This window comes from Dyella sp. Tek66A03 (assembly GCF_052567735.1).
On the sequence record NZ_CP199584.1, the window covers coordinates 2745881 to 2976566 of the forward strand.

A 230686-nucleotide genomic window follows, 5' to 3' on the forward strand; every position below is an offset into this window, starting at 1 on the left:
TGGCCTGGGCAAGCCGCCCCGAAAAGCAGAACGCAGCAAGCTGATTGATGACGCGATCGACACCTTTCTTCATGGCCACGCAAGGTAGGTGGGTCACGTCGACCAGACATTCCAGTCAGCCCTAGGCGCGAGCAATGCCGGGAGGATCGATTCCGAACGCCCAGGCCAGCGCCAATTCCCTCTGTCCCCACCATTGAGTCTGCAGCCCATGAACTCGCATGTCGCATCGCGTCGCTCCATCGTCGCGAAGGCCATCTACGGCCTCCTCAACCCGATCCCGTTCGGTTTTTTTGTTGCCGCCTTGTTCTTCGACATCATCTATGCCTTGACGGCCGTGATCCTTTGGGACAGGGCTGCAGCGTGGCTCATCGCCATAGGCTTGGTGTTCGCGATCGTGCCGCGCCTGATCAATCTGACGCAGGTGTGGATCACCTCGCGGGCCATGACCACCAACGCCGAGCGGCTCGACTTCTGGCTCAACCTGGTGGCGGTCGTCGCGGCGATCTTCAACGCTTTTGTGCATAGCCGCGACGCGTACGCCGTGGTTCCCGCCGGTGTTTGGCTCTCCGCCTTGACGGTCCTTCTCCTGGCCATAGGCCACATCATCATTGCCGTGCAACACGCCGCTTTCGGAGATTTCATCCATGAGTAAGACCCTCCTCGGCAGTGCGTTGAGTCTGGCATGTGTAGCCGTCTTGGGCGCGTGCAGTGAAAAAGCAAAATTCGAACCCGTGCAGCAGTCGGGCGGCGACCCAACCCTGCCGAAGTCGCAGAATTTTCTGGTGCCCCCCATGCAGGTACCCGGCTGGGCTGGCTGGAAGGAAGGCCAGACCCCCAAGGTGGCCAAGGGCCTAAAGATCGAGAAGGTCGCCGGCGACCTGAAGCACCCGCGCCAGCTGTACGTGCTGCCCAATGATGACGTGCTGGTGGTGGAGTCCAATAGTCCCGGTACCGAACCGGTGACCACGCCCAAACAACTGATAGCTGGCAGGGTAAAGAATCTTTCTGGCAAGGGCGGCAAGGGCGGCAACCAGATCACCTTGCTGCGCAAGAACGGCACCACCGGCGAATGGGAAAAGCACGTCTTCATCGAGCACCTCAACTCTCCCTTTGGCGTGCAGTTGATCGGTGATTGGCTCTACGTCGCCAACACCGACGGCATCGTGAAGTTTCCCTACGTCACCGGTGAAACGCAGATCACCTCGCCCGGCGTGCCGTTCGCCGACCTGCCCGGCACCATCAACCATCACTGGACCAAGGCCCTGCTCGCCAGCCCGGACGGCAGCAAGCTGTACGTGGGTGTCGGCTCCAACAGCAACATCACCGAGAACGGGCTGGAGGTGGAGTACCGCCGCGCGGACATCCTGGAAGTCGAAGTGCCCTCCGGCGCCAGCCGCATCTACGCCTCGGGCATCCGCAACCCGACCGGCCTGCAATGGGAGCCAACCACGGGCAAGCTCTGGGCGATCGTCAACGAGCGCGACGAGATCGGTGCCGACCTGGTGCCGGACTACCTGACCTCCGTACAGGAAGGCGGGTTCTACGGCTGGCCATACAGTTACTTCGGACAGCACGTCGATACCCGCGCCATGCCGCAGCGGCCTGACTTGGTAAAGAAAGCGATCACGCCGGACTACGCCATCGGCTCGCACGTCGCTCCACTCGGACTGCTGTTCTCCACCAGTAACGCCCTGCCGAAGAGGTACTGGGGTGGCGCCTTCATCAGCGAACACGGCAGCTGGGACCGCTCGCCACTGAGTGGCTACGAGGTCGTCTTCGTCCCGTTCCAGCAGGGCAAGCCAGTCGGCAAGCCCGAAACCGTGGTTGCCGGCTTCTACACCAAGGACGAGTCCAAGCTCTACGGCGCGCCGGTGGGACTGGCAACCGATAAGGACGGTGCGCTGTTGATCGCGGATGACGTCGGCAACGTGGTCTGGCGTGTGACCAAGGGCTAATGCAAGGCGCTTTGGCCAGCCGTCGAACAGAACAGGTTGAGGCGCTTGTCCGGCTGGGAACACGGCCGAGACCCTACGATAGGAAACCAATGATCGTGACAGCGCGAGATCCGAATCATGCGGCATGGCGCCGCATGACTCGTGACAACCAGACCAACCTGAGCGTCCTAGTCAGGACGCCGCTGGCCGTTGCCGTCGCACTCTCGGCGGCCCTACCCTTGCACGCCCAGACCACCACCGCCGTGCAGACCACCCTGCCCGCGATCGAGGTCAACGCCAGTCGGCTCGACATTCCGCCATTCGATGTGCCAGCCGCGCTTAGCGTGGTGCAAGTGGATCCGGGATCCGCCGGCCAGCCTGGCGTGAACTTATCCGAGGTCTTGGTCGGCGTGCCGGGCATCCTTGCGCGTGACCGACAGAACTACGCGCAGGACGAGCAGATCTCGATCCGCGGTTTCGGCTCGCGTGCCACCTTCGGCGTGCGCAGCATCCGCGTCTACATGGACGGCATCCCGTCCACCCTGCCCGATGGCCAGGGCCAGGTGTCGCAGTTCAACCTTGACTCGGCCGACCGCGTGGAAGTGCTGCGCGGACCGTTCTCGGTCCTCTATGGCAATGCCGCCGGCGGCTTGGTGCAGTTGTACAGCGCCGACGGCACCGCCACGCCGCAGACCACACTGGGCATGTACGGCGGCAGCTACGACAGCTTCCGCTATTTCGCCAACACGCGCGGCATCGTGGGACCGGTCGACTACAACATCGCCGCCTCGGAATTCCTCTCCGGCGGCTACCGCGAGCACAGCCGGGTACGGCGCCAATCGGGCAACGCCAAGTTCGGCATCGATCTAGGCCAGCAGCGCAAGCTCACCGTGGTGCTCAACCGCTTCAATCAGCCCGACGCCCAGGACCCGCTGGGGCTGACCCGTGTCCAGCTCAATCAGGATCCGCGCCAGGCTACGGCGGTGGCGACGCAGTACAACACGCGCAAGACTGCCGAGCAGAACCAGATCGGCCTGATCTACGAGCAGGCGCTGAGTCAGGCCGACCAGCTGCGCGCGATGGCCTACTACGGCCACCGCAGCATTACCCAGTTCCTGTCGATTCCGCCTGGTACGCAGGCCAATCCGCTGCAGCCTGGCGGCGTGGTCGAGCCGGACACCAACTACGGCGGCGCCGACTTACGCTGGACCCATCGCGGCCAGCTTGGCGGCGGCGACTACGAAACAGTGCTGGGCGCCAGCGGCGACTACCAGATCCAGCACCGCAACGGCTACGAGAATTTCATCGGCAGCACGCTGGGGGTGCGGGGTGCGCTGCGTCGCGACGAGGACGACAACGTCAACAACGTGGCCGAGTACGCGCAGTTCTACTGGCACTTCGTTCCGCAGTGGTCGGTGCTGCTGGGCCTGCGCCACGACGAGGTGCGCTTCACCGAGCATGATTTCTACATCACCCCGAGCAACCCCGATGACAGCGGCCACGTGAGCTACAGCGCCACCACGCCGGTCATCGGGCTGCAGTACCGTCCTGCCGACGACCTTCGCCTGTACACCAGCTACGGCCGCGGCTTCGAGACGCCCAGCTACGACGAGCTCGGCTACCGCAGCGACGGCCAGCCCGGGCTCGCCTTCAATCTGAGGCCGTCGCGCAGCCGCAACTACGAAGCCGGCGTGAAATGGCAGGCCACCCACGGACTTGAACTCGATGCCGCGTTGTTCCGCGCCGACACCAGCGACGAACTGGCAGTGGCCACCAACGTCGACGGACGCTCGACCTACCGCAATCTCGGCGATAGCCGCCGCGAGGGTGTGGAGCTGTCCGCCACCGGCCAGCTCGCCGCGAACTGGAAGCTCAGTGCCGGCTATACGCATCTGCAGGCGCGCTTCCGCGACGCTTTCCTCGCCTGCACCGGCACGCCCTGCCCGGTGCCGACCACGCCGGTCGCCGCCGGCTCGCGTATTCCGGGCGTGCCGGAAAACTACGGCTCTCTGCGATTGGAGCACGGCGACGGCAGCGGCTGGCGCGAAGGCCTCACCATCACCAGTGTCGGCTCGGTCACCGTCAACGACATCGATACCCAGCGGGCCGCCGGCTATGGCCTGATCGACCTGGACGCGGGCTATATCTTCAACCTCACCGGCACCACCCAGCTCGACCTCAGCGCCCGGGTGAACAACCTCGCCAACCGCCGCTACATAGGCTCGGTCATCGTCAACGACGGTAACGGGCGCTATTTCGAGCCCGGCCCCGAACGCAGTTACATGCTGGGCGCGCGGCTTAGTTTTTGAAGCGTTCGCGTTGTCTACGACACCCGTGAAGTCATGCGCTGCGTTAACAACGAGAACGCGCCAAGCTCGCGTACGAAGCCCCATGTCGGCAGCTTCGCCGTGTCGGCCACCCCGGTCCCCCGGTATCAGCGTATTGGATCGCCAATATCCCCAGCTCACTCGAGCTTGTCGCCACCGAGCACGATGCGCACCGTGTGCAGCCGACCGTCATCTACGAGGGGAATGCGCTGGTCGTCCGAGGGCAAGATGGCACCGTCAAGGTCGGCCAGCGCGACGCCGCGACAAACTGCGTCGGGATTTTCCACCGTGATCTCATAACGGGTGATCCCCGAGGTGGGTCCGCGGTGCCGATAAGTCATGCTGAAGCCCGGCCAGGAGGCGGGTATGCACGGGTCCAGCAGCAAATAGCCTGCCTGTCGCCGGAAGCCAAGCATGCCATCCATCCCCGCGCGATATAGCCAACCCGCCGAACCCGTATACCAAGTCCAGCCCCCGCGTCCTATGTAGGGATCCACCGAATAGACGTCCGCGCAGGACACGTACGGTTCGACCTTGTAGCGATCGACGGCTTGCGCTGTATCGCTGTGGAGGATCGGGTTGAGCATGTCGAAGGTCGCCATGGCGCGCTCCCCTTGTCCCAGCTTTGCATAGGCGAATACCGACCAGGTGGCGCCATGGGTATATTGCCCACCGTTCTCGCGGATACCCAGTGGATAGCCCTTGATATAGCCCGGGTTTGCCTGTGTCCGATCGAACGGCGGTGCCAGCAGCAACGCGATTTTTTCCTTGTGCATCACCAGGTACCGATCGACTGAGGCCATCGCCTTGACGGCATGTTCAACATTGATCGGGCCGGCGATCACGCTCCATGACTGGGCGATCACGTCGATCTTGCATTCATCGCTTTCATGCGAGCCCAGGGGCAGTCCGCTGTCGTAGTAGGCGCGCCGATACCAGTCGCCGTCCCATGCAGCTTCGCTCTCGAGTACCTTGCGCAGGCCACCGGCGAAGTGCCGCCAGGTGTCGAGGCGATCCTCGTCGCCTTGCGCCAGCGCCCACGGTTCGAATGCCGCCATCGTGGCGAGCAGGAACCACGCCAGCCAGATGCTCTCGCCCCGCCCTTCGGCACCCACCAGGTTCATGCCGTCGTTCCAGTCGCCGGCACCCATCAGGGGCAGCCCATGGGCGCCTTGGGTCAGGCTGGTATCGATGGCGCGCGCCGCATGTTCGTACAGGCTGGCCTTTTCATTCGATATGCCGGGCTGAAAAAACGCATCGGCATCGCCCGGTTTGATCGGCGGGCCGTCCAGAAAAGGCAGCGCCTCTTCCAGCACGGCGGTATCGCCCGTGGTGGCGACATAGTGCGCGGCCACATAGGGAAGCCAGAGGCGGTCATCGCTTATGTGCGTACGGACACCCTGCCCGGCCGGCGGCAGCCACCAGTGCTGCACATCGCCCTGCGCGAACTGCCTGCCTGCGGCTCGAAGCAGGTGTTCGCGAGCGACTTGCGGGCAGGCGATGCACAAGGCCATCGCGTCCTGCAACTGGTCGCGAAAGCCGTAAGCGCCGCTGGATTGGTAGTAGGCCGTTCGCGCCCACATGCGGCAGGCGAGCGCCTGATACAAAAGCCAGTCATTGAGCAGTACATCCATGGCGCGGTTGGGTGTGCGCACCTGCACAGTGTCGAGCACCTCATTCCACTGGTTGCGCACCTCGCCCAGCAGGGCATCCAAATCCGCCTGGCGATATTTCTCGATCAGCGCCGACGCGGCATCGTCCGAGTTGGCCTCGCCAAGCATGGCCGTGACGCTGATGTCGTGGCCGGGTGGAATTTCTACGACCGTCTGCAGTGCGCCGCAGGGACAAAGTCCCGCGCCAGTTCGCTCTTCCAGTGGCGCGCCATCGGCAAGCGCGGCAGGACGGGCGACGGTTCCATAACGCCCAAGAAAAGCCAGGCGATCGCCGGTACCTGGGCAACGCTGGCCCGCAAGGTCGATGAAGGCCACCCTGTCGCCAAATGCCGCCCGCCAACGGTTGCGGGCCAGCAAGGCGCCCGTGGTCGGATCGCGCGAGGTCACCACGAAGGGCGCGGCCACCACGCCGTTGGCACCCAGCGCCCATTCGACATACAGGGTTACCGACAGGCGCCGAACCTGGGTCGAGCTGTTGCGCAGTCTTAGCTGGGACAGCTTGATCGCATCGCTTGGCGGGACGAACTGGGATAGCTCCACGCCGATGCCGTGCGCCTCATGACTGAAACGACTGAATCCTTTGCCGTGCTCGACGGCATAGCTTCGCCCCGGCACGCGAATCGGCAACGGCGTGGCGCTCCATAGCTCACCGCTGTCCTCATCGCGCAGATAGAGTATGTCGTGTGGCGAGTCGCTGACCGGGTCGTTGGGCCACGGGGTCAGTGTGTTCTGCTGGCTATTGCTCGACCAGCTGTAACCACCACCCTCGGCCGATACCAGAAAGCCAAAATCCGGGTTGGCGATAATGTTGATCCACGGCATCGGCGTACAACGATCGTCGTCGAGCGCGATGGCATAGCTGCGACCCGAGGCGATGAAGGCGCCGGTGCCATTGCCGAATTCCGAACCGTCAGCGGCGCTGGATGCGCGAGTGCCTCCTTTGCCCGCACGTGGACGTCCACGCTCACGGGGTCGGTAGCCGCTGGGCAAACATTCGATCACACTCGGCGCCGGTTCGGGTAGCCCCTGCGATGCGTCGAGCACCACGCGGGCCGCAGTCATGAGGCCGGTCCGCAGGGTTTCAGACAGGTCTTGCCCAGCCAACGCAAATGCCTGGGCCAGCGAGACGTCCGCCGTGCCGGAAAGCAGCGTGTTCTGCGCCTTCGCCTGCAGCTCAAGCTCGGCGAACCAGGCGTTTTGTTCGGCGTGACCTGCGTGGAGCAAGACGACATCCACACCCAAGCGCCGGGACTGCCAGTAACGCTGGGCCAACAGCACGTCGGTCACGCAGGGGCGCGCCGACTCGGCCCCGATGTGCAAGAGCACGATGGGCCGGTCGCCGGAGATACCGACGCTCCAAAGCACAGGCGCACCGCCCTGGGCGAGACCCAGCACACTGGACGGCGGCCTCCATGCGTTGCACGCATACAGGAGCGGGCCGACGAGGTTGTCATAGCGCTCTGCTCGCCCGGGATCGATGCCAAGATGACCAAGCCCGGCAAGACTGAATGCCTTGGCGCTGGCGAGGAGTTCGTCGCTTGATCGCTCCTTGTTCGCCGATGACAGCAGACCGAGCACGGCGCCGCGCGAATCGGCGACCGCAGTCATGAAGCTCACCGTCACCATGTCACCACAAGCCAGCCTCACCCGGCGACGCAAGCTAAAAATCGGGTCGAGCACGCAGCCATGGGTACCCGACAGCACCTGTCCGGGTTGCATGGCCAAGGCGTCACGCAGCGTGCGCCCGCGACCAAGAAAGCGCATGCGATCGGTCTCGTATTCACACGCCGAATCCGTCGTCGCGTCGACGCCTGCCATGTGTGCCGCCCAGACTTCCCGTTCGCCCGGGGAGCGTCGACGTCGGGTGGCAAGGAGCACTTGCTCCTGTGGCAGCCATTCAGTCTCGACGAACATCTTGGAAAAGGCCGGGTGGGCCGCGTCGGCTCCTGCCGGGCCCAGCACCAGTTCCATATAGGACGTGAGGCTGATCTCGCGAGGCCGATCACCTGTATTGGTCAGCGAGACGCGACGCCATTCGATATCCCCTTGCGGGTCGACGGCGATCTCGAGCGAACTGAGCAGCGCATCGTATCGGTGGGCAATGCGCGCATGACTACCGGAGAGTTCGGTCGTATACGGTTCGGGTCCAGCATCAAGTGGTTGAAGACTGACCGACCATACGTCGCCACTTTCCTCATCGCGCAGCAATACGTAGCTTCCCCATCCGTCGCCGACCGGGTCTTCGCGCCAGCGCGTCACCGCGACATCGCGCCATTGGCCAAAGCCCGAGCCGGCGGCGCTCAACGCCACGGTGAGGTTGCCGTTCGACAGCAGCTGAACCTGCAACGCGGTATCGAGACGTGATGGCGGATGGACTGACATGCCATGGCGGACGCTGGGGCGCGACCGATATCGACCAGTGGGTGGACTTGGTCCGCGAGCATACTGGCAACGCCGCGTAATGCTTCGTGAAATCGACGGGCATGGCTCGTGGTTTCGGCACCCACCAAGCGAACAAGCTTCCGTTACCTTTTTCTACACGCAACACATGCACCTCGTCGCGCCATTATCGAATTCGCCCGCCATGCCTATGGCACACGCGCTCCCCATGGAGGCGGTTGGAGCTCACCCGGGGGCCTAGCTTTTGCGCCCTTGACGCAAGAAATTCCGACTTGCCGCAGCCCGCGAAAAGCAGCCTCAGGCCAGCCGAACTCCATGCCAAAAATACTGCCGCTAAATCAACCTTCCGCACTGGTGGACGACGCATGGCTTGACCAGCTTCAGCGCGCCGCGTTCGAGTACTTCCCGAGCAATACGAACCCGTCCAACGGCCTGGTGGCCGATACGTCGCGCGACGGTTCTCCGGTCAGCATTGCGGTGGTGGGGCTAGCGCTGTCGTGTTACCCGGTGGCGGTCGAGCGGGGCTGGATAGGACGCGACGAAGCGGCGCGATACTGTCTCGCCGCGCTGCGTTTTTTTTCCGCCAGCGATCAGAGCGGCACGCCATCGGCGACCGGCTACCAAGGCTTCTATTTCCATTTTCTCGATATGCACACCGGCACGCGGGTATGGCAATCGGAACTTTCGATGATCGACACCGCGCTGCTGATCGCCGGCGTGCTCACAGCAGCACGGTACTTTTCCGCGGCAACCGCGCAAGAGACCGAGCTGCGCGAGCTCGCCGATGCTCTCTATTGTCGCATCGACTGGTCCTGGGCCCAGGATGGGGGCGCCACGATCCGGCAGGGATGGAAGCCCGAATGCGGTTTTTTGCATTACGGCTGGGAGGGGTATAGCGAGGCGATTGTGTTGTACGCGCTGGCCATGGGCTCGCCGACGCACCCAATCTCCGCGGAGTGCTACAAGGCATGGACGGCGACCTATCAGTGGGAAAATCTGTACGACTTCGATTTTCTCTACGCCGGCCCGCTGTTCGTGCATCACTACTCGCATGCATGGATCGACTTTCGCGGCATACGCGACAGCTTCATGCAGCAAAAACGCTCAGACTATTTTGAAAACACCCGACGCGCCACCTACATCCAGCGCGAATATGCGCAACGCAATCCGTACGAATTTGCCGGCTACGACGAAAACTGCTGGGGCCTGACCGCGTGCGACGGTCCCGTCGGCAACGTCCTTGGCGTATCAGGTGTCACGCACCGCCTGTTTGGCTACGCGGCGCGTGGCGTGCCCTTTGGGCCCGATGACGGCACCCTGTCCTGCCCGACCGTGGTCGCATCACTGCCGTTTGCGCCCGATATCGCGCTCGAGGCCATGCAATACATGCTGACGCGGTATCCGCAGATCATTACCGACGGACGCCTGGCAAGCAGTTTCAACCCGACGCTCGCCGACAGCGAGGGTTGTCCCTGGGTCTCTGCCGGGCATTACGGCCTCGATCAGGGCGTCATGATGATGATGATCGAGAACCACCGTAGCGGCTGGCTGTGGGCACTGATGCGCGAATGTCCCTATCTCATGAACGGCCTGCGCAAAGCGGGTTTTGCGGGAGGCTGGCTGGACCAGCTCGCCGCCGGCAACGCAGGGGTGAGCTGATGGCCAACTCATGGGACGCATCGGCAGCTCCGCCCGAGGATATCTACGAACGCGATCGCACCGCCAACGTGCATCCTCCGTCCTGGATCAATCCGCAGCCGGCCGCGCGCTATCAGCTGGCGGTGATCGGCGGCGGACCGGCCGGCCTGGTCGCTGCCAAGACCGCGGCGACCCTGGGTGCCAGGGTGGCCCTGATCGAGCGCGACCGAATCGGTGGTGCTTGTCTCAATACCGGCAGCGTGCCATCGAAAGCCATGATTCGTACCGCGCAGATCTATGCCGATATGCGTGATGCCAGGCGCTTTGGCGCGCAGGTTCCCACGGGTATCGAGTTCGACTTTGCCGCGGTGATGGACCGTGTGCGGCGCATTCGCTCGCATATGAGTGGCAACGAGTCCGCCCAGCAACTGGTCGATCAGGGCATTGATGTGTTCTTTGGCGAGGCCAGCTTTATCGCAGCGGACGCGATCAAGGTCGACGACCAGATCATTCGCTTCGGCAAGGCCATGATCGCCACCGGCGCACGCGTAGGCATTCCCGATATTCCAGGTCTTGCCGAAGCCAAGCCGCTGAACAGCAGGACGGTGTTCGACGTGACCGAGTTGCCGCGGCGCCTGCTGATCATCGGTGGTGGACCCGTGGGTTGCGAGATAGCGCAGGCGTTCTGCCGCCTGGGCTCGAAAACGACCATTGTGCAGGACATGCCGCTGTTCCTGGGCAATGAAGAGCGTGATGCGGCACAGATTCTGTCGGACGCGCTTGCGCGCGACGGGGTCGAAGTTCGGCTCAATACCAACGTCACCGCGGTACGCATCGAGGGCGGCGAGAAGCTGGTGGACCTGGTCAGCGACGACTACCTAAACACCATTACCGTGGATGTCATCGGCGCCGGCGTTGGCTACGCTCCCAATGTGCAGGGGCTGGGCCTGGAGGCGGCCGGTGTGGAGTACGACACCAAGAGCGGCATACGCGTGGACGACTTCATGTGTACCAGCCAGCCGAACATTTATGCCGCCGGGGACGTTTGCCTGGAGCACAGGTTTACCCATACGGCGGAGGCCTCGGCGCGCATCGTGGTGCAGAACGCGCTGTTTCGCGGGCATGAGCGCTTGAGCGCCCTGGTGCTGCCCTGGTGCACGTTCACCGACCCGGAAATTGCCCATGTCGGCCTGTATGTAAGAGAAGCCAATCGGCTTGGCATCCCGATCAAGACCTTCACCATACCCATGCATGAGGTCGATCGCGGGGTGACCGACAGCGAGCAGCGCGGCTTCGTGAAGATCCATGTCCTTGAGGGTACGGACAAGATTCTTGGCGCCACCATCGTCGCGCGCCATGCCGGCGACATGATCAACGAGATCACGCTGGCCATCATGGCGGGCATCCGACTGCGCATGCTGGCCAAGGTAATCCACGCCTATCCCACCCAAGCCGAGGCGATTCAAAAGGCCGCCGAGGCCTATTACCGGACACGCTTCACACCACGGATACAAGCCAGGTTCCGGGGTTCGCTGACGCGATGACAAAACGGCGCAGCACCCTTCCCCGGCCCATCACCAAGAAACACATCGAGATTTCAGTCGAGGACATCGTATGAACATTGGCATGATCGGCCTCGGGCGCATGGGCGCCAATATGGCCCAACGCTTGATGCAGGGCGGCCACCAGCTGGTGGGTTTCGATCTGAACGCGCAGGCGCGTAGCGAGCTGGAGAAAAAGGGTGCCCAGTCGCGCGAATCGCTGTCGGCCCTGGTGACGGCACTGAGCGCACCGCGCGTGCTGTGGCTGATGGTGCCCGCCGGCGAAATCACCGATAGCACCCTCAATGCCCTCATGCCCATGTTGCAAGCAGGCGACACCGTGATCGATGGCGGCAATTCCTACTACAAAGACACCTTGCGCCGCGCCCAGCAATTCGCCAGCAAGGACATTGCCTATGTCGATTGCGGCACCAGCGGCGGCGTGTGGGGCCTGGCCGAGGGCTATAGCATGATGATCGGCGGCGACGAAGCGGTCGTCGAACGCCTCAGGTCGATTTTCGAAACGCTGGCGCCGGGCAAGGACCAGGGCTGGAGTCGGGTCGGCCCAGTCGGCTCCGGGCACTTCGTGAAGATGGTCCACAACGGCATCGAGTACGGCATGATGCAGGCCTATGCGGAAGGCTTCGCGATACTCCAGCAAAAGCAGGCATTTGCCCTGGATCTGCACGCCATTGCCGAACTCTGGCGCTACGGCAGTGTGATTCGCTCGTGGCTACTGGACCTTACCGCCGATGCCTTGCAGAAGAATCCGCAAATGAGCGGCATTGCGCCCTACGTGGTCGACTCCGGCGAAGGTCGCTGGACGGTGGACGAGGCCATCGAGCTCAATGTGCCCGCTCCGGTGATCACCCAGTCGCTGATCGAGCGGTTGCGCTCGCGCGACAAGGATTCCTTCTCCGACAAGCTGCTGTCGGCCATGCGCAATGAATTCGGTGGCCATCCGATCAAGAAGGAATGAGCGCAGCGGTTACGGGCATCACTTGCCGAGCACGGCCTTCGCGCGCGCGTAAACGTTGTCCACGGTGAATCCGTATTTGGGCAACAGCACCTCGATAGGTGCGGAGGCGCCGAAGCGCTCAACGCCCAGCATGTCGCCGTGCGCACCGACATAGCGCTCCCAGCCTTGCGATACGCCCAGCTCGACCGCCAGTCGCGCTTTCACTGACGGCGGCAGCACTGCGTCGCGTTTGGCCTGCGGGAGTGCTTCGAACAGCTCCCAACTCGGCATGGAGACGCAGCGCACTGCGACGCCCTCCGCTTCCAGTCGCTCGGCCGCCTTGACGATAAGACTCACTTCCGAGCCCGTGGCGATAAGAATCAGTTCCGGCTTGCCGTCCTTCGCGTCGCCAAGCACGTAGGCGCCTTGCCGCAGCCCGTCTGCCGACGCGTAGCGACCGCGATCAAGCGTAGGCACTTCTTGCCGGGTGAGCGCCAGGGCCACCGGGCGGCTACGCGTTTCCACCGCCACCTGCCAGGCGACCGCCGCTTCGTTGGCGTCGGCGGGACGGATCAGCACCAGCCTAGGCATCGCCCGCAGGCTGGCCAGGTGCTCCACCGGCTGATGGGTGGGTCCGTCCTCGCCCAGGCCGATGCTGTCATGGGTGAATACGTGAATGACGTGCAGCCCCATCAGGGCCGCCAGGCGGATGGCGGGGCGCATATAGTCGGAGAAAATCAGGAACGTCGCACCGAACGGCAGCAAGCCCCCATGCGCGGCGATGCCATTGGCGATGGCGCCCATGGCATGTTCGCGCAAGCCAAAATGCAGGTTCCTGCCCTGCCGGCTCCAGCCCGCCGAGTCGGACCCCTGCAGGTCTTCACCCTTGGTAGCGTCTGGATTGAAATCGCCCAAGCCCTTCAGCGCGGTCTTGGTCGAGCTATCGAGATCGGCCGAGCCACCGGTGAGTGCGGGAAGCTTGGACGCGCTTGCGTTCATGCTCTTGCCGACGGCGTCGCGCGTGGCCATGCCTTTGGCATCCGCGGGAAAACTCGGGATATCGGCATTCCATCCGGACGGCAACTCTCCGCTCACGGATCCGATCAGCTCGGCATGCCGCTCGGGGAAGGCCTTGGCAAAAGCGCCCATCCGCACGTTCCAATCGGCCTGATCACGTTTCCCTTGATCTACCTTGGTGCGGAAGTTCTTAAGAACGTCGTCCGGCACCAGGAAATCGGGTTCGATAGGCCAACCGAGATTCTCCTTGGTCTTGCGCACATTGTCAGCGCCCAAGGGCGAACCATGCGCCTTGGTCGTGTCCTGCTCGGGCGAGCCATAGCCAAGATGCGTGCGCACGAGGATCAGCGTTGGCCGGCCTTTTTCGTTCCGGGCCGCGCGCAGCGCCTGGTCGATGGCGCCCAGGTCGTTGCCATCGGCCACCCTCAGGGTATGCCATCCATACGCCTCGAAGCGGGCGGCGCGATCCTCGGTAAAGGTCATGTCGGTGCCTGCCGCGAGCGTCACCCTGTTGTCGTCGTACAGGACGGTGAGCTTGCCGAGTTGAAGATGCCCGGCCATGGACGCGGCCTCTTGCGAGACACCTTCCATGATGTCGCCATCGCTGACGATCGCATAGGTGTAATGGTCGATCACCGTGTGCCCTGGCTGGTTGTAGCGGGCAGCCAGCTGAGCTTCCGCGATGGCCATGCCCACGGCGTTGGCAATGCCCTGCCCCAGCGGACCGGTGGTGGTTTCCACGCCCGGTGTTTCGCCGCGCTCCGGGTGCCCTGGTGTCTTGCTGCCCCACTGGCGAAATTGCTTGAGGTCGTCCATCGAGAGCGCGTAACCGGTCATATGCAACAGGCTATACAGCAGCGCGGAGCCATGGCCGGCCGACAGCACGAAACGGTCGCGATCAAACCAGTCCGGGTCTTGCGGGTTGAACCTGAGCCAGTGCATCCACAGCACGTAGGTCATGGGCGCGGCGTCAAGCGGCAGCCCGGGGTGGCCGCTATTGGCCTTTTGCACCATGTCGACGGAAAGAAAACGAAGCGTGTTGATGGATCGTTGGTCGAGATCGTTGGCCATGGGACACCTGTAGAGAGCACGCTGACACGATGCGAATGTGCGTGTGTTGCAACTTTCAGGAGTTCTTCAGTGCGGCATCCACAATCTGCTGCGCTTCCTGCAGGATGGATTTCAAATGGGCCTGATCCTTGAAGCTCTCTGCATAGATCTTGTAGATGTCTTCGGTTCCCGACGGACGCGCCGCGAACCAGCCACTCGCCGAAGTCACCTTGATGCCGCCGATCGACGCGTCGTTGCCTGGCGCGCGATCCAACACCTGCTCGATCGGCTCGCCCGCCAACTGCTTGCCCTGCACCTGCTTGGGCGAGAGCTTTGCCAGCGCGGCTTTCTGGGCCGGCGTGGCAGGTGCCTCCACCCGATCGGCACATGGTTCGCCCAGTTCGCCGACCAGATCGCGATATAGCTCGCCGGGATCGCGGCCGCGACGCGCGGTGATTTCAGCAGAGAGCAGCGCTGCAGTGATGCCGTCCTTGTCGGTGGTCCAAACGGAGCCGTCCCGACGAAGGAACGACGCGCCGGCGCTCTCTTCGCCCCCGAAACCGAGCGAGCCGCCAAACAGGCCGTCGACGAACCACTTGAAGCCCACCGGCACCTCGTAGAGCTTCCGCTGCAGGCGCTTGGCCACGCGATCGATCAGTCCGGTGCTCACCACCGTCTTGCCCACCGCAGCGCCACCACCCCATTTCGGGCGATGCTGGAAGAGGTAGTCGATCATGACGGCAAGATAGTGGTTAGCCACCAGCAGACCGCTGCTACGCGTCACGACGCCATGGCGGTCATGATCGGTATCGCAGGCGAAGGCGACGTCGTACTGACTCTTCAGTCCAATCAACCGCTGCATGGCGTAGGACGACGAAGGGTCCATGCGGATCCTGCCGTCCCAGTCGACCGTCATGAAGGCAAATTGCGGATCGACTTCTTCGCTGACTACGGTAAGGTCGATTTTGTAGCGCGCCGCGATCGGCTTCCAGTAGTGCACGCCGGCTCCGCCGAGCGGATCGACGCCCAGATGAATGCCGGCACTGCGGATCGTTTCGAAATCGATCACGCCGCCGAGATCGCCGACGTAGGCATCGAGAAAATCGTATTCATGGGTGGTGCCCGCATGGCGCGCACGACTAAGCGGCATGCGGCGGACCTCCTTGAGGCCGCCCTCGATCAGCGCATTGGCACGATCCTGGATCCAGCCGGTGATGTCGGTGTCGGCAGGGCCTCCGTTGGGCGGGTTGTATTTGAAGCCGCCGTTGTCGGGCGGATTGTGCGATGGCGTGATCACGATGCCGTCGGCCTGCCCTGCCGAACGTCCATGGTTGTAGCCGAGGATAGCGTGCGAGATCACCGGCGTCGGCGTGTACTCGCCACCCACGGCGAGCATGGTCTCCACGCCATTGGCGGCCAGCACCTCCAGCGCACTGTCCTGCGCCGGTTGCGACAGCGCGTGGGTGTCGATGCCCATGAAAAGCGGGCCATTGATACCTTTGCTCTTGCGGTACTCGCAGATCGCCTGACTGATGGAGAGCACGTGCCACTCATTGAAGCTACGCTCAAGCGAACTGCCGCGATGCCCGGATGTACCAAACTGCACGCGCTGAGCTGGCACGCCAGGATCGGGGCGCAGATCGGCATAGGCCGCGACCAGTTTCGCCACATCGAACAGTAAGGATGGCGGCGCAGGCTTGCCGGCCAGCGGGTTGATGGTGGTACTCACGAGCGCACATTCCGCCTTTGCCGGTATAGCCGGATCAAGGCGTTGCTGGAGCTGTCGTGATCGAGCTCGGGCTCGCCTGGATCGGCGATTTGCGCAGCGGTGCGCTTGGCCAGGGCCTTGCCCAGCTCCACGCCCCACTGATCGAACGAATCGATGCCCCAAATCACGCCTTGCACGAAGACGCTGTGCTCATAAAGAGCCACCAGGCTGCCGAGCGCGTAAGGGTCGAGCCGCTGCGCGAAGATGGTGGTGCTGGGCCGATTGCCCTCAAAGCGCCGTTGCGGAACCAAAGCAGGCGCGGTGCCTTCGGCTCTCACCTCAGCGGCAGTCTTGCCGAAGGCGAGCGCTTCGCCCTGCGCGATAAGGTTGGCGATCAGCAGGTCATGCTGGTCGTGGCCGTGTGTATCGATCAAGGGATTGAGCGGCTGGTAGAAACCAATGAAATCACATGGAATCAGCCGCGTACCTTGGTGAATCAGCTGGTAGAACGAATGCTGGCCGTTGGTGCCCGGCTCGCCCCAGTAGATCGGTCCGGTGTCGTAATCCACGCGCACGCCATCGAGCGTCACATGCTTGCCGTTGCTCTCCATGGTCAACTGCTGCAGATAGGCCGGAAAGCGTTTGAGGTACTGCTCGTAGGGCAGCACGGCCACGGTCGACGCGTCGAGGAAGTTGGTATTCCAGACTGCCAGCAGCCCCATGATCACCGGCAGGTTCTGCGCCATCGGCGCACTCAGGAAATGCTCGTCCATGGCGTGGAAGCCGGCCAGCATGGCGCGAAACTGATCGTCACCGATGGCCAGCATGGTGGAAAGGCCAATCGCCGAATCCATCGAGTAACGCCCGCCCACCCAGTCCCAGAAGCCATACATGTGCTCGGTATCGATGCCGAACTCAGCCACGCCCTTGGCGTTGGTCGAAACCGCTACAAAGTGCTTCGCGATAGCGCCGTCCTTTTCGGCGTCGGCACCGCCCAAGCCACGGAGACACCAGTCACGCGCCGCATGCGCATTGGTCAGCGTTTCCTGGGTGGTGAAGGTCTTGGAGCAGACGATGAAGAGCGTCTCGGCCGGATCGAGGTCACGCGTCGCCTCGACAAAGTCGGTGCCGTCGACATTCGATACAAAGCGAAACGTCATGTCGCGCTGGCTGTAGTGGCGCAGCGCCTCATAGGCCATCACCGGCCCGAGATCCGAGCCGCCAATACCAATGCTGATCACGTTGCGTATGCGCTTGCCGGTATGCCCTTTCCAGTGACCGCTGCGGACCGATTGAGTAAACGTGGCCATGCGGTCGAGCACCGCGTGCACCTTGGGAACGACGTTGCTACCGTCCACTTCGATGCTCGCATCGGCGGGCGCGCGTAAGGCGATATGCAGGACCGGGCGATTCTCGGTGGTGTTGATGCGATCACCCCTGAACATCGCGGCCCGCTGCTCCGCCAAGCCACACGCCTCGGCCAGATCACTCAGCAGTCGCAGCGTCTCATCGGTGACGCGCTGCTTGGAATAGTCGACGTACAGACCCACGGCCTCCGCGTGCATGCGTTCGCCGCGTGCTCCGTCAGCGGCGAACAGTTCGCGCAGGTGCGTCTTTCCCGCCTGCGCCACATGCTGCTCGAGCGCATGCCATGACGATAGCCGCGTAAGGTTGGGGAACGCGGGGCCACCGGCCTGGGCGTTCATGATGCCGCCCGCGCAAGTTCTTCGGTTTTGTCCGCAATACGCTGCAACAGCTGTTGCCAGGACGCGACGAACGACTTGGCACCATCCTTCTGCAGCTGGCTGGCCAGCGCATCCAGGTCGATGCCGGCCTTGGTAAATGCCGCGAGCACCTTGCTTGCATCGCCGCCGTCTTCGGCCATGACGCCTTTCAACGAACCATGCTGGCCGAACGCCAGCAGGGTCTTCTCCGGCATGGTGTCGACGGTGTCGGGTGCGGCAAGGGCTTCCACGTACAGCGTGTCCGATGCGGACGGATCCTTGGTGCCGGTGCTCGCCCACAAGAGGCGCTGCGCGCGGGCACCCGCATCGGCGAGTGCGCGCCAGCGCGGCGACGCCAGCATCGCGCGATAGGCCTTATACGTCTCCTGAGCCACCGCGATACCCAGCTTGTTGCGCAACTCGGCCGGTACTTTGTCCTTGATCGCCACATCCCAGCGGCTGACGAACACCGAAGCCACCGAGCCGACGCGTGGATCGAGCTTGGCCTGGACTCGCCGCTCGATGCCGCGCAGATAGGCTTCCGCGGCGGCCACGTATTGCTCAGACGAGAACAACAAGGTGACGTTGATCGGTATGCCGGTGAAGATCGCCTCTTCGATGGCAGGAATGCCTTCGGGGGTACCAGGAATCTTCACAAACAGATTCGCTCGCGCGGCTTGCCGATGGATGTCCTTGGCCGCCTGGATGCTCCCAGCCGAGTCGCTGGCCAGCAAGGGCGACACCTCCATCGAGACCCAGCCATCAAGCTGATTGCTGGCCTCAAACTCGGGCTGGAACAGGTCGGCGGCGCGACGCAGATCCTCCAGCGCCAGTTCCATGAAGAGCGCTTCACCCGACAGACCGGCCCTGGCCTTTTCATGGATACCCGTGTCGTAGGCATGACCGCCGCCGATGGCTCCATCGAAGATGGTCGGGTTCGAGGTGAGGCCGGTGACCGACAGCTCCTTGATGTAGCGGCGCAAGGTGCCGTCGTCGAGGATTTCCCGCGTGATGTTATCCAGCCACAGGCTTTGACCGAGTTGATGTAGTTGCTGGGTGGGTTTCATGGCTACTCCGGTAAAACAAAGGCAGGATCAGCACGAAAATCGGACAACGCGTAGCGGGCAAGCTCGCCAATATGAGCGACGGTCACGTCGGGCACGGGATCGAGCGTGGAGGACTCGGCCTGGGCCGCGTAGTGGCCTTGCTGCACGAAGACCGTGGTAAGACGCTCGCCGAGCAAGCGCTTCATGGCGGCCAGAAGCCGGGGCTTGTCGTCGACCATCACATAGTGGGAGGCGGGGAAACTCTGCTGCATGGGCTCGCTCATATGCTCCTTGTGCACATAGATGAGCACCCGGCCAGCGACCGCCTGCCACAGGCCCGATTGATGGATCTTGTGCGGCTGAAACACGATGTCGCCATCCGAAAGAATGACGGTGGTACCCAGCGTGCCAAGATGCCTGAGGGTTTCCAGCGCGCCGGGGTACAAGCCATCGGCAAACGGGTAGTCGAGCAGGTAAGAGGAAAGCCGCAACAGCGACGGGTTGGCCTCGCAGCCGAGTCGAAATTGCTGGAGCGCGCCAAGATAATCGGCGTAGCCAAGCCGGTCCCGCAGCGTTTCATAGATGGACCAGTAGCGCTTGCGCTCATCCTCGCCGAACTGCGCATCCAGCGTGGCCGTAATGTCGGAGGCGAAGCGATCGTTATCGAACAAGGTGTTGTCGACATCAAGAAGGAACACCACCGATCCTGTCTTCAGCACGGCTTGCTCTCCTCCGGCTGCGGGTTATGCCAGCCGCCCTTGATAATGCTGTCGGCGGCTGCCGGCCCCCAGCTGCCCGCGTCGTATTCGATCAAAGGCACCGTGTTGTTTAGTATCGGATCAACTACCGACCAGGCGGTCTCAACGGACTCATCGCTGGTGAACTGGGCGACGTCACCGTGGATCGCACCCCCTAGCAGGCGCTGGTAAGGCAGCTCATCGCGTTGTGTTTGATGCCGCGCCACCAGTTCCACTGACTCTCCACGCATCGCTTCGCCCGACTGCTTCACCTGGGCGCCGAGGGAAATGATGACTTCGGGGCTGACGCGGAATCGAAAATGATTGGCCTGCGTTGGCAGCACGTCGTCGAACACGGCCAAGGGCGGATGCTTGAGCGTCACGAATACCTCCGAGCAGGTGATGGGCAGGCACTTGCCCGTGCGTATATAAAAAGGCACACCAGCCCAGCGCCAGTTGTCGATATGCAGGCACAGCGCGGCGAAGGTTTCCACCTGGGAGTCCGCCGCCACACCCTTCTCGTCGCGGTAGCCGCGAAACTGGCCCCGCACGACGTCTTCAGGGCGCAATGGGCGCATCGCGCGAAACAGGCGCAATTTCTCGGCACTCATGGCCACGGCGTCTCGTCCGACCGGCGACTCCATCGCCAGCAAGGTGGACACCTGCAGCAAATGGTTTTGTACCACGTCGCGGATGGCGCCGGTTTCTTCGTAGAAGCCGCCACGCCCTTGCACACCGAAGTTCTCTGCCATGGTGATCTGCACGCTTTCGATATAGGTGCGATTCCAAACCGGCTCAAGAAAGGTGTTGGCAAAGCGGAAGTACAGCAGGTTCTGCACGGCCTCCTTGCCCAGATAGTGGTCGATACGAAAGATGTCAGACTCGGCAAAGACTTCGTGCAAGGTTTGATTCAGGGCCCTGGCGGATGCCAGGTCGTGCCCGAACGGTTTTTCGATGATGATGCGCGCGCCCTTGGCACAGCTGGATCTCGCCAGGCCATGGACGACCGTGCCGAACATGCTGGGCGGGATGGCCATGTAATGCAGAGGGTGACTGGCGCCGCCCAAGGCCTGCTTCAGACGGTCGTACGTTGCCGGGTCGTTATAGTCTCCATCGATGTATTGCAGTCGCGCGGAGAGCCGGCTGAAGGCCTCCTCGTCGATACCGCCGTGCACCTTGAGGCTGTCGCGCGCCCGCTCGCGCAGCTGCTCCGCTGTCCAGTTGGCATAAGCCACGCCAATGACCGGCATGTCGAGCTCACCGGCACGCGTAAGCGCCTGCAATGCGGGGTAGATCATCTTGTACGCCAGATCGCCCGTCGCACCAAAGAAGACGAAGGCGTCGGAACGAATGGCGCTCATGAAGTGAACCTATGTCGTTGCCACATACATCTGGTACGCGGGAAACACTGAGCTTGGCTGAGACCACGTTAAGAGCACGCAAGGACCACATGGCCAGGGCGTGACGTCCTCGTCGAATGGTTCAGAGCATCCCTAGCTGGCGCTCCGCAAGCGCACGTCCACGTAGTGATCCAGGCCATCATCGAACAGCAAAATGCATTGATCCGCCTGCGGCTTGCCATCCAGGCTCAGTTGGATGCCGTCGATGAGATCGTCGGTGCGAGTAACGGTAATGTGGTAGTCGGTCTCGTGGTGCCGGTAGTCCAGCTTGAACGAGGCCCAGTCCGGCGGCAGTACCGGCGTGATGCACAGGCGTTCGCCCTCCAGCTGAAGTCCCAGCAAGGATTCAATGATCAGGCGATACATCCACCCCGCCGAGCCGGTATACCAGCTCCACCCGCCCCGCCCCACGTGTGGGGCCACGGCGTAGACATCGGCCGAGACCACATAAGGTTCCACCTTGTAGGTGTCGATCGCCTCGTGGGTCAATCCATGGTTTACCGGATTGATCATCCGCAATAACTCCCACGCACGTGCACCGTCGCCAAGCTTGGCGAAGGCCATCGTCGCCCAGATCGCCGCATGGGTGTACTGGCCGCCGTTTTCGCGCACGCCAGGCACATAGCCCTTGATATAGCCTGGATCGAGTGCGGATCGATCGAACGGAGGATCGAGCAGCTGGATCAGCCCCACGTCACGACGCACCAGGTACTGATCCAGCGATTGCATGGCCTGCCGGGTGCGCTGCTCACTTGCCGCGCCCGAAAGCACCGACCAGCTCTGCGCGATCGAATCGATCCGGCATTCATCGTTGCTGGACGAGCCCAGCGGTGTGCCGTCGTCGAAGTAGGCACGGCGATACCATGCGCCATCCCACGCGTGCGCTTCGAGATTGACCTGGAGCTTGGCCGCTTCAGCCTCGCAATAGGTCGCGAACGGCACGTCGCCCCTGCCGCGCGCGATCGGTGCGAAGCGCAGCAGCACGTCGTAGAGGAAAAAGCCGAGCCAGACACTCTCGCCGCGGCCATGCTCGCCGACCTTGTTCATGCCGTCATTCCAGTCGCCGGCACCGATCAGCGGCAGTCCGTGGACGCCACGTGGCGAGGCGTGCCGAATGGCCCGCACGCAATGCCCGTACAAGCTCTCGTGCAATTCCGAGCGAGCCGGCAGGTCGTAATAGGACTCTTCATCCGGATTGACCAGCCGCCCTTCCAGGTAGCCGGCACTTTCATCGAGCACGCCATGGTCGCCCGTCGTAAGTACATAGCGGCTGGTTACCAGCGGCAGCCATAGATAATCGTCGGAACACTGCGTGCGCACACCCCGATCCAGCGGCGGGTGCCACCAATGCTGGACGTCTCCCTCGACAAACTGGTGGGCCGCACATAGCAACAGGTGCTGTCGTACACGATGTGGACTGGCGTAGATCATCGCCATCGAATCCTGCAACTGATCGCGGAAACCAAACGCGCCGCCGGACTGGTAGTAGCCACTGCGCGCGAAAAAGCGGCATGCCATGGTCTGGTACATCAGCCATCCGTTGGCGAGTACATTCACCGCCGGATCGGGCGTCTGCACCTGTACCTTGCCGAGCGTCCAGCGCCAATGCATGCGTACGGCGTCAAGCACCGAGGTCGCCGTGCCCTGCCCTCGCAGTCGCTGCACCATGTCGCTTGCTGCCTTCGCATCGCCGGCAACGCCCAATCGAAAAATAATCTCGTACTCATCGCCATCGTCCAGCTCGAAGGCCAACTGCAGGGCCGCGCACGGGTCCAGCCCCGCACCGACCTGGCCCGAGAGACGCGCATGCGCCATCGCCGCCGGCGCCTGGCGATTGCCGTTGCGGCCAAGAAATTCCGCGCGATCACCAGTGAGCGTTCGCGCATGATGGTGCAGGTCAAAGAATGCCACCCGACCCGGAAACTCCATGTTGTAGGCATTGCGGGCGAAGATGGCGCCGGTCACCGGATCCGTTTCGGTCACCACATGCATGGCCGTGCGCGAGCGCAGATCACCCAGCACCCATTCGACGTAGCCCGTGGCGGAAAGCCGCCGTACCCGGCCGGACGTGTTGCGTATCTTCAGCACGTTGAACTTGACCGGGGCTTCCAGATCGACATACGTCCACAGCTCGCTATGGATACCGCGCTCGTCATGCTCGAACACCGAATAGCCGAAACCGTGACGGGTCCGGTAAGGGCCGCTGCCACGTCGCGGCAAGGGCGTGGGCGACCAGTAGTGACCCGACTGTTCGTCGCGCAGGTAGATGGCCTCGCCGCTGGCGTCCGTGACGGGATCGTTCGCCCATGGGGTGAGACGGAATTCGTGCGCGTTCTCGGCCCAGGTATAGCTACCGCCGCTTTCGGATACCACGCAGCCGAACTGCGGGTTGGACAGCACATTGGACCACGGCGCGGGCGTTGGCTTGCCTTCTTCCAGGTCGATCACATACTCGCTGCCATCCGCACTGAAGCCGCCATAGGGATTGGTCAACGACAACCCTTCCCGCGTCGACGGAGGTGGCGCTTCAGGCTCTGGCGCGTCGCCATAGCTGGCCGTGATCCTCAGTGGCGCCGGCCGCGTGCGCAAGCGCCGACGCCCCACCTGCTCGGCCAGGCTGCCCGCATTGTCGAAAAGCACCAGGCGCGCTGCCGCCTGCACCAGGACGCGATCCTCATTGGATATCTGCTGGACCGAACGCACGAAGATGCCGCCTGGGCGATCGATCAGGCTCGCCTCCACGCCCGAGGCGATCAAGCCCATGATCATGTCCTGCAGTTGTTGACGGTAGCCGGCGTGATCCTCGTTCCAGACCACCAGATCCACCGTCAGCCCCTTGAGCCGCCAGTACGCATGCGCTTGCACCATCTGCCGTACCAGTTCGATATTGGACAGGTCGCCGATATGCACGAGTGCAATGGGCAGGTCACCCGAGATCGACTGTCCCCACAGGCCCGATTGGCCACGACGGTTGGCGCGCAGAATGCCCGTCTCGGCGCGCAATGCAGGGTTCGCGTAGATGATGGACGTGGCCATCTGTTCGTACAGCTGCGCATCGGCCAGACTCGCATTGAGTTGGCGCAGCAACACCTGGCTGTGGGTCCAGGCCAGGTCGAACACGCGGTCGGCCAGATGGCGATCGCGATACTTCGCGATCAGCCCCAGGCAGGCATCGCGCGATTGGCCGACGCCGGTTACCAAGTCCACCACGGCCGAACGCCCAGGTTCCAGCGAGATGCGGCAGCGGATGGCCACGATGGGGTCAAGGACCGAACCCTGACTGTTCGACAGGCGACGGTGGTTGTCGCCCTGGCCACTCATCACCTGGGGACGGGCCACGCTGCATCCGCGCCCGATGAAGCGGGCACGATCGGTCTCGTATGAGATTTCATCGACATCGGCGTCATGCACCGCCATCAGGTGGCACATCCACGGCACGGTTTCCTGGCTCGATCGCGGACGCCGGGTGCACATGATGGCCTGCAAGGCCGGCAACAGTTCCGTCTGCACAAACAGGTTGCTGAAGGCGGGGTGCATCGCATCGGCGATGGCCGGGGCGAGCACCACCTCGGCATAGCTGGTGACTTCGATAGTGCGCGATGTTCGGCCGCGATTGGTGATGCGGATGCGGCGAAGCTCGATGTCGTCCTCGGGCGACACCACGATCTCGGTATGCGCGTCGAAGTCCTGCTCGCGCACGCGAAATTCCGCGCGCGCATCGGAGAAGATCGCCTCGTAGTGCTCAACTTCCCTCAGCGCCGGCTGATGCGAGCTCGACCAGAACTCACCGCTGGCTACATCACGCAGATAGCAGAACATGCCCCAGTTGTCGCAGCTGATGTCTTCCTGCCAGCGAGTGACGGCCAGTTCGCGGCAGCGGCTGTAGCCGCCACCGGCACTGCTCACCATCACGTGATAGCGACCATTGGAAAGCAGCTGCACCGCCGGGCGCGCCCGGTCCGGATCGGTAAACACGCGCAAGGTCGGCTCGGGCGATGGCGCCATCGTGTCGAGCGAGGGGAATTCCGTCGCGTGCACAAACTCCACCGCCGCCCTCGGAACGCGTTCCTGCAACAGCAGCAGGGTTGCCTGCAGCGAGGGGTCGGACTCGAATCGCTTCTGCATCGGCCGCTGCTGCAGCAGGTAGTCCAGGGCCAGCAGACTCATGCCCTGGTGGTGTGCCATGAAGGAGCGGATGACTGCGGCCTCCTGCCCGCGCGGCAGGCGGGCGGGCGTGTAGTCAACCGCCTCGTAAAGACCAAAGCGCCCTTCCAGGCCATCACCTACGAGCCTGCGCAGGTTGGCGCTCGCCGCAGCCGGCGCCACCATCAAGGCCAGCACCGTGGCATAAGGCGCAACCACCATTTCTTCACCAAGGCCACGCTTGAGGCCAAGCCCCGGCACACCAAAGGCCCGGTACTGGTAATTGAACTGGGCGTCGAACGTGTTGTAACCCGATTCGGAAACGCCCCATGGCAGGCCCAGATGGTCACCGTATTCGATCTGCCTTGCGACGGCGGCCCGGCAAGTCTGGTCGAGCAAGGTGTCGCCGTAGCTGGGCATGACCAGCATCGGCATCAGGTATTCGAACATCGAGCCCGTCCAGGACAGCAGCACGGGCAGGCCCGCTGCCGTGGTCAAGAGCCTTCCCAGGGTGAACCAGCCTTCCTGGGGCAGTTGCTCTTGCGCGATCGCCACAAAGCTTGCCAGCCGCGCTTCCGACGCAAGCAGATCGTAGAAACTGGTATCCAGCCGGCGCTCATCCACGTTGTAGCCGATCGAGAGCAGATCGCGCTGACCGTCGTATAGAAAATCAAAGTCCATCACCGCCATCTCGCCGGCCTGTTTGGCAAGCCTGTCGATGGTGGCCAATAGCCTGGCCGCCTGCGCCTGCGCTTCGCTGTCGCTGTCCGGATCGATCTGTGTGGCCTGACGCAACGTCGGAAGATGGGCTTGCCCATCCACTGCCTCGATCGCCGGCAGGCGCGTCAGCTGGCGTGTATGGCCATGGATGTCGCGGCATTGCTCCAGCAAGGCTTGAATCCAGTATTGGACCTCGCCGCCATCCTGCGCGTGCAGAGACGCCGCCACGGCCTCACTCTCGGCCAGCAATTGCCCAGCAACCGCCTGGGCGTCGTCCATGCTCGTTGGCGAGGCTTCCATGGCTGCGCGCAAAGCGAGCCGCAAGCCATCCAGCGAGTCGGTGGGCCCGCTGGTGTCCAGCACCGCCTTGCGCAAGACGTCGAGCGTATCTTTCAAGCCTTCGAGCAGGCGTACATCGAACAGTGTGTTATCGGCCAGGGCCAGCAGGCCCGCACGCAGCGTAAGCAGGTGTCCCGCCAGATTTCCACTGTCCACCGAAGAGACGTAGCACGGCGGCAACGGCCTGAGCGTGAGCGTGTCGTACCAGTTGTAGAAGTGCCCTCGATAGCGCTCCATCGACTGCATGGTATGCAGTGCCTTCTCGGTGCGGTCGAGCAGACGCGTCATGGTGACATAGCCAAAATCGTAAGCCGCCAGATTCGCCAAGAGCGACAAGCCCATATTGGTGGGCGACGTGCGGTGCGCCACCACGACAGCCGGCTGCTCCTGCATGTTGTCCGGCGGAAGCCAATGGTCCTCGGGGCCGACATGCGTCTCGAAAAACGCCCAGGTCTTGCGTGACAGCATACGCAGGAATCGCAGCTCGCCAGCAGAGGGCGTATACGCTTCACGTCCGATGGGCCGGCTGATCCACCACGCGAGCATCGGCGAGACAAACCAAAGCAACAGGAAAAAGCCGGCCTCCGGACTCATCGCCGGCTGCCAGCGCAAAAGCCCCGCGGCCACGGCGATGGACAGTGCCGGCGAGACCCACATCAGGCGATAAAAGCCGGCCAGGCTCCCCGCACTGGATCGCTCGGTATCCCTGGAGACGCTCCACTGAAGCATGCGACGTCGGCTGAAGCACATGCGCCAGAGGGTGCGAAGAATGGCGTCGAGGCTGTATAGCGCCTCGTGTGGCAACCAGGCCAGCAATACCAGCGCATGCAGAAAGTGCTGCCCGCTGGACTGAAGCGCGACGCGGACATGCTGACCGAGCTTCATGTCGCGCGACTTCCTCAGCAGGTCGACCAGCGAGGCCAGCAGCGGCGGCACCAACACGACCGCGAGAATGGCGGCGGTCCACCATGGCCGCCGGGGCACGCAAAACCAACCGACCAGAAGCAAGGCCAGCAATGAAGCCGGCACCAGGCTGCGACGCAGGTTGTCAAGAATCTTCCAGCGGGAGAGTGTTGAGAGGGGATTCCATTCGCGCAGCCCCTCCTGGGTGGGCGTGCGCAGCATCAACCAGGGCAACAGTTGCCAGTCACCGCGAATCCAGCGATGACGACGACTCACGTCGGAGCTGTAGCGGGACGGATATTCCTCGTAGAGCTCCACGTCGCTGATCAAGCCCGAGCGCGCATAGCAGCCCTCCAGCAAATCGTGGCTGAGGATGCTGTTGTCGGGAAAGCGCCCGCCCATGGTGGCTTCAAACGCATCCACGTCATAGACGCCCTTGCCTATGAAGGATCCTTCATGGAAGAGATCCTGGTAGACATCGGAAACCGCCTGCGTATAGGGGTCGACGCCGGCGCCGCTGCTGAACAATCGCGTATAGGCGGACCGCGTTGCGCTGGCAAGACTCACACCGACCCGGGGCTGCAGAATACCGAAACCCGCGACGACACGTCGGCGGTCCGCATCAATCACCGGCCGGTTGAGGGGATGGTCCATGGCGCCGACGAACTGGTGCGCCGAATCGCGAGGCAGCTGCGTATCGGTATCCAGCGTGATGACGTACTTGATCTTGGCAAGCAAGTCGCGGCGACCGACGATCATCAGGAACCGTTCGCTGCTGCCTCCGCGCAAGAGTGCATTGAGTTCAGCGAGCTTTCCGCGCTTGCGTTCGTATCCCATCCACAGCTGGTCGGCCGGCTCCCAGCGGCGAGGCCGATGCAGCAGGAAGAATCGATCGCCTTCGGCTTCGGCATAGGTGGCATTAAGCGCCTCGATACGCTGCCGGGCCAAGGCCAGCAACGAGGCGTCTTGCTCCAATACCTCCTGCTGCGCATCGGCGAAGTCAGACAGCAGCGCGAAGTGGAGGAAGCTGTCGCGATTGGCCAGGAAACGCACTTCCAGTCCATCGATGAGATCAGCGACGTCCTGCGGGGTTGAAAACAACGACGGCACCACGACCAGCGTGCGCGCCTGCTCGGGCAGGCCGGAGGAATAGTCCATGCGCGGCAGCATTTGCGGCTTGACCGTGATGGTCGCCAGCCAGTTCACCAGGGCAATGGATAGCTGACTGGCGGCCAGCGCAAGAGGGACGGCCAGGATGGCGCACAACCAGGTGCGCAAGCCGCTGTGGTACAGCGCCGATACCAGCGGCCACACGAACAGCAGCGTCGCCAGCAGGATCAGTCCGAGATAGAGCTTGAGCGGCGGCCGCGAAAGAAAGCGCTGCCAGGTAACAGACAAGCTTCGACCCGAGCCGATCCGTCGCTGCAGGCTGGGGAGGCCCTTGTCGACGAGATACCAACCAAGATGCGTCTCGACGGAAGCCTGGCCGGACTGCGAAAAACTGTCTTGCGACAGATCCAGGGCGGCTCGCGCGACCTCGCCTTCCGCAAGCGCGCTCTGCCGGGCAAGCCGCTCCACCACGTGGCGGTAGTGATCTCGCGTGGCGAAATCCATCTTCGGATAAACCCCGGAGGGATCCAGGCGCAGCGTGTGCTCAACCACACTCGTGCTCTCCACGAATTCGCGCCAATCCATGGCCGACAGCATGCGCAGGCTGCCGATGCTGTTGCCAATGGAAACTTGGTCAGCCGCTTGCTGCTGAGTCTCCATTTGCACGAGATGTTCAATGCTCAGGCCCGACTCGGCGAGCCGTTGCTCAATCCAGTTCAGCGGCAGCGCCAACGCAGGCCCCTGCCCTTGCAGGCGCCGGGTCAGTTCAGCAACGAACGAACCGGACATCGATGGATCCGATCGCGCCATGTCGGCAACGGCGAGCACGACGCTCTTGGGATCGGTTTCGGTGATCTCCGTCATCCGGTCAGCCCACTGGGCCGCCAGGCCGCGGTCTTTCCATTCGACCAGGACGCGGGCGGCCACGCGGCGCAGGTTCTCTATCAGCGCCAGTCGAAGCATGATCGGGATCGCCCAAAGCTCACCCAGCGTCAAGGGCGACACGGTTTGATACGAGGCGATGAAGCGCGTGAGGCTCTCGCTGTCGACGCGGCCATCGCCGTGCGAAATCGTCTCCAACGCGATGTCGTAGACGCGCGGAAGTCCCGCCGACGCACCGCTCGCGAGGCTGGGGAGCTCGCGGCTATAGCTTCTTGGCAGATGCCTCTGTGCAATGCGGACTTGCTCTTCGACAAGATAGTAGTTGTCGAGCAGCCACTCGCCCGCTGGCGTGACGCGACGGCCAGCCCTGATGGCGTGCGTCAGCTTTTCGCAGGTGCGCGCCAATAGCAGCTTGTTGTCCGCGAGGCGTGCCAGCAGGGGGTTTGCCTTCGACTCGGCGATGGCTCGATGCCTGCCCGCCAGCACCGCGCCGTACAGATCCATTTGATCGGCACTGAAAAGCTCCGATCGAAGTGCCGGTTGCTGCTCGATGCTTTCGCGAGACGTGGACGGTCGACTTAGCGCGACCCAGGGTGAACGAATCTTCATGGAGGCGAACGGGTTGCCGATCTTCAAGGGTCGCTGTCCCTTCGACAGATCATTCGGCGCGGCAAGTAGCCGCAAGAAGATGTCGTTGCAGGCATGCGCCAGCCTGTCTCCGGGAACGGGAAGCTGTTGTAACCCAGGCTCGGGGACGGTCGCGTGAAAGCAGCCTTCGCGGCAACGCCGCCGGTACGCAGCAGGCGCGCACGCATCGACCACGGACAATGCTCGGAAGGCACCGACCTCAGGGCGCCCCTGAACAGTTCTGGCTGTTGGACGGCTGCCATCCTATGATCGGCGTGTCGCAGCTCGATGAGGAACCATCGACTCATGCCATCCGACACGCCGATTTCCCGCGCCGGGCGGGCTGTGGACGCGGCGCCAGGGTGGTGGCGCTGGCTGCCCGGCCTGGTGATGCTCAAAGAGTATCAGGCTGCCTGGCTGCCAAAGGACATCGCCGCCGGACTGGTCCTGACGACCATGCTGGTGCCCGTGGGCATTGCCTACGCCGAGGCCTCTGGCGTCCCTGGTGTCTACGGGCTCTACGCCACCATCATTCCATTGCTTGTATACGCCGTGTTTGGTCCCAGCCGAATCCTGGTGCTTGGCCCGGACTCCTCCCTCGCGGCGCCGATCCTTGCCATTGTCGCGCCCATCGCCGCCGGCGATCCATCGCGTGCCATCGCCGTCGCCAGCATGATGGCGGTCGTCTCCGGCCTGTTCTGCATCGTGCTGGGACTGCTGCGCCTGGGCTTCATTACCGAACTGCTGTCCAAGCCGATTCGCTACGGCTACATGAATGGCATCGCACTCACCGTTTTGATCAGCCAGTTGCCGAAGCTGTTCGGGGTGTCGATCGATAGTCAAGGACCGCTAAGGGATCTTTTGAATCTGGGGAAGGCAATCGCTGCGGGACAAACCAACTGGTATAGCTTTGCGGTGGGCGCGGTGAGTCTCCTGATTATTCTGTCCCTCAAGCGCTTCAAGGGACTGCCAAGCATCCTCATTGCCGTTGTCGTGGCGACCTTATGCGTCACGGTTTTCAACCTCGACCGGGTCGGCGTGAAAGTACTCGGCACGATTCCTCATGGCTTGCCGACGTTTGCGATCCCGTGGGCAAGTGGCGCCGATTTACTGCAGATCCTTATCGGCGGCTGTGCGGTCGCGCTGATTTCATTCGCGGATACCAGTGTGCTGTCGCGAACCTTTGCGGCGCGGTTCCATAGCCGCGTCGATCCTAACCAGGAGATGGTGGGCCTGGGGGCGACGAATCTCGTGGCGGGTTTCTTTCAGGGCTTTCCGATCAGCAGCAGTTCGTCGCGCACTCCGGTGGCCGAAGCGGCGGGGGCACGGACGCAGTTGACCGGCGTCGTCGGGGCGCTGGCCGTGGCCGTGCTGCTGTTGGCGGCACCGAATCTGATGCGCTACCTGCCCAACAGTGCGCTGGCAGCGGTGGTCATCGCGGCGGCGTTTGGATTGTTTGAATTTGCCGACCTCAAGCGTATCTACCGTATCCAGCAATGGGAGTTCTGGCTTTCACTGGCATGCTTTGCCGGCGTCGCGGTATTCGGCGCCATACCGGGTATCGGCCTGGCGGTGGTGATCGCGATCGTCGAATTCCTCTGGGATGGCTGGCGACCGCATTACGCCGTTCTGGGTCGTGTGGAAGGCCTGCGCGGATATCACGATATCAAGCGCTATCCGCACGCCGCGCAGATCCCGGGGCTGCTGCTCTTTCGCTGGGATGCCCCGCTGTTCTTTGCCAATGCCGAACTGTTCCAGGACCGTCTACTGGAAGCCGTCGAGCAATCGCCAACGCCCGTTACAAGGGTCGTCGTCGCGGCCGAACCCGTCACCAGCGTCGACGTCACCTCCGCTGACATGCTGCGGGATCTGAGCCGAATCCTGAGGGAGCGCGGAATCGCCCTGCATTTTGCCGAGATGAAGGATCCCGTTCGCGACAAACTCAAACGCTTCGAGTTGACGGATGTCATCGGAGATCAGAGCTTTCATCCTACGTTGGGCAGCGCGATCGATGACTATCTCAGGGAACCATGATGGTGTCGGGATCAGCTGGTGCCTGGACCAATGCAAACCCATACCCGCCCAGCGAGGACGATGGAATGACCTGCAGACGACGCGAGGTTCTTGGAGCGAACTTCGCAGATCGCCTACTATGGAAGCATGCTCGATCACGCTGACTTGCCCGTTTCGACGCTGCTGAATGCAGTGACACGCGATGGATTCGCTTTTGCCGCAGGCGACGGCATGCGTCCACTGCTGGAGTCGCTCGGGGATCTGTCTGATTGGGCCGCGTTCGCGGATAGCTGGAACAGCCTGGCGCCCGATCCGTATTTGGCGGCAAAGGGGCGCTTTCGGCGCAGGCGCCACGCGACGTTTTCCGCCGTGGCAAAGGGCCCCGTGGTGCTGGAACCTCACCAGGCGCACTTTCAGGCGCTGCAATACAACGCGCTGCAAGGCGATATCCAGCGATGGTTCGAGCCGATTTCCGCCGCCGTCGTGGCTAGCTCCACCTTGCGCACCATCCTCACCTTCTGCCACGCGTTGTTTGGGTCGCTGGCCTCTGCTACGCCTCGCTGGCATATCGAGGTCCATCAATTCCGCATCGAAGCCACCGCGGGCGCCGCTGGCGAGCCGACGCCGGAAGGCAGTCATCGTGACGGCGTTGACTACGTCCTGGTGCTATTGGTGAATCGCCACAACATCGCGAGCGGCACGACGACCATCCATGCGCCGGACGGGCGGCTGCTAGGGGAATTCACCCTTGCACATGCCTTGGATGCGGCGCTGATTCACGACCCCAGGGTCTTCCATGGGGTGACTCCGGTGACGCCGCTCGTCGCCGATGAACCTGCGTTTCGTGATGTGCTGGTGGTGACCTTCCGGGCATCACCGCCTGCTCAGCCGGCGAACTCCGCCTGATTGCCGCTGACCGCGTCGAGTCTTCGAGATCATGGTAGACGACGTGAAGACCGCGACGGGCGATGCGCCTGTTGGCATGGCCGATGGCCACCGGGCCAAGAACACGCAGGGGCGGTCCAATTCGCTATGCTGCGCGGAACGTGGACGTCGCGCTATCGGACCTTCCGAAGGATCCCCATGACCTCCGTTCGTTTGACCGACCTCGCTCATGGTGGTGGCTGTGGCTGCAAGCTTGCGCCGGCCGTGCTGCGGCAACTGCTCGCCAACAAGCCCGCAACGATGGCGTTTGCGCAACTCCTGGTGGGTACCGAGTCCAGCGACGATGCGGCGGTGTGGCAGGTTGATGAGCGCACTTGCGTCATCGCCACGACCGATTTCTTCATGCCGGTGGTCGACGATCCTTATGATTTCGGCTGCATCGCCGCGGCCAACGCGCTATCCGACGTGTACGCGATGGGCGGCAAACCGATCATGGCCCTGGCCATCCTGGGCATGCCGCTGAACAAGATCGACGTGGAGACAGTGCGTGCGATTCTCGCCGGCGGCGAAGCAATTTGCGCGCAGGCGGGAATTCCCATTGCCGGCGGCCACTCGATCGATTCGGCGGAGCCGATCTATGGCCTCGCCGTGATCGGGTTGTGTGCGCCCGCCAACGTGCGCCGCAACTCCACTGCACGATCGGGCGACGCGCTGATCGTGACCAAGGGCATCGGTGTCGGCATCTATTCGGCAGCATTCAAGAAGCAAGTCCTGGCGGCCCCTGCGTACGCGGAAATGCTTGCCTCGACCACCCTGCTCAACCGCATCGGCCACGAATTGGCCGAGGATGTGGACGTCCACGCGATCACCGACATCACCGGTTTCGGCTTGTTGGGGCACGGCCTGGAAATGGCTGTCGCCAGTGGCGTGCGACTCAGGATTGAACAGGCGCGCATTCCTTTTTTTGCCGAGGCTGAGGCTTTGGCCGAAGCTGGCTACGTGACGGGCGCCTCCGAGCGAAACTGGAACAGTTACGGCGAGCGCGTCACCCTGCCGCCGGACCTGCCGGCATGGCGTCGCGCCCTGTTGACCGATCCGCAAACCTCGGGCGGCCTGTTGGTGGCGTGCAAGGCCGAGCGAGCCGAAGCCATCCGGACCATGATCGAGGCCGCCGGCTATCCACGCGCAAGCATCATCGGAGTAGCGGCGGCGGGCACGCCGGGCATCGAGGTGGTGTGACCAAGCCGCCAGTAAAGTGGCGGAAGAGAGTGGGAGTCGAACCCACCCGAGACAGTCTGGCTGCCTCACCCGGATTTGAAGTCCGGACGTCCCACCGGAGACGATTCTCTTCCCTTAAGGCAACGACGGACCAGGCCCGAACAGGTCAAGATAGCGTGCCTGCATCCTGCGCAAGGTGCCGTGATTGAGCGTGACGCCTTGCCGATCGAAAAATTCTAGTATCTGGATCGCGACTTTTCGACCGCTTTCGATGCGGTCGCGGAATTGCGCGGCCGTGAAGCGGCCATCGGCCGCCTGTGCGGCGATGTCGGCGGCGATCAGCACCATCTCGTGCATGGTCGCACGCAGAAAGAAATGATCGTGCGCTACCTCATCGACCAGACCCAGTCGCGCCGCGAATTTCATCAACTGTCGAATGTCCTGCTCCGGACGCGCAAGCGTGCCGGCGATATCGCGCACACGCGGCGGGCGGAAGCGGAGATCGTCGCCAAGCAGCGGGGCGATCGCCCGCCATAACGCCTCGCGTTGCGGGCTCAACTGCAGGGAGTGGCTGGGCAAACGTACGAAGGCACCGTCGCGGACGACCCGGCCAGCAAGATCCGCATGTTGCAGGGCCAGCGCGAAAGCGGCTGCGGGCAGCCTGGGTTGCAAGGCGAGCCGCAGTTTCTCCCGACCCATGCCTTGCAAGTCTGGGTTAGCCGCATGAAAGGCCTGGAGGCGATCCGCCAGATCAGCGGCGAAGCGTTGCCAATGTGCCTGGCTGACCGCGATGCGTTCCTCGCCGATGGGGAAGACCACCGGGGAGAGAGCGGCAACGATGTCGTCAAGCTTGGCCGCGGACAGTGCGCGATCCCGCGCGAAGGCCGAAAGATCCCACGCGAACGGCGGCGCATCGAGCAAGGCGGCAAATGCTTTCAGTGGGTCGACGATGCTCAGCGCAACGCGCTGGGCCACCCGCTCGGCGGTACGGCGTTGGCGCGAAGGCGCGCGCAAGTCGAGCAACTGACCGCCGCCGATCGTGCGTTGGGCGGAGACATCGCGCAGCACGAAACGGTCAAGCGCCGACGCCGCGATCGGCCGACTGAGCACCAGTTGCACGTCAGCCGTTCGGCCAGGCAACAGTTGCTCGCCTTCGAGCAAGACGATGCGCGCGCCGACCTCGGCGGCAGCATGGTGCAGTCGCGCCGGAAACCATTGACCGATCGGCCTCGATTCGCCCGGCACGAGATGCAGGCGCGCGTCGATCCGGTCGGTTGGCGCGTGCAGGAAGGGATCGACGACCATGTCGCCGCGATGGATCGCATCCTTGGCCATGCCTTCGCCGGCAAGGTTCAACGCGCAACGGTCGCCTGCCCTGCCCTGTGTTACCTCACGGTTCTGTGCATGTAGCGAGCGCACGCGCGCACTCAGTCCCGAGGGGCTGAGCAGGACCTGATCCTTGACGCACACCGCACCGGACAACACGGTGCCGGTCACCACCACGCCGATCCCGGCCAGGATGAAGACGCGATCGACCGCAAGTCGGAAGCGACCGTCGTCGGCGCGCTCACCCAGCCTGCGCGCTTCGGCGGCGAGTCGTTCGCGCAGGGCCTCGATGCCCTGACCGGTGGCCGAGGAGACCGGCAGGATATCCACGCCCTCGAGCGTCGTGCCGGCGATCGCTTCGCGTATCTGCGCGCTCACGTCGAGCAGCCGTTCTGGCGTCGCCAGGTCGGCCTTGGTGAGTGCGATCAGGCCACGCCCGATCTGCAGCAGATCCAGGATCGCCAGGTGCTCCAGGGTCTGCGGCATCACCCCGTCGTCCGCCGCCACCACCAGCAGGGCGATGTCGATGCCGCTGGCGCCGGCGACCATGGTGTGCACAAAACGCTCATGACCGGGCACGTCGATGAAGCCGAGGATGAGGCCGTCTTGCAACGGCAAGTAGGCGAAGCCCAGATCGATGGTGATGCCGCGGGCTTTTTCCTCTTTCAACCGATCGCCGTCGACGCCGGTCAAGGCCCTGACCAGTGCCGTCTTGCCATGGTCGATATGGCCGGCGGTGCCGACGATCATGGTGCGTGCGCGGCCAGGTCGTTGGTGTCGAGCCCGGCCAGGGCCGCCAGAAACAGCGCTTCATCTGCCTCGGCCAAGCAACGCATATCCAGGTACAGGGCGCCATCGGCAACCCGGCCGATGATCGGACGCGGCAATCTGCGCAGCGCCGCGGCCAGCCGCTCCAGCCCGCTCTGGCTACCGCGCGCGCGGATCAGCAGCGCGGCGCTGACGAGGGTATCCAGTGGCAACGCGCCGGAGCCGACCTGGCTGAGGCACTCACCGACTTCAACCGCAAAGGATGCGCCGAGCCGCCCGGCCACGGTCGGCTGCAGGCGCTGCGCCTGAGCTTCGATCTCAGCCCTGCCCCGGACCAGGAAGCGCAAGGTGGGCAACCTTTCGGCAAGACGATCAGGATCACGGTACAGCTTTAACGTGGCCTCGATCGCCGCCAGGCGAAGCTTGTCCACGCGCAGCGCGCGCTTCAGTGGATTGCGATTGATCTGCTGGATCAGCGCGCGGTCCCCGACGACGAAGCCGGCCTGCGGGCCGCCCAGCAGCTTGTCGCCCGAAAACGTGACCAGCCGTGCGCCCTCGGCCACGGCTTCACGCACGGTGGGTTCCCTGGCGAGCCCGTAGCGGGACAGATCGACGAGGCTGCCTGAGCCCAGATCGTTCAATAGCGGCACGCCGGCGGCATCGGCGATCGCGGCCAGCTCACGCGCGCCGACGTCCGCGGTGAAACCCTGGATACGGTAGTTCGAGGTATGCACCTTGAGCACGAGACCGGTGCTTTGATTGAGCGCATCCCGGTAATCGGTGGCATGGGTTCGGTTGGTGGTGCCTACTTCGACCATGCGTACCCCGGCCCGCGCCATGATGTCGGGCATGCGGAAGGCGCCGCCGATCTCGATCAGCTCGCCGCGCGACACCACCGCCTCGCGCCCGAGCGCGAACGTATTGAGGCAAAGCAACACGGCTGCGGCGTTGTTGTTCACCACGGTGGCGTCTTCCGCACCGCTCAATTCGCAAAGCAGAGAGCGCAGGTGATCGTCGCGTTCTCCGCGCGCGCCGCCGTCCAGATCGTATTCAAGAGCCACCGCGTGGCGCATCGCTGCCACGGCCGCATCGACCGCCGCTTCGGCCAGCACCGCGCGACCGAGATTGGTGTGCAGCACGACGCCGGTGAGATTGAACAGCGGGCGCAGACCCGGTGGGTGTGCTTCCAGCAGACTCTGCGCTCGCAGCGCCAGTTCGATGGCGCTGGGCGCCGCGGCGGGGGCAGCGCGCAAGGCCTCGCGCGCTTCGTCGAGGGCCTGGCGAATCGCCTCGGTGGTGGGGACACGCCCGTGGCGTTCCTGCAGCCATGCCGCTTCGGCCGTCGCCAACACGGTGGCAACCGCAGGAAGGCGGCGCAGGGAGGTGACCTCGGGCTTGGTCATGGCTCATCCAGTGACATCGCCGACACCCAAGTGCGGATGCGAGCGCGCGGCGACGAAGACTCGGTAGCCCCTATGCTGGGGTGCGGACTGATGCCGGGTCAAGGCGAACGGGCGTACCGAATGCCGACTTGCCATGGGTTTTCGCGTGCACATCAGCATCACACGGCCTTGGCATAGCATGCTCGGCGCTGCGCCCGCACTCGCACCGCTCGAAAGTTTTGCCCCTCCGCAGCGCAACTGGCCTGCGGCATACGGTCGGCAATGTCGTGCCCTGTAGGGCCGTGATGTCCCATACCGTTCAAGGGGAGATCGATGGCCGTCGCCCTACAAAGAGCACGCACGGTGCGCTTGTCAGTATTCCTTCTGCTGGCGGTCGCCGGCTTGTTCTATGTGAAGTGGTATCCGTATTACGGACGCGCCTTCGTCGCCGCGGCCAACCACTCCATCGGTCATTCGATCTTGATGGGTGACGCGGCGGCTGCGCCGGCGCCGTCCTGGAGTGCGGCACTCGGCTATGCGCTGGCCTACGGCAAGGCGATCTGGCAGGCGATGCTGCTGGGGTTATTGCTGGGGTCGGGCATCCAGGCCTTGCTGCCGGTGAACTGGGTGCAACGGGTGCTGGGCAGTCGCGGTTTCGGTGGCGTACTGGCCGGCGGCCTGCTGGCGGTGCCGGGCATGATGTGTACGTGCTGCGCGGCGCCGGTGGTGGTGGGCTTGCGCAAACACCAGGCGGCGCCCGGAGCGGCGATGGCGTTCTGGCTTGGCAACACCGTGCTCAATCCGGCCACCCTGGTCTTTACCGGCTTCGTGCTCGGTTGGCACTGGACCGTGCTGCGCATGCTGCTGGGAGTGCCGATGGTGTTCGGCTTGGGCTACCTGGCCAACCGGATGGCAGAACCAGGCCCGACGGTGGCGACCGAGTCGCCGCCGATGGAGCCCGAGCCGCGCTCAGCGGCCGAGGTAGGCAAGCGCTGGGCGCGGATCTTCGCGCGCATGTCGATACGGCTGATTCCCGAATACGTGGTGATCGTGCTGCTGCTGGGGGCGATACGCGCCTGGATGTTTCCGCATATCGGACCGGCGATCGGCAATGAATGGTTCTGGATCGCAGGCTTTGCGTTGGCCGGGATGCTGTTCGTGATACCGACGGCTGGCGAGGTGCCGATCGTGCAGGCGATGCTGGCCCTGGGCATGGGCGGCGGCCCTGCCGCCGCCTTGCTGATGACCCTGCCCCCGGTCAGCCTGCCGTCACTGGCGATGCTTGGGCGCTCGTTTCCCGTGCGGACGCTGGTGGTGATGGCCACGGCGGTCTTCGGCTGCGGACTCCTTGGCGGAGCGCTGGCGACGCTGTTGGGAATGCGCTGAAGGCACCATCGCTCGAGCGTGACCCGCTGCGCTATCCGATCAGCAGTAGCGGGTTGGGTGCGTGCCGGGCGAAGCCCTCCTCGGCAACCATGATGTCCAGGCCCAGCGTAGCAAGATCGTCCGCGTACGGATCGGTCTGCATATCCTGCTGCTGGTAGAGCAGTTTGAGGTAAGTGTGGCAGTCGCCGCAGGTCTCAGCCTTGACCACGCCAGGGTCGCCCTCGATGCCCTGCAGCAAGAGATGACGGGTACCGCCGCAGGTGATGCACACGGCGCGCACGTGGTTCCACGCGGTAGAGCACAGCGAGCAATACAGGTAGCGCGTGCCGGGTATCACACCGGTGGCCGTGATCAGGCTGGATACGGAAGGCGAGCCGCAGCAGGGACACAGTGAGCGCTCTTCGAGCAGGCGTAAGTCCCCGGCCTTGAGGCGCGCCGCTGAGCAGGTGAAATAGACCTGCAGCGCCGCGGCGACATAGACGGCGACACCCGCATCCGTGGCGATCAACTCGCCTCGGAGGAAATCGTCAGCGAGTTCCTCCAACGTTGCAGCGTCGCTGCGCCGCAGTTGATCCATGGCCTCCAGCGCGGCGGCCGGCAACCCGCCGCTGTCGATGCGCTCGAGCAGCATGGCCAGTCCGTCGCGCCAGATCGCTTCGCGACGATGACCATCCGCTGCCAGCGGCGGCAGCCGCGCCTCAACGGCCTGGGCCACCACAGTCGGGTTGAGTCCCACAGCGGGAGCAAGCGTCGTTGCCACGACATGCTGAGCCTGGGCCAGTCGGGCCATGAAGCGCAGCCAGGCATCCATCGGATGCCCGGCGGCGAGTTGTTCCAATCGTTGCGCGGTAGCGGCGAAGCGTTTGGCCGGATCGGCGATCAGGATCGGATCGGGGGATTTGACGCCGGGGTTGGCCGGTCCGCTCCACTTGGCGTCGGGTGGTGCTTCGGCTTGCTTCACGGACGCTTCCTTTCGGTCGACTTGCCATGCTGGCCGGACGCCAGCTCCCACAGCCATTTGCGGTGATGGCGCCAGGCCCATCCCGGCGTCACGTAGCCCTGGGTCATGGCGCGCACTGAGTCGCGCACCCAGATCGCCGCGTAGACATGGGCGATCCACACAAGAATCGCCGCGATCGCCGCCAGGCTATGGATCAGCACCGCCGCGCGCTGCACCGGGATGGACGTGGCCTCGCCGAAATACACTTCCCAGATCAGCATGCCGGTAAAGAACAGCACGGGAATCAACAGCGTCATCGACCAGAACACCAGCTTTTGGCCAGCGTTGTTGCGACCGGCCGGCGGTGCGTGCTCCTCGTCGTTAGCCAAGACAAATCGACCCGCTTTCAGCCACTCGATGTCGTTCTTGTGCACCAGGTTTTCGCGCCAGAACTGCACGATCATGGCGAGGTAACTGATCAGCAGCACGCAGCCGATCCATGGGTGTGCCGCGCGCATCCATTGCCCGCCACCGAACAGGCCGGACAGGAAGAACAGCATCGGGTGAAACATCGCCAGACCAGACAGTGTAAGCAGCACAAAGCAGATGGCGGTAATCCAGTGGTTGACCCGGTTCACCCTGGAATAACGGACGATGACGACCTTCGGCCGACTCATGGCGTCTCCTCCGTTTCCGTTTCCGATTCGCGCAGGACGCGCTCGCCTTCGGCCTCGTCTTCGTCGGTGACTTCGTTCGGGCCTTGGATGATCGAGTGGAAGAAGCCGGTGGCAGCCGCGAGCACGATGCCGATCAGGGCCAGCGGCTTGAGGATGCCCTTCCACGCTTCGACCACCGGGCTGATCCGCGGATGATCAGGTAGCCCCGAGTACAACGAGGGTCGGTCTGCGTGATGCAACACATACATCACATGGGTGCCGCCGATTTCCTGCGGATCGTACAGGCCGGCTTGTTCGAAGCCGCGGGACTTCAGATCAACGATGCGCTCCTGCGCCCAGTCCGTCATGTCCGTCTTGGAGCCGAACATGATCGCGCCGGTGGGACATGCCTTGACGCAGGCCGGCTCCTGCCCGACTGCGACGCGGTCGGAACATAACGTGCATTTGTACGCCTTATGATCCTTCTTGCTGATCCTTGGGATATCGAACGGGCAGCCCTTGACGCAATAGCCGCAACCGATGCACTTGTCGCTGATGAAATCGACGATGCCGTTGGCGTACTGCACGATCGCGCCCGGCGCCGGACAGGCCTTCAGGCAACCCGGATCCTCGCAGTGCATGCAGCCGTCCTTGCGGATCAGCCACTCGAGGTTGCCCTGCTCGTTCTCGTACTCGGCGAATTTCATCAGGGTCCATACGCTTGGATCCAGGTCCTTCGGATTCTCGTATGACCCTTCAAAGTGGCCGATTTCCGGTCGCAGGTCGTTCCACTCCATGCACGCCGCCTGGCAGGCCTTACAGCCAATGCAGCGGCTCACGTCGATCAGCTTGGCGACCTGCTCCACGTGGCTGCGCGCCGAGGGCGGCGTCATGGTCGATGCGGAACGCCGGACCAAGTCTTGCGATTGCAGATCTGACATGACGATGGCCTCAGGTAGCCGGTGCGCTGGTCTTTTCTACGTTGACGAGGAACGCCTTGAACTCGGGTGTCTGGGTGTTGGCATCGCCCACCGACGGCGTCAGCGTGTTGGCGCCGTAGCCCTTCCTGGCCTGGCCGGTGAAGCCCCAATGGATAGGCACGCCGATCACGTGGGTCGGCTTGCCATCGACCGTGAGCGGCTTGATGCGCTTGGTCACATAGGCCTTGCACACCACGTGGCCGCGGTTGGACGACACCTTCACCCAGCCGCCCTGCTGGATACCTTTTTCCTTGGCCAGCACCTCGCCGATTTCGACGAACTCCTCCGGCTGGAGGATGGCGTTGATCAGCGCATGCTTGGTCCAGAAGTGGAAGTGCTCGGTAAGGCGATACGTGGTTGCCACATACGGGAAGTTCTTCGGACTGCCGAAGGCGGCGCGGTCGTTGGCAAACACGCGAGCCACCGGATTGTTCTGCACCTTCGGATGTAGCGGATTTTCCACCGGCGATTCCAACGGCTCGTAGTGCTCCGGGAACGGCCCTTCCGCCATCAGCTTGCGGGCGAACAATCGACCCAGACCTTCGTCGTTCATGATGAACGGACTGACGCCCGCCGACGGGCTCAACGTAGGCGTGTAGTCGGGCACATCGATGCCCACCCAACGCGTGCCATTCCACGAAATGACCGGCTTGGCCGGGTTCCACGGCTTGCCTTCCGGATCGGCGCTGGCGCGGTTGTACAAGATGCGCCGGTTGGCCGGCCAGGCCCACGCCCAGTTCGGGGCGATACCCTGCTCGCGTGGGTCGGTGGCATCGCGGCGAGCCATCTGGTTGCCCTTCTCGGTGAACGAGCCCGAGAAAATCCAGCAGCCGGATGAGGTGGTGCCGTCGTCGCGCAATTGCGCAAAGCCATCCAGCAAGGTGCCGGCCTTGGTCACGGCGCCGGTGGCTGGATCGGTGAGATCGGCGAGCGCGCGGCCATTCATTTCCTTGGCCAGATCCTCCGGATCCGGGCTGATCGGGTCGATGTACTTCCAGGTCAGGTTGAGGATCGGATCGGGGAAGGCGCCGCCTTCCTTGCGATACAGCTCGCGCATGCGATGGAAGATGCCGCTCATGATCCAGATGTCGGACATGGCGATGCCAGGTCCGTCCGCGGCCTTCCAGTGCCATTGCAGCCAGCGCGCCGAATTCACCAGCGAGCCGTTCTCTTCGGCGAAACAGGTGGTGGGCAACTGGAATACTTCGGTCTGGATTTCCGCGGAGTTGGCCGGATTCTGCGGACCGAAGTCCTGCCAGAAACGCGAGGTCTCGGTATCCAGCGGATCCATGGTGACCAGGAATTTCAGCTTGCTGAGGCCGCGGCGGATCTTGCCGCGATCCGGGAACGCCTGCAGCGGGTTGAAGCCCTGGCAGATGTAGCCCGTTATCTGGTCGTTGTTCATCATCTCGAAGGCCTTGATGATGTCGTACATCGGTATGTCGAGCTTGGGCAGCCAGTCGTAGGCCCAGTTGTTCTCCTGCGTAGCGGCATCGCCATACAGCGCCTTCATCAGGCTCACGAAGAGCTTGCGGGTGTTCTGGTAGTAGCTGATCTGGCCAGGACGCAACGGCTTGAACTGCCGAGTCGACATGTAAATGTCGAAGTCGGTTTCCTTCTCGGTCGGCAGATTCATGTAGCCCGGCATCTGGTTGGAAAGCAGGCCGACGTCGGTCAATCCCTGGATGTTGGAGTGCCCGCGCAAGGCATTCATGCCGCCACCGGCCACGCCGATGTTGCCCAACAGCAGCTGGATCATCGCCATGTTGCGGATGTTCTGCGCGCCCACCGAATGCTGCGTCCAACCCAGCGCGAACAGGCTGGTCATGGCCTTGTCCGGTGCGGCGGTGCTGGCGATCAGCTCGCACACATGCAGGAACTTGTCCTGCGGCGTACCGGTAATGCGCGACACCATCTCCGGCGTGTAGCGGGAGACATGCTGCTTGAGCAGGTTCATGACGCAACGCGGGTCCTGCCAGGTGTCGTCGGACTGTGCAAAGCCGTCCTTGTCCAGTTCATAGTCCCAAGTCGACTTGTCGTAGCTGTGGGTTTCCTCGTTGTAGCCGCTGAACAGGCCATCCTGGAACGTGAAGCCGTCCTTCACGATCAGGCTGGCGTTGGTGTACGCACGTACGTACTCATGCTGGATGGCATCCTTCTCCAGCAGGTAATGGATCACGCCGTTGAGAAACGCAATGTCGGTGCCCGGGCGAATCGGCGCGTAGTAGTCGGCTACCGAAGCCGTGCGCGTAAAGCGCGGATCGACCACCACGAGCTTGGCCCCGTTCTCGATCTTCGCCTCGATCACCCATTTGAAACCGCAGGGATGCGCTTCGGCGGCATTGCCTCCCATCACGATGACGACATTGGCGTTCCTGATGTCCTGCCAGGTGTTGGTCATTGCACCGCGACCGAATGATGGGGCCAGACTGGCCACCGTCGGTCCGTGTCAGACACGCGCCTGGTTGTCGAACACCACCATGCCCATCGAGCGAACCGCCTTCCAGGTGAGGTACGAGGTTTCACTGGAAGACGCCGAGGCTGCCAGCATGCCGACGCTGGTCCAGCGGTTGACGGTGGTGCCGGCCGCGTTCTTGGCGATGAAGTTCTTGTCGCGATCGTCCTTCATCAGCCTGGCGATCCGATCCAGCGCATAGTCCCAGGAGACTTCCTTGAACTCGGTGCCACCGGGCGGACGATAGCGCGGCGTCCTCAGGCGGGTGGGCGCGTGCACAATGTCGAGCAGGGCCGAGCCCTTCGGGCACAGGGTGCCGCGGTTCACCGGATGATCCGGATCACCTTCGATGTGGATGATGTTTGAGCGCGCATTCTTGGCACGGTCGCCCATGCTGTAGATCAGAATGCCGCAGGCGACCGAGCAATACGTGCAGGTGTTGCGGGTTTCGGTCGCGCGGGTGAGCTTGAAGGGTCGCACGGCGGCGGCTTGGGCCTCCCCCAACTCCCCGAAGCCGAGCATGCCGAGGCTTGAGGCTGCCAGGGCCAGGCCTGTGAACTTGATGAACTCGCGGCGAGTAAGTGGCATCGCTTGCGCTCCCGGGATTTTGGCTGGACATACCGCCCGATGGAGGGGCGTGGACGTGGCTCGAAAATCTCCTTGAAAGCGACGGGAGTGAACCCGTTGCCTGCGCAAAAATGTAGCATAGATTGGTGCTTGGGTCAGGCACGCTTTATGCTTTTCAGGCCAACACGTCCTCGACTCGGCGCAGTCTATCGGCGGTGCCGCGACGGCGTTGTCCGCTCTTCATTGCGTCACTCTTAGCTCACGGCTCCGAGCGTATTGTCCGGGGGCGCCGGGAAAGTGAAGTCTCCTCCCAGGCAGGCGTCTCGGCGACCCTGCTCTCCCCCGTGACGCGATCTGAGTTCGTCTTCGATCAGCTATGGAGTTGCGGTTCCGTCCGTAAATTTCTGCTATGCGGATCATTCGGTCACGATCTTGCGGCGAGGCCTCGTTACCACAGCATCGCGATCTAAATATCGCGATCCTTACCGCCACAGTCGCTCATGTCAGGGAGTGGCCCCGGAGGCTCGCTACGACGCAGTCACTTTTTGTCATTGGTGCCAAGCGCTCACCACCGCGTTTCGATGCACGTGGCTACCGGCGTCGGTTGGCCGCGCCTAGTCTCCGCTTCGTAGACGGATCCTGCTCGCACCAGCTTCGCGGCACGGACGCCAACGGCTGAGGCCGGGCGACCACTTCGGGTTGCCTGGATTTCCACACCACAGTAGCAACAAAGGATACTTATGCGCCTCTCAATCATTGCCACGGCGTGTCTGCTCGGTCTTTCCGCCAACGCGTTCGCGGCGGACGTCAAGTCGATCTCACGCCTCGCCGCTGGACCCGACAACATCCTTTTCGTCGCCGACTGGAAAGCCGCAGAGGTTCACGCGATCGAGCTTCCGCCTGCGCAGCACCAACCCACCGGCACGACGTTCAACGTGCTCGACCTGGAAACGTTGCTCTCGCAGCAGGTCGGCGGCACCAAGGTCACCGTCGAGGACATGGTGGTTCGTCCCGGCACGGCACAGGTCTATGTCGCGGTCAGCTACGGCCCGGAGAAAACGCCGGCGCTGTTCCTCGTGACCAGCGACAAGAAGGCGCACAGGGTCGATCTGAAGGCCGCGCACTCGACCTCGGTGGTGCTACGCGACGCTCCCACGTCGAACGAGAAATTCTGGAAGCACACCGCCGAGCGCAGTTTCACGGTCACCGACATGAAGTGGCGCGACGGGGAGCTCTTCGTTGCCGGACTGTCGAACCAGGACTTCGCCTCGACCCTGCGTCGGGTCCGCTACCCCTTCGACGCCAAGCAGTCGGTCACCTCCGTGGAGATCTTCCATGGCGGGCATAACCAGTTCGAGACGCGCGCCCCAATCCGAGCGATGAGCTTCGCGGACCTTGGCGGCAAGCCCTATCTCGTCGCCGCCTACACCTGTACACCGCTGGTAATCATTCCGCTTGATGAACTGAAGGATGGCGCTCACGTGCGCGGCAAGACTGTCGCCGAACTCGGCTACGGCAATACGCCTGCGGACATGGTCTCTTTCACCAGGACCGAGCAGGGCAAGACCAAGGACTTCCTCATGCTGGTGAACTACAACCGCGTGGCGGACGTCATCCCTGTCGCTGAACTGGAAGCGGCACGTGTCCGCCCCGGCATCGAAAAGCAGGTTCCGTACGGGCAGATCACCGGGCTCGAACTGGGGGAGGCCCCTCTTGCCGGTGTGATGCGCCTGGACAACCTCGACGACAAGTCGTTCGTTGTCGTTCGCCGCGACCTTCAGCAGGACGAGCTTCAGTTGGTCTCCATGGGCAAAAACCTGAGCTTCCGGTTGACGGATCACGTCTCGGAGTACTCGTTTCCCGATTTCAGCTACAAGGGCAAAGGACCCGCGCAGCAATACATCAACATGCTGTTGAAGGATGAAGATCTACCCGAGTTCATCAAGGCGTCGGAATAAGTCATGCAGCTGCGTCGAATCCTTGGCGGCGCAGCCCTTGCGGCCTTGCTGCAGGTTGCTCAGGCCGGGCAACCGGACCCACAAGTCGTCCTCGTCCAGCCGTCTGCCGCCACGGTTCCCGCCAATCTTCTGCGTTTGTCCATCGTGTTCGCGGCGCCGATCGAGGGACCTGTATTGCCGAGGATCGCGCTTGCGCGCGCCGACGGAGGATCCCTGCAGGAGCCGTTTCTGCAGCAGGAGCTATGGTCGCCCGACGGCAGGATTCTGACGCTCCTGTTGAATCCAGGACGCGTCAAGACTGGCCTGATCGCGCGGGAACAGCTGGGCCCGATCATGCGCCAGGGGAATGATGTGATGCTCATGCTCGATGGGCACCCCATCAAGCGATGGCACGTCGATGCCGAGGACGCGAACGGCCCGGTCGCTTCGGCATGGAAGCTGGCGCCCGTGCGTCCCGCGTCGCGACAGCCCCTTGTGGTCACCCTTGATGGGCCGATCGACGGCCGGGACGTTGACTATCTGGCAGTCGTGAATGCCGATGATCACCTCGTGGATGGGCACGCGACGCTGCGGGATGGCGAAACGACATGGACATTCACCCCGGACGGGGCATGGGAACCGGGCAAGTATCGGATTGTCGTCCGCGGCACGCTGGAAGATCCCGCCGGCAATCGTCTGGGCGGCCATTTCGAAACGCCGATGAGTTCGCCGCCGCGGCCTGCGGCCGACGCCATGATCGTCTTCAACGTTGGCTCGGCAGAGCCTTTAGGGACTAATCCTCTGCAACAAGTGGCACGATGACCCGACGTTTGCGCGCCGCCGTGCCCTGCATCTCCCTGCCCCGCCATCCACTACTAGCCTGCTGCCGACGCGGACGACACGCGATGGGATGGCTGCGCTGGATCGGTTGACCGCCCCAAACTGAGGGATGACTCCCTTTACTGCCACGCAAAACCTGGTGACGCAAACATCTGCACACGCTCGGATCACGGGTCGAGTAAAGCCACACTGTCGATGCCTAGTCGCCGTGTAAAGCGGAAGAGGTTCGGTTCACTGATGCTTGTCGAGCAGTGAGATGGGTGGTGGCAGAAGGTGAGTCATGGTGGAGCTCGGAGTATTTGGGGAAATGGATGCATGGAAGTGCCTCAGGCAAGAATGCCCTCTTCGACCAAGAGCGCAGCCCGCACGCCCGGATCGGCCTCCATGCGACGAGCGAAACGCCGCAGGTGATCCAGGCCACACAGGCCGATGTCTGTACCGACTGTCCAGCGCAAGATCACAAACAGGTATGGGTCGGCCACCGAGCGCGTTCCGGTCAGCCAGTCACGGCCGTCGAGCTGTGCGTCCAGTCGTTCCAGGTACATGCGTACGTGCTGGCGAGCGTTTTCGGCCAGCATGCCGGCCAGACTTTCCTCCTTGAGAAAAAGCGATGCCTTGAAGATGGGCAGGAACGCCTTATGCACATCGGAGTTGAGGAATCCCAGCCAACGCATGACCTCGGCGCGTCCGCGCGGCGTACCGTCGCCCAACAGCCCCGCTTCTGGATGGAGGTCGGCGAGGTAACCGAGCATCGCGACGTTCTCAGAGAGCGAGAAGTCCCCATGTTCCAGCATCGGCACCGCTCCGCCGGCATGGCGCGCCAGGTACGCCGGCGATCTGATGATGTCGTGAGTCATCCTGACCGCTTCGTATGGCGCGCCGCTCCATTCGAGCACGATGTGCCCAGCCAGTGAACTAGCACCTGGCAGGTAGTAGAGCTTCACTTCGCTGTCCCTTTACGGGCAAACTCCGTGCGGTCGAACCAGGCCTGGAAGTCCAGCGCACCCAATCGCGCGCCGTCGGCCGGCAGCAGAGAGTCCCGCTCCAGCTCGGCTCCGAAGTACAGCGCCTTTGGATCCGCGACGACCTTGCGCGGGTCGCCGATGGCCTTGAGGAAACGCTGGACCAGATCCGCCAGCGGCGCCTTGTCGGGGCCGGCGATCTCCACCGTCCCGTTCACGGGTGCAGCGAGGGCATAGTCGGTAACCGCATCCGCGACGTCATCGGAGGCGATGGGCTGCATCAGTCCGGTCGAAAGGTGGATCTCCTGCTCGTTGCCGCCTGCACCGGCGATGCCGCCGAGGAATTCGAAGAACTGGGTGGAACGGACGATGGTGTAGGGGATGCCGGCGGCACTTATCAACTTTTCCTGGACCCATTTGGCGCGCATGTAGCCGCTCGTCGCCAGCGCAGGACGATCGGTACCCACCACCGACAAGGCCACATGGTGTTTCACGCCAGCTTTTTTCTCCGCGGCGAAAAGATTGCGGCCTGACGTCTCGAAGAAGTCCAGCACGTCCTGATCCGCGAACGAGGGCGAGTTGGCCAGGTCGACCACAAGGTCGGCTCCCGCCATGGCCTTGTCCAGACCTTCCCCGGTGAGCGCATTGACGCCCGAGGACGGCGAGGCGGCGAGCACCTCGTGGCCGTGCTTGCGCAGCCGGTCGACGACCTTGCTGCCGATCAGGCCGGTACCGCCGATGATCACGATTTTCATGAGAGACCTCCGCTTTGCATTAGGGCCAATGGTGCGCCGTGCGTTCATGCTAGGAGTGGCCATCGGCGGCCGGTAGGACTGCCGATGGGCTCGCGGTGTTGCCTGTGACGCACCAATCGATGCCGCCACCTTAGCCGCAGCGGCATCAGGCGGCGTCCGCCGCGAGTGCCTCCGTCGCGTCGCAGGGAGGCGCGACCGAGGTTGGAGTCAGGCCGGTCGCGCACTGCAGGTCAAGCGCGCGTACGGCGGTGGTCATGTAGTCGATGAAGACGCGGATCCGCGTCGGCAGTTGATGTCGACTCAGGTAACAGAGGTAGTGCGCTCGATCGTCGGGCGCATATTGGGCCAGGCACGCGATGAGCCGTCCGTTGCGCAGGTGCTCGCTGATCTGGCAGCCGCCGAACTGGGCAATGCCGTGGCCATCCAGCACGGCCCGCAAGACCAGCTCGGCGTCGTTGAACGTGTAGTTGGAAGGCGGCAGGAGCTTCTGGATCCTGCCGTCGACCTTGAACTCCCATTCGAAGATCCTTCCCGATGCCGTGCGGAAATTGATGCAGGTGTGCCCGGCCAAGTCCTCCACTCGTCGCGGTAGTCCATGGGCGCGCACGTACGCCGGCGAGGCGCAGACCAGCATCGGCATCGGAATCAGCAGTTTCGCGATCACCTGGCTGTCCTCCAGGCGACCGGTGCGAAAGGCCACGTCCACCCGATCCGCGCTGAAGTCCAGCGTGCGGTCGTCGAGCAGCAAGTCGATGGCGATGTCCGGATAGTGGGCCCGAAAGCCATTGAGCAGGGGCGCTACGACGTGGCGGCCGAAGCCCACCGTCGCGCTGATGCGCAGCTGCCCACGCGGCGGTCCTTCGCGCAGGTCGCGCATGTCCTCCAGCGCCTGGACGATTCGCTCCACGCCCGGATGGCAGTTCCGGTAGAACAGCTCACCCTCGCGGGTCAGCGAGGTGCTGCGGGTGGTACGCAGGAACAGCCGCACGCCCAGCTGGGATTCAAGCTTCTGCACGCTGCGGCTGACTGCCGAGCGACCGATGCCGAGTCGATCGGCGGCGCGGGCGAAACTGCCCTCGGTCGCCACGGCGATAAACGCGACCACGCCGGCGTAACTCGCGGAGAAAGTGGACGCAAGGGCGTCGTTGTTCGCAGCGCGGGGTCGTTCCTGGGAATCAAAGGTCATGGGTCGCGTATCGAAAGAGTTACGGCTTCGCACTAGTCACCGCGAAGCACATCGAACACCGGCGTCGGCCGGACCATACCCCCTAGACGTTTCGATGACGCCACCTGTGACACGCTCGACGCATTGATGCGTATATGGCAACACGGCGAGCCCGTCGGCGCATCTACTGGGAGCATCGCTTCGAATTTAGGCTGGGCTCGCCACGCCGTTGTGCGCGTAGCGGGTACCTCAGCCGATCTGAGGAATGGCCATGAGCTTGCCGAGGATTTAAAACGTGACCCAGCGAATCGACTATATGCAGCAATCGCCCGAGCTCTTTAAGAAACTCGTCGACTTAAACACGCTGCTAAGCAAGTCAAGCATCGAAAAGCCCATCATCCACCTCGTCGAAGTTCGCGCATCGCAGATCAACGGATGTGCCTTCTGCCTGGACATGCACGTCAAGCAGTCTGTGATTGATGGCGAGCGGCCCTTGCGCCTGTTTCACCTGCCGGCCTGGCGCGAATCCCCACTGTTCAGCGCCCGCGAGCGCGCCGCGCTGGCCTGGACCGAAGTGCTGACTCAGCTGCCGCCCCACGGTGTTCCCGACGATGTATTCGAGTTTGCACGTGAGCAGTTCTCCGAGAAGGAGCTCACCGAACTCACCTACGCGGTGATGGCGATCAACGCGTGGAATCGCATCAATATTGCCTTCACACCCGTCCCTGGTGGGATCGACAAAGCGTTCGGACTCGACAAGGCCGGGCTGGCCTGACACCGGACCGGCGCGGCCACGCCGCATCGGCTACTGGTTTCACTTCATGACCCACAGCGGCCGCACAAGGAAATACCCATGCGTAAGTTCAAGACTGTAGGATTGCTCTGCCTGCTCGCCTCTGGCGCGGCCGTGGCTCAGGCGGCTGCGCCAGCACCCACCGCCACGACCCCACCGCAGGCCAAGGTGTCGGAGCTGATGACCAAGGCCTTGAAGGACTATCCCGGCAAGGAAGCCCTGATGATCACCGTGGTGTATCCACCAGGCGCCGTCGACCCGGTGCATCGGCACAACGCGCATGCCTTCGTCTACGTGCTCGAAGGTTCCATCGTGATGGGGCTGAAGGGCGGCAAGGAAGTGACGCTGACGCCAGGGCAGACCTTCTATGAAGGGCCGGACGACGTGCATACGGTCGGCCGTAACGCCAGCCAGACCAAGCCGGCCAAGTTCCTGGTGCTGCTGCTGAAGAACCAGGGCGAGCCGGTGTTGCGCCTGGAGCCCTGAACTCTCAATTTCCACTTATTGGTTCGCCGCCATGAAGACGCCGGTCTCCCGTTCGTCGAGGCTGTGGGCCCGACCAGGGCTTGCGACGAGAACTGCGCGTGCGACGCCGCCAGCCCGGTCGGCGTAGGCTGTCACAACTGCTCTGGGCCAAACGTCTTCGAACCATGGACGCCGCTACTGCCACGTTTCACCAACTACGCCCCAGGCTGCAAGGCATCGCCTACCGCATGCTCGGCTCCGTGTCGGAGTCCGAGGACATCGTGCAGGACGTCTGGCTGCGCTGGCACGACGCGGACAAGGCCAGCGTCAACAACAGCGAAGCATGGCTGGTGACAACGACTACGCGGATAGCAATCGACCGCTTGCGCTCGGCCAAGGCACGGCGAGAACAGTACGTCGGCATCTGGCTCCCCGAGCCGGTGCTCACCGAATGGCCCGCCACGCCAGAGGACATCGAGGAGCTCTCCAACGAGGTCTCCGTCGCCTTTCTTACCGTGCTCGAACGCTTGGCGCCCGAGGCTCGTGCTGCTTTCCTGCTACGCGAAGTGTTCGACGTGGACTACGCCGAGGTGGCCCAGGTGATCGGCAAGAGCGAGGCCGCCTGTCGCCAGATCGTGCACCGGGCCAAGCTGCAGCTGCGCCAGGAGCGACCGCCGCTCGGGGCGCCAAGCGAGGCGCACCAGAAACTGATGCGGCGCTTTACGGAGGCCCTCGCGCAAGGTGACTTTGCCGGAATGAAGTCCATGCTGGCGGATGCTGCCGTGCTGATGGGCGATGGTGGCGGCCTCGTCACCACCTTCCCCGAGCCAATGGTCGGCGGGCAGCGTATCGCCCAGCTCTTCTTCGCGGCCAACCTGCGCAACAAGGATGCGCTGCGCATCGAGCTGGCGATGATCAATGGCCAGTACGCCGTGCTGCGCTATATCAACGGTGAACTGGAGTCCGCCCAGTCCTACGAAAGCGATGGCGAGCACATCACTCGTGTCTACGTGCAGCGCAACCCGGAAAAGCTGGCCCGATTGATAGCCGCCGTCGCGCAACGCCGTCGCCAGCCATCGGTCTGACCCGGTAGGGATGGAGTCGATGACGCGAAATGACCGGATGTTCCAGCTTGCGCGAACTCTCGGGACGCCCTTGGACCTGCGTTCTGGCGAAAGCACTCGCGAAGTTCGCGCCTTCCTTTGCACAACTTTCCGCTACGGATTGAGCACCGAAAAAAAAGCTGCCGCCTCATCGATCTCCTTAGCCGTCAGCTTGGAGGCGACTTCCGTCATGGACCCCGGCTTGGGTGTTCCGGTTTTTGCTCGCGCCTGGAACTGTTGCAGCCGCTTCACGACGAAAGCATACGGCTCTCCCGCGATACTGGGATAACGCGCGCCGTTGCCTTTTCCTTGAGGGCCATGACAACTGAAGCAGGCGGGAACACCTTGTTCATTGCCGGCCATTGCCAACTGCTTGCCGGCGGCCACCAGAGAAGGCAATGGAGTTCTCCTTGCTTCAGCCAGCGGCGGGTGCTGCGCTGAAAAGAAGGCCGCGAGATCGTGCATTTCAGTATCGGATAGGGTTCGGGCAATCGGCTGCATGACCTCGCTGGCTCGTGTTCCGTCCTTGAACATCGACAGCGCGTGAGCCAGGTAATCGGGATTCATCCCCGCCAGTCTCGGCGCACCCTTCTCTGAACCTTCGCCGCGATCGCCATGGCACTGTTGGCATTCGCGGATGACCGTAGCATGCGGCTGCGAGTCGAGCCTGGTTTGGCCGGTTAGCGACTGCGCTTGCGTGACCGCCGGCGACCACATCAGTGAGACCATGGCACTCCACACGATGCCGCGAAGCGGCCGAACCAAAGCGCCCGGGAACCATGCATCGCCTGGCCGCATCGCCCATGGCCTGCGCTTCGACGCGCTCGTTCTTATGCGAGATATTTGTCTTGGCATGACAACACAACCTCCTTAGAAACCTAACGACAGCGTCTGGCTACGGGCGACTTGTAAGCCGATTTTCGCAGGAGCCGCTCAGGGTGCCGCGTGCCCAGCCGCTTGTTCGATAAGTGCAGCGACCTCTTTCGGGTGCGACTCGTATACCGAATGGCTGGCCCCGGCTATTTCGATCGTATGGCTATGGGCGCGCTTCGCATACATCCGCTCGAGATCGGGATTGATGATGCGATCGGCGGTAGCCACCGCATACCAGCTGGGCTTGGTTTTCCAGGCAGGTTGTCCGGCGGGGGCGCCGAAGACCGAGGCGGCCGTGAGTTCCTGGGCATTGGCCTCGAATTCCGCCTGCTTCAATGGCAGATCTGCAGCGAAATCGGCTGGGTAGTGTGCCGGATCGAGATAGAGAAAACCGTCCGCGGTTTTCTTGATGTCGGTGGTCTGACTGGTCGCACTGGGAAATCGCTTGCCGTTGGCGACTTCGGTCTCACCTTCGTCGAGTGCATGCGCGGCGATGTAGACAAGCCCAACCACCTTTGGGTCGTTGCCAACATCGGTAATGATGGCGCCACCATAACTATGACCGACCAGGATCGTGGGGCCATCTTGCATGTCGACGACTCGCTTGACCGCCGTGACGTCATCGGCGAACGAAGTCAGCGGATGCTCCGCGATGGAGACGTGATAGCCGTCTTTCACGAGGATATCGTAGACCGGCTTCCAGCCGCTTCCATTGACCCAGGCGCCATGCACCAGCACGATGTTTGGCGTGGGAGTGGCCGCCATGGCGGAAGTGTCGATCGTGACACCAGCGAGAACGAGTGCCGTCGTAAAAAGCATGCGCTTGAGTGGATTGACAGGTTTGTTCATCAAATATCTCCAGGATGGGTGGTTGGTCTGCAGGCCTAGCCATGATGTCGACGCAGTGGTTATCGGCCCTTCAACGTGGATTGAACTTGTCGTTTCGTGCCTGACTTGCGCCTCGTCAACGTCCGAGTAGCGCGTTCATTGCGGCATCCGCCTCCGTTGATTGCTCGAGGGAAAGACCCGGTTGATAGCTGAGCTGATCGACTCATCCATGAACGCTGGCAACCCCGTCCAGTTCTTTGGCGGCCAGCGGCTGCTCGTCGGCTTGCCATCCTCCACCCAGGGCTTTGATCAAGCGGACGTCGGCTTCAAGCCTGCGCCGCGACAGCTCCACCAGTTGGAGTGTCTGGGTCAAATTGACGCTCTGCGTCGTCACGACCTCGAGGTAGTCGGTGGCGCCGGCCTGGTAACGCGCCATCGCCAGCTGCGCAGCCTGCGTGGATGCGTCGACCGCGTGCTGTTGGGTGACTGATTCATCGCCGAGCACGTGGAGCGAGGCCAGATTGTCCTCGACATCCTGGAACGCGCTTAGCACGCCTTGGCGATAATCGGCGGCGGCGGCCTCGTGCTTCGCCTTGGCGGCCGCGAGCTCCTGCTTGCGGCGACCACCGTCGAACAACGTGCCCAACAAGGCGGGGCCAATCGCCCAGAAACGACTTGGCAACATGGCCCACTGAGACAGATTCGACGACTCGAAGCCACCGGTCGCGGAAAGTACGAGGTCAGGAAAGAAGGCGGATGTGGCCTCACCAACGTCCGCATTGGCGGCAGCCACCCGACGTTCCGCCGCAGCGATATCCGGGCGACGCTCCAGTAAGGTGGAGGGCAGGCCTGCGGGAACGATCGGCACGGAAAGTGGCGCGGTGTTAACTGCCAGGTTGAGCTCCGAGGGAGACACGCCAATCAAGGTCGCGATGGCGTGCTCATGTTGGGCACGACCCTCGCCCAGGTCGATCAGCTGGGCCTTCGCCACTTGCAGCTGCGTCTCCGCCTGCGCAAGTTCGGATGCCGAGGCGATGCCACCATCGAAACGGGTTTGCACGAGGTCTCGCGCCTTCGTGAAGTCATCCACCGTCTGCCGCAACAGCGCTGCCTCCGCGTCGATCTCGCGTACGTCGATGTAGTCGATCGCCAACTCCGCGTGCATCGCCAGACGTACCGATGCCAGATCGGCCTCGCTGGCCTGGTAGCGTGCCTGCGCGGCATCCACCTGGTGCCCGATGCGGTCGAAAAGATCGGGCTCCCAGGCGACGCTCAAACCCGCCGCGTAGTCGGACACCGTCTTGCCAGCGAGCGCGCGACCCTCGACATTCTGCGAGGTGTGATTGCGATTGACGTCCACGCCGGCGGTGACGATGGGTAGGTAGGACGAGCGCGCGGATCCCACCATGGCCTTGGCCTGCTCCAGATCCGCGACGCTTTTCATGATGCTCTGGTTGCCCACCTCGACCCTGCCCTCCAGGCTGTCCAGGGCCGGATCGCCAAGCAGCTTCCACCAGTCTCCCCGGCTCTCGCCATCGGCTGGCTGAGCGGGAAGCCAGCCCGGTGAGCCTCGATCGGCGCCGGCCGCACCTTCGTTGGCTTCCTTGTAGTGAACGGGAAGACTCATCGTCGGTCGCACATAGGCGGGGCCCGGTGTGCAGCCCACCAGCCCGCCAAATGCGAGACAAACGGCAAGGGCTCCGATCGCGTGGGGTACGTGCTTGTGCTTGTGCTTGTTCATGGTCTAGTCCGCGATCACTGGGTTAGGCCGCGTCGGCCGGATGGCGGTTGATGCGAACCACCTGCCCCGCGCTGACGGCATCCCCTGGATTGACGATCACCTGCTCGTTGCCACGCAAACCGTCTTGAATCTCCACCGAGGTTCCGAAGTCGCGCCCCAGCGTGACCGGAAGCAGCCGCACGACACCCTTGGGATCGACCGTGGCCACTTGCACGCCGGCGGGACGGAATAGCAAGGCATTGGTCGGCAGGGACAGCCCAGGATGTGCCGATGTCAGCGGCAGACTGACTTGTGCAAACGCGCCGGGGAGCACGACCCCATTTGGGTTGTCCATATCCACCTCGACGCGCAGCGTGCGACTGGACGGATCGATCGCGCCGGATGTCCGGGCTACGCTGCCTTGAAACACGCGTCCCGGGAACGACGGCAAGGTCAGTCGCGCCTTCGCGCCAGGCACCACGTCGGCGGCCTGGTCTTGCGGGACATTGACGAAGACACGCAGCTTGTCGATCTCCGCCAACTGGAACAGCGCGGCGGGCTTGCCTCCATTGCCGGCATCGATCAAGGCGCCGGTATCGATATTGCGCACGGTAACGATGCCGTCAAACGGCGCGCAGACCTTCTCGAAGGCTTGCATCTGCTGCAAACGGTTCACGTTGGCCTGCGCCGCAGCCAACAAGGCTTGCTTGGCCTTCATGGTGCTGACATTTTCCTGGCTGGCCTGCTGCGACACGGCATTGCTCTTGAGCATCGCTTCCCAACGCGTTGCCGTCACCTTGGCGATTTCATAGTTGGCGGAAGCGGTCGCCGCGTCCGAGCGCGCCTGCTCGAGCTCGGCATCGACTTCCGGAGACTCGATTTCGGCAAGTACTTGGCCGCCCTGCACGTGGGTGCCGATATCGGGATACCAGCGCCGCAGGTAGCCGCTGGTGCGTGCGTAAATGCTCGCCTCTTGAAAGGCCTGTACGTCGCCAGGCAGCACCAGGTTCTGCGTGGAAGACGCCTTGGTTGGCATGACCACAGCCACCGTGGGCTCGCTAAGCCCGCTTGTTTGCTTGGCGACCGCGGCACGCGAGGCGAGACGAGGAAGTCCACCCACGGCGAGCGCCACCCCAACAGCAACGACGGGGGCCATCAGTAGCAGCTTTGAGCGCCGGCCATGCATGGATTGAGCAGGTGTAGACATGATTTCTCTCCAATCAGGACGACGGATCGGTAGTAGCGACCAGCGCGCTGGTCCCGTAGGCGTCCTGGCGACGGCGTAGCCAGGCATGGACCGCTGCGAAGACCGCGGGGACGAACACCAGGGTTGCCACCGTGCCGAACAACAGGCCGCCGATCACCGCGCGTCCCAGTGGGGCGTTCTGCTCGCCGCCGTCGCCGAGGCCGATGGCCATGGGCAGCATGCCGATCAGCATCGCCAGTGCCGTCATCAGCACGGGCCTGAATCGGCCGCTCCCCGCGTCAAACGCGGCCTGCAAGGGCGAGGCGCCCTCATCGAGGCGATCGCGCGCAAAACTCACCACCAGGATGCTGTTGGCTGTCGCAATGCCAATGCACATGATCGAACCGGTGAGCGCCGGTACGCTGATCGTCGTGCGTGTAATGAACAGCATCCAGGCCATGCCCGCGAGCGCTCCTGGCAATCCACTGATGATGACCAGCGGATCGATCCACGACTGGAAGTTCACCACCATCAAGGCATAGACCAGCAACACGGCAAACGTCAGCCCGAGCAGCAATCCCTGGAACGAGGACTGCATGGTTTGCACTTCACCGCGCACCGAGATGCTGGATCCTGCCGGCAAATGCGCCCTGGCCATGGCGACCAGTCGATCGATGTCACCCGCTACCGCACCCAGGTCGCGTCCTTGTACGCCGGCAAAGATGTCGATCACCGGCTGCACGTTGTAGTGCGACACGACAGCGTCCTGGGAGGCACGCGTCAAGCTGCTGAGCGACCCGAGAATGGGAAGTACGCCACTCTGCTGAGCCGCGCTCGGCGCGCCTCCCGTGGTCAGAGGGATATTGCCAAGCGCCTGCAGTGAATCGATGGCGTACTGCGGCGCCTCGGTCGCCAGCGGGTAGCTCACGCCATTCTTGGGGTTCAACCAGAAATTGGGCGTGGTCTGGGAGCTGCCGGACAAGGCGATCAACAGGTTCTGGGCGATGGCTCGCTGCTCGAAGCCGGCCTCGATGGCCTTGGTACGGTCCACGTCCACGTTGATGGCGGGCGCATCGTCCGCTTGCTGGATGCGGGGATCGACCAGGCCTTGAACTTTGCGGAATTCGCCAAGCAGCTTTTCGGCGACCTGGCGGTTGGCTTCCTTGTCATTGCCCACAATCTGCACGTCAATCGGCGACGGTAAACCGAAGTCGAGCGTCTGACTGATGATGTCGGCGGGCAGGAACGAGAACGTGATGCCGGGGAACTCCCGATTCAGTCGGTCACGCAGCGCGGTTACATACTCCTCGGTCGGGCGATGCCCCGGCTTCAAGGTGATCAGGATGTCGGCATCTGCTGATCCCACCGGCAGCGACGAGTCATAGGTCATGTTGATGCCGCTCACCGGAAGGCCGATGTTGTCCAGCATGCTGCCAAGCGTCGACGCCGGAATGACCCCACGAATGCGCTGCTCGACCAGGTCGACCAGGCGTGCCGTCTGCTCGATGCGCGTCCCCGTGCGGGTGCGCATATGCAGGCGAATCTCGCCCGTGTCCGAGCTCGGGAAGAAATCGCGCCCGAGCACCGGAATCAGTAGCAATGAGCCAGCGCACACGATGGCGAAGGTCAAGGCGATACGACGCGGATTTTCGATGGCGAGCCTCAACACTCCCTGGTAACGACCGTGGAACGCCTCAAAGCCTTGTTCGAAGCGTTGCTGGAATCGGCGTAGCGCGTGCAGGCGTCCCGTTGCTTCGGCCGGATGCAGCGCTTCGTTCCGCAGCATGTACATCGCCAACGTCGGAATGAGCGCGCGCGAGAAGAAGTAGGACGCGAGCATCGCGAACACCACCGCCTCGGCCAAAGGTACGAACAAGTAGCGGGCAACACCCGACAGCAGGAACATCGGCAGGAATACGATGCAGATCGCTAGCGTCGACACCAGGGTGGGTAGTGCAATCTGGGCCGAGGCGTCGATGATCGCGTCCTTCAGCGATTTACCCAGGTCACGGTGATGGCTAATCGCCTCGATCGCGACCGTGGCGTCGTCGACCAGGATGCCCACAGCCAAGGCCAGGCCGCCCAAAGTCATGATGTTGATGGTCTGGCCGAGGGCCGATAGCGCGATCAGGGACGTCACGACCGAAAGCGGAATCGTCATGGCGATGATCAAGGTAGAGCGCCAACTGCCAAGGAAGAGCAGGATCATCAAGGCCGTCAGGCCGGCCGCGACCAGGCCCTCTCGAACCACGCCCTGAACAGCCGAGCTGACAAATACCGACTGGTCACCGACCGCCTTGATCTCAAGCGCCTTGGGCAGCCCGGCCGCAATCCTGGGCAACATGCCCTTGACCGCACCGATGATGTCGAGCGTGGAAGCGTCGCCGCTCTTTTCTACCTGAAGCAAGGCCGAGCGCGTCCCGTCCACGCGCACTATGTTCGTCTGCGGAGCGTAGCCATCGCGAACGGTCGCCACGTCACGCAAGTAGATCACGCCGCCAGGCGTCGCCTTGACGGGCATGAGATTGAGCCCATCCACGGTCGACGGGCTACCGTTGAGATTGACGTTGTATTCGAGCCCGCCGATCTTGGCGGTGCCGCCGGGCAGAATCAGGTTCTGCGCATTGACCGCGTTCACCACATCGAGCGGGGACAGTCCGCGTGCCTGCATGGCCTGCGGATCGATATCCACCATGATCTGCCGCACCTTGCCGCCGAACGGGAGTGGAATGGCGGCACCCTGCACGGTGGCCAGTTGCGTACGGATGAAGTTGTTGCCAAGGTCGTAGAGCTGCTGCTCCGGCAGGGAGTGGCTGGACAGGGCCAGCTGCAGGATCGGTACGGTGGACGCGTTGTAGGAGATCACCAGCGGCGGCAGCGTGCCCGGCGGCAGCACCCTGAGAATGGATTGGGCGTTGGCCGAAGCTTCGGCAATCGCGCGATTGATATCGGCGCCGGCATGGAAGTAGACCTTGATCACGGCCGTGCCGTTCACGGTCTGCGACTCGACGTGTTCGATGTTGTCCACGTCCGAGGTCAGCGCGCGCTCGTAAGGCGTGGTAATACGGTTGGCCATGTCATCGGCGGAGAAGCCGTTGAACGACCACACGATGCTCAAGACGGGAATATTGATATTGGGAAAGATGTCCGTTGGCGTGCGCAGGATCATCAACGGCCCAATCACGGCCAGCAGCAAGGCCAGGACGATGAAGGTATACGGCCGCCGTAGCGCCAGTTGGACGATCCACATATCGAAGTCCCTGGTCGGCCATGCTGGCCGATGCGTTTGGTTGCCTGGCTTGCGCAGCGCGACCGCGAGGGGTGAGGTCGACAGACGGCCGGGAATGGCGCAAGGCTAGGCCTGGGATGCTTGCCGGCGACTGACGATCACCTGACAATTTTGTAATCGTGGATCCGCGGCGTTCTGCGTATGATTCGAGCCAGCCAACGCGAGAGCCCCACTTATGCGTCTGCTTGTCATCGAGGACGAACGAAAGGCCGGCGAATACCTCAAGAAAGGGCTCGAGGAATCCGGCTTCACCGTGGACATTGCCTCCAACGGCATCGATGGGCTGCACCTTGCCCTGGAGGAGGATTACGCGCTGGTCGTACTCGACGTCATGCTCCCGGGCATGGACGGCTGGGCGGTACTCAAGAAGCTGCGCACAAAAAAAGACACGCCCGTGCTGCTGCTGACCGCCATGGATGAGCTGGAGGAGCGTGTCAAAGGCCTCGAGCTGGGTGGCGATGACTACATGGTCAAGCCCTTCGCCTTTGTCGAGTTGCTTGCCCGGATCCGCACCCTGCTGCGCCGAGGGCCACCGCGCGACATCGAGCATGTGCATGTCGGCGATCTCGAACTCGATGCCGTTCGGCGCCGCGTAAGGCGTGCCGGGCAACGTGTCGAGCTTACGCCGCGCGAGTTCTCCCTGCTGCAATTGCTGGCTCGCCGCCGTGGTGAGGTGCTGAGCCGCACGCAAATCGCGTCCTACGTGTGGGATATGAACTTCGACAGTGACACCAATGTGGTCGAGGTGGCGATTCGGCGCCTGCGCGCCAAAATCGACGATGGCCATGCGGTCAAGCTCATCCACACCGTCCGCGGCATGGGTTACGTCCTGGACGACGAGCTAGAGGACCACTGATGCGCCGGTTCTCACTGAGCGCCCGCCTGACCGGCACGTTTGTCGTGATCACGGCGGTGTGTTTCAGCGTCGCCGGATTTTTGCTGTACGAGGCCCTATCCAAACGCATTTACTCGCAGGATGAGACCAACCTCGTGCTGTCTGTCCGGCATCTTCGCCGCTTTGTCGCCGAACTGGAGTCCCCGGACGACCTGGTATTGCACCAGGATCGCCTGGTAGCGGGAATCCTCGGTGATACCGCCAACGCGCTACGCGTCGCACGCACCGATGGCCGCGCGCTGTTTGAGTACAATCCATCGAAGTTTCCCCTCCCATCGCAGAGCGCCGTTCCCGCCCACCAGCGCATAACCGTTCTCGACATCCGCTCGTGGCGTGGCCCGGACAACACGGACATTCGAGGTGTATCCGCCATCGCGACACTCAAGGACGGGACGCCGGTAAGTATCACGGTCGCCCGCTCCCTCGCTGATCGCGCTGCCCTACTCTCCCGCTATCGGCGCGATACCGCGATGGCCTTGCTGTCAGGGATGCTGGCAGCCGTTTTACTGAGCTATGTGCTCGTACGCCGGGCCTTGCGACCATTACGCGCGATGGCGGATAGCGCCGCAGCCATCACCGCCCAGCGACTCAGCACGCGCATGCCGCTCGAGGATGCGCCCACCGAGCTTCACGTCTTGGCCGTCGCCTTGAACGACATGCTGCGTCGGCTTGAAGAGGGGTTTGATCGCGTCTGGCAGTTCACCGTCGACCTTGCGCACGATCTGCGCACGCCCATCGGCAACCTGCGGGGAGCCAATGAGGTGGCGTTGGCTCGCCCTCGCGAAGCTGCGGAATATGAGGCCCTGCTCGGATCCAATATCGAGGAGTGCGATCGTGTCAGCCGGACGATTGAAAGCGTGCTGTTCCTGGCCCGCGCCGAGAGTCCCCAATATGCCCTGCAGCGTGTCGTCATCGATGCCAACCAGGAACTGCAACGGATCGCCGACTACTTCGAAGGCATTTCCTCCGACGCTGGCGTGATGATCCATATTGACGCGCAGGCGACCGTCTTTGCGGATCGCGACCTGTTCCGTCGAGCGGTAAGCAACCTCCTGTCGAACGCGCTGCGCTATACCGCGCCGGGCAAGACCATCGATGTCCTCGCCAGAAAAACCGAATATGGCGTGAGCCTGAGCGTGGAGAATCCCGGCCCCGGCATCGAGCCTGCACATCTGGACAAGCTGTTCGACCGGTTCTATCGGGTGGATCGCTCCCGCAGCAACTCGGCCACGTCCACCGGCCTGGGCCTGTCCATCGTCAAGAGCATCATGGAATTGCACGGAGGCGATGTCGTCGCCCAGAGCGAGTTGAACCAGACGACCCGGTTCACCCTGTTGTTTCCGCGTGTTTCGATACCTGAGTAATCAGTGCGCCGTCTCGGCACGGGCAAGAGGACAGACAAGCGCATTGAAGGATAAGAGCGCTCAGCGCGTGGCTACCGCGCCGTCGGCCGCAGGCGTTGGTGCATCGACTGCTCCCGGCCAGCCACCGCCCAAGGCACGGAACGTCGCCACCGCGGCGCGCGCATCGTCAGCGTGCACCCGGGCGAGCTGGTCGCGCGCGGCGAGCAGTTGCCGGTCTTCGTCGAGCACTTCGATCAGGCTGACCGCGCCGCCCTTGTAAGCATCCTGCGCCGCGCCGCGGGCCTGCTCGTGCGCAGCCACCTCTTGCGTGAGATCGCGATGCTGGACTTCCAGTTCGGCCAAGGCGGTGATCGCGTCCTCGACGTCCTCCGTGGCACGCAGCATCGACTGACGGTATTGCGCTAGCGCTTCGGCGTTGGCGCCCTTGGCTTGCGATACCTCGGCATCGATTCGCCCGAAGTCGAACAGCCGCCAATGCAAGCCGAGCATCGCCTGTGGCTGGAACGCGTCGGAGGAAAACAGCGAGCCGCTCTGCAGGCTCTCGAAGCCGAGCAGGCCGCCGAGCGAGGCCTTGGGGTAGTACTCGGCCACGGCCACGCCAATGCGGGCGTTGGACGCTGCCAGTCTGCGCTCGGCGGCGATCACGTCAGGACGGCGTCGCAGCAGCATGTCGGGGCCGCCCTGCGTGCCGATCGCGGGCACGCTGAAGGTCTGCGGGCTTTCGCGAAGTTCGCTGGCATACGTGCCAGGCGTCGCCCCCATCAAGACGTCGAGTCGATTCAGCTGTTGGGCCAGGGTGATGCGCAGCGGAGGCAAGGTAGCCTGCGCCTGCAGTACCAGCGCCTGGGCCTGGGCCGATTCGCGCGACGTCGCCAGTCCACCGGCAAGCCTGACCTTCACCAGCTCGAGCAATTGCGCCTCGGTGTCGATCTGCTGTCGCGCCAGGCGAATACGATCCTGCGCGCCGCGCACCTGGAAATAGGCGTCTGCCGCCTCGGCCGCCACTGAAACGCGCACGCCGTCCCGACTGGCCTCTGCGGCATCGGCCTCTGCCCTCGCCGCCTCGGCGCCGCGATGCAGACCACCGGCAAGGTCTAACTCCCAGCTGGCGCCTACACCGATATTTTCCAGCGTTTGCGAACGCGAGTAGCCCGGGTGCGCGCTGCCAAGTTCGCCGAGTGGACTCTTCAGGGACTGACGCTGTTTCAATACCTCGCCATCCAGGCTGCCCTGCGGAGCCAACTGCGCACCTGCCTCGCGTGCCGCGGCACGCGCCTGGTCGACGCGCGCCATGGACGCGGCAAGGTCCAGATTCTCGGCCAGGGCACGTTGAATGATGCGCGTGAGCTGCGGGTCATCGAAGCCCGCCCACCAGCTATCGAGCGCCGGTGCCGGCAGCGTGGTCGAGCGACTCGCCAGCACCGATTGCTCCACGTAATCCGCATGGGTTTGCAGATCGGGGCGCTGGTAGTCCGGACCCACCATACAACCGGCGAGACTGCCGACCGTTAGCGCCAAGACGAGCACACGCGAAACCGGAGAGGTCTTTGTTTGAAGGGACATGGGAATACTCCGAACGGAGTGAGACGGTGAGGAATACATCCGGGGCCTCAGTGCGCGTCCGCAGACGGCGCAGCCGGAGGAACCACTTTGTGCATCAACGGCACCATGGCCGTCGCCACGACGAAACAGAGCATGATCACCAGGAAGGCGTCGGCATACGACAGCGTCTGCGCCTCGCGATAAGCGAGCAGCCAAAGCTGGTGCAGCGCGCCATCATCCGTGCCATCGACGGCTTGCCCCAGTTCCGCGAGATGACCGCCCGCCTGCGCGAGCCACTGGCCCATGGCCTCGTTCGTGCTGTTGAGATGTTCGGCGATGCGATAGAAATGCAGATTGGTGCGGTCGTTGAGGATGGTGGCGCAGACGGCAATGCCGATGGCGCCGCCCAGGTTGCGCATCAGGTTGAACAGTCCGGAGGCCAGCTTTAGTCGCGACGGCGCCAGGCTGCCGAGGGTGAGCGTGACCGTCGGTGGGATCGCCAATTGCTGCGCCATGCCACGCAAGGCCTGCGGTAACAGCAACTCATGCGCACCCCAATCGTGAGTGATGGGCGTGAAGTCCCACATCGATATCGCGAACAGCGCCAATCCGGCCATCAAGATCCAGCGCAGATCGAAGCGTTGCGCCAGGTACGAATACAAAGGAATGGTGAGTATCTGGAACACGCCGGTCGAAAACACCGCCTCGCCGATTTCCAGCGCGCTGTAACCGCGCACGCGGCCAAGAAACAACGGGGTCAGGTAGATGGTGGCGAACAGCCCAATGCCACTGACGAATGAAAAGAAACAGCCGAGTGCGAAATTGCGATCGCGCAGTGCACGCAGGTCCACCACCGGGTGATCGTAGGTCAGGCTGCGCACGATAAAGCCTATGCCCGCCACGCCGGAGATCCATGCTGTGGTCAGGATTGTCGTATCGCTAAACCAGTTCCAGCGCGGCCCTTCTTCCAGCGTGTATTCAAGGCACCCGAGGAAGGCTGCGAGCAGCACCATGCCGATATAGTCGGCGCGGCGCAGCAAGGAAAGGTCGGGCGCATCGATATTCACCAGCATCGGCACAGCGACTGCAACGAAGATGCCCGGCACCAGGTTGATATAGAACAGCCAATGCCAGGACGAGTGGTCGGTGATCCAACCACCCAGGGTCGGACCCAGGGTCGGCGCCAGCGAGGCCAGGGCACCAATGGTGGCCGCGGCGACGACGCGTTGCTTGTTGTGGAAGAAGATGAAGGCCGTGGTGAAAACCAACGGAATCATCGAGCCACCCAGGAAGCCCTGGAGGGCCCGGAACACGATCATGCTCTGGATATTCCAGGCCACACCACAGAGCATGCTGGTCACGGTGAAACCGGCGGCAGAAGCCGCAAACAGCCAGCGCGTCGAAAACACCCGCGACAACCAGCCGGATAACGGAATCACCACGATCTCGGCAATCAGGTAGCTGGTCTGCACCCACGCGGTCTCATCCGTGCCAGCCGAAAGGCCGCCGCCGATATCCCGCAACGAAGCCGACACGATCTGGATATCCAGCAGCGCAATGAACATGCCTACGCACATGCTGGAAAACGCGAAAACCTTCTGCGCCATGCTCAAGGCCGACGGATCGATCGGCATCGCGTAGCGTGCGGCCGTGGTGCTCATGGGGTGCCAGCCAGCCGTGCAGCACGCGTATCGATATCAGCCACCACGGACAGGCCCGGGCGCAGCACGCCAAGTCCATCATCCTTCGGATCCAGCACGACGCGCACCGGCACGCGCTGCACGACCTTGGTGAAATTGCCGGTCGCGTTTTCCGGGGGGAGCACGCTGAATTGCGCGCCCGTGGCTGGCGCCAGGCTGGCCAGATGGCCGTGGAACACCTTGCCCGGCATGACATCCGCTCGAATCTCGACCACCTGACCGGCCTGCATGTGTGCCAATTGGTCTTCCTTGAAGTTGGCATCCACCCACAGACCATGCGCAGGCACCACGGAGAGCAGTTGCGTGCCGGCAGCAGCAAACGCGCCGACTCGTGCACGCCGATTACCGATCACCCCGTCAACCGGAGCGCGCAGCTCGGTGTAATTGACGTTGAGCTGCGCGATGTCCCGCTCCGCCTTGGCCTGCTGCAGTGCGGCCAGCGCCTGCTGCCTTTGCGAGGCGATCACGTCCAGCTGTCGCTGGGTGGCCACCTGCGCTGCGAGGGCCTTTTCGGTGTTTGCCTGGGCGGTCTTGTAGGTGGCGTCGGCGCGCTGCGCGCTTTCGACGGAAACGGCCGAACGACTGGAGAGATCGCGGTAACGCGTTTCGTCATCACGCGAGCGGACGAATTCCGCATCCGCAGCAGAGACACCGGCTTTCGCCTGGTTGATGACGGCCTGCTGCAAGCGCTCGCTAGCCTCGAGATTGCCCAACAAAGCCTCCTGGGCAGCTACGGCGCCGTCGGCCTTGGCCAGCGCAGCGCGGTAGTCGCGATCGTCGATCTTGACCAACAGGTCACCGGCATGAACGACCTGGTTGTCCGTCACCGCCAGTTGCGTGATGTAGCCGGACACCTTCGGACCGATGACGGTGACATCGCCACCGACATAGGCATCGTCCGTGCTTTCGATGAAGCGCCCCACGCCCCACCAGTGCACGCCGTAGATCACGCCGGCGACAAGGGCCACGCCGAGGGCGGCACGCAGTGCCAACTTGCGCCGACTTCGCGGTGCAGGGACAACGTCGGGTTCAATGTCGGGTGGAGCCTCGGCGCGCTTGACGACGGTGACGCTGCTCATGGGAAATCTCCAGCTCTAGTTTGGGAATGAGGTGTCGTCGCGGCGCCGTTCGCGGCGCTGGCGACTGAGTTCAATGCGGGCGCGCATGCGCTCATTGGCGGCAGGGCCTGCCTGAATGACGTAGCGTTCGCGCGATAGCCGCTCACCGGTATCTGCATCGACCAACACGGGCTCCACCACGCGCTGGGTGCGAACGTCGGTGAGGCGCGTGCTCACGCCTTCGGGTGCGAAGTGGTGATTGCCCCAGGCCATCAAGGCCAGCAGCACGGGGCGAAAGTCCTCCCCGGCCGGCGTGAGTAGGTATTCGTAACGCAGCGGGCGATCCTGGTAGGCACGGCGAGCAAGCAAGCCGCTGTCCACCAGCGCGCCAAGCCGTCGACTCAGCATATTGGGCGCGATGCCCAGACTCTGCTGGAACTCGTCGAAGCGGGTCATGCCGTAAAAGGCGTCCCGCAGGATCAACATGCTCCACCACTCGCCTACCCGCTCAAGGCTACGTGCGATGGGGCACTGCATGTCCTCGAAGCTTTTGCGCTGCATGGCCTGAGCCCCGCTGTCGCCGATAGAATGATGGTCATCATATTATCAGTGACTAGCGTCATGCAAGTAACTAGTTGTGAAGACAGCGTCAGGGCACGGACGTCGCCGCTAAGGCGGCGCAACGGGCCTATCACCCGCCGTTGCGCCGTCCCAGAGGGTGGGTGTTATGGCGCGGACTCGGCCAACGCGAGCGCCGCCCGGCGCCCATGACGGAGCAGCTCGTCCGACATGGCCTGGTCATTCACCGCGCGGGCCATGACAAGCGTGCCAACCAGCGTCGACATGACGGCCATGGCCATGCCGCGGCGTTGCTTCGGCGTCAGTTTTCCTGGTAGCACGCCGGCGATCAGCTCCGTGGTTTGCTCTGCGCCGTGGCTAAATGCCTCTCTCAGCGACACCGGCCCTCGAGCAATTTCAGCAGAGAGCGCGGCCGCGACGCATCCCTCCGCCACTTCGTTGCGGTGTGCCGCACTGAGATAGCTGTCGATGAGCGCCTCGATGCCGCCGTGCTTCGAACGTTCGAGCGCCTTGCGCAAACGCTCATAAGTCCCCTGCCAGGCGAGCGCAATCGCCTCGCGGACGAGATCGTCCTTGGATTCGAAGTGATTATAGAAACCACCTTGCGTGAGCCCGATGTCGCTCATCAGGTTGGCCACGCCGACGGCGGCAATGCCTTCCTCCCGAAAGCGCGAGGCGGCGGTCTCGATGATCCGCTTGCGGGTGGCTTCTTTATGACCCTTGTCGTAACGCATGGCTTAACTCCTTCGATTCAACATCCGATCCGTCACGCCTCCAACTCAATGGCAATCGCCGTGGCCTCGCCACCACCGATGCACAGGGAGGCTATACCGCGACGGCCGCCAGTACGGCGCAAGGCATGCAGCAGCGTCACGATCAGGCGCGCGCCAGTAGCGCCGATCGGGTGACCGAGCGCGCATGCGCCGCCATGCACGTTGATCTTATCGCGCGGAATGCCCAGTTCCTTCGCCGCCATCATCGGAACCACGGCAAACGCCTCGTTGATCTCGAAGAGGTCGACACTGTCAGTACTCCAATCCAGGGTCCGCAGTAGCTTCTGGATCGCGGGAATCGGCGCCGTGGTGTACCAGGCCGGCTCTTGCGAGTGCGTCGCGTGGCCCTGGATCGTGGCGAGGATGGTCAAGCCAGCCTGCTCGGCGATCGAGCGTCGGGTCAGGATCAGGGCTGCTGCACCATCGGCATTGGCCGACGCACTTGCCGCGGTAATCGTCCCATCGGTGCGGAAGGCCGGCTTGAGCGAGGGGATCTTCTCGGCAGATACTTTCTGCGGGTGCTCGTCGTTCTCGATCCATACGCTGCCGTTCTTCGTCGGCAACTCTACGGGCACGATTTCATCGCGAAATGCCCCCGTCGCGATCGCTTGCTGGGCACGCCGCAGGGTCTCGATGGCCCATGTATCTTGCTCGTCGCGGCCGAATCCATAAGCCTTGGCGGCCACTTCACCGAAGTCGCCCATCGGTCGCCCCGTCTCGTAGGCGTCCTCCAAACCGTCGCGCATCATGTGGTCAATGATCTGATCGTGGCCAACTCGGTAACCGGTGCGTGCCTTGTTGAGCAGATAGGGCGCGCCCGACATGGATTCCATGCCGCCGGCCACCACCACGTTCGCCGACCCGGCGCGAATAAGGTCATGCCCCAGCATCACCGCCTTCATCCCGGAACCGCAGACTTTGTTGATGGTCGTCGAGCCTACCGAGTCCGGCAGTCCAGCGGCACGCGAGGCCTGACGTGCCGGTGCCTGCCCTTGCCCCGCGGGCAAGACACATCCCATCAGCACTTCATCCACGGCGGACGGAGCTACGCCGGCCCTGGCGATCGCTGCGCCGATGGCCAGGGAGCCGAGTTTGTGCGCGGGCTGACTGGCCAGTTCTCCCAGGAAGCGACCGAGAGGGGTGCGCACAGCGGAAACGATGACAACGGGATCGATAGTGTTCATGGGAATCTTTCGTCGAGTGGGGGTGGTTGTTGCGTGGAGCGTCATGACTGTGGACGCGACTTCCCAACGACTCGATCAACCGGTTGAACACCGCGCTGAACCCGGCCGAGGGGCTCGCCACGACCATAATATGATGACTGTAATTTTATATTAAAGGGGTTGTACGAACCGTAGCCGCGCGCCCATCGCAAATCCAACGACCGCCAGCCCGCCGGTGCGGGCTTCCAGCAACTGGCCGACCCGACGCAAGGCGTCGGGTCGTGTAGCGGCTCAGCGTAGCCGCCCCTTGGCGAATAGCTGCTCACCGATTTTCTGAATGCGCGCTTCGCCCTCGTGGAGTGCTACGTCGTTGGTATGCACCGAGTAATAGCCGAGCACCAGGTCATGCGGATGCTTGATGGCAGAACCCAGCACAAACTCGGTGTCCGTCCCCGCCTGGAAAAGGATGGCGTCCTCCGACTCCTCGAACGCGACCATGTCTCCCGTGTCCAGCCTATCGGTTGCGACAAGCTGTCCTTCGCTAACGGCAGCCCATGCCACGGTGTGGTCCTTGGGCGGCTGATACCGCCAGGACTCGCCCGCCTGCAATTTCACCGACAGATAGTTCATCGGCGAGGGCGACTCAATGCTGCCAACAGCGGCTCCATAGCGGCCAAGAAGTACCGTGACAGGCCCATCGCTCTGCAGGTGTTGCGGCTCCAGGTAGACGCTTTCCGAAGGGCCTAGCTCGAGTTCGGGCGGCAACGCCACCCAGAGCTGAAAGCCCCGCACGCGCTCATCGTCGTCGCCGAAATTGCCTCCATGCCAGGCGCCGCCACCGGCGCGCATCCATTCCATGTGCCGATTCGAGATCTGCCCGCGGCGGCCCATGGTGTCCTCGTAGTTCACCGTGCCATCGAAGAGCCAAGTAAGGGTCGCAATCCCCGAATGCGGATGCAGGCCATAGTCACCACCCTTGGGCTTGGCGACACCCTGCGTGTCGACGCGGTCCAGAAACACAAAGGGCTTCAGCAGCTCGCCCAGATCAGACGGACTCATCAACCGGACCACCGGCCCGTGCTGGCGGCCGCGCGTGCGCCCGACGATACGTCGTACGGTGGCCGCTTCCTGAGGTATCGCACACGGCAGCGTGGCGGACGAATTCATGGTGTTCTCCACAACAAGATTGAGGCACGTCGAGCCCCTGTTGTAGCAAGCTATGGTCACCCGTCCGCAGCGTGTAGTTGGCCCCCGTGGATTTGATAAATCCAAAAACCGGATCAATGGAAGCTTCCTCATGCTTGACCTGAACGACGTCGCCTTGTTTGTCCACGTCGTGCGCGGCGGCAGCTTCGCTGCGGCAGCGCGCCAGCTTGGAATGCCCTCAAATACGGTCAGTCGCCACATCCAGGCGCTGGAGCAGCAGCTCGGCGTGCGCCTCCTGCAGCGGTCGACGCGGCGACTGACGCTGACCGATGCCGGATCAAACTTCTACGCGCGAAGCGCCGACCAGATCCAGGCCTTGGCCGACGCCGCCCAGGAAGTCGGCGAGGCCGGCCAGCGGGCCAGCGGCAAGGTGCGCGTCGCGGCGCCCGCCGATTTCTTCCGCTGGTTCCCGGTGGCCTGGATGGGCGACTTCCTCGCAGCCCATCCGAAGGTTCGACTGGAGTTTGTCCTCGGCGACGACAAGGCCGACTTGATCGCTCAAGGCATCGATGTCGCGATACGCGCCGGCATGGAACTGGAACCAACGCTGGTCGCGCGCCAGATCGGAACCTTCCATTCGACCTTGGTGGCGAGTCCGGACTACCTGGCTGGACGCGGACTGCCGGCCTCGGTGGCAGCGCTGGCAAGTCACGATTGCATCGTCCTGCCGCGTGCCTCAGGTACCGCGGTGTGGCAACTGACCGGACCAGAAGGCGTACAGGAGGTCGAAGTGACTGGCCGCTTTCACGCAAACACCATCCAGGTGCTGCTCGATGCCACGCTGGCGGGGCTGGGCATCAGCCTGCTGCCGTCACTCATCACGGCCCCCTACGTTCGTGATGGCGAACTCGTCGAGCTCCTTCCCGGGCACGGCACGGATGGCTTGGGTATCCATATCGTCTACCTGAGCCGGCGACAGTTGCCTCGTGCCGTGACGGCGTTCGTCGAGTTCACCATGAAAAAAATGCTCGACGAGGGGCTCGTGCTGCCGGCCCCAGCGCCGCCGGCTCCCGGGATACACAGTGCATCGGAAGCTTCTTCGCGCTGACGTCCTGGCTGCAACGCGATCAACCTCGATGCGGCGAAGCGGTGATGGAGCGTCGGAGCGCCGCCAGAGGTGCGCCGTCGTCGAAGCGAATCTCGCCATCGACTTCGGATACACCCAGCCGCTGCAAGGCGCGGTCGAGATCGACGCGAACCGGACGGTCCTTCATTGCGGCGTACGAGCTTGCCAGAACATCGAGCCGCACGGCCGCGTCGCCTGCCGCCAGCATTCGCTCGACCTCCCAATAGGTGGTGTTGCCACCGGACGCCCGATTGATCGCACGTAGCGCGTCCCGGAGCCGGTAGCGCCCCGCGCTCCGCTCGTATATGGCGATTTCCGCGAGCAGCCAGAACATGGCACCGCCCCAATACGTTCGACCCCAGGTATGCGTGTGATCGAGACCCTGGTCGTCGGGGCCGGGCTGCCCCTTGGACATGTCTTCAACCGCCCATCGCCAGACCACCTGTGGCGCCAGTTGCCCTGCCTGCGCACGCGCGATCGGCTCGACATAGGTGGCGTTACCCTCCAGCAGCCATTCACTACGCCTCGGCACGTTCGGCAAGGCGAGATGAACCATCTCGTGGACCAGTACCCAGTCGTTCCGGAACATGGCGTCACTGGCCGCGGTGCCCGCATGCACGCGCATGGCCGAGCTGTCGAAGCCGTAGGTCGTCGCCGGGCCGATTCGTTCACCGTCCTCAGCGATGACCAGCAGGCCAACGCGCTCTACCGGGAAGCGGCCGAAATAGGTGGAGACGGCGACGGCACTGCGCTGGATCCAGGACGCAACGCGTTCGCGATTCAAGCCAGGTGAGCCATCTGCGAATACCACGAAGATGTCGCCGCCGCCGACAGCAAGTTTCAGATCGGGGCGACCGCGCAATGCCGCATAGACATCGCGTGTATCGCCATAGCTTTGAGCACCGATCGCAATGCACGGCAGGGATGCAACGGCGACGCCGCCGGCTATGGCCTGAAGAAATTGCCTGCGCTTCATCCTGTTCGACCCAAGTCCACATCCGCCGCAAGGCGTGTCCTCTTAGGGGCAACCTGATGCTTGCTCACCCGAAGGACCGAAAAGAGCAAGAGCATGGCACCGTGGTACGCAAGGTATCGTCAATGCTGCGGGGCCTGCGGCCTTCGAATCCTAAGTTACATTTTACCTTACATATACTTGATAAATATTTGTATTTCAAACGTTTTCACGATTCACATGTAGCCAGACCCACACCCCGAGGCAGTTCGACGGCCGGTGCAAGTGTTGCCATAGAATGAGGCGGCTGTTCGGATGACGCGCAAAGCGCGTTCCCTTGACTCTCTCTTATCGGGACACGTCCATGAGCAGTCTCAAGGCAATACCAGCCTCCTTCTTCGGCATGGTGCTCGGCATCATCGGGCTGGGTGGCAGCTGGCGCATGGCAGGCCGGATATGGTCCGTTCCACTTGCCATCGGGGAAGGCATCATGTTGTTTGGCGCCCTGGTCTGGGGCGTGCTGATCGTGCTGTACGTGGTCAAGTGGACCTTGGCCCGCGAACGGGCCTTGGCGGAAGCGCGCGACGCCGTGCAATGCTGTTTTATTGGCCTGGCGCTTGCCACGTTTTCGCTGATGGCGCTGGCGATAGCGCCTTACCAGCATGGACTGGCGATCGGCCTGTGGATTTTCGGCAGCGCGAGCCAGCTCGCCTTCGGCCTGTTTCGCTCCGGTGGCATGTGGCGTGGCGGTCGCGATCTGGCGACGGTGACGCCGATTCTGTTTCTGCCCACCGTGGCCGGCAATTTCATTTGCGCGATCGCGGCCGGCGTGCTGGGCGAGCCGAGTTGGGGCGTGCTGTTCTTCGGCGTCGGCTTCTTCAACTGGGTGGTCATGGAGTCGGTGATCCTGTTCCGCCTGTGGATGGGCCCACCGCTCAATGAGCCTCTGCGCCCTGTCATAGGCATTCAGCTCGCCCCGCCCGTGGTGGGCTCGTTGGCCTATCTTGCGAACACGCAAGGTGTACCGGATCTTTTCGCGCAGGCGATGTGGGGCTACGGTGCGTTCCAGCTGTTGATGCTGCTGCGCCTGGCGCCGTGGATTACGCGGCAGCCCTTCGCGGCCTCCTACTGGGCCTTCAGCTTCGGTATCACCGCACTCTCCACCAGCGCCCTGCAAATGGTGTCGCGTGGCGTCACCGGGGCCATTGCCATGCTCGCCCTGCCCGCCTTCGTGCTCGCCAATGCGGCGATGGCCGTACTGCTCGTGGGCAGCCTCTGGAGATTGACGCAGGGTCGCTTATTGCCGCCTGTTCCCGCCATGCCGGCACCGAGTCCGTAACGCTTCAATTCGCCAGTCGATCGAGCACCATGTCCAGCAATGCACGCAAGCGAGCGAGACGTCGCAGATCACGGTGATAGCCGACCCAGGTATCGCGAGACGGAGGGTCTTCGCCAAGCTCAATACGCTCGAGCCCAGCAAAGCTGTCGCCCAGAGGTCGAGGCAACACAGCCACGCCGACGCCCTGGGCACACATCTGGGCCTGGATCACGCGGGCATTGCTCCTCAAAACGACGTGCGCATGGGGCAGCATGCGTCGCAGCCAGGCAACGTCCGGCATGCTGGCGAACGCCGTATCCATGGTAAGCAGGGCGGCATCCGTACCGTCCCCTGCCCGCGGATGCGCCGAGCCTACGCGTGTATAGAGGCCATACGGCATGGACAGCAGTTTGCGCGACACGATGTCCGGTTCTTCAAAAGGCTTGATGCGAAAAGCCAGGTCGGCCTCACGGCGGGAAAGGTTCAAGAACCGCGAATCGGTCAGCAGTTCGATCGTCACGTGTGGATGTGCGTGCGCAAAATCCGCCAGCACGGGCGTCAATACGTAGGCGCCGAACCAATCCGACGAGGTGATTCTCAGCAAACCATCGAGAACCTGCTCCTGCCCGGCCAACTGTCGCTCGAATGCCAGGGCTTCCTCCTCCATGCGTTCCGCATGATTGAGCACCGCTGCACCTTCATCAGTCATCACGAAGCCGTCGTTCGTACGCTGGAACAGTTTCTGTCCCACCGCCTCTTCCAGCGCGCGCAATCGTCGACCCATGGTCGGCTGGGTCTGCCCCAGTTTGCGGGCCGCAGCACCGAGCGTTCCCTCGCGGGCAATCGCCAGAAAGACACGAAGGTCGTCCCATTCCATAACCACCTCCTGTCGCCAAGAGTCATGATGGCCTGGACAGACGTGAAGGTCAGGTCATGCATTTCTGCATGAATAGAATGCGACTTCGTTGGTTTCCATGCGAATGGAATGGGCATAGCGTAGCGGCAGTTCCTTCATCGAGAAATTGGCCATGACCACGCCCAGGCAAATGCGCGCCGCCCTGCTGGAAACCCACGGAGGGGCGTTCCGCCATGCCACGATCGCCCGTCCGGTGGCCGGCCCGGGACAGGTACTTGTGCGCGTCAAGGCGAGTGGCGTCAATCCGCTGGATCTCAAGATTCGCAGCGGCGCGGCCGATCACGCCAGACATCCGCTGCCGGCGATCCTGGGGATCGATCTGGCGGGCGTGATCGTCTCCATAGGCCCGGGTGTGACGACGTTTCGTACCGGCGACGAGGTCTACGGCATGACGGGCGGCGTCGGCGGCGTGCAGGGATCGCTGGCTGAGTATGCCGCCGTCGATGCCGACCTGCTGGCGCTCAAGCCCGCCAACTTCAGCATGCGTGAAGCCGCCTCCATGCCGCTGGCCTTCATTACGGCGTGGGAAGGTCTGGTCGACCGTGCGAACGTGCATGCGGGACAGACGGTGCTGGTGCAAGGCGGCGCCGGCGGTGTGGGCAGCGTGGTGATCCAGCTTGCGCGCGCGCTCGATGCCACCGTGTTCGCCACGGTTTCCGCTGCCCGTACCGAGGTCATTGCCCGCCTGGCAGCAACGCCGATTGATCATGCGCAGTACGCGGTCGACGACTACGTCGCGATCCATACGTTGGGCCGTGGCTTCGACATCGTCTATGACACCGCAGGCGGCGCGAGCCTGGATGCCTCCTTCAAGGCCGTAAAGCGCTTTGGCCACGTGGTCAGCGCACTGGGCTGGGGCACGCATGCGCTCGCACCGCTGTCGTTCCGCGCTGCCACCTATTCAGGCGTGTTCACCTTGCTGCCGTTGTTGACGGGCGAAGGCAGGGCGCATCACGGCGAGATCCTGCGCGAGGCCACGCGGCTTGCCGAAATGGGCAAGCTGGTCCCGCGGATCGACCCGCGCCGCTTCGATCTGACCTCCGTCGGCGACGCCCACGAACTGCTGGAGTCAGGCCAGGCGCAGGGAAAAGTCGTCGTCGACGTCACGGGTTAGTAGCGACGTCGCCAGCGACAGATCAACGGAACCCCTTCAGCCCGCCTTGGTCAGGCTCTGTAGCGTAGTCGGCAGCAACTCCGCGACCGTTGGATGGATATGTACGGCGTGCGTCACGCTGCGATACGGCGCCTTGGCGTACATGATGTCCAGCAGGCAATGAATCGCCTCGTCGCCATTCACGCCAAGGATGGCGGCGCCAAGCAATTGCTCAGTGCTTCCATCCACGATCACCTTCATGAAGCCGAGGGTTTCGCCGCGTTCGACGGCGCGTCCTACGCGCGCCATCGGGCGCACGCCGACACGCACGTCATGGCCGCTGCGCAAGGCTTCCTGCTCGGTCAGACCGATGCGCCCCAAGGGAGGATCAATAAATAAGGCATAGGCCGGGATGCGGTCGGAAATGCGGCGCGGCTCGCTGTCCAGCACATTGGCGGCGACGATCTCGTAATCGTTGTACGAGGTATGCGTGAACGCGCCCTTGCCGTTGCAATCACCCATGGCCCATATGCCTTCGACATTGGTGCGGCACTGGTCGTCCACCACGATGTAGCCATGCGCGTCCGTGGCCACGCCGGCCTTGTCCAGGCCCAGCGTATCGGTATTGGGTTGCCGACCGACGGCGAGCAGGATGTGCGTGCCACGCACTTCCATGCGCGGATCCGCACATCGGGCCACCACGCTCACGTCGCCGGCCTCGCCATGCAGTTCAATGCACTCCGCGGCCAGGTGCAGGGTAATGCCCTCGCCCTGCAGGATATCCACGATGGCAGCCGATACCTCAGGATCCTCGCGCGGCAGCAGGCGCTCGCTGCGCTCGACAATGCTCACCTCGGCACCGAAACGGCGAAACATCTGCCCGAACTCCAGCCCTATATAGCTGCCTCCCACGATCACCAGGTGCCGTGGAAGCTCACGCAGATCAAGCACCCCTACGTTGGTCAGGTAAGGCACGGTATTGACGCCGGGAAAATCCGGCATGACCGCGCGACCTCCGACATTGAGGAAAATCTCATTGGCTTCGATCAACTCGTCACCGACGCGCAGGCCATGCGCCGATTCGAAGGTTGCGTGCCCACGCAACAAGCTGACATTGGGCATGCCGGCCAGCCAGCTCTCTACATTGCCGCGCGAACGGTCGGAGATGCCACGCGTACGCTGCCAGACTCGCTGCATGTCCACGCTCACGCCACTGCCGTGGTCGACGCCATAGTCCGTCGCGCGACGCCCCATGTGCGCCACATAGGCGCTTGCCACCATCGACTTCGTGGGAATGCAACCTGTATTGACGCAGGTGCCACCCACCAGCTTACGCTCGACCACGGCCACCTTGCGGCCCGACTTGCCCAGGCGTTCCGCCAACGACGGGCCCGCCTGCCCCGCCCCTACGACAACTGCATCGAATCGCTGCCCCATCACACTCACTCCAAGGAGGGATCGGGCGAGCGTGGCACCATGGGACGCAAGGAACCGTCAATACGCGCCCCACCGCCTGGGGTGCCGCTGGGCCAGCCTTGAAGGCGGCGCCCTCAGGACTCGATATTGCCAAATAGCTTGTGGACGATGATCCATCGGCCGTCCTGCTTCAGCAGCGTCAGCACGTTGAAATACCGCTGTCCAAGCATCTCAAGGCGTGCGGTTACGCTAGCCACGCCATCGAGCACTTCGATCGTGATGGCGCTCATGGCCTGTCGCTCGCCTAGCGCATGCGGGCTCTGCCGAGAGGCAACAGCAAGAATGTATTCCTCGGCCGAGCGCACGCGCAGCTGACCTTGCACGTTGTCCGTCACGTTCGCTGCCGGATGGAACACGCTGCGCAGGCCATCGGCGTTTCCCGTATAGATACTGTCGAAGTAGGTATGCATGACCCCGAGGACTGCATCATGGCTGCTCATGCGTGCTGGACTCTCTTGTTGGTGGTGCCGCGCACCGACGTGTTGATACTGGCTTCAATCAGCGCGCGAAGCTCCCTGGCGCCGACGAAACCCGTGACCAGGTTGTACAGTCTGCTCTCATCTTGCAGAAGAAGTGTGGGGAAGCTGGAAATGCCCCATGCACGCGCTTGCTGGAAGTCCTCATGCGTGGCCGTGACGGTTTCCCGCGCCCGCCACGCGGCAAGAAACGCCTCGGCCGTGGTCGCACATCCCATGCCGGTCATCGCCTCCGCCACCAGTCCTGCCAGCACCTCGCCGTCAGTGACATCGAGCCCGTTGGCATAGAAGCCGTGCTGGATCGCTCGGAACACACTCAACTGGTCGATCGATGGAACCATCAAGCGGGCTGCCACGACAGCCCGGCAAGCCGGCTCAGTGTCGTAGACGAAGCCCGTGCGTGCTTTGAAAGTCTCGCGGTCAAACGGCAATCCGCTCGCCGCCTCAACCCGCGACCAGTGACCCAATCGAAATTCGCGCTGGGCCAGGGTCAGTGGTTCTGTCGCACCTGCGCCGACACCGCCGACAACAATTTCCAGGGATGTTTCAGGAAACGCACCCTGCACCTCGGCCAATGGCTTGCTGAAGCCGTAACACCAGGAACACATCGGGTCGCCGACAAAGATCAGTTTCATGTAATTAATCCAGGACGTGTGGATAGAAGTCGTCTGTCATGCCGGCGCCAGGATTGGAGCCCACCCATTGACTAGGCCAGCACTCTATTTGTGCGCTGATCGTGGATAAATATGGTTCAATGCAATTCATTTGATGCACGGTGTAACAGATCATGCCCCGGCGCTTCGACGATATGGCACTCGGCAGCATCGAGCTATTTTGTCTGGCCGCCGAGCTTGGCGGCTTCACGGCGGCCGCGACCACGGCAGGCGTGACGCCGGCGGCGGTCAGTCGATCGGTCGCCAGGCTCGAAGAGCGCATGGGCGTACGCCTCTTCGTACGGACGACCCGACACATGCGCCTGACCGATGCGGGTCGCGTGTACTACGAACAGTGTCGTCAGGCGCTCGATCAGCTGTTGGAAGCAGAAAGAGTGGCCGCCGGTGAGCAACTGCATCCGGTCGGGACGCTGCGCATCAGCGCGCCGACCACGTACGCGCACTACCGACTGCTCCCCTTGCTTCCGGAATTTCGCGAGCGTCATCCCGACGTACGTGTCGAGATCCATGTCGGCAACCGGAACGTGGATTTTTCCGAAGAAGGGTTTGATCTGGCCATCCGCGTCCGCTCACCCGGAGATTCTGGCCTTATCGTGCGCCATCTGGAAGATGCGGCACTCGTCGTGGTCGGTTCCCCCGGATATCTTTCTGGCCGCGGCACACCGATGAGCCTGGATGATTTACGCCAACACGACTGCATCCAGTTCGACCTGCCCAGTAGCGGCCGCCGGATCGCCTGGTTGTTCAGGGACAAGGGCAACGACATCGAACTTGGCACCGATGGTGGCTACTCCATTTCCGAAGATGTGCTGGGCGGGGTGACGCTTGCCCGCCATGGTGCCGGGCTGTTTCAAACCTACCGCTTCATCGTGGAAGACGATCTGCGCGAAGGGCGACTCATCGAAGTCTTGCAGGAAGCCTCTGGGCGCTCGCGGCCGTTCAACCTGCTCTATCCATCAAGCCGACACGTGCCGTTTCGCGTGCGCAGTTTCATCGACTTCCTGATCCACAAGATGACCTGAGTCATCGCGCCAACCGGCTTGTTACATTGCGTATCAACAGAAGTGCCATAAACCCCATTTATGCGCTGGCCTGAACGCACATAGGATAGTCAGCTGCCATCACTGACTTGTCATCGCCGGAGGCTTCATGATTCATCTCTATACCTGGAAGACGCCCAACGGGCGCAAGCCGGCGATCGCGTTGGAGGAGCTTCACCTCGATTACGCCGTGCATGCCGTGGATATCAACCAGGACCAGCAATTCCTGCCGGACTTCGTTGCGATCTCACCCAATAGCAAGATCCCTGCCCTGGTCGATGATACGCATGGCGTGAGGATCTTCGAGAGCGGCGTCATCCTCGAGTACCTGGCTGACCGCACCGGAAAGCTACTTCCCACCAGCGGCCCAGCACGCTACGAGACCTTGCAGTGGCTCTATTGGCAGGTCGGAGGGATCGGCCCCATGTTTGGCCAGCTGGGCTTTTTCGCGAACCGTGCGAAAGAGAAGCTTCCGCTGGCTATCGATCGTTACCTCACTGAATCCAATCGCTTGCTCGACGTGCTTGAGCAGCGTCTCGCCGCTTCGCAGTACGTGGGAAGCGACGATTACAGCATCGCGGATATCGCCACCTACCCTTGGGTGGCGGCCGTGATGGCCAATAATCCACAGCTGCTTGGTGACGCGCTTGTCACGCGACCCTCGGTAAACCGCTGGATGGTGAGCCTTGCGGCACGGCCTGCTGTGATCAAGGGTATGGCTGTCCTCAGCGACTCTGCGTCAGAAAGCCGCACGGCCTGATACCCAGGTCCATCTGCGCAGGAAAGAAGTTTCGCCCCAATCCCTCTCGTAAGAACCCATGACCGGGGACCACTCTCATGAGACGAATCGCCTTCCTAATGGCTTGCGCCTTCGCCAGCGCAAGCGCCCTCGCCGCTACCGCGCCCAGTCGCGACAACGACCACCTACAAGCGGGTGACGTCATGACCAAGTATCGAACGGCGCAAGTGCAGGGGTTGCATATCTTCTATCGCGAGGCGGGCGACAGTCACGCACCCACCGTTCTCCTGCTGCATGGGTTTCCTTCCTCGTCACGCATGTACGACAAACTGATACCCGTGCTGGCGCAGCGATATCACGTGATCGCGCCCGACTATCCGGGTTTTGGCCATTCGGACGCGCCGCCGCCTGACACATTTGCCTATACGTTTGACCACCTGGCGTCCGTCGTCGATGCATTGACCCAGCAGCTCGGTATCCAGCACTACGCGTTATTCGTGCAGGACTACGGTGGCCCTGTCGGGTTTCGCCTGGCTGCCATGCACCCCGATCGGGTCGCCGCTATCGTGGTACAGAACACGGTGTCACACGAAGAGGGCCTGGGCCCCCTGTGGACGACACGGCGCCAGTACTGGGCCAACAGGGAAGCCTATGCCGACAAGCTGCGCGCCAACCTGACTTCTCTGGAAGCGGCAAAACAGCGTCATGTTGGCACGGATCCCCATCCGGAACTGTACGATCCGGACGCCTGGACCGACGAGTTCGCCTTCCTCAGCCAACCGGGCGAAGGCCGCATCCAGGAAGACCTCTTCTACGACTACCGCACCAATGTAGCGTCCTACCCTGCGTGGCAGTCGTATCTGAAGGAACACCATCCACCCCTGCTCGTCTTGTGGGGCAAATACGACCCCTCCTTCACCGTCGCCGGCGCATGGGCGTACAAGAAGGATGTGCCTGACGCCGAAGTGCATATCCTCGACGCGGGTCATTTTGCGATGGACACGAAGAGCCAGGAAGTGGCCGACTTCACCTCGCAATTCCTGGATCGCCAGCGCGATCGCATGGCGCGCACGGCAGGCGGCGCCCCGTGAGTGGGCGTTCAGAGCAGCGACGCACTCGCTATCCAGCCCATGGAAAGGCAATGCTCTCGCTCGCTCATTTATCAATGCAGCTCATAACAGCATTCGTTTTATGGATCTTTATCGAAAGGTGGCTGCCGCGTAACCTGCCGCCATACCCGGAGAGGTCCCCATGCCCGAGAAACCTAGCAACGGCCGCAAAGCATTCGGCCACATCGCCCCTGCCCTCGCTGACTACACCGACAACGTGCTGTTTGGCGACGTGTGGGAGCGGCCCGGCCTGTCACCCCGCGATCGCAGCCTGATCACCGTCGCCAGCCTGATCTCGCTGTATCGCGTGAACGAGATACCTTTTCATATGAAGAAGGCGCTCGAGAATGGCTTGACCAAGGACGAACTGATCGAAGCGATCACGCATCTCGCGTTCTATGCGGGCTGGCCAACGGCCAGTTCGGCACTGCCCATCGCGCAGCGCGCGATCGAAGAAGCGGGACTGTGACCAAGCCTTGGCATGCACAGCCACGCACGAACCTGAAGGAATGAATATGGATTACCGCTATCTCGGCCGCAGTGCCCTCAAGGTGTCGCCGCTGTGCCTGGGCGCCATGATGTTCGGCGGTGAGACCGACGAGGCCACCGCCAAACGCATCATCGATAAAGCGTTCGCGCAGGGCGTGAATTTCATCGACACCGCCGACGTCTACCGTGCAGGCAAGTCGGAAGAAATCGTTGGCCGCGCCATTGCGGAACATCGCGATGCCTGGGTGGTGGCGACGAAGTTCGGTTATCACACCACGCGGGGACCCAACGAGCAGGGTCAATCTCGCAAATGGATCTACCAGACGGTCGACGGGAGTCTCAAGCGCCTGGGCACCGACTATATCGACATCCTCTATTTTCATCGGGCCCTGCCCGACGTGCCGCTGGAGGAAGGCGTGCGCGCCGTCGGCGACCTGATCCGCCAGGGCAAGCTGCGCTATTTCGGCGTCTCCAATTTTCGCGGCTGGCGTATCGCCGAGGTGGCCCGCATCGCCGACCAGCTCGGCATCGATCGCCCGGTCGCCAGCGAACCGCTCTACAACATCGTCGACCGCACGGCCGAAGTCGAACAGTTGCCGGCAGCCGCGCATTACGGTCTTGGCGTAGTCCCCTACAGCCCGCTCGCTCGTGGCGTGCTCAGCGGCAAGTACCAGGTCGACGCACCGCCGCCGCCCGACAGCCGCGCCGGCCGCGGCGACAAACGCATCCAGCAGACCGAGTGGCGTCCCGAGTCGCTCGCCATCGCACAGAAGATCGCCGCCCATGCGGCCGAGCGCGGCACCACGCCGGTCGCGTTCGCCTTGGCCTGGGTGTTGAAGAATCGTCTGGTCAGCTCGACCATTGCCGGTCCTCGCACCGAGGCGCACTGGGACAGCTATATCGAGGCCTTGAAGGTCCAGCTCGGGCCCGAGGACGAGGCATTCATCGATAGCCTGGTACCGCCCGGCCATGCCTCCACCGCGGGCTATACCGACCCTCAATACCCGATCGAGGGACGGCAAGCGCTTTAGCGCTTGGCAAGCATCTTCCGTACGTTCGCCACCCTCCGTACCCGCGGCTCCTTCTCCCCTTTGGGGAGAGGGAGCAGAAGCGCGGGACTCGGCGTTCGAACGTGCTGGAGGGGTCAGCTCAGAAGCGCGGGAGCAATACCTGACCTGGAGTGGTTGCGCAATCCGCGCAAGCCACCTGCTAGCGAATAGGCCTCGTGAAATCCGTTGGCACGCAGGAGACGCGCCGCGTAGCCGCTGCGTTGCCCACGCGCGCATACAAGCAGCGGGCGACATGAGGTCAACTCGTTCGCGCGAGCAACAACCTGTGCAGACGGAATTCGCAGCGACGGCACATCAGCCAACGGTTCCACCGCTATCTCGTCGGGTTCACGCAGATCGACCACGGTGAAGCCGGAGGCAATCGCGTCCTCCAAGCTATCGAATGCGAGATCGATATCACCCCGCTCCAGCTCCAGCGCCAGCGCCCGTTGCGCCACCTCAACACAGCCACCGTGCAGGGCACACCCCTGCGCCGCATCGATAGGCAGCCGCTGCATGCTGAGGTCGAGCAGGTTGACCAGCAGCAAGGCGTTGTCCTGCGGGCGTGGTAGATCAAACAGCAGTTTCAAAGCCTCGGCCGCCTGCATCGTGCCAAGCACCCCGGGCACGGGTCCCAGCACACCAGCCTGCACGCAACTGCCCACCGCCTCCGGCGCGGGCGCCTGCGGCCACAGGCAACGCAGACAAGGCGTGCCCGGCCGAGCCGGGATTACTTGCAGCTGCCCCTCGTACTGGTACACGCTGGCCATGATCAGCGGCGTGCCACTCAGCACGGCAGCATCGCTGCTCAGATAGCGGCTGCGCATATCGTCGGTGCACTCCACCACCAGATCGAATTGCCGGAATACGTCGACGGCGTCGCTGGCGCGCAGCGGCTCCGTCCAGGTGCGTACTGTCACGGCAGGATTGAGCGCAGCAATACGACGTGCGGCCAGATCCACCTTGCGCTGGCCGATGTCGCGCGCGTCGTACATGGTCTGCCGATGCAGGTTGCTCGCATCCAGGCGGTCGCCGTCGACGATGCCGAGTGTCCCCACGCCCGCGCCCGCCAGGTAGCTGAGTACCGGACAGCCCAGGCCACCGGCACCGATCACCAGCACGCGCGACGCCACCAGCTTCGCCTGCCCTGCATCGCCGACCTCGCGCAGACGTGTCTGGCGCGAATAGTCCGGCACAAAGGCGTCGGCGTGGTCATGCTGCGTGTGATGATGCGACTCGTGCTCGTGCTCGCGAAACACGTGGGTGCAGGCCACCCAGTCGGACTCGCCAGTGAGATAGTGTTCTTTCTTCCAGATCGGCAGCCGATGCTTGATCTCGTCGATGATGTAGCGGCAGGCGCGGAACGCCTCGTCGCGATGCGGGGCGCAGACGCCCACCCAGACCGCCAGGCCGCCGACGCGCAGATGTCCGCTGCGGTGCATGCAACGCGCGTCGGTCACCCCGTAACGGGCGATGGCTTCGGCCAGGATGCGCTCGCCTTCCGCCTCGGCCAGCTCGGCATAGGCCTCGTACTCCAGGCCATCCACCTCACGCCCGTCATTGCTGTTGCGCACCCAGCCCTCGAACGCACAGAAGCCACCGCTACCGGGATGCTTCAACGCCTCTTGCAGTGTTGCCGTATCGACGGGCTCGCTGGAAAGTCTAAAGCGCATTATCCGCCTGCCACGGGTGGAATGAATACGATGGTATCGCCATCGTGCAGTGGGCGATCCCAGGCACTGAACTGCGCATTGACCGCCACCTTGAGTGCATCGGCCGCCAACGAAAAACCAAAGCGAGCGCGCAGTTCCTCATACAGCTCGCGCAGCGATGTGGCGACGGTGTTCACCTGCTCGCCACTCATGCCCGCCTGTTCCCGCAGCTGCGCGTAGTACTGCAGATTCACCCGGATCATGCCAGCGTCTCCAGTCGATGCTGCATGGCCTCGCGCTCTTCCGGTGTATTGACGTTGTCGAGCGCCTCGCCTGGCGCCGGCAGCAAACGCGTATTGGATTGCATGAGTGCCTTGCGCGGGCAAAAGCTGCCGTCCGCATAGCGCTGTTTGAGCAAGCCATGGCTGGCCGGCTCCCATATCGCGCAGAGCGGCTCGGGCAGTCCGTCATGGTTGCTGGTAAATGCGGTGGCAGCCGCAGCGGGATCGCGACGCGTCACCAGTTGCTGCAAGGTCGCAGCGTCAAGCAACGGCAGGTCGCAGGCCAAGACCAGCCACGCCGCATCGGGATATTCGTCCTGCGCTGAAAGAATGCCCGCGGCCGGGCCAATCGCTTCATAACGGTCGAGAATCAGCGGCAGACCGGCGCGCAGCGGATCGTCACGCTGGGTGTCGCGCGCCGAAACGAAGGTGCGTTCTGTTACCTCTTGCAGCAGACGCCACGCGCGCAACAGTTGCGGCTCGCCGCGATAGGCCAGCGTCGCCTTGTCCTGCTGCATGCGACGGCTGGCACCGCCCGTCAACAACAGCCCATAGAGCGGTGGCGCCTTGATCGGCTCGCTCATGCTGCCCCCTTCGGGTCAATACCGAGATCATGTTTTCCGCCCGTTTTCTTCACCAGGCGGATGTCGCCAATCACCATCTCATGCGACAGCGCCTTGCACATGTCGTAGATGGTCAGCGCCGCGATGCTGGCGCCAGTCAGTGCTTCCATCTCCACGCCGGTACTACCGCGGCACGACACCGTGCAGTCGATCAGCGCGTCGTTGTGCTCCATATGGATGGCGATGTCGCAGCGATCCAGGCTGAGCGGATGGCATAGCGGAATCAGCTGCGGCGTCGCCTTGGCCCCCATCACACCGGCGATCTGCGCCACCGTGAGCACCGCGCCCTTGGGTGTGACGTAACCGGCAGCGTGCAGCGCCTGCGCGACTTCGGCGGGAAAGGTGACGCGCGCCCGCGCCTGGGCCGTGCGATGCGTTACCGGCTTGGCGCCGACATCGACCATGCGCGGTTGCTGCGCCTCATCGATGTGGGAAAGCATGGCGGGGGGAACAGTCACATCAGGCTCCGGAAGCGAGACAGGTTTCGTGGACCATTATCGGCCCCGCTGGCAGCAGTGAGATTAAGAAATCGTCTAGCCGCCGATGTAGTGCATTTCGATCTTGTGCCGGGTCTTGCCATGGCGCTCGGCGCGCTCCTCGCTGTAGCGGTCGTTGCGTCCCAGCCAGACCTCGCGCAGGCGCTGCGTCAATGCCTCGTCGCTGGTGTCGTCGCGCAGGGCGGCCCGAAAATCCGTGCCTGCGGTGGCGAACAGACAGGTATACAACATGCCTTCGGATGACAGCCGGGCGCGGCTGCAAGCACCGCAGAACGGCCGGCTGATCGAGGAAATCATGCCGATCTCGCCCGCGCCATCGAGGAAGCGGTAACGCGTCGCCACCTCGCCCGGGTATTTCGGCGGCACGGCGCGCAGCGGCCAACGCGCATCGATGCGCGCGACCAGCTCCTGCGACGGCACCACGTCGTCGATGCTCCAGTCGTTGCGATTGCCCACATCCATGTACTCGATGAAACGCACGACGATGCCGCTGCCGCGAAAGCGCTCCACCAGCTCGGGCACGGTATGTTCGTTGACGCCACGTTGCACCACGGTGTTGAGCTTCACGCCATGCGGAAATGCCGCCGCCCGCGCCGCCTCGATACCCGCCATCACTTCATCCAGCGCTCCGCGCCCGCCGCTCATGCGATGGAACAGGGCGGGATCGAGCGTATCCAGGCTTACGGTGACGCGATCGAGTCCGGCCTCGCGCAGCTCCTTGGCATGCCGGGCCAGCAGCACGCCATTGGTAGTCAAGGCCAGGTCGGTGATGCCGGCGATGCTACGCAAGCGCCCGACCAGCTCGGCCAGATGCGGTCGCAGCAGGGGCTCGCCGCCAGTGAGGCGCAACTTGCTCACGCCCAGCGTGGCGGCCAGCCGGCATAGCCGTTCGATCTCGTCGAAGCTCAGCCGCTCGTCGTTGCGCAGGAAGTTGAAGTGCTCGCCGTAGGTGGCTTCGGGCATGCAGTAAGGACAGCGGAAGTTGCAGCGGTCCATCACCGAAATGCGCAGGTCGTGCAGCGGCCGGCCGCGCTGATCCCGCGGCAATGTCGTCGCAACCTCTGCGTTAGCCTGGAACAGGTTCATGTCACCACCGATAGAACTCGACCGCCGTGCCCGCCGGCGTGCACGCGTTGCCGGGCGGCAATTGCACGACACCGTGCGTGTGCGGCAGTGCGGAGAAGTCGCCCGACGTACGCGCTGGCACCGGCCTGGCCATGCTCCACCCTTGCGCGTCGGTTTGCACGTAGGCGGGCACGAAACAGGTCAGCATTGCGTTGCCGTCCACGTCAGCCTCGAGACGCACATATTCCTTCGGTGCCGGCGTCATGCCCAGCGCAACCAGCAGGGCCGGTCTTACGTAACGGATCGCGCAGACCAGGGCAGATACCGGATTACCCGGCAGCGCGAACACGGCCTGCTGGCCGGGGCCGATGCCGAACCACATCGGTTTGCCGGGCCGCTGGGCGATGCGATGAAATACGCGCCGCACGCCGAGCGCGTCGAGCGCCGCCGGCACGTAGTCGCGCTGTCCCATCGATACCCCGCCTGACAGGATCAGTACGTCGTAGGCGCCAAGCAGGCGGCCCAGCGTGTCCTGCGTGGCGGCGATATCGTCGGCGATGTGTTCCAGCGCGACGCGATCGAAACCATGCAGTCGCAACGCGGTGGCGATCGCGATGTCGTTGGAGCGGCGAATCTGTCCTTCGCCCAGTGATGATTCGACGTCTACCAGTTCATCGCCGGTCGAAACGATGGCAATCGATGGCGTCTTGCCGACCTCGACACTGGCCACGCCGTTGGCGGCCAGGAGCGCCGCTTCCGGCGCGCCGATGCGCATGCCGGCCTCCAGCAGCAGCGTTCCGGCCACGCAGTCCGAACCGCGCGGATGGATGAACTGCCCGCGGCTGGGTTGGTAACCGTCGATGAGGTGGTAAGTCCCCGCTTCACGGCGAACCTGCTCGACCGGAACCACGCAATCGCAACCCGCAGGCAGCATGGCACCGGTGGTGACCTCGATGCAGCCGCTATCGTCGGCGAGTGTCTGCAGCGCCATGCCGGCCATCTGGGCGCCCCCGATGGTAAACGCGCGCGGTAGCGAGGCGCGCCAGCTCACCGCGATGCCATCCATCATCACGCGGTCGAACGGCGGGTGATCGTGTTCGGCGTGTACCCGCTGGCGCAGGATGCGTCCGGCAGCCCGGTCCAGCGTGACCCGCTCGCTGCCGAACGACGGCATATGTTCCGCCACCAGGGCTTCGGCCTCGGCGATGCTGATCAACTCGGTCATGGACATGACGATGCGCGGTTGTGGCCGGTGGCACCCAGGGGGCAGCGCTGCCAAGGATTATGGTGAGCGCCCGGCGGGATCACAACACCGCTAGCGGCTGGTCACGCGCCCAGGGCGACGGCCTTGACCTGCGCCCAGACCTCGCCGCCCGGCGCCAGCCCCAGCGCGTGCCAGGAACGCCGGGTAATCCGCGCAAGCAGGATGCTGCCACCCGCATCGAGCTGCACCAGGCATTGCGAGGGATGGTCCGCATCGGCCATGGCGAGGATGCGGCAAGGGATCTGGTTCAGTGCACTGCTGCCCGCCATGGGCATGCGGGTCAGCACGATGTCGCGCGCACCAATGCGGCAGCGCAGGGCCTGACCCACCACTTCGCGACGATACGGCAGCCACAGCTTGCCGCCTGAAAATTCCAGCTCGATGAGCTGATCCTGCGCGTCGTAGCCGCTCACCCTGCCCTCGATCACGGCGCCAATCGCCTCGCCCAGGGCCGGCGGCAGGTCCAGCCGGGTCAGCGTGGCCTGCAACGGCCCTTGCGCCACCACGTGTCCGGCATCCAGCAAGACGAGGTGATCCGCCAGGTGCGCCACTTCGTCGATGTTGTGGCTTACGTAGATCATCGGGACAGCAAGCGTAGCGTGCAGGCTTTCCAGGCAACCCAGCAATTCGGATCGAGCGGGGGCATCGAGCGCCGACAACGGCTCATCGAACAGCAGCAACGACGGATCGGACATCAGGGCGCGCACCATCGCCACCCGCTGGCGCTCACCCCCGGAGAGCGTGTCGGCGCGCCGGCCGAGCAAGGCATGCAGACCGAAGCGGTCGATCAAGCCCTGGCGATCGACGCGTGCCGGTCGTCCGGCACGTCGAAAACCGAAGTCGAGATTGGCGCTAACCGACCGGTGGCCGAACAGGCTCGGCTCCTGGAAGACATAACCCAAGCGGCGCCGGTGCGGAGGCACGAATACGCGATGCGCATTGTCCTGCCAGACCTGGTTGCCGAAGCTTATGCGGCCCAGGCCGCCACGCTCGAGTCCGGCGATAGCGCGCAGGCAGCTGGTCTTGCCAGCGCCGGACGGACCGAACAGCGCCGTGATACCGCGCGGCGGCAGGCTGAAGTCGATGTCGAGCGCGAGTGCGCCACGGCGCCATGCCAGTTTGGCGTGCAAACCCTGCTGCAGCTCAGTCACGGGCGTACCTGCGCGAGCGCAGCAGGGAGGTGGCGAGCAAGGCCACAAAGGACACCAGCAACAGGCAAAGCGACAACATATGCGCCTGGTGATACTCGCCGGCCTGGACGTGATCGTAGATGCGCATCGAGACCACGCGGGTCTGCCCCGGAATATTGCCGCCGATCATCAAGACCACGCCGAATTCACCCACGGTGTGTGCAAAACCCAGCACGGCCGCGGTGACCACACCGGGCACGGCCAACGGCAGCGCCACCGACAGGAAGCGATCCAGCGGACCGGCCCCCAGGCATGCCGCCACTTCCAGCGGCTGCCGGCCAATCGCATCGAAAGCGTTGTGCAGCGGCTGCACCACGAACGGCAACGAGTACAGCATCGAGGCCACGACCAGGCCCTGGAATGTAAATGGCAGCCCCGACAGGCCCATCGCCGCCATCGCGCGGCCCACCACACCGTGAGGGCCGAGCAACATCAACAAGTAGAAACCGAGCACCGTCGGCGGCAAGACCAGCGGCAGGGCCACGACGGCGGCAATCGGCCGCCGCCAGCGCGAACGCGTTTGCGACAGCCACCACGCCAACGGCGCGCCCAGCAGCAACAACAGCACCGTCACCGTCGTGGCCAGCCGCAAGGTAAGCCAAAGCGCCTGCAGATCCTCGCCGGACAGCAGGGGCATGGCGCTCACTGCCCCGCGGCGTCGGGAAGGCTGAAACCATTCTTTTCGAAAATGGCGCGCGCCTGCGGACCCTGGACGTACGTCGTAAAGTCCTGTGCAAGCGCGTTGTCCTGGCCACGCTGGGTCAGTACGAAGCTCTGCAGCAGGGGTTCGTACAGCTCAGGTGGCACCACGACATAACTACCTTGGTCGGGCGACGCCATGGCCAGCGACTCAGCGATGATGCCGACCTGGGCACTTCCGCTCTGCGCAAATTGCGCGGTCTGCGCAATGTCATTTCCGAACACCATGCGCGGCTGCAGCGCATCCCAAATGCCTGCCGCGCGCAAGGCCTGTTCGGCCCGCTTGCCGTAGGGCGCGTGTTGCGGATTGGCGATGGCGACATGCTCAAAGCGTGGCTGCACCAGGTCCGCCACCTGCACGTCGCTCATATCGATGCTTGCGCTCCACAGCACGATATGTCCGGTGGCATAGGGAACGGGCTGCCCGCCGGCCTTGCCGTGGGCCACCAGTTGCTGCGGGTAACTGCTGTCGGCCGAAAAGAACAACTCGAACGGCGCCCCCTCTTCGATCAGGGTCAGCAGGTTGCCGGACGAGCCATACACCACGTCGATCCTGGTGTCGGGGTGGTCCTGCTGGTAGGACGCCACGACCTTGTACATCACGCTACGCAGGTCGGCCGCAGCGGCTATCGTGATGTGGTCATCGTCCGCCAGGGCCTGCGTCCACGGCGTCAGTGCCATGATCAACGCCAGCAGTCGAAGCAAAAAAAGACGTGTCATCCGCGCTTTCTCCCTTTTGCATCCAGGGATGCTCTGCGAGAGTATCCCAACGATGGTGTGTGCGGATTGCCTACGATGAGCGGCGCTGGCGCACGCTGTCGCGAACATCGACGTCAAACAGCAGCTCCAGCGCATCGGCTTCTTGCTTACCGGCCAGGAAGAACTTCAGGCCTTCCCGGGTGGGCAGCCGCTGCGCATGGTCGCGAACCTTGCCCCCCGGAACCTCGATCAACCAGGCATCGGGCGGACCCGAGAAACGGGCCTCATCGCCGGCCCCGAGCCGAAGCGTGCAGGTCATGACAAACGCCTCGGCAAAGCGGGTGCTCGACGCTATGGCCTCGCCCGCAAGCAACCTTGCCAGCTCATCCTCGCCGATGCGCACGCGCAGGCTCTGGCCTTCGATCTGCATTTTCATGCTGGCGCTCCCTATTTGTTCGTAGCCGTCGTGCTGCCGACGCTCAAGGCCTGCCCGGCATGAAGGCTGGCGATCTCGACCAGCATGCCGGGTGCGCAGTCGCCGACGTCCTCGGCCAACGCGACCCAGGCGTTCGCTTCGGCGAACGGCTGGATGCGAAATGGTTGCTGACGGCTGAGCACGTCGGCGTGAAGACGCCCCTCAGCATCCTGGGTGAGCTTGGCGCGCAGGAAGTGGCGCAGACCCGGCTTCGGTTGCTGCGGCGTATCGAGCACGGCATGCAGCATGGGTTCGCGACCCTGCCCCGCCCATGCCCGCAGCACGGGCTCGGCGAAGAAGCGGAAGCCGACCGCAACCGCCATCGGCGTGCCGGGCAACGCAAGCACCAGGGTGTCGTCGCCCAGCGTAGCCGCCAGCACTGGCTTGCCCGGACGCATCGCCACCTTGTGGAACAAAAGCTCGGCGCCAAGCGCTTGCAGCGCCTCAGGCACGAAGTCATAGCGCCCCATCGACACCGCGCCGGTACTGACGATCAGGTCGGCGCCGGCATCGCGCGCGCGCCGTACTGCCTCGCGATAGTGGCTGGCCGTGTCGTCCAGCGTCTCGCAGGACAGCACCTTGGCGCCGGCAGCGCCGAAGGCCGCCCTCAGATAAGGGCCATTGGAATGGTGGATCTGCTCGTCGGCGAGTGGCTGGGTCGGGTCTGCGAGCAGTTCCTTGCCGGTGCCGATGATCGCCACGCGCGGTTGGCGTACCACCTCGACCGACGTCACGCCGAGCGCTGCCAACAACATGACAAGAGCAGGCTCGATACGCGTACCGGCGACCGCGACCACCGCCCCCTTGGCGACATCGCTGCCGGCATAGCGCACGTTATAGCCAGCGGCGAGCGTATCGAGCAGGCGAATGCGCGCCGGCGTGCCATCGCCGGCGTGAGCCAGCAATTGCGTACGTTCGACGGCAATCACCGCGTCCAGTCCAACGGGCAAGCGTGCGCCGGTCATGATTTCGCAAGCGCTTCCCAGCGACTCCCGAGCCGCGTCGCCGGCAGCCTGCGAACCCGCGACAGCATGCTCCGAGCCGGCGGCGAGCGGCTCGCGTGCACACAAGGCATAGCCGTCCATCGCCGCATGATCAAACGATGGCAGATCCATGGGACTGATGACGTCCCGGGCCAACGCACGGCCCATCGCGTCGACCGGCGAACGGGACTCGCCCGGCAGCCGACGGGCGTGGGCAAGCAGTCGTTCCAGGGCCTGGTCGTATCTGATCATGGTGCGAGGCTGCGCTTCCTGCCTACCTGGGCGTCAAGATGACCCGCATGCTCAAGGCGCGCGCCCGGCGATGCAAGAGGCAGGGAACATCTTTCGCAGCCACTGCGCTGCGGTGCAGCAACCCATCCGGATGCAAAGGCCCGATGATCGCCAGCGGTGAAACTCAGTGCACAGGGTAGCCCGGCGTTCGACTTAAGTAGAGTGGCGCGCCGAGCGCGCGCGCTCGACTATCGCGCCGGATGCCAGGCCATACGTCCATGTTACATACCGGGGGGTGATGCTTATGAGTAGCGTACCTGCAGCAGATGTTCTGGACCCGACACAGGGAAGCACGCCGGGAATACTGTCCAGGGAACGCACCATCGCCGGACCTCGTTTCAATCGATGGCTGGTGCCGCCTGCGGCCTTGGCCATCCATCTCAGCATCGGCATGGCCTACGGCTTCTCCGTGTTCTGGCTGCCGATGAGCAAACTGGTGACCGAGGCCGATCCGGCCATGTGCGCCAATCTCGGTTTCTTCGCGCAACTGTTCAGCACCGCCTGCAACTGGACGGTGCCCGCGGTGAACCACATCTTCGAAACCTTCATCGCCATGCTCGGCATTTCCGCCGCGATCTGGGGCGGCTGGCTGGAACATGCCGGCCCGCGCAAGGCGGGTTTCATCGCCGCACTGTGCTGGGGCGGCGGACTGGTGGTGGGCGGCATCGGGGTATCGATGCATCAACTGTGGCTGGTCTATCTCGGTGCCGGTGTCCTGGGAGGCATCGGCCAGGGCCTGGGATATATCTCGCCCGTCTCGACCCTGATCAAATGGTTCCCCGATCGGCGCGGCCTGGCCACCGGCTTCGCCATCATGGGCTATGGCGGCGGCGCGATGATCGGTGCGCCGATCGCGGTTGCGCTGATGGCGAAATTCAGCACGGGAGGCGTGCCCGGCGTAGCAAGCACGCTGATGTGCATGGGCGTGATTTATTTCATTGCGATGTCGGCCGGCGCCTTCGGTTTCCGCGTACCGCCCAGCGGGTGGCGACCACTCGGCTGGACCCCGCCGGCGGAATCGGCGAACAAGCTGATCACCCATCGTCATGTGCATCTGAGCCGTGCCTGGAAAACACCGCAGTTCTGGATGATATGGGTGGTGCTGTGCATGAACGTCACGGCCGGTATCGGCGTGATTTCGATGGCCAGCCCGATGTTCCAGGATGTATTCGGCGGGCGCCTGCTCGGACTGGATGCCGCAGCCACACTGACGACCGCGCAGAAAGCCGCGATCGCAGCATCGGCCGCGGGCCTGGTTGGCCTGATCAGCCTGTTCAACAGCCTGGGCCGCATCTTCTGGGCATCCACTTCCGACTTCATCGGCCGCAAGACCACGTATTCCATCTTCTTCGCGCTGGGAATCCTGCTGTATTGCAGCCTGCCCACCTTGGGACACATGGGTCTTGCCGGCATGTTCGTGGCGGCAGCGTGCATCATCCTCACCATGTACGGCGGCGGCTTCGCGACGGTGCCAGCCTACCTGTCGGACATCTTCGGCACCCAGATGGTAGGAGCGATCCACGGGCGTCTGCTGACGGCGTGGTCGGTGGCAGGCATCGCCGGTCCGTTCCTGATTGCCGCTGTGCGCCAGGCCCAGTTGGATGCCGGCATTGCCAAGAACCTGGTATACGACCGCACGCTCTACATCCTCGCGGGGCTGTTGCTGATCGGCATGATCAGCAACTTCCTGATCCGCCCGGTCAAGGAAAACGCACTGATGACCGATGCCGAACTGGAACATGAACGATCCTTGCAACATGAGGCGGCGACCGTCACAGCACGCGCACAGGAAGCGGCTCGCGGCCGCTTCGGCCCGGTCGGTGTCATCGCCTGGGCCCTGGTTGGCGTTCCCTTCCTGATCGGTGTATGGATAGCTCTTACCAAGGCTGCTGCTCTGTTTTGAGAGGCGATCGGACAGTGGAAAGATGAAACGCGCGATAAACATCACCGTATTGCCGGAGATCCCGGAGCACATCCGCACCGCCGTACTGGAAGTCACCGCCCGGCTGAAAGATATGCCCGGCGCCCTGCTCCCCGTGTTGCACGGGGTGCAGGGCGCGCTGGGCTACGTGCCGGCGGACGCGGTGCCGCTCATCGCCCGCGAGCTGAACCTGTCGCGCGCCGATGTGCACGGGGTGATCAGCTTCTACCACTTCTTCCGCCAGCAGCCGGCCGGGCGGCACCTCATCTATCTGTGCCGCGCCGAGTCCTGCCAGGCGATGGGCGCCGTCACGCTGGAGCAACACGTCAGGCAGAAACTGGACATAGACTTTCACCAGACCACGGCCGACGGCAGCTACACACTGGAGCCGGTCTATTGCCTCGGTAACTGCGCGTGCTCCCCGGCGATGATGATCGATGGTGACCTGAAGGGCCGCATGACGCCCGAACGGTTCGACGCCTGGCTCGAAGCGGAGGCAACATGAGCGTCACCGTCTACGTGCCGATCGACGCCAGCGCACTCTCGCTCGGCGCCGAGGCTGTCGCCAAGGCGATCGCCGCGGAGGCAACACGCCGCAGCGCCGACGTGCGCATCGTGCGCAACGGTTCGCGCGGCATGTACTGGCTGGAACCACTGGTGGAAGTCGAAACGGCCGACGGCCGCTTTGCCTACGGCCCGGTACAGCCCCAAGATGTTCCTGCCCTGTTTGATGCGGACTTCCTGCAGGCGGGCCAGCACGCACTCGCGCTTGGACCAACCGAATCCATCGCGTACCTGCAGCGCCAGCAGCGCCTGACCTTCGCCCGTGTCGGCATTGTCGATCCGCGCAGCCTGGAGGATTACCGCGCTCACGGCGGCTATCGCGGCCTGGCGAACGCACTGCGCGTGAGCAGCAAGGACATCGTGCAAACCGTGCTCGATGCCGGACTGCGTGGCCGTGGCGGCGCAGCGTTTCCCACCGGCATCAAGTGGAAAACCTGCCTCGACGCACCCGCCGACCAGAAATACGTCGTGTGCAATGCGGACGAAGGCGATTCGGGCACCTTCTCCGATCGCATGATCATGGAAGGCGATCCGTTCGTGCTGATCGAGGGCATGACCATCGCCGCCATCGCAGTCGGCGCCACGCGTGGCTATATCTATCTACGCGTGGAGTACCCACACGCACAGCGGGCGCTGCTGGCGGCCATGGCCGCCGCCGAAGCGGCCGGCTTTCTCGGCGACAGCGTCTGCGGCAGCGGCAAGGCGTTCCATCTGGAAGTCCGCATGGCTGGCGGCGCGTATATCTGCGGCGAGGAAACCTCGCTGCTCGAATCGCTGGAAGGCAAGCGCGGACAAGTGCGTTTCAAGCCGCCACTACCGGCCATCGAAGGCCTGTTCGGCAAGCCCACGGCGATCAACAACGTGGTGACGTTCGCCTCGGTTCCGATCATCCTGGATCAGGGTGCCGGCTATTACCGCGACTACGGCACCGGCAAGTCGCGCGGCACCTTGCCGATTCAGCTCGCCGGCAATCTGAAGCGCGCCGGTCTGGTGGAGCTGGCTTTTGGCACCACCCTACGCGAGTTGATCGATGATTTTGGCGGCGGCACCGCCAGCGGCCGCCCGCTGCGGGCGGTGCAGGTCGGCGGTCCGCTCGGCGCGTATATCCCGGCATCGCAGCTCGATACCCCGATGGACTACGAAGCATTTGCCGCGATCGGCGGCATGCTGGGTCATGGCGGCGTGGTGGTCTTTGACGACACCGTCGACATGGCGGCACAGGCGCGTTATGCGATGGAGTTCTGCGCCATCGAGTCCTGCGGCAAATGCACGCCGTGTCGCATCGGCTCCACCCGTGGCGTCGAAGTGATCGATCGCATGCTCACCGGCAGCGCCATCGAGCGTGAACGCGACGAGATCCTGCTGCGCGACCTCTGCCAGACCATGATCGCCGGTTCCTTGTGCGCGCTGGGTGGCATGGCGCCGTTCCCGGTGTTGAGCGCGCTCGACCATTTCCACGAAGATTTCGCAGGCACCGCCGTCACGGCCGTGCACTGAGGAGGTAACGCGTCATGCTGTCCATCGTCGAGATCGATTACGGCACGCCGAAGGCGACCTCCACCACGATGGTCGACCTGGAGATTGACGGCCGTAGCGTACAGGTGCCTGAAGGCACCTCGGTGCTGCGCGCCGCCGCGCAGATGGGCATTGGCATCCCCAAGCTCTGCGCCACCGACATGCTCGAGGCCTTCGGCTCGTGCCGGCTGTGCCTGGTGGAAATCGAGGGCCGCAAGGGCTACCCGGCTTCGTGCACCACGCCGGTCAGTCCCGGCATGAAAGTGCATACGCAGACATCGAAGCTCGCCGAGATACGCCGGGGCGTGATGGAGTTGTACATCTCCGATCATCCCCTCGATTGCCTTACCTGCCCCGCCAACGGCCATTGCGAATTGCAGGACATGGCTGGCGTGGTCGGCCTGCGCGAAGTGCGCTACGGCTACGACGGCGCCAATCATGTCTACGCCAAAAACAAGGACGGCAGCGCCAATCCGCTGTTCGCAGCCAAGGACGTATCCAACCCCTACTTCACCTTCGACCCATCCAAATGCATCGCCTGCTCGCGCTGCGTGCGCGCCTGCGACGAGGTACAGGGCACGTTCGCGCTGACCATCCAGGGACGCGGTTTCGAGTCCAAGGTGGCGGCCAGCCAGGACAACCGCTTCCTCGACTCCGAATGCGTCTCCTGCGGCGCCTGCGTACAGGCCTGCCCCACCGCCACCTTGTCGGAGAACTCGCTGATCGATATAGGTCAGGCCGAGCACAGTGTCGTCACCACCTGCGCGTATTGCGGCGTCGGCTGCAGCTTCCGCGCCGAGATGAAGGGCCAGCAAGTCGTGCGCATGGTGCCGAACAAGGATGGCCACGCCAATCACGGCCACTCCTGCGTCAAGGGACGTTTTGCGATCGGCTACGCGACGCATCCCGATCGGATCACCACGCCGATGATTCGCGCCAAGATCTCCGATCCCTGGCGCGTGGTCAGCTGGGATGAAGCTGTGGCCCATGTCGCCAGCGAATTCAAGCGGCTGCAGGCCAGTTACGGCAAGCACTCGGTGGGCGGCATCACCTCCTCGCGCTGTACCAACGAGGAAACCTACCTGGTGCAAAAGCTGGTGCGCGCCGGCTTCGGCAACAACAACGTCGATACCTGCGCACGCGTATGCCATTCGCCCACCGGCTATGGCCTCAAGGCTACGATGGGCGAATCGGCAGGCACGCAGGATTTCGACTCGATCGAGTCCACCGACGTCGTGCTGGTGATCGGCGCGAATCCCACCGATGCCCATCCCGTGTTCGGCTCGCAGATGAAACGCCGACTGCGCGCAGGCGCCAAACTGATCGTGGTCGATCCACGCCGCATCGACCTGGTGCGTACACCGCACATCAAGGCTGACTACCATCTGCGGTTGCGCCCGGGCACCAATGTCGCCGTGCTCGACGCGCTGGCCCATGTCATCGTCACCGAGAACCTCGTCGACGAAGACTTCGTGGCCCAACGCTGCGAAGCGGAAGCGTTCGCCAAGTGGCGCGCCTTCGTGTCGCAGGAGAAATACAGCCCCGAAGCGATGGAGTCCGCTACCGGCGTACCGGCAGCGGTGGTGCGCGGCGCAGCGCGGCTGTACGCCACCGGCGGCAACGGCGCGATCTACTACGGCCTGGGCGTCACCGAACATGCGCAGGGTTCCACGGCGGTGATGGCGATTGCCAACCTTGCCATGGCGACCGGCAATATCGGTCGCGAAGGCGTGGGCGTGAATCCGTTGCGTGGACAGAACAACGTGCAGGGCTCGTGTGACATGGGTTCGTTCCCGCATGAGTTCCCCGGTTATCGTCATGTCAGCGACGATGAAGTTCGCCACTCGTTTGAGCAGGCATGGGGCGTGCCGCTGTTGAGCGAGCCGGGCCTGCGCATTCCCAATATGTTCGAGGCTGCGCTGGACGGCAGTTTCAAAGGGCTCTACATCGAGGGCGAGGATATCGCGCAGTCCGATCCTGATACCCAGCATGTCACCGCCGCCCTGACCGCCATGGAATGCATCGTGGTGCAGGACCTGTTCCTCAACGAGACGGCAAATTACGCCCATGTCTTCCTCCCGGGCAGCTCGTTCCTGGAAAAGGACGGCACGTTCACCAATGCGGAACGGCGCATTTCACGCGTGCGCAAAGTGATGGAACCCAAGGGCGGTTACGCCGATTGGGAAATCACCCAGCTGCTGGCACAGGCCATGGGCTACCCCATGAACTACAACCACGCCACCGAGATCATGGACGAGATCGCGCGACTCACGCCCACCTTCCACGGCGTCAGCTTCGACAAGATCGACCAGCTGGGTTCGATCCAGTGGCCCTGCAATGAGGAGCATCCGTTTGGCACGCCCGTGATGCATGTCGGCGAGTTCGTGCGCGGCAAGGGTCGCTTCATGCTCACCGAGTACGTACCAACCACGGAGAAGGTCAACGCCGAGCATCCGCTGATTCTCACTACCGGCCGCATCCTCAGCCAGTACAACGTGGGCGCGCAGACCCGGCGCACCGCCAATGTGATGTGGCACGACGAGGACCGGCTGGAGCTTCACCCACACGACGCCGAGGAGCGCGGCATCAACGAAGACGATTGGGTAGGCATCCGCAGTCGTGCCGGCGATACGGTGCTGCGCGCCATGATCTCCGAGCGCATGCAGCCGGGCGTGGTCTACACCACCTTCCACTTCCCCGGCTCCGGCGCCAATGTAATCACCACCGAGAACTCCGACTGGGCCACCAATTGTCCCGAGTACAAGGTCACCGCTGTACAGGTGACCCGGGTCACCCAACCATCCGATTGGCAAAAGCGCCATCGCGCGTTCTCGGAGGCGCAGGAGGGGCTGCTGGACCCGTCGGCGAAGCCCGCCTGATGATGCCGGCACCCGATGCACCGCACGCGGGATTCGTGATCCGACCCGTCGAACGCTGGCGCCACGGCCGCGTCACCGGCGAAGACGACTGCATCGCCGAAGAAGTGCCTGTCGCCATGGTCTACAACGGCGCCACCTTCGCGGTGATGATGGCCACACCGCACGACCTGGAAGACTTCGCCCTGGGCTTCTCACTCAGCGAAGGCTTGATCGGCGACCCGGCGCAACTGCTCAAGCTGGACACGCATGCGCTGCTCGAAGGCATCGAACTGGCGATGCAGGTTGCCGAGGACGCCTCCGGCGCGCACATCGGTCACGAGCGCGAACGCCTGCTGCCCGGGCGTAGCGGCTGCGGCATCTGCGGCACGCGCGAACTGGAACAGGCGATCCGGCAACACCCGCCGGTGGGCGCAGGCCGCACCGTCACGCGCGATGCGCTGGAACGCGCGCAACAGGAACTGCACGCACGGCAACCGATGAACGAAGCCACCGGTGCGGTACATGCCGCGGCCTGGGCTACGCGCGACGGCGAGATCGTGCTGGTACGCGAGGACGTCGGCCGCCACAACGCGCTGGACAAGTTGATTGGCGCCATGCGTCGCGCCGGCATCGACCCCGGCGATGGCCTGGCCCTGGTCACCAGCCGCGCCAGCTACGAAATGGTCACCAAGGCGACCAGCGCCGGCATCACCGTGCTTGCCGCGATCTCGGCGCCCACCGCCCTGGCGATCGAGCTGGCGCGCAGTGCCGGGATCACCCTGGTGGGCTTTACGCGCCCCGGCAGCCACAATGTCTACAGCCATCCCGATCGCCTGCTGCCCGTCGCCAGGCAGGAGTGACATGAACATCGAACGGCTCGTCACCATGGCGAACGACATCGCGACCTTCTTCGAAGTTGAGCCCGATCACAGCTTGGCGGTGACCAGCGTGCGCGACCACCTCAAGCGATTCTGGGACCCGGTCATGCGCCGCCAGTTGAAAGCTCACCTCGGCGAAGGCGGTGAAGGCATGCGGCCGCTCGCCAAGGAAGCCGTGGCGGAATTGGACGTGCCGCCGGCTGACGCCAACTGATTCGGCCGACGATCGCTCACGAGGGCCGTCGCTTTAGCGCTGGCGGCTTGGTTCCAGCCGCCGCCCAGAGCCTTGTAGAGGTTGACCTGGTTCACGGCCTGGTCAAGCTTCAGGCCGACCAGTTTTTGCTGGTCGTTGTAAAGCGAGCGCTGGGCGTCCTGGCTGGAGATGTAGTCGTCGAGGCCTTCCTTGAAGCGCACCTGTGAAATCGTGAAGACACGTTGTGACTGGTCCACCAGGGCCTGCTGGGCCTTGAGCTCGGGCACGATGTGGTCGCGAACCGCCAGCGCATCGGCCACCTCGCGGAAGGCCTCCTGCACCGTACCTTCATAAGTGGCCATGGCGCCGCTGTAACCGGCTTTGCTGGCCGCCAGCCCGTTCTTGTTCTTGCCCCAGTCCAGCAGCGGCACGCTGCCGGCGACGGCGCCGTTCCACGCCGACGAGCCGGCGCCGAACAGGTTGGAAAGGCCGCCGCTCAACGTGCCCAGGACCGCAGTGAGCGCAATATTGGGGAAGAAGGCGGCGCGCGCACGGCCGATGTCGGCATTGGCTGCACGCAGGCGGTCTTCGGCGGCGATGATGTCGGGGCGGCGGTCGAGCAGCGACGATGGCAGCCCGGCTGGTACATCGGTGAGCAGTGGATCCTGCCATGGGCCCGGTGCGCTGTAATTGTCTGGCAGCGGCTGGCCAATGAGTACCGCCATGGCATTGAGGTCCTTGGCGATGTGGATATGCATATTTTCCACGTCTACCCGGGCGGCGTCCGCTTGGGTTTGCGAGCGCCGCATATCAAATTCCGATACACCGCCATCGGTATACGCCTTGTTCATGACCTGGGCGTGCTGCGTTTGCGTGTCCATGGTCTGTTGAGCAAGCTGCAGCAAGGCGCGGTCTGCATTGAGGGCAAGATAGGCATCGGCCACCTCGCCGATCAGCGCGATGCGCGCGGCCTCATAGTCGGCGGCACTCGCCTCGGCCAGTTTGCCGGACTCGTGGGCAATGGCCCGTTGATGGCCGAAGAAATCCAGCTCGTAGCTGGTCATTCCAGCTTGCACCTGAAAGGTATTGAAGGTGGACGCCTTGGTATTGTTGTTCTGGATCGGGCCGAGCAGGCCGTTGGCCGGCTGCTGTGACTGGGCCGGCAGCCGCTGCCGCCCCGCATAGCCTTGCAGATCGATTTCCGGGAACAGGCTGGCGCGTGCAACCCCATAGTTCGCGCGCGCCTCGGCCATGTTGGCGGCGGCTACGCGCAAGTCACGATTGTTGCCCAATCCAATCTCGATCAAGCGCTGCAACACCGGGTCCTTGAAGAACTGATGCCAGTCCGGGCTGACGGCGTCGGCCTGCGCTTCCGCCGCTGTCGGTGGTGTTGGCGCGTTCGCGGGAAAGCGGTCGGGAACAGGCATCGCGGGCCGCTGATAAGTCGGCTCCATCGAGCAGCCGGCCAGCAGGCAGCTGGCAAGGGCTGCAGAAATGAGCAGTGGTTTCATGGCGATCTCCAGGGTCATCGCGGAGGAAAGATGGCAAAACCGGCCATGCGCATCAGTTGGCCGAAAGCGCGTAGCGGGTGGGCCTTGATGGCGATGTTGTGCGGGGCGTGACAGAAGATGAGCCTGATCAGGCGATGCCGCGTTGCCTCGTCGGACTCGAAGCGCACGCACAAGCGGCGTTTGCTGAGACGGGTCACCCGCGCAGGCACCCAGCCTACTTCCGGCACGGATACCTCCAGCGCCGAGCCTGGGGTCGGCATCACCGGGCTGTGGCACATGGCGGCGCCATCCAGCGAGATATCGATAAATTCGCTGGTTTGCACATGATGGCCCTGCCGCCAGCGTGCGGTACGCGGGAACGGAAAACGCTCTTCCTGCCGCAGTCGTGGCAAATCCACACAGGCCATGATCGCCGCCAGATTAAGCACCAGGGCCAACAACGTCCACGCCAGGTTGAACAGCATGCCGCCACTCATGGTGGCCGTGAGCACGGTGTTCACCGCGCCCGCCATCAGGCATAGCATCAGTGCGATGAAGAAACTGGCGAGCTTCCAGTGCACGACCACCTTGCTACGATCCAGCCCTTTGGCGGTGACCTTGAATGGACGGCCGAACGGCTTGAAGCAGGCGGATAGCATGGTCATGGTCACCGCGTAGGCAGCCACCAGTTGCGTCACCTCGGTGAAGATCGGCAGCGTCTTGCGATCGGTGATCCACGGGCCATAGAACCAGAATCCAACCAGCGCCGGCACGCCGTAATACAAGAACTGTTCGGGCGTGGTGTAGAACGCCGCGATGCCGAAGTACCAGTACAGCACCGGCGCTATCAGCATCAGCAAAAGGAAGGGCTTGCCGATCCAGTGCAGCATGCCGTGGAGATAGTGCAGCCGGTCAATCAGGCGATAGCCGCGGCCGCGCAACGGGCCGTCCTTCAACAAGGCCACCTGCATGGTGCCCAGGCACCAGCGGCCGCGTTGGTTGATGTATTCGATCAAGCCTTCGGCAGACAGTCCCACCGAGAGGCGCTCGTTGAGCCAACGGGTGATATGGCCGCCCCGGCGCAGCACGTAGGTGGTATGGATGTCTTCGCACACACTCTCGGTCGGGAAGCCACCGGCCTCGGTGATCGCCTCGCGCGACACCACGAACGAGGTGCCGACACAGAAGGCCGAGTCCCACGCATCGCGCGACGGCTGGAACACATCGAAGAACACGCGTTGCTCGTCCACCCAGCTATCGGTCGTACCCAGGTTGTGCTGGATCGGATCGGCGTTGTAGTAGAACTGCGGCGTCTGTACCAAGCCCACCCTTCGGTCAGCGAACAAGCCCACGATGCGATAGAGAATGTTCTTCTGTGGTGCGAAGTCGGCGTCCAGCACTAGGATGTAAGGCGCGTTGGTCTGCTGTGCCGATAGTTTGAGTCCGTTGTTGAGATTGCCGGCCTTGGCGTGGCTGTTGTCGGGGCGGCGGGCGTAATGAACGCCCATCCGAGCGCAATAGTCGCGCAGCCAGTCGCGACGCGTATCGTCGAGCACCCACACATTCACATGCGGATAGTCGATGGCCTTGGCCGAGACGATGGTTTTTTCAAGGATCTGCAAATCTTCGTTGTAGGTGGCGATGAATACATCCACCGCGGGTACATCACGTCCGGCAGCGCGCAGTCGCGCCTCACCGGCGTCGGCGGAGGGGCGCGAGTCGCGCCGGCGTACCATCACCACGATCGTCGCCAGCGTATAGACGATGGAAACCATCTCGAAGGCGAAGAATACGTATGACCACACGCTGGCGAAGCCGTGACTGGGGTCAGGCAAGGTTTCGCTGCTGCGCCATAGGGCGTAGCGCAGCAGCAGGAGGCCGGAGAAAGCGCCAAAGATAAGTCGATCGAGCGCCCGCTGCGGGTTGGCGAAGCGCGCCATGCCAACACCAAACAGCAGGGTAAGCCCGAGCAATTGCAGCAGCTCGACCTGATCGACCGGCAGGCTCATGGCATGTTCTCCGTGCGTTTGATCGGGAGCCCGGTGAAGGGATTCCAAGCCTTGGCTGCCAGCGCAGCCCAGGCGGTCGCGCCCAGATGAGGCAGGTGGTAGTAGAAGAAATCCGCGTGCGTTGAAGTCGGACCAATCGCGAAGTCGGTGCCAATCCGCGCTTGCGGGGTGGCGTAGAGCATGCCGTTGTCGCTGCGTTGCGCGGCGAGCAATTGCCACACCGTGCCAGGCACCGGCTTGCCGCTGGCCTGCAGCCCGGCGGCGGCCTGCGCGGTGCCTTCGGTCCACATCCCATCAGGCTGACGGCGATAGCCGTAGCCATCGCCGTAGCGATGCTGCGTATCGACCCACGACCACACCTGGTTCCACTGGGCGGGATGGGTATTGAACGCAAGCAGCGGCCAGAGCTGGGCATCGATCCCGGACTTGTCGCGGTTGAGCGTCTTGCCATCGTCCAGAGTGCCGACCAGGAAGCGATGCTGGGCGTCATCCCACATCGCGCTGACGAAGCTGCCCGCGAGTTTTGCCTGTTGCGCAAGCGCCGGGTCGCCGCTGTCACGACCCGCCCAGGTGGCAGCCGCATAGACATCGATATTGTGCTCGGTGGCTTTCCAGTGCTGCGCGCGCTGCGCGTTGTCATAGCCAAACAGCCCGCCCTCATAACCCGAGGGTGGCGTCGTGCCGGTGGCATGGGCCTGGATCCAGTGCAGCTGTGCGACGGCGGCATCCAGATAGCGATGATCGTGGCTGCTGTCATAGACGGACAGCATCAGCAAGGCAGCCCACGCCACATTGCCGACGGACGTGCCCACCTGGTAAGGATCCTGACTCCAGTAGTTGCCCTGACTCTGCCAGTAGCCCGGCAGCTCGACCTTATCGGCGTCAACGGGCCCTGCCCGGTAAGCATTGCGCAGGCGGCCATCCTTGAAGCCCGGATCGTGGGCGGCGGCAAGCAGCAAGGCATCGGCGATGCGACGCGCCTGGCCGGGGTCTCCGCAAGCTGTGAGGGCGATGCCGGCAAGGGCGTTGTCGTAGACGAAGGCCACGTTTTGCAGCGCCCGCGTCGCGTCATCGCCCTGCTTCAGGGTCGGGTAACTCGGCAGCAGCATGGGGCCGCTGCCTGGCACCGCTGCAGCCGCCGAACGCAAGGTTGCGCAAGTGTTGTCGGCAAGCTGCTGCTGTAGCGGGTCGACGGTGTTTGCATGAGCGGATGCAAACATCGTTAAGGTCAGGCAGATGCTTGCAAGATGACGCGATCGCATGGACATACGGATCTCCTTCGATGGCACATCAACGCAAGCTCGCCATCACGCTGCGACCGGGCGTGCAGGATCGCGGTGCGCTATCGGCAGGGCTCTCGTTGTCCCATTGGGCGAGTGCGTAGACGGAGCCGTCCTCGGCGTAGGGGAAAGGTGCGCTGTAACTATTTTGCAGGGATTCGGTGGCCTTGGGCAGCAGTTGCGTGATGTGCGCGTTGCGTGGCCGGCTGGTTTCATCAACCCGTACGTGCAGTTCAGTGCCGATATTCAGGCGCGGGCTCATACGGGCGGGGAACACCGCGACGACATCGGTTTTACGACAGTCGGTGGCACGCACCAGGGTCGCGCCTGCCGCCACTTGCGTGCCAATCGGAGCGACGACTTCTTGCGCCGTACCCGGTGCATAGGCTTTGACGGCATAGTCAGAGAGGGCCTGCACGCGGTATTGCTCATGGGCAATCAGCTCATTGAGATTGTTCAGCTGGTTATTCTGCGCGTCGATCTGTGCCTGCTCATCCTTGATGCTGTTCTGCAGATCGGCCCGACGCTGCGTCAACTGCGGCAACTGGCCGTTACTGTCCTGGCCAGCGGAGACGTACACCCCCTTTTTCGCGGCGGCGATGCCTGCGCTCACGCTTTCTGCGTTCTTGTCCAGGGCGTCGGCTTCGCTACGTGCGGCATCGGCTTCGGAACGCGCGGCAGCTACCGTGGCCGCGCTGACCGCACCGTCGTGCTCCAGGGCCATGGCGCGCACGTACTTGGCGTCGAGCGCTTCCAGTTTGGTGTTGGTCGCATCCTGCTGAGCTTGCAAGGAGGCGTAGGAACCTTTGAGCTGGGCCACGCTTGCCTGCTGGTATTTCTCATACTCCCCGCTGGTGTAGTCGAGCATGTGCTGGTCGGACTGAAGACGGCTGTTGAGGTCGTCCAGGTGGCTTTGCAGCTCGAGGCGTTGGGTCAGCAGCGTGGTCAATGCATCTCGCGCCACGGTGTTGTTCTTCACCACGGCGATGGTTTGACCAGGCGCAATCGGTTGCCCGTTTTGCGCGTACTGGGCACTGACCGTACCGCTGATCGGCGTGGTGATCAGGATCGCCGGTGCATTGAGGACGGCGCGCGTGGCATTGGTGGAGACCCAGGGCTCCAATAGCGTGGATACAAGTAGCCATGCCACGAAGGCCATGAACGCGTAGCCCGCGAGGCGTGGCACGAAGGCGAGCGGCGACTTCTTGTCGGGCTTGACTGCGCGGGGTGGCAATGCGGGAGGCTGGCGTAACGGTTCAGTAGGAAGTAACCGAGTATTCAAGACAGTTCGCCTCTGTTGATGAGGTCATGCAGACGCCTACGCCCATGCGCCGAAGCGGGGCGAAAGAGAGAGAGCACATCTCAGGCGAGATGGCACAGCGAAATTTAGGTTCGGCAAGCAGAAGGCTTACGTGCCGCGAATCGTCTGCACGACGGTTCCTGATTGATGCGCTGCGTCAGCGCCGAACGCATAAAGAAATAGTTGGAAGCGAATGAACCGCGGCTGTCTTTAGCCACCGAAGCATGCGGGGTCAGTTAGATTTTGGTTCAAGAAAGTTAACAACTTTCACGCGATGGCAACGATTGATCGACTGACGATCGACCGCTATTTGGTGCATTGCTGACGCAACGCAGCACATAGTCGGGCTAAGCGTTTGATGGCTGTCCATGGACGATTGCATGCCAAGTTCACGGACATGCCGCCGCTTAACACCGACTGATCAGGGCTTGTCCGAGGTCGAGCCATCGACCGTCTCGATGGAAGCCACGTTGCGAACTCAGCGTGCGGGACGCTGGTCGCCGCCAACCACCAGTCGAAAGGGTCCGTCTCCGGCTAGCGGTTTGCCGTCGCGTTGGTCCGCCAGGATGACCTGCGTGTTGCCCAGCGACGGGTCGAGGTCGGCGAGGCCGAACACGACCTGGTAATGGTCGGTCGCCGTCACTCGCACGAAGTTCGCCAGCGCCCTGCCCCGTAGCGGCTTGTCGAGCGGCGCTCCCGCACGCAGCAGGATGTCCCGCAAGGCTATACCGCGCCAATCGCTGGGCGGCTCATCGTGCGTTGCTGCACGGACGTTGATATGCGGCATGGCGGCGAGCGCGGATGCGTCGAGCGTCAGCGCCGCCTTGCCTGGCAGCAGCAGACTTACTGCCTGCCCGCGTGCAGGCGGCGGCTCCGCGGCGCACACGGCAAACGCCAGCAAACCGCCCAGGGCCAGCCATGCACTTCGATACGTCGTCACCATCTTGATCGACATCAATCGTCCTCGCTGGATGCGATTCACATGACTTTCACGCACCACTGGCGCGTTAGCCGCACTCTATATCGAACCGGCTGGACACGCTTCAGGCGTCCGCGACAAATGGATCGAGGGAACGCTACGCCGCGACGATGCTAGACTTGCGCGACTGCTCCAGGTACGTCCTTTCTGCCTCGCCGAGGTCCAGATGGAAGCGTCACCCGAGACAAGTTCCAAGCGCCAGGAGCTGACGGCCTTCCTCTTGCTGACCGTGGCCTTGTTCCCCATCCTGGCCGTGTCGATCGTCGTTTCCTATGGATTCGCGGTATGGATCTGGCAAATGCTCAACGGCCCGCCGGGGAGTTGACGATGTTTGCCGACACCTCTTCCTACGCACCCGCCAGCGCAACGCCGGTTGCACCGAAGCTACGTTCGCACCGGATGCGGTGCCGAACCCAGGCGGGTGTCGCGCCATGAACGGCGAACAGCACATTTCCAGCCTCGTGCTCTTGCATCGTCATGAGGCGATGCCGGCGATCAAGGCGCTGGTGGAGGCGCATGCCGAGATTGAAATTGCGGTGAGCGGCGATTGCCGCTGCGTCATTCTGTGCGAAACCGAGAATCAAAGCACGCTGATGGACTACATCGATGCGCTGCAGGCCGTGCCCGGCGTACTGAACGTGTCATTGATCTATCACCACATGGAATCGCTTGACGAGCTGAACGAGCCGATGGCGCCCGGCTTGTCGAGCCAAGGAGTCGACACATGAGCATGACGCGACGGGAATTCATCCGCGACACCGCCGTGGCCATCGCGGCCAATGTGGCGGGGCTGGCGCTGCCGGCCGCGGCGACCAACGTGCTGCTTGAAGGCGACCTCACCCAGCTCAAATGGAGCAAGGCGCCCTGCCGCTTCTGCGGCACCGGTTGCGGCGTCAACGTCGCCGTGAAGAATGGCCGTGTAGTGGCCACCCACGGCGATGAACTTGCCGAGGTCAACCGCGGGCTCAACTGCGTCAAGGGCTATTTCCTGTCCAAGATCATGTACGGCGCGGACCGCCTGACCCAGCCCCTGCTGCGCAAGAAGGATGGTGTCTACGCGAAGAACGGCGAATTCACGCCGGTATCGTGGGACGAAGCCTTCGATGTGATGGCCGCCCAATTCAAGCGCGTGCTGAAGGAAAAGGGGCCCGAAGCGGTCGGCATGTTCGGTTCCGGTCAATGGACGATCTGGGAAGGCTACGCCGCCAACAAGCTGTTCAAGGCCGGCTTTCGCAGCAACAACCTCGATCCGAACGCACGCCACTGCATGGCGTCGGCCGTGATGGGGTTCATGCGCACGTTCGGCATGGACGAACCCATGGGCTGCTACGACGACATCGAAGCGACCGACGCGTTCGTGTTGTGGGGCTCCAACATGGCGGAGATGCATCCGATCCTGTGGACGCGCGTCACCGATCACCGCCTGTCCAATCCACAGGTCAAGGTGGCGGTGCTGTCCACCTTCGAGCACCGCAGCTTCGAGCTGGCCGACATACCGATCGTGTTCAAGCCGCAGACGGATCTGGTCATCCTCAATTACATCGCCAACCACATCATCAAGACCGGCCGGGTCAACAAGGATTTCGTCAACCAGCACACCAGCTTCAAACAGGGCAATACCGATATTGGCTATGGCCTGCGCGCCGACAACCCGCTTGAGTTGAAAGCCAAGAACGCGAAGGACCCCGGTGGCGGCGAAGCCATCGACTTCGATCAGTTCGCCGCCTTCGTCGCGCCCTATACGATCGAGAAGGCCGTAGCGATGACGGGGGTGGAGCGTGGCTGGCTGGAGAAGCTGGCCGAGCTCTATGCCGATCCCAAGATCAAGGTGGTGTCGTTCTGGACCATGGGCTTCAACCAGCACACGCGCGGCGTATGGGCCAACAACATGGTCTACAACCTGCATCTGCTGACCGGCAAGATCGCCACGCCGGGCAATAGCCCGTTCTCGCTGACCGGACAACCTTCCGCATGCGGCACCACGCGCGAAGTCGGCACCTTCAGCCATCGCCTGCCGGCCGACATGGTGGTGACCAATCCGGAGCACCGCAAACACGCGGAAGAGATCTGGGCGATTCCGCAAGGCATCATTCAGCCCAAGCCTGGCTTCCACGCGGTCGAGCAAAACCGCAAACTCCACGATGGCTTGCTCAACGCCTACTGGGTGCAGGTCAATAACAATATGCAGGCCGGCGCGAACCTGATGCAGGAGACCTATCCAGGTTATCGCGATCCACGGAACTTCATCGTCGTCTCGGACGCCTATCCCACCGTCACTGCGCAGGCCGCCGACCTGATCCTGCCCGCCGCGATGTGGGTCGAAAAGGAAGGTGCCTACGGCAACGCCGAGCGGCGTACGCAGTTCTGGCATCAGCTGGTCAAGGCACCGGGAGATGCCCACTCGGACCTATGGCAGCTGATGGAATTTTCCAAGCGCTTTACCACCGACGAATGCTGGCCAGCGGAAACGCTGGCCGCCAACCCTCAGTTCAAGGGCAAGACCCTGTTCGACGTGCTGTATCGGAATGGCAAGGTGGATCGCTTCCCGGTATCGCAGATCGAAGCGGGCTACCAGAACGACGAGTCCGCTGCGTTCGGCTTCTACGTGCAGAAAGGCCTGTTCGAGGAATATGCCGAGTTTGGCCGTGGCCACGGCCATGATCTCGCCGACTTCGACGCGTACCACCAGGCACGCGGACTGCGCTGGCCGGTCGTCGATGGCAAGGAGACGCGCTGGCGCTATCGCGAGGGAACCGACCCCTACGTCAAGGCAGGCGCCGGGTTCCAGTTCTACGGCAACCCCGACGGACGCGCCGTGATCTGGGCCCTGCCCTATGAGCCTCCGGCGGAGATGCCCGATGCGGAATACGACTTGTGGTTGTCGACAGGCCGCGTGCTCGAGCATTGGCACTCGGGCTCGATGACCATGCGCGTACCCGAGCTGTACCGGAGTTTCCCCCAGGCAGTCGTGTTCATGCATCCGGACGACGCCACGTCTCGCGGCTTCAAGCGCGGTGACGAGGTTCGGGTGGTCTCGCGCCGCGGCGAAATGCGTTCGCGCATCGAGACGCGGGGGCGCAACCGGATGCCACGCGGCATGGTGTTCGTGCCCTGGTTCGACGCTGGCCAACTGATCAACAAGGTCACGCTGGATGCGACCGACCCGATCTCCAAGCAGACCGACTACAAAAAATGCGCGGTTAAGGTGATGGCGGTCTAGGAGGACACGGACATGCGCGACAAGCCTCTCATGGTCATTGCTGGCGTGGTCGTGCTGGTGGCGGCCGCTGTAGCCTTTGTGGCCGGCGAAAAGCTCGGACATGGCAAGGCGGGATCGCACGCCATGGTCGGCATGCCGGCATCGGCAGCACCGCCCTCGACGGCCGAGCCAGCGCCGCACGGCCAGCAGATCGATGCCTTACGCCGCGGCATACCGATCAGCGAAGAGGGTCCACCGCCACCGATGGCGCGGGTCGAGAACACGGATATTCGGCGCAACCGCGCCTACCCCATGCAGCCGCCGACCATTCCCCACGCGATCGACAACTACCAGATCGACAGGAATTCGAATCGCTGCCTGCTCTGTCACGCGCGCGCCAATGCGGACAAGTTCCAGGCGCCACCGGTCAGCGTCACCCATTACATGGATCGCAATGACCAGTTCCTCGCCACCATCTCGCCACGTCGATATTTCTGCAATCAGTGCCACGTCGTGCAGACCGACGCCAAGCCCTTGGTCGCCAACACGTTCAAGGACATCGACGCCGTGCTCTCCGAATCCAAGGGGAACTGACGATGTGGCCAAGGATCAAGTCATGGCTGGCGCTGTTCTGGCGCATCCTGCGCAAGCCGAGCGTGCACTACAGCCTCGGTTTCCTCACCCTGGGCGGTTTCATCGCGGGCGTGGTTTTCTGGGGAGCATTCAATACCGCGCTTGAAGCAACCAACACCGAGGCGTTCTGCACCGGATGCCACGAGATGCGCGACAACGTGTTCGAGGAACTCAAAACCACCATCCACTACAGCAACCGTTCGGGTGTGCGCGCCACCTGCCCCGATTGCCATGTGCCGCACAACTGGACCGACAAGATCGCGCGCAAGATGCAGGCCTCCAAAGAGGTCTGGGGCAAAGTGTTCGGCACCGTGGATACGCGCGAGAAGTTTCTCGACCACCGGCTGGTACTAGCCGAACACGAATGGGCACGCCTGAAGGCAAACGATTCGCTCGAATGTCGAAACTGCCACAACTACGCGTCGATGGACCTCACGCGGCAGTCAACGCGTGCGGCGCAGATTCACAAGCGCTGGCTGGGTACGGGCGAGAAGACCTGCATCGATTGCCATAAGGGGATCGCGCATCATCTGCCCGAGATGACGGGAATACCTCAGGGCTGAAGGTTCCTGGCCTGCCGACCGAGCATATGCCCGCGGGTCGCTCGCGGGCGACGGCTTGTTTATTGGCTGTATCAGTGGCGTTACATCTCGACCCTATTAGCTTAAGGACTGCGACACTCTTTAATGATTAAGCAGCCCCATTGGGCTTTATTGCTTCAAGTTTGAAACATACAGACGCAACCACACCGCATATCATGAATTTTCGTAGTTGACGCCTAAAAATGCTGCGCGTAGCGTGAAAATCACCAGCTCTTTCACCCGAGGAGATAACCCGTGAAGCGCATCATCATGCTTTTCATGTCGCTGCTGATTTTCGCCGCCGTCGGCTCGGCATACGCCCAAGACGCCAAGCCCTATAAAGAGGGCCACGTAACAAGGGTCAGCTTCGTCAAGGTCAAGCCCGGCCAATTAAATAATTACATGAAATACCTGGCCGGCCCTTATAAGTCACAAATGGAAGCACTGAAGAAGGCCGGCCTGATCACCACTTACGCGATTTACAGCGAGGAAGCGCGCACGCCGCAGGACGCTGATCTGGTATTGACGATCACCTACCCGAACATGGCGGCGCTCGATCGAATCGATGAGGCCGACGCCATCGCCACCAAAACGTTAGGACCCATGGATGCGCGGGACAAAGCCGCCATGGACCGTGAGTCGATGCGTGAGCTTCAGGGTAGCCTGCTGACGCGGGAGTTGATTCTCAAATAACCGCTCCATTGGAAGACGCTCGTCAATAACCTTCAAAACGGCCCTCGTCAGCGAGGGCCGTTTTGCTTCAGTAAGACTATTCGGCCACCGGTGATTACCCTGGCGAAGGGCACCCGTTCAAGACATACCGTCGATCGGTCCCAGCGAAGGGGAAACGAAGCTCCCGCCATTGAGTACGCTCTGGACCGCGACCACCAGTTCCTCGCCCGCTGATGCCTTGAGCACGTAGCCTCGCCCGATATCGAGCGCCTTGCGCACCAGGGCCGGGTCATCGTGCACCGTCACGAAGACGATGGCGAGGGTTGGACGCTCGCTGATCAGCTCGCGCGCGGCCTGCATGCCATCCATGCCCGGCATGCTGATATCGGTGACCACTACATCGGGATGCAGGCGCGTCGCCGCCTTGACCAGGGCCTCGCCATGTCCGACTACCGCGAGCACGTCAAACGCCTCCGCAAGCAGGTGTCGCATCTGCTCGGCGATGGGCGGGTGGTCTTCCGCCAGGATGATCGTGGCTCGACTCATGCCGTTGCCCACGCTATCGGTCGTTATAGCGTGAGCATCCGCGAGTTCTTGCCAAATTCCTAGCGAAAATGAACCATGTTTAGACTAAGTAGAATTACGCCGCCCGCGTAAGTAACTGCGCGCTAAAAGCTGTCTCAGAGCAGAAGACCCAGCTCCTCCGAGCGCCTAACCAGCTCCATGGTGGAATGCACGCCGAGTATCTGCATCATCACGTACTTGTGCGCCTCGACCGTGCGCACGGACAACTTCAACTCATCCGCGATCTGCTTGGAGCGCATACCACAGCCCACCAGTCGCAGGACCTCGCGCTGCTTGGCCGTGAACTGTTGCAGGTCCTGTATGTGGCTACTGATGAAATGTGCCCCCAGCGATGGCGTCACGTACGTTCCGCCAGCAAGCACCTGGTGGGCTGCCGTAAGCAGGTCCTCGCCGGCCGCATTCTTGAGCACATAGGCACTGGCGCCCGCGCGCATGGCGGATGCCGCCAGCGCGGGTTCCGCATGCATGGTCAGAAAAACGAAAATCGTCCGGTCGCCCTGCTGCCGCAGCCGCTTCAGCACATCCAGGCCATTGGTGCCTGGCATGTTGATATCGGTGACCACCAGATCGGGCCTCAAGCGGCAGACTGCCTCGAATAACGCATCGCCGTCGGACTCCATCTCCAACAGTTCGAAATCATCACCGAGAATTCGTTGAATACCCTCGGCCACCATGCGGTGATCATCCGCAATGATCAGCCTGGGACGGATACCTCTGGATGCCGTAACGGAATACGAATGCATAGTTGCGTCCCTCTCCCTAGTGTCGACATCAAATGAAGCTCACCATCCAGTGACCTGACTCGCTCATCCATGCTCAAGAGGCCAAGTCCTTTGGCCGTCTCTCCACCGTGGTCGCCGGACAGTTCGAAACCATTGCCATCGTCCATGACGTCCAGCTCAACATGCGTAACGTTCATATCCACCGCAACACTGATGCGCTGAGCGTGGGCGTGACGCACAGCGTTACTCAAAGCCTCCTGCGTCACCCGATACAGACACAGCGCCACGTCCTGCGAAAGCTGACCGACGTGCGGGGAAACCCTCAGGTCGACTCTCGGTCCGTTGCGCTGGCGCTGCGCGTGACATAGCTCGGCCAGCGCAGCCGTCAAGCCAGTATGACTAAGCATGCTGGGATGAAGTTCGTGTGAAAGATGTCGCACATCATCGGACAGTGCGATCAGCTCATGCTGCAGCTGGCTGATGTCCTCCTGGCTCTCCTTATCGACCTTTCGCCGAATGGCGCTCAGCTGGATCGATGCCAGGGCCAGCCGCTGATTGATGTCGTCGTGCAAATCGCGTGCAATGCGCGCCCTTTCCTGTTCCTGGGCAACGATCAAGCGGCCAGCCAGCTCGCGTATCTGACCGCTGCTGTCGAGCAGCTCACGTTGTGTCACGCGTCGCTGCTCGACCAAAGCCGCGAGGAACAGGCCGGCAAGCGACATCCCCAGCGTCCACAACTGCACGCTGAGCGTGGTGGTCGCCATATCCGTCCCCAGAAATGGCCCATGTCCTTCCAGGCTGATCTGCATGGCGACGACCCCGAACAACAGGATGGCCACGCTGGTTCCCGGTATCTGCGTGCGCAAGGCCGCGAATATCACCATGGTCAGTGGCAGCAGCAGCAACAGCGGCCGCACCAGGGGGGCATGTCCATAAAGGCGCCATGCCAGCCATAACAGGGCGAGCGCGCCCGTCGCGGTCACCATCACCAGCCACCCAGGCACCCCTTCCTTGCGGATGATGGATTTCGGATCCGACAGACTGATCAAGGCTGGTACCAGCAGGACGTAGCCCAGCGCGCTGGCCAGCGCCACATGCATCCAGCTGTGCAGCGAGCTTGCTACGCCAGAGATCAGGTACTGCTGCAGAGCGACGATGACGATGGCGGAAAACAGTGGCAACGCAAACCCGCCTATCGCGAAGAACGCTGCGAGTCTGCCGAAGTCGTCGATGCGGCGCCCGGGGCACACGCGTCGCAAGACCCAGGCCGCCGCCAGGATCAAGGCGACCAGCGGCAACGTCACCACGGCGAGGTTAATCAGGGATGAGGGGAAAACCACCAATGACGCCAGCAGTCCTACTACCCAACCCACGACGCAAGCGAGCCAGTACTGCCTCTCCTGACCGAGCAGCGCCGCGAGCAGCACGCCGCCGGTAAACCACACCATCGGTGCGTCGCTTTCTTGGCTCCATAACACGGCGGAAATCAGCTGCGCCGCAAAGCTCCCCGCGAACAGCAAGACCCCTCTCGCGAGCTGGGGAGAGACTCCCTTTGCTTTGCTACGAAGCATTCATCCCCCCAGCACCACGGCATCATGGCGTGGCGCTTAGCCAAGTCTCCCCGCCGTCTTTCATAGAACCAGGCACGTGAAGACCCGATGATCTCTGCGCTTGCAGACAAGCAGACGAGTTAGAAATAGATGCGTTTTTTCCGATACTTACGGAATATTTCTAAGCCTGTGAAACGAGTCACCTGCACGTAGAATTACCCACAAATCATCGGTATTTCCGGCATGTTTCGCCGGCCAGCGATGTCGGCCATCGCAGCACGCCAAGCGGGTCATCCAACGGCCTCGCAACGTACGGAAAGCGCCCGACTCCCGCTTGACTAACCTTCGGCACTGGAGAGCCGCTGGCATGACGAGCGAAGACTTGGGTCAAGCCTTGCCTAAGTAGAAATACGCAGATTTAGACCGTGCTTCTTCGCTGCCAAAACCGCGCCATTGCGGCCAGACTGCCACCCACAGCGTACGTCGAGCCAAACCTGTTCACGCGACCGTCAACCAGGCCGGAAAGTGCTGCTGATGCGCATACGATCATGCTTGCTAGGGATCGCCGTATGGGCTGCGATCTGGCCGTCTATGGGCCGCGCGCAATCGACGCCTGCGCGACCGCCGCCAGAACCCGGGTGCATCGGCCTTGTACTCGGCGGTGGTGGTGCGCGCGGCGCCGCCCATATCGGCGTTCTGCAAGTGCTCGAACGCGAACACATACCCATTTGCCGCGTCTCGGGCACCAGCATGGGAGCCATCGTGGGTGGGCTCTACGCCGCCGGCTACAGCCCGGAAGAAATGTCGCACATCGTCACCACGCTGGATTGGAAAGATGTTTTGTCCGACGAACCTGCACGCGTGGAGATGCCCATGCGTCGCAAAGACGCAGACTATCGTTACCTGCTGAACTTCGAAGTCGGCTATCGAAATGGACGAATCATCACGCCCGTGGGCTTCGTGCAGGGGCAGAAACTCTTGCTCCTGCTACGCCGGCTGCTCATTTCCACCTGGGATGTCCACGATTTTGACCAGCTACCCATTCCTTTCCGCGCCGTAGCCACCGACATCGTCGCCGGCAAACCGGTGGTGTTCGGCAGCGGCGAGCTGCCTTTGGCCATCCGTTCCAGCATGTCGGTGCCTGGCGCCTTCGCACCCGTCAACGTCGACGGCCAACTCTTGGTCGATGGCGGCGTGATGGACAACGTGCCGATCGATGTCATACGCCAGATGGGCGCGCAGCGGCTTATCGTTATTGATGTTGGCTCGCCGCTTTCCAAGGAAGAAGATCTTACCAACCCCGTGGCCCTGCTCAGCCAGATGGTGAGCGCGCTGATGGATGAAAAAACCCAGCGCCAGCTGGCCACGCTGACGCCGGACGACATCCTCATCCGCCCTGCCCTGGGCGACATCACCGCCGCGCAGTTCAATCGTGGCGCCGAGGCCATCGCGATTGGCCAGGCAGCCGCGGAAGCCGTGGTACCGCGCCTGCGCGCACTGGCCGCCTCGCCGGAAGACTGGCAGGCGTTCGAGGCCCGCCATCGCCGGCGCGAGTTTGATCCGGCCTTGATCGCCTTTCTGAAGGTCGATGGGACGAACACGCAAACGGCGCCGTTCATCAAGAACAGCATGCCCTCCGAGGTCGGCAAGCCGTATGACGCCGATCGGCTCGAGAAGCAGATTGGCAACGTCTATGGCTACGGGCACTACCAGCAGATCGACTATCGATTGCAGCAGGAAGACGGGCAGCGCGGCCTGCTGATCATTCCCGCGGATAAACCGTGGGGACCGATCTACGGCAGAGTGGGACTGCAGCTCGACAACGACTTCAACGGCAACAGCCAGTACCTGGTCTCGGGAGAAATCAACGCCACCAACATCAACCGCTACGGCGCCGAATGGCGCAGCACACTCTGGGGCGGACGCATTGGCGGCCTCGCCACCGAGTTCTACCAACCCCTGGGGCAGAACGCGACCACGTACGTAAAACCTTTTGCCATGCTGCGCAACGAGGATCTACCCGTATATGACAGCAGCGGCAGCAGCCAACTGGCGGACTACCGCATTCGACGCACCCAACTCGGGCTGGAAACCGGCTGGTCACCCGCCAGCTACTGGCGACTCCTCGCGGCTTTCACCCGCGGACGCGATAAGGTCAACCTGACCGTCGGCAGCCCCACCGACTTTCCCAACCAGTCGTCCGATTATTCGATGTTCAAGCTCGGGCTGGATTGGGACAGCCTGGACAGCGCGCAATTTCCGACCCAGGGCGCCCATCTGCAACTGGGCTACGAGATGTATCGCACCGTCCTGGGCGGCCAGGTCAGCGGCGACGTCGCACGCCTGACCGCCGATTGGGTGCCCCGCTTCTGGTCGCCGGAGAGTCGCTATCACCTGCTGCTGGGCATGCGTCTGTCCAGTGCGGTCGACAACACCAACTTCTTTGAAACGCAGGACTTCCTGGGTGGCTTCCTCAATCTCTCCGGCTATGCCGAACGCGCGCTCTACGGCAACCAGAGCGCGCTGTTCCGGGCCGTCGTCTATCGTCGCACGGGCGCGATGGATGCCATTTTCTCGACCCCCTTCTATGTGGGTGGCAGCCTTGAGGCCGGCAATACCTGGCATAACAAAGACAACGTGAGGCTGGACTCGCTGATCTACGCGGGCAGCATCTTCGTGGGACTGCAATCACCGTTGGGACCGGTATTTCTCGGCTACGGCTATGCCGATGGTGGACATAGCGCGGTCTACCTCACGTTTGGCTCGCTGCTGCGACCACGGCCCTAAGGGATTCCGTAGTTTTACTGAAAAAGTATCAGTGGAAATTCGCTTACCACGCGGGCCTGAACGGGCCAATCTTGTCATGGGCGACCACGACCGGCGACGAGGGATCAGATCCATGCCAAGACGACTCTTGACGGCCCTATCGGTTGCCGCCTCGCTTGCCGCTGTCGGCCCCTCGCTGGCCAGCGAAGGTGCGCCGCAGCGTTATATCAGAGAGTCCGCCGTCAAGAACCGTAGCAAGGGCGAACTCCTCATGCTCAACATGGGTGTATCGCTCTAAGCCATGCATACCTCTCGCCGACAGCATGGTCGAAGCGGGCGCAAGCCACGGCTATTGCTGGCAGACGACCACCGTTGCATTGCGGAAGGACTTGCCGGCCTGCTCGCGCCCATCACCGATTCGGTGGCCATCGTGCATGACGGTGAGTCGCTGGTGGAGACCGTGCTGGCGGGCAGCATCGACATGGTCGTGTCCGAGATCGGTCTGCCGGCACTAGGCGGCGTACAGGCGTTGGGAAAGCTGCGTACACAAGGCTGTCACGTCCCCTTTATTGTACTTACCACGCACGACGAGCCGTTGATCGTACGCCAGGCGCTGGAGTCCGGTGCCAATGGTTATGTCCTCAAGCAATCCGCCAGTGCGGAGCTATACGCAGCGATCGCGGCTGTCGCAGGTGGTGAGCACTACATAAGTCCGAGCCTGATGGCGTCGCTGCTGCAGGAACCGGTGTTGTCCCGCAAGCTCACCCATCGGCAACGACAAGTGATCGATCGCATGGCAGGGGGACGACGCACTACCGAGATCGCGGCTGAGCTTGGCATCTCCATCCGCACGGTCGAGAGCCACCGACAGGCCCTGCTCGGCCTGCTTGGCGTGCATAGCAGCGTGGCCTTGATTCGGGAAGCGGAACGCCTCGGCCTGATTGCCCCTGGCTCATCGGACGAAGGCAACCCGACGCCCTCCAGTGTGGACCTACTGAATGATTAGCCAGCGTTTTCCTGCCCTTGTTTATCGCAAGACAAAGCCGCCAGCGGATCGCAAACCCGTTTTCTCTTGCGAGTTCACATCATGAAAACCAAAGGATCACGGCCATGAAACTGCTACACATCGCTGCATTGGGCCTGCTCGTTACGCTGGCCGGATGCTCATCGGTACGGATCACCAACGAATGGCGGGACCCCGGTTGGCAAGGACCGCCCGCGACCCACATTGCCGTGATCGGTATTTCCAATAGCGACAGCACGCGCCGGGTGTTCGAGGACACCTTCGTGCAGGAGCTACAGAACGCCGGCGTGTCCGCGGTAGCCAGCTATACGCAACTCGGACCCAACGATACGTCGATAAAAGTCGACCAGCTGATCAAGTCCACGGGCGCCGACGCCATCCTGGTAACGCGTGTGCAGAGCGTCAACCAGCGGATCAACGTCAGCCCTGGTGCGCCAGGACGCGCCTGGGGTAACCCGTGGGGTGGTCCAGGCTGGGGCGGCCCTGGCTGGCGTGGTCCTCCGGGCCGCAGCGGATTCTATGGCTGGTATGGCAACGCCTGGCAGCAGGCGCCGGTAGTCACGGTCACCGAAGAGGTCACGCTTGAGACCAGCATTTGGGATGCACGAACGCAGACCGTCGTGTGGGTGGTCTCGACCCAGGGTGTTGGCAGCAGCAACATCCCCAGGATTACCCGCAGCCTCGCCAGCACCTTGATCCCTCGGCTGAGGACGGACGGCATCATCCACTGATCGGCGATCAGTGAGGACGCGCCCGCGAGTCCAGGATGGGACCATGGCCATCCATCTTCCATGGTGGGCGCTTCCGTGGGCGGCCATGGCCGTTCCGGCGGTAGTGGATGGGGCTACCGCTTCGTCGTTACCGCGCTGTTCCTCAATGAGCACAGGAGCTACACGATGGCCACTTCACTGAAACTCCTCACGGCGCTACTAGCCTGCAGCGCGACCCTGGCCGTAAGCGCCCAGCAACTGCCGGCCGCTTACCCATCGCAAGGCCAGAATGCCGAACAGCAGGCCGCCGATAAAAATGCTTGCGTTACATGGGCGCAGAACAACGCCTCTACCCAGCCCGTACCCGCACAGCAGACCGGGCCTGCCGTGGGTGGCGGCCAGCGCGTCGCGGGCGCCGCGCGTGGCGCCGCCGCAGGCGCGGTCATCGGCGGAGTCGCCAACGGCGATGCCGGACGAGGTGCAGGCACGGGGGCGGCGGCAGGCGTCGTCGTCGGTGGCTCGCGTGCGCGACAACAGCGCCGTGCCGACAACGCAGCAGCCGCCGACACCCAAACGCAAAACTCAGCAGCGTACGGCCAGGCGTTTGGGTCGTGCATGACGGGCAAGGGTTATACCGTCCATTGAATGCCGTGCCGACGCTCTCCGTTCCGCAGCAAGACAGGAAATCAAAAAGGCCGCCCTGGGGCGGCCTTTTTAGTCTCGTGGAAGGCAGCGCTGGCCTGGTCACTCAGTGCCAGGGTCTTTCACTTCCTGCCAGCTGCTGTCGGGGTCGAATTGCTTCATCCCCTCGGCCACCTTGGCGCTGTCCTTGCCGAGATCTTTTTCGAAAACCTCGCCATCGTGACTGACCATGAAGGACATGACGCCGGTCTCGCCGTATTTGATTGGCCACGCCACCAGGGCGAAACCATTCGTCATGCGACCGCCGACGATGTAGTTGTAAGCACCACCTGGCGCAGACGGACCTTGCGCGGTGAGGATGCGGTAGCGATAGCCGTGATAGCCCTGCCCTGGCGTGACTTCGGCGAACAGCGGACCCAGCGGACTCTCGTCTTCCTTGCCCGTGACCGGCCAGTACAGCCCATCGTGCTTCCCCTGCGTGCTCATGAACTTCTGCGCGTACTGCAAGATACCGTCGCCCATACGATCCTTCGACGCGAAGTCGCGTTGCGCATCGTAGTAGGCGAGCATCGCCTTCTCGGTCGCCAGCTCGTTGCTGCCGATATGCCGCGTGCGGATCTCGCTCTGCGCCGTCTTGACGTCGAAGTGCCAGCCGGCTTCCCCACGCACGAGAGGAATCGGCAGGGTCCAGTTGTCTTTGCCGACGCCAAGGTGCGCGCTCTTGTCATCACCGTCGATACGATGGGCTTCGTCGTAACGGGCCAGGAAGGTATCCAGGTCTGAGCGATCAATACCTTCCGTCGGGATGAAATCCTTCCAGTTGGCGCCGAGCACCTTCGCCAGCGCCACCTTGTCGTTAGCGCGTATAGCCTGCACAAAGGCTGTCGCCGCGGCATCAGCGCTGGGGTAAGTCGCCTCTTGCGCCACAGCGCCGGCTGATAGCGCGCTGCCGACGGCCAACGCGAAGCAAAGGCAAAGGCCACGTCCGGATAGTGTCAGATTCATGGTCATGCTCCCAATCGACGACGCCCGCCGCCACCGCCACGGCTTGGTGATGGCCTGGAAACCTGCCGCCCCCCGCCGCCGCCCGCGCTGCGCGAACTGCCCATGGAACGCTGGCTCGACTGGCCGCGATTTGATTGCGTACGCGAGGATCCCGGTGACTGCACACCACCGAAGGCGTTATTCCGCGCCTGCGACCCGCCACCACCATTGCGCTGGCCATAATTGCCCCCCGCCCCACGATCTCCGCCTCCCTGTCCACCCATGCGGTTACCCGCCGCGTTACCCGCTCCTGCATTGCGATCGCCAAACCCGCCGGCCCCTTGGCCGCCACGCCCGGCGCCAGCGCTGCCTGCCATCCGATCACTTGGCGCTGCCCCGGCAGGACCGGCTGCCCCACCATTCGCTCCGCGTCGAGCGGCGGCCGAGGAACCATTGTTCGTCGTGCGATCAAAGCTCTGCATCGCACGCTGCCGATCGCCACCCGCCGCGCCTTCGCGACCACGGTAGCCCTGACGGTTTTCGGCACCCCCTACGCCCTGGCCGTAACGATCCCGGCTACCGGAATCGCGGTAAGGCGTGCCGCGTCGGTTCTCGGCATTGTGGTTCCATCGGCTGTTGCCGTTGCCGTTACCGCTGATGCGATTGCTCTCGCGGTTGATGTTGTTGTAGCGGTTGGTGTTGATGTTGACGTCGCCGCCACCCCAGTTCATGCCACCCCACAGCGAATTGGTGATTGCTATGCCCGCACCAAACATCAGGCCTGCCGCCAGAGCGCCGCCATAAGGGTAGTAAGCCGCCGGCGGTGGCCAGTAATAAGGCGGATAGCCTGGGTACGCCCAACTGCCGTACACCACGGTGGGATTGTAGGAAGGCACGTAAACCACTTCGGGATTCGTAGGCTCGATCTGGATGATCGTGGTGCTTGGCGCGGCAGCCGGGGCAGCCTGTGCCGGCGGCGCCTGTTGCACGATGACTTTCTGTTGTTCGTTCGATTTCAGGTTGCCGGCCTGTTGCGCCTTGGCGCGCAAGCGCTGTATCGATGCCATCACCTGATCCGGCTCCGCCAGGAAGGCATCGCCGACGTTCTGCACCCAGTCGGAACGTTCCTTCATCTGCGCGAGCACCTGGGGAAAGGCGACCAGTGACTGCACACTGGGATCCCAAGGCTTGTCCTGCACCTGTTTCACCGCCGCGTCGCCTTGCGCCTTGGGGTTAGCTGCCGACCAGCTGGCAGCCTCAGCCACGTCGCCGGGATAGGTCGTAGCCATCAGGATTTGCGAGAGCAAGGCGTCCGGATACAAGGCCACCGGCGCCAGCATCTGGTCGAGTTGTTCCGGCTTGAAAATCTGCTGGCCAGCCTTCGGTTGGCTGCCTTGCGGCTGACCACCCGTCGGCTGGCTAGGTCGTGGCTGGCTGCCCTGCTGGGGCGGCGGATTCTGGGCCACCGCCATGCCCGTCAAACAAACAAGAACCGCCAGCAGACTGGCCTGCACCCATCCATACCGAGTCGCCGTTTTCATTGCGTCGCTCCCGGGAATCTCGCGCACTGATTAGCTTGCCATCAACCTGGCGAGCCGCACAGAGCATTTATGCGGTGTCTGTTCTAAGCAAAAGTACGTAGCCGACATGCGGCCTGCATGATGAACGGTCGACCGCGTAAATTTACTGAGGCGCCGCTAGGTAGTAGTTCGCTGGGCAATGCCGGAAAGACATCTCACTATGGAGCTGGATCTGACTTAGGAAGAGCTGCCATGAATAGCTGTCTTAGCTCCCGTGCTGTTTCGCGCCTTGCTGCGCTTCCCTTGGCGTTTCTCCTCGCGGGTATCGGCAGCGCTCACGCTGATGCTGCGCCGGACCTGTGGGACGGCAACTGGCACTTCAGCCTCACCCCCTACGTATGGCTACCAGGCGTCTCTGCCAGCACGCGCTACCAGGTGCCTGGCACGGGCACGGTCCAGAACAGCACCAATAAAGACATCTTCAGCTACCTCAGCGGCGCCTTCATGCTTGAGGGCACGGCACGCAAAGGCCAGTGGGGCATCTACAGCGATGTCGACTGGGTCAATTTCAGCAATGAAGAGGGGCGCTTCACCCGTGTGGGTGGCGCCCGCATCGCTGGCAGCGCGGGCCTGAATACCAGCTGGGATCTCAAGGGCGGCATGTTCAACGTGGCTGGCCTCTACTCGGTGGCACACGGACAAAGCGGCTTTTTCGATGTACTCGTTGGCGTGCGCTATCTCTGGTTGAAAGGCAACGTCAATTGGGACTTCACCCTCACTGGCAATGGGGGCCTGGTGAATTTGGCCAGAAGCGGTCGTCTGCGCGGCCAGACCAACCTGACGGACGGCATCGTCGGTGTACGCGGTATCTGGACGCCGTTCGACAACAAAAACGTCTTTTTCCCCTACTACGCCGATATCGGTGGCGGCGGCTCAGACACTACCGCCCAAGCCAAGATTGGCGTGGGTTACGCCTTTCATTGGGGTGCCATCGCGCTCGTCTATCGCGGCGTTCGGTATACCCAAAACGGAGGTGACAACTTCCTTCGCAAGGTGTCGCTGAGCGGCCCTTCACTGAGCGCCACGTTCCAGTTCTAAACGTGGCTCTATCGAGTCGCCGACGCAGACCAGCCACGCCTCAACCAGATAGTGGCATCAAGGGCCAGAGTTGATCATCTGGCGGGAATACTTTTCTAGTTGATGTCAATGATGGTTGGCCGCATTCAATCCATTCGTTACGCCACGACGCAGCGACGATCGTGCGGTTCACTGGCGTCATGCCGGTCATGCCATGGGCGCAAGGCTTATTGATCGCTCGACCGAATCATGGCCAGCCCGGCGGGCGTGAGCTCAAGGGCCACGGCGCCATCGACGACCCGCTCAGGCGTGCGCACGAGTCCAGCGCCGCGCAAACGCTCTGCGGTCGCTTCGGAAACCAGGTCTGGCCTGCCGACGGCTACCCAGCCGAGACATTCGAGATCTTTGGGGTCCAGGTTCGTACAACTCAACATCGCGGTTTGTCCGTTGCAACTTGACGCCGTCTACTCTTGCGAAACGTGTAACCCATGAACGCTATCCGCCCAGCGCGGCGAGGTGAAGGCAGTAGCTTGGCAAGAGCTTACCCTAACCCAACCGTTGCCAAGCGACCCCGCTTTTGAATAGCGTTTCACGTCCTGGTAAACCCGCTGAGAGCAGCATTTGTGGTGGCTCCCGCAGCGAGGCGCGCGCCATGAAGAAACGCTTTCATATGGGGCTGAGTGGGATGGCACGCCGACGCCGGGCACGTCACCGGTCGCATTCGAGCCTGCACTATGGTCGAAAGTTGCCCTGAGGAGTGACGGATGATGGGCGCAAAAAAGGGTGCGTGGATGCTGCTCATGCTTGTGTGCCTGACGGCGGTAGGCGGCTATGCCCTGGCGCGCCATGCGCTCAGTGACTGCACCAGGGACATCGTCAATGAGTTGATCATGTCCGGGGTCACCGGCCAGAATCCGGACGGCACCCTAGTACTGGCGGACCAGATTCCCATAACGGCCAGGGTTGCCCTGCCCTTCGTGGTCGACGTCTACTACTCCGTGCCCTTTAATCTTCGCACCATCCAGCGCGGCAATCGCTATGTCGTGCTGCCTGGGTACACGATCAAAGAACCACTCCCGGTACTCCGCTCCCTTCCGCTTTCGAACCAAGCGGGACATATGTAGATCGGTAGCGTCGATAGGCCGGGTTCTATTGGGGGCATTTAAAACATATGTCGCCAGGGACCAGATCCCATCGAGCCTGGCCATCCAAACCAGTGGCAAAATCACCCGAACCGTCCACCGTTGCCGCTTTCGAGGATAGAGCCATGCGTATCGCAAGCGTGGGACAGGTGGCCTTTGCGGCGACCATGATCGCGCTCGGTATCATGGGCCTGGTCCACGGCGACTTCACTCCGGTATGGGCACCTGTGCCCAAAGATGTACCTGCGCGCACGACCCTGGCCTATCTTTGCGCCTTCATTTCCCTGGGAGCTGGCCTAGGCTTGCTTTGGCAGCGTGCCGCCGCCTCTGCCGCCCGCGTGTTGCTCGCGTGGCTCGTGCTTTGGTTGCTGCTGTTCAGAGTGATCGCCATCGTTCGCGCGCCCACGTCACAGGATTCCTGGTCGGGCTGCGGCGAGACCGCCGTGATCGTGGCAGGCGCCTTGGTGCTGTATGCATGGTTCGCCGCTGGCGGGGATAAAGCGCGCATCGGTTTCGCCACTGGCGACAACGGTCTGCACATAGCGAGGGTGCTCTATGGCCTCGCCATGATCCCGTTCGGCGTGGCCCATTTCCGTTATGCCAACGAGACAGCCGCGCTGGTGCCGGGCTGGCTGCCATGGCATATGGCCTGGGCGTACTTCTTCGGTTGCACCTTCATTGCGGCAGGCGTGGCAATGCTAATCGGTGTGTATGCACGGCTGGCAGCCGCGCTCTCGGCGTTGCAGATGGGCATCTTCACCTTGCTGGTGTGGGTGCCCATCGCGGCAGCAGGCCCCAATACCTTCCAATGGAGCGAGACCATCGTTTCATGGGCGCTGACGGCCGGCGCCTGGGTGGTGGCCGATTCGTATCGCGGCACGTCCTGGCTCGCTGTTGGCCGACGCCAACGTTGACGAAGCTTGCCCTGCCTGCGCCACCTCAACCGGCTTGAGTGCTCCGCGGCGACGTGACACGATCAAGCCGATGACCAGCAGACCTGCCGCGACGCAACAACTTCGCGACCTCGCACGCCTACGGCGCGTTCGCGATCGGATCGACCGCGAGTACGCGCAACCGCTGGATGTCGAGGCGCTGGCCCGTGGCGCGCATATGTCGGCCGGGCACCTCAGCCGCCAGTTCAAGCTCGCTTACGGCGAGTCGCCTTATTCCTATCTGATGACCCGGCGCATCGAGCGTGCGATGGCCATGCTGCGTCGTGGCGAACTCAGCGTCACCGACGTATGTTTCGCGGTTGGCTGCGCGTCGCTGGGTACGTTCACCACCCGCTTCACCGAGTTGGTCGGCATGTCTCCCGGCGCCTATCGGCGCGAGCAGGCGCAGGCGACCGTGGGGATCCCTTCGTGCGTGGCACGACAGGTGACGCGACCGATCAGGAATCGAGAAGCGCCCGCCCGCGAGCCGGAACTAGACTGATCGCCACGGACCTCACCACCCACGAGAGAGAGACTGCCTTGGACATCACCATTCACTCGAGCTTCCTCCCGCAGAACGACCCGGACGCCGCCCTGGCGTTCTATCGCGACACCCTCGGCTTCGAAGTCCGCGGCGACGTCGGCTACGGCGGCAAGCGCTGGATCACGGTCGGCCCGGCCGGCCAGCCCGCCACCTCCATCGTCCTGTACCCGCCGGAGGCCAGCCCCGGCATCACCGACGACGAACGCCGCACCATCGCCGAGATGATGGCCAAGGGCACCTTCGGCATCGTCCTCCTGGCCACCCGGGATCTCGCCGGCACCTTCGAACGCCTGCAGGCCAGCAATGCCGATATCGTCCAGGAACCGACCGACCAGCCTTATGGCGTTCGCGACTGCGCCATCCGTGACCCCGCCGGCAACATGATCCGCATCCAGCAGCTGCGCTGAGTCACCCATAGAAAATTGAACGGCCAAACCGGGCCAGGAAGATTCCATGAATCCATCGGAACGCATCGACCAGTTGATCGCAGGCATCACGGACTGGCGTGGCAAGACACTCGCCGACGTCCGCAAGGCCTTCCTCGAGGCTGACAAGGACATCGCCGAGGAATGGAAATGGATGGGCAGCCCGGTGTGGTCCCGCGACGGCATGATCGCCGTTGCCAATGCCCACAAGGAGAAGGTCAAAGTGACCTTCTCTCACGGCGCAAAGCTTGAGGACCCCGACAAGCTTTTCAACGCCGGACTCGGCGGCGGCACATGGCGGGCAATCGATTTCCTCGAGGGCGACAAGGTCAACAAACGCGCGCTGAAAGATCTTGTCCGTGCTGCCATTGCATACAACCAAGCGAAGTTGAAGAAGAACGCGCCGGCGGCTGTTCGAGCGAAGGCAAGCAAAACCAAAACGGCATGAAGCTTTGGCTTGGCATCGCTCAGCTGCGGAAGCTCGACCGGACAGAGGCACCCACCGCTGATCAGGTCGAGCCCGGCCTCAACGCTTCGGTCAACTTCGTCATTGAACTCAAATGAAGACAGTCCTGGGCGTTGGCTGACGCCGAACGATGGGGCGCTTCATCCACTTCGACCCCACGCTGTTATCGCTCAACGCCCTTCTTGCGAACGCCTTGGCCCGTGTGGACGAGTCCGCTTCTTCGTTGCGGCTTCGACGGCTTCGGAGACAAGTCTCTGCTGCATGCGTTCGTATAGGGAAACCTTCTGAAGAGCGCGATCCAGCCGATCGAGCGCTTCGATGACATTGCCGGCTTCGGCATTCAGTTCGACGGATATCGCGTTGAGCCCTTCCCATAGCGGTTCGAGCCGACGAACCAGCTTCTTGCCTTGCGGTGATAGACGGAGTCGGCGGCTCCGGGCATCGGCTGGGTCAACGTCGGAGATCACCAGGCCGGATTCCTCCAGCGAGCGACGCGTTTGGCTCACTGACGAGTGGCGAATGCCGAGATAGGCCGCCAATTCACCCACCGACAAGGTGCCCTGGCCCGCCAACTGCTCCAGGATGCCCACCCATCGCTGCTGAAAATCGATGCCGAGCTCGGCATAAATCCTTGCCGCATCCTCGTCGATGACCTCCGAAAGGCGCCGCAATCGTGCGCCGATGGCCGCTGGCCCAAACTTGGATGTGACATCAGTCATGGGTGAAATCTCGCCTGTAGTCATTGAACTTATGTAGGTGCCTACATAATATGCCTACGCATAATTCTTTGAAAAGGTGGGCCGATATGCAAAGGAGATCGCTTGGAGCGCTTTTTGCGGGCCTGCTGGCCGTCGTTGGCGGCGTTTCGGCCGCGCAGGCCGGCCAAACCGCCGATCATGTTGCCGACAAGGATCGGCTCTACACGCCCGCACAACTTCGCGCCGATTTCGAGCGCATGTACCACGGCCTTCAGTCCGCGCATGTCGACCTATACGCATTTACACCCAAACCGGAACTGGATCGACGCTACCGACAGCTGTACTCGCAGTTGAATCACCCCCTGACCTTGCTCCAGGCAAAAGTCCAGTTCGAACAATTTGCCGCTGCAGTGCATATGGGTCACACCCGTGTCGATTCACCCGCCTCGGACTGGCGCAAGTATCGCGCGGATGGCGGCAAGGGCTTTCCCCTCGCGATTCGCGTGGTGAACGGCCGTGTCTACGTTGCAGAGAACCTTAGCGGCGTCGATGCGATCAAGCCGGGCGACGAGATCGTAAGCATGGGTGGACAGAGCGCCCAGCAATGGCTAAAACGCACCGAACAGCATGTCTCGGCAGAGACGAGCTATATGGCCGACTCCCTGATGGAGTACGACTTTCCGATTTACCTGTGGGTCGACCTCGGCCCAGTCGACGGGTTTGATGTAGTCATTCGTCACGGCGGCGCAAACCCCCACAACGTGCGCGTACCTGCGTTGACCAGCGCACAGATGGAAGCGTTTCGTGCGCAACAGCCGCCAGCCCTGGATCTGGAAAAGCCTCTGCGCGCGGCAAAGATGCTTGACGACCGCGTTGCCTACCTCCGGCCGGGGCCGTTCTCCAACGCGGAAGCCAAGACCGAGGCGGAGGGGTGGGATGTCACGGAATTCCAGCAGTTTATCGATCGCTCGTTCGAAAGTTTTCTGGACGCCCACTCGGACCGCTTGATCATCGATTTGCGCGGCAACCCCGGCGGCGACAACCTGTTTAGCGATGTCATGGTGTCCTGGTTTGCGACCCGTCCCTTTCGATTTGCCTCGCAGTTCAAAATAAAAGTGAGTGAGGAATCCATCGCCGCGAATGCGGATCGGATCGCACAAGATGCGGCAGCGGCGGGTCCCATCTCGCGCAAGTTTGCCGATTTGTATGCGCGCTCCAAGGTCGGCGATATGGTCGATTTCGATATTCCACTGGCCTACCCTCGCGAAGGTCGGCGTTTCACCGGCAAGGTCTTCGTGCTCATCGACCGTCAGTCCTACTCGAACGCCGTGTCCGTCGCCGCACTCGTGCAAGACTACAAATTTGGCGTCGTCATCGGCGAAGCGACGTCCGACATGGCGACAACCTACGGCGCCATGGAGCAGTTCAAGCTGCCTAATACAGGGCTATCCGTTGGCTACCCCAAGGCAAGAATTATTCGGCCCAATGGCGATCTCAGTTCAAAGGGCGTGACGCCGGATACGCCCATCCGCATCCCCATCGTTCAAACACCTGCAGATGATGTGCTGCGCCAGGCTGCAGCAATGGCACGCGGTGATCAGTAGGGATGACTTGCCAAGCGGGAACATCGGCGTAAGGCACAGCGGATCGACGGATAAGCGCTGGCGGCAATCCGTGTAAGGCAAAGCCCTGTTTCGAGGTAAGGCGTCACCAAGGTGCGGTGCACCGCCGAACCGGCCGGTGCACCGCGGGAACGATCACAAGGACGCGCTTACCCGTTCATCGGTCAGTCGTTGCTAAGCTGCCGGGCGTACTGCTCCAGGCACTGAATCGCCACGGCTACTCCGTCCTTGAAAAGCGTTGGGAGTGGCCATGTCAGGGGCTCGGCCTTGGGGTGCCTTGCCTTCGCCTTTCGATACGACTCGTCCTCAAACCACAGTCGCGAAAGCGCGTAATGCGCTAGCGCAACGTCGTCGAAGGTCGTGCCGCGTGGCGAGTGTGCCAGTGGACGATGAGCCGGTAGATCGGCAGCGGGCGGATCGGTGAACGGGTCACCCAAGGAGCACAAAGACGGGCGTGCGGGTGCCGTATGATCGTGGACAGCCATGATCAACTCGTGTGCCAAGAACGCGTAGCTCTGTAAGAGCTAGCGATGCTTTATCGAAGATGAGGGAAGGCCCCTCGCGGTCAACGTACAGGCGTGGATCGCAAACCCCTCCAAGCTGCGCGAGTCAAGAGCTCGGGTGGTGAGCGTTGGAGTTAAAGGCGTGGACAACCACGTCAGGTGTGGATTACCGAGACGAACGCAAGTGAATCGCTGTCGACGTGTCGAAAAATGGTTAGACGTTGCCGAAACCGTGCTGATGAGTTGCAGCGCGCGACCCAAGATCAGGGGGCGACCTGCCTACCGCCTGATTGGCAACCGGCATGAAGGCGACGTGACGGTAATCCAGGCTTTGATAAGGAACTTGGGAACCTGTCGTGCCGATGCGAAGGGAGAACCTCAAGGGGAAGGCCTCCCCAAGAGGGTGAGTACCGATGCGGCGCACAGGGGCGGAAATGCCCGTAGTAGGGAGGAAGGTGCCGTAATGGCACTGGACCGAAGGGGCATTGTTATCCCGGTTGGACTTAGCGAACAACTCGCAAGAGGAGGATTTGCATGAGCCTGGCCAAACCCTTTGTTATTTCCAAGCGGGAAGTGTGGGAGGCATACCAGCAGGTCAAGGCGAACCAGGGTGCGGCCGGTGTGGACGGCCAAACGTTGAAACAGTTTGCGCAGAATGAGAACAATCATCTGTACAAGCTGTGGAACCGAATGAGCTCGGGAAGCTACCGACCGCAACCGGTGCGACGAGTGGACATACCCAAGAAGGGCGGGACAACGCGTCCCCTAGGCATACCCACCGTCGTGGACCGGATTGCTCAAACGGTGGTCAAACGGGCTCTGGAACCCACGTTCGAAGCCATCTTCGATCGTGATTCCTTTGGCTATCGCCCCGGTCGCTCAGCCCATCAAGCGTTAGCGGTGGCGCGTCGGCGCTGCTGGGAACGCGACTGGGTCCTGGACCTGGACATCCGGGGGTTCTTCGACACCATTGACCATCGATTACTGATACATGCAGTACGCAAGCACACCCAGTGTGCCTGGGTGCTGTTATATATCGAGCGATGGTTGGCCATGCCGGTCCAGATGCCCGATGGCAATCAGGTCGTCAGTACGGGTCGGGGAACACCGCAAGGGGCGGTTATCAGCCCACTGCTAGCTAACCTGTTTCTGCACTATGTGTTTGATCGGTGGATGCGGGAGTCTCATCCAGGCATCACCTTCGAACGCTATGCCGATGACATCGTTTGTCACTGCCGAAGCGAGCAGGAAGCGAAAGCACTCAGGCAGTCCATTGAGGATCGGCTGGCCCGCTGCAAGTTGGCACTGCACCCGGAGAAGACGAAGGTTGTCTATTGCAAAGATGCCAATCGGAAGAGCATCTATGTCAGCTGCTCTTTTGATTTTCTTGGCTACGAGTTTCGGCCAAGAGAAGCGCGGAATCGGCGAGGGCAATTTTTCACCAACTTCACACCCGCGATCAGTGCCAAGGCCGCACGTGCGATGCGGCAGACCGTCCGCGGATGGGCGATACATCGACGCAGCGATTTGGGCTTCCAACAAATCGTGGACTGGCTAAGTCCTGTGTTACGGGGATGGGTGCAGTATTACGGCCACTTCCACCGCTCTGCACTAAACAAAGCCATGTTCACCATCGATCGCTATCTCGTGCGTTGGGCGTTACGGAAATACAAACGACTGAAGAGACACTGGAGCCGTGGGTGGCAATGGTTGAATGGCATCAAGCAACGTCAACCCAACCTCCTGCCACACTGGATCTTCGGTGAGGGTGGATGACAAGAGCCGGATGACGGGAGACTGTCACGTCCGGTTCCGTGAGAGCCTGTGGGGGAAGTTCCCGTGGGCTACTCGACTCACTCAGTTGGTGATGGTTAGCGGGTCGTAGGTGCTTCAACACCTGCGGCCCGCGCCTCATGACATTGCTGCCATGGTCACTCGCGTAGCCCCATACTAAAGAACGCCGCGAGTGACGCGCCGAAAGTAGCAACGGCCAATTTCGCTGCCTATCAGGGATTCCCGTTGCGGCACACCCGTTCGCGCGACATAGCTGTTGTGGTCCTCGGCCTTCAGACTTCCTGATCGCCCGCCAGTGCCGCCGTTTCCTTGTAACTCAACCTGTCACCGTTGCTCAGCTATTCGCCGTGGATAATGACCATCGCGATCCGAAGCACAATTTGATGTAGCCAGAGGCTTCTCGGCGAACGCTCTTACTAGGCAGGCTGGCTACTCGAGCCGCCTCAGTAGTCCTTGCGATCAGGAACTTTCCGCGCAGCCAAAACGTGCCCCTTGATCACTTCGGCCCAATCTTCTGCATTGGACTCCGGGTATCTTTAGTGAATCGATCCCTCTGATCACACACAAAGCGGAACGTGCCGATAGCTCAATGAATGCAGCATTTCTTGTATTTGAGGCCGCTCCCGCAGGGGCAGCGATCGTTTCTACCCACCTTTTTTGCCACGCTTGAACGCAATATCTCAGCAATGTCTCTCGTCGGTCGCCCTGCCTGCATCCTAGATGTGAGGCTATCCATTTTTGAGGATTGCTCCCATGTGTAATCAAGCACAACACCGAAACGTATCTCACCCTTTAAATCAAGGCACACCCCGTACCATCTTGCGGCCTTCTCTGCGTATTTCCTTCTGTCGCAATGAACCCAAAGCCTTTCGACAGACTCTTCATCCGAGGCTGATGGGTTGCAATGAATTGTCAAGCCTTCGCCCCACGCTCCGAAGCCGATCGTGAAATCGTGAAGCGACCGATCAGAGCGCGACATCCTGACGACGTGCTCAGTCCCTTCATTGATTGCCCCACAACTTTTCTCATCTACCGTCAGTAGAGTCAGCCCAAGCTCGATCGTCGACGGGTGAGCTCTCTCTTCGATTTGCTTGATCAATCGTTCAAAGGTTGTGCCCGAGAAGCGCGTCAGAATGCCTTCCGGAGTTTGCGCGCCGGGCATTCCATCACGCCTTGCGCACATGGCTATATCGAGCTCTACGGAAACGTCGTCTCCAAGCATCACAAAGCTATTGTCGTCATCGAGCCAAAGGTTGCGCTTTAGGTGATATGCGAGAACCGATAGCTCATGAGTCATTCCTAGACGTTCGGCGTACTCCGCCCTCTGCCTTATGAAACTCAACAGTCTGAGAGGTGAATCCAGCATCTCAGTCATGGCGTCGAGTAGAAATACATCCATGACGAACGGCGGTCGAATCGGTGGCTCGACTTCGTATTTGAGGAACTGTCGCGACTGGAAGCTAAGTGCGGGGTAGTGATCTGCTACGACGCAGAAGAGATATATCTCCTTTGGCTGAAATCTCAACTGAAGCTTGGTTCCATCCCTCTTTTGCAGACTGCAGTTCGATGTGGCGATCTGCCTAGCGCAACCTAGCGCCTGATCGTACGAGTCCTGAATCGCCTTTTGAAAATCCTCTCGAATCCGGCCGTCGTTACCTTTTCTCGCCTCTAGAGTGAGACGCTTTGACTTTGCCTGAAGAACGATTAAACGATCACCATGCTCGACAAGGACGTCGATTTCCCCAAGCTTCGTGCCTTTCTTGGCTACAAGGTCGATATTCTGATGGACATTGCTCTTTCCAAATACCGAAGCGAGTCGCTTGGCCGCGAAGTCCTCTGTAAATCTCCCGCGATGCTCGGATGCAGTCGCCAGATAGGATTTGTCTTTGACCATCCAAAAGTACGGTGACTCGTACAGAGCCTCGACGAGGCTGTAATACTGAAAAAGTAGATAGTTCTCATCGTCAACGCGAAGAAGAGGGGCAGCGTTCGTGGCATTGAAGTCGATCAAAGACTCGAACTGCTCGTTTTCTCCTTCGAACGTAAATGCCCTCAAGACACATTCGACAGCGGTTTTTGGCACACCACTTTCTTCGACGACCTCGCGAGCTGAAAACATATGACTAGGCAAAAGTGTCCAATTTTCCGCCGGCTCCTTCAAAAAGGAGGCATGGGAAAGTGTCACCTTCCTGTTCTGGATTGCGGTGATCGACCGGACAACGCGTAACGCTGATTCAATGGTAAATCCCTTCTTTTCGCTGAGCCAATTGGCATCGTCTCGATACTTATCCGCTGCGAAGTCCCGATACTGAAAGCCGTATGCCGACTCGCCTCCATAGAAGATAGGCTCTCGAAATAATGTCCCCTGATCGAACGAATGGTCACTCGGCGCGGCATTTCGGTCTTCGGTTAGGGCATGAGTCATGGCGCTGCTCATTGCATCATGCAACTCCTTCAGTAAAGCGTCGCTCCGATCTATGTAGCTTTGGGTGACTTCGGGGGTGGCGAGGACGAGGTCAATGTTTCCTTTGACCAACAAGCCAATGAGCGTCGAAATCTCGGTACGCACCAATCGCTCTGATGAGAAGAGCCTCAGCATGTCCTTGGGCTTGACCTCATCCCGGAAGGCAATGACGTTATCCCTGAAACACAAGAAGGCAACGGCGTGGATGTACCCGGGTTGCCGGCACAACCCCGATAGTTCCGAAAAGATCATCGCCTCAGTTCGCATGACGTCCGTTTTCATTCGCACCTTCTGGGGTTTCGACCGCAAAGCGGGTCAGAGTGAGCTGGCCCGAGTTTGACGGACACCTTTGAAGGGGGACAATCCCCTGGGAGGTGTCAGATGGTCAAGCGCCAACGATTCACCGCTGAGTTCAAGCGTGAGGCGGTCCGGTTGCTCGATGCGGGCGACCGGCCAGCACAGCATCCGAATCAACGATCAATTCCGCGTGTGCCTTAGATGGAATGGCAGCGCGGCCTACGATGTAGAAATAACCGACTACCACTGACGACTAAGCGACGACGATTGACGATGGAGCACCCGCATGGCATCCCGTAACCTACTCCCGCCGATCCACCCCGGCGAAATCCTCGCCGAGGAATTCATGAAGCCGCTAGAGCTGTCGGCGAATGCCCTCGCCCGCTCTATCGACGTCACGCCCATGCGTATAAACGAGATTGCAAACGGCAAGCGCGGCATTACCGCAGACACAGCGCTTCGCCTCTCGCGGTACTTCGGCACAACCCCCGACTTCTGGATGAACCTGCAACAGCGGTTCGACTTGGAAACGGCCCGCCACCAACTCGGCGAGACGCTGGCGCATATCCACCCCCACGCGGCCTGACGGACGAGCCGGGCCCTATCTTGCGGATTTCGACGAAAAGAGGGAAAGGTGCATTTACGCTTCACGCACAAGCAGGCAAAGCACAGATACAAAAAAACCCGCCAATAGGCGGGTTCTTCTGTTCTTTCAGGAGCCAGCAGGAAATGCTGCATCCTCTGATTGGTGCCCAAGGGGGGACTCGAACCCCCACGCCTTACGGCGCTACCACCTCAAGGTAGTGCGTCTACCAATTCCGCCACCTGGGCAGGTGTCTTACTAATTTTTCTTTGCCGGTTCCGTCGCGGCTGGTACGTCACCTGCCGGCTTGGCCGGCGGGGTGGCTGCAGGTACATCGCCCTGGCTGGCCGTCGGCTTGGTCGCCTGCGGGATTTCCGCGTTGACCGGAGCGGCGGGCTGCGCATTCTGCGTTGCAGCTGGCTTGGTGGCAATACCCGACATCACACCGAGATCGCTGCCGTTGGCAGGCTGCGAGGTGCCGTGGCGGCTAAGGTAAATACCCATGCTAAGGCTGAGCAGGAAGAACAACGCTGCGAGCACACCCGTGGCACGGGTCATGAAGCTGGCCGAACCGCGCGCACCGAAAACGGTCGACGAAGCACCGCCGCCGAAACCCGAGCCCGCATCCGCACCGGCGCCGCGCTGCAAGAGGATCAGCACGATCATCGCCGCGGCGATCAGAATGTAGAAGACGCTGAAGATGACGAACATGTTTGTCTAAAGGGTCCGTTGCGCTTAGTGCGCCGCAGCGCAGATTCCCAGAAACTCGGCGGCTACTAGCGAGCAGCCACCAATCAGTCCTCCATCAACGTCCGACTGCGCGAACAAGTCCGCCGCATTCGCCGCTTTGACGCTGCCGCCATAAAGCAGCCGAGTCAGACGGGCAATCATAGCATCTTCTTTTTGGAGTTGGCTACGGATGAACGCATGAACCGCCTGTACCTGCTCTGGCGTGGCCGTACAGCCCGTACCGATGGCCCAGACTGGCTCGTAGGCGATAACGGCCGTATCGAAGCTGCCAATGCCGTTGAGCGCGATCACTGCGTGCAGCTGCCGGGCCAACACGGCCTCGGTGGCGCCCGCTTCACGCTCGGCCAGGGTTTCACCGACGCAGAGAATGGGGGTGAGGCCGCCAGCGCGGGCGGCCGCGAACTTGCGCGCTATCAGCTCGTCGCTCTCGCCCTGATATTGGCGGCGTTCGGAATGCCCCACCAGGGCCCACTGCGCACCTACGTCGGCCAGCATCGCGGCGGAGACCTGACCGGTATAGGCGCCCTGCCCGTGGTGCTCGCTGACGTCCTGTCCGCCGAAGCCCAGGCCCGAGCCAGCATGCTGGTGGGCTAGTTCACCGAGGTAGGGAAACGGGGGAAATACCGCCACATCGACGGAGGAAGGCAAAGCGGCGACGATGTCGCCCACCAGTGCGGACGACATGGTGCGGCTGCCGTACATCTTCCAGTTGCCCGCGACGAGCTTCTTGCGCATGTCACTATTCCCTGCCTGCAAACCCTAAAGCTTAGCGATCGACCATGCCACTGGCAATGCAGCAGCGACAAGCCACTGCTATTACGAGAAAATTTAGAAGAACCACAAAGAGACCACTTGATGCCAGCTACCCGCCCACTGACCCTGATTACCGGCGCCTCCGCCGGCATCGGCGCTGCCTTCGCACGCGATCTCGCCGCGCGAGGACATGACCTTGTACTCACCGCCCGCCGCACGGATCGCCTGGAGGCGCTTGCGCAAGAACTACGAGCCCGCCACCCGTGCGCCATCACGGTATTAACTGCCGACCTGGGACAGCCGGGTGCCATACCCGTACTGTGCGGCGAACTGATGTCACGTGGTCTTGCCGTGGACTGGCTGATCAACAACGCCGGCTATGGCGTGCCCGGCACCTTCGAGGCCGTCGACTGGCCGGTGCACGAGGCCTTTATGCGCGTCTTGATGACGGCACCGACCGAGCTCGCCTGGCGCTTGCTGCCGGGCATGCGTGAGCGCGGCTACGGCCGCATTATCAATGTCGCCTCCCTGGCCGGCCATGTGCCGGGTTCCGCGGGTCATACGCTGTATGCGGCGAGCAAGGCGTATCTGATCAAGTTCTCGCAGTCGCTGGCACTGGAGAACCGTCACCTGGGTGTTCACGTGTGCGCACTCTGCCCTGGTTTCACCTGGTCGGAGTTCCATGATGTAACGGGTACGCGGACGTTGATGAACGCCTTGCCGGGCTTCATGTGGCAAACCGCTGAGGCCGTGGTGCGCGAGGGTCACGATGCGGTTGAACGCGGTGTGGTGGTGCATGTGACGGGGCGGGTGAATCGCTTCATCAAGGCGTTGATGAAGGTGCTGCCGGATCCATTCACGCTTTGGCTGTCGGCACGGGAGTCGAAGCGGTATCGCGCGTTGGAAGGGATGTAAGGGCTGTCTGCGGCGGCGATTCTTTCGACTTTCATGCCCCTCATCCCAATAGGGGCACAGGCACCCCAGGCAACCTCACCGTCATCCCAGCAGCTCTCAACAGCCGAAGGACTGGTCAAGCTGGGATCCATTGCCTCTCTCTCTTTTCCATCGCCCCGTGGTCAGGATGCTCGGTCGCTTCTGATTGGGCGTTTTCGCGAGTACCCGCCCCTCACCCCGACCCTCTCCCCATCGGGGAGAGGGAGTTGGAGCGTGAGGGTGAGAGTGGCTAGATCAGCTTGATTTCGCGGAGGCGCTGCATCAGGTATTCGTGGGAGGTGATGCTGGTGTCGTAGCGGCTCGGGTTGTCGGCCGAGATGGTTTGCGGCAGCGGGTCGAGTACGACGTCCGGGTTCGGATGCAGGAAGTACGGCACCGAATAGCGCGGCTTGCGCGCGTTGTCGTTCTGCGGGTTCACCACGCGATGCGAGGTGGAGGGATACACGTGGTTGGTCAGGCGCTGCAGCATGTCGCCGATATTCACCACGATGGCGTCGCCCTCAGTGGTGATCGGCAGCCACTCGCCGTCGCGAGTCAGCACTTCCAGGCCTTCCGCACTGGCGCCCACCAGCAAGGTGATGAAGTTGATGTCTTCATGCGCACCGGCGCGCACGTTCGGGATGTTCTCCTCGGTGATCGGCGGGTAGTGGATCGGGCGCAGGATGGAGTTGCCCTGGTCGGTCTTGTCCTCGAAAAAGTTCTCGGGCAGATCGATATGCAGCGCGAGCGCACGCAAGACGCGCGAACCCAACTGGTCGAGCGCATCGAACAGGCCATAGCCGTACTGCTTGAAGTCCGCTATTTCTGACGGCCAGATGTTCGGCGGCATCACCTCGGCAAACTTGGAGTCGCGCGCAATCTCGCGGCCGATATGCCAGAACTCCTTCAGATCAGCGTGCTTGCTGTCCTTGGCGGTTTCCACCTTGAACGGCGTGTAGCCCCGCGCGCCACCGGTGCCAGGCACGCGGTACGTCAGCTTGGTTTCGGCCGGCAGGGAGAAGAAGCGCTGGAAGGTGTCGTAGGCGCCGTCGATCAGCTCACGGGGAATGCCGTGCCCACTGATGCAGCAGAAACCGAATTCGCGATAGGCGGCGCCCAGTTCGGCGACAAACGCCGCGCGATCGGAGTCATAACGACGGATATCAAGCGTCGGAACTTTCTTCATGGCTTGTCCACAGGTTGTGCGTGCGGTCCACTTGAACCCGCCACCGCAGGGGCGGGGCACGTCGGGCCATTCCTTGGCGACCTGCTTACAGGCTCACGAACGTTCTGCGGCCAATTTTACGACATCGGCCAGCCGTGCTGCCATCTGCTGGACCTCGGCCGCGTCGGCCGCTTCCACCGTGACACGCACCAGCGGCTCGGTGCCGGAGGCGCGCAAGACCACCCGGCCACGCCCCGCCAACGCCCGCTCCGTCTCGGCCAGCGCCTCGCGTACGGCATCACTGTCCAGCGCTTCGCGGGCGCCATCGGCACGCACGTTGATCATCACCTGCGGCATTTTGTGCAGACCCTGGCGGGCCTGGGTCAGGTCCATGCCCTCATGCACCAGCACCTCGAGCACGGCCAGGGCCGACACGATGCCATCACCTGTGGTGGCGCGATCCAGGCACATCACGTGGCCCGAGGTTTCACCGCCGAGATTGCCGCCATGCTGCTTGAGCTGCTGCATGACGTAACGATCGCCGACGTTGGCGCGAATCAGCTCGACACCTAGTGCCTTCAGTGCCAACTGCAAGCCGTAGTTGCTCATTAACGTGCCAACGACGGGCCCCCGCAGGAAGCCTTGCTTTTGCCAGCTGCACGCCAGCACATAGAGAATGTCATCACCATCGGAAAGCGTGCCGTGACGATCGACCAGTTGCACGCGATCGCCATCGCCATCGAAGGCGATACCGATATCCGCGCCCTGCTCCACCACCGCGCGCACCAGCGCCTGCGGATGGGTGGAACCGACGTCGCGATTGATGTTGAAACCATCGGGCTTGTCGCCAATGCTGGTGACATCCGCGCCAAGCTCGGAGAAAACCTTGGGCGCGACTTGATAGGTCGCACCATTCGCGCAATCCAGCACGATCTTCATGCCACGCAGGCTGAAGTCCTCGGCCACGGTGGTCTTGCAGAACTCGGCATAGCGCGTCACGGCATCGCCGACACGAATGGCCTTGCCCAGACGTTCGGACGCTACCGTGGTGAACTCCAGCTCCAGCTCATGCTCGATCGCCATCTCGATCTCGTCGGACAGCTTTTCGCCATCGGCCGAGAAGAACTTGATGCCGTTGTCGTGATGCGGATTGTGCGAGGCGCTGATCACAATGCCTGCATGCGCGCGCAACGAACGCGTGAGAAAGGCCACGGCGGGCGTAGGCATCGGGCCGAGCAAGCCGACATCGACGCCGGCGGCAACCAGGCCCGCTTCCAGCGCCGCCTCGAACATATAGCCCGAGACGCGGGTGTCCTTGCCGATAAGCACCTTCGGCCGCACCGGGCCACCGCGGGTAAGCACCACGCCCACGGCACGGCCAAGCTTCAACATGAAATCCGCGCTGATCGGCCACTGGCCGACGAGTCCGCGAATACCGTCCGTTCCAAAATACTTGCGTTGCGTCATGGTTCAACTCCAGGGCCGCGCGTAGCGAAAGTTGCGCGATGCCACTTATATTCCGTTATCACTCGTCGTCCGGCCAACGTGGCGCGGCGGGTTTGCTATCGCGGCGCTCTGGCGTATCGCCGGCCTGTAGGGCATGCCATACGGCAAGGGCATCCACGGTGGCGGCGACGTCGTGCACGCGCACGATCCGCGCACCGCGCTGCACTGCAATGAGAGCGGCAGCGACCGAGCCGGCGGCACGATCCGCCGTCGTGGTCTTGCCGGTCATCGCGCCAATCATCGATTTGCGCGACAGGCCCACGTAGACGCCGCTGCCGAGGTTGGCGAAGCGCTCCAGCGCGCGCAGTAGCGCGAGGTTGTGTTCCAGCGTTTTGCCGAAGCCAAAACCGGGGTCGACCATCACCTTGCGCCGATCGATACCCGCCAGCTCGCAGGCGAACAATCGATCGGTAAGGAAACGGTGCACTTCACCGACCACATCGTCATAGTGCGGCTCGGCCTGCATGCTGCGCGGCTCACCCTGCATATGCATCAGGCACACCGGCACACCGAGCTCGGCCACGGCATCGAGCGCGCCTTCGCGACGCAGCGCATACACGTCGTTGACCATGCCGGCACCCGCCGCCACGGCGGCGCGCATCACCTCCGGCTTGGAGGTATCGATCGACAGCGGCACCTGGGTGCGCGCCATGAGCTGCTCGATCACTGGCACGACGCGACTCAGCTCATCGGCGATCGACACATTGTCGGCGCCCGGCCGGGTGGACTCGCCGCCAATGTCGAGCATGTCCGCGCCCTCCTCGACCATGCGCAGCCCATGCGCCACGGCCTGCTCCACGCTGGCATGAATGCCGCCATCGGAGAACGAGTCGGGCGTGACATTGAGGATGCCGACCACGCGCGGACGGTCGAGCCGCAGAGGCCGGCCAGCGCAGTCGAGTACGGGAGCGAACAGATCAACAGACATGGTGACTCCCGAATGCGGTTGGGCGCGACACGCGGCTCTGAGCCTAAGCGCTCAGGACTCGCCGCCCAGCGGGCCCATGAATTGGCGGTAATAGCGCAGTTCATCGATCGAATCGCGGATATCCGACAGCGCCGTATGGGCAGACTCCTTGGAGAAGCCCTTGCCGATCGACGGCGCCCAGCGCCGGGCAAGTTCCTTGAGCGTGGACACGTCCAGATTGCGGTAGTGGAAAAAGCGCTCCAGGCGCGGCATTTCGCGATGCAGGAAGCGACGGTCCTGGCAGATCGAGTTGCCGCACATGGGCGACTTGCCCTGGGGCACCCATATCCTGAGGAAATTCAGCGTCGCCTGCTCGGCGGCGGCATGGTCGTCGGCCGAGGCCACCACCTGCTCCCACAAGCCCGACTTGCGGTGCTGGTTACGGTTCCACGCGTCCATGCCTTCCAGCCGCTCCAGCGGATGCCGGATCGCAAACACCGGGCCCTCGGCAAGGATGCGAAGGTCTCGATCGGTGACGATGGTGGCGATCTCGAGGATGGAGTCGGTATCCGTATCGAGCCCGGTCATTTCCAGATCGATCCAGATCAGATTGTCGTCGTTCGCTTGGCTCATGCGCCCTCCTGGACGCGGAGTCTAGCAGCAGGCGCGCGGCTGCCACCGTGATCATGGCCTATGCCGCCCGCCCTAGCCGCCCTAGCCCCGCAATCGGGCATGAAGCGCCCATCCGCGACATGCGATGATCCCGCCATGCAGACCTTCTTCTGGCATGACTACGAGACCTTTGGCGCGGACACCTGGCGTGACCGCCCGGTGCAGTTCGCCGGCATCCGCACGAATATGGAGCTGGAGATCATCGGCGAGCCGGTGATGTTCTTCGGCAAGCCTCCACGCGAGATGCCCCCGCACCCCGACGCCTGCCTGATCACCGGCATTACGCCGCAGCAGGCCGAGCGCGAGGGCGTGATCGAGGCCGACTTCGCCGCTCGCGTGCACGAGCAGCTCGCACAGCCGGGTACCTGTGGCGTGGGCTACAACTCGCTGCGCTTCGACGACGAGATCAGCCGCCAGCTGTTCTATCGAAATTTCTTCGAGCCTTACGGACGCGAGTGGGAGAACGGCAACTCCCGCTGGGACCTGATCGACCTCGTGCGCATGTGCCAGGCCTTGCGGCCGGAAGGCATCGTGTGGCCGCTGCGCGACGACGGCTCGCCTAGCTTCAAGCTGGAGCATCTGGCCAAGGCCAATCACCTGCAGCAGGAGCGTGCGCATGATGCGCTCTCGGACGTGCACGCGCTGATCGACCTGGCCCGCCTCATCCGCGTGCGCCAGCCGCGCCTGTGGGACTGGTATCTGAGCCTGCGCCGCAAGCAGCGCGCCTTCGAGCTGCTCGATGTGACCACGATGACGCCGGTGGTGCATGTGTCCTCGCGCTATCCATCGAGCCGGCACTGCCTGGCCGTGGTCGCGCCGCTGGCCGCGCACCCCAGTCGCTCCACCGAAATCATCGTCTACGATCTCGCCACCGATCCGTCCGATTGGCTCGCGCTGGATGAAGACGAGATCGCGGACCGCATCTTCACCGCACGCGCCGACCTTCCCGAAGGCGTGACGCGCATCCCCCTGCGCACCGTACGGGCCAATCGCGCCCCGGCGCTGGCACCGCTGTCCGTGCTCAAGGGCGTCGACCTGGAACGCCTGCAGATCGACCTGGACCGCAGCATGGCCCATCGCGACATGCTGGCGGCGTCCGAAGGCCTCACCGAAAAGCTGCGCCGGGTATTCCAGCGCCAGGCCGAGCTGCCGCCAGCGCAAGACCCGGAGCTGGCGATCTATGGCAGCTTCCTGCCAGATTCGGACAAGCGCCTGCTGGCGGACGTGCGCGCCACGCCGCCCGATCAACTGGGCGAGCGTGCCTTCCCTTTTCGCGACCCGCGCTACCCCGAGCTGCTGTTCCGCTACCGCGCACGCAACTGGCCCGCGACCCTCAGCGCCGACGAACAGGCGCGCTGGAGCGCATTTTGCCGTGAGCGTCTGCTCAAGCGTACGCCGTTGACCAACCTCACCCTGGACGACTACTTCGCCCGTATCGCCGAGCTGCGTGCCGACGCCGCCAACCAGGACAAGCTTCCCCTGCTCGATCAACTGCAGCTATGGGGCGAGTTGCTCGCCACTGACGTCGCCTCTCTTTCCGCCTGACTCCTGCCACGCCCATGCCGACAGCCTATTTCACTCCCGCCACGTTCCGATTCCTGCGTTCGTTGGCGCGCCACAACAGCCGCGAATGGTTCCAGGACCATAAGGACGACTACGAGCGCCACGTGCGCGAACCGTTCCTGGCCCTGATCACCGACCTGCAGGCACCGCTGGCCAAGATCAGCCCGCATTACCGCGCCGACCCGCGCAAGAACGGCGGCTCACTGTTTCGCATCTACCGCGACACCCGCTTCTCCAACGACAAGCAGCCGTACAAGCCATGGCAAGGCGCGCGCTTCTTTCACGAGCGCCGCCACGAGATTCCCGCGCCCTCCTTCTACATCCATATCAAACCGGGCGATTGCTTTGCCGGCGGCGGCATGTGGCATCCGGAGTCGGATGCACTCAAGCGCATCCGCGACTTCATGGCGGACAATCCCGAGGCGTGGAAGCGCGCCACGCGCAGCAAGGTGTTTCGCGATCACCTCACGCTCTGGGGCGAATCACTCACCCGCCCACCGCGTGGCTTCGACCCGAACCACGAGTTGATCGACGACATCAAGCGCAAGGATTTCGCCTGCGGCGAGGGCTTCGATGAGGCACTGGCCTGCTCGAAGGAATTGCTGCCCCGGGTTGTCGGGACGTTTCAGCGAGTGGCGCCAATGGTGGATTACCTGTGTGCGGCGCAGGAGTTGGAGTTTTGAAGCGCCGAGGCTCGACCTGAATCCAATACACCTCACCGTCATCCCAGCGAAGGCTGGGATCCAGTGACTTTTGCCCTGTTTGTGGCTGCTACTTCCGTAGACGAGCAGTCACGGCGCGACGTCGAGAAAAAAAGAAGAGACGCTGGATCCCAGCGTTCGCTGGGATGACGGTGAGGAGAGTTGGAACGATCGCGAAGATCGACGAGTCGAGCGGCCTACTCCGTCAATAAGGCGGGGCGGCGAGCTACCGCTGAATCCCCAGATCCGTCGCTGGCCGCGCCCGCATCAGCCACAACGCGACCACGACGCTCACCGCCGCCGTCATCGCCACATAGTGTGCCGGGGCCATCGGTCCCGCTCGCTCGGCGAGATAGCCGATCAAGGTCGCCGTACTGGCGCCGAACACGGCATACGCCACGTTGTAGGCAAACGAGATGCCGGAATAGCGGATCGGCGCTGGAAACGCCGCCACCATCACGGTCGGCACCACGCCCACCGCGCCGACGAGAAAGCCAGTGAGCGCATACAAGGAAAGGAAATGCGCGCCGCCAGCGGCAAGATCCATAAACAACGCATACGTGGCAGCGATCAGTGCCAGCGATCCAATCAATAGTGCACGCGCGGAGCCGATGCGGTCGACCAGCCAGCCATAGGCAAGACAGCCGAAACAAAGGCCGAGCGCAGCCAGGCTATTGCCCAGGAACGCGGTATTGGGAGCGATACCAAACGACTTCTGCGCCAGGCTTGGCAGCAGCAGGATCAGCACCAGGATCGCCGCGGTAAGCATCCAGGTCACGGCCATCGACAGCACCACGGCACCGCGGTGGCTGGCCAGCACCTTGCGCAAGGGCAATTCGCGGCTCAGCGCCTTGCGTTCGCGCAACTCGGCGAAGACAGGAGTTTCGCTCAGCCAACGGCGCAGCCACACGGCTACGAAGCCAAATACGCCGCCGAGCAGGAACGGCAAGCGCCAACCCCAGCCAAGCACATCTTCCGGCGACAAGTGGTGATTGATCCATGCCGCGGTGAGGGAGCCGATCAGGATGCCCACGGTCAGACCCGAGGTAAGGCAGGCGCAGGCAAAGCCCACGCGCCCGGTGGGGACATGTTCGGCCACGAATACCCAGGCGCCCGGCACCTCGCCACCAATGGCAATGCCCTGCACCACCCGCATCAGCAACAGCAGCAGCGGGGCCAGCACACCGACGGAAGCGTAGACCGGCAGCAGGCCGATCGCCAAGGTCGGCAATGCCATCAGGAACACGCTGAGCGTAAACATGCGCTTGCGCCCCTGGCGATCGCCAAAGTGCGCCATGACGATGCCACCCAAAGGGCGGGCCAGGTAGCCGGCGGCGAAGATGCCGTAGACCTGCAGCCGGGCCAGCCAGGGGGCGGTGTCATGGGGAAAGAACAGTTGGCTCAGTGGCAGTGCGAAGAACACGAACACCACGAAGTCGTAGAACTCCAGCGCGCCGCCCAGGGACGCCAGTACCAGGGTCTTGATGTCGCTGCCGCCCAAGGTGCGGCCAACGGATGCGCTCGGCGATAAAGTCGTGAAGACTTGCGACATCGGCGGTCCTGCAGGCTAGGTGAAGACGACGCGAAACCATACACCAAGCAGGTGGCCAAACAGGGCCGTCTACGAGAAATTCATCTCGAATCCGGGCTTAGTTAGCAAACTCGCGATTCGGCACGCCGGTACCGCGATGCCTTCCGTACGGCACGGCTCGGAATTTTCCTAGGCCAGAAGTCATGGCGTTTTGCTAGCCTAGGCCCGCTCGGATCCGGGTCCCGGCGCCAGCACCGGATCAGCAATGCAATGGAAGTTATGCAAGGGCATTTTCGACGTTCCCTTTGAGACTCTGGCAAGGAGACAGCTTATGAGTATGGGCAAGCGTTTGGGGGCCGAGTTCTTCGGTACCTTCTGGTTGGTCTTTGGCGGTTGCGGCAGTGCGATCTTCGCCGCGGCCTTTCCGGAGCTGGGCATCGGTTTCGCCGGTGTTGCGCTCGCCTTCGGCTTCACCGTCGTGACCATGGCGTATGCCGTGGGCCACATCTCCGGCGGTCACTTCAATCCCGCGGTTACCCTGGGTCTGTGCGCTGGCGGACGCTTTCCGGCCAAGGACGTGGTGCCGTACATCGTCATCCAGGTGATCGGTGGCCTTGCCGCAGGTGCAGTGCTCTATGTGATCGCCAGCGGCAAGGCGGGCTTTGACGCCAGTGCCGGCTTCGCCTCCAATGGCTTCGACGACCACTCGCCAGGCGGCTACTCGTTGCACGCGTGCATGGTGGCCGAGTTCGTGCTCACCGCGTTCTTTCTTATCGTGATTCACGGTGCCACCGACAAGCGCGCCCCCGCAGGCTTCGGCCCGCTCGCCATCGGCCTGACGCTCACCCTGATCCACCTGATCAGCATTCCGATCACCAATACGTCGGTAAATCCGGCGCGCAGCACGGGCGTGGCGGTCTTCCAGGGTAGCTGGGCAATGCAGCAGCTCTGGATGTTCTGGCTGATACCGCTGATTGGCGGCGCGGTGGGTGGGTTGATTTATCGCTATGTTTTGGAAACGCGGGACTGACGCACGCTTCAATCCGTCAGCACCCCAGGCAACCCCATCCGTCATTCCAGCTTTCGCTGGAATGACGGGCATGGAGGTGATCGCCTGACCGATCCATCGCAGCAACCATTTCAACTGCGTCGCTATTGCTCGTACAACTCGATCGGCAAGCCGTCCGGATCGGCGAAGAACGTGAAACGTCGATCGGTGTATTCGTCGACACGTATGGGCTCGCAAATCACACCGCGAGCAAGCAAGGTGGCAACAACCGCGTCAATATCCGGCACAGCGAATGCCAGATGACGTAGACCTTGCGCTTCCGGCCGCGACGGCCGAGGCGGTGGATTCGGAAAGGAAAACAGCTCCAGGCTCACCCCCGGGCTCACTTCCAGGTCGAGCTTCCACGAATCGCGCGCTTCGCGGTACACCTCGCGAACCACCCGGAATCCCAGCGTTTCGCTGTAGAACGCCTTTGAGCGGGCGTAGTCCGCGCAGATCAGCGCGACGTGATGGATGGCCGGCAGCAGCGGCAAACTCATGCGCTCACGCCTCGCCAAACGGGAACGTCAGCACGTCGGCGATGGCATCAGTACCGACCAGGCACATCAGCAGTCGCTCGATGCCCAGCGCTACGCCGGCACAGTCGGGCATGGCATCGAGCACCTCAAGCAAGGACTCGTCCATGGGGATGGCACGTTGGCCGCGTGCGCGCCGCGTTTCGTTGTCGCGCTCGAACCGACGGCGTTGTTCGGTCGCATCGTTGAGCTCATGGTAGCCATTGGCCAATTCGTAGCGACCCAGATACACCTCGAAGCGCTCGGCCATCGGCGGATCGCCGGGGCGAACCTTGGCCAGCGCGCACTGCGACGCGGGATAGTCATGGATGATGGTAATGCGATCGCGCGGAAATGCCGGCTGTAGCTTGTGGGTGATGATCAGATCGAGCCAGTCGTCGCGGGTCAGCCCCCCGGGCTCGATGTTGTATTCATGCAGGTTGGCGCGCAGATCCTCGATTGGCGCGTGCATCGGGTCGATACCGAGTTCGTCGATGAACAACTGCCGGTAACCTTCGACCCACACTTCGGCGCGCCGCCCCACCATCGCCAACGCCTCCTCCACCAGCCCGATCGTCTCTTCCATCAACTGATGATGGTCCCAGCCGACTCGATACCACTCCAACATGGTGAATTCGGGATTGTGTCGACCGCCGGCCTCGCCATTGCGGAAGACCCGACCGAGTTCGTAACAGTCGCCCACGCCCGCGGCGAGCAGGCGCTTGAGCGGATACTCCGGCGAGGTCCGCAACCAACGCTCGCGCGGGCCCGCGTCGACATGACCGCTGAAGGTGGCACTGAAGCTCTCGATATTCGGATCGGTATTGCCGGCGGCGGAGAGCATCGGCGTCTCCACCTCCAGCACGAAGCGCTCCGCAAAATACGCGCGGATCAAGCTATACAGGCGTGCTCGTAGATGCAGGCGCCCAGACAGATGCAGGGTCATGCCGCACCCTCATGCTTGTCCAGCAAGGCGAGCAGCTGCGCCTCATCCCAGACCTCTACGCCAAGCTCGTGCGCCTTGTCGAGCTTGGAGCCGGCGGCTTCGCCGGCCACGACGAAGGTGGTTTTTTTGGAGACCGAACCGGCCACCTTCGCACCCAACGCCTCCAGTCGCTCCTTCGCTTCGTCGCGGCTAAGCGTGGGCAGCGTACCGGTCAGCACGACGGTTTGCCCCTCCAGCGGCGCGGCGGTGGTCGCCGATGCCTGCGGAATGGCGGCGAGCAAGGCGCGCATGGCCGCATCGGCCTCACGCAGGGGATGCAGGTTTTTCTCGTCGGCAAGAAACGCTTCAAGGCCACTCGACGCGGCGGAAGGCAGGCCGGCTACTACCCAGTGTGACGCTCCGGCGGCGATCAGCTTGTCCAGCGTGGGGAACCGCTCGGCCAGGAGCCGGGTGCTCTTTGGCCCCAGCTTGTTGATGCCGCTCATATCCAGCAGCGTGGCCAGGCCGAGCCGCCCGCGCAACTTTGGCGACGGATGCGTCTCATCGGCAAACACGATGCCCGCCGCGAGTAGGGCATCCACAACCTTCTCGTTGCCGTCCTGTGCGAAGAAGCCGGCTATCGACGCCGCCACCTCGTTGCCGATGTCAGGCAGTACCCGCAGTATCGACGCCGGCATGCGCCGGATCATGGCCAGGCTGCCCAGCCAGGCGGCCAGCGTCTTCGCCGTGCTTTCGCCGATATGCATGATGCCGAGGCCAAACAAGAAGCGTGGCAACGTCGTGTGCTTGCTCGCCTCGATCGCTTCGATCAGGTTTTCGGCCCACTTGGTGGCGACCTTGCCCTGCTTGACGGTCTCGGGCGTGGTGCCATCCCGCTCGTCAGCCCTACGTTTCATTTCAAGGAAATCGTCCAGCGTGAGCCGATAGAGATCGGCCGGCGTATGCACGTAGCCGAAATCCACCAACGCATCGACGAAGCGTTCGCCGATGCCCTCGATATCCATGGCGCGGCGCGCGGCAAAGTGGATCAGGGCTTCCTTGCGTTGCGCTGCGCAGATCAAGCCGCCCGAGCAACGCCAGGCCGCCTCGCCCTCTTCTCGCAGCAGGGCCGAACCACACACCGGACAATGCGCCGGCATATGCCAGGGGTGCGTATGCGCTGGACGCAACTCGGGCATCACCCGCACGACTTCGGGAATGACGTCGCCGGCGCGGCGGACGATCACCGTATCGCCCACGCGCACGTCCAGGCGCGCGACCTGATCGGCGTTATGCAAGGTGGCGTTGGTCACCGTGACGCCGGCCACCTGTACGGGCGCCAGACGCGCCACCGGCGTGGCGGCGCCGGTGCGACCAATCTGGATCTCGATGGCCTCGACCGTGGTGGTTTGTTCCTGCGCAGGGAATTTATGCGCAATCGCCCAGCGCGGCGCGCGCGAGACGAAGCCCATCACGCGCTGACCGGCGTAGTCATCCAGCTTGTAGACCACGCCGTCGATGTCGTAAGGCAAGCCGTCGCGCTTGGCGCCGATGCGCTGGTAGTACTTGATCAAGCCTTCGAAGCCATGGGCCGTGTCCACTTCGGGCGACACCGGGAAACCCCACTCGCGCAGCTTCGCCAGGGTTTTCGAATGGGACGGCGGCAATTCGCCACCCTGCACTTCACCGACGGCGTAGGCAAAAAAACTCAGCTTGCGCTTGGCGGTAATGGATGGATCAAGCTGGCGCAGCGAACCGGCCGCACCATTGCGTGGGTTGGCCAGGGTCTTCTCGCCGGCGGCGCGCGCACGCTCATTGAATGCCTCGAAGTCCTTGTGCAGCATGATCACTTCGCCGCGCACTTCCAGCACGCGCGGCCAGCCCTCGCCACGCAGGCGCAGCGGAATGGCCCGTACGGTGCGCAGGTTGGCGGTGACATCTTCGCCCGTCTCACCATCGCCACGCGTCGCGCCTTGCACGAACCTGCCGTCTTCGTAGCGCAGGCTGATGGCCAGGCCGTCCAGCTTGGGTTCGACCGAAAACAACGGGCTGCGGCGGTCCAGCGTCTGTTCGATGCGCCGCTCGAAGTCGGCTACTTCGCGAAAGCGCTCGCGATCGCCCTCACCTTCCTGTTCAAACGCATTGTTGAGCGAAAGCATGGGAATGGCGTGGCGAACCTCGGCGAAACCACCTTGCGCCCGCGCACCCACGCGGCGCGTGGGCGAATCGGGCGTGGCCAACGCCGGATGCGCCTCTTCCAGCGCTTCGAGCTCACGCAGCATCCGGTCGTACTCGAGATCCGTGATCTCCGGATCATCGAGTACGTGGTAGCGATGGTTGGCGCGTTCGATCTTCTCCCGCAGCTCGGTCGCGCGGGCTTGCCAATCGTGGGCCGGGCTCTGGCTCATGCGGATGTCCTCATCGGCCGAAGTTTAACGAGTCGCGGCCCGTTTCTGCTTCATCACTTGACCGTTATCGCGGCTTTCAGCACGAAAAACACATGATCATCACGCCAACCCTAGGGATGCTCTGATCTATTCAACGGGGGTGTCACCGGCTCTGTCTGCCCGCAGATGCGCGCTGCGTCGGCGAAGGCAGGCTGGCTGCCTGTCGAGACGGCGCGGCGCGCATCTGCGGGCAGACAGAGCCGGCCCTTCGGGTGATGTCCAGAAAGCCCGCAGGCCGCGGTGCGCGGCTTGCCCAGGCGGCCAGCCTGCGCGGCGCCACGCCCCACACCCTGCGAACTTTCTGGACATCATGCCACCCCCGTTGAATAGATCAGAGGATCCCTAGCGATGCAGGTCTCCAGCCGCCTCCGGCTGGTAGGCGATGTCCAGCACACGAAGCAGGCGCTGCCGGCCGTCCGGCGTGGGCCAGTCGATCTGCTGACCCTTGGTCAAGCCCAGGAGTGCGCTGCCCACGGGTGCAAGAATGGACACGGTGCCGTCGATCCGTACCGCGGCAGGGTAAACCAGGCTCACCGTCATCTCTTCGCCGAGGCCTTCGTCCTTGAAGGTCACCACCGAATTCATCGTCACGACGTCCGCCGGCACCGCCGCCGGCTCGACCACCTCGGCCCGATCCAGCTCGCCGCGCAACGCGTCGTACTGGGCCACCTGTGCAGGCGGCATGCGCTCCAGCAACGCTTCGATGCGTTCCAGGTCAAGGCGGGAAACGACGATGGATGGCTTGGTGCTCATGATGACTCCTGTCCGTTGGCGCGAGCGGCGCCGGCGTGCCGATATCCACAAAAGACAACGCGTCGGGACGAAGCCGCCCCGACGCGCCTGGCCGATGTGATCGCTTGTGATCAACACCTGTCCAGCGTCATTGCCAATGAGGCAACCCGCGCGAACAGGTTCGAAGCTGAAACAGCTGTGACTTTGGACGGGGCGTTACCCAAAAGCAAGCCGTCGCAGCAGGTATCATAGGAGCCCATGCCCGAGCCTATCCCCGCCACGGAGGCATCCTTGCCGGTCTCGCCAGTGCCGGTGGACGCAGCACCGCAAGCGACTGCCCAGCCCCCGTCGTCGCGGGAGCGGTATCGCGGGCTTATCTGGCTGGTGGCGGCCGCGTTCTTCATGCAGGCGCTCGACTCCACCATCGTCAACACCGCCGTGCCCGCCATGGCCCAGGCGCTCAAGGTCACGCCGCTGGGCATGCGCACGGCGCTCACCAGTTATGTACTGACGCTGGCCATCTTCATTCCGGCCAGCCCGTGGCTATGCGATCGTTTCGGCACGCGCCGCATCTTTGCCGCGGCCATCGCCACCTTCACCATCGGCTCCCTTCTCTGCGGCATTGCGCAGACCTTGCCGCAACTGGTGGCCGCACGCGTGCTGCAAGGCCTCGGCGGTGCCGCATTGATGCCAGTGGGGCGCTATGTACTCGTGCGCAGCATCGACAAGCGCGACTTCGTGCGCTCGATGAGCACGGTGGCAACGGTCGGCTTGCTTGGCTCGGTGCTCGGCCCGCTGCTCGGCGGTGCACTGGCGCAATTCACCACCTGGCGGCTGATCTTCCTGATCAATGTGCCCGTCGGCATGATCGGCATGTGGATGAATCGACGCAGCATGCCCGACTATCGGCTCGATGACGTGCACCGGTTCGACTTTGTCGGCTTCCTGTTGTTCGCCGCGGCCTCGGCCATGCTTCTGACCGCGTCGGAGGTGGCCAGCGGCGGCGGCGGGCAAGGGCTATGGATAGCCACCTATGGCGTACTGGCCGTGGTCTTCGGCGCCGTCTACGTATGGCATAGCCGACGCACCGACCACCCGGTGGCCGACCTCGACTTGCTGCGCGTTCGCAGCGTGTGGGTGTCACTGGCCGGCAACCTGTTTACACGCCTTGGCGTGTCCGGCATGTTCCTGCTACTGGTGCTGTTCCTGCAGATCGGTTGCGGCTGGTCGCCGCTGATGGCGGGCTTGATGATGGTGCCGCAGGCCTTGGGCTCGATTACAGCGAAGTGGTTTATCAACCGCCTGCTCACCCTGTTCGGCTACCGCCGCCTGTTGTTTGCGAACACGCTGATGGTCGCCCTGCTGCTGGCCTCGTTTGCCCTGCTCGGCAAGAGCTCGCCGATGTGGTTGATCGCGTCGATGGTCTTCGTCTACGGCGCCTTCATGGGCATGCAGTACACCGCCATGAATACGCTGATTTACAACGACCTCGACGTGAAGCACGCCTCGATGGCCTCGTCCATGGCCTCCACCGCGCAGTATCTATCGATGAGCTTCGGTATCGCGCTGGCCTCATTGCTGATGGAGGCTCTGCTGAAAGGCCATACAGCGGAAGACTACATCCCGGCATTTCGCTGGACCGTATTGTTGCTCGGCGTAGTAACGGCCACCGCCAGCTGGGTCTTCAGCCGCCTGCAGCCGGAACACTCCGCACGAGCGGCTCGCGCTACGGATTAAGCAGCGTCGGCCAATCCAAGCATGTAGCATGCAAGGCATTGTCCAGCTGCCAAGTTCATTTGCATGCATCACGCCGGCGACATTCTCCTCACGCTATTCATTGTGTTCGTGGCTGCCCAGATCGGCGGCGAGATCGCGCAACGACTGAAACTGCCGGGTGTGGTGGGCGAGATTGCGGCTGGCTGCGTGATTGGCCCCTCGGTGCTTGGCTGGCTCGTGCCCGACCAGATTGCGGCAGGCACGCCGCTCGACGTGCTCGCCGAGATCGGCGTGGTCCTGCTGCTGTTCTCGGTCGGCCTGGAAACGCGCCTGGAGGACCTGAAGAAGGTCGGCAAGGTGGCCTTCCTGGTGGGTGTGCTCGGCGTACTGGTGCCGTTTGGCATGGGCAGCATGTGGGCACATGGCAGCGGCTTCGACTGGAGTCGTTCGCTGTTCGTCGCTGCGGCGTTTGTCGCCACTTCGGCGGGCATTACGGCACGCGTATTGCAAGAGCTGGGTGCCCTGCAACGCGTCGAGAGCAAGGTGATTTTGGGCGCCGCGGTCATCGACGACATTCTCGCCATGCTGCTGCTCGGCGTGGTGGTGTCCCTGCAGGGCGGCGAAGGCTTCGACCCGGTCCACCTGGTTTCCGTGCTGGTTGGCGCGATCGGTTTCATCGCGGTGATTGGCATCGGCGGCGCCCGCGTGATGCGCTGGAATTCCACCTGGCTGGACAAGCCGCAGAATCCGCAGTCGGCGCTGGCCATCGTGCTTGCGCTCTGCCTGGGCCTGGCCTACGTGTCCACCCGCTTCGGCCTGGCCGCCATCATCGGCGCCTTTCTCGCTGGCATGATCGCGTCGGAAACGCGCCAGCAGCACACGCTGGAAAAGCAGACGCAGCCGCTGCTCGCCTTGCTCACGCCGTTCTTCTTCGTGGTCACCGGCAGCAAGATCGACCTGCATCTGCTGGCCAATGTCGAGACCGAGATCATGCTGCTGGTGGTGACGCTGATCGCCATCGCCTCCAAGCTGATCGGCGGCTTTCTCGGCGCGCTGTCGCTGGGTCGGCGCAGCGCCACCATCGTGGGCTTCGGCATGGTGCCGCGTGGCGAGGTCGGCGTGGTCATTGCCAGCCTCGGCTTGACCGCTGGCGTGTTCAGCGACCGCATTTACGCGGTTATCGTGGCCATGTCGCTGCTCACAGCGATGGTGACGCCGCCGGTGCTGGCGTGGCTGCTCCGCCGCAGCGATGGATCAAAGGAACCGGTCCAGGTGCCGGAAGACTGAAACGGGACTATTCGCCGCGCATGCAACGATAAGCGTCGAGTGCAGCGACCCGCGTGGCGCCCAGGTCGACCATCGGTGCGGGATAGCCGCTGCGCTTGAGCAAGGCGGCGTCCTTCCACGGCTCGTGCAACAGAGGCAGTGGTGCCGCTGCGAGCTCGGGCAGCCATCGGCGCAGATACTGCCCTTGGGTGTCGAACTTGTGCGCCTGGGTCACCGGGTTGAACACGCGAAAGTAGGGGGCGGCATCCGCGCCGCTACCCGCCACCCACTGCCATCCCATCGTGTTGTTGGCCAGATCCGCGTCGACCAGGGTGTCCCAAAACCAGCGGGCGCCGTGACGCCAATGCTGCCGAAGGTTCTTGCACAGAAAGCTGGCAACGATCATGCGCACGCGGTTATGCATCCAGCCCGTATGCCAGAGCTCGCGCATGCCAGCATCCACCAACGGAATACCCGTGCGGCCGTACTGCCAACGCTCCATCCATGCATCGCTCTGCGCTGCCCAGTGGAAAGCATCGAACTGCGAATTGAAGTTCGCCGTAGGCGTGTCTGCAAAGTGGTAGAGCAAATGATGCGCGAATTCGCGCCAGCCCAGTTCGCGCAGATAGGGCTCGATGTCCGGACGGCGCCGGGTGTCCGTGGCGGCAAGCCGATCCACCAGCTGACGATGAATTTGCCGAGGAGAGATTTCGCCGAAATGCAGATGCGGCGACAACCGCGACGTGCCGTGGCGCGACGGCAGATCGCGCGCCTGCGCATAATCGGCCACGGCATCGTCGGCAAAGATCTCCAGCAGTTCCCGCGCGCCCTGCTCGCCTGGCGACCAGGCCTCGCGCAGACCGGTGTCCCAGCGAATCCCGGGTTGCAGCCCCAGCGAATCCAGCGGCAGGCCGCCAGCGACATCCACACCCGGCAAGCGTGACGGTGCGCAGAGCGGCTGGGGAGCCCCCAGCTCCGTGCGCAAGTTACGCCAGAACGGCGTGAATACCCGATATGGCCCCTGCTGTTTCGTCGCAACCTGCCAGGGCTCACGCCAGAGCGCGGCATTGAAGCTAAGTGCTTGCACACCTTGCTCACGCAATGCGGCCTTGATGTCACGGTCGCGCGCGATGGCTGCTGGCTCATAGAGCCGATTCCAATACACGGCCGTGGCGCCGGTTTGCGTAAGCAGCTGCTGGAGTACAGCAAGGCTATTGCCCTGTCGCAGGTGAAGCGCAACACCGTGCTCATCCAGCTGCGCCTGCAAGGCAGCCAGCGAGTGATGCAACCACCATTGGCTGGCGCCACCCGGCGCCCAATCGCCGTCTTCTTCCGGCGCATGGATATAGAGCGGCACCAACTGATCATGCGCGGCGCAGGCGGCGCTCAGGGCCGGATGGTCGGCGAGACGGAGATCGCGACGGAACCAGACGATGGCGGTGGTCATGGTCGCAGCTTAGCTTTTGCGAGAGCGCCAGCGCGCCCAGCCAATCCCGGCGCTGAGGGTCTCAACACCGCTTCAGCCCGTCATCCCAGCAAAAAGCTGGGATGACGGCTCTTCAAGCGACCTCGAGTGAGATCACTTGAATTCAATCAAAGCTCGACGCAGTCGAAGCGGCGATCGGCGCTGACGTCTTCCTCATAGTTCACGTCTTTGCGACCGAAGCCGAACAGGCGCAGGAAGTCATGCTTGTAGCCGGCATAGTCGGTGAGCTGCGAGAGGTTCTCGGTGGTCACGGTCGGCCACATCGCCTTGCACGCCTCCTGCACGTCAGCACGCAGCTCCCAGTCGTCCAGGCGCAGGCGGCCTTCGTCGTCCGTGACCGGTGCATGCTGGTCCAGGCGATACAGGGACTCGCGGAACAAGCGGTTGATCTGCTCGATGGTGCCTTCGTGCAGACCCTTCTCCTTCATGATGCGGAACACCATGGAGACATAGAGCGGAATCACCGGGATCGCCGCACTCGCCTGGGTGACCACGGACTTCATCACGCCAACGTAGGCTTCGAGCCCCTCGGCCGCGTGACGCTGCTGCAACTGGCGCGCCGTGTTGTCCAGATGCTGCTTGGCCTGGCCCAGGGTGCCGTGCCAGTAGATCGGCCAGGTAATCTCGGTGCCCACATAGCTGTAGGCCACGGTCTTGGCATGCTTGGCCAGCACGCCAGCCTCGCTCAGCGCATCGATCCACAGCGACCAGTCCTCGCCACCCATGACGGTGACGGTGTCCTTGATCTCCTGCTCGGTCGCCGGCTCCACCGTCACCTGCACGACGGCGTCCTTGTTGGTGTCGATCGAGGTGGCGGTGAACGTCTCGCCAATGGTCTTGAGCGAGGAACGCACGACTTCGCCCGTGTCCGGCATCTTTCTTACCGGAGAGGCCAGTGAGTAGACGACCAGGTCGATCGGGCCGCCCATGTCCTGCTTGATCAGCTCGATCGCACGGGCGCGGGTCTCGTTCGAGAACGCATCGCCGTTGATCGACTTGCTGTACAGGCCAGCCTGCTTGGCCAGCTTGTCGAACGCGGCGGAGTTGTACCAGCCAGCCGTGCCGGTCTTGGTCTCGCTGCTGGGCTTCTCGAAGAACACGCCGAGCGTGGCCGCGCCATAGCCAAAGGCCGCGGTGATGCGCGACGCCAGGCCGTAGCCGGTGGAGGCACCAATCACCAGCACGCGCTTGGGACCGTCGCCCAGGCTGCCTTGCGCCTTGGTGATGTCGATCTGTTCAAGCACGTTGCGCTCGCATCCGACCGGATGAGCCGTAATGCAGATAAAGCCACGCACCTTGGGATTGATGATCACTCGCTAGCTCCTGGCAGCAAACCGCAAACCGACATGATAACCCGGCCCCAGGGCCATTCGCTGCCGTAGGGATGCCGCAGCTAGGCGCTCCGCCCCTCAAGTGCGGCTTAAGTCGGCATCAGGAGCTGTAGACGCGCCCTTTCCATTGCGATCGCACGCCACGCCAGTAGCGGATGGCCGAACTCCATGTCATGGCGAGATAAAGCACCGCACTCAATGGCAACAGCAGCGCCCACAGCGGTGACAGCCGATAGTAACGGAGCATGGGCAGGTAGCTCACGGTCATGGCCAGCCACGCGGTCAACGCCAGCGGCCACACGCGCGGTGCAGCCAGCAAGGCCAGCGGCGCGCCATAGGCAAGGGAGAAGACTGCCGTCACGACCAGCAACAATCCGGTGGAATAACCGAGCTGGGTGAAGGCCGATCGGGCCACCATCTGATGGATGGACGCCAACGTCCCGTAAGGGCGCACGCTCACCACATCACGGCTAAGTCCGAGCCAGATGCGATAACCCGCCTGCTTGACCTGACGCGCCAGGGTGCAATCGTCAATCAACGCATCACGCAGGCTGGCAAACGCTCCGATACGCCGCAACACCTGTGTATCCACCAGGATGCAGCCACCGGCCGCCGCCGCAACGAAACGATTTTGCGAATTGGACAGCGCAAACGGATAGAGCAGCTTGAAGTAGTAGACGAAGACGGGCAACAACAGGCGATCCCACCCGCTGGTCCGCCGAAGATCGGCCATCAGCGAAACCAGTTGACGTTGCTCGCGGCGCTTATATGCGACCAGGGTGGCGAGCATGCCCGGCTGCAACTGGATATCGGCGTCCAGCAACAAGGTCAGCGCCGTGTGCACCTGCGTGCTGCCCTGCTCCAACGCCCATAGCTTGCCGGCCCACCCTTCCGGCAAGGGCTGGCCACTGATCACGCGGGTGCGTGGAAACGCGGCAGCGATACTGGCGGTAGTGTCGGTGGACTGATCGTCGACCACGACGACATGCAGCCCTGTCCCCTGCCGCTGCAAACCAGCGAGGGTGATACCAATGACGTCACCCTCGTTACGCGCCGGCATCAGCACGGTGACGTCACTGAGATCGAAAGCCTGCCCCATGGTGGGATCGGCCTCGAGATGCTCGCGCGTGCTCCACGGCCGCCATGGCACCAGCAACAGCCCCAGCCACATCAAGGCAGGCAAGAGCGCACACGCGAGCATGAACATCGGCGTCAGTGGCCGGCATCCGCCCCGGGCGTGGCACTACGGCGTTGAATCGCGCTGATCGGGATGTGCACCGCCGTCGCGTCGGCACGCTCGCCGTACAACACCGGCAGGTCGGGAGCCATGGCGCCCTCGGTGCGCGGACCAAAGGTAGCCACGCGGGCGGCCTTCAGCGGATGGGCGAAGGTATCGTTCACCGCGCTGCCTTCGAAGCCACAGTGCGCCATGCAGTTATCGCACTTGGGATTGATGCCGACACCGTACTTGTCCCACTCGGTGTCTTCCATCAACTCCTTGTAGGTCTTGGCGTAACCCTCGTCGACCAGTAGATAGCAGGGCTTTTGCCAGCCGAAGATGTTGTAGGTGGGATTGGACCAGGGCGTGCACTGATAACTCTGGTTGCCAGCGATGAAGTCGAGGAACATCGACGACTGGTTGAAGACCCACTTGCTCTTGCGTTCCTTGCCGAGCCTGAAGATGTCACGAAACAGCTGCTTGCTCTCGGTGCGCCCGAGGAACACGTCCTGGCGCGGCGCATGTTGGTAGCTGTAGCCGGGCGACACTGTGATCCCTTCGATACCGAGCGACATGGCGAAATCGAAGAAGTCGGCGATCTCTTCGGTCGGCTCGTTATTGAACAAGGTGCAGTTGATGGTGACGCGAAAGCCGCGCGATAGCGCCAACTTAATCGCCGTCACCGCCTTGTCGAACACGCCATCCATGCACACCGATGCGTCGTGGCGCTTCTCCAGACCGTCGAGGTGAATCGACCAGGTGAAATACGGCGAAGGCGTGTATTCGTCGATATGCTTCGGCAACAGGATCGCGTTGGTGCACAGGTAGACGAACTTCTCGCGCGCGATGATGCCCTGCACGATCTGCGGCAGCTCCTTGTAAATGAGCGGTTCGCCACCGGGAATGGAAACGACGGGTGCATCGCACTCGTCCACGGCGCTCAAGGCGTCCTCGACGCTCATGCGCTTTTGCAGGATGTCTTTGGGATGATCGATCTTGCCGCAACCCGCACAGGCCAGATTGCACTGGAACAACGGTTCCAACATCATCGCCAGCGGATAACGGGATTGGCCGCTGAGTTTCTTGCCGACGATGTAGCTGGCGATCTTGACCTGTTGAATAAGAGGAATGCCCAACGGAATCTCCTCGTAGCCTATCGACCGACCTTTCGACCTGCTGCCTTTACGCAAGGCAAAAATGAAGCGTCGAAACGTTCAGACGTTATGTTGAGTATATCCATCCAAACAGCCTTGCGGCCCTCAGGACGAAACCAGAGCTGAAGGCACCAGCACATGAGGATACTCCCTGCGCAGGCGCTCCCATTCGATCTTGAACCAGGGTGTGAAGGTCTGCGGCTGCGTCGCTATTTCCTGGTCGAGCGCTGCCGGGGACACATAGCGCAACGCGGCAATCTCGTTCACGTTGGCGACCGGCAAGGCATCACTGTGCCCCACATAAACCCAGCACAACTCATGCTCAGCACCTTCGGCATCGAACTGCGCCTGATACTGGAATTTGAACTGGAAGGCCAGCTCGCACTGCATGCCCAGCTCTTCGCCCAGCCGCCGATGAATGGCGATTTCCATGGCCTCGCCACGTCGCGGGTGACTGCAGCATGTATTGGACCAGAAGCCCGGCCATAAGCGCTTGCCCGGAGCGCGCTGCTGCAGCAACAACTCACCCTGGGGATTGAAGATGAACAGCGAAAAAGCCCGATGCAAGACGCCTTGCCCGCTGTGCGCGGCAGCCTTGTCGAGGAAGCCCATCACCTGGTCGAGTTCGTCGACCAGCACCAGCGGCTCATCCTGAAAGGACACGATACCGCTCGACGACTGCCCTTCGTAGTAATCCAACTCTCGGTTAGCCAAGGTCAAACCTCTCTCACCCAGCGGACGGAACCCTGTTTTTGGCCTTCACGCCAGCATCACAAAAGCGCTAGCCAATGAGACAGCCCGTCAAGGGCGCAGGGTCAGGCTAACAAATGATGGCATCGAATGAGTAGCCCTCGTAGGCAGCGAGTCGATCGCCTTGCGCGCCGACAGGCGCGAAAACCTAGGATGACTTGCTCGATTTCGGCCCAGGACCATCCACGCGGGTCCAAATCGTGTTGCCGCCAAGCAGGGTGATCCCGATATAGCCACGCAGGCGCAGTTTGTCTTCGCCGAGCATGCGGATCTCACAGTGGTAAACCTTGCCGTTGTCACTGTTGTAGACGCGGCCGTCCACCCAGGTAGCGCGGTCCGGGTCGTAACGCAGTCCCCACAGCAGGCGTAGCCCCGTCAACGGCCGCGAACGCAATGCCGGGTCGGGATTCTTGCGGTCGGTCACCGTTTTCCCACTGAGTTCAGCCCCATCCTCCGGGCCGTACGTGTCATGCAGCTGCCAAACGATGTGCCCCTCGTACTGGTCGCCGACCGGTTCGATCCGGATCACCGCATCGCGGCTCTCAACCAGCCAATAGCCCACGATGGGCGCAGCGGTCGGCGATGCTCGCGGATCGCCGTCGGCCCGCGCCGCTGGCGAAGCGCAGGCCAGCCAGCCGCACAGACCAAGGGCGAGGCAGGCACACCACCGGCGCAGGGCATGCCGCGTCTGCCGGGTCGCGCTCGCGACGTGGGTCTCACGCTGGATATGAGTTTTTGGCTGACTCATAGGGTAACTTTAGGAACAAACGTGGATCGCGCCAAACCATCGCTACCATGCCGACTGCTTCCGTCACCGACATGCTTCTACTCTGGATCGGCACCGGCCTCAATCTGGCTGCGGCCGGTTACGCCTGCGTGAGCCTGTGGGCATGGTTTCGGTGCCAGCGCGCACCGGCAACACACCAGCCGGACAGGACGGGCCGCGCGGTCAGCGTACTCAAGCCCCTGCACGGCGCCGAGCCGCGCCTCTACGAAAACCTGCGCAGCTTCTGCCTGCAAGATCACGCCAACTATCAACTGCTGTTCGGCGTACGCGAAGCGGATGATCCGGCCATCACCGTGGTGGAAAGACTGATAGCAGAGTTCCCCCGCCTGCCTATCCGCCTTATGGTCGACCCACGCATCCATGGCGCCAACCTCAAAATTAGCAACCTGATCAACCTGCTGCCTCTCGCGGCGCATGACTGGCTGGTGCTGGCCGACAGCGACATCAGCGTGCCATCCGACTATTTGTCCCGGGTGACGGCTCCGCTCAGCGATGCTGGTGTGGGTATCGTCACCTGCCTCTACCACGGCGTGGCGGAAGGTGGCTTCTGGTCCAGGCTGGGCTGCCTGTTTATCGATGACTGGTTCGCACCCTCGGCGCGGCTTGCCCACGCCTTCGGATCCACCCGCTTTGCCTTTGGTTCCACCATCGCCTTGCGCCGTGAAACGCTAACCGCCATCGGCGGCTTCGGAATTTTATGCGACACGCTGGCGGACGACTTCTGGCTGGGTGAGCTGAGCCGCCGTGCAGGACTGCGCACGGTGCTATCGGACCTGGTGGTGGGTACCGAGGTCAGTGAGACCCGCTTTTCCGCGCTGTGGACGCATGAGCTGCGCTGGTTGCGCACGATCCGTGCGATCGCGCCGGCCGGTTTCGCCCTGAGCTTCGTATGCTTCACCTGGCCCGTGCTGGCACTCGGCCTGATCCTGGCGCCCACCCTGCCGAACGTTTTGCTGGCGCTCCTGGGCGGCGGCGCAAGAGTCATGCGCTATGTTGCGCAACGGCGAAGCACGGCCCGATCTTCACATTGGCACGACATCGGATTGACTCCTTATCGTGACCTGCTGCTACTGTTGGAATGGGCCGTGGCACTTACCCACTGGCGGGTCGAGTGGCGTGGACGTGAATTGCACGCTCGCAATCATGCGCCCACGCGGTATTCTTGAATGCGATTGCGAAAGTGCGACTAGCAACTCATTGCGGATCTAGACTGAACTGCTGCAGGAGCTTGGTATTCCCATGAAGACGCTATTTCTGCAAGCCCCGTCGTTTGACGGTTTCGATGGTGGTGCGGGCTCCCGCTACCAATGCAGACGCGAAGTCAAAAGTTTCTGGTACCCCACCTGGCTGGCCCAACCGGCAGCCCTGGTGCCGGATTCCCGCGTACTCGATGCCCCGGCGGATGAGCTGTCGGTGGAGGATTCGCTGGACATCGCCGCCGAGTACGCGCTGGTGATCATCCATACCAGCACGCCGTCCTTTCCCACCGATGCGAAATTTGCCGAGCTGCTCAAGGCCCGCAAGCCGGACATCTTGATCGGCCTGGTCGGCGCCAAGGTGGCGGTCGATCCCGACGGCTCGTTGCAGGCTTCGGCAGCCATCGACTTCGTGGCGCGCGAGGAATTCGACTACACCTGCAAGGAAGTCGCCGAGGGACGTCCCTTCAGCGAAATCAACGGCATCAGCTACAAGCTTGCCGATGGCAGCATTCAGCACAATCCACCGCGGGCCACCATCGAAAACATGGATGACCTGCCGTTTGTGGCACCCGTCTACAAGCGCGACCTGAAAATCGAAAACTACTTCATCGGCTACCTGTTGCACCCTTACGTGTCGATCTACACCGGTCGTGGCTGTCGCTCGAAATGCACGTTCTGCCTGTGGCCGCAGACCGTCGGCGGGCATCGCTACCGCGTGCGCTCGGTTGCCAACGTGCTGGCCGAAACCCAATGGATCAAGGACAACATGCCCGAGGTCCGCGAACTGATGTTCGACGACGATACGTTTACCGACAGCGCCAATATGGAACGCGTGCACGAGATCGCCCGCGGACTGCACGCACAGGGTTGGACCTGGAGCTGCAATGCCAAGGCGAACGTGTCCTACGAGTCGCTGAAGATCATGAAGGACAACGGCCTTCGCTTCCTGCTGGTGGGTTACGAATCGGGCGACGACCAGATCCTGCACAACATCAAGAAGGGCCTGCGCACCGATATCGCGCGCAAGTTCACCGAGAACTGCCGCAAGCTGGGCATCAAGGTGCATGGCACCTTCATCCTGGGTCTGCCGGGCGAAACCAAGGAAACCATCGCCAAGACCATCGAGTACGCCAAGGAAATCAATCCAAACACCATCCAGGTGTCGCTGGCCGCGCCTTACCCTGGCACCTTCCTGTACAAGCAAGCCATCGAAAATGGCTGGCTCGAGGTCAACAAGGCCGTCAACCTGGTCGACGACAGGGGTGTGCAGATTGCGCAGATCAGCTATCCGCACTTGTCGACGGAAGAAATCTTCCACGGCGTGGAAACCTTTTATCGAAGCTTCTACTTCCGTCCTTCGAAGATCTGGGAGATCGTCAAGGAAATGGCGGGAAGCTGGGAGATGACCAAGCGACGATTGCGCGAAGGAGTGGAGTTCTTCCGTTTCCTGCACGCGCACGAGGCTTGAGCGGGCAGCTCTCGCTGCAGCCATGAAGGTGGTGTTGGCACCTACTCGACCGCGTCTGATCGTGACGGCCGATGATTTCGGCCTGCACGAAGCGGTCAACGAGGCGGTCGAGCGCGGCTATCGCGAAGGCGTACTGCGCGCCGCCAGCCTGATGGTGACGGCGCCCGCAGTAGCTGACGCCGTAGCGCGTGCCCGCCGCTCGCCCGGCCTCGCCGTGGGTTTGCATCTGGTATTGGCGGACGGCCCCTCCGCCTTGCCGCCAGCGCGCATCCCTGACCTGGTCGACGCCCGCGGTTTTTTCGGCAACGCGATGGCGCGCGATGGCTTGCGCTTCTTCTTCCTGCCAGGGGTGCGACGCCAACTGGCGGCCGAGATTCGCGCGCAGTTCGAGGCCTTCGCCGCCACCGGCCTGACCCTGGACCACGTCAATGCGCATAAGCATTTCCACCTGCATCCCACCGTGCTGTCCCTGATGCTTTCCATCGGCCGCGACTACGGCCTGCGTGCCGTTCGCCTGCCGGCGGAGCCAGGCATGGGGCCATGGCTACAACCCTGGCTGGCGCTGATGCGCCGACGCCTGCGCCGGGCGGGCGTGCTTTGCAATGATCATGTATTCGGCATCCGGCACAGCGGCGGCATGGACGAAAGCGCGCTGCTGGACGTGCTTCGGCGCTTGCCGGAAGGCCTGTCGGAGCTGTATTTGCATCCGGCCGTGCACGGCGAACTGACGTCAAGCATGGCCGACTACCGTCACACGGACGAGTTGGCTGCACTACTATCCCCACGGGTGCAACGCGCCATCGCGGAACGTTGTCTGTTGTGTCACGGCTTTGGCGATCCGGCGGCTGCATGAAATATCTCGTTTACCTCGCCGGCCTGCTCGGCCTCGCCGCCGCCGTCGTGCTGGTCGTGCATCAGGATTGGGGCGCCATCCGCAACGCCTTCGATCATGCGGGCTGGGCGCTGCTCTGGCTGCTGCCCTTCCATGCCGTGCCGCTGTTGGTCGACGTCATGGGCTGGCGCGCCTTGCTGGCGCCACGCGATCCGCAACGACGTGCTGGCGTGCCGTTCCTGTTCTGGGTGGGAGCCGTCCGCGAGGCCTGCAATCGCCTGCTGCCGGTGGCCAATATCGGCGGCGAGATCGTCGGCATCCGGCTGGTCAAATGGCGTGGCCTCAGCGGCGCCGTGGTGGCCGGCAGCGTGGTGATCGAAGTACTGCTGACCCTGGTCAGCCAGTACATCTTCGCGGCGCTGGGCATACTCCTGCTGATTGGCCTGACCAAGCATATCGGCACCTTGAACTCGGTCATTGGAGGCCTGGTCGCCAGCCTGCCCTTGCCCATCGTGCTGATTTACCTGCTGCGTCATGGCCAGTTGTTTTCGCGCCTGGAAGCGTTTGTGGAAAAGGCCATGGGAGGCCCCTCGCGCTTTACCGAGCTGCTGGACGGCTCGCGCCTCGATGAAGAAATCCGCGCGTACTACCGCGAGCCGCTGCGGCTCGCGGTGACCTGCACGTGGCAGCTCGCCGGCTTCATCCTGGGCAGCTTCGAGACCTGGTTCGCGCTGCTACTCCTGGGCTATCCGATCACCGTATGGGATGCCATCGCGATCGAGGCGGTGACCCAGTCGTTGCGTCACATCATCTTCTTTGTGCCGGCTGGCCTGGGTATCCAGGAAGGCGGCCTGGTGTTGTTCGGCAATATCATTGGCCTGCCGGCCGACGCCGCGATCGCCCTTTCACTGGTCAAGCGCGCGCGCGAAGTCGGCTTCGGCTTGCCCATGCTGATTTCGTGGCAATGGGCCGAAGCCCATCGCTTGCGACTCGGCTGGCGCGCACGCAGCTCCGCCGCGTTGCCGGATACGCAAAACAGCAAGCCGTCTTAGGGATACTCTGATCTATTCAACGAGGGTGGCATGATGTCCAGAAAGTTCGCAGGGTGTGGGGCGTGGCGAAGCGCAGGCTGGCTGCCTGGGCAAGCCGCGCACCGCGGCCTGCGGGCTTTCTGGACATCACCCGCAGGGCCGGCTCTGTCTGCCGGTGACACCCTCGTTGAATAGATCAGAGCATCCCCCACCACGAGGTGACCGATGTCCAACGACGCCACCATCGAAGCCGCCGACCACGCCATGCGGCATTGGCTGGGCACCGAACCCGGTCGCATCAAGATCGGCTCGGATGCGCACAAGCGGCTGTTCTGCCGCATGTTGCTGGACACCCACAATCCCTATAAACCGGCCGTCATCGATTGGCCTGAACTGGGACCCGATGCACTCCATCGCATCACCTCGCTGCCGATCTGGGATATCGCCGTGCAGACCGAAGGGCGAGCGACCCTGCGCGTGGAGACCTATACCAAGACCGTGGACGATCCGCTGCTGCGCGATGCCCTGATCATGGACGGCGGCGAGGAGGCACGACACAAGGTCGTGCTCAGCAAGATGGTGGAGGCCTATGGCATCCCACTGGCACCGGAGCCCGAGTATGAGGTACCCAAGGATCCCGAGTGGGGCTGGCTGGTTACGGGCTATAGCGAGTGCATCGACAGCTTCTTTGCCTTTGGCCTGTTCGAGTCCGCCAAGCGCACCGGTTACTTCCCCGTGGAATTGGTGGAGACCTTTGAACCCGTGATCCAGGAAGAAGCCCGACACATTCTGTTTTTTGCCAACTGGGTGGCCTGGTATCGGCGCCAGTTGTCGTGGTGGCAACGACCGGCGTTCGAGTTCAAGGTGATGCAGGTATGGATTTTCCTGATCTGGGAACGCATCGGCATTGCCAAGGGCCTGGACAGCGGCGGCGAAATGCAGGATGCCAACTTCACCCTCACTGGGCATCAACAGATCGGCCTTGATCTGAACTTGGGGGAGCTGCTGGACATGTGCCTGGCCCAGGATCAGTACCGCATGGGCGGCTATGACGAGCGCTTGTTACGCCCCAGCTTTGTGCCGCGGATAGCCCGCCTGGCTCGCCGCTTCGTGCGCTGAAAGATCAACGATGCAGACTAAACCAGGCCACTGCATCTTCCAATGCGAGCCGAACCGGGCCCGCCGCATAGCCAAGCTCGCGCTCGGCCTTGGCGCTCGAGAAGAACATGCGCTTCCTGGACATGCGCACTTCCTCAACCGTGGCGATGGGCTGGGTTCCGCTTAACCTGGCCCACGCCTCCGCCACATAAGCCACCGGCATCACCGCGGCGTGCGGTAGTTGCCAACGCGGCGGCTCGCGACCGACGATGTCCGCGATTTCCGTCAACAGTTCGCGCAAGCTCAGATTGCTGCCGCCCAGGATGTAGCGCTCACCCACCACACCGTGTCGGAAAGCCAGCCAATGGCCGTCCGCCACATCGTCCACGTGGACCACGTTGAGGCCCGTGTCGACGTAGGCGGGCAAGCGCCCGGCGACGGCGTCACGCACGACACGCCCGGTCGGTGTGGGTTTGATATCGCGCGGACCGACCGGCGTCGACGGATTCACGATCACGATCGGCAGCCCATCCGCCGCAAACGTCCTGACCAGTGCTTCGGCGAGGAACTTGGAGCGTTTGTAGTGGCCGACCATATCGTCGAGCGATACCGGCGTGGTTTCGTCACCGGGGCTGCCGTCCTTGGGAATACCCAGGGTCGCCACACTGCTCGTGTAGACGATACGCGACACGCCCGCCTGCCTGGCTGCCTCAAGCAAGGCCCGCGTGCCCTCGACATTGGTTTGATAGAGCTCCTGCGGTTTCGGCGCCCACAGGCGGTAGTCGGCCGCCACGTGAAACAGCGCGTCGCAGCCTTGGCACGCCCTGGCCAGCGAAGGCGCATCAGTCAGATCGCCTTCGACGATTTCAACGTCGAGCCCTTGCAGATTGCGACGATCCGAGCCGGCACGCGCCAGCACCCGGATGCTGTGGCTCTCGCGCAGCAAGCGGCGCGCAACCGCCGCACCGACGAAGCCGGTAGCTCCGGTAACCAAGGTCTTCAAGGTGGTGTAACCATCAGGTTACGCCTGTGCATCGCCAGCATGAACCCTGGGCACATAAGGCTGGTGATCCATGAACACGGGGAAGGTTGGCGTCCATTATGGATAACCACGCGCTCTTGGCGCAAACGCAGCGACGTGCCCCATCGCCGCTGGTGGCGCCGGCTCCCTTTCTCCTGGCTTTCGCGGGCAGCGGCACAGCATCGACACTTCGGAGACATTCTCTCTGGTCAGATGGCTGCGTCCTTCAAGATCAGGGTGCTAACATGCCAGCGTCGTACGTTTTTCTGTATGTGAATACATAAGGAAAGCTGAGGCATGTCAATGTTCGACTCGAAACATGTCGCTGCGATCGCACCAGCCAACGCCAGTGCTTATCAGGAAGCCATTCTTCCGAAAGTTTCCAGGACGTTTGCGTTGACGATACCGCAGCTGCCACCTGCACTTCGCGAGGTGGTTGCCAACGCGTACCTGTTGTGCCGCATTGCCGACACCATTGAAGACGAACCAACGCTCTCCGTCGACGAGAAGGGCCTCTACGAGAGCGCCTTCGTCGATGCGGTCACTGGCCGCGTCAATGCACAACGCTTCGCCAGCGAACTGGCGCCGAAGCTCTCCGAGGCAACATCCGAGAGTGAGCGCGAATTGCTGTCTCGGCTGCCGCTGGTTCTGGAGGTCACTCAAACCTTTAATCCGACCCAGCACACGGCCATCGTCGACTGCCTGAAAACCATGTCGCGTGGCATGCACGACTTTCAGTGCGTGGTCGGCCTGCAAGGCCTGGCAACGCTGCGCGACCTGGACCGCTACTGCTACTGCGTGGCCGGCGTCGTGGGGGAGATGCTGACCAAGCTGCTCATCAACTTCGAACCGGAGCTGGCGCCGCAATCGAAAACCCTGATGCGCTTGGCCGTGTCGTTCGGCCAGGGTCTGCAGATGACCAATATCCTCAAGGACCAATGGGAGGATCGCAGTCACGGCGTGTGCTGGTTGCCGCAGGATGTGTTCTCCCGCCACGGTGTGAATCTGCAGGAGCTGCGTCCCGGTGGTCAGGACGACCACTATGCCAAGGCCATGATCGAACTGATTGGCGTGGCGCATTCGCATCTGTGTCGCGCGGTGGAATACACGCTTATCGTGCCGGCCAGGCACTCGGGCTTCCGTCGCTTCTGCTTGTGGAGCATCGGGCTGGCCGTGCTGACCCTGCGTAATCTGCAGGAACGACTCGATTTTTCTTCTGGCACGCAGGTCAAGGTTTCCCGCGCGGCGGTTGCCCAGACCATGGGCCTGACCCGACTGACCGACAAATACGACACCGGCGTGCGCTGGCTGTTCACCACAGCCGCACGCAAGCTACCGCTGACGCCGCTGTCGCCGGAGTGGGAAGAGCCCCAGGATCCCCCGCGCACGTGGCCCAGGCGCAAGGTCTCGTATGTGAATGGCATGGCCTCCCGACACGACGCGAAGAACGCACGCTCGCTATGACGGATACCCCAGCTCCTGTTGACGATGCCGCCGTCCTGGACCATCGCGATCGAGAGCCTGAATCCACCCGACTCGATCAGGCCATCGATCGCGCGCGCAAAGCGTTGCTTGCCCGGCAACGAGCGGATGGGCACTGGTGCTTCGAGTTCGAGACCGACTGCACGATCTCCGCCGAATACATCCTGATGATGCACTTCCTCGATGAAATCGACGATGTGCTGCAAGCGAAACTCGCGCGCTATATCCGCCTCAAGCAAGGCCTGGATACCCACGGTGGCTGGCCGCTCTACCAGGACGGTGTCATCGACGTGTCCTGCACGGTCAAGGCCTACTACGCACTGAAGGCCGCCGGTGACGACGCTGAAGCGCCGCATATGCGCCGCGCCCGTGACGCCATCCTTGGCCTTGGCGGCGCAGCCAGGAGCAATGTGTTCACGCGCATCCTGCTGGCCATGTTCGAACAGGTCCCGTGGCGCGCCGCGCCCTATGTGCCCGTGGAGATCATGCTGTTTCCTCGCTGGGCGCCGTTCCACCTCGACAAGGTTTCGTATTGGGCGCGCGCCACCATGGTGCCGCTGTTCATTCTTTGCTCGCTCAAGGCGCGGGCAAGGAATCCGCGGCGTATCGGCGTGCCCGAACTGTTCGTCACTCCGCCGGAACAGGAGCGGCGCTACTTTTCGACCAGCGGTTTCGCCAGCCGATGCTTTCTGCTGCTGGACAAGATCGGACGCGCCTGCGATCCCCTCGTTCCCAGGGCACTGCGGCAAAAAGCAGTAAAGAAGGCCGAACAGTGGATTCTTTCGCGACTCAACGGCGAGGACGGCCTGGGCGCCATCTTCCCCCCGATGGTCAACGCGCTGGAAGCGATGGACCTGCTGGGCTACGCCAAGGACCACCCCGCGCGTGCCACCTGCCTCAAATCCCTGCAGAAGTTGATCGTGCACTGCGCCGATGGCACGGCGTATTGCCAACCCTGTGTATCGCCCGTATGGGATACCGGCTGGGCCGCCATGGCCTTGCTGCGCGCTTCCGGCGACGAGGCCACGCAGGCGGCGGTGCAGCGTGCGCTGGCCTGGCTGGCGCCCTTGCAGGAACTGGATGTGAAAGGCGACTGGGCAGTGCAGGCCCCCAGCGTGGCCCCCGGCGGCTGGGCTTTCCAGTACGCCAATGCCTACTTTCCCGACTTGGACGACACCGCGCTGGTGGCCGGCCTGCTGCATGTGGCCGTGCTGGGTACGCCACAGGAAGGCATCTACCGTGCGCGCATCGAGCGTGCGGCCGATTGGCTGGTGGGCATGCAGTCCGACAACGGCGGCTTTGCTGCGTTCGACCGCAACAACACGCACTATCACATCAACCAGATTCCTTTCGCCGACCACGGCGCCATGCTCGATCCGCCTACCGAGGATGTGTCCGGCCGCGTTTTGGCCTGCCTGGGGGTGCTCAAGCGCGCGCAGGATCGTGTCGCCATCGAGCGTTGCGTGGCCTACCTGAAAACCGCCCAACAGCCTGACGGCTCCTACTGGGGGCGCTGGGGCACCAACTACATTTATGGCACCTGGTCGGTGCTGGCCGGGCTGGCGCTGGTCGGCGAAGATCTGCAGCAGCCATGGATCCGCAAGTCCATCGACTGGCTTGTCTCCAAACAGCACGCCGACGGCGGCTGGGGCGAAACCAATGACAGTTATTTCCGTCCTGCGCTACGCGGCAGCAACGGCGGCATAAGCACGGCGCACAACACGGCCTGGGCGCTGCTTGGCTTGCTCGCGGTCGGCGAACACGACTCCGAACCGGTACGCCGAGGCATTCAATGGCTGCTGGACGACCAGCAAGCCAACGGTGAGCGCGAAGAAGGGTTGTGGTATCACCCGAGCTTCAACGCACCAGGTTTTCCGCGCGTATTCTTCCTCAAGTACCACGGCTATACCGCCTACTTTCCGCTATGGGCCTTGACCCGCTATCGGCGACTAATGAAGACGATGCCCGCCCCGGGGACACGGTGAACCTGCACTCCGTGGGTATCGTGACTGCGCTGGCAGCCGAGGCGAAGGCACTTACTCGCCAACCCTTGCTTCCACGAACGCTGACTCCGCTTGGCAACGGCGCCAACCTTTGGCTGAGTGGCATGGGCCAAGACGCGGCGCGACAAGCCGCGCTGGCCTTGGTCGATGCGGGCGCCACCGCCCTGGCCGTGGTTGGCGTCGCGGGAGCGCTCGTTCCGGGGCTGCGCAGCGGCACGCTGTTCTGTCCGCATCGCGTCCTCGACGAGCAGGGGCGCGACTATACGCCGACACCATCGTGGCGCGCGGCGCTCAGCCAGCGCCTTGAAGCCGCGGGACTGGCCTTGACCATGGAAGGAAGCCTGCTCAGCCTGCCGGCACCGGTGTTGAGCGCAGCAGAGAAAACGGCAATGCGGGATCGCCACCTGGCCGCTGCCGTGGATATGGAGAGTGCCGCCGTCGCTGCCGTGGCGAACGAGCGGCATCTTCCCTTCGTCGTACTGCGTGCCATCGTCGACGAACGCGACGACGCGATTCCGCCGGAACTACAGGCAGGCATCGACGCGTGGGGGCGCCCCCGCCCATGGAGCATGCTCGTCGTTTTGCTGCGCCATCCTGGATTGCTAAAGCGCCTGCCTGGCCTCGCCAGTCGCATGGGCAAGGCCACCCGCAGCCTGCAGGCCGCCGTGGTCGCAGCAGGCACGGACCTGGCCCGCGAAGCGCCGGGGCCCTGCTAACCTTGACGCATGGATTTCGGATGTCAGGCCTGGCCATGACATACAGCCGCGAGGAGATACGACGGCATGTTCAGAGCAATCCATAAAGGCCTGGTATGGCTGGTCGACCAAAGCGGTCGCCATCACTACCTCGTCTTGCTGCTCGCTGCGCTGCTCGCTGCGCTCAGCCTGGTGGGTGCTACGCACCATCTGAGCATCGATACCAATTCGGACCATCTGTTTTCCGACCAGTTGCCCTGGCGCAAGCAGAGCGAGGCATTTGCCCGGCAATTTCCCCAGTTCAGCGACACCTTGACCGTCGTGGTGCGCGCACCGACCGCCGAGGAAGCACGCATCACCGCCAAGGCGCTCAATGAGAAACTGGCGGCGGACCACGTCCACTTCCGTTCGTCATCCACGCCAGGCATCAGCCCCTTCTTCGATCGCCAGGGACTCGTGCTGCTACCGCCGAAAGAGTTGTCCGACACCATCAGCAGCATGTTGCAGGCGCAGCCACTGCTGGGACCGCTGGCGACCGATCCGTCGGCACGTGGCCTGTTCAACGGTATCGACCTGATGGTCGAAGGCGTCAGGCGCGGCATGGCCGACGATCTGTCGTCGTATGACGCGGCGCTCGGCAACGTGGCGCAGACGATGGAAGGCGCCCTCGCCGGTCATGCTTCGCCGCTGTCCTGGCAAGCCCTGCTGACGCCTAACCTGGTGGGCAGCCACGGCGGCCAGGAGTTCGTGCTGGTGCATCCGGTGATGGACTATCGCGCACTGCAGCCGGGACGCGCGGCTACCGATGCGATGCTGCGTCTTGCCGCCGCTTTGCCCGCCGTCAAGGCGGGGCGCGCGAAGATCAACTACACCGGCTCCGTCCCGCTCGCCGACGAGGAATTCGCCTCGCTCACCGATCGGGCTGGCCCCATCGCCATTGGCAGCAGTCTGCTGCTGATCTTCTGGCTGGTGCTGGCGCTGGGCACCTGGCGACTGATCGTGCCGGTGGTGATCACCCTGGTCGTCGGTCTCATCTATACCCTGGGTTTTGCCGCGCTCGCCATCGGCCGCCTGAACCTGGTTTCGGTGGCGTTTGCCGTGCTGTTCGTCGGCCTCGCAGTCGACTTCGGCATTCAGTTTGGCGTACGCCTGCACGCCCGCCAGTACAGCGACCGCACCTTTGACGATTCGCTGCACGAGACGGCCAATCGCGTGGTGAGCCAGGTCGGCCTGGCCGCCTTGGCTACCGCCTGTGGTTTCCTGGCATTCGTGCCCACGGACTTCACCGGCGTGGCCGAACTCGGCGCGATCGCCGGCGTTGGCATGCTGCTGGCCCTGCTGTGCACGATCACCGTGTTGCCGGCCCTGCTCCGACTGTTGAGCAAGGGGTCGCCGCACGCGGAAGTGGCCTTGCCGGGCGGTGCTGCTGCGGATGGCTGGCTGGAGCGCAACCGCAAGCCGGTGCTGGTGGCCTTCACCTTGTTGGGACTGGCCGGCCTGTGGGGTGCGATCACCATTCCGTTCGATGCCAACCCGTTGCACACGAAAAACGCGAACAGCGAAGCCATGCGCACGCTGACCTCGTTGATCGACGACCCGAACACCAATCCGTTCACCATGGACGTGCTGGTGAAGGACCTTGCCACCGCTCAAGCACTGAGCGAGCGACTGGGCAAGCTGCCTGAGGTGGCGCAGGTCGTTTCGGGTGTCGATTTCGTACCGGCCGACCAGTCCGACAAGCTCGAGCAGATCGCGCAGGCCTCGGACCTGATGTATGCGGTATTGAACCCCGGCGAAAAAGCCGCGCCGCCGAGCTTTGCCCAGATGCGCGAGAGCGCCAAGGACACTAGCGAGAGTATCGCCAGTGTGGCCAACAAACTCGCCCCCAACTCGCCCTTGCTACGGATCGGCAAGGCCTTGGGACAATTGGCGCAAGGCTCTGACGAACAGATGGCCATGGCGAACCAGGCATTGACGCAATTCTTGCCGTATACGCTAAATCAATTGGCCGACTCGCTGTCGGCCCAGACCATCACCATGCAAAGCTTGCCCGCGGATCTCAAGCGCGACTGGTTCACCCCAGACGGCCAGGTACGCATCCAGGTAACGCCGACCGCCAAGGCGCAAAATACCGCCGGCCTGCGCCGCTTCGTGCATGCCGTGCAAGAGGTGGCACCGGGTGCTGCCGGTTCGGCCGTCGATACCATCAAGGCTGCCGACACCATTCTCGATGCGTTCCGCGAAGCGGCCGTCTACGCCACGCTGGCCATTGGCATCGTCTTGATGTTGGTGCTGCAGCGCTTCCGCGATGCCGGGCTGGTGCTGGCCACCTTGCTGATGTCGGCGCTGCTCACCGCCTTGCTGGCACGACTGCTGGGCATCTCGATCAATTTCGCCAACATCATTGCCCTGCCCCTGCTGCTCGGCGTGGGCGTCTCCTTCAACGTCTATTTCGTGATGAACTGGCGCCACGGCATGCACCACTTCCTGGGTTCGCCAACGGCGCGTGCCATCCTGTTTTCGGCGCTTACCACCGGCACCGCCTTCGGCAGCCTGGCCGTAGCCCGTCACCCGGGCACGGCAAGCATGGGCCTGGTGCTGTTGCTGAGCCTGCTGGCCGTACTGCTGTCGACGTTCGCGTTCCTGCCCGCCCTCCTCTATTCGATTATGGCGTCCGATACGACCAAGACGAGTCGTCACTCGCGCCCCGCCTAAACGCCCCACTGCTTCCACACGGAGTCCGTATATGGGTTATCAGCGCCGTTTCGCGATAGTCTCCTTCACCATCGCCGCTACGTTCGTCAGCATGAGCGCGAGCGCACACGCGATTCTTGTCGATAGCACGCCCAAGGCCAACGGCAGCGTACCGGCGGGGCATGCTGCGCTGGTGCTCAAGTACAACAGCAAGATCGATCAGGGGCGTTCCCGACTGGTCCTGGTCGGCCCTGATCACAAGGAAACGTCGCTTCCCATCACCGTCAGCGCGGACCGGCCCAACGAACTCGACAGCACGGCGGAATTGAGCCCGGGTGCTTACGTGATCCACTGGCAGGCGCTGGCCCTGGATGGGCACCTCACCCGCGGCGACCTGGCCTTCACGGCGAGCGCCAAGCCTTAAATCGCCGCGTCCAAATACTCAAACAACCTTCAACATCCACCGATCGTCCATGGGTGTTTCCGTGACCCTGCTCGTCGACCTCTTCAGCTATCTCAGCATCATCCTGCACAGCCTGGTTATCGTGGCCCAGTCCATGACCCTGGGCGGACTGCTGTTTTTGATCTTCCTGCTGCATCCACTGGTTCACGCGCTGCCCAAGGGTGATGAGCTCCAGCGGCGCGTCGTGCGCCTGACGCGCCTCAGCGCGTTTGGTCTGGTCATCGCCGAGCTGGCCACCACGGCGTTGCAGGTCAGCGTGCTGATGGCGACCGTCGATCTGCCGCTATCCAACGTGCTGCAGGCAGCCTTTGCGGTGTCAGGCGGCGTAAAGATGCTTAGCGCCGCCCTCATCTTCCTGTGCCTGGGCCACCGAACCCTGGCTGGGCGCCTTTCCCGCCTGCTGCTACTGCTGCTTGGCATCATCGCGCTCGCCGCTGCCACGGTCACCACCCACGCCTACGCACGGCTGACTGACAATGTCTTGCTGCTCGTCGTCGAAGCGCTGCATCAGTTTGGTGCCGCCATCTGGATCGGTGCCATTCCGAGTTTCATTCTCGTGCTGCGGCATCTGCAGGACGCCGAAGGCTTGCGAGTGGTGGGAACGCGTTTTTCCCGCATGTCGATGCTCGGCGTTGCGAGCATCCTGCTTTCCGGCGTGATCATGTGCGTGTTCTACATCGGCGACTTGTCGGGCTTCTACGGTACGGCCTACGGCGTCATGGTAAGCGCCAAGATCGCCATGTTCCTTGCGCTGCTGGCGCTGGGCTTTGGGAACTTCAGGGTGACCGAGCGCCTGCGCAAGGGGCAGCATGCACAGGTGCTTCGCATGCGTCGCTTCGCCGAAGTGGAGATCGGCATCGGCTTTACCATCTTCTTCGCGGCGGCATCGCTGACTTCCGCGCCACCGGCCATTGATCTCACCACGGATCGAGTAAGTCTGCACGAAATTGCCGTACGCAATGCACCCGCATGGCCGCGACTCAGTTCACCTGACCACGACGAGCTGGCGGTTTCGCAGCTTCAGGCACAACTCGATAGCGACGCTGCGCGCGCTCACGAGGTGGCGGCGTCGGCAAACGTGCCGGGCTCCGGCATTGTTCCACCACGCAACGCGCAAGACATGGCATGGTCGGAATACAACCATCATTGGGCCGGCATCTTCGTCTTGCTGATCGGCCTGCTGGCCCTGCTCTACCACGCCGGCGTGGGATGGGCCAAACACTGGCCACTGCTGTTCCTGGCCCTGGCGGTCTTCCTCCTGCTCCGCTCCGACCCCGAGGTATGGCCGCTGGGTCAGGAGGGCTGGTGGGCTGCATGGCGTGATGTGGAGGTCGCCCAGCACCGCTTCTTCGTGCTGCTGATCGTGTTGTTCGGCTACTTCGAGTGGTCGGTGCGAACAGGCCGAATCCGCAACCAACGCGCGGCCCTGGTCTTTCCATTACTGGTCGCCGCGGGTGGCGCGATGCTGCTCACCCACAGTCATCAGATCTCCAACGTGAAGGATCAGATGCTGATCGAGCTGACGCACACCCCGCTCGCCTTGGCCGGGGTCGCGGCCGGCTGCGCGCGCTGGCTGGAATTGCGCCAGCCAGGACGCGGCGGTCGCGTGGCCGGCGTCGTCTGGCCGCTATGCTTCATGTTGATCGGCGTGATCTTGCTCTGGTATCGGGAAGCCTGAGTCGCACGCCAAAGCTTCGACTCAGCCGAGCTCATGCGACGCCGAACGCGATCAATGAATGCGGTGGACCACCATCTCGACCAGCGCATCCAGATGCATGGCCCTGGCGCCAAGCGGAGCCAGGGCGGCGTGGGCGCGCTCACCGAGTTGCCGTGCCAGTTCGCGCGACGCATCCAGACCCAACAGCGAAACGTAGGTGGGCTTGTGGTCCTGCGCATCCTTGCCTGGCGTCTTGCCGAGCGTGGCTGCGTCCATGGTGACATCGAGAATATCGTCCACGACCTGGAACGCCAGACCGACCGACCGCTGGTATTCGTCCAGCGCCACCAGCATGCCGGACGCGAGGGCGTCGGGCCCAGCGTGGGCACCCATGAAGATTGCCGCGCGCAACAAGGCGCCGGTCTTCATCCGATGCATGCGTTCGAGTTCGGCACGCGGCAAGATGCTGCCGACGCTGGCCAGATCGATGGCCTGCCCGCCAACCAGTCCGAGCGAACCGCTCGCCTTCGCCAATTCCTGCAACAGGGTGATCCGCTGCGTTGCTGAGGCGGGCAAGTCGCCGATCACCGCAAACGCCTGGGCCTGCAAGGCGTCGCCAACCAGGATCGCCATGGCTTCACCGTAGCGCACATGCACGGTGGGCTGGCCACGACGCAATAAGTCGTTGTCCATGGCCGGCAGATCGTCGTGCACCAGTGAATAGGCATGGATCATTTCGATCGCGCTGGCCACACCGTCGAGCAAGGATGGCGCGGCACCCACCAGTTCGCCAGCGGCGTGACAAAGCAAGGCGCGCACGCGCTTGCCACCACCGAGGGTGGCGTAGCGCATCGCTTCATGCAGGGTCTGGGGCGCACTCTCGGCCGACGGCAAATAAGCCGCAAGCGCGATTTCGCTGCGCTGGACGATGCTTTTCATCCAAGCATCGATAGGCTCCGAACCCGAGGCAGGAACCGACGACTCGGGCCAAAGCTGTATGGCTTCACTCACGGAAATCTCCCAGTGGGAATGCTCAGATCAGAGCAACCCTAGTGAACGGCAACCCGCTGCGCCCCTAAGGCAGGCAGGTGGCGGATGATTTGTTGTGCCATGGCACGTGCCGCAGCGTCGGCTGCAAAGATGTCGTCGAGCTGATGATGCGCTGCCAGCGCGGGCAATCGGTGCAGCGCCTCCTCCACGACCTGGGCGATGGCCGTAAAGCGGATCTGCCCCTGCAGGAAGGCCTCCACGGCGATCTCGTTCGCCGCGTTGAGCGTCACGCTGGCGGCGCAGCCATCACGCAGCACTTCCAGTCCCAGGCGAAGGCAGGGGAAGCGCGACAGGTCTGGCGCGGCAAAGCTCAGGTTGGCCATGCGGGCCAAATCCAGCGGCGCGACACCCGAGTCGATGCGCTCCGGATAAGCCAGGGCGTGCGCAATGGGCGTGCGCATATCGGGGTTGCCAAGCTGGGCGAGCACCGATTGGTCGGCGTAAGCCACCATCGAATGAATCACGCTCTGGGGGTGAATCACGACCTCGATGCGCGCGGGCGGCATGTTGAACAACCAGTGCGCCTCGATGGTTTCCAGTGCCTTGTTCATCATGGTGGCCGAATCGACCGAGATCTTGCGGCCCATCACCCAGTTCGGATGGGCACAGGCCTGGTCCGGCGTGACCTCATCAAGGCTGTCCAAGGCACGGCTGAGGAACGGTCCGCCCGATGCGGTGAGGATCAGGCGCTCGACGCCAGCCCCTGACTTCAAGCAGGTTCCCAAGCATTGGAAGATCGCGTTGTGCTCGCTATCCAGCGGCAACAAGGTGGCCCCGTGCTCGACCACGGTGCGCATAAACAGCGCGCCCGACATCACCAGGGCCTCCTTGTTCGCCAGCAGGATCTTCTTGCCCGCGCGGGCAGCCGCCAGCGAGGACGGCAGGCCCGCGGCACCCACGATGGCCGCCACCACGGTATCGCACGCATTCGAACTGGCCACGGCGCACAGCGCGTCCGGTCCATAAGTCACGTCAGTGTCCAGGTGCGCTGCTCGCAGCTTTCGTTCGAGCTGCGCTGCATCCGCCGCTTCGCCAACGACCACCAGGGCAGGACGAAATGCCAGGCACTGATCGAAAAGCCGCTCGACGCTGCGATGGGCCGTCAGTGCGGTCACCGTGAAGCGATCAGGATGGCGTGCGACCACATCCAACGTACTGCCACCGATTGAACCCGTGGAGCCAAGGATGGCGAGACGCTGTCTTTCATTCGATGCGCTTGGGCTACTCATGACGCAACCTCCAAATGGCACCTCACGTCCAGAAAAGTCGTCGTCCGTTTCGATTCACTTTTCGACGAAGGCGCGCTCGATCACATAGTCGCCAGGCTCGCGGGTGCGAGGCGATGCCTGGAATCCGCGCCCGTCGAGCAGTGCGCAGGAGTCCTCCAGCATGGCCTGGCTGCCACATAGCATCACCCGATCGGTCTGCGGGTTCAACGGAGGCAAACCGGCGCTCTGGCTCATCCATTCCTCGACGATGGCATCGGTCAGTCGCCCGCGATGACGGAACGGCTCGCGCGTCACGCTTGGGTAGTAGACCAGCTTGTCCCGCACCAGTTCGCCAAGATACTCGTGCCGGGGCAGCATTTGCTCCAGGTATTCGGCGTAAACAAGATCGCTGATTCTGCGCACGCCGTGCGCCAGTACGATCTTGTCGAAGCGTGCATAGGTTTCCGGATCCCGCACGATGCTGAGGAACGGCGCCATCCCGGTACCCGTACCCAGCAAATAGAGATGCTTGCCCGGCTTGAGGTCGTTGAGCACCAGCGTGCCGGTAGGTTTGCGGCTGACAATCACCGGATCGCCCGGGCGCAGGCTTTGCAGACGTGATGTCAGTGGGCCGTTGGGCACCTTGATGCTGACGAACTCCAGGTGCTCTTCGTAGTTCGCGCTGGCGATGGAGTAGGCACGCAACAGCGGTCGCCCCTCAACCTCCAGCCCGAGCATGACGAAGTGGCCGCTGTCGAAGCGGAAGCCCGGATCGCGCGTGGTGCGGAAGCTGAAAAGGTTGTCGTTCCAGTGGTGTACGTCGATCACGTACTCCGTCGCCAATGCCACCATACAAGCCACCGCTCCAGTGATTGAGAGTGAGGGATCTTTGCGGCCATGCCACCGACCGAGTCGGCATACAGCTGCTCTCGCCGGTCGTATCCACGTCCAAGCGCGACCTGCGCTCACGACGGTCATCGCCTTGGTACAAGTTTCGACCGACCAAAGTCAATGCGAAGTGCATCGACCTCCTGCCGATGCGGGTAGCCGGACAGCAGCACGTTCGACCCGGTTTCGAGTCGCACGTTGTCAATCTGGCATGGCCACCTTAGTCCGATCAGCACCCGAGCAGCGGACGCAAGTGCTCCAGCTTCGCGCGCAATAGAACGAGCTGGGCCTTCGCCTCATCGCGCTCGCGCACTACTTGCTCGTAGACGACGGTCGGCACCGACTGCACGGCCAGCAATTTCCGCTTCGCGCGATAACGCCGCGCCCGCTCCGCCGCACTCAACGCGTCCGCTTTTCGTGGACGGCCGCGCCGGCGCTTGAAGACCAAGTGCATCGCAAGCGTCCCCGGATCAAATGGGTCAACCATGGCTCCTTCTCCTCGCTCGGGCGGCCGTATTTTAAGTGACGTCACTTTATTTATCAAGCAAAAACCTGTTGTTTCGCAAGGACTAAGCGAAACATCCTGGACCAGGGACTAGATATTCGGCGCCCGCTGGGTGCGACCGACGCGCGCGCCGGGCATTCACGAAACGAGGAGATTCCAACGGCTACCGTGACTCCTAAAGGCCGACTCGCGACGAAGTCGTCGCCCAGGTGCCCGGCCGACTCCTGCCCTCAGGCCATGAGGAAAGACCGAAGATGGACTCGCTGTATGAGTGGTCGTCGCGAGCGATTCGCCGTGTCTTCGACGCGCGCATCAAGACACCGCCTGTACTGGACATCGACACCTACTTTCCCGATGCGCGGAGGTTCGTGGCGGCATGGCCGCAGATTCGCCAGGAGGCGCTTGCCCTACACGAAGGCGCCCGCGCCATACCGAGATTCCACGAGATCATGCCGGCGCAGGCGGAGATCTCGGCGGCTGACGGCAGGGACTGGCGCATGTTTCTGCTGAAGATCTACGGCCAGGCGATTGCGACCAACATGGAGGCGTGCCCATTACTGGCGCGACTCGTATCGTCCTCGCCCGATGTACTCTCGGCCACCCTCTCCTACCTGGCCCCACACAAGCACATTCCGCGTCATTGCGGACCTTTCCGCGGCATCCTGCGCTTTCAGCTCAACCTCGAGGCGCCGATGGATGCCGATGGGCAGCCAAGTGCCGTGCTCTGGCTCGCCGGCCACGAACACCGCCTCGGCAATGGCGAATGCCTGCTATGGGACGACACCTATCCGCACGAGGTGTGGAATCGCAGCGAGCGCACGCGCATCGCCTTGCTGCTGGACGTACGCCGCACCGATATGCCGCTGGATCTTCGCCTGCTGTCGCGGGCTGTCACGGCGAGCGTTGGAATGGTGGCGCGGTGGCGAGGTTTTGCCTGAAAGCCAGCCCTTTCAATGTCTTCAGTCAACCTTTGCTTGGCGCGACACCGGTCACGACCGAAGGAAGTCCCTGTAGGACACAGCAGGCGTTTCGACCGCCTGCTCAAATACCGAGTCACCGGCTTCTGCTCCTTCTCCCCTCCGGGGAGAAGGCTGGAATGAGGGGCGGGTGCTCGCGGTAACGCGACAACCAGGCGTGGCGCGAGGTTGCCGCTTACGCAGCGGGCGTTCCGAACCGCTGCCGCGGTCCGGGTCACTTTTCTTTTGCTGACCCAAAAGGAAAGTAACCAAAAGAAAATGGTTTAAAGAGCTGGTAGCACTGCGTGGGATAGAAGCATCGGAAGGTCGCGATGATCTGATTGTTGGCGGCCCACGGCGCGAGACAGCCGCTACCCCGCAACGCGCCGATGCGATGAGGACTTAAAGCGGGATCGGCCGACGGTTGAAACGCTTACCCAACCGAGAGAAAGCCACGAGGCGCATGCCTTAAGCCCTCTGCGCTGCGGCGCGTTGCGGGGTAGCGGCTGTCTCGCGCCATGGGCCGCAACTTCTCCGCCTGGCGATGCCCTTCAGGCTTGTGTCCCGCGCAATGCTACGAGCTCTTCAGGCCATTTTCTTTGGGTTACTTTCCTTTTGGGCCAGCAAAAGAAAAGTGACTCGAGCGCCGGCAGGCGATCGAAACGCCCGCTGCGTAAGCGGCAAGCTGGCGATATCGCCCGGTTGTCGCCTTAGAGTAAGCACCCGCCCCTCATCCCAGCCTTCTCCCCAAAGGGGAGAAGGAGCAACTGCAGGCGGCACGCTGGCCATACGGTGCCGCCCCATGCCGGCCGCGCAAGCGGTCGGCATGGCAGTCGTCGCGGGACTAGGCGCGACGTCCGGTCTCGAACAGGAACCATACGCGACGTTCGGCCTCGTCGATCCAGTTCTCGAGCAGGCTCGCCGTGGCGACATCGCCATAGCCGTCGCACAGTTGATGCGTGGCGCGCATATAGGCGGCGACCTGAACATTGTCCTCGCGCAGCTCGGCCAGCATGTCATCGGGCGTGACAAAGTCCGCGTCATTGTCCATCAGGCGCTGCATGCGTGATGCATGCCCGACGGAACGCAAGGTCGTGCCGCCCAGCTTGCGCACTCGTTCCGCGATGGGATCGAGCGTGGCGTAGATCTCATCCGACTGCTCGTCCAGCAGCAAGTGGTAGTCGCGAAAGTACGGCCCTGACATATGCCAATGAAAGTTCTTGGTCTTGATGTACAGCGCGAGAACATCAGCCAGTAGTGCATTGAGTTCGCCGGAAATGTCGCGCGTGGCGTCTTCGCCCAGGGCGGACGGCGTGGCGAGAGCCGCCTTGCGGCGGGTCTTGGCCTTGCTTGTGTCGTTCATGATGCCTCCGAGGTACAGGGTGGTGGGGGGGAACACAATTTGACTCACGCCGGCGCAACGGCATCCGCTACGTCGCCATGCCTGAGATAGGCGCCCAACGCCAGCAGGGCCGGCACCACAAAGCACCACATGCCGACAAACGCATAGAGCAACGCAGCTGCCGCGCAGCCCACGGCAAACGCCAGCACCGCGGCCATCATGCGAGTCAAACGCGTATTGATGGCGGGTTGTTGTTCCGTGGGAACGCCGTGAATGCGGTCGGCGATATCCAGCATGATCTGGGTGGTCGTGCCGGTCATCAAGGTCGAGGGTGGAACGCTGGCCAAATGGACCCGATGCAATGCATTCTGGATCGCCATGGCAGCCACCAGCGTCATGCCCGTGAGCGTGCCCGACCAACTGTCGCCGGCACCAAACGGACCATAACGCAACGCCATGAGCGCCGCTGCGACGAGCAAGAGCAGCTTGATCAGCAGCAAGCTCCGCAGCACGGGCGTCGCCCGCGCGATCAGACGATAGCGAAGCAAGCGCGCGCACATCACCACCACGCAAAACACCGGCAGCGCCAGCAATTTGGCGGTGATGCCGGACGCACCCGTCACCAGCGCCGCGCCAATCGTGACGAAGTTTCCGGTGACGTGCGCAGTAAACAGGCCATGCAAGGCCAGGAAACCGGCAGTGTCCACATAACCTGCGTTGACGCTGAGGATCGTCGGCAGAATCGGCTTGTCGGCCATGGTGTGTTTGCTCTCCCGTGGTATGTGAGTCGATCCGAGGCTATGACGCAGTTCACCACATGTATTTCAGCTCGACGCCGAGATAGTCGCTGTCATGCCCGCCGATTTGGCGGATGGCGCGACCGACATCGTAGTGCACAGCCTCCACGGCGCCGGTGAAGTTCGCGTTGAAAATGTAGTCTGCGCGCAGTTGGCCATAGACCCCGGTCCAGTGCCCGCCCTCCCCCGCCGTGCCCGGCAATGGAATATTGGGCTGCACGTAAATGGCATCACTGGTGACCTGGCGCCACTGAAAGCCTACGCCGCCGGTCAGTGTCAAACCGACGATGGGCCTGATGGTCAAGGTCGGCTTGACGTGCACCAGGTTGGTATAGCCGGTGAAGCCGCCGAGGGTGAAGTAATAGCCGTTGGGAAACAGCGGATTGAACGTGCCCAGCGTGTTGTCATTGCGTTGCCGATCACCCGACGCCGCGTCGAACTGGATGCCAAGCCGGGGATGCCAGGCCGAACCATCCCAGGTAAAACCGACGCGCGCCCCGGTGGCCCAGGCATCGATGTCCTTCATTCCCACGTGGCCGCGCTGCTCCATTCCTTCCAGATCCCAGTCCATCCCGATGGCTGAACCCGCAAAGCGCACGTCATACACGTCACGTCGCTCATCACCGATGGCATCGAGATACCGCGCATTGTCTCTGCTATAGAGCGAGTAATAGGCGGACAGCCCGTTATGCCCCCACACCAGGCGCTCCACGCGCAAGGTGTTGAAACGAAAACGGTGATTGGACACATCGTCGAAGGGCTGTTCGTCCCTGTATTGGACGGGCTGGCTCATGAAACCGATGAAACGCCACTTCTCGGTTTCCCAGTCCGCCCAGATGGCGTCGAAGGACTGCCGCACATTGGGTCCATCACGCAACGACACAAAGCGCTGCAAATCGAAGGCAAAATCCTGCCGTCCCACGCGGGCCTTGAAGGTGCCGGCATCAAAGCGCTTGGTATACGCCACAAAAGCCAGCCTCAGGTCCCAGGGATTGCGATCGGCGCCGCCAATGACATGCTTGTTTACGGTACGGGCATCTTCGATCTGGACGAAGCCTTGCCAATGCTCGTCGAGACGAAGATCGGCGTGCACCTGAAAGCGCTGCAACAGATACGTGTTGTTGGCGATGCCACCCACACCGAAGTTCGGTGCGTCCGACATTTCCACGCGCTCGCGCAGATTGGCGCCAAGCGAAAGGTAACTCTTGGGATCATCCGCACTCAGTGACAGGTACTTGAGCGCATCACCCCACTGCGTCCGCTGGGACGGGTCGGCCAAGGCCGACCAATCCTCCTGCCAACGATTGCTGCTCAGCTTCGGGCGTGTCCCGACATCCGGCGTCGGCGAGTCCTGGGTTGAATCGTTGCTGGCATCCTGTGCCCATGCGCGACTTGCGCAAAGCAACAAACCTCCCGCCAGCGCGAGCCACGCCACACCCCACCCCAAGCTATGAAGGGAGCCGCTGGCACGTTGCTGCGCGCGATAGCAGGACGGCCCCAGCTCTCCCATGGACTTACTGGCCAGCGTTGGCGTGGATTTCCGCCACATAGCCGCCGGGGAATTGCACCACCGTCGATTGGCGGCCCTCACTGTGGAACGGCTCGATCAAAACCTGCGCACCATGCGCCTTCGCCTTGGCCAGCGTCTCAGAGAGATTGGCGACTTCGTAGCCAGTCACCTCGCGGCCATAGGGGTACGGCAGATGCCCGTCGGTCACATGCACCGTCATCTTGCCGAAGTTCGATTCGATGCGAATGCGACGGTACGTGTCGTTCGGCCGACCGATCTCGGCGCCCGGCGCCTTAGGCTCATCGGATACCACCTTGCCGTGCGAGAACTTCACGAAGCCCCGCACCAGGGCATCCGCACGATCGGGCGATACATAGGCCCGGTTCTCGGGAATCGTCTGGAAGGCCGCGTAGGACGGCGGCGTGGTATGCCAATACAGCTGCATGTTCAAGCCGCCGGGCCACTGGATGACCGCATCGCGACCGATCGGATCGGGGAACGGCGACACGATCACATCCGCGCCAGAGATGCGTGCAGCGCGAATCGCCGCATCCATGTCGGTGACGAGATAGCCCGAGCGCTCGTCACCGAACGGAAACGGAATCGGCGTCTTGAAACCGAACAGCGACACCGTGCCCACCGGCGTTTGCAACAACTGCGATGTGGTGCTGCTCGGCGTCGGCGTCACCGTGGCGACGACCTGCTTGGTGCTCTGTCCGCCAAACGTGCCGATAAAGCTGCTCACGAAGCGGTCGACATCCGCCGGTGCCACATAGACGTGTGTGGTGTCGTACTGGGAACCAACGGCGACGACGGGTGTTGCGGCTTCAGTCGACTCCCTGGCCTGCGCCGGCCCCATGGCGGTGAGCGATACGAGGCCAACCAGCCCAAGACCGAAAGTGGCGGCCAAAAGCTTTGAAGGAATGCGCATGGGAGACTCCTTGGAAAACGTGTTTGAATGAAAGAGGGAACGATTGAAGTGTGCTTGATGGACGCGCCAGCCCCGTCAGCGGCGCCCGTTCGCCACGCGATTTCGAAGGTCGTACCAGGCCACCAGCAAAAAGCCACCCACCAGCCCGAGGTGTTCAAAGAACCCGTTTTCCAGCATGAAACGCTCGGGCATGGCTGCATCCCAGAAGCGATTGGCCAGAAAGGTCGCCATCAAGGTGAACCCCGCCAGCAGGATCGCGCCCAGCCAGCGGTAGAAGCCAAACAGGATCAACAACGAAGCCCCCAGTTCCAGCACGATGGTCGCCAGTGTGATGGGGCCGGCAGGCGCCAGCCCGAAGTGCGCGGCCTCGGCCGTTGCGGCGCCGAGATCCATCGCTTTCTGGATACCGCCCTGAAGGTAGGCCGCACACAGCCCCAGCAGCGCGACCCAATGCACGGGACGTGTCGCAAACACCGACGCCAGTCGTGCCATGCCGCCCGAACGACCATGGATATGCTTCACCGCCAGCCCTCCAGGCTCAGGATGTGAGCGATGGTGCCGAAAGTCGGCCCCGTCATACCGCCCAACACGAACAACCCAACGCGCCCCAGAACGATTGCAGATCCGATGCCGGTAACTTGCTTGACCATGCGGTGGCATGGTCGTGACCATGAACACCGCAGCCATGACTGCAACCGCAACTCACCGTGGGCGCAGCCGGCCGCGCCGGTCCACGCTGCTGTCCCCACGCGCCATAGCCACCGTACGCACGGACAGGCGACCATTCCGGCATGGCAGCCGGTACCTTGATGTCGTCCAGCGAGGCAAACTCGCCGCCGCCATACACGACGCGTCCACCGACGATGGTCAACAGCGATGTGGTGTCGGCGATATCGTCCTCGGGGCAGCTGAAGTAGTCGCGATCCGGCACGATCAGGTCGGCCAGTTGGCCCACCTGGATGCGCCCCTTCTTGCCCTCCTCGTTGGAGAACCAGGTGACGTTCTCCGTCCACATGCGCAGCGCCGTTTCGCGATCAAGGCAGTTGCGGCGCGGATACAGCCCCAGTCCGCCGACGGTCTTGCCGGTAGTCAGCCAGGCCAGCGATACCCACGGGTTGTACGAGGCGACACGCGTGGCATCCGTACCGGCCGAGGTCTTGACGCCCTTTTCCAGGATGCGCGCCACCGGCGGCGTAGCTTGCGCCGCCGCGGGGCCATAGCGTTCCACGAAATACTCGCCCTGGTAAGCCATGCGATGTTGCACGGCAATGCCGCCGCCCAGTGCCGCAATGCGATCGATCGAGCGCTCCGAAATCGTCTCGGCGTGATCGAAGAACCAGTTCAGCCCCTGCAGCGGAATGTCTTTGTTGACCTTTTCGAAGACGTCCAGCGCGCGGCTGATCGTTTCGTCATAGGTAGCGTGCATGCGCCAAGGCCAGCGGTTCTCGGCGAGTATGCGCACGACATCTTCCAGCTCCGTTTCCATCTGCGCTGGCATGTCCGGACGCGGCTGCCGGAAGTCCTCGAAATCCGCGGCTGAAAACACCAGCATCTCGCCAGCGCCGTTGTGGCGGAAGTAATCGTCGCCCTGCTTGTACTTGGATGTGCGAGTCCAGTTCAGGAAATCGTCCTTTTCCTGCTTGGGCTTTTGCGTGAAGAGGTTATAGGCCAGCCGGATGGTCAGCTGGCCGTCGGCCGCCAGCTTCTCGATGACGGCGTAATCGTCCGGGTAATTCTGGAAGCCGCCGCCCGCGTCGATGGCACCGGTCACGCCCAGGCGGTTCAGGTCACGCATGAAATGACGCGTGGAATTGATCTGGTAGTCGAACGGCAGCTTCGGGCCCTTCGCCAGGGTGGCGTAGAGGACGGCGGCGTTCGGCTTGGCCAGCAACAGACCGGTCGGATTGCCTGCACTATCGAGCACGATTTCGCCCCCCGGCGGTGCCGGCGTTTCCTTGGTATAGCCCACCACGCGCAGCGCCGCGGCATTGAGGATGGCGCGATCGTACAAATGCAGCAGGAACACCGGCGTATCCGGCGCGACCGCATTGAGTTCTGCGATGGTCGGCAGACGCTTTTCGGCGAACTGATGCTCGGTAAAGCCACCCACCACTCTCACCCACTGCGGCGATGGCGTAATGGCTACTTGCCGCTTGAGCATGGCCATGGCGTCGGCCAGCGAACGGACGCCATCCCAGCGCAACTCCATGTTGAAGTTCAGGCCGCCACGAATGATGTGCAGGTGGTTGTCGATCAGGCCCGGCAAGACGCGGCGTCCTTTCAAATCGATCACGCGCGTGCGCGGCCCCGCCAGTGGCATGACCTCGGACGCGCGCCCCACGGCCACGAACTTTCCATCCGCGATAGCGACCGCTTCGGCCTCGGGAAGCGAGCGATCGAGCGTGGTAAAGCGTCCACCATGGAGGACGAGGTCGGCAGTGGTCGTTTGTGCGTTCATGGCTGGGCCTTACCGTCTTCAACAACCTTCGCGACAGGCCGGGCCTTGGGCAGTTCGCCAAAGACATGAGGCTTCACCTGCTCGCGCACCCAGGTCGCCGTGGCAACTTCGCGATGCCACAGGTTTTTCACCAAAGGTGGCACCTGCTCACCGATAAGAATGCCAAGCAATCCCACCAGCGCGATCACCGGCGGCGCCGGCGATCGCACATTCAACAGGCTATAAACGACACCGACCAGCAAGCCGGCGGCAAGAGATAGCAAATACGGTTTCATCAACCTGCCCCCACGAATCGAGTTCTGCCTGTGCTTGGCAAGCGCAGGCGCCGTGCGCCTAGCCTTCGTGCGCGCCGAACATGCCCTGGGCGTAGATGATGCCGAGCCCATAGGAACCACCGAAGCGTTTTGCGATGCCGGTCGTGCTGCCATAGCTCTCGGTGCGGGCCCAGTCACGCTGAAGCTCAAGCAGGTATTGAAGTGCGGTCATGGGACGGGCACCGGCCTGGATCATGCGATCCATCGCGCGGTTGTGCGCCTCGGCGGACACATCACCGCAAGCGTCCGAGATGACATAGACCTCGAAGCCCTGCTCCAGCGCCGACAGCGTCGGGCCGACGATGCACACCGACGTCCAAAGGCCGGCGAGCACCAGGCGCGTCTTGCCGATCTCATTGACGCGCTTGATCACGGCCGCGTCCTCCCAGGTATTCATCGACGTGCGGTCGAGCAAGGCCTGCCCCGGGAAAGGCTCGGTCACTTCGCTGAACATGGGGCCGGAAAAGCTCTTCTCGGCCACGGTGGTCAGGATCGTCGGCACCTTGAAACTGGCCGCCGCATGCGACACCAGCGCGGCATTGTTGCGCAAGGTGGTGGCATCGATGGAATGCGTCGCAAAGGACATCTGCGACTGGAAGTCGATCATGATCAGCGCATGATCCATGGGCGTAAGCAGTTGCTTACCGGGGGTCGCGGTCGCGGTGATCGCCATGGGAATTCTCCTGGGCAGTGCAGCATGGGTGAATCGGCCACGCAACCCGTGGCCGATCCGTTTGCGTCATCAGGAACGGATGAACGCCAGCAGGTCGTTGTTGACCTGGTCCTGATGGGTAGCGGTGAGACCATGCGGCGCGCCAGGATAGACCTTGAGGGTCGCGTGCTTCACGATCTTGGCCGAGAGCCTGCCCGCGTCATCGATCGGCACGATCTGATCGTCGTCGCCGTGAATAACGAGCGTAGGCACTTCGACTTTCTTGAGATCGGGTGTGTAGTCAACCTCGGAGAACTGCTTGATGCACTCGTACTGGCCCTTAATGCCGCCGATCATGCCCTGCAGCCAGAAGGAGTCGCGCAAGCCCTGGGAAACCTTGGCCCCTGGGCGGTTGGCGCCATAGAACGGCGAGGAGAGATCCTTGTAGAACTGCGAACGATCGGCCATCACGCCCTTGCGGATATCGTCGAACACACTGATCGGGAGGCCACCGGGGTTGCTCTCGCTCTTGACCATGATCGGCGGTACCGCACCGATCAGCACCAGCTTGGCCACGCGTGCGTTGCCGTGGCGGCCGATGTAATGCGCCACTTCACCGCCGCCCGTGGAATGACCGACCAGCACGACATTCTTCAGATCCAGCTTTTCGATCAGCGTGGCAAGGTCATCGGCATAGGTATCCATGTCGTTGCCCTGCGAGGGCTGACCCGAGCGACCGTGGCCGCGACGGTCATGCGCGATCGTGCGATAGCCATGGGAGCTGAGGAACAGCATCTGCCCGTCCCAGGCATCCGCAGTGAGCGGCCAGCCATGCGAGAACACCACGGGCTGACCCTGTCCCCAGTCCTTGTAGAAAATTTCAGTACCATCTTTCGTATTGATCGTGCTCATAGCGGATTGCCCGTGATGTGGGTTGATGGGAGCGTTTGCAGCAAACGCGCGGGGAGCCGTTGCGAGGCTTGCGATCGGCAATGCCATGGCTACAGAAGCCGTCGCGACGCCGCTCAAAAAGGAGCGCCTCGGCTGGTTGACGTCGTGGTCCAGATCGTTGGTCGACATGTCGGCTCTCTTGATGGGTAACGTGCCGTTCTTGCGGGTGCTTGCGTCGTGCAGGGCGTGCAGCCCGAGGACGATGCATCGCTAGACGACATCGCTATGCTCGTCAGGGCTTGAACATTCGAAGCGAGGAGTTCGCTTGAATACCCTTCATTGTTCCCAAATAGCGCTTGATGCGAAGCCCTATCGAGGCAGATCTTGCATACCCGATCGGGTAAGTCAGTTGCTTGCAAGGGTTATCCCGAGGCAGATCGCATCCGCAATGGCTGCCTGGGCAGCGTTCCCACCTTGGTGGCTCAGGCGTCAAAGAAGCCGCGATCCCTGGCCAGCGTGACGGCGTGGGTGCGGTCCATGGCGTCCAGCTTGGTCATGATGTTCTTGAGCCGCGCCTTGACCGTGTCCTCTGAAATGCAGAGAACGTCGGCGATACGCTTGTTGGTATGTCCGGTGGCCACCAGGCGCAATACGCTCAGCTCGCGATCGCTGAGCATCTCCGACCAGGCATGTGATGCGATCTCGCCGGCAACTTCCGATGCCACCACGCGCTTGCCGCCCATCACCGAACGGATCGCGGTGAGAATCTCTTCGCGCGTCGCCGTCTTGAGCAAATAGGCGCAAGCGCCAAAAGTGAGCGCGCGCTTCACGCGGGCATCCCCTGGGTAGGAGGTCAGCACGATGATGCGTGCCGCCGGGTATTCACCACAAATCGTGGCGATCGCCTGCAGGCCATCCACGCCGGGCATTTGCAGATCGATCAAGGCCACGTCCGGTAACAGCTCGCGGAACCGGACGATCGCTTCCGCCCCATCCGCGGCCTGCCCTACGACCACCATGTCTGGGCCGCTTTCGATGGCAGCCGCAACGCCGTCCCGCATGACGGGGTGATCGTCGGCAATCAGTACTCGGACGCATTCCGCGCCACCTGTCACGTTGTCTTCTCCCGGTACATGGCTGATCTCGCCCTCCATCGACGAACAATTCACCCTTCAGCACGGGGGCAATCGACGACACTATCCGGCCCTGCCCCACAGCGTTCAATGCCCAATCGGGTGATTCTTTGTTCGCGGAATGTGACCTGTCGGTAATACGTCACGGGCTATATGCTGCCACTCGCAGATACCGGCGTCTCGGACGAAGTCGGTGTTTCCACGGTGGAGGCAAGGTTTCCATGATGTTCGAATGGCTTAGAAGGATCTGGAGAGTCACGAGGATTCCGCTCATCGGATGCCTACTCGCCAGTGCCTGCATGACAGCGACGGGAGGCGACGCCTCCGGGTTCCGCCGCAAGCTTTGGACATCGGAGGCGGGCACCCCCGCCGACATCTGGGCGCTCGCGCAGGGCCGGGATGGCTATCTGTGGCTTGGGACCGGCAATGGACTGTATCGCTTCGATGGCGTGCGCTTTGAGCGCTTCGAGCCGCTCGCGGGGGAACGATTCCGCTCCAACAACATCACCGCGCTGACCATGCTGCCCGGCGGCTCGCTATGGATCGGTTTCTATTACGGCGGTGCCAGCGTGATGCGCCAGGGACGATTGCAGCATTACGCGCCAGGCGATGCCTTTCCCAACGGCATGGTGCTCACCTTCGGGCAGACCCAGGATGGCGCCGTGTGGGCGGCGACCGAAGGCGGCCTGACGCGTTTCGATGGACGCCGGTGGCAAAGCGTCGGCGCGGATTGGGGCTTTCCCACCCGGCGCGCCGACTGGCTGATCGTGGGACACGACGGCACGCTGTGGGTGACCACGGGCGACCGGCTGGTCTTCCTTCGCATGGGATCACATCGATTCGAGAGCACTGACCAGAGCGTCGCCAAGTACGCCATCGTCGCGCAGGCGCCTGATGGCATGCTGTGGCTATCGGATCATTCGCACGGCACGCGGGCCTTGCCCGGCTTGTCCGCCGACCACCCACGCGTGGACCACACCTCGACTCTGGCAACGACGGAGTTCGCCGACTCCCATCGTTTGCTGTTCGACAGCTACGGCAATCTTTGGGGCACCCATGTCGACGCGGGCGGCATCTATCGCGCGGCCTCGATCGCTCGGCTCGCCAGCGGGGCATCGCTCAAGCCAACCGACGTCACGGAAAGCATCGATCGTACCAGCGGCCTGGTTTCCGATCGCGCCGTACCACTTCTGCTGGACGCCGAAGGCACGATCTGGGCGGGTACCAACATGGGCCTGGCGAGTTTCCATCGGAACAGCTTCACCGTCCCATCCCTGATCATGCTGGGCACGGCCTCCGACTACGCCATGGCCATGGACAGTCATGGCGTGGTTTGGACCGTTAACGGCGGAACCCTGCTACGCACGGATGGCGAAAAAAGCCAGGTCATCCGCCGCGACCTTCCCGACATCGGTGGTGCCCAGTTCAGCACCAACGGTGATTTGTGGCTCATCGGCAGAAACCGGCTCTTGTCGCTGCACGACAACACGCTAAGCACTATTCCGCTGCCGCTGCCGCCGACCATAACCAAGGTTGGGGCGCTCACCATCGACCGAGCAGGTGAGCCCTGGCTTTCCCTCGACGAGCACGGTCTCTATCACCGGCATGATGGCCAGTGGACCCAGGTCGAACCAGTCGAGTCATTGGCAAAGGTAACGCCCACGGCACTAGCCACCGATACGGAGGGTCGTCTGTGGATCGGCTACCCCGACAACAGACTGGCCCTGTTTGACGGCCACTCGGCGCGAGTCTTCAACGCGAACGACGGCCTGCGCGTGGGTAACATCACGACGATCAACGCCACGGGCAAGGACGTGCTGATTGGCGGTGAACTGGGGCTGGCCCGACTGCGCGCGGACCATATCGAATCCATGGTCATCGCCGACGACGATATCTTCGGCGGCATCACCGGTATCGCCGAGACGCCCACGGGCGACCTCTGGCTCAACGCAAGCAAAGGTGTCGTGCGCCTGGACGCTGCCCAGGTGTCGGCGAGTTTCCAGCAACCCGGCTACCGTCCTGCCTATCGTCTATTCGACTATCGCGACGGCCTGCCCGGCATCGCCCTTCAGGCCGCCATGGTGCCGTCGGCCCTGGTCGACGGCATGCATCGCATCTGGTTCCTGACCAACCAGGGTCCAGCGTGGATCGACCCGGATGACCTGCACACCAATACGCTGCCGCCGCCAGTGGCGATCCTGGGACTGCAGGCGGACGGCAAACGCTACGCCCTGGACCATACGCCACGACTGCCCAAAGGCACCGACAATCTGCAACTGGAATACACCGCCGCCAGCCTCGCCATTCCCGATCGCGTGCGTTTTCGCTACAAGCTCGACGGTGTCGACACCAATTGGCAGGACGCGGGCAATCGTCGTGTGGCTTTCTATTCGAACCTCGCGCCTGGCAGCTACCGGTTTCGCGTCATTGCCGCCAATGACGACGACATCTGGAACACGCAAGGTGCGGAGGCAAGCTTCACCATCGCCCCCTGGTTCTTCCAGACCAGGTGGTTCTATGCGCTCTGCCTGCTCGCCGGCATCGGGATTATCGCGGGGTTCTTTGCCTGGCGAACCCGTCTTGCGGCAGAACACGCGCACATGAAGCTGATGGAGCGCATGAGCGAACGCGAGCGCATCGCGCGTGACATTCACGACACCTTGTTGCAGGGCGTACAGGGGTTGTTGCTGCGCCTGCAGGCCGTCCTGGCAAGCCTCGCACCCGAAGACAAGCGAAGCCACGTACTCAAGGCAGCCATCCATCAGGCCCGCGAGATGGTGATCGAGGGACGCGGAAAGATCATTGACCTGCGCGGCGATGGCCCGCAGTACACCGAGCTGGTGCAGTCGATCCTCGCGGTCGGGGAAAATCTCGCGTCACTGTATCCGTCGACCCGCTTCCACATCACGACGGAAGGCGAGCCGCGAGCCGTTCTTCCCAACGCATTCGATGAGATCATCGACATCGTCCGCGAAGGAATTCGCAATGCGTTCGTCCACGGCGGCGGAACGCGCGTTGACGTCCATGTCACCTATGACGTGCGTTCGCTGCGCGTGCATGTGACCGACGACGGTGGCGGCATCGATGAGGCGATGATCCGCACGGCATCGGAACTGGGGCATTGGGGCGTCGTAGGCATGCAGGAACGCACGCAAAAACTTGGTGGCCACTTCACCTTGCGGCGACGCCAGCCCCACGGCACGGAACTGCTGCTTTCGATTCCCTGCCGTGCGGCTTACCGTCCAGAGAAACGGAAAACCAAATGGCGTCGCCCTACCGTGATGCCATGATCGGGATGTTATCGCGCGAAACGAGGGAACATGGCGTGCGAAACCGCTAGCCGCTCCCTTTTGTGGGAGCGGCTTTAGCCGCGGCGGACTGGTGCGGGGGATCGCGGCTGAAGCCGCTCCCACAAACAGCCAGTGACAGCTACTTCGTTTCCTTCTCCATCAGCTTGTCGACGAGGTTGGCTGGCACTTCCTCGTAGTGGTCGAACTCCATGGTGAAGGTGCCGCGCCCTCGCGTCGCTGAGCGAAGGAAGTTGATATAGCCGAACATCTCCGCCAGCGGCACGAAGCCCTGCACAAAGGCCTGCGGGCCTTTCTGGCCCTGGTCGCTGACCGTGCCGCGGCGGCGATTGATGTCGCCAATCACGTCACCGAGGTAGTCGGCCTCGGTCACCACTTCGAGCCGCATCACCGGCTCCAGCAACTTGGGCTTGCTCAGTCGCTGCGCTTCGCGGAAACACTGGCGTGAGGCGATTTCAAAGGCGAGCGCTGACGAGTCGACATCATGATACTTGCCGTCGATCAGGCGCGCCTTGAAGTCCACCACCTCGTAGCCGGCGATTTGACCTTCGCGCGACTCCACCGTCACCGCATGCTCCACCGCGGGAATGTACTCGCGTGGGACGCGACCGCCGACAATTTCGTCGGCGAACACGACGCCGCTGCCGGACTCCCCGGGCTCGAACACCATGGTGACTTCGGCAAACTGACCCGAACCGCCGGACTGCTTCTTGTGCGTATAGGTGTGCTCGACCGGCCGGCCGAATGCTTCGCGGAAGCTCACCTTGGGTTTGCCCATGTTGGCATCGACACCCAGTTCGGTGCGCATGCGGTCGATGGTGACCTCAAGGTGCAGCTCGCCCATGCCCTTGAGCACGGTCTCACCCGTTTCCTTGTCCACTTCCAGTCGCAGCGAAGGATCAGCCTTGACCATCTTGTAGAGCGCCGTGGAAAGTTTGTCGACGTCATTGCGATGTTTCGGCTCGACCGAGACGCTGATCACCGGATCGGGAAAGCGCATGCGCTCAAGCAGGGCCGGATGCGCGGGATCGGAGAGCGAATCGCCCGTCTCGGTCTCTTTCATCGACACGAACGCGCAGATATCGCCCGCGCGAACTTCGTCGATTTCCTTGGTCGCGTTGGCCTGCACTTCCACGATACGGCCCACGCGCTCCTTCTTGCCGCGGGTGACGTTGAGCAAGGTATCGCCCTTCTTGATGACGCCCGAATAGATGCGGCAGAAGGTCAAGGTACCGAACTGATCGTTGATCACCTTGAACGCGAGCGCACGCGCCGGCGCCTCGTCGACCACGCCCTGGTCACCGATGACGTGGCCATCTTCGTCCACCATGGCAATGCCACCGTTCTCGCCCGGATACGGCAGGTAGTCGATCACACCGTCCAGCAGCTGCTGCACGCCCTTGTTGCGATATGACGAACCGCAGAACACGGGCATCAGCTTGCCGGACACGCAGCCTTTGCGGATGCAGCGCTTTAGCGTGTCCTGGTCGAACTCACCGGTTTCGATCAGCTTCTCGAACGCCGCGTCGTCCAAGGCCAGTGCGCGCTCGAGCATTTCCTCGCGCAGCTTGGGCAGGTTGGCCACCCACTCCCGGTCGGCGACCTCGGTGAGCGATACGCGTCCAGCGATCTCGTCCAGCGGCACGGTATCCCACGGGCTGTCCTTGTCATCGCCCTTCCAGATATAGCCCACACCCGCGACCAGGTCAGCCATGCCGACGAATTCGTCGTGGCTGCCCAGCGGCACCTGGCACAGCAGCACATTGGCACCGAGACGCTCGCGAATGCCCGTCACGCAATGAGTGAAGCTGGCGCCGATGCGATCCATCTTGTTGACGTAGCACAGGCGCGGCACGTTGTACTGGTCGGCAAGGCGCCAGTTGGTTTCGGTCTGCGGTTCAACGCCGGCCACGCCGTCGAACACCACGACGGCACCATCGAGCACGCGTAGGCTTCGATTCACCTCGATGGTGAAATCGACGTGACCGGGCGTGTCGATCAGATTGATCTGGTGTCCTTTCCACTCGGTCGATACGGCCGCCGACTGGATGGTGATGCCGCGTTTGCGCTCCTGCTCCAGATAGTCCGTGGTGGTCGAACCCTTGCCTTCCTTGGTGTCATGGACATCGACGATCTGGTGCTTCTTGCCGGTGTAGTACAACACACGCTCGGTCGTGGTCGTCTTGCCGGCATCGATATGCGCAATGATGCCAATGTTGCGATACAAGGGAAGTGCTTTGTGTCGTGCCATGAGGTCCCGCTCCAAGATTTCCGATAGCTATACCAGACGTTCGTTTCCAACTGGCCGAGACCGGCTTTCGCCTGGCTCGCCGGCAAGCGGGATATTGGGTCATTCATGGCGGCCTCAATGGCGAATTGGGCCTCAGCCCGGCCACCTTCACCGAGTCCCAACGAACACTATGCGATAGCTAGGCATTGCCAGGCGGGCTCCTGTCTTTGCGGGAATCTGATGCTGGCAGTGTCACCTTTTGCCCTTGGAGCAGAACCATGCCAGACCAGCAAGCCCCCTTGAGTCGCGAATTCATCGAACAACAGCGCAAGCGGCTCGAAGCGCTACGTCGTCAGGTTCTTGGGGGCGAAGAAGCGGCCACCGCATCGCGGCAAGCGTTCCAGGAGCAGCACGGCGCCGAGGCCGAGGAGTTCGAGGACGTCGCCCAGGACTTGGCGCAGGAGGAAGTCCGCCAGGCCCAGCACGACGTGGACGATCGACGCGTGCGCGATATCGAGCGGGCCCTGCAGAAGATTGACAATGGCACCTACGGCTTCTCCGACCTCAGCGGCAAAGCCATTGGCAAGGCGCGCCTGGAAGCCACTCCCGAGGCCATCCTCACCATCGAGGAAGAACGAAGCCGCGAAGGGAGCCGGTGATCGGACGGATGTTTCGCGCCGGCGGCACTTGTGCCGCGCCCCCTCCGCCGCGATATGTGCTCGAGGTCATCGCCGAGGAGAAAGTGTCAGTGAGCACCACCACACCGTTCGATCTGTCGCCACCGTCCCCGCCACAGTTGGAGCAACTGACGGCGTCGCTCACCCGGGACGAGCGCGACGTGCTGCTGGAGCACGGCACCGAATCCCCGTTCTGCGGTGTCCTACTCACGGAAAAGCGCCCCGGCCTGTATTGCTGCCGCCTGTGCGGGCTGCCGCTGTTCCTGGGTGGCACGAAGTTCGAGAGCCGCACCGGCTGGCCGAGCTTTACCGCGCCCTTCAACGAGCAACACCTCGCCTATGTGCGCGATGCCAGTTACGGCATGGTACGCACCGAGATCCGTTGCGCCCGCTGCGGCAGCCATCAAGGCCACGTGTTCGACGATGGCCCGCCGCCGACCCATCAGCGTTACTGCATCAACTCGGTCTCGCTCGACTTCGTCGCCGCTACCGATGCCTTGCCCGACAAGCTCGGACGCGGCGTGCCGGAAGGCGTCGTGTGGATGCCCGCTGCCACCTGACCCGAACCTTTCGCCGTCCTGCCCTAGGATTAGCCCATGACTCTTCGATCGCGCTATCGACAGCCCGTGTGGCTTGCCGCCGGCGTCCGCACACCATTTGCCAAGGTCGATGGCGCGCTGGCCTCGTACGACGCCATCCAGCTATCGGTACCGGTCGCGCGTCATATGCTCGAGAGCCTCCCTCATGGGGGGCGGCCCGACTTTGCGGTCTGGGGTACGGTGGTGCCGAACCTGACGTGGAGCAATATCGCGCGCGAGATCCTGATGGATGCTGGGGCGCCGGCAACCCTCCCTGCGTTCTCGACGATCATGGCCTGTTCGACCAGCATGATCGGCATGATCGAAGCGGCGGGCATGCTCGACGACGACAGCGCGCAGCTTGCGCTGGTCGGCGGCGTCGACAGCCTGAGCCGCATCCAGCTCGGTCTCAACCAGCGGCTCTCCGACAGCATCCGCCATTTCCAGAAGGCACGATCACTGGGAGAAAAGGTGTCGCAAGTGCTGAGCCTCAAGCTCGGCGATATCAGCCTGTACATACCCGGCATCGTCAATCGCACCAGCGGGCTGAGCATGGGCGAGCACACCGAGATCACCGCCAAGGATTGGCATCTGCAGCGCGCGGAGCAGGACCAGATCGCCTACGACAGCCATCGCCATGCGGTGGAAGGTTGGAACAGCGGCTTCTTCGATGACCTGGTCATCCCCATCGGCGATTTCAAACGCGACAGCATTCCGCGCGCGGACACCTCGCTGGAAAAGCTGGCGAAGCTCGCGCCGAGTTTCGACCGCACCAGCGGCCAGGGCACGCTGACCGCCGGTAACTCATCGCCCTTGACCGATGGTGCCGCCAGCCTTTGGGTGGCCACCCAACGCGGCCTGGAGCGCCTGCCCGAACAGGTGCCACGTGTGCGCCTGGTAGACTGGGAAATCGCCGCCATCGACTTCCGTACCGAAGGCCTGTTGATGGCGCCAGCCTATGCCATCCCTCGCCTGCTCGCACGCCATGACCTCCGTTACCAGGACATCGGCCTGTGGGAAATCCACGAAGCATTTGCGGCCCAGGTGCTCTCGCACCTCGCCGCCTTGCAGAGCCGTGATTTCCTCAGTCAAAAGGCGGGCGTTGATCGCGACTTCGGGGTGTTTCCACGCGAGCGGATGAATCCCCATGGCGGCAGTCTCGCCCTTGGCCATCCGTTCGGTGCCACCGGCGCACGCATCCTCAGTCAGACGGTGAAGGAACTGGCGCAACAAGCTCCCGGTACACGCGCCATCGTCAGCATCTGTGCCGACGGCGGCCAGGGAACGGTGGCTTTGCTCGAAGCGGGTTGATCGAGCGAGCGCTTTGAGGGGCTCAGAAATAGACCTGGGCGCGCATTTCGAAGATGCGCGGATTGACCTGCAGGTTGCCGCGATCGCTGTAGGCCCACACGTAATTGGCCTGCAGTTTCAGGTGCTCGCCGATATACCAGTTGGCACCCAAGGTCCAATCGTGCTCCTTGCCGCCAACGATGGCGCCATCGTTCAAATCCAGTTCGCTGTAACGCAGCGCCAGTTCCACCGCACCCCAGGCGTGGGTCGGGCGGATCGCCTGCAGGTCGCGGCCGTTGTAACGCCGATCAGCCACGTTGCCATCGCTGTAATAGCGCGCCTCGCCGGTCAAGGTCCAGGTGGTAAAGACGTAGTAACCGTTGCTGCTGAAGTCGGGCTTGCCGTGATAGCGGTCGACTTGGGCCTGCAAGTATTCGCCCTGTGCGGACCAGGGGCCGTCAATCCACAGCGCTTCGAAACCCTGGCGTTCGACGCTCTTGCTGTAGCTCAGATTGCCCGAATCGATCAGCCGCACGGGTGACAGTCCATCCTCCGGTCTCGCACGCAAACGGGCAGAAGGTGGCACGCTGCCATCGTTCGGCGAATCCAGGGTTTCCTTCGAGGCGGATAGTCCTAGATGCAAGGTGTGCCCCGGCTTATTGATGGGCACCCAGGCGACACGTCCCGCCAAGGTCTGCCCGGGATTGTTGCCGTCAAAGTCCTTGTGCCAGAAGTAGTCGCCCAGATTGATCACCCAGTGCGGGCGAATCCAGGCCCAGTCCACACCGGCACGACGTCCTTCCCAGACGGCCTGGGTCGGCAACGCCGTTTCGATAAACGTGGTTGCCGATGAGCTGGTGACACCCTCGAAGCCCACCGGGGTTTTCGAATAGCCCAGCCTGACGTTGCCAAGATCGTCAGCCAGAAACCCACGGGTACGCACGCGGACAAAGGTATCGACCCATTGCTTCGCCTGGAAATCGTACTGGGCGATGGCGTCGTAGAGCCCGGGCTTCCTGATGAAGAGGCCCAGGTACTTGCGGCGATTAGTACTGGAGTCTTCGAAACGCCCGTCATCGTTGGAGAACCGATTGATGTCGTACTGATAGAGCGCGGCCAGACCAAAGTCGGTGCCATCGGACGTGGTGATATGCGTTGGCCAGTTGCTGTAGAAGTTGTAGTCATCCGCGAGCCCGACCAAGGGCCACGCCAGCAACAGGACGACGACACGGCGCATCCAGCGCACTGCCGGGGACTTTGTTAGGAAATTGATTTGCAGCTTGTTCATGGGCTCGCCTCCCAACGAGAACCTTCATGCTGTCCAAGCCGGACCGTACCCGGAAATGACCATTGTGCATATGCACATTCCATTGGCTCACCTATTTGAATGAAGCCATATGGACGTCCATCCAGCCAGCTGTTAGTCACGCGCGTCCGATACCCCCGCTGAGGTGTTCCCAGCTGATTCGGAGGGATGGTAAGCACTCCCGAGCTTCACACAGCCGTGTTTAACGCTTGACAACCTCGGGCGCTTGCCCGTCGCAAGCCATCGCGACCAGCACCCGTACCGGGCGGGCGGTCACGAAAGCTAGACACGCCAGACCGTAAATGTGGCTTCCGGGCTGGAGGAAACCACGATGATGATCTGCCTCGTATCGCTGGCCGCGAGTTTGTCGGTGGGCGTGGCCCATGGACTGATTCATGTTTGCTCTCCGGCACCGCCCCAAACCACTCACCAGGCATAGGGAAGACCAGCGCTGATTCACCCGCGAGGCGACGCCCATGGCTACGCACCCTTCACTCATCGTCCACAACGCACGCATCCACACCGGCGTATCGAGGCGTCCGGAAGCGCAGGCGCTGGCCGTCAGCGGCCGTCATTTCGCCGCCGTGGGCACGAATGGACAGATCAAGGCGCTGGCCGGCCCCGGCACCATGATGATCGATGCGGGCAGGCGGCGCGTCATACCGGGTTTGATCGACTCCCATCTGCACGTGATCCGCGGCGGCCTCAATTACAACCTCGAGCTACGCTGGGATGGCGTCCCTTCGCTCGCCGATGCCATGCGCATGCTGGCCGACCAGGTGGCGCGCACGCCAGCGCCTCAGTGGGTGCGCGTGGTCGGTGGTTTCACCGAACACCAATTTGCCGAACGCCGCCTGCCCAGCCTGGAAGAACTCAATCAGGTAGCACCCGAGACACCTGTCTTTATCTTGCATCTTTACGACCGCGCGCTACTCAACGCGGCGGCGCTGCGAGCCTGCGGCTATAGCAAAGACACGCCCGACCCACCCGGTGGCCAGATCGTGCGCGACCACACCGGCACCCCGACCGGTCTGCTGCTGGCCACGCCGAACGCCGCGTTGCTTTACGCCACGCTCGCCCTGGGCCCCAAGCTGCCGTACGAATACCAGCTCAACTCCACGCGGCATTTCCTGCGCGAGCTCAATCGCCTGGGCGTCACCAGCGTGATCGACGCCGGCGGTGGCTTCCAGAACTATCCCGACGACTACCGGGTCATCGAGGAGCTCCACCAGCATCATCAGCTCACCGTCCGCATCGCCTACAACCTGTTCACGCAGAAGCCCGCGGAAGAGCTGCAGGACTTCAGGCATTGGACCAGCAACAACCAGTACGGTCAGGGTGACGAGTTCTACCATCTCAATGGTGCAGGGGAAATGCTCGTGTTCTCCGCGGCCGACTTCGAAGATTTCCGTCAGCCGCGTCCAGAAATGCCACCTCACATGGAGGCCGACCTCGAACAAGTGGCGCGATTGCTCGCTACCCGTCGCTGGCCCTGGCGCATGCACGCCACTTACGACGAGACCATCAGCCGCGCGCTGGATGTGTTCGAGAAAATCGACCGCGAGGTTTCGCTGCAAGGACTGCCGTGGTTCTTCGATCACGCTGAGACGGTCTCCGACCGAAATCTCGAACGCATCGCTCGCTTGGGCGGCGGCATCGCCATACAACACCGCATGGCCTATCAGGGCGAGTATTTCGTCGAGCGATATGGGGCCCAGGCCGCAGCGCGCACACCACCGTTCAAGCGCATGCTGGAGATGGGCATCCATGTCGGTGCCGGCACGGATGCCACCCGCGTTGCCAGCTATGACCCATGGAACGCGCTCTACTGGTTGACCACCGGCAAAACCCTGGGTGGCCTGTCCCTGTATCCCGACAGCAACCGGCTTGATCGGGCCAGCGCCCTCACGCTGTACACGCGGGCCAACACCTGGTTCTCGGGTGAACAAGACCTCAAGGGGCAGATTGACATCGAACAGCTCGCCGATTTCGCCCTGCTATCGCAGGACTATTTCGAGGTCGACGACGAAGCCATCCGGCAGATCGTCTCCGAGCTCACCGTCGTGGATGGACACATCGTCTACGCCGGTGGCGACCTGCAGCAGCACGATCCGACACCACCCGTCGCGATGCCCGGCTGGGCGCCAGCGAATTTCGGCAGCCGCTACTGGAAATCGCCGCAAGCGTATGCGCGCGTACAACACGCGGTGCAACTCGCTTCCGCTGGACACTCCCCGCACGGACCGCTATCCGCCTGCATGCATCCGCCTCACGATTTGCAGGAGCATCTGTGGGGACCATCAGGCTGCACGTGCTGGGCCTTTTGACGGGTGTTAGCGCGGCATCCGTTGGCTGGCCCATTGAGCGGCCAGCGACCTCAACGGCAGCAATCCCTCGAATCCGCTGATTTATGGGCCAGGGAGATCAAAACCCGAGAATAAGTTGCGCCCTAAAAGATGTTCGACAATATCGAACGTGTTCGTCAATTTGGCAATACGGCAACGCGCTTCTCTCCGGGCAACATGACCTCATCACCAACCACCCACCTGTTTTGGAGAACGTCATGAGCCGTTTCAACAACAAAACCATCCTCGTCACCGGCGGTAACAGCGGCATCGGCCTAGCTGCCGCCCAGGCCTACGTTGCCGAAGGCGCGCGCGTCATCATCACCGGCCGCGACACCGCTGCGCTCGACGCCGCCATGGCGACGCTAGGCAGCAACGCGATTGCCATTCGCAACGACGCCGGCTCCCTGGCCGCTGCCAAGGAGCTGGCCAACGCACTATCCAGCCAGGGCATCATGCTCGATGCGGTCTTTCTCAATGCTGGGGTCGCCAAATTCGCACCGCTCAGCGACGTGGACGAAGCACTGTGGGACCTGACCTTCAACACCAACGTCAAGGGTCCCTATTTCCAGATTCAGGCCCTGGCACCGCTGCTCAACGCCGGCGCATCCATCGTCATCAACGGCTCGATCAACGCGCGCATCGGCATGCCCTCTTCGTCGGTCTATGCGGCCAGCAAGGCAGCGGTCATTTCGCTGGCCAAGACGCTATCGGCCGAACTGTTGCCCAAAGGCGTTCGCGTGAACGTGGTGAGCCCGGGACCGGTGCATACGCCGATCTACGGCAAGCTCGGTCTTGACCAGGCCGCGCTCGAAGCCACGGCAGCGCAGATCCAGGCGCAGATTCCGCTCGGCCGCTTCGGTCAGCCCAGCGAGATCGCCGCCACCGTGCTGCATCTGTCCGCGCCGGAGTCGGCCTTTATCGTCGGCACCGAAATCATTGCCGACGGCGGCATGAGCCAGCTGTAAATCACCCTGCCCGGCCGCGACTGCGGCCGGGCCATCACTCGAGACGCGGAGCGTTGCCTGCACGAACGGATGACTTTCGACGGCCACTTATTACACCGCTGCGGCAACACGCCACCCGTCGATGAGACGCTCTTCCCGGATAATCGACCCTCTGCCGTCCCTGCACCACGCTCTCGTCATGACCCGCCTTCCGCTCAACCAAAACACCATCGCCATCCTGGTCGACCGCTTCTATGAGGCCGTTCGCGCCAATACGGAGATCGGCCCTGTCTTCAACGCTGCCGTTGAAAACTGGAGCGAACACAAGCAGCTGCTGAGTTCGTTCTGGTGCTCCGTGGCGTTGGGAACGGGTACGTATCGCGGCTTTCCCATGGCGGTCCATCGGCAGCACCCGATCAAGGCGACGCATTTCGATCAGTGGCTCACCTTGTGGCGAACGACCTGCACCGACGTGCTGGAGGATTCCGCCGCTGCACGCATGATTGAATACGCCGAGCGCATCGGCCGTAGCCTGCGCTACGGCCTGGGGCTCTGCGGGCGTGTCGGGGCTCGACCGTTGGGCATCCCCATCGTCAGCGGTTGATCAGCCGCGCTTATCGCGGGCAGTCCACCACCTGATCCACCTGGTTTCCAAGCGCCACGCTGGCGATGGCAAGCCGCGCACCCTTACCGGCTTCAAGGACGAACGGTTGCTCGATGTGATGCATGTCGACGCCGTGTGCACGGAAGCAGCGCAGAGGAATGCCCACGCGTGTCCACTGCCCGGGCTTCAGCTTGCCCAGCTGGGCGCCAAGCACGACACGCCCTTCGCAATCCTTGCCGCATCCCATGCCAGCCCATGCGTCGGCCTTCGGCGACGCATCCACCCGCAAGGTGATAACCAGCATCGAGTCGCCGGTTGCTTCGCGATCAAGATCAAGCGGCGCTTTGGCGTGAATCGTGAGACGTGCGCCGTCTTTATCCCAGGCGAACAGCCGCGCGTCCTCCTGTGCCTTGTAGTCAACGCCCGTCATGCGCAGGCTGCTGTCCGTCGTTACAGAAGTCGCCGCTTCCGCCGTCGAAGCCACCCCATCGGCACCGGCTAGCACCAACGCGTAGCCATGAACGGCCTTGCCGTGATCGAGATAGCTGTCCGTGGGTGCCGGCGCCTCGGTGATACCCGACACTTCAGGCAACATGGGCAGCGTTTGATGATCGGCATAGCTCAAGCCATGGCCTAGCGGGAACAAGGGCGTGCCCTGCCCCTGTACAGCAGTGTTGGGCCATGCATGAGCCAGCTTGCCGCGGAAATCGTGAGCCACGCTGCCGTCACGATTGCGCAACAGCACATCGCCTACGCCGCCACCCTCGCTACCCGGTAGCCACGCCGCGACGAAAGCATCGGCGGCATTGATCTCGCGGTTCACCCATAACGGACGGCCGCTGAGAAACACCGCGACCACCGGTATGCCATCGCCGCGCAGGCGACGAATCAAGGCCAGATCGCGATCGTCGCCTGGGCGATACAACAGATTGGGAATATCGCCCTCGAACTCGGCGTAAGGTTCTTCCCCGAATACCACGACGGCGACGTCCGGCTTGGCCGCATAGTGGCCGTCGACGGCGATCTCGGTAACGCCACCCGCCGCCTTGACCTGTTCCGCGATACCAGCACCGATCGATTGCGCGCCCGGGAAGTCTTCGTTCTTGAAGCCAGTGCCCTGCCAGTTCAGCGTCCAGCCGCCGCTTTGCTGGGAAATATTGTCCGCGCCATGGCCCGCCAGCAGGATGTGCTTGCGCGGGTCGAGCGGGAGCAAGCCGGCATTGTTTTTCAGCAGCACCAGCGACTCACGCACGGCACGCCGCGCCAGCGCACGATGCGCCGGACTGCCGACCACGTCAGCCGCCTTGGTCGCCAGCGGCTGCGCCGATGGCAAACCTGCCTCGAACAAACCGGCGCGAAACTTCACCCGCAGGATGCGGGCCACCGCATCATCAACCCGCGCCATCGGAATCACGCCCGACTTCACCTCGGCCAGCGTGTGTTCGTAGAGACCGCGCCAACTATCCGGGGCCATCAACATATCGACGCCGGCATTGATGGAAACCGGGCAGTCTTCCTTGCTGCAGCCGGGCACCTGGCCGTGACCATTCCAGTCACCCACCACGAAACCCTGGAAATCCATGCGTCCCTTCAGCACATCGGTCAGCAGCGCCTTGTTGCCGTGCATCTTCACGCCATTCCAGCTCGAGAAAGAAGCCATCACGGTCTGCACGCCCGCGTCGATGGCAGGCGGATAACCTGCCGCATGTACGGTACGCAGCACGGTTTCGCTGACTTCGGTATCGCCCTCGTCCTTGCCATTTTTGGTGCCGCCATCGCCAAGAAAATGCTTGGCCGTGGCGATCGCATGGGAGCTGTCGAGGAACTGCGGCGTGCCCAGCTTGCCCTGCAAGCCTTCGACCATCGCCGCAGCGTACTCGGCGACCAGCTTCGGATCCTGCGAGTAGCCCTCATAGGCTCGGCCCCAGCGCAGGTCTTGCGGCACGGCAATGGTCGGCGCAAACGTCCAGTTGATGCCGGTGGCGCGTACTTCCGCCGCTGTAGCCGCGCCAATTTCCCGTATCAGGGCCGGATCGTGTGCCGCACCCAGGGCCGAGTTCTGCGGAAACAGCGTGGCACCGGTGGTGTCGTTGTGCCCGTGGACGGCGTCGATGCCAAACAGCACGGGAATCGCCGTATGGCCGCCGCTGGTATCCATCGAGGCACGATAGAAATCGTCAGACAACGCCTTCCACTGGTCGGGCGTGGCAAACCGCTGGCCGTGCGGCTTGGAGTCGCCACCGGCGAGAATCGAACCCAGTCGATACTTGCGTACATCGTCCGGCGTCACCGTGGTGATATCGGCCTGGATCAATTGGCCGACCTTTTCCTCCACGGTCATCTTTGACATCAGCGCAGCCACCCGCTGTTCCAGCGCGGCGTCAGCCGGAAACGGCCAGGTGGCGCGCGGCCACTGCCCGGGATGCACAGCAGTCGATTCGAGCGCGAGTGCCGCGCCAGAGATACCAAGCGCGGTGGTCAACGCGGCAACGATGAAAGACGAGCGGGTATTGGACAGCGACACGGGGCGCCCCTTGGCGAACATGCGAGTAACTGATGATAAGTGACCGCAACGTTCATCGGTGTGGTGGTCAGACCCACTATGGCGTAGATGAGCCTGCGCGCAAAGCTTGGTCAGGAACGCGTGCGGTCGAGCCGCGCAGGCACAGGGAAAAATCCTGCCAGATCATGCTTCCGACGCCCTCGCGTATGAGGCACAGCAACTGGTCGGCCGCAATGCGTCCCATGTCGCGGCACGGCTGGCGGATCGTCGACAGCGATGGCCAGATCTGCCGCGACATGGGCGTGTCGTCGAAGCCGCAGACGGACAGGTCGCGAGGCACCGACAGGCCAGCCTCGCTGGAGGCCCAGATCACGCCCGCCGCCATATCGTCGTTGGCAGCGAAAATAGCCGATGGCGGCGATGCCAGCGCAAGCAGCTCGCGCGCCGCGGCGACTCCGGAGTCGAACGTAAAACAGCCCTGCACCACCAGCGCTGCGTCGTAGCGCAGCCCGCACTGGCCGAGTCCGTCGCGATAGCCATCGAGCCGCCAGGTCGATGCGCCGTGGTCGGGATGTCCTGCGATATGCGCGATCCGCTGATGCCCCAGCGAGGACAGATGGATCACCATCTCGCAGGCGGCCTTGCGTTCGTCCAGCGCCACGCCGACGCCATCGCGATCGCGCGGCGAAATGCTGGCGAACGGGATTTCCCATGCGCGCAAACGGGCCAGCAAGCCCGCGTGGTCGCTGACCGGCGAGGTGAGAATCAGGCCTTCGAGGTGACGCCCGGAGATCAGCGTTTCCACCTGCGCGACGAAGCCCGGATCATGCGCATCCACCGGTTGCATCAGCACGCTGTAGCGCCGCGCATCGCAAGCTTCCAGGACGCCGCTCTGCACTTCCATCATGTAGCTGGGCGAGGGATTGTCGTAAAGCAGCGCCACCAGGAACGAACGGTTGGTCGCCAGGCTGCGCGCCGACGGGTGCGGTCGATAGCCCAGCGACTGGACCACCTCCAGAATGTGCTGGCGGGTTTTCTCGCTTACATGAAGCTCGTTGTTGAGTACTCGCGAGACGGTCTTGGCAGAGACTCCCGCCACCCGGGCGACGTCCTCGATGCGTGCGCGCATAGCCACCTGAAGTAACAATCAGCCAGGACTTGCCGCGTGTCAGCGCGGATGAGCCTGATTACGGCCCTGCGACCGCCATGTCCCCCCAGGGCGGAAGCCAAATCATCCTAGCATGCGTTTGGGGAACGACCAGTTGGCACCACGTCGCCGCGCCCGAGTTCTCTGCCGGGAACCTCTTTCTGGAAAAATGACCAGATGGCCCCACCTTCTGGCTGCCTCCCTTAACGTTCCGCTGCGGGTGATAGATCGTGATTGAGCTGATCGGTTTCGATGGTGACGACACGCTGTGGCACAGCGAGGGCTACTACCAGTGGGCCGGCAAGGCCTTCGAGAGCATCCTTGGCGAGTATGTCGACCTCGCCAATGCACGGCTACACGATCGCCTGCTCGCCACCGAGCGGCGCAATCTGAAGCTGTTCGGCTATGGCGCCAAGGGCATGACGTTGTCGATGATCGAATCGGCCATCGAGATTACCGAGTCGCGCATCAGTGCGAGCGACCTTCATCGCATCGTTGAGATCGGCAAGCAGGTGCTGGCCCACCCGGTGGAATTGCTGCCCGGTATCCGTGCCGCGGTGGAGGCGGTAGCCGCGCATCATCGGGTCGTACTGATCACCAAGGGCGACCTGTTCCACCAGGAGCAGAAGGTCGCGAGCAGCGGACTGGCCGACCTGTTCCAGCGTATCGAGATCGTTTCGGAGAAAGACGATCGCGCCTATCGCCGTGTGCTCGGTGAGTTCGACGTCACGCCCCAGCGCTTCGCCATGGTCGGCAATTCGCTGCGATCGGATATCGCACCCGTCGTGCAACTGGGTGGCTGGGGCGTCTACATGCCTTATCACGTGACCTGGGCGCACGAGACCGATACCGACTTCGTCGACCACGCATCACGTGTGGTCCAGGTCGATGCTCCGGACCGCATTGCCCAAGCCCTTGAGGAGTTGCAGGCCCGTGCTGCTGCCTGACGCCACCACCGACCTCGACGGTGCCGAGTCACTCGAGCAGGATCGCGCGCGCCTGCATGCTTTCATCGATGCGCATCCGCGCCTGTTCGTGCTGACCGGCGCCGGTTGCAGCACGGATTCCGGCATCCCCGACTACCGCGACACGAATGGCGGCTGGAAACGACCCCAGCCGGTGACCTACCAGGCCTTCATGGGCGAGCGTGCCACGCGCCAGCGCTACTGGGCCCGCAGCCTGGTGGGCTGGCGGCGCTTCGGCCGCGCCCGGCCCAACGCCACGCACCGTGCCCTGGCCCGCCTGGAGCACCATGGCCGTGTCGCCGCCTTGCTCACCCAGAACGTCGATGGCTTGCACCAGGCGGCCGGCCAGCAAAACGTGATCGACCTGCACGGCCGTCTCGACGAAGTTCGCTGCACGGCCTGCGCGCATCGCACGCCGCGCGAGACCTTCCAGCACGAACTGGTGCAGCTCAATCCGGCGTGGGCGCTACTCGACGCCAGCGATGCACCCGATGGCGACGCCGATCTGGACGGCAGGGATTTTTCGAGTTTCGAGATTCCGCCCTGCCCCGGTTGCGGCGGGATCATGAAACCTGACGTCGTGTTCTTCGGCGAAAACGTGCCACGCGATCGCGTTGACGCCGCCATCACGGCGTTGAACGCGTCCGATGCCGTGCTGGTGGTCGGCTCGTCGCTGATGGTCTTTTCCGGCTACCGCTTTGTGGCCGCGGCGGCGCGCGACGGCAAGCCCATAGCCGCGGTCAACCGGGGGCGCACACGCGCCGACCCCTTGCTCAGCCTCAAGGTCGAACAATCCTGCGCCGAGGCCCTGGCCTTCATAGCCTGACCAGGCTGCTTGGGCCGCTCGCGCATTGTGACAATTTGATGCACAGTACACAGACTGGTCTGTGGGGTGCCTCATGAATGCCAGGCTGCAAGGTCGAGCCATTCCATCGCGGGCCTCGCGGAGCATTGCGCGGTCCAAATCACACGCGACCTCGGAATTCGAGCGCATTCGCCATAATCTGGACGGCTATCTGGTCAAGGCCGTCGATGCACGCAAACGCCTGCTCGAGCAAGCCTATGACCCGAAGCAGCTGCATGCCTGGCGCGTCGGCTTGCGGCGTGTCACCGCGACGCTGAACAGCGTGAGCCGCCTTTCCGATGATCGCCTGGACGATGTCGTCACCCACCTGCGTGCATGCCGCGAAACCACTGGCCGCTGCCGCGACATCGACATCCTCGCCCAGGAAACGCTGCCGGCCTTCCTGCGCGAATGCCCGGTCATACCTCCGCCGGCGGCGACTATGCAACAGGCCATCGCCGAACTCCAGGGCCAGGCGCATGCGCAGGTCGTCGCCTCGCTGAAGAAGAGCAGCCTGGCGATCCCCGTTCAGTCCTGGCGCCACTGGGCGGCTGCCGTCGAACCACCGAGCGACCAACGCATTCGCGAAAACGCTGCGGCGGTGATCGACGACCGTTTCAACGTGCTGACCAGGCGCATTGCCAAGCTCAATGGCGGCAGGAAACGCCTGCATCGCCTGCGCGCCGCGGTCAAGAAACTGCGCTACACGATGGAGCTGTACCAGCACCTGTTTCCCAAGCGTGCGGCAAATGCCTGGCTCAAGCAGTTATCGGACCTGCAAGCTCACCTGGGCCTCGCCCATGATCGCCTGATGGGGCGGGACCTGGTTGCCACACTGCCCGTGCCCGAAAGCGACCAGGATCCGATCAAGGCGTTCCGGCGCTGGGCCAGGAAGTCGGCCTATGACGCGTCCACGAAGATGGTGCAGTCCCTCACCCAGCTGGACAAACTGAGCCACTACTGGAGCAAGGCGTCCTAGCGCCGCGAGCGAAAGAACTCCCGCAACATGCTCGACGATTCCTCGGCCAATAGTCCGCCTTCCACCGCCACGCGATGATTGTGGCGATCGGAAACCAGCGTATCGAACACGCTGCCCGCGGCCCCAGTCTTGGGATCGGTCGCGGCATACACCACGCGCCCGATACGGGCATGCACCAAGGCCATGGCGCACATCGCACAGGGCTCCAGCGTCACGTAGAGCGTGGCGCCGGGCATGCGGTAATTGGCGAGCTTCTCGCCAGCGGCGCGCAGGGCCATGATTTCGGCATGAGCGGTGGGGTCGTTCAAGGTGATGTTGCGATTCCAGCCCAGGCCGATGATGTCGCCTTCCTGCACCAGCACGGCGCCCACCGGCACTTCGTTCTCGGCATCGCGCGCATGCGCGGCCAATTGCAGGGCACGGCGCATATAGCCTTCGTCTTCGGCTGAAAAAAGCGGCGGCGAAAGCAGGATGTCATCGGTCATCGGCAGAAAGAATCAGAACTCGGCTCGACATTCTATCGCCGCCGCAGAACAAAGCACCGTCTCGACAAGAGTCATGGACCAGGTCGAGACCGGGCTAGATGCTTCCGGGGTGGCGGTCAGTGTTTGACGTATACGGGAGTCCGCCGCAAAAACGGTCCTCATGCGCCGCCAAACGCATGAAAGAGATCCGCGATTGGCCAGGACGCAAGCCCTGAACGTGGCCTTCAATGGGTTGTCGAACCTCAGCTGGGAGTTCGGCAAAGTAGCCCTTCGTGCGCGCAAAAGACCGCCACCAACGGCCTCATGTTCGTCACGCCAGCGGCTGTTGAGAGCCTCCGGCATGACGACCATATATTCTGTTTCACGTTCGCCAGTGGCGTGATGACATCAGAAGGCGCCAGCGACGTTGAGTCGTTGCGCTTCTCCCTGTCGGACTCCTCTTTGGTCCGTTCCTGCCACACCCCATTCGCCATGACGCCTACTTTAGGGGGCAGCGTGGCGGGGCTGATACATGACACGCCAAAGAGCGCGTCTTTTCCGAGTACGCCCTGACTGGTGAACGAGGCTGTTCCACCTACTCGGCTGCAGAATGCCTGGTCAAATTTCAAAGTCTCAGACGATTGAAGCGCAGGAATGTATGTGAACGTTCCATCCTCGTTTGGCTTCAATACCTGCTTTACAAGCACCTGCCTGCCTTGGGGATCGGGCAAAAAAATCATGCGCTCGACCAGGGTTTCCCCCTGCGGCGACGTGACGACTTTCTGGCTGACCATTTGCGCACTTACTAAGGTTGGGACAGCTAACAGCAAGCATGTAGCGATCGATTTCATGATGTCCTTCTCCACGGTGAGGCCCAAGCGTCGCCATTCGAAAATATTTGCGATTTGCTTTTGAGCATGTGATGCTTTTGTGAAAAAAAGCAACGCAGACCGCGACAAACGTGCTTAGAGCCGATGCAACGTCAAAATCGAGTCATTCCCTTACTCAACTAATCGTTTTCCGTTGCCGCCTCGGTCATCGACACCACAAAATCAAAAAAGGCCCGCACCTTGGCCGACGGGTGATGGCGCGACGGATACAGCGCGTAAAGCGGGAAGCGCTCGTCCGGCCAATCGGGGAAAAGCTCCACCAGCTGCCCGTCGGCGAGCCATCGCTCGGTGCCCAGCGCCATGACCTGGGCCACGCCATAGCCAGCCAGGCAGGCGCTGTGCATGGTGCCAGTGTCATTGACGATCAGCCGACCGGCGGTTTTCACCACGAGCTTGCGCTGCTTGCGGTGAAACTCCCAGGGGAAGGTGCGCCCGGTGGCCGGGTCGCGAAACTCGATGCAGACATGCGCGGCCCCTTCGAGACCTTGCGGCATCGCGGGGCGTCCGTAGCGTCGAAGATACGACGGTGCCGCCACGGTCAGGATGCGCGTATCCAGCAATTTACGGGCGACCAGGCCAGACACCGGAGGCTCGCCAAAGCGTATGGCCAGGTCGAAACCGTCGGCGACGATGTCACCCAATTGGTCGCGGGTCACCAGCTCGAGCTCCAGCTCCGGATGGGCATCCATAAACTCGCCCAGCCGCGGCCCCAACATCAGGCGCGAAAACAGCGGGTCCATATTGACCCGAAGCCGGCCGCGCACCGTCGTGGCGCCTTGTGCGGCGCTGGTCGCCGCTTCCTCCAGCCCGGCCAGCAAGGGCAGCACCTGGGCGTGGAAACGACGCCCCTCGTCGGTGAGGTTCACCGAGCGCGTGGTGCGGTTGAACAACCGGATACCCAGCCTCGCCTCAAGCCGGGCGATCGCGCGACTGACCCCGGGCGGCGACATGTCCAGCGCTTCGCCCGCGGCGGCAAAGCTGCCGCCGTCGACGACGGCAGCGAACACACTCATGCCGTTCAACAAGCGCTCGTCGAAGGCCATGCATTAGTGCCTTTCTGTCACTTATCAAATGCTATTGATGTTATCGCGAAATGAGTAAGCCGAGCGGAGAATGCGCCCCATCGCGATAGACCATCGCCACTTCGGGAGTCCCGAACATGTTTGCAGTCATGGGAATTACCGGTCAGGTCGGCGGTAAGGTCGCAGGCAACCTGCTTCGCGCGGGGCAAGCCGTGCGCGCCGTCGTCCGCGAGGCCAACAAGGCCGAGCCCTGGACCACGCTGGGCTGCCAGGCCGCCGTGGCATCGTTCGACGATCCCGCCGGCCTGACCGCCGCGTTCAAGGGTGTCGAAGGCGTCTTTCTGATGATTCCGCCGGACTACGACCCGGCGCCCGGCTTCCTCCATATCCGCGCCATCATCGACACGGTCAGCCAGGCGGTCGAGGCATCCCGCCCGGGCAAGCTGGTCTTTCTTTCCACCGTGGGCGCACAAGTCGAAGAGTTCTCCCTTTTGCACAACTCAAGGATGCTTGAAGCCGCCCTGCGCACCCTGCCCCTGCCGACGGCCTTCGTGCGCGCCGGATGGTTTATGGAAAACGCGGCATGGGATATCGAGGCCGCCCGCTCCGGCATCATGCCCAGCTTCCTGCAGCCGCTGGATCATCCGCTTCCGATGGTCGCGACCGCGGATATCGCCCGCACGGTGGCCGAAGCAATGCAGCAGTCCTGGATCGGTACCCGGGTGGTCGAACTGGAAGGCCCCGCGCGCTACTCAGCCAATGACATCGCCGCCGCTTTTGCCGCCATCTTCGCTCACCCCGTGCAGGCCGAACCGGTACCACGCGACAGCTGGGAAGCACGGTTCCGCGCCGAGGGCATGCAAAACCCCGAGCCGCGCATCCGCATGCTCGATGGCTTCAACCAAGGCTGGATCGAATTCGAGCAAGGCGTACGCGGATCGCGCAAGGGAACCGTCACGCTGCCTACGGTGCTGCGCGAACTGGTCGAGCGCGCAAAGTGAAACACCCACTCTCCCGATAAGGACTCCCCGCCATGTCTCACAACCCCACTTCCACCGCACTTATCGTCGGCGCCTCACGCGGCCTGGGCCTGGCCCTCACCGAGGAATTCCTCAAGCGCGACTGGCAGGTGATCGCCACCGTACGCGGCACACGGCACACCGCCCTGCACGATCTTGCCGCCCACTCGCACGGACGCCTGGAAATCGAGGCGGTCGATATCGATGATGACGAGCAGGTCGCCGCCCTGCACCATCGCCTGCGCGATCGCCGACTGGACCTGCTGTTCGTCAATGCCGGCATCGCCATCGATCCGGACAAATCCATTCGTGACACCAGCACCGAAGCGTTCGTGCAGATGATGGTCACTAACGCCCTGAGCCCGATGCGAGTGATCGAAAGCCTGCAAACGCTGGTACCTCCCAGCGGCACGATCGCCGCGATGTCGTCGGAGCTGGGCAGCGTGTCGGAAAATCTCGATGGCGGCTGGGAGGTCTATCGCGCCAGCAAGGCAGCGCTCAACACACTGATGCGCAGCTTCGCCGCACGCCACACGGGTGACCCACGCAGCTTGCTACTGATCGCCCCGGGCTGGGTACGCACCGAGATGGGCGGCGCCGAGGCTCCGCTTGATATCAGCGAAAGCATTCCGCGCGTGGTCGATACGATCCAGTCCCGCCGCGGGCACGCCGGGCTGCGCTACCTGGACTACCGGGGACAAACGGTGCCCTGGTAGGCATGATGAACCTTGTGCCGTCGCCAGCATCAGACGACGATCGGCGCGAAAGCACCGCTCAGGACTGGGCGCTCAAGTCTTGCGTTGGCGCCCAAGGACGCTGCTCGGCAGCATTGCCGAGAAGCGTAAACAATTCACTGATTATCAGTAAGTTACCCGACACTTCTAACATACAAACAACTCGCGGGAGTGAGCAAACTCACTCCCACTCGATGGTCGCGGGCGGCTTGCCGCTAATGTCATAAACGACACGAGAAACTCCACGCAACTCATTGATAATGCGATTGGAAACCTTGCCAAGAAAATCATACGGCAAGTGCGCCCAATGCGCCGTCATGAAGTCGATGGTCTCCACCGCCCGCAGCGCGATCACCCATTCGTAGGCGCGGGCGTCGCCGACCACGCCTACCGACTTCACCGGCAGGAACACCGCGAAGGCCTGGCTGGTCTTGTCGTACAGATCCCAGGCGCGCAGCTCTTCGATAAAGATGGCGTCGGCACGGGCCAACAGCTCGGCGTATTCCCGCTTCACCTCGCCCAGGATACGCACGCCCAGGCCGGGGCCGGGGAACGGATGGCGATAGACCATCTCGCGCGGCAGGCCGAGCTCCACGCCGATGCGGCGTACTTCGTCCTTGAACAGTTCACGCAACGGCTCGATCAGCTTGAGCTTCATGTGCTCAGGCAGGCCGCCCACGTTGTGGTGGCTCTTGATGACGTGGGCCTTGCCGGTCTTGCTGCCGGCCGACTCGATCACATCGGGATAGATGGTGCCCTGCGCCAGCCACTTCACATGACCGCCGCCCGAGGCGGTGACCCTGGCCGATTCCTCGTCGAAGATCTCGACGAACAGCCGGCCGATGATCTTGCGCTTGGCTTCCGGGTCGGCCACGCCTTCGAGCGCATTGAAGTAGCGATCGGCGGCGTCGACACGGATCACCTTCACGCCCATGTGCTCGGCCATGGTGGCCATCACCTGGTCGCCTTCCTTCCAGCGCAGCAGGCCGGTGTCCACGAACACGCAGGTGAGCTGCTTGCCGATGGCCTGGTGCAGCAGCGCGGCAACCACGGAAGAGTCCACGCCGCCGGACAGGCCCAGCAGCACATGATCGTCACCGACTTGCGCGCGCACGCGCGCGATCTGGTCTTCGATGATGTGCGCCGCCGTCCACAGGGCCTGGCAGCCGCAAATTTCCGTGACGAAACGCTTCAGCAGTGCATTGCCCTGCTTCGTATGCGTCACTTCCGGATGGAACTGCACGCCGTACCAGCGCTTGTCCTCGTTTTCCATCACGGCGACCGGGATGCGGTCAGTGGAGCCTGTGACGACAAAGCCCGGCGGTGCCTTGGCGACATGATCGCCGTGGCTCATCCACACATCGAGTCGATGACTGCTGTCGTGATCGCTCAGGCCCTCGAACAGACGGCTCTTCGTCACGATGTCGACTTCGGCGTGGCCAAACTCGCGTGCATCGGCCGCTTCGGTGGCACCGCCCAGCTGCGCGGCCAGGGTCTGCATGCCGTAGCAGATGCCGAGGATGGGCAGGCCTGAGTCGAACACCTGCTGCGGCGCCGTCGGCGCGCCCGCCAGCGTGGTCGATTCCGGGCCACCGGAAAGAATGATGCCCTTGGCGCCGAACGCGGCGATCTCGGCCGGGTCGTGGTCCCAGGCCCAGATCTCGCAATACACGCCGATCTCGCGCACGCGCCGGGCGATCAGCTGGGTGTACTGCGCACCGAAATCGAGGATGAGGATTTTGTCGCTATGGATGTCGGTCACGGTCCGGCTCCGATGCGCGGCGAGCGGGTATCGCGCCGCGTCTGAATTCTGGGAATACGAAGGTGACGTCGGGCATCACGCCCTGCACGTAGCCTTCCGTTAAAACGATGCGCCGGCCATAAGGCCGGCGCGTATCCGTTTACGAATTGAGCCGATAGTTCGGCGCTTCCTTCGTGATCTGGATATCGTGCGGATGCGCCTCGGTCACGCCAGCGCCAGTCACCCTCACGAACTGCGCGTTCTGGCGCACGTCCTCGACGGTGGCCGCCCCCAGGTAACCCATGGACGCCCGCAGGCCACCGATCAGCTGGTGGATGATGTTGCGCAGCGGACCACGGTACGGCACGCGACCCTCGATGCCTTCCGGCACCAGCTTGTCGGGATCCGCATCGTCCTGGAAGTAACGATCCTTGGAGCCCAGCGCCATCGCGCCCAGCGAGCCCATGCCACGGTAGCTCTTGTACGAGCGACCCTGGAACAGCTCCACTTCGCCCGGCGATTCCTCGGTGCCGGCGAACATCGAGCCGAGCATCACGGTGGACGCACCGGCAGCGAGCGCCTTGGGGATATCGCCCGAGTAACGGATGCCGCCATCGGCGATCAACGGGATCTCGTCCTTCAGAGCAGTGGCGACCATGTCGATCGAGGTGATCTGCGGCACGCCCACGCCGGCAACCACGCGCGTGGTGCAGATCGAGCCCGGGCCCACGCCGACCTTCACCGCATCCACGCCAGCGTGCAGCAGCGCGCGCGCCGCTTCGCCGGTGACGATATTGCCGGCGATGACCTGCACCTGCGGATAGCGCTTCTTTACCCAGCCAGCGCGCTCGATGACGCCCTGCGAATGGCCATGCGCGGTATCGACCACGATCACGTCCACGCCGGCTTCGACCAGGGCCTCGACACGCTGCTCGGTATCGCCACCCACGCCGACCGCGGCGCCGACCAGCAGACGCTCGTGGCGATCCTTGGCAGCGTTCGGGTTGTCGCGGGCCTTCTGGATGTCCTTGACGGTAATCAGTCCACGCAGCTGGTAGTCGTCGTTGACGACCAGGACCTTTTCGATGCGGAACTTGTGCAGCAGCTGCAGCACCTCGTCCTGGCTGGCGCCCTCACGCACCGTCACCAGTTTGTCCTGGCGGGTCATGATGTTGCGCACCGGGTCCTCGTGCTTGCGCTCGAAACGCAGGTCGCGGCTGGTGACGATGCCGACCAGCTTCTCGCCATCCACTACCGGCACGCCGGAGATGTTGTGCGCACGAGTGAGCTGCAACACTTCGCGGATGGAAGTGTTCGGACCCACGGTGATCGGGCTGCGGATCACGCCAGCCTCGAACTTCTTCACCAGGCGCACTTCAGCGGCCTGCTGATCGCCGGTCATGTTCTTATGGATGATGCCGATGCCGCCGTTCTGCGCCATCGTGATGGCAAGGCGGGCTTCGGTCACCGTGTCCATGGCGGCGGACACGATGGGGATGTTCAGGCGCAGATCGCGGGTCAGCCGCGTGGAAGTGTCCACGTCGCGCGGCAGAACAACCGAATGGGCCGGAACCAGGTAAACGTCGTCGTAGGTGAGAGCCTCGGCGATGATGCGCATGCGAAAAGTCCCGCTGCAAAGATGAAATTATACGCGGAAGACCGCAGGCTCGCCACACGCTGCATGAACAGTTTGTTGCCGAAAGCGCGACGATCGCCACGGCAATGCCGTATCAGCCGCCGTGATGCAAGAGCGCGCGCGCCTCGGCCGCGTCCAAGGTATTTTCCAGCAAGGTGGCCACCGTCATCGGGCCGACGCCGCCCGGCACCGGGGTAATCCAGCTGGCGCGCTGTGCGGCCGGCTTGAACTCCACGTCGCCGACCAGACGGCCATCATCGAGTCGATTGACGCCGACGTCGATCACCACCGCCCCGGGCTTGATCCATTCGCCCTTGACCAGGCCCGGCTTGCCCACCGCCACGATCACGATGTCGGCCAGGCGCACATGGCTTTCCAGATCGCGCGTAAAACGGTGGCAGCAAGTCGTGGTGCAGCCGGCGATCAGCAGTTCCAGCACAAGCGGACGACCGACGTGATTGGAGACGCCTACCACCACGGCATGTTGTCCACGCACCGGCCGGTCGGTATGACCGAGCAAGGTCATCACGCCACGCGGCGTGCACGGGCGCAGACCAAAGCGACGCAGTGCGAGGCGACCGATATTCACCGCCTGGAAACCATCGACGTCCTTGCCCGGATCGATGCGATCGACCAGCGCATCCTCATCGATATGGTCGGGCAGCGGCGACTGCACCAGGATGCCGTCCACCGCCGGGTCGGCATTGAGTCGATCGATCAGCGCGAACAGCTCTTCCTGCGTCACCGTGGAAGGCAGGTCGTGCTCGAAGGAGCGGAAGCCCACCTGCTGGCAGGCCTCGCGCTTTTTGCGCACATAGACGGCCGAGGCGGGATCATTGCCAACCAGCACCACGGCCAGGCCCGGCTCGGCCAGCCCCTGCGCCTTGCGCTCGGCTACCCGCTGTCCGATCCGATCCAGCAGTTCCTGCGCAATGCGTTTGCCGTCGAGGATGCGTGCGGTCATGGTCGGGGCTGCCTGCAAAGAGACGTATTATCCCGGCTCCACCGCACGCACACAAACCGGATCGAATGGCCGCCACCAAACGTTTGCCCGCTTCGTTGGAACTTGCCGCCGCCACCCTTCGCCTGCGCCCATGGCGACCGGGCGATGCCGAGGCACTGTATGAGGCCGCCCAGGAATCGATCACCTCGGTCGGCCAGTGGCTACCCTGGTGCCACCCGGGCTATGCATGGGAAGACGGCGTCGCCTGGATCGAGCATTGCCAGTCCGGCTGGATACGCGGCGAACCCTATGCTTTTGGCATCTTCGATAGCGAGGGCCGCCTGCTGGGCGGCATCGGGCTCAACCGGCTGGACCGCGAGCACGGCAGCGCCAATCTTGGCTATTGGGTCCGCCAGCAAGAACAAGGCAAGGGCATCGCACCGGCCGCTGTGCAAGCTGTGGCCACGCTCGCCTTCGAAACGCTGGGACTGATACGCATCGAAATCGTCGCCGCCGCCGACAACCGGGCCAGTCGGCGTGTGGCCGAGCGCGCCGGCGCCCATCTCGATGGCATCGGCCCCAATCGCCTATGCCACCAGGGACAGGCCGTCGCCGCAGCGGTGTACTCGCTACTGCCGCCCGACGATGCCACCGAATTGCACGGGCCGACCCTGGAGGACGGTCCGTTGCAACTACGTCCGTTTCGCCAGGCCGACCTGGACGGACTCATCGCGTCATTGCACGAATCCATGGACAGCATCGGACGCTGGCAGGACTGGTGCACCCCGGCCTACACCCGGGAAGACGGTCGGCGCTGGATAGCCAGGAGTCGCCTCGCCTGGCGTGGGGTGGGCGACGAATGTGCACTGGCCATGGTCGACCGCCACAGCGGCGAACTGATCGGCAGCGCCACCCTCAACCATTGGCAGCCCGATTACCGCATGGCGAACCTGGGCTATTGGGTGCGCCAATCCCGCCAGGGCCAGGGCCTGGCGCCCCTCGCCGTACGCATGCTGGCGCGCCACGGGCTGAGCTCAAAGGCGCTGCAGCGCCTGGAAATCGTGGCGGCGTCGGATAACCGGGCCAGCTGCCGCGTGGCCGAGAAGGCAGGTGCCCGCTTCGAGGGTATCGCTCGCCATCGCCTAAGCCTGCATGGGCAGCCCCAGGATGCCGCCATGTATTCGCTGATCGCGGCCGATCTGGCCTGAGCCGACTCAACCCGCGGCAGCGCACATCCGCTGGATGTCGTGATAATCCTGGAACGTGGCGTCCACGCCACAGCCCGGACAAGCTGGATCACGCGGCAAACGCGTTTCGCGAAAGCGCATGGACAGCGCATCGAGACCCAACAAGCGCCCGACCAGCGGCTCGCCGATACCCAGGATCAGCTTGAGCGCCTCGGTCGCCTGCAGCAGGCCGACGATGCCGGGCAACACGCCCAGTACACCGGCCTCGCTGCAATTGGGTGCATCGGCTGCCGACGGCGGTTCGGGGAACAGGCAGCGATAGCAGGGCGAATCGACACGCCGTGGATCGAACACGCTGACCTGCCCCGTGAAACGCTCCACTGCGCCGTAGATCATCGGCATGTGCAGCCGCCGTGATGCAGCCGCCACCAGATAACGTGCCGGGAAGTTGTCCGCGCCGTCGATCACCAGATCGTGGCCGGCGAGCAGGCGCTCAACGCTATCCGCCTGCAGACGCTCTTCGCGTGTCTCCACATGCACACGCGGGTTCAGCGCCGCCAAGGCGATGCGCGCCGACTCGGTCTTGGACATGCCAACCCGTGCATCGGCATGGATCACCTGCCGATGCAGGTTGGATCGCTCCACCCGATCGTCGTCGATCAGGGTAAGCCGACCGACGCCAGCAGCCGCCAGATACAAGGCCGCCGGCGCACCGAGGCCACCCGCACCAAGCAGCACGATGCTGGCATGCGAAAGCCTGGCCTGCCCTTCCTCGCCGACCTGCGGGAGGCGCAGCTGGCGCGCGTAGCGCTCCGTAGCATCCACATCCAGCGCGCCCGTAACGCTGGGCAATCCTTCAGCCTTCCAGCGGTTGTAGCCACCGGCGACGGAAACGACATGGCGGTAACCCAGCCGCAGCAACGCTTCGGCAGCAAGCAATGAGCGTTGGCCACTGCCACATAGCGCTATAAGTGGGCGATCGCGGTCTGCTTCGACCTGTTCGATACGCAATTCCAGGAACCCGCGCGACAGCCCGATCGCACCTACGGGCGTGCCGCTGGCCCGCTCACCGTCTTCGCGCACATCGATCAGCAGGCCGCCTTGTGCCTGTCTGGCCAGGGCATCGGCCGGGGATATCTCTGGAATGCTGGCCCGCAAGGTGTCCAGCCAGCTGTCGCGATGGAGGCTCGTCATCGAACTAGCTTACGGCGGACACCACGCCACTCCAAGCTTCCTCGCCCGGCCGCCACCGTTGTAGGAGCGCACCCTGTGCGCGATCGCCAGGCCAAGCCCCTAGGGCACCGCCGAGATTTCGCGAATGGAGGTGTTCAAAAGAGCGAATGGCGAAAGGCGGAGACTGGCGCGACCCTTGGCTCTGCGGTCGCGCACAGGGTGCGCTCCTACACAGGGTAGTTATGGCGCGCAGGCGTTTTACTAGCGCTTCTTCATCTCGCGGATCATGCGCTGACGCTTGCGCTTCTGGCTGTCCGTAAGCACGTTCTTCTTGCCGGCAAACGGGTTCTCACCATCACGGAACGAGATGCGCACCGGCGTCCCTTCCAGCTTGTAGCGCTTGCGGAAGAAGTTCTCCAGATAGCGCCGATACGCCGGAGCGATATGCGTGGTACGGCTGCCATGGATGACGATGGTCGGCGGATTGGTGCCACCCGGGTGCGCGAAGCGCAGCTTGGGCGCATGACCACGAACCAAGGGCGGCTGATAACCCTCGTAGGCGAGCTCCAAGGTTTTGGTGAGCTCGGACGACGTCAGCACCTTGGTCGCCGCATGATGGGCACGCACGACGCCGCGCATCAGTTCACGCAGACCCGAGCCATGCAGCGCGGAAATGAATACCGTCTTGGCCCAGTCGACAAACTGCAGGCGACGCTCGAGCGCGCGCTGGCATTGCTCGCGGTCGTAGGCCTCCATACCGTCCCACTTGTTGACGGCAATAACCAACGCCCTGCCCTCATCCACGGCGTGACCGATCAGGGTGAGATCCTGGTCAGCCAGGTTCTCGCGAGCGTCGACCAACACCACGACCACCTGCGCGGCAGCCATGGATTGCAGGGTCTTGATGACGCTGAACTTCTCTACCGCTTCTTCGACGCGCGCCTTGCGACGGACACCAGCGGTGTCGATCAGCGTGTAACGCTTGCCGTCACGTTCCAGTGGCACGCGGATCGGATCGCGCGTGGTACCGGCCACACTGGAGACGATCAGGCGATCCTCACCCAGCAGGCGGTTGATCAGCGTGGACTTGCCTGCGTTGGGACGACCCACAATGGCGACGCGAATACTGCCGGCCTCGCCAGCATCGAGGTCTTCCTCGACCTCTGGCGGCAACAGTCTTTCGGTGGTGGCGACCAGATCTTCCGTGCCGCGGTTGTGCGAGGCGGCCAGCGGCAGCGTATTGGCAATACCGAAGACGGCGAATTCCGCCATCGCGTTCTGTAGATCGAGGCCATCGGTCTTGTTGACCGCGGCAATGATCGGTTTTCCGGTGCGACGCAGCTCGGCGAGGATGGTGCGGTCTTGCGGCAACAGGCCATCGCGCGCATCGACCACGAAGACCAGTACGTTCGCTTCTTCGATGGCGAAGCGCACTTGCTGCGCAGTAAGCGCATCAATGCCCTCTTCCACACCGGAAAGACCGCCGGTGTCGACCACCACGAACGGGCGGGTGCCGGTACGGCACACGCCGTAGTGGCGGTCACGGGTAACGCCTGGCATATCTGCGACCAGGGCGTCACGGCTGCGCGTCATGGCATTGAACAGGGTCGATTTACCGACGTTGGGGCGACCGACCAGAGCTATGACGGGCAACATGCTTAGACATCCGTTCCGCTATCAGTGTGCGGCGAGACGATAAGCGCCGATGCGGCCCTTCACGTCGACCACGAACACAGTGTCACCCACCACCAGCGGCTGGGCGCGAATGGGCTTCTTGGACAGGCGCTCACGAGCGGCCAGCGCGCCGTCGCCGGTCTGCAGCCAATGCACGTAGCCTTCCAGGTCACCTACCACGACATAGTCACCCTGCACGGCCGGCCCAGTGAGCCAGCGGTACTTGAGCTTGTCGTTCTTCCACATGTCGGCACCGCCGTTCTTGTCGAACGCCCACACCTGCGAATCCGCATCGACGCCGAAGAGGGCGTTGTTGCTGATGTCGAGCGAGGTGAAGGTGGAGAACGGACGCCCCCACAACGGACGGCCGCTGGGGCCATCAACCGCCACCAGGTTGCCATGATAGGCAGCGCCGAAAAGCGTGCTGCCGTCGAGAAGGATGCCGCCGTCGGCATCGCTAAGGCGATCGATCTCGGTGCGACCCTCGCCACTGGCTAGCCTCTGCTCCCACAGCTTGTCGCCGGTGTCCAGGCGCAATGCGACCAGCTTGCCATCGTCGCTACCAAAGAACACCACGCCGTTCGCCACCAGCAGCGGACCTTCGCCGCGCAGGCTCAGCAGGGGCACGCTGCCCTGGTCGTAGACCCAGCGACGCTCACCCGTGGCGCTATCAAAGCCGTAGAGACGGCCATCGGCCGTGCGTGCGATGACCAGATTGCCGGAAATGAACGGCGAAGCCACCACCTCGGAACTGACCACGGACTCCCAACGCGGACTACCGTCCTTCGCGTTGATGCCGTAGACGTGGCCATCGAGCGTACCGACCACGAGCAGGTCACCGGAGACCATCGGGCCACCGGCGTAAAGCGCGTCAGCGCGCTTCTTGTCGCCCCAGCCGAACCAGCCTTGCGTGCGCGAACTCTTGGACCACAGGGTCTTGCCACTGGCCGCATCGATCGCGGCAATCTTGCCGTTGGTGCTGGCGGCATACAGCACGCCATCGGCAAAGGCCGGGCGCAAACGCACGCCACTCTCGCCAGCACCTTCGCCGACTGAGTTCGTCCACACGCGGGTGACCTGGACCGTGGGCTTGAAGTCCTTGGCCAGCGGCGTCGGCGGCTGAACGTTTTCTTTCTTGAACGAATGGCAGCCGGCAAGGGCTACCAAAGAGGTAAGCGCAACCAGCAAGACGCGCTTCATTGCACCCGACTTCATCGCACCGCGCTTCATCACTTCAGGTTTCATGCACCCTGCTTCCCGGCCACGGCCAGATCATCGATTTTCATCTGCACGCTCTGAGGCGCGTTCTCGCCCAACGCCGACTTGGCGGCTTCGTACGCCTTGCGGGCATCATCTGGACGCCCAAGCTTGACCAGCACATCGCCGCGTAGTTCCTGCGCCGAGCCTTCATAGCTCTTGGGCGGCATGCGATCGAGCGCAGCCAGCGCGTCGGCGCCCTTGCCCTGGGCCAGCAACACCTGCGCGATGCGCATTTCCGTCAACACTTTCAGCTCGGCATTGTCCGCATGGCTCTCGGCCCAGTTGAGGGACTCAACGGCCTTGTCCAGCTGATTGGCTTGCACCTGGCGCTGCGCACGGTCGCTCACCGCAAACATCGCGTAAGGCGTATCGGTGTAGTCCTTGAGCAGTTGCTCGGTCAGCGTGTCCGCGCCATCGGCCTTGCCGGACGACACTGCGGCCTGGATCTGTTGATAGAGGTTGGCGGCCTCGGCCTCGTGGCCCGCCTTGTGCTTGTTCCACTGCTGCCAGCCGAAGATGCCGACCAGGCCGATCGCGATGCCAACGACGATGGACAGGCCGTTCTGCCGCAGCCATTGCTGTACGCGTTCGCTCTGTTCGTAATCGTCGTACGCTTCAAATGCCATGCACTCACCCTTGGGAGCCGCACATCGAAGGCACTTGCGAAGCACCCGTCATGCGGAAAAATAAATCAGCTCGACCAGTCCACTCGTTGTCGAGCAGACAATGGGCAAGCATAACCGATTGCGCCGGACCGCACAGGTTCGGCGCGATGATCAGGCGCCGGCTGGCTCGGCCTTGCCGTCGCGCATCTCGATGCGGAAATGGGCGACATTCGCGCGACGATAGTTGTCCAGCGGCATCGGCTGTCCGTCCAGCGTGACCTGTGCGCCGGTGGCGTTACCGATGCGCACTTCCATCGGCTGGTCGCTGTGGTAAGTCTTGGAGCTGCCCGCTGGCAACAGGCCGTATTCGAGGCGCGAGCCATCCTTGGTCGTGACCTCTACCCAACTGGCAGCTTCCAGGCTCAGCACCAGGCTGTGAGCGCCATTGCCCACGGCCGTGGCCGCAGGGGCCGCTGCATGGGCCGCGTCATTGCCGAGACTGGGGAACGGTGCCATCGATGCCATCAGCGGCTGCTGATCCGGCGCCGGCGACGATGCGGCTGGCGCCGGCTGAGTCGCGGATGCCGAGGCAACGGTGCTTGCGCCATTGGTGTCACTTTCGGCCGGCGTGGCCACGGCAGTGGCAACGCTGCTGGTGCTCGCCGGTGCATCCACCTGGGCCACCGGAGCGGCATCAAGCGGAGCCAGATGGCTGACATCGCGATCCAGCGTGCCGCGTACGCCAAGCCAGATCGTGGGTACGACGATGGCGGCCGTCAGCACCACATAGGTCGCCGCGCGAGCGTAGTTTTCCAGCAGATAACGCGAATGCGAGATGCCGCCAGTCGCGACCAGGGTCGGCTGGCTCGGCCGAATCTGGCGGAGTTCCGCCTTCACCTGGGCTTCGTCAAGGCCCAGATAGCGTGCGTACTTGGTGAGGTAACCCTCCAGGTACACCTGGTAATCGATGCCGCTGTAGTCGTTACCCTCAAGCTGGCGAACCACCCTGGTGGGCAGGCGCAAGGCATGCGCACACGCCTCCACGTCCACGCCGCGCAGTTCGCGCGCTGCGCGCAGGCGACTGCCCAGACTGCCTTTGATCGCTTCCGACGATGAGTGTTCCGTGTCCATGGTCGCTTCGGGTGTTTCAGTAAGAGGGATGGCTCGGTTGCCGCTGTGGGCCGAATTTGACTGCTGGGATGTCATTGGCTTGCAGTTGCGTCGAGGGCGCGCGCCTGCTCCGAGTCCGGGAACTGGCTTTGCAGTCGCCTACCATAGTTAAGAGCAGCGTCCCTGTTGCCCAACCGGGATTCAATGTCATGACCAAGTTTGAGCGCTGCCGCACTAGGCTGACCCAGCGCATCGAAGCGCTGAATAAAGGCCCGGGCACGGAACGCATCACCCTGAAGATAAAGCACATTGGCGAGCTGATACAACGCCTCGCCATTCTGCGGGTCGATCTGGATGGCCTTGCGGAAGTTCACTTCGGCGCCGGCATAGTCGTTTGAACTCGCGAGGCAGGTGCCGGCATTGGTCCAGGCGACGGCTGGCGTCTGATAGAACGGGTCGGCCACGGCCTTCTTGAAATACAGCATGGCCTCGGCCGTCTTGCCTTCCTTCCTGCACAGGAACCAGCCGAGGTTGTTGTTCGTATCACCCTTGTCCGGCGCCAACATTACTGCCTTGCGGTAGTGCAGCTCGGCATTGGGCATGTCGTTGATACGCTCGTAGACCACCGCGAGCACGGTGTGGGCCGGTACATAGTTTGGATTGAACTCCAACGCCTTGTTCAGCTTGACCAGGGCGTCCTGCAGATCGCCGTTCTCCATGTACTGCTGGCCAAGCTCGGTGTGGACGCGAGCGCCCTCATCCTGCTTTTCGGCCTTGGTCGTGCGCGGAATCTTGGTCGATACACCACCGGCATCGGTAGTGGTGGTCGTCACACAACCCGCTAGCAACAACGCCGTCCCGGCGCCCAGCAAAATCCGATCAAGCCGCATGACTCGCCCCTTCATCCAGACGCTTACGAAATTCGGCCTGGCGACGGGTGCGGTCCAATACCTGCCCTTTGAGCTGGCCACAGGCCGCATCGATGTCGTCGCCGCGGGTGCGGCGCAACATGGTAAGCACGTGGGCATTGAGCAACTGGGTCTGGAAGGCGCGGATCGTTTCGACGTCGGAACGCTCGAAACGTGTGCCAGGAAATGGATTGAACGGAATCAGGTTGACCTTGCACGTCGGCATCCGGCGCATCAGCTTGATCAGCTGGCGCGCGTGCTCGGGCTGGTCGTTGACACCCTTCATCAGGGTGTACTCGAAGGTGATCGAGGTACGCGGCCTGCGATCCAGCCAGCGCTGGCAGGACGCCATCAGCTCGGCGATCGGATAGCGCTTGTTGAGCGGCACCAGCTCGGTGCGCAGCTCGTCGTTCGCAGCGTGCAGCGACACGGCCAGCGACACGTCGATGGTTTCCGACAACTTGTCGATCATCGGCACCAGGCCGGCGGTGGACAGCGTGACGCGCTTCGATGCCAGGCCGAAGCCAAGGTCATCGCGCATCAGGCTCATCGCCTTGGTGACGTTGTCGAAGTTCAGCAGCGGCTCGCCCATGCCCATCATCACCACGTTGGTGATGCGGCGGTTCTGGTGCGTGATGTTGCCGAGATACTTGGCCGCCACCCACATCTGACCGATGACTTCGGCGGTGGAAAGGTTGCGGTTGAAGCCCTGCGTCGCCGTGGAGCAGAACGTACAATTGAGGCCACAGCCGACCTGCGAGGACACGCACAGCGTGCCGCGGGTCGGCTCCGGGATATACACCGCCTCGATGGCGTTGCCGCCATCCATGCCGAGCAGCCACTTGTGTGTGCCGTCGACAGCCCCTTTGTCGAACAGGGTCTTTGGCGGACCGACATAGCAAGTCGCCTCGAGCTTGGCTCGAAGCGCCTTACCCACATCGGTCATGTTTTCGAAGTTGTCTTCCAGGCGATGGTAGATCCACTTCATCACCTGCTCGGCGCGATAAGGCTTCTCGCCGATCTGCGCAAAGAAATCACGCAATCCCTGGCGATCGAAGTCGAGCAGGTTAACCTTCTCGGGCGGATTGACCACTACCTGGTTCACAACGTCATACCTCAGCGACTAAAGACTTCCGTCTCGGCGAAGAAGTACGCGATCTCGACCTTCGCCGTTTCGGCGGCGTCGGAACCGTGTACTGCATTCGCGTCGATGGAGTCGGCGAAGTCGGCGCGGATGGTGCCCGGCGCAGCGTCCTTCGGATTGGTGGCACCCATCAGGTCGCGATGCTTGAGGACGGCGTTCTCACCTTCCAGCGCCTGGATCATCACCGGACCCGAGATCATGAACTCGACCAGCGGCTTGAAGAACGGGCGCTCGCGATGCACGGCGTAGAAGCCTTCGGCTTCCTTGCGCGACAAGTGCTTCATCTTGGCAGCAACGATCTTCAGGCCAGCTTTTTCGAAGCGGGCGTAGATTTCACCGATCACGTTCTTGGCAACGGCGTCGGGCTTGATAATGGAAAGGGTGCGCTCCAGCGCCATGGGTCTGCTCCGGGAAAACTGGTATCTGAATGGGCGGGCCGATTGTTACCGGCAAATTACGCCAAATCCGGCCTAGATATGCGGATTTAGCTCACGAAAGTTTGACAGATTCTAACTCATACGCAAGCCAGCCGCCGGGCCGGGGGCGGGCAGGCCCAACGATCGTTTGACGGGCGCAAATCGACCCGCGTATGCTCAAACGATCGTTTGATTCCTCGTTCAGGCCAACGAACCATGCCCTCTTCCAGTGCCCCCCTGCCGACCAAGGAACGCATCCTCGGTGCCGCCGAGGCATTGTTTGCCCGGCACGGCTTCGAAGGCGCCTCGTTGCGCCAGCTGACCACCGCTGCCGGGGTCAACCTGGCCGCCGTGAACTACCACTTCGGCTCCAAGGACCGGCTGATCGAGGAGGTCTTCCGGCGCCGCCTCGACCAGCTGAATGGACGCCGCATGGCCGCCCTGCAGAAGATCGCCGGCGACCCCGACGCCACCGTCGAGGACGTGCTGGCCGCCTTCATCGCGCCTGCACTGGAGCTTTCCCACGATGGTAGTGGTTCCTTGTTCATGCGCGTGCTGGCCCGGGCCTTCGCCGAGCACGACGATACCTTGCGTAAGTTCTTGTCGGAAAACTATGGCCACGTGATGCGCCAGTTCACTGCCGAATTCGCCCGCCTGCTGCCCCATTTGAGCAAAGAGGAGCTGTATTGGCGCGTGGACCTGGTGACCGGCGCGCTGACCCACGCCATGTCGGGCTTCGGCATGATCCAGCGAAAAAGCGATGTGCCGGAGCATCAGCATCGTGAGCAAACCGCCGCGCACCTGATCCGCTTTGCTGCCGCGGGTCTCAAGTCACCCTGAATTCGTAAACCGAGTATCCCCCGGCCGATCACGGCCGCCCGTCCCACCTTTTTGTGTCTCGCATTACGGAGAAGCCAATGACCGCCCCATCTTTACCCAAGGCACCGCTACGTATCCGCAAGGCCGCGGTACTCGGCGCCGGTGTCATGGGCGCGCAGATCGCTGCGCACCTGAC

193 protein-coding genes and 2 tRNA genes (2 of these 195 cut by a window edge) are annotated in these 230686 nt (G+C 62.9%); 85 read left to right on the forward strand and 110 right to left on the reverse strand.

Features of this window, described 5'->3' with window-relative positions; translation table 11 throughout:
• The 4 genes from ACT01B_RS12110 to ACT01B_RS12125 form a co-directional block, all read left to right on the forward strand.
• Positions 1-88, forward strand: the final stretch of a protein-coding gene (locus tag ACT01B_RS12110; protein ID WP_445143510.1) for a TetR/AcrR family transcriptional regulator. Its footprint begins 536 nt before the window's first position; only the last 88 of its 624 coding nucleotides appear in the window; its start codon lies off the left edge, out of view; its stop codon occupies positions 86-88.
• Positions 89-652: a DUF2231 domain-containing protein gene (locus ACT01B_RS12115; protein WP_445143511.1), complete on the forward strand. Its 564-nt coding sequence runs from the start codon at positions 89-91 to the stop codon at positions 650-652.
• Positions 645-1955 carry a PQQ-dependent sugar dehydrogenase gene (locus ACT01B_RS12120; protein ID WP_445143512.1) on the forward strand — a complete coding sequence of 437 codons (1311 nt, stop codon included), beginning with the start codon at positions 645-647 and terminating at the stop codon, positions 1953-1955. Before ACT01B_RS12115 ends, ACT01B_RS12120 begins: the two co-directional genes overlap by 8 nt.
• Positions 1956-2089: 134 nt before the next feature.
• Positions 2090-4243: a TonB-dependent receptor family protein gene (locus ACT01B_RS12125; RefSeq protein ID WP_445143513.1), complete on the forward strand. Its 2154-nt coding sequence runs from the start codon at positions 2090-2092 to the stop codon at positions 4241-4243.
• Between the two features lie 155 nt (positions 4244-4398).
• Here the strand turns inward: ACT01B_RS12125 and ACT01B_RS12130 are convergent, their stop codons facing one another.
• A complete protein-coding gene (locus ACT01B_RS12130) occupies positions 4399-8316 on the reverse strand; it encodes a GH36-type glycosyl hydrolase domain-containing protein (protein ID WP_445143514.1) in 3918 nt (1305 codons plus the stop codon).
• Positions 8317-8649: 333 nt separating this feature from the next.
• Between ACT01B_RS12130 and ACT01B_RS12135 the strand changes: the two genes are divergently transcribed.
• The 3 genes from ACT01B_RS12135 to gnd all read left to right on the forward strand — a co-directional run bounded on the left by ACT01B_RS12135 (position 8650) and on the right by gnd (position 12492).
• A complete protein-coding gene (locus ACT01B_RS12135) occupies positions 8650-9993 on the forward strand; it encodes a glucoamylase family protein (protein WP_445143515.1) in 1344 nt (447 codons plus the stop codon).
• Positions 9993-11516, forward strand: a complete 1524-nt coding sequence (locus tag ACT01B_RS12140) for a mercuric reductase (RefSeq protein ID WP_445143516.1) — start codon at positions 9993-9995, stop codon at positions 11514-11516. Before ACT01B_RS12135 ends, ACT01B_RS12140 begins: the two co-directional genes overlap by 1 nt.
• Positions 11517-11586: 70 nt before the next feature.
• Positions 11587-12492 (forward strand): phosphogluconate dehydrogenase (NAD(+)-dependent, decarboxylating), encoded by a 906-nt coding sequence (gene gnd, locus ACT01B_RS12145; RefSeq protein ID WP_445143517.1) that lies wholly within the window; start codon positions 11587-11589, stop codon positions 12490-12492.
• Between the two features lie 18 nt (positions 12493-12510).
• On the opposite strand, the gene tkt is transcribed toward gnd, so the two are convergent.
• From tkt to ACT01B_RS12180, 7 genes are all read right to left on the reverse strand, one after another.
• Positions 12511-14559 carry a transketolase gene (gene tkt / locus ACT01B_RS12150; protein WP_445143518.1) on the reverse strand — a complete coding sequence of 683 codons (2049 nt, stop codon included), beginning with the start codon at positions 14557-14559 and terminating at the stop codon, positions 12511-12513.
• 55 nt (positions 14560-14614) lie between these two features.
• Positions 14615-16267, reverse strand: a complete 1653-nt coding sequence (gene pgm, locus ACT01B_RS12155; protein ID WP_445143519.1) for a phosphoglucomutase (alpha-D-glucose-1,6-bisphosphate-dependent) — start codon at positions 16265-16267, stop codon at positions 14615-14617.
• Positions 16264-17952: a glucose-6-phosphate isomerase gene (gene pgi, locus ACT01B_RS12160; protein WP_445143520.1), complete on the reverse strand. Its 1689-nt coding sequence runs from the start codon at positions 17950-17952 to the stop codon at positions 16264-16266. Before pgi ends, pgm begins: the two co-directional genes overlap by 4 nt.
• Positions 17949-19037 (reverse strand): transaldolase, encoded by a 1089-nt coding sequence (tal, locus tag ACT01B_RS12165; RefSeq protein WP_445143521.1) that lies wholly within the window; start codon positions 19035-19037, stop codon positions 17949-17951. Before tal ends, pgi begins: the two co-directional genes overlap by 4 nt.
• Before the next feature lie 2 nt (positions 19038-19039).
• Positions 19040-19735, reverse strand: coding sequence for an HAD family hydrolase (locus tag ACT01B_RS12170; protein ID WP_445143522.1), 696 nt, complete (start codon positions 19733-19735; stop codon positions 19040-19042).
• Positions 19729-21114, reverse strand: a complete 1386-nt coding sequence (gene zwf / locus ACT01B_RS12175; protein WP_445143523.1) for a glucose-6-phosphate dehydrogenase — start codon at positions 21112-21114, stop codon at positions 19729-19731. Before zwf ends, ACT01B_RS12170 begins: the two co-directional genes overlap by 7 nt.
• A gap of 132 nt (positions 21115-21246) precedes the next feature.
• Positions 21247-29859 (reverse strand): GH36-type glycosyl hydrolase domain-containing protein, encoded by an 8613-nt coding sequence (locus ACT01B_RS12180; protein WP_445143524.1) that lies wholly within the window; start codon positions 29857-29859, stop codon positions 21247-21249.
• Positions 29860-30183: 324 nt separating this feature from the next.
• Between ACT01B_RS12180 and ACT01B_RS12185 the strand changes: the two genes are divergently transcribed.
• The 3 genes from ACT01B_RS12185 (at position 30184) to selD (ending at position 34014) form a co-directional block, all read left to right on the forward strand.
• The gene (locus tag ACT01B_RS12185) at positions 30184-31911 is read left to right on the forward strand and encodes a SulP family inorganic anion transporter (RefSeq protein WP_445143525.1); all 1728 of its coding nucleotides are present in this window, start codon (positions 30184-30186) and stop codon (positions 31909-31911) included.
• A 126-nt stretch (positions 31912-32037) separates the two neighbouring features.
• On the forward strand, positions 32038-32796 hold the full coding sequence (locus ACT01B_RS12190) for a 2OG-Fe dioxygenase family protein (RefSeq protein WP_445147476.1): 759 nt from the start codon (positions 32038-32040) through the stop codon (positions 32794-32796).
• Positions 32797-32973: 177 nt separating this feature from the next.
• Positions 32974-34014, forward strand: a complete 1041-nt coding sequence (gene selD / locus ACT01B_RS12195; RefSeq protein ID WP_445143526.1) for a selenide, water dikinase SelD — start codon at positions 32974-32976, stop codon at positions 34012-34014.
• A gap of 17 nt (positions 34015-34031) precedes the next feature.
• Here selD and ACT01B_RS12200 read toward each other — a convergent pair.
• The 3 genes from ACT01B_RS12200 to selA all read right to left on the reverse strand — a co-directional run bounded on the left by ACT01B_RS12200 (position 34032) and on the right by selA (position 37490).
• A tRNA-Sec gene (locus ACT01B_RS12200) sits at positions 34032-34127 on the reverse strand.
• 1 nt (position 34128) lies between these two features.
• A complete protein-coding gene (gene selB / locus ACT01B_RS12205; protein WP_445143527.1) occupies positions 34129-36069 on the reverse strand; it encodes a selenocysteine-specific translation elongation factor in 1941 nt (646 codons plus the stop codon).
• Complete coding sequence (gene selA / locus ACT01B_RS12210; protein WP_445143528.1) at positions 36066-37490, reverse strand: L-seryl-tRNA(Sec) selenium transferase; 1425 nt, start codon at positions 37488-37490, stop codon at positions 36066-36068. Before selA ends, selB begins: the two co-directional genes overlap by 4 nt.
• A gap of 312 nt (positions 37491-37802) precedes the next feature.
• Between selA and ACT01B_RS12215 the strand changes: the two genes are divergently transcribed.
• Entirely contained in the window at positions 37803-38855 is a 1053-nt protein-coding gene (locus tag ACT01B_RS12215; RefSeq protein WP_445143529.1) for a permease, read from the forward strand.
• Positions 38856-38886: 31 nt separating this feature from the next.
• Here ACT01B_RS12215 and fdhE read toward each other — a convergent pair whose 3' ends face one another.
• Genes fdhE through fdnG form a run of 4 tightly spaced genes read right to left on the reverse strand, consistent with a single transcriptional unit; the run spans position 38887 to position 44474 of the window.
• The gene (fdhE, locus tag ACT01B_RS12220; RefSeq protein WP_445143530.1) at positions 38887-39816 is read right to left on the reverse strand and encodes a formate dehydrogenase accessory protein FdhE; all 930 of its coding nucleotides are present in this window, start codon (positions 39814-39816) and stop codon (positions 38887-38889) included.
• Positions 39813-40472, reverse strand: a complete 660-nt coding sequence (locus tag ACT01B_RS12225) for a formate dehydrogenase subunit gamma (RefSeq protein ID WP_445143531.1) — start codon at positions 40470-40472, stop codon at positions 39813-39815. Before ACT01B_RS12225 ends, fdhE begins: the two co-directional genes overlap by 4 nt.
• Positions 40469-41392 carry a formate dehydrogenase subunit beta gene (gene fdxH / locus ACT01B_RS12230; RefSeq protein ID WP_445143532.1) on the reverse strand — a complete coding sequence of 308 codons (924 nt, stop codon included), beginning with the start codon at positions 41390-41392 and terminating at the stop codon, positions 40469-40471. Before fdxH ends, ACT01B_RS12225 begins: the two co-directional genes overlap by 4 nt.
• 10 nt (positions 41393-41402) lie before the next feature.
• Positions 41403-44474, reverse strand: a complete 3072-nt coding sequence (fdnG, locus tag ACT01B_RS12235) for a formate dehydrogenase-N subunit alpha (protein WP_445143533.1) — start codon at positions 44472-44474, stop codon at positions 41403-41405.
• A gap of 719 nt (positions 44475-45193) precedes the next feature.
• Between fdnG and ACT01B_RS12240 the strand changes: the two genes are divergently transcribed.
• Both ACT01B_RS12240 and ACT01B_RS12245 read left to right on the forward strand, forming a co-directional pair.
• Positions 45194-46411, forward strand: coding sequence for a hypothetical protein (locus tag ACT01B_RS12240; protein WP_445143534.1), 1218 nt, complete (start codon positions 45194-45196; stop codon positions 46409-46411).
• Between the two features lie 3 nt (positions 46412-46414).
• A complete protein-coding gene (locus ACT01B_RS12245; protein ID WP_445143535.1) occupies positions 46415-47212 on the forward strand; it encodes a hypothetical protein in 798 nt (265 codons plus the stop codon).
• 344 nt (positions 47213-47556) lie between these two features.
• Here ACT01B_RS12245 and ACT01B_RS12250 read toward each other — a convergent pair whose 3' ends face one another.
• The 3 genes from ACT01B_RS12250 to ACT01B_RS12260 form a co-directional block, all read right to left on the reverse strand.
• Positions 47557-48174, reverse strand: coding sequence for a glutathione S-transferase family protein (locus tag ACT01B_RS12250; RefSeq protein ID WP_445143536.1), 618 nt, complete (start codon positions 48172-48174; stop codon positions 47557-47559).
• On the reverse strand, positions 48171-48947 hold the full coding sequence (locus ACT01B_RS12255; RefSeq protein WP_445143537.1) for an SDR family oxidoreductase: 777 nt from the start codon (positions 48945-48947) through the stop codon (positions 48171-48173). Before ACT01B_RS12255 ends, ACT01B_RS12250 begins: the two co-directional genes overlap by 4 nt.
• Before the next feature lie 145 nt (positions 48948-49092).
• Complete coding sequence (locus ACT01B_RS12260; RefSeq protein WP_445143538.1) at positions 49093-50133, reverse strand: LysR family transcriptional regulator; 1041 nt, start codon at positions 50131-50133, stop codon at positions 49093-49095.
• A 274-nt stretch (positions 50134-50407) separates the two neighbouring features.
• Between ACT01B_RS12260 and ACT01B_RS12265 the strand changes: the two genes are divergently transcribed.
• The 3 genes from ACT01B_RS12265 to ACT01B_RS12275 all read left to right on the forward strand — a co-directional run bounded on the left by ACT01B_RS12265 (position 50408) and on the right by ACT01B_RS12275 (position 52455).
• A complete protein-coding gene (locus ACT01B_RS12265; RefSeq protein ID WP_445143539.1) occupies positions 50408-50887 on the forward strand; it encodes a carboxymuconolactone decarboxylase family protein in 480 nt (159 codons plus the stop codon).
• A gap of 78 nt (positions 50888-50965) precedes the next feature.
• Complete coding sequence (locus ACT01B_RS12270) at positions 50966-51391, forward strand: cupin domain-containing protein (RefSeq protein WP_445143540.1); 426 nt, start codon at positions 50966-50968, stop codon at positions 51389-51391.
• A gap of 164 nt (positions 51392-51555) precedes the next feature.
• A complete protein-coding gene (locus ACT01B_RS12275; RefSeq protein WP_445143541.1) occupies positions 51556-52455 on the forward strand; it encodes an RNA polymerase sigma-70 factor in 900 nt (299 codons plus the stop codon).
• Between the two features lie 132 nt (positions 52456-52587).
• Here the strand turns inward: ACT01B_RS12275 and ACT01B_RS12280 are convergent, their stop codons facing one another.
• The 5 genes from ACT01B_RS12280 to ACT01B_RS12300 all read right to left on the reverse strand — a co-directional run bounded on the left by ACT01B_RS12280 (position 52588) and on the right by ACT01B_RS12300 (position 60330).
• Positions 52588-53202, reverse strand: a complete 615-nt coding sequence (locus ACT01B_RS12280; protein WP_445143542.1) for a c-type cytochrome — start codon at positions 53200-53202, stop codon at positions 52588-52590.
• Between the two features lie 204 nt (positions 53203-53406).
• On the reverse strand, positions 53407-54195 hold the full coding sequence (locus tag ACT01B_RS12285; RefSeq protein ID WP_445143543.1) for an alpha/beta hydrolase: 789 nt from the start codon (positions 54193-54195) through the stop codon (positions 53407-53409).
• Positions 54196-54397: 202 nt separating this feature from the next.
• Positions 54398-55915: an efflux transporter outer membrane subunit gene (locus ACT01B_RS12290; protein WP_445143544.1), complete on the reverse strand. Its 1518-nt coding sequence runs from the start codon at positions 55913-55915 to the stop codon at positions 54398-54400.
• Positions 55916-55937: 22 nt separating this feature from the next.
• Positions 55938-57101: an efflux RND transporter periplasmic adaptor subunit gene (locus ACT01B_RS12295; RefSeq protein WP_445143545.1), complete on the reverse strand. Its 1164-nt coding sequence runs from the start codon at positions 57099-57101 to the stop codon at positions 55938-55940.
• A gap of 13 nt (positions 57102-57114) precedes the next feature.
• Positions 57115-60330, reverse strand: a complete 3216-nt coding sequence (locus tag ACT01B_RS12300) for an efflux RND transporter permease subunit (RefSeq protein WP_445143546.1) — start codon at positions 60328-60330, stop codon at positions 57115-57117.
• 214 nt (positions 60331-60544) lie between these two features.
• Between ACT01B_RS12300 and ACT01B_RS12305 the strand changes: the two genes are divergently transcribed.
• Positions 60545-61225 (forward strand): heavy metal response regulator transcription factor, encoded by a 681-nt coding sequence (locus tag ACT01B_RS12305; protein ID WP_445143547.1) that lies wholly within the window; start codon positions 60545-60547, stop codon positions 61223-61225.
• Positions 61225-62628: a heavy metal sensor histidine kinase gene (locus ACT01B_RS12310; RefSeq protein WP_445143548.1), complete on the forward strand. Its 1404-nt coding sequence runs from the start codon at positions 61225-61227 to the stop codon at positions 62626-62628. The genes ACT01B_RS12305 and ACT01B_RS12310 overlap by 1 nt, the downstream gene beginning before the upstream one ends.
• 60 nt (positions 62629-62688) lie before the next feature.
• Here ACT01B_RS12310 and ACT01B_RS12315 read toward each other — a convergent pair whose 3' ends face one another.
• The 7 genes from ACT01B_RS12315 to ACT01B_RS12345 form a co-directional block, all read right to left on the reverse strand.
• Complete coding sequence (locus ACT01B_RS12315; protein ID WP_445143549.1) at positions 62689-64191, reverse strand: efflux transporter outer membrane subunit; 1503 nt, start codon at positions 64189-64191, stop codon at positions 62689-62691.
• Between the two features lie 47 nt (positions 64192-64238).
• Positions 64239-65831 (reverse strand): DHA2 family efflux MFS transporter permease subunit, encoded by a 1593-nt coding sequence (locus tag ACT01B_RS12320; RefSeq protein WP_445143550.1) that lies wholly within the window; start codon positions 65829-65831, stop codon positions 64239-64241.
• Entirely contained in the window at positions 65828-66949 is a 1122-nt protein-coding gene (locus tag ACT01B_RS12325) for an HlyD family secretion protein (RefSeq protein WP_445143551.1), read from the reverse strand. The genes ACT01B_RS12320 and ACT01B_RS12325 overlap by 4 nt, the downstream gene beginning before the upstream one ends.
• A 15-nt stretch (positions 66950-66964) precedes the next feature.
• Positions 66965-67489 carry a winged helix-turn-helix transcriptional regulator gene (locus ACT01B_RS12330; protein ID WP_445143552.1) on the reverse strand — a complete coding sequence of 175 codons (525 nt, stop codon included), beginning with the start codon at positions 67487-67489 and terminating at the stop codon, positions 66965-66967.
• Positions 67490-67653: 164 nt separating this feature from the next.
• Positions 67654-68241: a TetR/AcrR family transcriptional regulator gene (locus ACT01B_RS12335; RefSeq protein ID WP_445143553.1), complete on the reverse strand. Its 588-nt coding sequence runs from the start codon at positions 68239-68241 to the stop codon at positions 67654-67656.
• Between the two features lie 32 nt (positions 68242-68273).
• Positions 68274-69455, reverse strand: a complete 1182-nt coding sequence (locus tag ACT01B_RS12340; RefSeq protein WP_445147477.1) for an acetyl-CoA C-acyltransferase — start codon at positions 69453-69455, stop codon at positions 68274-68276.
• A 279-nt stretch (positions 69456-69734) separates the two neighbouring features.
• Complete coding sequence (locus ACT01B_RS12345) at positions 69735-70610, reverse strand: pirin family protein (RefSeq protein ID WP_445143554.1); 876 nt, start codon at positions 70608-70610, stop codon at positions 69735-69737.
• Between the two features lie 130 nt (positions 70611-70740).
• Between ACT01B_RS12345 and ACT01B_RS12350 the strand changes: the two genes are divergently transcribed.
• Positions 70741-71697, forward strand: a complete 957-nt coding sequence (locus ACT01B_RS12350) for a LysR family transcriptional regulator (protein WP_445143555.1) — start codon at positions 70741-70743, stop codon at positions 71695-71697.
• A gap of 19 nt (positions 71698-71716) precedes the next feature.
• Here ACT01B_RS12350 and ACT01B_RS12355 read toward each other — a convergent pair whose 3' ends face one another.
• Complete coding sequence (locus ACT01B_RS12355; protein ID WP_445143556.1) at positions 71717-72691, reverse strand: hypothetical protein; 975 nt, start codon at positions 72689-72691, stop codon at positions 71717-71719.
• A gap of 340 nt (positions 72692-73031) precedes the next feature.
• Here ACT01B_RS12355 and tehA point away from each other — a divergent pair, with 340 nt between their 5' ends.
• Positions 73032-74006: a dicarboxylate transporter/tellurite-resistance protein TehA gene (tehA, locus tag ACT01B_RS12360; protein ID WP_445143557.1), complete on the forward strand. Its 975-nt coding sequence runs from the start codon at positions 73032-73034 to the stop codon at positions 74004-74006.
• Positions 74007-74010: 4 nt separating this feature from the next.
• On the opposite strand, the gene ACT01B_RS12365 is transcribed toward tehA, so the two are convergent.
• Positions 74011-74862 (reverse strand): LysR family transcriptional regulator, encoded by an 852-nt coding sequence (locus tag ACT01B_RS12365; RefSeq protein ID WP_445143558.1) that lies wholly within the window; start codon positions 74860-74862, stop codon positions 74011-74013.
• 151 nt (positions 74863-75013) lie between these two features.
• Between ACT01B_RS12365 and ACT01B_RS12370 the strand changes: the two genes are divergently transcribed.
• Complete coding sequence (locus ACT01B_RS12370; RefSeq protein ID WP_445143559.1) at positions 75014-76015, forward strand: zinc-dependent alcohol dehydrogenase family protein; 1002 nt, start codon at positions 75014-75016, stop codon at positions 76013-76015.
• 36 nt (positions 76016-76051) lie between these two features.
• On the opposite strand, the gene ACT01B_RS12375 is transcribed toward ACT01B_RS12370, so the two are convergent.
• The 3 genes from ACT01B_RS12375 to ACT01B_RS12385 all read right to left on the reverse strand — a co-directional run bounded on the left by ACT01B_RS12375 (position 76052) and on the right by ACT01B_RS12385 (position 78581).
• Positions 76052-77431: an FAD-containing oxidoreductase gene (locus ACT01B_RS12375; RefSeq protein ID WP_445143560.1), complete on the reverse strand. Its 1380-nt coding sequence runs from the start codon at positions 77429-77431 to the stop codon at positions 76052-76054.
• 113 nt (positions 77432-77544) lie between these two features.
• Positions 77545-77910 (reverse strand): nuclear transport factor 2 family protein, encoded by a 366-nt coding sequence (locus tag ACT01B_RS12380; RefSeq protein WP_445143561.1) that lies wholly within the window; start codon positions 77908-77910, stop codon positions 77545-77547.
• A complete protein-coding gene (locus ACT01B_RS12385; RefSeq protein WP_445143562.1) occupies positions 77907-78581 on the reverse strand; it encodes a DsbA family protein in 675 nt (224 codons plus the stop codon). Before ACT01B_RS12385 ends, ACT01B_RS12380 begins: the two co-directional genes overlap by 4 nt.
• A 152-nt stretch (positions 78582-78733) precedes the next feature.
• On the opposite strand from ACT01B_RS12385, the gene ACT01B_RS12390 reads away from it, so the two are divergent.
• The 5 genes from ACT01B_RS12390 (at position 78734) to ACT01B_RS12410 (ending at position 83028) form a co-directional block, all read left to right on the forward strand.
• Complete coding sequence (locus ACT01B_RS12390; RefSeq protein ID WP_445143563.1) at positions 78734-79642, forward strand: LysR substrate-binding domain-containing protein; 909 nt, start codon at positions 78734-78736, stop codon at positions 79640-79642.
• A gap of 127 nt (positions 79643-79769) precedes the next feature.
• A complete protein-coding gene (locus ACT01B_RS12395) occupies positions 79770-80420 on the forward strand; it encodes a glutathione S-transferase N-terminal domain-containing protein (protein ID WP_445143564.1) in 651 nt (216 codons plus the stop codon).
• Between the two features lie 77 nt (positions 80421-80497).
• On the forward strand, positions 80498-81490 hold the full coding sequence (locus tag ACT01B_RS12400; protein WP_445143565.1) for an alpha/beta fold hydrolase: 993 nt from the start codon (positions 80498-80500) through the stop codon (positions 81488-81490).
• Positions 81491-81650: 160 nt separating this feature from the next.
• On the forward strand, positions 81651-81977 hold the full coding sequence (locus ACT01B_RS12405) for a carboxymuconolactone decarboxylase family protein (RefSeq protein WP_445143566.1): 327 nt from the start codon (positions 81651-81653) through the stop codon (positions 81975-81977).
• 46 nt (positions 81978-82023) lie between these two features.
• A complete protein-coding gene (locus ACT01B_RS12410; RefSeq protein ID WP_445143567.1) occupies positions 82024-83028 on the forward strand; it encodes an aldo/keto reductase in 1005 nt (334 codons plus the stop codon).
• Positions 83029-83141: 113 nt separating this feature from the next.
• Here ACT01B_RS12410 and ACT01B_RS12415 read toward each other — a convergent pair whose 3' ends face one another.
• The 11 genes from ACT01B_RS12415 to ACT01B_RS12465 all read right to left on the reverse strand — a co-directional run bounded on the left by ACT01B_RS12415 (position 83142) and on the right by ACT01B_RS12465 (position 92726).
• Entirely contained in the window at positions 83142-84719 is a 1578-nt protein-coding gene (locus tag ACT01B_RS12415) for a ThiF family adenylyltransferase (RefSeq protein ID WP_445143568.1), read from the reverse strand.
• Complete coding sequence (locus ACT01B_RS12420; RefSeq protein ID WP_445143569.1) at positions 84719-84961, reverse strand: MoaD/ThiS family protein; 243 nt, start codon at positions 84959-84961, stop codon at positions 84719-84721. Before ACT01B_RS12420 ends, ACT01B_RS12415 begins: the two co-directional genes overlap by 1 nt.
• The gene (locus ACT01B_RS12425) at positions 84958-85563 is read right to left on the reverse strand and encodes an NTP transferase domain-containing protein (protein WP_445143570.1); all 606 of its coding nucleotides are present in this window, start codon (positions 85561-85563) and stop codon (positions 84958-84960) included. Before ACT01B_RS12425 ends, ACT01B_RS12420 begins: the two co-directional genes overlap by 4 nt.
• Entirely contained in the window at positions 85560-86042 is a 483-nt protein-coding gene (gene moaC, locus ACT01B_RS12430) for a cyclic pyranopterin monophosphate synthase MoaC (RefSeq protein ID WP_445147478.1), read from the reverse strand. The genes ACT01B_RS12425 and moaC overlap by 4 nt, the downstream gene beginning before the upstream one ends.
• Before the next feature lie 93 nt (positions 86043-86135).
• The gene (gene moaA / locus ACT01B_RS12435) at positions 86136-87185 is read right to left on the reverse strand and encodes a GTP 3',8-cyclase MoaA (protein ID WP_445143571.1); all 1050 of its coding nucleotides are present in this window, start codon (positions 87183-87185) and stop codon (positions 86136-86138) included.
• 1 nt (position 87186) lies between these two features.
• Positions 87187-88389 carry a molybdopterin molybdotransferase MoeA gene (locus tag ACT01B_RS12440; protein WP_445143572.1) on the reverse strand — a complete coding sequence of 401 codons (1203 nt, stop codon included), beginning with the start codon at positions 88387-88389 and terminating at the stop codon, positions 87187-87189.
• A gap of 101 nt (positions 88390-88490) precedes the next feature.
• Positions 88491-89579, reverse strand: a complete 1089-nt coding sequence (modC, locus tag ACT01B_RS12445; RefSeq protein WP_445143573.1) for a molybdenum ABC transporter ATP-binding protein — start codon at positions 89577-89579, stop codon at positions 88491-88493.
• Positions 89572-90255: a molybdate ABC transporter permease subunit gene (modB, locus tag ACT01B_RS12450; RefSeq protein WP_445143574.1), complete on the reverse strand. Its 684-nt coding sequence runs from the start codon at positions 90253-90255 to the stop codon at positions 89572-89574. Before modB ends, modC begins: the two co-directional genes overlap by 8 nt.
• Before the next feature lie 5 nt (positions 90256-90260).
• Positions 90261-91037, reverse strand: a complete 777-nt coding sequence (gene modA, locus ACT01B_RS12455) for a molybdate ABC transporter substrate-binding protein (RefSeq protein WP_445143575.1) — start codon at positions 91035-91037, stop codon at positions 90261-90263.
• A 70-nt stretch (positions 91038-91107) separates the two neighbouring features.
• A complete protein-coding gene (locus ACT01B_RS12460) occupies positions 91108-91452 on the reverse strand; it encodes a hypothetical protein (protein ID WP_445143576.1) in 345 nt (114 codons plus the stop codon).
• A gap of 11 nt (positions 91453-91463) precedes the next feature.
• Positions 91464-92726, reverse strand: a complete 1263-nt coding sequence (locus tag ACT01B_RS12465) for a molybdopterin molybdotransferase MoeA (RefSeq protein ID WP_445143577.1) — start codon at positions 92724-92726, stop codon at positions 91464-91466.
• A gap of 283 nt (positions 92727-93009) precedes the next feature.
• On the opposite strand from ACT01B_RS12465, the gene ACT01B_RS12470 reads away from it, so the two are divergent.
• Genes ACT01B_RS12470 through ACT01B_RS12495 form a run of 6 tightly spaced genes read left to right on the forward strand, consistent with a single transcriptional unit; the run spans position 93010 to position 100715 of the window.
• On the forward strand, positions 93010-94668 hold the full coding sequence (locus ACT01B_RS12470; protein ID WP_445143578.1) for an OFA family MFS transporter: 1659 nt from the start codon (positions 93010-93012) through the stop codon (positions 94666-94668).
• Positions 94669-94690: 22 nt separating this feature from the next.
• Positions 94691-95191: a formate dehydrogenase subunit gamma gene (locus ACT01B_RS12475; RefSeq protein WP_445143579.1), complete on the forward strand. Its 501-nt coding sequence runs from the start codon at positions 94691-94693 to the stop codon at positions 95189-95191.
• Entirely contained in the window at positions 95188-96747 is a 1560-nt protein-coding gene (locus ACT01B_RS12480) for a formate dehydrogenase beta subunit (RefSeq protein ID WP_445143580.1), read from the forward strand. The genes ACT01B_RS12475 and ACT01B_RS12480 overlap by 4 nt, the downstream gene beginning before the upstream one ends.
• A gap of 14 nt (positions 96748-96761) precedes the next feature.
• Positions 96762-99644: a formate dehydrogenase subunit alpha gene (gene fdhF, locus ACT01B_RS12485; RefSeq protein WP_445143581.1), complete on the forward strand. Its 2883-nt coding sequence runs from the start codon at positions 96762-96764 to the stop codon at positions 99642-99644.
• A gap of 2 nt (positions 99645-99646) precedes the next feature.
• Complete coding sequence (fdhD, locus tag ACT01B_RS12490) at positions 99647-100483, forward strand: formate dehydrogenase accessory sulfurtransferase FdhD (RefSeq protein ID WP_445147479.1); 837 nt, start codon at positions 99647-99649, stop codon at positions 100481-100483.
• 1 nt (position 100484) lies between these two features.
• Complete coding sequence (locus ACT01B_RS12495) at positions 100485-100715, forward strand: formate dehydrogenase subunit delta (RefSeq protein WP_445143582.1); 231 nt, start codon at positions 100485-100487, stop codon at positions 100713-100715.
• Here ACT01B_RS12495 and ACT01B_RS12500 read toward each other — a convergent pair.
• From ACT01B_RS12500 to ACT01B_RS12520, 5 genes are all read right to left on the reverse strand, one after another.
• The gene (locus ACT01B_RS12500) at positions 100628-102205 is read right to left on the reverse strand and encodes an efflux transporter outer membrane subunit (protein ID WP_445143583.1); all 1578 of its coding nucleotides are present in this window, start codon (positions 102203-102205) and stop codon (positions 100628-100630) included. The genes ACT01B_RS12495 and ACT01B_RS12500 overlap by 88 nt on opposite strands.
• Before the next feature lie 14 nt (positions 102206-102219).
• The gene (locus ACT01B_RS12505) at positions 102220-104193 is read right to left on the reverse strand and encodes a glycosyltransferase family 2 protein (protein WP_445143584.1); all 1974 of its coding nucleotides are present in this window, start codon (positions 104191-104193) and stop codon (positions 102220-102222) included.
• Complete coding sequence (locus ACT01B_RS12510; RefSeq protein ID WP_445143585.1) at positions 104190-105461, reverse strand: hypothetical protein; 1272 nt, start codon at positions 105459-105461, stop codon at positions 104190-104192. Before ACT01B_RS12510 ends, ACT01B_RS12505 begins: the two co-directional genes overlap by 4 nt.
• Before the next feature lie 22 nt (positions 105462-105483).
• The gene (locus ACT01B_RS12515; RefSeq protein ID WP_445143586.1) at positions 105484-106755 is read right to left on the reverse strand and encodes a hypothetical protein; all 1272 of its coding nucleotides are present in this window, start codon (positions 106753-106755) and stop codon (positions 105484-105486) included.
• Positions 106756-107251: 496 nt separating this feature from the next.
• The gene (locus ACT01B_RS12520) at positions 107252-107728 is read right to left on the reverse strand and encodes a hypothetical protein (protein WP_445143587.1); all 477 of its coding nucleotides are present in this window, start codon (positions 107726-107728) and stop codon (positions 107252-107254) included.
• 190 nt (positions 107729-107918) lie between these two features.
• Here ACT01B_RS12520 and napE point away from each other — a divergent pair, with 190 nt between their 5' ends.
• The 6 genes from napE to ACT01B_RS12550 all read left to right on the forward strand — a co-directional run bounded on the left by napE (position 107919) and on the right by ACT01B_RS12550 (position 112858).
• Positions 107919-108077 carry a periplasmic nitrate reductase, NapE protein gene (gene napE, locus ACT01B_RS12525; RefSeq protein ID WP_445143588.1) on the forward strand — a complete coding sequence of 53 codons (159 nt, stop codon included), beginning with the start codon at positions 107919-107921 and terminating at the stop codon, positions 108075-108077.
• Positions 108078-108183: 106 nt separating this feature from the next.
• Positions 108184-108480, forward strand: coding sequence for a chaperone NapD (locus ACT01B_RS12530; protein ID WP_445143589.1), 297 nt, complete (start codon positions 108184-108186; stop codon positions 108478-108480).
• Entirely contained in the window at positions 108477-110972 is a 2496-nt protein-coding gene (gene napA / locus ACT01B_RS12535) for a periplasmic nitrate reductase subunit alpha (protein WP_445143590.1), read from the forward strand. The genes ACT01B_RS12530 and napA overlap by 4 nt, the downstream gene beginning before the upstream one ends.
• Positions 110973-110984: 12 nt before the next feature.
• Positions 110985-111545 carry a nitrate reductase cytochrome c-type subunit gene (locus ACT01B_RS12540; RefSeq protein WP_445143591.1) on the forward strand — a complete coding sequence of 187 codons (561 nt, stop codon included), beginning with the start codon at positions 110985-110987 and terminating at the stop codon, positions 111543-111545.
• 62 nt (positions 111546-111607) lie between these two features.
• On the forward strand, positions 111608-112147 hold the full coding sequence (locus ACT01B_RS12545; protein ID WP_445143592.1) for a NapC/NirT family cytochrome c: 540 nt from the start codon (positions 111608-111610) through the stop codon (positions 112145-112147).
• 273 nt (positions 112148-112420) lie between these two features.
• Entirely contained in the window at positions 112421-112858 is a 438-nt protein-coding gene (locus ACT01B_RS12550; RefSeq protein ID WP_445143593.1) for a hypothetical protein, read from the forward strand.
• A gap of 117 nt (positions 112859-112975) precedes the next feature.
• On the opposite strand, the gene ACT01B_RS12555 is transcribed toward ACT01B_RS12550, so the two are convergent.
• The 3 genes from ACT01B_RS12555 to ACT01B_RS12565 form a co-directional block, all read right to left on the reverse strand.
• Positions 112976-113383 carry a response regulator gene (locus tag ACT01B_RS12555; protein WP_445143594.1) on the reverse strand — a complete coding sequence of 136 codons (408 nt, stop codon included), beginning with the start codon at positions 113381-113383 and terminating at the stop codon, positions 112976-112978.
• 134 nt (positions 113384-113517) lie between these two features.
• The gene (locus tag ACT01B_RS12560; RefSeq protein ID WP_445143595.1) at positions 113518-114096 is read right to left on the reverse strand and encodes a response regulator; all 579 of its coding nucleotides are present in this window, start codon (positions 114094-114096) and stop codon (positions 113518-113520) included.
• A 20-nt stretch (positions 114097-114116) separates the two neighbouring features.
• Entirely contained in the window at positions 114117-115664 is a 1548-nt protein-coding gene (locus ACT01B_RS12565) for an MASE1 domain-containing protein (protein ID WP_445143596.1), read from the reverse strand.
• Positions 115665-116228: 564 nt separating this feature from the next.
• On the opposite strand from ACT01B_RS12565, the gene ACT01B_RS12570 reads away from it, so the two are divergent.
• From ACT01B_RS12570 to ACT01B_RS12590, 5 genes are all read left to right on the forward strand, one after another.
• Positions 116229-118481 carry a patatin-like phospholipase family protein gene (locus ACT01B_RS12570; RefSeq protein WP_445143597.1) on the forward strand — a complete coding sequence of 751 codons (2253 nt, stop codon included), beginning with the start codon at positions 116229-116231 and terminating at the stop codon, positions 118479-118481.
• A gap of 112 nt (positions 118482-118593) precedes the next feature.
• Complete coding sequence (locus ACT01B_RS12575) at positions 118594-118758, forward strand: hypothetical protein (protein WP_445143598.1); 165 nt, start codon at positions 118594-118596, stop codon at positions 118756-118758.
• Between the two features lie 3 nt (positions 118759-118761).
• The gene (locus tag ACT01B_RS12580) at positions 118762-119466 is read left to right on the forward strand and encodes a response regulator (protein ID WP_445143599.1); all 705 of its coding nucleotides are present in this window, start codon (positions 118762-118764) and stop codon (positions 119464-119466) included.
• Positions 119467-119570: 104 nt separating this feature from the next.
• Positions 119571-120215 (forward strand): hypothetical protein, encoded by a 645-nt coding sequence (locus ACT01B_RS12585; protein WP_445143600.1) that lies wholly within the window; start codon positions 119571-119573, stop codon positions 120213-120215.
• Positions 120216-120275: 60 nt separating this feature from the next.
• On the forward strand, positions 120276-120839 hold the full coding sequence (locus ACT01B_RS12590) for a hypothetical protein (protein WP_445143601.1): 564 nt from the start codon (positions 120276-120278) through the stop codon (positions 120837-120839).
• A gap of 99 nt (positions 120840-120938) precedes the next feature.
• Here ACT01B_RS12590 and ACT01B_RS12595 read toward each other — a convergent pair whose 3' ends face one another.
• Both ACT01B_RS12595 and ACT01B_RS12600 read right to left on the reverse strand, forming a co-directional pair.
• Positions 120939-121841 (reverse strand): DUF2950 domain-containing protein, encoded by a 903-nt coding sequence (locus tag ACT01B_RS12595; RefSeq protein WP_445143602.1) that lies wholly within the window; start codon positions 121839-121841, stop codon positions 120939-120941.
• Between the two features lie 2 nt (positions 121842-121843).
• Entirely contained in the window at positions 121844-123361 is a 1518-nt protein-coding gene (locus ACT01B_RS12600; protein WP_445143603.1) for a DUF3300 domain-containing protein, read from the reverse strand.
• 231 nt (positions 123362-123592) lie between these two features.
• Here ACT01B_RS12600 and ACT01B_RS12605 point away from each other — a divergent pair, with 231 nt between their 5' ends.
• The 6 genes from ACT01B_RS12605 to ACT01B_RS12630 all read left to right on the forward strand — a co-directional run bounded on the left by ACT01B_RS12605 (position 123593) and on the right by ACT01B_RS12630 (position 127908).
• On the forward strand, positions 123593-124438 hold the full coding sequence (locus ACT01B_RS12605; RefSeq protein WP_445143604.1) for a hypothetical protein: 846 nt from the start codon (positions 123593-123595) through the stop codon (positions 124436-124438).
• A gap of 743 nt (positions 124439-125181) precedes the next feature.
• Entirely contained in the window at positions 125182-125541 is a 360-nt protein-coding gene (locus tag ACT01B_RS12610; RefSeq protein WP_445143605.1) for a hypothetical protein, read from the forward strand.
• Positions 125542-125684: 143 nt separating this feature from the next.
• Positions 125685-126473, forward strand: a complete 789-nt coding sequence (locus tag ACT01B_RS12615; RefSeq protein WP_445143606.1) for a hypothetical protein — start codon at positions 125685-125687, stop codon at positions 126471-126473.
• A gap of 70 nt (positions 126474-126543) precedes the next feature.
• The gene (locus ACT01B_RS12620) at positions 126544-126993 is read left to right on the forward strand and encodes a helix-turn-helix transcriptional regulator (protein ID WP_445143607.1); all 450 of its coding nucleotides are present in this window, start codon (positions 126544-126546) and stop codon (positions 126991-126993) included.
• A gap of 38 nt (positions 126994-127031) precedes the next feature.
• Complete coding sequence (locus tag ACT01B_RS12625; RefSeq protein ID WP_445143608.1) at positions 127032-127442, forward strand: VOC family protein; 411 nt, start codon at positions 127032-127034, stop codon at positions 127440-127442.
• 46 nt (positions 127443-127488) lie between these two features.
• Complete coding sequence (locus ACT01B_RS12630) at positions 127489-127908, forward strand: DUF1801 domain-containing protein (RefSeq protein ID WP_445143609.1); 420 nt, start codon at positions 127489-127491, stop codon at positions 127906-127908.
• Positions 127909-128096: 188 nt separating this feature from the next.
• Here the strand turns inward: ACT01B_RS12630 and ACT01B_RS12635 are convergent, their stop codons facing one another.
• A complete protein-coding gene (locus ACT01B_RS12635; RefSeq protein WP_445143610.1) occupies positions 128097-128645 on the reverse strand; it encodes a MarR family winged helix-turn-helix transcriptional regulator in 549 nt (182 codons plus the stop codon).
• Positions 128646-128695: 50 nt separating this feature from the next.
• Between ACT01B_RS12635 and ACT01B_RS12640 the strand changes: the two genes are divergently transcribed.
• Positions 128696-130228 (forward strand): S41 family peptidase, encoded by a 1533-nt coding sequence (locus ACT01B_RS12640; RefSeq protein ID WP_445143611.1) that lies wholly within the window; start codon positions 128696-128698, stop codon positions 130226-130228.
• Positions 130229-130410: 182 nt separating this feature from the next.
• On the opposite strand, the gene ACT01B_RS12645 is transcribed toward ACT01B_RS12640, so the two are convergent.
• Positions 130411-130731 carry a hypothetical protein gene (locus tag ACT01B_RS12645; RefSeq protein WP_445143612.1) on the reverse strand — a complete coding sequence of 107 codons (321 nt, stop codon included), beginning with the start codon at positions 130729-130731 and terminating at the stop codon, positions 130411-130413.
• A 552-nt stretch (positions 130732-131283) separates the two neighbouring features.
• On the opposite strand from ACT01B_RS12645, the gene ltrA reads away from it, so the two are divergent.
• Positions 131284-132525 (forward strand): group II intron reverse transcriptase/maturase, encoded by a 1242-nt coding sequence (ltrA, locus tag ACT01B_RS12650; protein ID WP_445143493.1) that lies wholly within the window; start codon positions 131284-131286, stop codon positions 132523-132525.
• A gap of 604 nt (positions 132526-133129) precedes the next feature.
• On the opposite strand, the gene ACT01B_RS12655 is transcribed toward ltrA, so the two are convergent.
• Positions 133130-135289 carry an SEC-C metal-binding domain-containing protein gene (locus ACT01B_RS12655; protein WP_445143613.1) on the reverse strand — a complete coding sequence of 720 codons (2160 nt, stop codon included), beginning with the start codon at positions 135287-135289 and terminating at the stop codon, positions 133130-133132.
• A 301-nt stretch (positions 135290-135590) separates the two neighbouring features.
• On the opposite strand from ACT01B_RS12655, the gene ACT01B_RS12660 reads away from it, so the two are divergent.
• Entirely contained in the window at positions 135591-135890 is a 300-nt protein-coding gene (locus tag ACT01B_RS12660; RefSeq protein WP_445143614.1) for a HigA family addiction module antitoxin, read from the forward strand.
• Between the two features lie 160 nt (positions 135891-136050).
• Here the strand turns inward: ACT01B_RS12660 and ACT01B_RS12665 are convergent.
• The 3 genes from ACT01B_RS12665 to tpiA form a co-directional block, all read right to left on the reverse strand.
• Positions 136051-136135 (reverse strand) — tRNA-Leu (locus ACT01B_RS12665).
• A 10-nt stretch (positions 136136-136145) separates the two neighbouring features.
• Entirely contained in the window at positions 136146-136598 is a 453-nt protein-coding gene (gene secG / locus ACT01B_RS12670; protein ID WP_445143615.1) for a preprotein translocase subunit SecG, read from the reverse strand.
• Between the two features lie 24 nt (positions 136599-136622).
• Positions 136623-137372 carry a triose-phosphate isomerase gene (tpiA, locus tag ACT01B_RS12675; protein WP_445143616.1) on the reverse strand — a complete coding sequence of 250 codons (750 nt, stop codon included), beginning with the start codon at positions 137370-137372 and terminating at the stop codon, positions 136623-136625.
• Between the two features lie 120 nt (positions 137373-137492).
• Here tpiA and ACT01B_RS12680 point away from each other — a divergent pair, with 120 nt between their 5' ends.
• Positions 137493-138305 carry an SDR family NAD(P)-dependent oxidoreductase gene (locus tag ACT01B_RS12680; protein ID WP_445143617.1) on the forward strand — a complete coding sequence of 271 codons (813 nt, stop codon included), beginning with the start codon at positions 137493-137495 and terminating at the stop codon, positions 138303-138305.
• Between the two features lie 268 nt (positions 138306-138573).
• Here ACT01B_RS12680 and ACT01B_RS12685 read toward each other — a convergent pair whose 3' ends face one another.
• From ACT01B_RS12685 to orn, 4 genes are all read right to left on the reverse strand, one after another.
• A complete protein-coding gene (locus ACT01B_RS12685; RefSeq protein WP_445143618.1) occupies positions 138574-139509 on the reverse strand; it encodes an isopenicillin N synthase family dioxygenase in 936 nt (311 codons plus the stop codon).
• Positions 139510-139602: 93 nt separating this feature from the next.
• Positions 139603-140955 carry a phosphoglucosamine mutase gene (gene glmM, locus ACT01B_RS12690; protein WP_445143619.1) on the reverse strand — a complete coding sequence of 451 codons (1353 nt, stop codon included), beginning with the start codon at positions 140953-140955 and terminating at the stop codon, positions 139603-139605.
• Between the two features lie 58 nt (positions 140956-141013).
• Complete coding sequence (folP, locus tag ACT01B_RS12695) at positions 141014-141922, reverse strand: dihydropteroate synthase (protein ID WP_445143620.1); 909 nt, start codon at positions 141920-141922, stop codon at positions 141014-141016.
• Between the two features lie 51 nt (positions 141923-141973).
• Complete coding sequence (gene orn / locus ACT01B_RS12700; RefSeq protein WP_445143621.1) at positions 141974-142534, reverse strand: oligoribonuclease; 561 nt, start codon at positions 142532-142534, stop codon at positions 141974-141976.
• 135 nt (positions 142535-142669) lie between these two features.
• Between orn and sbcB the strand changes: the two genes are divergently transcribed.
• Together sbcB and ACT01B_RS12710 are read left to right on the forward strand one after the other, a co-directional pair.
• The gene (gene sbcB / locus ACT01B_RS12705; protein WP_445147480.1) at positions 142670-144118 is read left to right on the forward strand and encodes an exodeoxyribonuclease I; all 1449 of its coding nucleotides are present in this window, start codon (positions 142670-142672) and stop codon (positions 144116-144118) included.
• A 14-nt stretch (positions 144119-144132) separates the two neighbouring features.
• Positions 144133-144819 (forward strand): DUF2461 domain-containing protein, encoded by a 687-nt coding sequence (locus ACT01B_RS12710; protein ID WP_445143622.1) that lies wholly within the window; start codon positions 144133-144135, stop codon positions 144817-144819.
• A 244-nt stretch (positions 144820-145063) separates the two neighbouring features.
• On the opposite strand, the gene ACT01B_RS12715 is transcribed toward ACT01B_RS12710, so the two are convergent.
• Positions 145064-146389 (reverse strand): MFS transporter, encoded by a 1326-nt coding sequence (locus tag ACT01B_RS12715; protein ID WP_445143623.1) that lies wholly within the window; start codon positions 146387-146389, stop codon positions 145064-145066.
• 310 nt (positions 146390-146699) lie between these two features.
• Here ACT01B_RS12715 and aqpZ point away from each other — a divergent pair, with 310 nt between their 5' ends.
• Positions 146700-147398, forward strand: coding sequence for an aquaporin Z (aqpZ, locus tag ACT01B_RS12720; RefSeq protein WP_445143624.1), 699 nt, complete (start codon positions 146700-146702; stop codon positions 147396-147398).
• Between the two features lie 122 nt (positions 147399-147520).
• On the opposite strand, the gene gloA2 is transcribed toward aqpZ, so the two are convergent.
• The 4 genes from gloA2 to rnk all read right to left on the reverse strand — a co-directional run bounded on the left by gloA2 (position 147521) and on the right by rnk (position 152056).
• Positions 147521-147916: an SMU1112c/YaeR family gloxylase I-like metalloprotein gene (gene gloA2 / locus ACT01B_RS12725; protein ID WP_445143625.1), complete on the reverse strand. Its 396-nt coding sequence runs from the start codon at positions 147914-147916 to the stop codon at positions 147521-147523.
• A gap of 4 nt (positions 147917-147920) precedes the next feature.
• Positions 147921-148877, reverse strand: a complete 957-nt coding sequence (gene epmA / locus ACT01B_RS12730) for an EF-P lysine aminoacylase EpmA (protein WP_445143626.1) — start codon at positions 148875-148877, stop codon at positions 147921-147923.
• Positions 148874-151264 carry an NAD-dependent DNA ligase LigA gene (ligA, locus tag ACT01B_RS12735; protein WP_445143627.1) on the reverse strand — a complete coding sequence of 797 codons (2391 nt, stop codon included), beginning with the start codon at positions 151262-151264 and terminating at the stop codon, positions 148874-148876. The genes epmA and ligA overlap by 4 nt, the downstream gene beginning before the upstream one ends.
• Before the next feature lie 381 nt (positions 151265-151645).
• Positions 151646-152056 (reverse strand): nucleoside diphosphate kinase regulator, encoded by a 411-nt coding sequence (gene rnk / locus ACT01B_RS12740; protein WP_445143628.1) that lies wholly within the window; start codon positions 152054-152056, stop codon positions 151646-151648.
• A gap of 237 nt (positions 152057-152293) precedes the next feature.
• Here rnk and ACT01B_RS12745 point away from each other — a divergent pair, with 237 nt between their 5' ends.
• Together ACT01B_RS12745 and ACT01B_RS12750 are read left to right on the forward strand one after the other, a co-directional pair.
• On the forward strand, positions 152294-153772 hold the full coding sequence (locus ACT01B_RS12745) for an MFS transporter (protein WP_445143629.1): 1479 nt from the start codon (positions 152294-152296) through the stop codon (positions 153770-153772).
• Positions 153773-153835: 63 nt separating this feature from the next.
• A complete protein-coding gene (locus ACT01B_RS12750; protein WP_445143630.1) occupies positions 153836-155038 on the forward strand; it encodes a cation:proton antiporter in 1203 nt (400 codons plus the stop codon).
• 7 nt (positions 155039-155045) lie between these two features.
• Here ACT01B_RS12750 and ACT01B_RS12755 read toward each other — a convergent pair whose 3' ends face one another.
• The 6 genes from ACT01B_RS12755 to ACT01B_RS12780 form a co-directional block, all read right to left on the reverse strand.
• Positions 155046-156464: a cryptochrome/photolyase family protein gene (locus ACT01B_RS12755; protein WP_445143631.1), complete on the reverse strand. Its 1419-nt coding sequence runs from the start codon at positions 156462-156464 to the stop codon at positions 155046-155048.
• 146 nt (positions 156465-156610) lie between these two features.
• A complete protein-coding gene (gene fabV, locus ACT01B_RS12760; protein WP_445143632.1) occupies positions 156611-157816 on the reverse strand; it encodes an enoyl-ACP reductase FabV in 1206 nt (401 codons plus the stop codon).
• A 118-nt stretch (positions 157817-157934) separates the two neighbouring features.
• Entirely contained in the window at positions 157935-159041 is a 1107-nt protein-coding gene (locus ACT01B_RS12765) for a glycosyltransferase (protein WP_445143633.1), read from the reverse strand.
• 5 nt (positions 159042-159046) lie between these two features.
• On the reverse strand, positions 159047-160189 hold the full coding sequence (gene hpnH, locus ACT01B_RS12770) for an adenosyl-hopene transferase HpnH (RefSeq protein WP_445143634.1): 1143 nt from the start codon (positions 160187-160189) through the stop codon (positions 159047-159049).
• Positions 160190-160312: 123 nt separating this feature from the next.
• Positions 160313-160921 (reverse strand): isopentenyl-diphosphate Delta-isomerase, encoded by a 609-nt coding sequence (idi, locus tag ACT01B_RS12775; protein ID WP_445143635.1) that lies wholly within the window; start codon positions 160919-160921, stop codon positions 160313-160315.
• A gap of 184 nt (positions 160922-161105) precedes the next feature.
• Positions 161106-161705: a DUF2147 domain-containing protein gene (locus tag ACT01B_RS12780; protein WP_445143636.1), complete on the reverse strand. Its 600-nt coding sequence runs from the start codon at positions 161703-161705 to the stop codon at positions 161106-161108.
• A gap of 71 nt (positions 161706-161776) precedes the next feature.
• Here ACT01B_RS12780 and hpnI point away from each other — a divergent pair, with 71 nt between their 5' ends.
• The 5 genes from hpnI (at position 161777) to ACT01B_RS12805 (ending at position 167393) form a co-directional block, all read left to right on the forward strand.
• Positions 161777-162910: a bacteriohopanetetrol glucosamine biosynthesis glycosyltransferase HpnI gene (gene hpnI / locus ACT01B_RS12785; RefSeq protein ID WP_445143637.1), complete on the forward strand. Its 1134-nt coding sequence runs from the start codon at positions 161777-161779 to the stop codon at positions 162908-162910.
• Between the two features lie 73 nt (positions 162911-162983).
• Positions 162984-164411, forward strand: coding sequence for a hopanoid biosynthesis associated radical SAM protein HpnJ (gene hpnJ / locus ACT01B_RS12790; protein WP_445143638.1), 1428 nt, complete (start codon positions 162984-162986; stop codon positions 164409-164411).
• Positions 164412-164433: 22 nt separating this feature from the next.
• The gene (gene hpnK, locus ACT01B_RS12795) at positions 164434-165264 is read left to right on the forward strand and encodes a hopanoid biosynthesis-associated protein HpnK (RefSeq protein ID WP_445143639.1); all 831 of its coding nucleotides are present in this window, start codon (positions 164434-164436) and stop codon (positions 165262-165264) included.
• Entirely contained in the window at positions 165261-166295 is a 1035-nt protein-coding gene (locus tag ACT01B_RS12800) for a flippase-like domain-containing protein (protein WP_445143640.1), read from the forward strand. Before hpnK ends, ACT01B_RS12800 begins: the two co-directional genes overlap by 4 nt.
• Before the next feature lie 204 nt (positions 166296-166499).
• Complete coding sequence (locus ACT01B_RS12805; protein ID WP_445143641.1) at positions 166500-167393, forward strand: ferritin-like domain-containing protein; 894 nt, start codon at positions 166500-166502, stop codon at positions 167391-167393.
• Between the two features lie 4 nt (positions 167394-167397).
• Here the strand turns inward: ACT01B_RS12805 and hpnA are convergent, their stop codons facing one another.
• Positions 167398-168375, reverse strand: a complete 978-nt coding sequence (gene hpnA, locus ACT01B_RS12810; protein WP_445143642.1) for a hopanoid-associated sugar epimerase — start codon at positions 168373-168375, stop codon at positions 167398-167400.
• Between the two features lie 315 nt (positions 168376-168690).
• Between hpnA and ACT01B_RS12815 the strand changes: the two genes are divergently transcribed.
• The 6 genes from ACT01B_RS12815 (at position 168691) to ACT01B_RS12840 (ending at position 177408) form a co-directional block, all read left to right on the forward strand.
• Positions 168691-169857 (forward strand): phytoene/squalene synthase family protein, encoded by a 1167-nt coding sequence (locus ACT01B_RS12815; protein ID WP_445143643.1) that lies wholly within the window; start codon positions 168691-168693, stop codon positions 169855-169857.
• The gene (gene shc, locus ACT01B_RS12820; RefSeq protein ID WP_445143644.1) at positions 169854-171860 is read left to right on the forward strand and encodes a squalene--hopene cyclase; all 2007 of its coding nucleotides are present in this window, start codon (positions 169854-169856) and stop codon (positions 171858-171860) included. Before ACT01B_RS12815 ends, shc begins: the two co-directional genes overlap by 4 nt.
• On the forward strand, positions 171857-172594 hold the full coding sequence (locus tag ACT01B_RS12825) for a phosphorylase family protein (RefSeq protein ID WP_445143645.1): 738 nt from the start codon (positions 171857-171859) through the stop codon (positions 172592-172594). Before shc ends, ACT01B_RS12825 begins: the two co-directional genes overlap by 4 nt.
• Before the next feature lie 66 nt (positions 172595-172660).
• Positions 172661-175288, forward strand: coding sequence for an MMPL family transporter (locus tag ACT01B_RS12830; RefSeq protein ID WP_445143646.1), 2628 nt, complete (start codon positions 172661-172663; stop codon positions 175286-175288).
• Between the two features lie 31 nt (positions 175289-175319).
• The gene (locus ACT01B_RS12835; protein ID WP_445143647.1) at positions 175320-175691 is read left to right on the forward strand and encodes a copper resistance CopC family protein; all 372 of its coding nucleotides are present in this window, start codon (positions 175320-175322) and stop codon (positions 175689-175691) included.
• Positions 175692-175740: 49 nt separating this feature from the next.
• Positions 175741-177408, forward strand: a complete 1668-nt coding sequence (locus ACT01B_RS12840; RefSeq protein ID WP_445143648.1) for a copper resistance D family protein — start codon at positions 175741-175743, stop codon at positions 177406-177408.
• 51 nt (positions 177409-177459) lie between these two features.
• On the opposite strand, the gene ACT01B_RS12845 is transcribed toward ACT01B_RS12840, so the two are convergent.
• The 4 genes from ACT01B_RS12845 to ACT01B_RS12860 form a co-directional block, all read right to left on the reverse strand.
• Entirely contained in the window at positions 177460-178326 is an 867-nt protein-coding gene (locus ACT01B_RS12845; RefSeq protein WP_445143649.1) for a polyprenyl synthetase family protein, read from the reverse strand.
• 110 nt (positions 178327-178436) lie between these two features.
• On the reverse strand, positions 178437-179666 hold the full coding sequence (gene ispC, locus ACT01B_RS12850) for a 1-deoxy-D-xylulose-5-phosphate reductoisomerase (RefSeq protein ID WP_445143650.1): 1230 nt from the start codon (positions 179664-179666) through the stop codon (positions 178437-178439).
• A gap of 54 nt (positions 179667-179720) precedes the next feature.
• Positions 179721-180497 carry a ferredoxin--NADP reductase gene (locus ACT01B_RS12855; RefSeq protein WP_445143651.1) on the reverse strand — a complete coding sequence of 259 codons (777 nt, stop codon included), beginning with the start codon at positions 180495-180497 and terminating at the stop codon, positions 179721-179723.
• Between the two features lie 265 nt (positions 180498-180762).
• Complete coding sequence (locus ACT01B_RS12860; RefSeq protein WP_445143652.1) at positions 180763-181020, reverse strand: hypothetical protein; 258 nt, start codon at positions 181018-181020, stop codon at positions 180763-180765.
• A gap of 272 nt (positions 181021-181292) precedes the next feature.
• Here ACT01B_RS12860 and ACT01B_RS12865 point away from each other — a divergent pair, with 272 nt between their 5' ends.
• Positions 181293-181976: an aspartyl/asparaginyl beta-hydroxylase domain-containing protein gene (locus tag ACT01B_RS12865; protein WP_445143653.1), complete on the forward strand. Its 684-nt coding sequence runs from the start codon at positions 181293-181295 to the stop codon at positions 181974-181976.
• A gap of 862 nt (positions 181977-182838) precedes the next feature.
• Here the strand turns inward: ACT01B_RS12865 and ACT01B_RS12870 are convergent.
• From ACT01B_RS12870 to ACT01B_RS12915, 10 genes are all read right to left on the reverse strand, one after another.
• The gene (locus tag ACT01B_RS12870) at positions 182839-183357 is read right to left on the reverse strand and encodes a Dps family protein (RefSeq protein WP_445143654.1); all 519 of its coding nucleotides are present in this window, start codon (positions 183355-183357) and stop codon (positions 182839-182841) included.
• Positions 183358-183401: 44 nt separating this feature from the next.
• Entirely contained in the window at positions 183402-184094 is a 693-nt protein-coding gene (locus tag ACT01B_RS12875; protein ID WP_445143655.1) for a YoaK family protein, read from the reverse strand.
• A gap of 52 nt (positions 184095-184146) precedes the next feature.
• Positions 184147-185412, reverse strand: a complete 1266-nt coding sequence (locus tag ACT01B_RS12880) for an alginate export family protein (protein WP_445143656.1) — start codon at positions 185410-185412, stop codon at positions 184147-184149.
• A 235-nt stretch (positions 185413-185647) separates the two neighbouring features.
• The gene (locus ACT01B_RS12885) at positions 185648-186574 is read right to left on the reverse strand and encodes a glyoxalase (RefSeq protein ID WP_445143657.1); all 927 of its coding nucleotides are present in this window, start codon (positions 186572-186574) and stop codon (positions 185648-185650) included.
• A 75-nt stretch (positions 186575-186649) separates the two neighbouring features.
• Positions 186650-187096 (reverse strand): DoxX family protein, encoded by a 447-nt coding sequence (locus tag ACT01B_RS12890; RefSeq protein ID WP_445143658.1) that lies wholly within the window; start codon positions 187094-187096, stop codon positions 186650-186652.
• A gap of 52 nt (positions 187097-187148) precedes the next feature.
• Positions 187149-189032 (reverse strand): amidohydrolase, encoded by a 1884-nt coding sequence (locus ACT01B_RS12895; protein WP_445143659.1) that lies wholly within the window; start codon positions 189030-189032, stop codon positions 187149-187151.
• Positions 189029-189307 (reverse strand): XapX domain-containing protein, encoded by a 279-nt coding sequence (locus tag ACT01B_RS12900; RefSeq protein ID WP_445143660.1) that lies wholly within the window; start codon positions 189305-189307, stop codon positions 189029-189031. The genes ACT01B_RS12895 and ACT01B_RS12900 overlap by 4 nt, the downstream gene beginning before the upstream one ends.
• Positions 189308-189365: 58 nt before the next feature.
• Positions 189366-190019, reverse strand: coding sequence for a hydrolase (locus ACT01B_RS12905; protein WP_445143661.1), 654 nt, complete (start codon positions 190017-190019; stop codon positions 189366-189368).
• Positions 190020-190088: 69 nt separating this feature from the next.
• A complete protein-coding gene (locus ACT01B_RS12910; protein WP_445143662.1) occupies positions 190089-190910 on the reverse strand; it encodes an alpha/beta fold hydrolase in 822 nt (273 codons plus the stop codon).
• A 461-nt stretch (positions 190911-191371) separates the two neighbouring features.
• Positions 191372-191950, reverse strand: a complete 579-nt coding sequence (locus tag ACT01B_RS12915) for a response regulator (RefSeq protein ID WP_445147481.1) — start codon at positions 191948-191950, stop codon at positions 191372-191374.
• A 371-nt stretch (positions 191951-192321) separates the two neighbouring features.
• Between ACT01B_RS12915 and ACT01B_RS12920 the strand changes: the two genes are divergently transcribed.
• The gene (locus ACT01B_RS12920; RefSeq protein WP_445143663.1) at positions 192322-195312 is read left to right on the forward strand and encodes a two-component regulator propeller domain-containing protein; all 2991 of its coding nucleotides are present in this window, start codon (positions 192322-192324) and stop codon (positions 195310-195312) included.
• A gap of 139 nt (positions 195313-195451) precedes the next feature.
• Here the strand turns inward: ACT01B_RS12920 and fusA are convergent, their stop codons facing one another.
• Positions 195452-197581 carry an elongation factor G gene (gene fusA / locus ACT01B_RS12925; protein ID WP_445143664.1) on the reverse strand — a complete coding sequence of 710 codons (2130 nt, stop codon included), beginning with the start codon at positions 197579-197581 and terminating at the stop codon, positions 195452-195454.
• Between the two features lie 257 nt (positions 197582-197838).
• Between fusA and ACT01B_RS12930 the strand changes: the two genes are divergently transcribed.
• The 3 genes from ACT01B_RS12930 to ACT01B_RS12940 all read left to right on the forward strand — a co-directional run bounded on the left by ACT01B_RS12930 (position 197839) and on the right by ACT01B_RS12940 (position 200126).
• Positions 197839-198219 (forward strand): TraR/DksA family transcriptional regulator, encoded by a 381-nt coding sequence (locus ACT01B_RS12930; RefSeq protein ID WP_445143665.1) that lies wholly within the window; start codon positions 197839-197841, stop codon positions 198217-198219.
• Positions 198220-198308: 89 nt separating this feature from the next.
• The gene (gene msrB / locus ACT01B_RS12935) at positions 198309-198797 is read left to right on the forward strand and encodes a peptide-methionine (R)-S-oxide reductase MsrB (RefSeq protein WP_445143666.1); all 489 of its coding nucleotides are present in this window, start codon (positions 198309-198311) and stop codon (positions 198795-198797) included.
• A gap of 36 nt (positions 198798-198833) precedes the next feature.
• Entirely contained in the window at positions 198834-200126 is a 1293-nt protein-coding gene (locus ACT01B_RS12940; protein ID WP_445143667.1) for an acetyl-CoA C-acyltransferase, read from the forward strand.
• Between the two features lie 22 nt (positions 200127-200148).
• Here the strand turns inward: ACT01B_RS12940 and ACT01B_RS12945 are convergent, their stop codons facing one another.
• Positions 200149-201393, reverse strand: a complete 1245-nt coding sequence (locus tag ACT01B_RS12945) for an OprO/OprP family phosphate-selective porin (protein ID WP_445143668.1) — start codon at positions 201391-201393, stop codon at positions 200149-200151.
• Between the two features lie 494 nt (positions 201394-201887).
• Between ACT01B_RS12945 and ACT01B_RS12950 the strand changes: the two genes are divergently transcribed.
• The 3 genes from ACT01B_RS12950 (at position 201888) to ACT01B_RS12960 (ending at position 205307) form a co-directional block, all read left to right on the forward strand.
• A complete protein-coding gene (locus tag ACT01B_RS12950; RefSeq protein ID WP_445143669.1) occupies positions 201888-203738 on the forward strand; it encodes an amidohydrolase in 1851 nt (616 codons plus the stop codon).
• A gap of 236 nt (positions 203739-203974) precedes the next feature.
• Positions 203975-204724 (forward strand): SDR family oxidoreductase, encoded by a 750-nt coding sequence (locus ACT01B_RS12955; RefSeq protein WP_445143670.1) that lies wholly within the window; start codon positions 203975-203977, stop codon positions 204722-204724.
• 178 nt (positions 204725-204902) lie between these two features.
• Positions 204903-205307: a group III truncated hemoglobin gene (locus ACT01B_RS12960; RefSeq protein WP_445143671.1), complete on the forward strand. Its 405-nt coding sequence runs from the start codon at positions 204903-204905 to the stop codon at positions 205305-205307.
• A 10-nt stretch (positions 205308-205317) separates the two neighbouring features.
• Here ACT01B_RS12960 and ACT01B_RS12965 read toward each other — a convergent pair whose 3' ends face one another.
• Together ACT01B_RS12965 and ACT01B_RS12970 are read right to left on the reverse strand one after the other, a co-directional pair.
• Positions 205318-207852 carry a glycoside hydrolase family 3 N-terminal domain-containing protein gene (locus ACT01B_RS12965; RefSeq protein ID WP_445143672.1) on the reverse strand — a complete coding sequence of 845 codons (2535 nt, stop codon included), beginning with the start codon at positions 207850-207852 and terminating at the stop codon, positions 205318-205320.
• A gap of 55 nt (positions 207853-207907) precedes the next feature.
• Positions 207908-208939 carry a LacI family DNA-binding transcriptional regulator gene (locus tag ACT01B_RS12970; RefSeq protein WP_445143673.1) on the reverse strand — a complete coding sequence of 344 codons (1032 nt, stop codon included), beginning with the start codon at positions 208937-208939 and terminating at the stop codon, positions 207908-207910.
• Between the two features lie 248 nt (positions 208940-209187).
• On the opposite strand from ACT01B_RS12970, the gene ACT01B_RS12975 reads away from it, so the two are divergent.
• From ACT01B_RS12975 to ACT01B_RS12985, 3 genes are all read left to right on the forward strand, one after another.
• A complete protein-coding gene (locus ACT01B_RS12975) occupies positions 209188-209904 on the forward strand; it encodes an HAD family hydrolase (RefSeq protein WP_445143674.1) in 717 nt (238 codons plus the stop codon).
• Positions 209891-210748, forward strand: a complete 858-nt coding sequence (locus tag ACT01B_RS12980) for an NAD-dependent protein deacetylase (protein WP_445143675.1) — start codon at positions 209891-209893, stop codon at positions 210746-210748. Before ACT01B_RS12975 ends, ACT01B_RS12980 begins: the two co-directional genes overlap by 14 nt.
• A 73-nt stretch (positions 210749-210821) precedes the next feature.
• The gene (locus ACT01B_RS12985; protein WP_445143676.1) at positions 210822-211745 is read left to right on the forward strand and encodes a CHAD domain-containing protein; all 924 of its coding nucleotides are present in this window, start codon (positions 210822-210824) and stop codon (positions 211743-211745) included.
• On the opposite strand, the gene tadA is transcribed toward ACT01B_RS12985, so the two are convergent.
• The 3 genes from tadA to ACT01B_RS13000 form a co-directional block, all read right to left on the reverse strand.
• A complete protein-coding gene (gene tadA, locus ACT01B_RS12990) occupies positions 211742-212230 on the reverse strand; it encodes a tRNA adenosine(34) deaminase TadA (protein WP_445143677.1) in 489 nt (162 codons plus the stop codon). The genes ACT01B_RS12985 and tadA overlap by 4 nt on opposite strands.
• A 242-nt stretch (positions 212231-212472) precedes the next feature.
• Entirely contained in the window at positions 212473-213060 is a 588-nt protein-coding gene (locus ACT01B_RS12995) for a hypothetical protein (protein ID WP_445143678.1), read from the reverse strand.
• Positions 213061-213218: 158 nt separating this feature from the next.
• Entirely contained in the window at positions 213219-214142 is a 924-nt protein-coding gene (locus tag ACT01B_RS13000; protein WP_445143679.1) for a LysR family transcriptional regulator, read from the reverse strand.
• Between the two features lie 116 nt (positions 214143-214258).
• On the opposite strand from ACT01B_RS13000, the gene ACT01B_RS13005 reads away from it, so the two are divergent.
• Together ACT01B_RS13005 and ACT01B_RS13010 are read left to right on the forward strand one after the other, a co-directional pair.
• Positions 214259-215122 (forward strand): NmrA family NAD(P)-binding protein, encoded by an 864-nt coding sequence (locus tag ACT01B_RS13005; RefSeq protein ID WP_445143680.1) that lies wholly within the window; start codon positions 214259-214261, stop codon positions 215120-215122.
• A gap of 32 nt (positions 215123-215154) precedes the next feature.
• Positions 215155-215856: an SDR family NAD(P)-dependent oxidoreductase gene (locus ACT01B_RS13010; protein ID WP_445143681.1), complete on the forward strand. Its 702-nt coding sequence runs from the start codon at positions 215155-215157 to the stop codon at positions 215854-215856.
• A gap of 199 nt (positions 215857-216055) precedes the next feature.
• Here the strand turns inward: ACT01B_RS13010 and guaA are convergent, their stop codons facing one another.
• From guaA to folD, 3 genes are all read right to left on the reverse strand, one after another.
• The gene (gene guaA / locus ACT01B_RS13015; protein ID WP_445143682.1) at positions 216056-217636 is read right to left on the reverse strand and encodes a glutamine-hydrolyzing GMP synthase; all 1581 of its coding nucleotides are present in this window, start codon (positions 217634-217636) and stop codon (positions 216056-216058) included.
• A gap of 139 nt (positions 217637-217775) precedes the next feature.
• Positions 217776-219233, reverse strand: coding sequence for an IMP dehydrogenase (guaB, locus tag ACT01B_RS13020; RefSeq protein ID WP_445143683.1), 1458 nt, complete (start codon positions 219231-219233; stop codon positions 217776-217778).
• 112 nt (positions 219234-219345) lie between these two features.
• Positions 219346-220215, reverse strand: coding sequence for a bifunctional methylenetetrahydrofolate dehydrogenase/methenyltetrahydrofolate cyclohydrolase FolD (gene folD, locus ACT01B_RS13025; protein ID WP_445143684.1), 870 nt, complete (start codon positions 220213-220215; stop codon positions 219346-219348).
• A 65-nt stretch (positions 220216-220280) separates the two neighbouring features.
• Here folD and ACT01B_RS13030 point away from each other — a divergent pair, with 65 nt between their 5' ends.
• Positions 220281-221402 carry a GNAT family N-acetyltransferase gene (locus ACT01B_RS13030; RefSeq protein WP_445143685.1) on the forward strand — a complete coding sequence of 374 codons (1122 nt, stop codon included), beginning with the start codon at positions 220281-220283 and terminating at the stop codon, positions 221400-221402.
• A 6-nt stretch (positions 221403-221408) separates the two neighbouring features.
• On the opposite strand, the gene moeB is transcribed toward ACT01B_RS13030, so the two are convergent.
• From moeB to ndk, 8 genes are all read right to left on the reverse strand, one after another.
• The gene (gene moeB, locus ACT01B_RS13035) at positions 221409-222575 is read right to left on the reverse strand and encodes a molybdopterin-synthase adenylyltransferase MoeB (RefSeq protein WP_445143686.1); all 1167 of its coding nucleotides are present in this window, start codon (positions 222573-222575) and stop codon (positions 221409-221411) included.
• Between the two features lie 240 nt (positions 222576-222815).
• The gene (gene der / locus ACT01B_RS13040; protein WP_445143687.1) at positions 222816-224210 is read right to left on the reverse strand and encodes a ribosome biogenesis GTPase Der; all 1395 of its coding nucleotides are present in this window, start codon (positions 224208-224210) and stop codon (positions 222816-222818) included.
• Between the two features lie 21 nt (positions 224211-224231).
• Positions 224232-225473, reverse strand: coding sequence for an outer membrane protein assembly factor BamB (bamB, locus tag ACT01B_RS13045; protein WP_445143688.1), 1242 nt, complete (start codon positions 225471-225473; stop codon positions 224232-224234).
• A complete protein-coding gene (locus ACT01B_RS13050) occupies positions 225470-226114 on the reverse strand; it encodes a YfgM family protein (RefSeq protein ID WP_445143689.1) in 645 nt (214 codons plus the stop codon). The genes bamB and ACT01B_RS13050 overlap by 4 nt, the downstream gene beginning before the upstream one ends.
• Positions 226115-226264: 150 nt before the next feature.
• Positions 226265-227224 carry a helix-turn-helix domain-containing protein gene (locus tag ACT01B_RS13055; protein ID WP_445143690.1) on the reverse strand — a complete coding sequence of 320 codons (960 nt, stop codon included), beginning with the start codon at positions 227222-227224 and terminating at the stop codon, positions 226265-226267.
• 71 nt (positions 227225-227295) lie between these two features.
• Positions 227296-228093, reverse strand: coding sequence for a type IV pilus biogenesis/stability protein PilW (gene pilW / locus ACT01B_RS13060; protein WP_445143691.1), 798 nt, complete (start codon positions 228091-228093; stop codon positions 227296-227298).
• On the reverse strand, positions 228083-229216 hold the full coding sequence (rlmN, locus tag ACT01B_RS13065; protein WP_445143692.1) for a 23S rRNA (adenine(2503)-C(2))-methyltransferase RlmN: 1134 nt from the start codon (positions 229214-229216) through the stop codon (positions 228083-228085). Before rlmN ends, pilW begins: the two co-directional genes overlap by 11 nt.
• Positions 229217-229227: 11 nt before the next feature.
• Positions 229228-229653, reverse strand: coding sequence for a nucleoside-diphosphate kinase (gene ndk, locus ACT01B_RS13070; protein WP_445143693.1), 426 nt, complete (start codon positions 229651-229653; stop codon positions 229228-229230).
• A gap of 234 nt (positions 229654-229887) precedes the next feature.
• Between ndk and ACT01B_RS13075 the strand changes: the two genes are divergently transcribed.
• Both ACT01B_RS13075 and ACT01B_RS13080 read left to right on the forward strand, forming a co-directional pair.
• The gene (locus ACT01B_RS13075; RefSeq protein WP_445143694.1) at positions 229888-230511 is read left to right on the forward strand and encodes a TetR/AcrR family transcriptional regulator; all 624 of its coding nucleotides are present in this window, start codon (positions 229888-229890) and stop codon (positions 230509-230511) included.
• A gap of 77 nt (positions 230512-230588) precedes the next feature.
• On the forward strand, positions 230589-230686 hold the 5' portion of the coding sequence (locus ACT01B_RS13080) for a 3-hydroxyacyl-CoA dehydrogenase/enoyl-CoA hydratase family protein (RefSeq protein WP_445143695.1). The gene runs 2290 nt beyond the window's last position; 98 of the gene's 2388 nt are visible here — the first part of the coding sequence; its start codon is at positions 230589-230591; its stop codon lies off the right edge, out of view.

Excerpts from the sequence above, each read along its gene's own strand:
- ACT01B_RS12465 (WP_445143577.1), bottom strand. The coding sequence starts at position 92,726 with ATGATCAGATACGACCAGGCCCTGGAACGACTGCTTGCCCACGCCCGT.
- tadA (WP_445143677.1), bottom strand. The coding sequence starts at position 212,230 with ATGACCGATGACATCCTGCTTTCGCCGCCGCTTTTTTCAGCCGAAGAC.
- fdxH (WP_445143532.1), bottom strand. The coding sequence starts at position 41,392 with ATGTCAGATCTGCAATCGCAAGACTTGGTCCGGCGTTCCGCATCGACC.
- ACT01B_RS12900 (WP_445143660.1), bottom strand. The coding sequence starts at position 189,307 with ATGAAACCGTATTTGCTATCTCTTGCCGCCGGCTTGCTGGTCGGTGTC.
- napE (WP_445143588.1), top strand. The coding sequence starts at position 107,919 with ATGGAAGCGTCACCCGAGACAAGTTCCAAGCGCCAGGAGCTGACGGCC.
- ACT01B_RS12860 (WP_445143652.1), bottom strand. The coding sequence starts at position 181,020 with ATGGTTGACCCATTTGATCCGGGGACGCTTGCGATGCACTTGGTCTTC.
- fusA (WP_445143664.1), bottom strand. The coding sequence starts at position 197,581 with ATGGCACGACACAAAGCACTTCCCTTGTATCGCAACATTGGCATCATT.
- ACT01B_RS12300 (WP_445143546.1), bottom strand. The coding sequence starts at position 60,330 with ATGTGGATCGTCCAACTGGCGCTACGGCGGCCGTATACCTTCATCGTC.
- ACT01B_RS12285 (WP_445143543.1), bottom strand. The coding sequence starts at position 54,195 with ATGAACAAACCTGTCAATCCACTCAAGCGCATGCTTTTTACGACGGCA.
- ACT01B_RS12960 (WP_445143671.1), top strand. The coding sequence starts at position 204,903 with ATGACCCGCCTTCCGCTCAACCAAAACACCATCGCCATCCTGGTCGAC.
- ACT01B_RS12315 (WP_445143549.1), bottom strand. The coding sequence starts at position 64,191 with ATGTCCCTTCAAACAAAGACCTCTCCGGTTTCGCGTGTGCTCGTCTTG.
- shc (WP_445143644.1), top strand. The coding sequence starts at position 169,854 with ATGACGGATACCCCAGCTCCTGTTGACGATGCCGCCGTCCTGGACCAT.
- ACT01B_RS12845 (WP_445143649.1), bottom strand. The coding sequence starts at position 178,326 with ATGAAAAGCATCGTCCAGCGCAGCGAAATCGCGCTTGCGGCTTATTTG.
- ACT01B_RS12640 (WP_445143611.1), top strand. The coding sequence starts at position 128,696 with ATGCCTACGCATAATTCTTTGAAAAGGTGGGCCGATATGCAAAGGAGA.
- ACT01B_RS12480 (WP_445143580.1), top strand. The coding sequence starts at position 95,188 with ATGAGCGTCACCGTCTACGTGCCGATCGACGCCAGCGCACTCTCGCTC.
- ACT01B_RS12985 (WP_445143676.1), top strand. The coding sequence starts at position 210,822 with ATGAATGCCAGGCTGCAAGGTCGAGCCATTCCATCGCGGGCCTCGCGG.
- selD (WP_445143526.1), top strand. The coding sequence starts at position 32,974 with ATGACCTCCGTTCGTTTGACCGACCTCGCTCATGGTGGTGGCTGTGGC.
- ACT01B_RS12780 (WP_445143636.1), bottom strand. The coding sequence starts at position 161,705 with ATGAGTCAGCCAAAAACTCATATCCAGCGTGAGACCCACGTCGCGAGC.
- ACT01B_RS12920 (WP_445143663.1), top strand. The coding sequence starts at position 192,322 with ATGACAGCGACGGGAGGCGACGCCTCCGGGTTCCGCCGCAAGCTTTGG.
- ACT01B_RS12905 (WP_445143661.1), bottom strand. The coding sequence starts at position 190,019 with ATGGCGATCACCGCGACCGCGACCCCCGGTAAGCAACTGCTTACGCCC.
- ACT01B_RS12260 (WP_445143538.1), bottom strand. The coding sequence starts at position 50,133 with ATGACCTTTGATTCCCAGGAACGACCCCGCGCTGCGAACAACGACGCC.
- ACT01B_RS12440 (WP_445143572.1), bottom strand. The coding sequence starts at position 88,389 with ATGACCGAGTTGATCAGCATCGCCGAGGCCGAAGCCCTGGTGGCGGAA.
- ACT01B_RS12425 (WP_445143570.1), bottom strand. The coding sequence starts at position 85,563 with ATGAGCGAGCCGATCAAGGCGCCACCGCTCTATGGGCTGTTGTTGACG.
- ACT01B_RS12180 (WP_445143524.1), bottom strand. The coding sequence starts at position 29,859 with ATGAAGATTCGTTCACCCTGGGTCGCGCTAAGTCGACCGTCCACGTCT.
- ACT01B_RS12330 (WP_445143552.1), bottom strand. The coding sequence starts at position 67,489 with ATGCAGCGCAAAAGCTTCGAGGACATGCAGTGCCCCATCGCACGTAGC.
- ACT01B_RS12910 (WP_445143662.1), bottom strand. The coding sequence starts at position 190,910 with ATGAGCACGATCAATACGAAAGATGGTACTGAAATTTTCTACAAGGAC.
- ACT01B_RS12255 (WP_445143537.1), bottom strand. The coding sequence starts at position 48,947 with ATGAAAATCGTGATCATCGGCGGTACCGGCCTGATCGGCAGCAAGGTC.
- ACT01B_RS12680 (WP_445143617.1), top strand. The coding sequence starts at position 137,493 with ATGCCAGCTACCCGCCCACTGACCCTGATTACCGGCGCCTCCGCCGGC.
- ACT01B_RS12970 (WP_445143673.1), bottom strand. The coding sequence starts at position 208,939 with ATGCGCGCACGCATCGAGGACGTCGCCCGGGTGGCGGGAGTCTCTGCC.
- folP (WP_445143620.1), bottom strand. The coding sequence starts at position 141,922 with ATGTCTGTTGATCTGTTCGCTCCCGTACTCGACTGCGCTGGCCGGCCT.
- ACT01B_RS12580 (WP_445143599.1), top strand. The coding sequence starts at position 118,762 with ATGCATACCTCTCGCCGACAGCATGGTCGAAGCGGGCGCAAGCCACGG.
- ACT01B_RS12570 (WP_445143597.1), top strand. The coding sequence starts at position 116,229 with ATGCGCATACGATCATGCTTGCTAGGGATCGCCGTATGGGCTGCGATC.
- ACT01B_RS12325 (WP_445143551.1), bottom strand. The coding sequence starts at position 66,949 with ATGAGCAGCGTCACCGTCGTCAAGCGCGCCGAGGCTCCACCCGACATT.
- ACT01B_RS12870 (WP_445143654.1), bottom strand. The coding sequence starts at position 183,357 with ATGAACGACACAAGCAAGGCCAAGACCCGCCGCAAGGCGGCTCTCGCC.
- tpiA (WP_445143616.1), bottom strand. The coding sequence starts at position 137,372 with ATGCGCAAGAAGCTCGTCGCGGGCAACTGGAAGATGTACGGCAGCCGC.
- ACT01B_RS12290 (WP_445143544.1), bottom strand. The coding sequence starts at position 55,915 with ATGAACAAGCACAAGCACAAGCACGTACCCCACGCGATCGGAGCCCTT.
- ACT01B_RS12185 (WP_445143525.1), top strand. The coding sequence starts at position 30,184 with ATGCCATCCGACACGCCGATTTCCCGCGCCGGGCGGGCTGTGGACGCG.
- ACT01B_RS12805 (WP_445143641.1), top strand. The coding sequence starts at position 166,500 with ATGTCCAACGACGCCACCATCGAAGCCGCCGACCACGCCATGCGGCAT.
- ACT01B_RS12190 (WP_445147476.1), top strand. The coding sequence starts at position 32,038 with ATGCTCGATCACGCTGACTTGCCCGTTTCGACGCTGCTGAATGCAGTG.
- selA (WP_445143528.1), bottom strand. The coding sequence starts at position 37,490 with ATGACCAAGCCCGAGGTCACCTCCCTGCGCCGCCTTCCTGCGGTTGCC.
- ACT01B_RS12885 (WP_445143657.1), bottom strand. The coding sequence starts at position 186,574 with ATGCGCATTCCTTCAAAGCTTTTGGCCGCCACTTTCGGTCTTGGGCTG.
- ACT01B_RS12635 (WP_445143610.1), bottom strand. The coding sequence starts at position 128,645 with ATGACTGATGTCACATCCAAGTTTGGGCCAGCGGCCATCGGCGCACGA.
- ACT01B_RS12610 (WP_445143605.1), top strand. The coding sequence starts at position 125,182 with ATGATGGGCGCAAAAAAGGGTGCGTGGATGCTGCTCATGCTTGTGTGC.
- ACT01B_RS12605 (WP_445143604.1), top strand. The coding sequence starts at position 123,593 with ATGAATAGCTGTCTTAGCTCCCGTGCTGTTTCGCGCCTTGCTGCGCTT.
- ltrA (WP_445143493.1), top strand. The coding sequence starts at position 131,284 with ATGAGCCTGGCCAAACCCTTTGTTATTTCCAAGCGGGAAGTGTGGGAG.
- glmM (WP_445143619.1), bottom strand. The coding sequence starts at position 140,955 with ATGACGCAACGCAAGTATTTTGGAACGGACGGTATTCGCGGACTCGTC.
- ACT01B_RS12950 (WP_445143669.1), top strand. The coding sequence starts at position 201,888 with ATGGCTACGCACCCTTCACTCATCGTCCACAACGCACGCATCCACACC.
- ACT01B_RS12835 (WP_445143647.1), top strand. The coding sequence starts at position 175,320 with ATGGGTTATCAGCGCCGTTTCGCGATAGTCTCCTTCACCATCGCCGCT.
- ACT01B_RS12130 (WP_445143514.1), bottom strand. The coding sequence starts at position 8,316 with ATGTCAGTCCATCCGCCATCACGTCTCGATACCGCGTTGCAGGTTCAG.
- ACT01B_RS12995 (WP_445143678.1), bottom strand. The coding sequence starts at position 213,060 with ATGAAATCGATCGCTACATGCTTGCTGTTAGCTGTCCCAACCTTAGTA.
- ACT01B_RS12460 (WP_445143576.1), bottom strand. The coding sequence starts at position 91,452 with ATGAAAATGCAGATCGAAGGCCAGAGCCTGCGCGTGCGCATCGGCGAG.
- moaC (WP_445147478.1), bottom strand. The coding sequence starts at position 86,042 with ATGCTTTCCCACATCGATGAGGCGCAGCAACCGCGCATGGTCGATGTC.
- ACT01B_RS12620 (WP_445143607.1), top strand. The coding sequence starts at position 126,544 with ATGACCAGCAGACCTGCCGCGACGCAACAACTTCGCGACCTCGCACGC.
- ACT01B_RS12400 (WP_445143565.1), top strand. The coding sequence starts at position 80,498 with ATGAGACGAATCGCCTTCCTAATGGCTTGCGCCTTCGCCAGCGCAAGC.
- ACT01B_RS12560 (WP_445143595.1), bottom strand. The coding sequence starts at position 114,096 with ATGGTGGCCGAGGGTATTCAACGAATTCTCGGTGATGATTTCGAACTG.
- ACT01B_RS12915 (WP_445147481.1), bottom strand. The coding sequence starts at position 191,950 with ATGCGGGACGGCGTTGCGGCTGCCATCGAAAGCGGCCCAGACATGGTG.
- ACT01B_RS12865 (WP_445143653.1), top strand. The coding sequence starts at position 181,293 with ATGGACTCGCTGTATGAGTGGTCGTCGCGAGCGATTCGCCGTGTCTTC.
- ACT01B_RS12120 (WP_445143512.1), top strand. The coding sequence starts at position 645 with ATGAGTAAGACCCTCCTCGGCAGTGCGTTGAGTCTGGCATGTGTAGCC.
- ACT01B_RS12710 (WP_445143622.1), top strand. The coding sequence starts at position 144,133 with ATGCCGACAGCCTATTTCACTCCCGCCACGTTCCGATTCCTGCGTTCG.
- modB (WP_445143574.1), bottom strand. The coding sequence starts at position 90,255 with ATGCCCCTGCTGTCCGGCGAGGATCTGCAGGCGCTTTGGCTTACCTTG.
- secG (WP_445143615.1), bottom strand. The coding sequence starts at position 136,598 with ATGTTCGTCATCTTCAGCGTCTTCTACATTCTGATCGCCGCGGCGATG.
- ACT01B_RS12520 (WP_445143587.1), bottom strand. The coding sequence starts at position 107,728 with ATGTCGATCAAGATGGTGACGACGTATCGAAGTGCATGGCTGGCCCTG.
- ndk (WP_445143693.1), bottom strand. The coding sequence starts at position 229,653 with ATGGCGCTGGAGCGCACCCTTTCCATTATCAAGCCCGACGCCGTTGCC.
- tal (WP_445143521.1), bottom strand. The coding sequence starts at position 19,037 with ATGAAACCCACCCAGCAACTACATCAACTCGGTCAAAGCCTGTGGCTG.
- ACT01B_RS12500 (WP_445143583.1), bottom strand. The coding sequence starts at position 102,205 with ATGAAACCACTGCTCATTTCTGCAGCCCTTGCCAGCTGCCTGCTGGCC.
- ACT01B_RS12510 (WP_445143585.1), bottom strand. The coding sequence starts at position 105,461 with ATGTCCATGCGATCGCGTCATCTTGCAAGCATCTGCCTGACCTTAACG.
- ACT01B_RS12815 (WP_445143643.1), top strand. The coding sequence starts at position 168,691 with ATGTCAATGTTCGACTCGAAACATGTCGCTGCGATCGCACCAGCCAAC.
- moaA (WP_445143571.1), bottom strand. The coding sequence starts at position 87,185 with ATGAACCTGTTCCAGGCTAACGCAGAGGTTGCGACGACATTGCCGCGG.
- ACT01B_RS12530 (WP_445143589.1), top strand. The coding sequence starts at position 108,184 with ATGAACGGCGAACAGCACATTTCCAGCCTCGTGCTCTTGCATCGTCAT.
- gloA2 (WP_445143625.1), bottom strand. The coding sequence starts at position 147,916 with ATGAGTTTGCCGCTGCTGCCGGCCATCCATCACGTCGCGCTGATCTGC.
- ACT01B_RS12830 (WP_445143646.1), top strand. The coding sequence starts at position 172,661 with ATGTTCAGAGCAATCCATAAAGGCCTGGTATGGCTGGTCGACCAAAGC.
- ACT01B_RS12310 (WP_445143548.1), top strand. The coding sequence starts at position 61,225 with ATGCGCCGGTTCTCACTGAGCGCCCGCCTGACCGGCACGTTTGTCGTG.
- ACT01B_RS12750 (WP_445143630.1), top strand. The coding sequence starts at position 153,836 with ATGCATCACGCCGGCGACATTCTCCTCACGCTATTCATTGTGTTCGTG.
- guaB (WP_445143683.1), bottom strand. The coding sequence starts at position 219,233 with ATGCGCATCATCGCCGAGGCTCTCACCTACGACGACGTTTACCTGGTT.
- ACT01B_RS12385 (WP_445143562.1), bottom strand. The coding sequence starts at position 78,581 with ATGAAACTGATCTTTGTCGGCGACCCGATGTGTTCCTGGTGTTACGGC.
- ACT01B_RS12245 (WP_445143535.1), top strand. The coding sequence starts at position 46,415 with ATGCAGCTGCGTCGAATCCTTGGCGGCGCAGCCCTTGCGGCCTTGCTG.
- ACT01B_RS12930 (WP_445143665.1), top strand. The coding sequence starts at position 197,839 with ATGCCAGACCAGCAAGCCCCCTTGAGTCGCGAATTCATCGAACAACAG.
- aqpZ (WP_445143624.1), top strand. The coding sequence starts at position 146,700 with ATGAGTATGGGCAAGCGTTTGGGGGCCGAGTTCTTCGGTACCTTCTGG.
- ACT01B_RS13000 (WP_445143679.1), bottom strand. The coding sequence starts at position 214,142 with ATGGCCTTCGACGAGCGCTTGTTGAACGGCATGAGTGTGTTCGCTGCC.
- ACT01B_RS12355 (WP_445143556.1), bottom strand. The coding sequence starts at position 72,691 with ATGAAGCGCAGGCAATTTCTTCAGGCCATAGCCGGCGGCGTCGCCGTT.
- ACT01B_RS12575 (WP_445143598.1), top strand. The coding sequence starts at position 118,594 with ATGCCAAGACGACTCTTGACGGCCCTATCGGTTGCCGCCTCGCTTGCC.
- ligA (WP_445143627.1), bottom strand. The coding sequence starts at position 151,264 with ATGAGCCAGAGCCCGGCCCACGATTGGCAAGCCCGCGCGACCGAGCTG.
- modA (WP_445143575.1), bottom strand. The coding sequence starts at position 91,037 with ATGACACGTCTTTTTTTGCTTCGACTGCTGGCGTTGATCATGGCACTG.
- ACT01B_RS12370 (WP_445143559.1), top strand. The coding sequence starts at position 75,014 with ATGACCACGCCCAGGCAAATGCGCGCCGCCCTGCTGGAAACCCACGGA.
- ACT01B_RS12295 (WP_445143545.1), bottom strand. The coding sequence starts at position 57,101 with ATGTCTACACCTGCTCAATCCATGCATGGCCGGCGCTCAAAGCTGCTA.
- ACT01B_RS12135 (WP_445143515.1), top strand. The coding sequence starts at position 8,650 with ATGCCAAAAATACTGCCGCTAAATCAACCTTCCGCACTGGTGGACGAC.
- ACT01B_RS12800 (WP_445143640.1), top strand. The coding sequence starts at position 165,261 with ATGAAATATCTCGTTTACCTCGCCGGCCTGCTCGGCCTCGCCGCCGCC.
- der (WP_445143687.1), bottom strand. The coding sequence starts at position 224,210 with ATGTTGCCCGTCATAGCTCTGGTCGGTCGCCCCAACGTCGGTAAATCG.
- ACT01B_RS12215 (WP_445143529.1), top strand. The coding sequence starts at position 37,803 with ATGGCCGTCGCCCTACAAAGAGCACGCACGGTGCGCTTGTCAGTATTC.
- ACT01B_RS13005 (WP_445143680.1), top strand. The coding sequence starts at position 214,259 with ATGTTTGCAGTCATGGGAATTACCGGTCAGGTCGGCGGTAAGGTCGCA.
- sbcB (WP_445147480.1), top strand. The coding sequence starts at position 142,670 with ATGCAGACCTTCTTCTGGCATGACTACGAGACCTTTGGCGCGGACACC.
- zwf (WP_445143523.1), bottom strand. The coding sequence starts at position 21,114 with ATGAGCGCCATTCGTTCCGACGCCTTCGTCTTCTTTGGTGCGACGGGC.
- ACT01B_RS12240 (WP_445143534.1), top strand. The coding sequence starts at position 45,194 with ATGCGCCTCTCAATCATTGCCACGGCGTGTCTGCTCGGTCTTTCCGCC.
- ACT01B_RS12390 (WP_445143563.1), top strand. The coding sequence starts at position 78,734 with ATGCCCCGGCGCTTCGACGATATGGCACTCGGCAGCATCGAGCTATTT.
- ACT01B_RS12225 (WP_445143531.1), bottom strand. The coding sequence starts at position 40,472 with ATGAGTCGGCCGAAGGTCGTCATCGTCCGTTATTCCAGGGTGAACCGG.
- ACT01B_RS12855 (WP_445143651.1), bottom strand. The coding sequence starts at position 180,497 with ATGGTGGCATTGGCGACGGAGTACGTGATCGACGTACACCACTGGAAC.
- pilW (WP_445143691.1), bottom strand. The coding sequence starts at position 228,093 with ATGCGGCTTGATCGGATTTTGCTGGGCGCCGGGACGGCGTTGTTGCTA.
- ACT01B_RS12590 (WP_445143601.1), top strand. The coding sequence starts at position 120,276 with ATGGTGGGCGCTTCCGTGGGCGGCCATGGCCGTTCCGGCGGTAGTGGA.
- ACT01B_RS12585 (WP_445143600.1), top strand. The coding sequence starts at position 119,571 with ATGAAACTGCTACACATCGCTGCATTGGGCCTGCTCGTTACGCTGGCC.
- ACT01B_RS12685 (WP_445143618.1), bottom strand. The coding sequence starts at position 139,509 with ATGAAGAAAGTTCCGACGCTTGATATCCGTCGTTATGACTCCGATCGC.
- gnd (WP_445143517.1), top strand. The coding sequence starts at position 11,587 with ATGAACATTGGCATGATCGGCCTCGGGCGCATGGGCGCCAATATGGCC.
- bamB (WP_445143688.1), bottom strand. The coding sequence starts at position 225,473 with ATGAAACCTGAAGTGATGAAGCGCGGTGCGATGAAGTCGGGTGCAATG.
- ACT01B_RS12755 (WP_445143631.1), bottom strand. The coding sequence starts at position 156,464 with ATGACCACCGCCATCGTCTGGTTCCGTCGCGATCTCCGTCTCGCCGAC.
- ACT01B_RS13055 (WP_445143690.1), bottom strand. The coding sequence starts at position 227,224 with ATGGACACGGAACACTCATCGTCGGAAGCGATCAAAGGCAGTCTGGGC.
- ACT01B_RS12475 (WP_445143579.1), top strand. The coding sequence starts at position 94,691 with ATGAAACGCGCGATAAACATCACCGTATTGCCGGAGATCCCGGAGCAC.
- ACT01B_RS12840 (WP_445143648.1), top strand. The coding sequence starts at position 175,741 with ATGGGTGTTTCCGTGACCCTGCTCGTCGACCTCTTCAGCTATCTCAGC.
- ACT01B_RS12375 (WP_445143560.1), bottom strand. The coding sequence starts at position 77,431 with ATGGGGCAGCGATTCGATGCAGTTGTCGTAGGGGCGGGGCAGGCGGGC.
- ACT01B_RS12275 (WP_445143541.1), top strand. The coding sequence starts at position 51,556 with ATGGACGCCGCTACTGCCACGTTTCACCAACTACGCCCCAGGCTGCAA.
- ACT01B_RS12875 (WP_445143655.1), bottom strand. The coding sequence starts at position 184,094 with ATGGCCGACAAGCCGATTCTGCCGACGATCCTCAGCGTCAACGCAGGT.
- selB (WP_445143527.1), bottom strand. The coding sequence starts at position 36,069 with ATGATCGTCGGCACCGCCGGCCATATCGACCATGGCAAGACGGCACTG.
- ACT01B_RS12335 (WP_445143553.1), bottom strand. The coding sequence starts at position 68,241 with ATGCGTTACGACAAGGGTCATAAAGAAGCCACCCGCAAGCGGATCATC.
- ACT01B_RS12745 (WP_445143629.1), top strand. The coding sequence starts at position 152,294 with ATGCCCGAGCCTATCCCCGCCACGGAGGCATCCTTGCCGGTCTCGCCA.
- ACT01B_RS13075 (WP_445143694.1), top strand. The coding sequence starts at position 229,888 with ATGCCCTCTTCCAGTGCCCCCCTGCCGACCAAGGAACGCATCCTCGGT.
- ACT01B_RS12395 (WP_445143564.1), top strand. The coding sequence starts at position 79,770 with ATGATTCATCTCTATACCTGGAAGACGCCCAACGGGCGCAAGCCGGCG.
- ACT01B_RS12945 (WP_445143668.1), bottom strand. The coding sequence starts at position 201,393 with ATGAACAAGCTGCAAATCAATTTCCTAACAAAGTCCCCGGCAGTGCGC.
- ACT01B_RS12345 (WP_445143554.1), bottom strand. The coding sequence starts at position 70,610 with ATGAATTCGTCCGCCACGCTGCCGTGTGCGATACCTCAGGAAGCGGCC.
- ACT01B_RS12495 (WP_445143582.1), top strand. The coding sequence starts at position 100,485 with ATGAACATCGAACGGCTCGTCACCATGGCGAACGACATCGCGACCTTC.
- hpnJ (WP_445143638.1), top strand. The coding sequence starts at position 162,984 with ATGAAGACGCTATTTCTGCAAGCCCCGTCGTTTGACGGTTTCGATGGT.
- ACT01B_RS12655 (WP_445143613.1), bottom strand. The coding sequence starts at position 135,289 with ATGAAAACGGACGTCATGCGAACTGAGGCGATGATCTTTTCGGAACTA.
- ACT01B_RS12305 (WP_445143547.1), top strand. The coding sequence starts at position 60,545 with ATGCGTCTGCTTGTCATCGAGGACGAACGAAAGGCCGGCGAATACCTC.
- orn (WP_445143621.1), bottom strand. The coding sequence starts at position 142,534 with ATGAGCCAAGCGAACGACGACAATCTGATCTGGATCGATCTGGAAATG.
- ACT01B_RS12320 (WP_445143550.1), bottom strand. The coding sequence starts at position 65,831 with ATGAGCACCACGGCCGCACGCTACGCGATGCCGATCGATCCGTCGGCC.
- ACT01B_RS12555 (WP_445143594.1), bottom strand. The coding sequence starts at position 113,383 with ATGAGTCGAGCCACGATCATCCTGGCGGAAGACCACCCGCCCATCGCC.
- ACT01B_RS12270 (WP_445143540.1), top strand. The coding sequence starts at position 50,966 with ATGCGTAAGTTCAAGACTGTAGGATTGCTCTGCCTGCTCGCCTCTGGC.
- ACT01B_RS13010 (WP_445143681.1), top strand. The coding sequence starts at position 215,155 with ATGTCTCACAACCCCACTTCCACCGCACTTATCGTCGGCGCCTCACGC.
- ACT01B_RS12405 (WP_445143566.1), top strand. The coding sequence starts at position 81,651 with ATGCCCGAGAAACCTAGCAACGGCCGCAAAGCATTCGGCCACATCGCC.
- pgi (WP_445143520.1), bottom strand. The coding sequence starts at position 17,952 with ATGAACGCCCAGGCCGGTGGCCCCGCGTTCCCCAACCTTACGCGGCTA.
- ACT01B_RS12540 (WP_445143591.1), top strand. The coding sequence starts at position 110,985 with ATGCGCGACAAGCCTCTCATGGTCATTGCTGGCGTGGTCGTGCTGGTG.
- ACT01B_RS12630 (WP_445143609.1), top strand. The coding sequence starts at position 127,489 with ATGAATCCATCGGAACGCATCGACCAGTTGATCGCAGGCATCACGGAC.
- ACT01B_RS12965 (WP_445143672.1), bottom strand. The coding sequence starts at position 207,852 with ATGTTCGCCAAGGGGCGCCCCGTGTCGCTGTCCAATACCCGCTCGTCT.
- ACT01B_RS12600 (WP_445143603.1), bottom strand. The coding sequence starts at position 123,361 with ATGAAAACGGCGACTCGGTATGGATGGGTGCAGGCCAGTCTGCTGGCG.
- ACT01B_RS12505 (WP_445143584.1), bottom strand. The coding sequence starts at position 104,193 with ATGAGCCTGCCGGTCGATCAGGTCGAGCTGCTGCAATTGCTCGGGCTT.
- ACT01B_RS12715 (WP_445143623.1), bottom strand. The coding sequence starts at position 146,389 with ATGTCGCAAGTCTTCACGACTTTATCGCCGAGCGCATCCGTTGGCCGC.
- ACT01B_RS12615 (WP_445143606.1), top strand. The coding sequence starts at position 125,685 with ATGCGTATCGCAAGCGTGGGACAGGTGGCCTTTGCGGCGACCATGATC.
- epmA (WP_445143626.1), bottom strand. The coding sequence starts at position 148,877 with ATGACCCTGCATCTGTCTGGGCGCCTGCATCTACGAGCACGCCTGTAT.
- hpnK (WP_445143639.1), top strand. The coding sequence starts at position 164,434 with ATGAAGGTGGTGTTGGCACCTACTCGACCGCGTCTGATCGTGACGGCC.
- ACT01B_RS12645 (WP_445143612.1), bottom strand. The coding sequence starts at position 130,731 with ATGGCTGTCCACGATCATACGGCACCCGCACGCCCGTCTTTGTGCTCC.
- ACT01B_RS12955 (WP_445143670.1), top strand. The coding sequence starts at position 203,975 with ATGAGCCGTTTCAACAACAAAACCATCCTCGTCACCGGCGGTAACAGC.
- rnk (WP_445143628.1), bottom strand. The coding sequence starts at position 152,056 with ATGAGCACCAAGCCATCCATCGTCGTTTCCCGCCTTGACCTGGAACGC.
- tehA (WP_445143557.1), top strand. The coding sequence starts at position 73,032 with ATGAGCAGTCTCAAGGCAATACCAGCCTCCTTCTTCGGCATGGTGCTC.
- fdhF (WP_445143581.1), top strand. The coding sequence starts at position 96,762 with ATGCTGTCCATCGTCGAGATCGATTACGGCACGCCGAAGGCGACCTCC.
- folD (WP_445143684.1), bottom strand. The coding sequence starts at position 220,215 with ATGACCGCACGCATCCTCGACGGCAAACGCATTGCGCAGGAACTGCTG.
- tkt (WP_445143518.1), bottom strand. The coding sequence starts at position 14,559 with ATGGCCAACGATCTCGACCAACGATCCATCAACACGCTTCGTTTTCTT.
- ACT01B_RS12595 (WP_445143602.1), bottom strand. The coding sequence starts at position 121,841 with ATGAATCTGACACTATCCGGACGTGGCCTTTGCCTTTGCTTCGCGTTG.
- ACT01B_RS12365 (WP_445143558.1), bottom strand. The coding sequence starts at position 74,862 with ATGGAATGGGACGACCTTCGTGTCTTTCTGGCGATTGCCCGCGAGGGA.
- hpnI (WP_445143637.1), top strand. The coding sequence starts at position 161,777 with ATGCTTCTACTCTGGATCGGCACCGGCCTCAATCTGGCTGCGGCCGGT.
- ACT01B_RS12125 (WP_445143513.1), top strand. The coding sequence starts at position 2,090 with ATGACTCGTGACAACCAGACCAACCTGAGCGTCCTAGTCAGGACGCCG.
- ACT01B_RS12380 (WP_445143561.1), bottom strand. The coding sequence starts at position 77,910 with ATGAGCAGCCATGATGCAGTCCTCGGGGTCATGCATACCTACTTCGAC.
- fdhD (WP_445147479.1), top strand. The coding sequence starts at position 99,647 with ATGCCGGCACCCGATGCACCGCACGCGGGATTCGTGATCCGACCCGTC.
- ACT01B_RS13050 (WP_445143689.1), bottom strand. The coding sequence starts at position 226,114 with ATGGCATTTGAAGCGTACGACGATTACGAACAGAGCGAACGCGTACAG.
- ACT01B_RS12940 (WP_445143667.1), top strand. The coding sequence starts at position 198,834 with ATGACTCTTCGATCGCGCTATCGACAGCCCGTGTGGCTTGCCGCCGGC.
- napA (WP_445143590.1), top strand. The coding sequence starts at position 108,477 with ATGAGCATGACGCGACGGGAATTCATCCGCGACACCGCCGTGGCCATC.
- ACT01B_RS12660 (WP_445143614.1), top strand. The coding sequence starts at position 135,591 with ATGGCATCCCGTAACCTACTCCCGCCGATCCACCCCGGCGAAATCCTC.
- moeB (WP_445143686.1), bottom strand. The coding sequence starts at position 222,575 with ATGACGAGCCTCCATCGCGACAGCTGGCTGGACACCTTGCGGGCCAGC.
- ACT01B_RS12140 (WP_445143516.1), top strand. The coding sequence starts at position 9,993 with ATGGCCAACTCATGGGACGCATCGGCAGCTCCGCCCGAGGATATCTAC.
- ACT01B_RS12410 (WP_445143567.1), top strand. The coding sequence starts at position 82,024 with ATGGATTACCGCTATCTCGGCCGCAGTGCCCTCAAGGTGTCGCCGCTG.
- ACT01B_RS12765 (WP_445143633.1), bottom strand. The coding sequence starts at position 159,041 with ATGTTCATGCTCGCGTGTGCGCTCTTGCCTGCCTTGATGTGGCTGGGG.
- ACT01B_RS12470 (WP_445143578.1), top strand. The coding sequence starts at position 93,010 with ATGAGTAGCGTACCTGCAGCAGATGTTCTGGACCCGACACAGGGAAGC.
- ACT01B_RS12280 (WP_445143542.1), bottom strand. The coding sequence starts at position 53,202 with ATGGTCTCACTGATGTGGTCGCCGGCGGTCACGCAAGCGCAGTCGCTA.
- ACT01B_RS12415 (WP_445143568.1), bottom strand. The coding sequence starts at position 84,719 with ATGCGCTTTAGACTTTCCAGCGAGCCCGTCGATACGGCAACACTGCAA.
- ACT01B_RS13030 (WP_445143685.1), top strand. The coding sequence starts at position 220,281 with ATGGCCGCCACCAAACGTTTGCCCGCTTCGTTGGAACTTGCCGCCGCC.
- ACT01B_RS12350 (WP_445143555.1), top strand. The coding sequence starts at position 70,741 with ATGCTTGACCTGAACGACGTCGCCTTGTTTGTCCACGTCGTGCGCGGC.
- ispC (WP_445143650.1), bottom strand. The coding sequence starts at position 179,666 with ATGAGTAGCCCAAGCGCATCGAATGAAAGACAGCGTCTCGCCATCCTT.
- ACT01B_RS12895 (WP_445143659.1), bottom strand. The coding sequence starts at position 189,032 with ATGAACGCACAAACGACCACTGCCGACCTCGTCCTCCATGGTGGACGC.
- ACT01B_RS12420 (WP_445143569.1), bottom strand. The coding sequence starts at position 84,961 with ATGATCCGGGTGAATCTGCAGTACTACGCGCAGCTGCGGGAACAGGCG.